General features: G+C 64.6%; 210 protein-coding genes and 2 pseudogenes (1 of these 212 cut by a window edge). 111 read left to right on the forward strand and 101 right to left on the reverse strand.

Annotated elements, in window-relative coordinates; translation table 11 throughout:
* Positions 1–339: 339 nt before the first annotated feature.
* The 4 genes from ACTJKX_RS19740 to ACTJKX_RS19755 form a co-directional block, all read right to left on the reverse strand.
* A complete protein-coding gene (locus ACTJKX_RS19740) occupies positions 340–2,409 on the reverse strand; it encodes an oxidoreductase (protein ID WP_440726231.1) in 2,070 nt (689 codons plus the stop codon).
* A 266-nt stretch (positions 2,410–2,675) separates the two neighbouring features.
* Positions 2,676–3,014 carry an HdeA/HdeB family chaperone gene (locus tag ACTJKX_RS19745; protein WP_068294318.1) on the reverse strand — a complete coding sequence of 113 codons (339 nt, stop codon included), beginning with the start codon at positions 3,012–3,014 and terminating at the stop codon, positions 2,676–2,678.
* 860 nt (positions 3,015–3,874) lie between these two features.
* Entirely contained in the window at positions 3,875–4,207 is a 333-nt protein-coding gene (locus ACTJKX_RS19750; RefSeq protein ID WP_068294316.1) for a YMGG-like glycine zipper-containing protein, read from the reverse strand.
* A 210-nt stretch (positions 4,208–4,417) separates the two neighbouring features.
* Entirely contained in the window at positions 4,418–5,338 is a 921-nt protein-coding gene (locus ACTJKX_RS19755) for a LysR family transcriptional regulator (protein WP_440726232.1), read from the reverse strand.
* Between the two features lie 212 nt (positions 5,339–5,550).
* On the opposite strand from ACTJKX_RS19755, the gene ACTJKX_RS19760 reads away from it, so the two are divergent.
* Together ACTJKX_RS19760 and speB are read left to right on the forward strand one after the other, a co-directional pair.
* Positions 5,551–6,909 carry an MFS transporter gene (locus ACTJKX_RS19760; protein WP_311940611.1) on the forward strand — a complete coding sequence of 453 codons (1,359 nt, stop codon included), beginning with the start codon at positions 5,551–5,553 and terminating at the stop codon, positions 6,907–6,909.
* 51 nt (positions 6,910–6,960) lie between these two features.
* Positions 6,961–7,929, forward strand: a complete 969-nt coding sequence (speB, locus tag ACTJKX_RS19765) for an agmatinase (protein WP_440726233.1) — start codon at positions 6,961–6,963, stop codon at positions 7,927–7,929.
* Between the two features lie 39 nt (positions 7,930–7,968).
* On the opposite strand, the gene ACTJKX_RS19770 is transcribed toward speB, so the two are convergent.
* The 5 genes from ACTJKX_RS19770 to ACTJKX_RS19790 are packed head-to-tail and all read right to left on the reverse strand — an operon-like array spanning position 7,969 to position 13,258.
* Complete coding sequence (locus tag ACTJKX_RS19770; protein WP_311940649.1) at positions 7,969–8,793, reverse strand: ATP-binding cassette domain-containing protein; 825 nt, start codon at positions 8,791–8,793, stop codon at positions 7,969–7,971.
* A 14-nt stretch (positions 8,794–8,807) separates the two neighbouring features.
* Positions 8,808–9,704: a TonB family protein gene (locus ACTJKX_RS19775; protein ID WP_440726234.1), complete on the reverse strand. Its 897-nt coding sequence runs from the start codon at positions 9,702–9,704 to the stop codon at positions 8,808–8,810.
* An 8-nt stretch (positions 9,705–9,712) separates the two neighbouring features.
* Positions 9,713–10,168 (reverse strand): TonB system transport protein ExbD, encoded by a 456-nt coding sequence (exbD, locus tag ACTJKX_RS19780; RefSeq protein WP_311940604.1) that lies wholly within the window; start codon positions 10,166–10,168, stop codon positions 9,713–9,715.
* Positions 10,169–10,172: 4 nt separating this feature from the next.
* Complete coding sequence (gene exbB, locus ACTJKX_RS19785) at positions 10,173–11,057, reverse strand: tonB-system energizer ExbB (protein WP_440726235.1); 885 nt, start codon at positions 11,055–11,057, stop codon at positions 10,173–10,175.
* Positions 11,051–13,258 carry a TonB-dependent siderophore receptor gene (locus ACTJKX_RS19790; RefSeq protein WP_440726362.1) on the reverse strand — a complete coding sequence of 736 codons (2,208 nt, stop codon included), beginning with the start codon at positions 13,256–13,258 and terminating at the stop codon, positions 11,051–11,053. The genes exbB and ACTJKX_RS19790 overlap by 7 nt, the downstream gene beginning before the upstream one ends.
* Positions 13,259–13,686: 428 nt before the next feature.
* On the opposite strand from ACTJKX_RS19790, the gene ACTJKX_RS19795 reads away from it, so the two are divergent.
* The 9 genes from ACTJKX_RS19795 (at position 13,687) to fhuF (ending at position 26,474) form a co-directional block, all read left to right on the forward strand.
* Positions 13,687–14,613 (forward strand): ABC transporter substrate-binding protein, encoded by a 927-nt coding sequence (locus ACTJKX_RS19795; protein ID WP_440726236.1) that lies wholly within the window; start codon positions 13,687–13,689, stop codon positions 14,611–14,613.
* Positions 14,600–16,582, forward strand: a complete 1,983-nt coding sequence (fhuB, locus tag ACTJKX_RS19800) for a Fe(3+)-hydroxamate ABC transporter permease FhuB (protein WP_440726237.1) — start codon at positions 14,600–14,602, stop codon at positions 16,580–16,582. Before ACTJKX_RS19795 ends, fhuB (ACTJKX_RS19800) begins: the two co-directional genes overlap by 14 nt.
* 141 nt (positions 16,583–16,723) lie before the next feature.
* On the forward strand, positions 16,724–18,442 hold the full coding sequence (locus ACTJKX_RS19805; protein WP_440726238.1) for an ABC transporter ATP-binding protein: 1,719 nt from the start codon (positions 16,724–16,726) through the stop codon (positions 18,440–18,442).
* Positions 18,443–18,681: 239 nt separating this feature from the next.
* A complete protein-coding gene (locus ACTJKX_RS19810; protein ID WP_440726239.1) occupies positions 18,682–19,194 on the forward strand; it encodes an RNA polymerase sigma factor in 513 nt (170 codons plus the stop codon).
* 122 nt (positions 19,195–19,316) lie between these two features.
* Positions 19,317–20,303, forward strand: a complete 987-nt coding sequence (locus tag ACTJKX_RS19815) for a FecR family protein (RefSeq protein ID WP_440726240.1) — start codon at positions 19,317–19,319, stop codon at positions 20,301–20,303.
* A gap of 148 nt (positions 20,304–20,451) precedes the next feature.
* The gene (locus ACTJKX_RS19820; protein ID WP_440726241.1) at positions 20,452–22,884 is read left to right on the forward strand and encodes a TonB-dependent siderophore receptor; all 2,433 of its coding nucleotides are present in this window, start codon (positions 20,452–20,454) and stop codon (positions 22,882–22,884) included.
* Positions 22,878–23,786 (forward strand): ABC transporter substrate-binding protein, encoded by a 909-nt coding sequence (locus ACTJKX_RS19825; RefSeq protein WP_440726242.1) that lies wholly within the window; start codon positions 22,878–22,880, stop codon positions 23,784–23,786. Before ACTJKX_RS19820 ends, ACTJKX_RS19825 begins: the two co-directional genes overlap by 7 nt.
* Positions 23,779–25,776, forward strand: a complete 1,998-nt coding sequence (fhuB, locus tag ACTJKX_RS19830) for a Fe(3+)-hydroxamate ABC transporter permease FhuB (protein WP_440726243.1) — start codon at positions 23,779–23,781, stop codon at positions 25,774–25,776. Before ACTJKX_RS19825 ends, fhuB (ACTJKX_RS19830) begins: the two co-directional genes overlap by 8 nt.
* A gap of 8 nt (positions 25,777–25,784) precedes the next feature.
* A complete protein-coding gene (gene fhuF, locus ACTJKX_RS19835; RefSeq protein ID WP_394313185.1) occupies positions 25,785–26,474 on the forward strand; it encodes a siderophore-iron reductase FhuF in 690 nt (229 codons plus the stop codon).
* Between the two features lie 18 nt (positions 26,475–26,492).
* On the opposite strand, the gene ACTJKX_RS19840 is transcribed toward fhuF, so the two are convergent.
* Both ACTJKX_RS19840 and ACTJKX_RS19845 read right to left on the reverse strand, forming a co-directional pair.
* The gene (locus ACTJKX_RS19840; protein WP_440726244.1) at positions 26,493–27,176 is read right to left on the reverse strand and encodes a phosphoribosylanthranilate isomerase; all 684 of its coding nucleotides are present in this window, start codon (positions 27,174–27,176) and stop codon (positions 26,493–26,495) included.
* A 13-nt stretch (positions 27,177–27,189) separates the two neighbouring features.
* The gene (locus ACTJKX_RS19845; protein WP_440726245.1) at positions 27,190–28,056 is read right to left on the reverse strand and encodes a MurR/RpiR family transcriptional regulator; all 867 of its coding nucleotides are present in this window, start codon (positions 28,054–28,056) and stop codon (positions 27,190–27,192) included.
* Between the two features lie 142 nt (positions 28,057–28,198).
* Here ACTJKX_RS19845 and ACTJKX_RS19850 point away from each other — a divergent pair, with 142 nt between their 5' ends.
* Genes ACTJKX_RS19850 through ACTJKX_RS19870 form a run of 5 tightly spaced genes read left to right on the forward strand, consistent with a single transcriptional unit; the run spans position 28,199 to position 33,505 of the window.
* Positions 28,199–29,461, forward strand: a complete 1,263-nt coding sequence (locus tag ACTJKX_RS19850; protein ID WP_394313188.1) for an ABC transporter substrate-binding protein — start codon at positions 28,199–28,201, stop codon at positions 29,459–29,461.
* 29 nt (positions 29,462–29,490) lie between these two features.
* The gene (locus tag ACTJKX_RS19855; protein WP_440726246.1) at positions 29,491–30,405 is read left to right on the forward strand and encodes a carbohydrate ABC transporter permease; all 915 of its coding nucleotides are present in this window, start codon (positions 29,491–29,493) and stop codon (positions 30,403–30,405) included.
* A 2-nt stretch (positions 30,406–30,407) separates the two neighbouring features.
* Complete coding sequence (locus ACTJKX_RS19860) at positions 30,408–31,244, forward strand: carbohydrate ABC transporter permease (protein WP_440726247.1); 837 nt, start codon at positions 30,408–30,410, stop codon at positions 31,242–31,244.
* Positions 31,245–31,263: 19 nt separating this feature from the next.
* Complete coding sequence (locus tag ACTJKX_RS19865; RefSeq protein WP_440726248.1) at positions 31,264–32,466, forward strand: trans-sulfuration enzyme family protein; 1,203 nt, start codon at positions 31,264–31,266, stop codon at positions 32,464–32,466.
* A gap of 40 nt (positions 32,467–32,506) precedes the next feature.
* Positions 32,507–33,505: a carbohydrate kinase family protein gene (locus tag ACTJKX_RS19870; protein ID WP_440726249.1), complete on the forward strand. Its 999-nt coding sequence runs from the start codon at positions 32,507–32,509 to the stop codon at positions 33,503–33,505.
* 5 nt (positions 33,506–33,510) lie between these two features.
* Here ACTJKX_RS19870 and ACTJKX_RS19875 read toward each other — a convergent pair whose 3' ends face one another.
* On the reverse strand, positions 33,511–34,272 hold the full coding sequence (locus ACTJKX_RS19875) for a potassium channel family protein (RefSeq protein WP_440726250.1): 762 nt from the start codon (positions 34,270–34,272) through the stop codon (positions 33,511–33,513).
* A gap of 153 nt (positions 34,273–34,425) precedes the next feature.
* Here ACTJKX_RS19875 and ACTJKX_RS19880 point away from each other — a divergent pair, with 153 nt between their 5' ends.
* The 12 genes from ACTJKX_RS19880 to ACTJKX_RS19935 all read left to right on the forward strand — a co-directional run bounded on the left by ACTJKX_RS19880 (position 34,426) and on the right by ACTJKX_RS19935 (position 50,802).
* Positions 34,426–35,964: an ABC transporter substrate-binding protein gene (locus ACTJKX_RS19880; protein ID WP_440726251.1), complete on the forward strand. Its 1,539-nt coding sequence runs from the start codon at positions 34,426–34,428 to the stop codon at positions 35,962–35,964.
* Positions 35,965–36,177: 213 nt separating this feature from the next.
* Positions 36,178–37,788 (forward strand): serine hydrolase domain-containing protein, encoded by a 1,611-nt coding sequence (locus ACTJKX_RS19885; protein ID WP_440726252.1) that lies wholly within the window; start codon positions 36,178–36,180, stop codon positions 37,786–37,788.
* A gap of 221 nt (positions 37,789–38,009) precedes the next feature.
* Positions 38,010–39,551 (forward strand): ABC transporter substrate-binding protein, encoded by a 1,542-nt coding sequence (locus ACTJKX_RS19890; protein WP_440726253.1) that lies wholly within the window; start codon positions 38,010–38,012, stop codon positions 39,549–39,551.
* Positions 39,552–39,717: 166 nt separating this feature from the next.
* Complete coding sequence (locus tag ACTJKX_RS19895) at positions 39,718–40,659, forward strand: ABC transporter permease (protein WP_149250634.1); 942 nt, start codon at positions 39,718–39,720, stop codon at positions 40,657–40,659.
* Complete coding sequence (locus tag ACTJKX_RS19900) at positions 40,659–41,522, forward strand: ABC transporter permease (RefSeq protein ID WP_149250633.1); 864 nt, start codon at positions 40,659–40,661, stop codon at positions 41,520–41,522. Before ACTJKX_RS19895 ends, ACTJKX_RS19900 begins: the two co-directional genes overlap by 1 nt.
* Positions 41,523–41,525: 3 nt before the next feature.
* Positions 41,526–42,752: an amidohydrolase/deacetylase family metallohydrolase gene (locus tag ACTJKX_RS19905; RefSeq protein ID WP_440726254.1), complete on the forward strand. Its 1,227-nt coding sequence runs from the start codon at positions 41,526–41,528 to the stop codon at positions 42,750–42,752.
* Positions 42,753–42,760: 8 nt separating this feature from the next.
* Entirely contained in the window at positions 42,761–43,768 is a 1,008-nt protein-coding gene (locus tag ACTJKX_RS19910; RefSeq protein ID WP_440726363.1) for an ABC transporter ATP-binding protein, read from the forward strand.
* Positions 43,765–44,757 carry an ABC transporter ATP-binding protein gene (locus tag ACTJKX_RS19915; RefSeq protein WP_440726255.1) on the forward strand — a complete coding sequence of 331 codons (993 nt, stop codon included), beginning with the start codon at positions 43,765–43,767 and terminating at the stop codon, positions 44,755–44,757. The genes ACTJKX_RS19910 and ACTJKX_RS19915 overlap by 4 nt, the downstream gene beginning before the upstream one ends.
* A gap of 35 nt (positions 44,758–44,792) precedes the next feature.
* Complete coding sequence (locus tag ACTJKX_RS19920) at positions 44,793–45,284, forward strand: RidA family protein (RefSeq protein ID WP_440726256.1); 492 nt, start codon at positions 44,793–44,795, stop codon at positions 45,282–45,284.
* Between the two features lie 162 nt (positions 45,285–45,446).
* A complete protein-coding gene (locus tag ACTJKX_RS19925; protein ID WP_440726257.1) occupies positions 45,447–46,646 on the forward strand; it encodes an aminotransferase class V-fold PLP-dependent enzyme in 1,200 nt (399 codons plus the stop codon).
* A gap of 64 nt (positions 46,647–46,710) precedes the next feature.
* A complete protein-coding gene (locus tag ACTJKX_RS19930; RefSeq protein ID WP_149250627.1) occupies positions 46,711–47,526 on the forward strand; it encodes an IclR family transcriptional regulator in 816 nt (271 codons plus the stop codon).
* Between the two features lie 300 nt (positions 47,527–47,826).
* Complete coding sequence (locus ACTJKX_RS19935) at positions 47,827–50,802, forward strand: type III effector HrpK domain-containing protein (RefSeq protein ID WP_440726258.1); 2,976 nt, start codon at positions 47,827–47,829, stop codon at positions 50,800–50,802.
* Positions 50,803–50,866: 64 nt separating this feature from the next.
* On the opposite strand, the gene ACTJKX_RS19940 is transcribed toward ACTJKX_RS19935, so the two are convergent.
* The 9 genes from ACTJKX_RS19940 to ACTJKX_RS19980 all read right to left on the reverse strand — a co-directional run bounded on the left by ACTJKX_RS19940 (position 50,867) and on the right by ACTJKX_RS19980 (position 58,401).
* Positions 50,867–51,172 carry a hypothetical protein gene (locus tag ACTJKX_RS19940; RefSeq protein WP_440726259.1) on the reverse strand — a complete coding sequence of 102 codons (306 nt, stop codon included), beginning with the start codon at positions 51,170–51,172 and terminating at the stop codon, positions 50,867–50,869.
* 330 nt (positions 51,173–51,502) lie between these two features.
* On the reverse strand, positions 51,503–52,390 hold the full coding sequence (gene yghX, locus ACTJKX_RS19945) for a YghX family hydrolase (protein ID WP_149250625.1): 888 nt from the start codon (positions 52,388–52,390) through the stop codon (positions 51,503–51,505).
* Positions 52,391–52,669: 279 nt separating this feature from the next.
* Positions 52,670–52,939 (reverse strand): hypothetical protein, encoded by a 270-nt coding sequence (locus tag ACTJKX_RS19950; RefSeq protein ID WP_149250624.1) that lies wholly within the window; start codon positions 52,937–52,939, stop codon positions 52,670–52,672.
* A 152-nt stretch (positions 52,940–53,091) separates the two neighbouring features.
* Positions 53,092–53,754 carry a hypothetical protein gene (locus tag ACTJKX_RS19955; protein WP_246683518.1) on the reverse strand — a complete coding sequence of 221 codons (663 nt, stop codon included), beginning with the start codon at positions 53,752–53,754 and terminating at the stop codon, positions 53,092–53,094.
* A complete protein-coding gene (locus ACTJKX_RS19960; protein ID WP_440726260.1) occupies positions 53,751–54,596 on the reverse strand; it encodes an ABC transporter permease in 846 nt (281 codons plus the stop codon). The genes ACTJKX_RS19955 and ACTJKX_RS19960 overlap by 4 nt, the downstream gene beginning before the upstream one ends.
* Entirely contained in the window at positions 54,596–55,342 is a 747-nt protein-coding gene (locus ACTJKX_RS19965; RefSeq protein ID WP_394313210.1) for an ABC transporter ATP-binding protein, read from the reverse strand. The genes ACTJKX_RS19960 and ACTJKX_RS19965 overlap by 1 nt, the downstream gene beginning before the upstream one ends.
* A gap of 302 nt (positions 55,343–55,644) precedes the next feature.
* Entirely contained in the window at positions 55,645–56,133 is a 489-nt protein-coding gene (locus ACTJKX_RS19970; RefSeq protein ID WP_440726261.1) for an SRPBCC family protein, read from the reverse strand.
* 43 nt (positions 56,134–56,176) lie between these two features.
* The gene (locus ACTJKX_RS19975; RefSeq protein ID WP_440726262.1) at positions 56,177–57,151 is read right to left on the reverse strand and encodes a YVTN family beta-propeller repeat protein; all 975 of its coding nucleotides are present in this window, start codon (positions 57,149–57,151) and stop codon (positions 56,177–56,179) included.
* Between the two features lie 38 nt (positions 57,152–57,189).
* A complete protein-coding gene (locus tag ACTJKX_RS19980; RefSeq protein ID WP_440726263.1) occupies positions 57,190–58,401 on the reverse strand; it encodes an ABC transporter substrate-binding protein in 1,212 nt (403 codons plus the stop codon).
* A 301-nt stretch (positions 58,402–58,702) separates the two neighbouring features.
* Here ACTJKX_RS19980 and ACTJKX_RS19985 point away from each other — a divergent pair, with 301 nt between their 5' ends.
* From ACTJKX_RS19985 to ACTJKX_RS20010, 6 genes are all read left to right on the forward strand, one after another.
* Positions 58,703–59,185, forward strand: coding sequence for a DUF2380 domain-containing protein (locus ACTJKX_RS19985; protein ID WP_440726364.1), 483 nt, complete (start codon positions 58,703–58,705; stop codon positions 59,183–59,185).
* Positions 59,186–59,251: 66 nt separating this feature from the next.
* The gene (locus ACTJKX_RS19990; protein WP_440726264.1) at positions 59,252–59,950 is read left to right on the forward strand and encodes a (5-formylfuran-3-yl)methyl phosphate synthase; all 699 of its coding nucleotides are present in this window, start codon (positions 59,252–59,254) and stop codon (positions 59,948–59,950) included.
* A complete protein-coding gene (locus ACTJKX_RS19995; RefSeq protein WP_440726265.1) occupies positions 59,947–60,546 on the forward strand; it encodes an amino acid kinase family protein in 600 nt (199 codons plus the stop codon). The genes ACTJKX_RS19990 and ACTJKX_RS19995 overlap by 4 nt, the downstream gene beginning before the upstream one ends.
* A complete protein-coding gene (locus ACTJKX_RS20000) occupies positions 60,543–61,100 on the forward strand; it encodes a flavoprotein (RefSeq protein ID WP_367624930.1) in 558 nt (185 codons plus the stop codon). The genes ACTJKX_RS19995 and ACTJKX_RS20000 overlap by 4 nt, the downstream gene beginning before the upstream one ends.
* On the forward strand, positions 61,079–62,479 hold the full coding sequence (locus tag ACTJKX_RS20005; protein WP_394313215.1) for a DUF6513 domain-containing protein: 1,401 nt from the start codon (positions 61,079–61,081) through the stop codon (positions 62,477–62,479). Before ACTJKX_RS20000 ends, ACTJKX_RS20005 begins: the two co-directional genes overlap by 22 nt.
* Positions 62,480–62,713: 234 nt before the next feature.
* Entirely contained in the window at positions 62,714–63,289 is a 576-nt protein-coding gene (locus ACTJKX_RS20010; RefSeq protein ID WP_394313365.1) for a DUF447 domain-containing protein, read from the forward strand.
* A 147-nt stretch (positions 63,290–63,436) separates the two neighbouring features.
* On the opposite strand, the gene ACTJKX_RS20015 is transcribed toward ACTJKX_RS20010, so the two are convergent.
* Positions 63,437–64,525, reverse strand: a complete 1,089-nt coding sequence (locus tag ACTJKX_RS20015; protein WP_440726266.1) for a hydantoinase/oxoprolinase family protein — start codon at positions 64,523–64,525, stop codon at positions 63,437–63,439.
* A gap of 82 nt (positions 64,526–64,607) precedes the next feature.
* On the opposite strand from ACTJKX_RS20015, the gene ACTJKX_RS20020 reads away from it, so the two are divergent.
* Positions 64,608–65,330, forward strand: a complete 723-nt coding sequence (locus ACTJKX_RS20020) for a HisA/HisF-related TIM barrel protein (protein ID WP_311940536.1) — start codon at positions 64,608–64,610, stop codon at positions 65,328–65,330.
* Positions 65,331–65,754: 424 nt separating this feature from the next.
* Here ACTJKX_RS20020 and fae read toward each other — a convergent pair whose 3' ends face one another.
* From fae to ACTJKX_RS20055, 7 genes are all read right to left on the reverse strand, one after another.
* Positions 65,755–66,261 carry a formaldehyde-activating enzyme gene (gene fae, locus ACTJKX_RS20025; RefSeq protein WP_311940534.1) on the reverse strand — a complete coding sequence of 169 codons (507 nt, stop codon included), beginning with the start codon at positions 66,259–66,261 and terminating at the stop codon, positions 65,755–65,757.
* A gap of 156 nt (positions 66,262–66,417) precedes the next feature.
* Positions 66,418–67,266: a triphosphoribosyl-dephospho-CoA synthase gene (locus ACTJKX_RS20030; RefSeq protein ID WP_440726267.1), complete on the reverse strand. Its 849-nt coding sequence runs from the start codon at positions 67,264–67,266 to the stop codon at positions 66,418–66,420.
* Complete coding sequence (locus ACTJKX_RS20035) at positions 67,263–68,174, reverse strand: ATP-grasp domain-containing protein (protein ID WP_440726268.1); 912 nt, start codon at positions 68,172–68,174, stop codon at positions 67,263–67,265. The genes ACTJKX_RS20030 and ACTJKX_RS20035 overlap by 4 nt, the downstream gene beginning before the upstream one ends.
* Before the next feature lie 94 nt (positions 68,175–68,268).
* Complete coding sequence (gene mch / locus ACTJKX_RS20040; protein WP_311940530.1) at positions 68,269–69,243, reverse strand: methenyltetrahydromethanopterin cyclohydrolase; 975 nt, start codon at positions 69,241–69,243, stop codon at positions 68,269–68,271.
* Positions 69,240–70,394, reverse strand: coding sequence for an ATP-grasp domain-containing protein (locus tag ACTJKX_RS20045; protein WP_440726269.1), 1,155 nt, complete (start codon positions 70,392–70,394; stop codon positions 69,240–69,242). Before ACTJKX_RS20045 ends, mch begins: the two co-directional genes overlap by 4 nt.
* Positions 70,360–71,253, reverse strand: a complete 894-nt coding sequence (locus ACTJKX_RS20050) for an NAD(P)-dependent methylenetetrahydromethanopterin dehydrogenase (protein ID WP_394313220.1) — start codon at positions 71,251–71,253, stop codon at positions 70,360–70,362. The genes ACTJKX_RS20045 and ACTJKX_RS20050 overlap by 35 nt, the downstream gene beginning before the upstream one ends.
* A complete protein-coding gene (locus ACTJKX_RS20055; RefSeq protein WP_440726270.1) occupies positions 71,253–72,290 on the reverse strand; it encodes a beta-ribofuranosylaminobenzene 5'-phosphate synthase family protein in 1,038 nt (345 codons plus the stop codon). The genes ACTJKX_RS20050 and ACTJKX_RS20055 overlap by 1 nt, the downstream gene beginning before the upstream one ends.
* A gap of 180 nt (positions 72,291–72,470) precedes the next feature.
* Between ACTJKX_RS20055 and ACTJKX_RS20060 the strand changes: the two genes are divergently transcribed.
* From ACTJKX_RS20060 to ACTJKX_RS20090, 7 genes are all read left to right on the forward strand, one after another.
* Positions 72,471–73,499: a formyltransferase gene (locus ACTJKX_RS20060; protein ID WP_440726271.1), complete on the forward strand. Its 1,029-nt coding sequence runs from the start codon at positions 72,471–72,473 to the stop codon at positions 73,497–73,499.
* Positions 73,493–75,127, forward strand: a complete 1,635-nt coding sequence (locus ACTJKX_RS20065; protein WP_440726272.1) for a formylmethanofuran dehydrogenase subunit A — start codon at positions 73,493–73,495, stop codon at positions 75,125–75,127. Before ACTJKX_RS20060 ends, ACTJKX_RS20065 begins: the two co-directional genes overlap by 7 nt.
* Positions 75,115–76,059, forward strand: coding sequence for a formylmethanofuran--tetrahydromethanopterin N-formyltransferase (gene fhcD, locus ACTJKX_RS20070; RefSeq protein ID WP_311940520.1), 945 nt, complete (start codon positions 75,115–75,117; stop codon positions 76,057–76,059). The genes ACTJKX_RS20065 and fhcD overlap by 13 nt, the downstream gene beginning before the upstream one ends.
* Entirely contained in the window at positions 76,056–76,862 is an 807-nt protein-coding gene (locus ACTJKX_RS20075; RefSeq protein ID WP_440726273.1) for a formylmethanofuran dehydrogenase subunit C, read from the forward strand. Before fhcD ends, ACTJKX_RS20075 begins: the two co-directional genes overlap by 4 nt.
* Before the next feature lie 145 nt (positions 76,863–77,007).
* Positions 77,008–77,214 carry a hypothetical protein gene (locus ACTJKX_RS20080; RefSeq protein WP_440726274.1) on the forward strand — a complete coding sequence of 69 codons (207 nt, stop codon included), beginning with the start codon at positions 77,008–77,010 and terminating at the stop codon, positions 77,212–77,214.
* A gap of 205 nt (positions 77,215–77,419) precedes the next feature.
* On the forward strand, positions 77,420–79,000 hold the full coding sequence (locus tag ACTJKX_RS20085) for an ATP-binding protein (protein ID WP_440726275.1): 1,581 nt from the start codon (positions 77,420–77,422) through the stop codon (positions 78,998–79,000).
* Positions 78,997–79,698 (forward strand): response regulator transcription factor, encoded by a 702-nt coding sequence (locus ACTJKX_RS20090; protein WP_367624942.1) that lies wholly within the window; start codon positions 78,997–78,999, stop codon positions 79,696–79,698. Before ACTJKX_RS20085 ends, ACTJKX_RS20090 begins: the two co-directional genes overlap by 4 nt.
* 91 nt (positions 79,699–79,789) lie before the next feature.
* On the opposite strand, the gene ACTJKX_RS20095 is transcribed toward ACTJKX_RS20090, so the two are convergent.
* Positions 79,790–80,671, reverse strand: coding sequence for an alpha/beta fold hydrolase (locus ACTJKX_RS20095; RefSeq protein ID WP_440726276.1), 882 nt, complete (start codon positions 80,669–80,671; stop codon positions 79,790–79,792).
* A 251-nt stretch (positions 80,672–80,922) separates the two neighbouring features.
* Here ACTJKX_RS20095 and pqqA point away from each other — a divergent pair, with 251 nt between their 5' ends.
* From pqqA to ACTJKX_RS20125, 6 genes and pseudogenes are all read left to right on the forward strand, one after another.
* Positions 80,923–81,015 (forward strand): pyrroloquinoline quinone precursor peptide PqqA, encoded by a 93-nt coding sequence (pqqA, locus tag ACTJKX_RS20100; protein ID WP_068288997.1) that lies wholly within the window; start codon positions 80,923–80,925, stop codon positions 81,013–81,015.
* 44 nt (positions 81,016–81,059) lie between these two features.
* Positions 81,060–81,977, forward strand: a complete 918-nt coding sequence (pqqB, locus tag ACTJKX_RS20105; protein ID WP_311940509.1) for a pyrroloquinoline quinone biosynthesis protein PqqB — start codon at positions 81,060–81,062, stop codon at positions 81,975–81,977.
* Positions 81,974–82,992 (forward strand): annotated as a pseudogene (pqqC, locus tag ACTJKX_RS20110) (pyrroloquinoline-quinone synthase PqqC). The gene pqqB and the pseudogene pqqC overlap by 4 nt, the downstream one beginning before the upstream one ends.
* Complete coding sequence (gene pqqE / locus ACTJKX_RS20115; protein WP_440726277.1) at positions 82,989–84,119, forward strand: pyrroloquinoline quinone biosynthesis protein PqqE; 1,131 nt, start codon at positions 82,989–82,991, stop codon at positions 84,117–84,119. Before pqqC ends, pqqE begins: the two are co-directional and overlap by 4 nt.
* Entirely contained in the window at positions 84,116–84,805 is a 690-nt protein-coding gene (locus ACTJKX_RS20120) for a hypothetical protein (RefSeq protein ID WP_440726278.1), read from the forward strand. Before pqqE ends, ACTJKX_RS20120 begins: the two co-directional genes overlap by 4 nt.
* Positions 84,786–85,145 carry a hypothetical protein gene (locus tag ACTJKX_RS20125; RefSeq protein WP_394313236.1) on the forward strand — a complete coding sequence of 120 codons (360 nt, stop codon included), beginning with the start codon at positions 84,786–84,788 and terminating at the stop codon, positions 85,143–85,145. The genes ACTJKX_RS20120 and ACTJKX_RS20125 overlap by 20 nt, the downstream gene beginning before the upstream one ends.
* A 13-nt stretch (positions 85,146–85,158) precedes the next feature.
* On the opposite strand, the gene ACTJKX_RS20130 is transcribed toward ACTJKX_RS20125, so the two are convergent.
* From ACTJKX_RS20130 to ACTJKX_RS20180, 11 genes are all read right to left on the reverse strand, one after another.
* Positions 85,159–85,443, reverse strand: coding sequence for a hypothetical protein (locus ACTJKX_RS20130; protein ID WP_440726279.1), 285 nt, complete (start codon positions 85,441–85,443; stop codon positions 85,159–85,161).
* An 86-nt stretch (positions 85,444–85,529) separates the two neighbouring features.
* Complete coding sequence (locus ACTJKX_RS20135; RefSeq protein ID WP_440726280.1) at positions 85,530–86,366, reverse strand: quinoprotein dehydrogenase-associated SoxYZ-like carrier; 837 nt, start codon at positions 86,364–86,366, stop codon at positions 85,530–85,532.
* A gap of 43 nt (positions 86,367–86,409) precedes the next feature.
* On the reverse strand, positions 86,410–86,958 hold the full coding sequence (locus ACTJKX_RS20140) for a PQQ-dependent catabolism-associated CXXCW motif protein (RefSeq protein ID WP_440726281.1): 549 nt from the start codon (positions 86,956–86,958) through the stop codon (positions 86,410–86,412).
* Positions 86,959–86,962: 4 nt separating this feature from the next.
* Positions 86,963–87,778 (reverse strand): substrate-binding domain-containing protein, encoded by an 816-nt coding sequence (locus ACTJKX_RS20145; RefSeq protein ID WP_440726365.1) that lies wholly within the window; start codon positions 87,776–87,778, stop codon positions 86,963–86,965.
* Between the two features lie 43 nt (positions 87,779–87,821).
* Positions 87,822–88,301 (reverse strand): c-type cytochrome, methanol metabolism-related, encoded by a 480-nt coding sequence (locus ACTJKX_RS20150; protein ID WP_376717733.1) that lies wholly within the window; start codon positions 88,299–88,301, stop codon positions 87,822–87,824.
* Between the two features lie 339 nt (positions 88,302–88,640).
* Entirely contained in the window at positions 88,641–90,443 is a 1,803-nt protein-coding gene (xoxF5, locus tag ACTJKX_RS20155) for a lanthanide-dependent methanol dehydrogenase XoxF5 (RefSeq protein ID WP_311940499.1), read from the reverse strand.
* 352 nt (positions 90,444–90,795) lie between these two features.
* The gene (locus tag ACTJKX_RS20160; protein ID WP_440726282.1) at positions 90,796–91,740 is read right to left on the reverse strand and encodes a quinoprotein relay system zinc metallohydrolase 2; all 945 of its coding nucleotides are present in this window, start codon (positions 91,738–91,740) and stop codon (positions 90,796–90,798) included.
* 29 nt (positions 91,741–91,769) lie between these two features.
* Positions 91,770–92,501, reverse strand: a complete 732-nt coding sequence (locus ACTJKX_RS20165; protein ID WP_311940496.1) for an ABC transporter ATP-binding protein — start codon at positions 92,499–92,501, stop codon at positions 91,770–91,772.
* On the reverse strand, positions 92,470–93,255 hold the full coding sequence (locus ACTJKX_RS20170; RefSeq protein WP_394313245.1) for an ABC transporter permease: 786 nt from the start codon (positions 93,253–93,255) through the stop codon (positions 92,470–92,472). Before ACTJKX_RS20170 ends, ACTJKX_RS20165 begins: the two co-directional genes overlap by 32 nt.
* Positions 93,240–94,226 carry an ABC transporter substrate-binding protein gene (locus ACTJKX_RS20175; RefSeq protein WP_440726283.1) on the reverse strand — a complete coding sequence of 329 codons (987 nt, stop codon included), beginning with the start codon at positions 94,224–94,226 and terminating at the stop codon, positions 93,240–93,242. The genes ACTJKX_RS20170 and ACTJKX_RS20175 overlap by 16 nt, the downstream gene beginning before the upstream one ends.
* A complete protein-coding gene (locus ACTJKX_RS20180; protein ID WP_440726284.1) occupies positions 94,223–94,393 on the reverse strand; it encodes a hypothetical protein in 171 nt (56 codons plus the stop codon). The genes ACTJKX_RS20175 and ACTJKX_RS20180 overlap by 4 nt, the downstream gene beginning before the upstream one ends.
* A gap of 134 nt (positions 94,394–94,527) precedes the next feature.
* Here ACTJKX_RS20180 and ACTJKX_RS20185 point away from each other — a divergent pair, with 134 nt between their 5' ends.
* Positions 94,528–94,914 (forward strand): c-type cytochrome, encoded by a 387-nt coding sequence (locus ACTJKX_RS20185; protein WP_394313249.1) that lies wholly within the window; start codon positions 94,528–94,530, stop codon positions 94,912–94,914.
* Between the two features lie 83 nt (positions 94,915–94,997).
* Here ACTJKX_RS20185 and ACTJKX_RS20190 read toward each other — a convergent pair whose 3' ends face one another.
* Both ACTJKX_RS20190 and ACTJKX_RS20195 read right to left on the reverse strand, forming a co-directional pair.
* Positions 94,998–96,308 carry an MFS transporter gene (locus ACTJKX_RS20190; RefSeq protein WP_440726285.1) on the reverse strand — a complete coding sequence of 437 codons (1,311 nt, stop codon included), beginning with the start codon at positions 96,306–96,308 and terminating at the stop codon, positions 94,998–95,000.
* Positions 96,309–96,497: 189 nt separating this feature from the next.
* On the reverse strand, positions 96,498–97,163 hold the full coding sequence (locus ACTJKX_RS20195; protein WP_440726286.1) for a helix-turn-helix transcriptional regulator: 666 nt from the start codon (positions 97,161–97,163) through the stop codon (positions 96,498–96,500).
* A 126-nt stretch (positions 97,164–97,289) separates the two neighbouring features.
* On the opposite strand from ACTJKX_RS20195, the gene ACTJKX_RS20200 reads away from it, so the two are divergent.
* Positions 97,290–98,468: an NAD(P)-binding domain-containing protein gene (locus tag ACTJKX_RS20200; RefSeq protein WP_440726287.1), complete on the forward strand. Its 1,179-nt coding sequence runs from the start codon at positions 97,290–97,292 to the stop codon at positions 98,466–98,468.
* Between the two features lie 77 nt (positions 98,469–98,545).
* On the opposite strand, the gene ACTJKX_RS20205 is transcribed toward ACTJKX_RS20200, so the two are convergent.
* From ACTJKX_RS20205 to ACTJKX_RS20215, 3 genes are all read right to left on the reverse strand, one after another.
* Positions 98,546–100,723: a molybdopterin cofactor-binding domain-containing protein gene (locus tag ACTJKX_RS20205; RefSeq protein ID WP_440726288.1), complete on the reverse strand. Its 2,178-nt coding sequence runs from the start codon at positions 100,721–100,723 to the stop codon at positions 98,546–98,548.
* A gap of 14 nt (positions 100,724–100,737) precedes the next feature.
* On the reverse strand, positions 100,738–101,190 hold the full coding sequence (locus ACTJKX_RS20210) for a (2Fe-2S)-binding protein (protein WP_394313256.1): 453 nt from the start codon (positions 101,188–101,190) through the stop codon (positions 100,738–100,740).
* 315 nt (positions 101,191–101,505) lie between these two features.
* Positions 101,506–101,964 (reverse strand): Lrp/AsnC family transcriptional regulator, encoded by a 459-nt coding sequence (locus ACTJKX_RS20215; protein WP_311940477.1) that lies wholly within the window; start codon positions 101,962–101,964, stop codon positions 101,506–101,508.
* A 122-nt stretch (positions 101,965–102,086) separates the two neighbouring features.
* Here ACTJKX_RS20215 and ACTJKX_RS20220 point away from each other — a divergent pair, with 122 nt between their 5' ends.
* Both ACTJKX_RS20220 and ctlX read left to right on the forward strand, forming a co-directional pair.
* The gene (locus ACTJKX_RS20220) at positions 102,087–103,136 is read left to right on the forward strand and encodes an ornithine cyclodeaminase (protein WP_440726289.1); all 1,050 of its coding nucleotides are present in this window, start codon (positions 102,087–102,089) and stop codon (positions 103,134–103,136) included.
* A 179-nt stretch (positions 103,137–103,315) separates the two neighbouring features.
* Positions 103,316–104,248, forward strand: a complete 933-nt coding sequence (ctlX, locus tag ACTJKX_RS20225) for a citrulline utilization hydrolase CtlX (RefSeq protein ID WP_440726290.1) — start codon at positions 103,316–103,318, stop codon at positions 104,246–104,248.
* A gap of 82 nt (positions 104,249–104,330) precedes the next feature.
* Here the strand turns inward: ctlX and ACTJKX_RS20230 are convergent, their stop codons facing one another.
* Positions 104,331–104,783 (reverse strand): hypothetical protein, encoded by a 453-nt coding sequence (locus ACTJKX_RS20230; protein ID WP_440726291.1) that lies wholly within the window; start codon positions 104,781–104,783, stop codon positions 104,331–104,333.
* A 134-nt stretch (positions 104,784–104,917) separates the two neighbouring features.
* Between ACTJKX_RS20230 and ACTJKX_RS20235 the strand changes: the two genes are divergently transcribed.
* Positions 104,918–105,145: a hypothetical protein gene (locus ACTJKX_RS20235; protein WP_440726292.1), complete on the forward strand. Its 228-nt coding sequence runs from the start codon at positions 104,918–104,920 to the stop codon at positions 105,143–105,145.
* A gap of 117 nt (positions 105,146–105,262) precedes the next feature.
* Here ACTJKX_RS20235 and ACTJKX_RS20240 read toward each other — a convergent pair whose 3' ends face one another.
* From ACTJKX_RS20240 to ACTJKX_RS20250, 3 genes and pseudogenes are all read right to left on the reverse strand, one after another.
* Entirely contained in the window at positions 105,263–106,117 is an 855-nt protein-coding gene (locus ACTJKX_RS20240; protein ID WP_440726293.1) for a hypothetical protein, read from the reverse strand.
* A gap of 70 nt (positions 106,118–106,187) precedes the next feature.
* Positions 106,188–106,484: pseudogene (locus ACTJKX_RS20245) on the reverse strand (IS3 family transposase); the annotation flags it as partial.
* A gap of 104 nt (positions 106,485–106,588) precedes the next feature.
* Positions 106,589–107,521, reverse strand: a complete 933-nt coding sequence (locus tag ACTJKX_RS20250) for a DMT family transporter (protein WP_440726366.1) — start codon at positions 107,519–107,521, stop codon at positions 106,589–106,591.
* A 340-nt stretch (positions 107,522–107,861) separates the two neighbouring features.
* Between ACTJKX_RS20250 and ACTJKX_RS20255 the strand changes: the two genes are divergently transcribed.
* Entirely contained in the window at positions 107,862–108,764 is a 903-nt protein-coding gene (locus ACTJKX_RS20255; RefSeq protein ID WP_440726294.1) for an alpha/beta hydrolase, read from the forward strand.
* A gap of 41 nt (positions 108,765–108,805) precedes the next feature.
* Here the strand turns inward: ACTJKX_RS20255 and ACTJKX_RS20260 are convergent, their stop codons facing one another.
* The 6 genes from ACTJKX_RS20260 to ACTJKX_RS20285 form a co-directional block, all read right to left on the reverse strand.
* A complete protein-coding gene (locus tag ACTJKX_RS20260) occupies positions 108,806–109,765 on the reverse strand; it encodes an arginase family protein (protein WP_440726295.1) in 960 nt (319 codons plus the stop codon).
* A 254-nt stretch (positions 109,766–110,019) separates the two neighbouring features.
* Entirely contained in the window at positions 110,020–110,712 is a 693-nt protein-coding gene (locus tag ACTJKX_RS20265) for an ABC transporter permease (RefSeq protein ID WP_149250574.1), read from the reverse strand.
* Positions 110,709–111,398, reverse strand: coding sequence for an ABC transporter permease (locus ACTJKX_RS20270; RefSeq protein ID WP_311940458.1), 690 nt, complete (start codon positions 111,396–111,398; stop codon positions 110,709–110,711). Before ACTJKX_RS20270 ends, ACTJKX_RS20265 begins: the two co-directional genes overlap by 4 nt.
* 6 nt (positions 111,399–111,404) lie before the next feature.
* The gene (locus ACTJKX_RS20275) at positions 111,405–112,184 is read right to left on the reverse strand and encodes a transporter substrate-binding domain-containing protein (protein ID WP_440726296.1); all 780 of its coding nucleotides are present in this window, start codon (positions 112,182–112,184) and stop codon (positions 111,405–111,407) included.
* 71 nt (positions 112,185–112,255) lie between these two features.
* Positions 112,256–113,026 (reverse strand): ABC transporter ATP-binding protein, encoded by a 771-nt coding sequence (locus tag ACTJKX_RS20280; protein WP_311940454.1) that lies wholly within the window; start codon positions 113,024–113,026, stop codon positions 112,256–112,258.
* Positions 113,027–113,273: 247 nt separating this feature from the next.
* Entirely contained in the window at positions 113,274–114,185 is a 912-nt protein-coding gene (locus ACTJKX_RS20285) for a LysR substrate-binding domain-containing protein (protein ID WP_440726297.1), read from the reverse strand.
* A 96-nt stretch (positions 114,186–114,281) separates the two neighbouring features.
* Between ACTJKX_RS20285 and ACTJKX_RS20290 the strand changes: the two genes are divergently transcribed.
* Both ACTJKX_RS20290 and ACTJKX_RS20295 read left to right on the forward strand, forming a co-directional pair.
* Positions 114,282–114,695, forward strand: coding sequence for an NUDIX hydrolase (locus ACTJKX_RS20290; protein ID WP_440726298.1), 414 nt, complete (start codon positions 114,282–114,284; stop codon positions 114,693–114,695).
* Between the two features lie 304 nt (positions 114,696–114,999).
* Entirely contained in the window at positions 115,000–115,212 is a 213-nt protein-coding gene (locus ACTJKX_RS20295; RefSeq protein WP_394313275.1) for a hypothetical protein, read from the forward strand.
* Between the two features lie 43 nt (positions 115,213–115,255).
* On the opposite strand, the gene ACTJKX_RS20300 is transcribed toward ACTJKX_RS20295, so the two are convergent.
* The 5 genes from ACTJKX_RS20300 to ACTJKX_RS20320 all read right to left on the reverse strand — a co-directional run bounded on the left by ACTJKX_RS20300 (position 115,256) and on the right by ACTJKX_RS20320 (position 120,701).
* Positions 115,256–116,236 carry an ABC transporter permease gene (locus ACTJKX_RS20300; protein ID WP_440726299.1) on the reverse strand — a complete coding sequence of 327 codons (981 nt, stop codon included), beginning with the start codon at positions 116,234–116,236 and terminating at the stop codon, positions 115,256–115,258.
* Positions 116,233–117,291, reverse strand: a complete 1,059-nt coding sequence (locus ACTJKX_RS20305; protein ID WP_440726300.1) for an ABC transporter permease — start codon at positions 117,289–117,291, stop codon at positions 116,233–116,235. Before ACTJKX_RS20305 ends, ACTJKX_RS20300 begins: the two co-directional genes overlap by 4 nt.
* Positions 117,281–118,810, reverse strand: a complete 1,530-nt coding sequence (locus ACTJKX_RS20310) for a sugar ABC transporter ATP-binding protein (protein ID WP_440726301.1) — start codon at positions 118,808–118,810, stop codon at positions 117,281–117,283. The genes ACTJKX_RS20305 and ACTJKX_RS20310 overlap by 11 nt, the downstream gene beginning before the upstream one ends.
* A 191-nt stretch (positions 118,811–119,001) precedes the next feature.
* Positions 119,002–120,018 carry a sugar ABC transporter substrate-binding protein gene (locus ACTJKX_RS20315; protein ID WP_440726302.1) on the reverse strand — a complete coding sequence of 339 codons (1,017 nt, stop codon included), beginning with the start codon at positions 120,016–120,018 and terminating at the stop codon, positions 119,002–119,004.
* 170 nt (positions 120,019–120,188) lie between these two features.
* Entirely contained in the window at positions 120,189–120,701 is a 513-nt protein-coding gene (locus tag ACTJKX_RS20320; protein WP_440726303.1) for an OsmC family protein, read from the reverse strand.
* Between the two features lie 365 nt (positions 120,702–121,066).
* On the opposite strand from ACTJKX_RS20320, the gene ACTJKX_RS20325 reads away from it, so the two are divergent.
* The 9 genes from ACTJKX_RS20325 to ACTJKX_RS20365 all read left to right on the forward strand — a co-directional run bounded on the left by ACTJKX_RS20325 (position 121,067) and on the right by ACTJKX_RS20365 (position 131,011).
* Positions 121,067–121,834, forward strand: coding sequence for an SDR family NAD(P)-dependent oxidoreductase (locus ACTJKX_RS20325; protein WP_440726304.1), 768 nt, complete (start codon positions 121,067–121,069; stop codon positions 121,832–121,834).
* Positions 121,835–122,214: 380 nt separating this feature from the next.
* Positions 122,215–123,354 (forward strand): ABC transporter ATP-binding protein, encoded by a 1,140-nt coding sequence (locus ACTJKX_RS20330; protein ID WP_440726305.1) that lies wholly within the window; start codon positions 122,215–122,217, stop codon positions 123,352–123,354.
* Between the two features lie 55 nt (positions 123,355–123,409).
* On the forward strand, positions 123,410–124,516 hold the full coding sequence (locus tag ACTJKX_RS20335) for an ABC transporter substrate-binding protein (protein ID WP_394313289.1): 1,107 nt from the start codon (positions 123,410–123,412) through the stop codon (positions 124,514–124,516).
* Between the two features lie 207 nt (positions 124,517–124,723).
* Complete coding sequence (locus ACTJKX_RS20340) at positions 124,724–125,668, forward strand: ABC transporter permease (protein ID WP_440726306.1); 945 nt, start codon at positions 124,724–124,726, stop codon at positions 125,666–125,668.
* Positions 125,665–126,465, forward strand: a complete 801-nt coding sequence (locus ACTJKX_RS20345) for an ABC transporter permease (RefSeq protein ID WP_440726307.1) — start codon at positions 125,665–125,667, stop codon at positions 126,463–126,465. The genes ACTJKX_RS20340 and ACTJKX_RS20345 overlap by 4 nt, the downstream gene beginning before the upstream one ends.
* A gap of 40 nt (positions 126,466–126,505) precedes the next feature.
* A complete protein-coding gene (hisD, locus tag ACTJKX_RS20350) occupies positions 126,506–127,837 on the forward strand; it encodes a histidinol dehydrogenase (RefSeq protein ID WP_440726308.1) in 1,332 nt (443 codons plus the stop codon).
* A gap of 3 nt (positions 127,838–127,840) precedes the next feature.
* Complete coding sequence (locus tag ACTJKX_RS20355) at positions 127,841–128,884, forward strand: zinc-dependent alcohol dehydrogenase (protein ID WP_440726309.1); 1,044 nt, start codon at positions 127,841–127,843, stop codon at positions 128,882–128,884.
* A gap of 59 nt (positions 128,885–128,943) precedes the next feature.
* Positions 128,944–129,675 (forward strand): histidine utilization repressor, encoded by a 732-nt coding sequence (gene hutC, locus ACTJKX_RS20360; protein WP_068289110.1) that lies wholly within the window; start codon positions 128,944–128,946, stop codon positions 129,673–129,675.
* 181 nt (positions 129,676–129,856) lie between these two features.
* Positions 129,857–131,011, forward strand: a complete 1,155-nt coding sequence (locus ACTJKX_RS20365) for an alpha-hydroxy acid oxidase (protein WP_440726310.1) — start codon at positions 129,857–129,859, stop codon at positions 131,009–131,011.
* Between the two features lie 92 nt (positions 131,012–131,103).
* Here ACTJKX_RS20365 and ACTJKX_RS20370 read toward each other — a convergent pair whose 3' ends face one another.
* Positions 131,104–132,441 (reverse strand): hemolysin family protein, encoded by a 1,338-nt coding sequence (locus tag ACTJKX_RS20370; RefSeq protein WP_440726367.1) that lies wholly within the window; start codon positions 132,439–132,441, stop codon positions 131,104–131,106.
* A 459-nt stretch (positions 132,442–132,900) separates the two neighbouring features.
* Between ACTJKX_RS20370 and ACTJKX_RS20375 the strand changes: the two genes are divergently transcribed.
* From ACTJKX_RS20375 to ACTJKX_RS20390, 4 genes are all read left to right on the forward strand, one after another.
* The gene (locus ACTJKX_RS20375) at positions 132,901–134,220 is read left to right on the forward strand and encodes an ABC transporter substrate-binding protein (RefSeq protein WP_068289116.1); all 1,320 of its coding nucleotides are present in this window, start codon (positions 132,901–132,903) and stop codon (positions 134,218–134,220) included.
* Between the two features lie 495 nt (positions 134,221–134,715).
* A complete protein-coding gene (locus ACTJKX_RS20380; RefSeq protein WP_311942086.1) occupies positions 134,716–135,606 on the forward strand; it encodes a carbohydrate ABC transporter permease in 891 nt (296 codons plus the stop codon).
* Positions 135,607–135,609: 3 nt separating this feature from the next.
* The gene (locus ACTJKX_RS20385) at positions 135,610–136,431 is read left to right on the forward strand and encodes a carbohydrate ABC transporter permease (RefSeq protein WP_440726311.1); all 822 of its coding nucleotides are present in this window, start codon (positions 135,610–135,612) and stop codon (positions 136,429–136,431) included.
* Between the two features lie 34 nt (positions 136,432–136,465).
* On the forward strand, positions 136,466–137,239 hold the full coding sequence (locus ACTJKX_RS20390) for an SDR family NAD(P)-dependent oxidoreductase (RefSeq protein WP_394313301.1): 774 nt from the start codon (positions 136,466–136,468) through the stop codon (positions 137,237–137,239).
* Positions 137,240–137,326: 87 nt separating this feature from the next.
* On the opposite strand, the gene ACTJKX_RS20395 is transcribed toward ACTJKX_RS20390, so the two are convergent.
* Together ACTJKX_RS20395 and ACTJKX_RS20400 are read right to left on the reverse strand one after the other, a co-directional pair.
* Positions 137,327–138,013, reverse strand: coding sequence for an RES family NAD+ phosphorylase (locus ACTJKX_RS20395; RefSeq protein WP_394313302.1), 687 nt, complete (start codon positions 138,011–138,013; stop codon positions 137,327–137,329).
* Positions 138,006–138,692, reverse strand: coding sequence for a hypothetical protein (locus ACTJKX_RS20400; RefSeq protein ID WP_311942074.1), 687 nt, complete (start codon positions 138,690–138,692; stop codon positions 138,006–138,008). The genes ACTJKX_RS20395 and ACTJKX_RS20400 overlap by 8 nt, the downstream gene beginning before the upstream one ends.
* Positions 138,693–138,906: 214 nt before the next feature.
* On the opposite strand from ACTJKX_RS20400, the gene ACTJKX_RS20405 reads away from it, so the two are divergent.
* Complete coding sequence (locus ACTJKX_RS20405; RefSeq protein WP_440726312.1) at positions 138,907–139,719, forward strand: hypothetical protein; 813 nt, start codon at positions 138,907–138,909, stop codon at positions 139,717–139,719.
* A gap of 46 nt (positions 139,720–139,765) precedes the next feature.
* The gene (locus ACTJKX_RS20410; RefSeq protein ID WP_440726313.1) at positions 139,766–140,371 is read left to right on the forward strand and encodes a HutD/Ves family protein; all 606 of its coding nucleotides are present in this window, start codon (positions 139,766–139,768) and stop codon (positions 140,369–140,371) included.
* Positions 140,372–140,424: 53 nt separating this feature from the next.
* Here ACTJKX_RS20410 and ACTJKX_RS20415 read toward each other — a convergent pair whose 3' ends face one another.
* Positions 140,425–141,327, reverse strand: coding sequence for a LysR substrate-binding domain-containing protein (locus ACTJKX_RS20415; RefSeq protein ID WP_367624983.1), 903 nt, complete (start codon positions 141,325–141,327; stop codon positions 140,425–140,427).
* 275 nt (positions 141,328–141,602) lie between these two features.
* Here ACTJKX_RS20415 and ACTJKX_RS20420 point away from each other — a divergent pair, with 275 nt between their 5' ends.
* Genes ACTJKX_RS20420 through ACTJKX_RS20450 form a run of 7 tightly spaced genes read left to right on the forward strand, consistent with a single transcriptional unit; the run spans position 141,603 to position 149,669 of the window.
* Complete coding sequence (locus tag ACTJKX_RS20420; protein WP_440726314.1) at positions 141,603–143,126, forward strand: leucyl aminopeptidase; 1,524 nt, start codon at positions 141,603–141,605, stop codon at positions 143,124–143,126.
* Positions 143,116–144,021 carry a proline iminopeptidase-family hydrolase gene (locus ACTJKX_RS20425; protein ID WP_440726315.1) on the forward strand — a complete coding sequence of 302 codons (906 nt, stop codon included), beginning with the start codon at positions 143,116–143,118 and terminating at the stop codon, positions 144,019–144,021. The genes ACTJKX_RS20420 and ACTJKX_RS20425 overlap by 11 nt, the downstream gene beginning before the upstream one ends.
* 24 nt (positions 144,022–144,045) lie before the next feature.
* Positions 144,046–145,707, forward strand: a complete 1,662-nt coding sequence (locus ACTJKX_RS20430; protein WP_440726316.1) for an ABC transporter substrate-binding protein — start codon at positions 144,046–144,048, stop codon at positions 145,705–145,707.
* 20 nt (positions 145,708–145,727) lie between these two features.
* The gene (locus ACTJKX_RS20435; RefSeq protein ID WP_440726317.1) at positions 145,728–146,744 is read left to right on the forward strand and encodes an ABC transporter permease; all 1,017 of its coding nucleotides are present in this window, start codon (positions 145,728–145,730) and stop codon (positions 146,742–146,744) included.
* Positions 146,744–147,715, forward strand: a complete 972-nt coding sequence (locus ACTJKX_RS20440; RefSeq protein WP_440726318.1) for an ABC transporter permease — start codon at positions 146,744–146,746, stop codon at positions 147,713–147,715. Before ACTJKX_RS20435 ends, ACTJKX_RS20440 begins: the two co-directional genes overlap by 1 nt.
* Complete coding sequence (locus ACTJKX_RS20445; RefSeq protein ID WP_440726319.1) at positions 147,712–148,671, forward strand: ABC transporter ATP-binding protein; 960 nt, start codon at positions 147,712–147,714, stop codon at positions 148,669–148,671. Before ACTJKX_RS20440 ends, ACTJKX_RS20445 begins: the two co-directional genes overlap by 4 nt.
* Before the next feature lie 8 nt (positions 148,672–148,679).
* On the forward strand, positions 148,680–149,669 hold the full coding sequence (locus ACTJKX_RS20450) for an ABC transporter ATP-binding protein (protein ID WP_440726320.1): 990 nt from the start codon (positions 148,680–148,682) through the stop codon (positions 149,667–149,669).
* 17 nt (positions 149,670–149,686) lie between these two features.
* On the opposite strand, the gene ACTJKX_RS20455 is transcribed toward ACTJKX_RS20450, so the two are convergent.
* Entirely contained in the window at positions 149,687–150,568 is an 882-nt protein-coding gene (locus ACTJKX_RS20455) for a LysR family transcriptional regulator (RefSeq protein WP_440726321.1), read from the reverse strand.
* A gap of 115 nt (positions 150,569–150,683) precedes the next feature.
* Here ACTJKX_RS20455 and ACTJKX_RS20460 point away from each other — a divergent pair, with 115 nt between their 5' ends.
* Complete coding sequence (locus ACTJKX_RS20460; RefSeq protein ID WP_440726322.1) at positions 150,684–151,664, forward strand: quinone oxidoreductase family protein; 981 nt, start codon at positions 150,684–150,686, stop codon at positions 151,662–151,664.
* 180 nt (positions 151,665–151,844) lie between these two features.
* On the opposite strand, the gene ACTJKX_RS20465 is transcribed toward ACTJKX_RS20460, so the two are convergent.
* The 5 genes from ACTJKX_RS20465 to ACTJKX_RS20485 all read right to left on the reverse strand — a co-directional run bounded on the left by ACTJKX_RS20465 (position 151,845) and on the right by ACTJKX_RS20485 (position 156,753).
* Positions 151,845–153,005, reverse strand: a complete 1,161-nt coding sequence (locus ACTJKX_RS20465; RefSeq protein ID WP_440726323.1) for a LysR substrate-binding domain-containing protein — start codon at positions 153,003–153,005, stop codon at positions 151,845–151,847.
* 148 nt (positions 153,006–153,153) lie between these two features.
* Positions 153,154–153,852, reverse strand: a complete 699-nt coding sequence (locus ACTJKX_RS20470) for an ABC transporter ATP-binding protein (protein ID WP_440726324.1) — start codon at positions 153,850–153,852, stop codon at positions 153,154–153,156.
* Positions 153,845–154,633: an ABC transporter ATP-binding protein gene (locus ACTJKX_RS20475; protein ID WP_440726325.1), complete on the reverse strand. Its 789-nt coding sequence runs from the start codon at positions 154,631–154,633 to the stop codon at positions 153,845–153,847. The genes ACTJKX_RS20470 and ACTJKX_RS20475 overlap by 8 nt, the downstream gene beginning before the upstream one ends.
* An 11-nt stretch (positions 154,634–154,644) precedes the next feature.
* On the reverse strand, positions 154,645–155,832 hold the full coding sequence (locus ACTJKX_RS20480; protein WP_440726326.1) for a branched-chain amino acid ABC transporter permease: 1,188 nt from the start codon (positions 155,830–155,832) through the stop codon (positions 154,645–154,647).
* Positions 155,833–155,835: 3 nt separating this feature from the next.
* A complete protein-coding gene (locus ACTJKX_RS20485) occupies positions 155,836–156,753 on the reverse strand; it encodes a branched-chain amino acid ABC transporter permease (protein WP_440726327.1) in 918 nt (305 codons plus the stop codon).
* A gap of 253 nt (positions 156,754–157,006) precedes the next feature.
* Between ACTJKX_RS20485 and ACTJKX_RS20490 the strand changes: the two genes are divergently transcribed.
* From ACTJKX_RS20490 to ACTJKX_RS20525, 8 genes are all read left to right on the forward strand, one after another.
* Positions 157,007–158,140, forward strand: a complete 1,134-nt coding sequence (locus ACTJKX_RS20490; protein WP_367624997.1) for a branched-chain amino acid ABC transporter substrate-binding protein — start codon at positions 157,007–157,009, stop codon at positions 158,138–158,140.
* 330 nt (positions 158,141–158,470) lie between these two features.
* Positions 158,471–159,925 (forward strand): 4-hydroxyphenylacetate 3-hydroxylase family protein, encoded by a 1,455-nt coding sequence (locus ACTJKX_RS20495; RefSeq protein WP_440726328.1) that lies wholly within the window; start codon positions 158,471–158,473, stop codon positions 159,923–159,925.
* 370 nt (positions 159,926–160,295) lie between these two features.
* Entirely contained in the window at positions 160,296–160,715 is a 420-nt protein-coding gene (locus ACTJKX_RS20500; RefSeq protein ID WP_210249950.1) for a RidA family protein, read from the forward strand.
* Between the two features lie 11 nt (positions 160,716–160,726).
* Positions 160,727–161,404 (forward strand): DUF1028 domain-containing protein, encoded by a 678-nt coding sequence (locus ACTJKX_RS20505; protein WP_394313335.1) that lies wholly within the window; start codon positions 160,727–160,729, stop codon positions 161,402–161,404.
* A gap of 60 nt (positions 161,405–161,464) precedes the next feature.
* The gene (gene argE / locus ACTJKX_RS20510; protein ID WP_394313336.1) at positions 161,465–162,634 is read left to right on the forward strand and encodes an acetylornithine deacetylase; all 1,170 of its coding nucleotides are present in this window, start codon (positions 161,465–161,467) and stop codon (positions 162,632–162,634) included.
* Between the two features lie 135 nt (positions 162,635–162,769).
* Positions 162,770–163,729 (forward strand): LysR family transcriptional regulator, encoded by a 960-nt coding sequence (locus tag ACTJKX_RS20515; protein WP_311944851.1) that lies wholly within the window; start codon positions 162,770–162,772, stop codon positions 163,727–163,729.
* 80 nt (positions 163,730–163,809) lie between these two features.
* Complete coding sequence (locus ACTJKX_RS20520; RefSeq protein WP_394313338.1) at positions 163,810–164,535, forward strand: glutathione S-transferase family protein; 726 nt, start codon at positions 163,810–163,812, stop codon at positions 164,533–164,535.
* Complete coding sequence (locus tag ACTJKX_RS20525; RefSeq protein WP_394313340.1) at positions 164,528–164,965, forward strand: acyl-CoA thioesterase; 438 nt, start codon at positions 164,528–164,530, stop codon at positions 164,963–164,965. The genes ACTJKX_RS20520 and ACTJKX_RS20525 overlap by 8 nt, the downstream gene beginning before the upstream one ends.
* A gap of 130 nt (positions 164,966–165,095) precedes the next feature.
* Here the strand turns inward: ACTJKX_RS20525 and ACTJKX_RS20530 are convergent, their stop codons facing one another.
* From ACTJKX_RS20530 to ACTJKX_RS20550, 5 genes are all read right to left on the reverse strand, one after another.
* Positions 165,096–166,205 carry an RHE_PE00001 family protein gene (locus ACTJKX_RS20530; protein WP_394313342.1) on the reverse strand — a complete coding sequence of 370 codons (1,110 nt, stop codon included), beginning with the start codon at positions 166,203–166,205 and terminating at the stop codon, positions 165,096–165,098.
* Positions 166,206–166,558: 353 nt separating this feature from the next.
* The gene (gene repC, locus ACTJKX_RS20535) at positions 166,559–167,785 is read right to left on the reverse strand and encodes a plasmid replication protein RepC (RefSeq protein ID WP_440726329.1); all 1,227 of its coding nucleotides are present in this window, start codon (positions 167,783–167,785) and stop codon (positions 166,559–166,561) included.
* 154 nt (positions 167,786–167,939) lie between these two features.
* Positions 167,940–168,878, reverse strand: coding sequence for a plasmid partitioning protein RepB (gene repB, locus ACTJKX_RS20540; RefSeq protein WP_440726330.1), 939 nt, complete (start codon positions 168,876–168,878; stop codon positions 167,940–167,942).
* A 133-nt stretch (positions 168,879–169,011) separates the two neighbouring features.
* Positions 169,012–170,223 carry a plasmid partitioning protein RepA gene (repA, locus tag ACTJKX_RS20545; RefSeq protein ID WP_311944844.1) on the reverse strand — a complete coding sequence of 404 codons (1,212 nt, stop codon included), beginning with the start codon at positions 170,221–170,223 and terminating at the stop codon, positions 169,012–169,014.
* A 980-nt stretch (positions 170,224–171,203) separates the two neighbouring features.
* Positions 171,204–172,013: an alpha/beta fold hydrolase gene (locus tag ACTJKX_RS20550; RefSeq protein WP_440726331.1), complete on the reverse strand. Its 810-nt coding sequence runs from the start codon at positions 172,011–172,013 to the stop codon at positions 171,204–171,206.
* Between the two features lie 82 nt (positions 172,014–172,095).
* Between ACTJKX_RS20550 and ACTJKX_RS20555 the strand changes: the two genes are divergently transcribed.
* A complete protein-coding gene (locus tag ACTJKX_RS20555; RefSeq protein ID WP_440726332.1) occupies positions 172,096–172,719 on the forward strand; it encodes a CGNR zinc finger domain-containing protein in 624 nt (207 codons plus the stop codon).
* A gap of 174 nt (positions 172,720–172,893) precedes the next feature.
* On the opposite strand, the gene ACTJKX_RS20560 is transcribed toward ACTJKX_RS20555, so the two are convergent.
* The 3 genes from ACTJKX_RS20560 to ACTJKX_RS20570 all read right to left on the reverse strand — a co-directional run bounded on the left by ACTJKX_RS20560 (position 172,894) and on the right by ACTJKX_RS20570 (position 176,305).
* The gene (locus ACTJKX_RS20560; RefSeq protein ID WP_311944840.1) at positions 172,894–174,252 is read right to left on the reverse strand and encodes a porin; all 1,359 of its coding nucleotides are present in this window, start codon (positions 174,250–174,252) and stop codon (positions 172,894–172,896) included.
* A 617-nt stretch (positions 174,253–174,869) separates the two neighbouring features.
* Entirely contained in the window at positions 174,870–175,133 is a 264-nt protein-coding gene (locus ACTJKX_RS20565) for a hypothetical protein (protein WP_311944838.1), read from the reverse strand.
* Between the two features lie 113 nt (positions 175,134–175,246).
* The gene (locus tag ACTJKX_RS20570; protein ID WP_440726333.1) at positions 175,247–176,305 is read right to left on the reverse strand and encodes a response regulator transcription factor; all 1,059 of its coding nucleotides are present in this window, start codon (positions 176,303–176,305) and stop codon (positions 175,247–175,249) included.
* Positions 176,306–176,547: 242 nt separating this feature from the next.
* On the opposite strand from ACTJKX_RS20570, the gene ACTJKX_RS20575 reads away from it, so the two are divergent.
* From ACTJKX_RS20575 to ACTJKX_RS20600, 6 genes are all read left to right on the forward strand, one after another.
* Positions 176,548–177,300 carry a DUF899 family protein gene (locus tag ACTJKX_RS20575; RefSeq protein WP_440726334.1) on the forward strand — a complete coding sequence of 251 codons (753 nt, stop codon included), beginning with the start codon at positions 176,548–176,550 and terminating at the stop codon, positions 177,298–177,300.
* 226 nt (positions 177,301–177,526) lie between these two features.
* A complete protein-coding gene (locus ACTJKX_RS20580) occupies positions 177,527–178,717 on the forward strand; it encodes an aminotransferase class V-fold PLP-dependent enzyme (RefSeq protein WP_311944834.1) in 1,191 nt (396 codons plus the stop codon).
* A gap of 120 nt (positions 178,718–178,837) precedes the next feature.
* Positions 178,838–179,803, forward strand: coding sequence for an HpcH/HpaI aldolase/citrate lyase family protein (locus ACTJKX_RS20585; protein WP_068289226.1), 966 nt, complete (start codon positions 178,838–178,840; stop codon positions 179,801–179,803).
* Between the two features lie 12 nt (positions 179,804–179,815).
* Positions 179,816–181,000, forward strand: coding sequence for a malate--CoA ligase subunit beta (locus ACTJKX_RS20590; RefSeq protein ID WP_311944832.1), 1,185 nt, complete (start codon positions 179,816–179,818; stop codon positions 180,998–181,000).
* A gap of 12 nt (positions 181,001–181,012) precedes the next feature.
* The gene (gene sucD / locus ACTJKX_RS20595; RefSeq protein WP_311944831.1) at positions 181,013–181,909 is read left to right on the forward strand and encodes a succinate--CoA ligase subunit alpha; all 897 of its coding nucleotides are present in this window, start codon (positions 181,013–181,015) and stop codon (positions 181,907–181,909) included.
* 154 nt (positions 181,910–182,063) lie between these two features.
* Positions 182,064–183,032, forward strand: coding sequence for a 2-hydroxyacid dehydrogenase (locus ACTJKX_RS20600; protein WP_415083074.1), 969 nt, complete (start codon positions 182,064–182,066; stop codon positions 183,030–183,032).
* A 150-nt stretch (positions 183,033–183,182) separates the two neighbouring features.
* On the opposite strand, the gene wrbA is transcribed toward ACTJKX_RS20600, so the two are convergent.
* The 6 genes from wrbA to ACTJKX_RS20630 all read right to left on the reverse strand — a co-directional run bounded on the left by wrbA (position 183,183) and on the right by ACTJKX_RS20630 (position 188,509).
* Complete coding sequence (gene wrbA / locus ACTJKX_RS20605; protein ID WP_394313354.1) at positions 183,183–183,782, reverse strand: NAD(P)H:quinone oxidoreductase; 600 nt, start codon at positions 183,780–183,782, stop codon at positions 183,183–183,185.
* Positions 183,783–183,990: 208 nt separating this feature from the next.
* The gene (locus tag ACTJKX_RS20610; RefSeq protein WP_440726335.1) at positions 183,991–184,806 is read right to left on the reverse strand and encodes an arylamine N-acetyltransferase family protein; all 816 of its coding nucleotides are present in this window, start codon (positions 184,804–184,806) and stop codon (positions 183,991–183,993) included.
* 136 nt (positions 184,807–184,942) lie between these two features.
* Positions 184,943–185,458 carry a c-type cytochrome gene (locus ACTJKX_RS20615; protein WP_440726368.1) on the reverse strand — a complete coding sequence of 172 codons (516 nt, stop codon included), beginning with the start codon at positions 185,456–185,458 and terminating at the stop codon, positions 184,943–184,945.
* Between the two features lie 286 nt (positions 185,459–185,744).
* A complete protein-coding gene (locus tag ACTJKX_RS20620; RefSeq protein ID WP_440726336.1) occupies positions 185,745–187,064 on the reverse strand; it encodes a glycosyltransferase in 1,320 nt (439 codons plus the stop codon).
* A 47-nt stretch (positions 187,065–187,111) separates the two neighbouring features.
* Positions 187,112–187,699: a TetR/AcrR family transcriptional regulator gene (locus ACTJKX_RS20625; RefSeq protein WP_394315613.1), complete on the reverse strand. Its 588-nt coding sequence runs from the start codon at positions 187,697–187,699 to the stop codon at positions 187,112–187,114.
* Between the two features lie 180 nt (positions 187,700–187,879).
* Entirely contained in the window at positions 187,880–188,509 is a 630-nt protein-coding gene (locus ACTJKX_RS20630) for a TetR/AcrR family transcriptional regulator (RefSeq protein ID WP_440726337.1), read from the reverse strand.
* A 66-nt stretch (positions 188,510–188,575) separates the two neighbouring features.
* Between ACTJKX_RS20630 and ACTJKX_RS20635 the strand changes: the two genes are divergently transcribed.
* From ACTJKX_RS20635 to ACTJKX_RS20660, 6 genes are all read left to right on the forward strand, one after another.
* Positions 188,576–189,532 carry an NAD-dependent epimerase/dehydratase family protein gene (locus ACTJKX_RS20635; RefSeq protein WP_440726338.1) on the forward strand — a complete coding sequence of 319 codons (957 nt, stop codon included), beginning with the start codon at positions 188,576–188,578 and terminating at the stop codon, positions 189,530–189,532.
* Positions 189,533–190,029: 497 nt separating this feature from the next.
* Positions 190,030–190,905, forward strand: coding sequence for a glycosyl hydrolase family 17 protein (locus ACTJKX_RS20640; RefSeq protein WP_440726339.1), 876 nt, complete (start codon positions 190,030–190,032; stop codon positions 190,903–190,905).
* A gap of 591 nt (positions 190,906–191,496) precedes the next feature.
* Positions 191,497–191,790, forward strand: coding sequence for a hypothetical protein (locus tag ACTJKX_RS20645; RefSeq protein WP_440726340.1), 294 nt, complete (start codon positions 191,497–191,499; stop codon positions 191,788–191,790).
* Positions 191,791–191,792: 2 nt separating this feature from the next.
* Positions 191,793–192,485: a DUF899 domain-containing protein gene (locus ACTJKX_RS20650; RefSeq protein ID WP_440726341.1), complete on the forward strand. Its 693-nt coding sequence runs from the start codon at positions 191,793–191,795 to the stop codon at positions 192,483–192,485.
* A 469-nt stretch (positions 192,486–192,954) separates the two neighbouring features.
* On the forward strand, positions 192,955–193,599 hold the full coding sequence (locus tag ACTJKX_RS20655) for a response regulator transcription factor (RefSeq protein WP_311944880.1): 645 nt from the start codon (positions 192,955–192,957) through the stop codon (positions 193,597–193,599).
* A gap of 109 nt (positions 193,600–193,708) precedes the next feature.
* The gene (locus ACTJKX_RS20660) at positions 193,709–193,843 is read left to right on the forward strand and encodes a hypothetical protein (RefSeq protein ID WP_311944816.1); all 135 of its coding nucleotides are present in this window, start codon (positions 193,709–193,711) and stop codon (positions 193,841–193,843) included.
* Between the two features lie 269 nt (positions 193,844–194,112).
* On the opposite strand, the gene ACTJKX_RS20665 is transcribed toward ACTJKX_RS20660, so the two are convergent.
* Entirely contained in the window at positions 194,113–195,516 is a 1,404-nt protein-coding gene (locus ACTJKX_RS20665; protein ID WP_440726342.1) for an amidase family protein, read from the reverse strand.
* Between the two features lie 187 nt (positions 195,517–195,703).
* On the opposite strand from ACTJKX_RS20665, the gene ACTJKX_RS20670 reads away from it, so the two are divergent.
* A complete protein-coding gene (locus tag ACTJKX_RS20670) occupies positions 195,704–196,267 on the forward strand; it encodes a chorismate mutase (RefSeq protein WP_440726343.1) in 564 nt (187 codons plus the stop codon).
* A 101-nt stretch (positions 196,268–196,368) separates the two neighbouring features.
* On the opposite strand, the gene ACTJKX_RS20675 is transcribed toward ACTJKX_RS20670, so the two are convergent.
* Together ACTJKX_RS20675 and ACTJKX_RS20680 are read right to left on the reverse strand one after the other, a co-directional pair.
* Complete coding sequence (locus ACTJKX_RS20675; RefSeq protein WP_394314673.1) at positions 196,369–196,782, reverse strand: hypothetical protein; 414 nt, start codon at positions 196,780–196,782, stop codon at positions 196,369–196,371.
* A gap of 21 nt (positions 196,783–196,803) precedes the next feature.
* A complete protein-coding gene (locus tag ACTJKX_RS20680) occupies positions 196,804–197,997 on the reverse strand; it encodes an FAD-dependent oxidoreductase (protein WP_440726344.1) in 1,194 nt (397 codons plus the stop codon).
* Between the two features lie 195 nt (positions 197,998–198,192).
* On the opposite strand from ACTJKX_RS20680, the gene ACTJKX_RS20685 reads away from it, so the two are divergent.
* Complete coding sequence (locus ACTJKX_RS20685) at positions 198,193–199,020, forward strand: AraC family transcriptional regulator (protein ID WP_440726345.1); 828 nt, start codon at positions 198,193–198,195, stop codon at positions 199,018–199,020.
* Between the two features lie 174 nt (positions 199,021–199,194).
* Here the strand turns inward: ACTJKX_RS20685 and ACTJKX_RS20690 are convergent, their stop codons facing one another.
* From ACTJKX_RS20690 to ACTJKX_RS20710, 5 genes are all read right to left on the reverse strand, one after another.
* On the reverse strand, positions 199,195–199,404 hold the full coding sequence (locus ACTJKX_RS20690) for a hypothetical protein (RefSeq protein WP_394314676.1): 210 nt from the start codon (positions 199,402–199,404) through the stop codon (positions 199,195–199,197).
* A gap of 102 nt (positions 199,405–199,506) precedes the next feature.
* Positions 199,507–200,472, reverse strand: a complete 966-nt coding sequence (locus ACTJKX_RS20695) for a hypothetical protein (protein ID WP_440726346.1) — start codon at positions 200,470–200,472, stop codon at positions 199,507–199,509.
* 746 nt (positions 200,473–201,218) lie between these two features.
* A complete protein-coding gene (locus ACTJKX_RS20700; protein WP_440726347.1) occupies positions 201,219–202,067 on the reverse strand; it encodes a GNAT family N-acetyltransferase in 849 nt (282 codons plus the stop codon).
* Positions 202,068–202,486: 419 nt separating this feature from the next.
* Positions 202,487–205,678, reverse strand: coding sequence for an efflux RND transporter permease subunit (locus ACTJKX_RS20705; protein ID WP_394314679.1), 3,192 nt, complete (start codon positions 205,676–205,678; stop codon positions 202,487–202,489).
* A 1-nt stretch (position 205,679) separates the two neighbouring features.
* Positions 205,680–206,840 (reverse strand): efflux RND transporter periplasmic adaptor subunit, encoded by a 1,161-nt coding sequence (locus tag ACTJKX_RS20710; RefSeq protein ID WP_440726348.1) that lies wholly within the window; start codon positions 206,838–206,840, stop codon positions 205,680–205,682.
* 415 nt (positions 206,841–207,255) lie between these two features.
* Between ACTJKX_RS20710 and ACTJKX_RS20715 the strand changes: the two genes are divergently transcribed.
* Positions 207,256–208,041 carry an SDR family NAD(P)-dependent oxidoreductase gene (locus tag ACTJKX_RS20715; RefSeq protein ID WP_311944800.1) on the forward strand — a complete coding sequence of 262 codons (786 nt, stop codon included), beginning with the start codon at positions 207,256–207,258 and terminating at the stop codon, positions 208,039–208,041.
* Positions 208,042–208,122: 81 nt separating this feature from the next.
* Here ACTJKX_RS20715 and ACTJKX_RS20720 read toward each other — a convergent pair whose 3' ends face one another.
* Positions 208,123–209,202, reverse strand: a complete 1,080-nt coding sequence (locus ACTJKX_RS20720) for an alpha/beta hydrolase-fold protein (RefSeq protein ID WP_311944799.1) — start codon at positions 209,200–209,202, stop codon at positions 208,123–208,125.
* 413 nt (positions 209,203–209,615) lie between these two features.
* Here ACTJKX_RS20720 and opgC point away from each other — a divergent pair, with 413 nt between their 5' ends.
* A complete protein-coding gene (gene opgC, locus ACTJKX_RS20725; protein ID WP_394314681.1) occupies positions 209,616–211,112 on the forward strand; it encodes an OpgC domain-containing protein in 1,497 nt (498 codons plus the stop codon).
* Between the two features lie 13 nt (positions 211,113–211,125).
* Here the strand turns inward: opgC and ACTJKX_RS20730 are convergent, their stop codons facing one another.
* Positions 211,126–211,527 carry a DoxX family protein gene (locus ACTJKX_RS20730; protein ID WP_394314682.1) on the reverse strand — a complete coding sequence of 134 codons (402 nt, stop codon included), beginning with the start codon at positions 211,525–211,527 and terminating at the stop codon, positions 211,126–211,128.
* 178 nt (positions 211,528–211,705) lie between these two features.
* Here ACTJKX_RS20730 and ACTJKX_RS20735 point away from each other — a divergent pair, with 178 nt between their 5' ends.
* Positions 211,706–212,149 carry an RES family NAD+ phosphorylase gene (locus ACTJKX_RS20735; RefSeq protein WP_394314683.1) on the forward strand — a complete coding sequence of 148 codons (444 nt, stop codon included), beginning with the start codon at positions 211,706–211,708 and terminating at the stop codon, positions 212,147–212,149.
* A 134-nt stretch (positions 212,150–212,283) separates the two neighbouring features.
* Positions 212,284–213,432, forward strand: coding sequence for an alpha-hydroxy acid oxidase (locus ACTJKX_RS20740; protein WP_440726349.1), 1,149 nt, complete (start codon positions 212,284–212,286; stop codon positions 213,430–213,432).
* Positions 213,433–213,485: 53 nt separating this feature from the next.
* Here the strand turns inward: ACTJKX_RS20740 and ACTJKX_RS20745 are convergent, their stop codons facing one another.
* Both ACTJKX_RS20745 and ACTJKX_RS20750 read right to left on the reverse strand, forming a co-directional pair.
* The gene (locus ACTJKX_RS20745) at positions 213,486–215,618 is read right to left on the reverse strand and encodes a glycoside hydrolase family 3 N-terminal domain-containing protein (RefSeq protein WP_394314685.1); all 2,133 of its coding nucleotides are present in this window, start codon (positions 215,616–215,618) and stop codon (positions 213,486–213,488) included.
* The gene (locus ACTJKX_RS20750) at positions 215,615–215,896 is read right to left on the reverse strand and encodes a hypothetical protein (RefSeq protein ID WP_394314686.1); all 282 of its coding nucleotides are present in this window, start codon (positions 215,894–215,896) and stop codon (positions 215,615–215,617) included. The genes ACTJKX_RS20745 and ACTJKX_RS20750 overlap by 4 nt, the downstream gene beginning before the upstream one ends.
* On the opposite strand from ACTJKX_RS20750, the gene ACTJKX_RS20755 reads away from it, so the two are divergent.
* The 3 genes from ACTJKX_RS20755 (at position 215,883) to ACTJKX_RS20765 (ending at position 219,666) form a co-directional block, all read left to right on the forward strand.
* On the forward strand, positions 215,883–217,211 hold the full coding sequence (locus tag ACTJKX_RS20755; protein ID WP_440726350.1) for a glycoside hydrolase family 15 protein: 1,329 nt from the start codon (positions 215,883–215,885) through the stop codon (positions 217,209–217,211). The genes ACTJKX_RS20750 and ACTJKX_RS20755 overlap by 14 nt on opposite strands.
* A 137-nt stretch (positions 217,212–217,348) precedes the next feature.
* The gene (aguA, locus tag ACTJKX_RS20760) at positions 217,349–218,455 is read left to right on the forward strand and encodes an agmatine deiminase (protein ID WP_440726351.1); all 1,107 of its coding nucleotides are present in this window, start codon (positions 217,349–217,351) and stop codon (positions 218,453–218,455) included.
* A gap of 107 nt (positions 218,456–218,562) precedes the next feature.
* A complete protein-coding gene (locus tag ACTJKX_RS20765) occupies positions 218,563–219,666 on the forward strand; it encodes a polyamine ABC transporter substrate-binding protein (RefSeq protein WP_440726352.1) in 1,104 nt (367 codons plus the stop codon).
* 204 nt (positions 219,667–219,870) lie between these two features.
* Here ACTJKX_RS20765 and ACTJKX_RS20770 read toward each other — a convergent pair whose 3' ends face one another.
* From ACTJKX_RS20770 to ACTJKX_RS20785, 4 genes are all read right to left on the reverse strand, one after another.
* A complete protein-coding gene (locus ACTJKX_RS20770; protein WP_440726353.1) occupies positions 219,871–220,623 on the reverse strand; it encodes a response regulator transcription factor in 753 nt (250 codons plus the stop codon).
* A gap of 113 nt (positions 220,624–220,736) precedes the next feature.
* The gene (locus ACTJKX_RS20775) at positions 220,737–222,311 is read right to left on the reverse strand and encodes a DHA2 family efflux MFS transporter permease subunit (RefSeq protein WP_311944782.1); all 1,575 of its coding nucleotides are present in this window, start codon (positions 222,309–222,311) and stop codon (positions 220,737–220,739) included.
* A gap of 96 nt (positions 222,312–222,407) precedes the next feature.
* Positions 222,408–223,592, reverse strand: a complete 1,185-nt coding sequence (locus tag ACTJKX_RS20780; protein ID WP_394314692.1) for an HlyD family secretion protein — start codon at positions 223,590–223,592, stop codon at positions 222,408–222,410.
* On the reverse strand, positions 223,585–224,049 hold the full coding sequence (locus ACTJKX_RS20785; RefSeq protein ID WP_394314693.1) for a MarR family winged helix-turn-helix transcriptional regulator: 465 nt from the start codon (positions 224,047–224,049) through the stop codon (positions 223,585–223,587). Before ACTJKX_RS20785 ends, ACTJKX_RS20780 begins: the two co-directional genes overlap by 8 nt.
* Before the next feature lie 101 nt (positions 224,050–224,150).
* On the opposite strand from ACTJKX_RS20785, the gene ACTJKX_RS20790 reads away from it, so the two are divergent.
* Positions 224,151–224,513, forward strand: coding sequence for a hypothetical protein (locus ACTJKX_RS20790; RefSeq protein WP_440726354.1), 363 nt, complete (start codon positions 224,151–224,153; stop codon positions 224,511–224,513).
* A gap of 301 nt (positions 224,514–224,814) precedes the next feature.
* Positions 224,815–225,220: the 5' portion of a caspase family protein gene (locus tag ACTJKX_RS20795; protein ID WP_440726355.1), read on the forward strand. 2,447 nt of this gene lie beyond the right edge of the window; only the first 406 of its 2,853 coding nucleotides appear in the window; its start codon is at positions 224,815–224,817; the stop codon falls past the right edge of the window.

The following is a 225,220-nucleotide window of genomic DNA, read 5'->3' on the forward strand; positions in this document are numbered from 1 at the left end:
TGTCTCTTCTCGATGCCAATCTCTCAATCAGCATCCGCAAGGACATCGTCGCCTACGCTTCTCTTTCTTCCGATGCAATTGTCAAATAGCCAGGGAAACTCAAAGTCTCCCAACCTTCAGCGAACACCCCGCTACACCCGCCTTTCGGCCGGTTAAGCCAGAGCTCCTTGTCCGTGAAGCGACACGTCAGCGCCGCCGCTCAATCCGCGGCAACGCCGTCCGTCGATGGCCGCTGTATAGAGGCACCAAACCGCAGGTGTCAACACAGAAAACATCACTTTTTTGCAGAACCGTCATGCAAGCTTTGCACCCCCGTGAAGCTTGACTCGAATCGTGTTTCTAAGCTCGCGCGAGCGCGGTTATTTCGCGCCTGAACGGCAACGCATCGCCGATGTCGGGCTCGTCCAGTTCACGGGCATAGCGGTGCCCCGCATAGGTCGCCCAGGCAATCGGCCCCGGCGCCTCGGCATCGCCGATCACCTTGATGGAGCGGATGCCGCTGCCAGCCCATTCGTCCTGCCGCGCTTTGAGGCGCTGCCATAGCTCGTCCTGCTGCCGGCGCGCGGTGACCAGCACGACCCCCTCGGCCTCCAGCCTTGCCTCGGCCCCGGTATAGCTGCAGGCCGTGACCACACTGCCGGCATCGATGCGCGCCACCGTCCGGTTGAGCACGATCCCGACCCCGAGCTCGACGAGCCTGCGGTGGATGGCGCCCTGCTCCAACGTGTTGCGCGTCCAGTCGGAGACATAGGCGGAAGGGGTCACCAGCGTTACGCTCGCGCCCTGCCGCGCAAGGAGTTCGGCAAGCACGCCGCCCATGTAGTAGTGATCGTCGTCGAACAGCACGATCCGGCCAAGCGGCAGTCGCCCCTCCATCAGGTCATCGGGCGTGAAGACCGGCATGGCCGGATCGATCAGCATCGGCACGACATGGGCACGCGCCACGCCGTCCCGGCGCCATGTCGAACCGGTGGCGAGTGCGACATGCTCGAAGCCGAAACCGAGAATGTCGTCGGCCGACAGGCGGCTGTCGAAATAGATCTCGACATTCGGCATCTGGCTGAGCTGGTACTGGCGATAGTCGCGCACGCGGCCCCAGGCCGACAGGCCCGGCAATCTGCATTCGCGCGCCACCCGGCCGCCAAGCTCGGTGCCGGCCTCGGCGAGAATCACCTTGTAGCCGCGCATCCCCAAGGCGCGCGCCGCTTCGAGCCCCGCCGGCCCCGCACCGACGATCAGCACGCTTTCGCCGGCACCCTTGGCCTGCATGCGCTCAGGATGCCAGCCCTTGCGCCATTCCTCCATGAAGGTGGGGTTCTGGGTACAGCGCGAGATCGACATCGTCATGTCGCCGGTGATGCAGATATTGCAGCCGATGCATTCGCGGATGTCCTCGATCCGGCCCTCCTCCACCTTCCTGGGCAGGAAGGGATCGGCAATGGAGGGACGGGCGCAGCCGATGAAATCGAGCGTGCCGGAGCGGATCATCCGGGCCATCACGTCCGGTGAGGTGAAGCGGCCGACACCGACGACAGGCTTGGAGGTCAGTTTCTTGATGCCCGCAACCAGGCTTTCCTGCGCCGCCTCCTCCTTGAAGCGCGAGGGACCGGAACAATCCTCCCAGGCGCCATGGGCAAGGTCCCACAGGTCGGGCAGGTCGGCATGCATCTCGATCATGTCGCGAACCTCGGCATTGCCGAAGCCGAGCTCACCGATGATCTCGTCGAGGGAGATGCGCAGCGTCAGCCCGCATGTGTCGCCAATGGCATCGCGCCCCTCCTCGATCAGCTCGCGCATCAGGCGGGTACGATTTTCCAAGGAGCCGCCATATTCGTCGGTGCGCTGATTGGTGGCGGTAGACAGGAAATGCTGGATGATGCCGAAGCCATGCGCGCCATAGAGGCAGACGAGATCGAAGCCCGCCTGCTTGGCGCGCCTGAAGGCATTGCGGTGCCAGCGCCTGAGATCGCGGATGTCCTGCCGGTCCATGGCCCGGGCCTGCACCGGATCGTTGGTGAAGGTGCGAATCGGCAGGGCCGAGGGCCCGCGCGGGACTTCCTTGGTATAGAGATTGGGGCCGTTGATGCCGGAATAGGCGAGCTGGATGCCGGCGAGGGCGCCATGCTGGTGCATGGCATCGGCCATCCTGGCCAAGGCGGGAATATCGGCGTCGTCCCACAGGCGCAATTCGATGAAGGGGGTGATTTCCGAGGTGTGATGCATCTCGGTCTGCTCGGTGAAGACGACGCCCCAGCCTCCCTCCGACTTGATCCGCCGCATTTCGGCGGCAGCGGACGGATCGCGATAGCCGCCGCCATTGCAATGGGGCACCTGGTAGAACCGGTTCTTGGCCGTCACCGGGCCGATCTTCATCGGTTCGAACAGAATATCGTAGCGTGGATCGCGCATGGAACTCCCCGGGTTCGACGATCGCACCGCCGGGCAGATGCGAGGCGTCCCGATGCCTCCCAAAGCGCAGCGTGATCTGAACGAATTGCTTCAAATCACGATGACGCATCGAACCAGAGCGTTAGAGCAGGCAGCCGCTCGATCGTGAACGCGCTTGCCCTGGAGCATCACCACCAATTTCGGGGAGCCCACTGCGACGGCAAATTAGAGTTTTCCGAAGCAATGGATCAGCTGGGCTGAAGCAGGCGCGCTGCCTCGCTTGCACATCACCGCGCACGCTGCTGAAGCGCCTGGCGCAGCATCACCGCCGCGGCTCCGAGCGTCTCGACAGGATGGGCCTTGCAGTATTCGCTGATCCAGCGGCGAATCGAGGTGCCATCCTCGTCGATCAGCCAATCCTCCGCCCGCTCGGCAAGGTTTGCCCCGCTAAGGAAGCCGGCAACCCAGGCTGCATAGGCCGTACCCTGGGTCGAATTGGCGCTTGCCGTCCACCTGTCACAGGTCACGTCCATATAGCCGACGGCCGAGCGCCTTACTTCCTGAGCCAGCGCCGCGCCGGAATGGACCATGGCAGACAGGACGATCGCTCCGATGACACCCCGCATGCCGTCAGCCCGGTCGATTCGTGTTGGCGGACATGGTGCAATCCTTTTCCAGCCGGGCCTGGAGCAAGGCGGTCAAATGCTGGTGCCCGTCCGCCTGAGTTGCCACCGCGAACCGAGACTTTCGCAAAACGGCAAGTTTCATTCGCAGTTGTCGGCGAACAGCCCTCAGACTGTCAACCATCCCGAACGAACTGCCCCGTTCTTGATCCCGACGCAGCGCAAAGAAAATCTCTTGCCTGCGCACCCAATTGAATGTCTGCCCGCCAAACCAAGATCGCGCCTTGACGGAAAGGCTTCCCCTCTCTGCGGGGCTGCCATTCCCTTGCTCACCTTGTGCACCAGGCACCCATCCATCCTTCATCCACCACCATACCCGCTTCAATTCCCGAAGCGGCCCTGTTCCTTCTGCAACTGATGCGGCGGCCCCTCGATCATGATCGGACCAACGCTTATCGACGATCGCATCTATGCGCTAAAGGGCCTTTTCGGCTTTCCGATGACCAAGCAAGTCTTGGCCCTGTCAAGTCTTGGCCCTGTACTGATCGGTCCCGATGATCATCGGGAAATGCTCCGCAGGTTCCCGCCATTCTGCTGCCAATGATGTGAAGCCGGATTTAGGCGAAAACATGGGTCCGGCTGGCAGGAAAGCCGGCCGAGGCCGCATTTGGCGACCTGTCCGGGCGGGCCGACGGGCCGAAATCAAACAGGCAGGACGTCATTTGCCGTGCGGGAGTGCCCGGCCTCTGGGGTGATTTCATCGCAAGAAACCAGACCCCGGGAGCGGACCGGACGGCGAGCCGGCCAAAAAGGCCGGTCACCGTCTCGCGGATGGAAACGGCCCATCCCGTTCGCAGGCTTTCTCAGTAATAGGCCGTGCAAACCCGGTTGCCATAGGAATCATAGCCCACCTGGGCGCATTGGCGCGGGCCGCCGCCATAGCCATCGTAACCCGGCTCGGGTTCGCGGCTCGGGGTGGTGGCCGCACCCACGGCGGCCCCGCCGGCCGCACCGATGGCACCGCCGATGAGGGCACCGCGCCCCTTGTTCTTCGAGACACCGGCGCCAATGGCGGCACCGGCCACGCCGCCAAGCACGCCGCCACCGACCGCCCGGTCCCCGGGATTGTCCGACGCACACCCCGCTACCGACATAGCGACGGCGCCCGCCAAAACCGTGATCAGAATTTTTTTCATAGATCGGTCTCCGTTTGCCAGATTACCGCTAAGTAATGATTCGGTCGCAATCGTGGCGAGCGTATTTCATCGGTTTATTTTAACCATGCCTGGCGATTGCCAGACCCTCCTTTCAATTTGAATTGAGGTAATTCGATCGATGCAAAATGGTTCAACTTTCCAAGAGGGCTGATCGACTGCTAAGGTCGCCATCTATTTGATAGAAAGACATTATCCAAGCCGCTCTCCCAACCCAGGGAGTGCCAAAGTCGCCGCGAGATCGCGCGTGAACTGGCGGGCCACTTCTGTCGGTTCGGGCTGAACCCGCAAGGCGATATAAAATTGCGACCGCCACACCAGGCCGGGTCCGTCGAGTCTTCGCATCTCACCGCGTTCGACCCATTTGCTTGCGAAATGAACGGGCAGGAAACCGAGGAAACAGCCGCTGCGGATCAGCACGGCCTGCGCTTCCATATTCGAGACCGAGGCCGTGATCAGGGGATCCTGTAGTGCGGCGAGTTCGGCGCGATGCAGATAGGGGCGGACCGTCATGGGATGGCGGGCAATCACCGCCGGCGTGATCTGCGCCGTAGCGCCGGCAAAGAGCGGATGGGCCTGCCCGCAATAGAGGGCATGCTCCTCCACATAGACAGGCGCATAGTCGATATTGGCCTGGCGGTTCGGGAACGGGCCGATGGCGACATGGATGTCTCCGGTCTGCAGCCCCTTGCCCAGCGCTTCGGGCGTGCCGACCTCCAGGCTGAGGCGGACCTGCTGCTCGCGTTCGAAAAAGCGTTGCACCGCCCGATGCACGGGCAAATCGGGGTTGTCCGCCTCGCTGTCGACGATGCCCACCCGCAAATGACCGGTGAGAATCCTGCGCAGGACGCCGAGATTGGCCTCGCAGGTCTCGAGCGAGCCCAGCATGCGCTTGGCTTCATGATAGACCGCCTCACCCTTCGGGGTCAGTGAGAATCCCCCACGTCCGCGCTCGCAAAGCGTGAAACCCAAGGCAAGCTCGAGATCCTTGAGATGGGTCGAGATCACGGACTGGCCCGCGCCCAGAACGGCCTGTGCCCCGCCAAAGCCGCCATGCTCCACCACCGCGCAGAAGGTGCGCAGGTTCCGCACCATGTAGTCGCTGATCCGCATGACGGTCCCCGGGACAGACAGGTTTCGACAGTTTCCCGTTACATCAAAATTCCCGATGTAAGAATTAAAAAGTTCCGAATTATGAATGCATTCATTTGCGGCATCGTCCCCAACCAATCGCCCGGCTGCCCCATGCCCATAGAAGGCACCTCCACCATCCCGGCCGGACGACGCCTTGATGATCGAGCTTCATCCAAGAGGGGACGTTTTCCATGAGCCACCCACACGCCGCGACCACGCCATCCCGGCTCCGAGCCGGTGGCGATGCCGCCACGAGCCCCGTCCTGCGCCGGGCTGCCTTTGCCAGCTTCATCGGCACCTTCGTCGAATGGTTCGACTATGCCGTCTATGGCTTTCTGGCGACGGTGATCGCCGTGGTGTTCTTCCCGGCCACCGACACGCGCAGCGCCCTGATGGCCACCTATGGCGTCTTCGCCCTGTCCTTCATCGTCCGTCCGATCGGCGGGGTGATCTGGGGCCATTTCGGTGACAGGTTCGGCCGCAAATCGACCCTGACGCTGTCGATCTTCATCATGTCGTCAGCCACCTTCGTCATCGCCTTCCTGCCATCCTACCAGACGGCCGGGCTGGCCGCGCCGGTGCTCCTCCTGCTGACCCGCCTCGTGCAGGGCTTTGCTGCCTCGGGCGAATATGCCGGCGCCGCCTCCTTCCTCGCTGAGCACGCGCCCGACCGCAGGCGCGGCATCTATACCTGCCTGGTGCCGGCCGGCGAGGCCGCGGGCCTGCTCGCCGCCTCCCTCTTCGTCGCTCTGCTGCATGCGCTGCTGACCACCGATCAGCTGCAGGCATGGGGCTGGCGCCTGCCCTTCCTGTTCGCGCTACCCTTCGGCTATGTCGGCGTCTTCATCCGCCGCCGGCTCGAGGAGACGCGCCACTTCAAGTCCCTGGAGGCCGCCCATCACGTGCCGCCGGCGCCGGTGCTCGAACTTCTCGGCAAGCACCGCCGCCAGGTGCTGATCGCCTTCGGCGGCACGCTGCTCAACGCCGTCGGCTTCTATCTCGTGCTCAGCTACATGCCGACCTATCTGGCCACTGAGCTCGGCATCAGCGAAACCGCCGCCTTCCTCGGCTCGACCATCACCCTCACGGTCTATCTCGCTTCGATCTTCGTGATGGGCATGCTGTCGGACCGCCTCGGCCGCAAGGCCGTGCTGATCGCCTGCTCGCTGCTTTTCTCCGTCCTCACCGTGCCGCTGTTCGTCGTACTCTCGTCCGTCAGCTTCACCGGCCTCGGTTCCGGCGGCTTCCTGGCGATCCTGGGGATCTGGGCGCTGTTCGGCGCCCTCCTCGCCATGAATGGCGGCACGCTGCCGACCCTGCTGTGCGAATTGTTCCCCACGCGGGTGCGCTATTCGGGTTTTGCCCTCAGCTTCAACGCGGCGAACGCCCTGTTCGGCGGCACCGCCCCCTTGATCGCCACCTGGCTGATCGGGGCGAGCGGCAGCAAGCTCGCGCCGGCCTGGTTCCTGGTGGCCGCCGCGCTGGTGACCCTCCTCGCCATCGCCATGACGACGGCCGGCCGCGCCGGCTCCACTCTCGACGACGACTAGAAGCGGCGCGGCACAGCTCGCCCCGTCGCCTGAAAACTGCAAGGACCCGCAATGAGCGAACATTCCTACGAAGCCGGACGGCTGAACCTGCCTTTCGTCGGCATCTCTACCTTCGCAAAGCGCCCCTATGTCGCCGATTGGCGCCGCATCGACGCCGACGTCGCCATTCTCGGCGCCCCCTTCGACTTCGGCACCCAGTTCCGCGCCGGTGCTCGCTTCGGTCCCCGAGCGGTGCGCGAGGCCTCCACGCTGTTCAGCTTCGGCCATGCCGGCGCCTATGACCATGAGGACGATCGCACCTATCTGCCTGCCTCGGTGCGGATGGTCGACATCGGTGATGCCGACATCGTGCACACCGACACCCAGAAGAGCCATGCCAACATCGAGGCCGGAGTCGCCGCCATCCTCGATGCCGGGGCGATGCCGGTGGTGATCGGCGGCGACCATTCCGTCAACATTCCCTGCATCGACGCCTTTGCGGGGCGCGGCGATATCCATATCCTCCAGATCGACGCCCATCTCGACTTCGTCGAGGAGCGCCACGGCGTGCGCTACGGCCACGGCAATCCGATGCGCCGCGCCGCCGAGAAATCCTATGTCAGCGGCCTCACCCAGGTCGGCATCCGCAATGTCTCCTCCACCGCCAAGGAGGGTTATGACGATGCCCGCCGCATGGGCTCGGACATCCTGTCGGTGCGCCAGATGCGCGCGCTCGGGGCCAAGGGCGTGATCGATCGGATCCCGGCCGGAGCGCGGGTCTACGTCACCCTCGACATCGACGGCTTCTGCCCCTCCATCGCCCCGGGCACCGGCACGCCCTCGCATGGCGGCTTTCTCTATTACGAGGTGCTGGAAATGCTGCAGGCGCTGGCGCGCCGCAACGAGGTGGTTGGCATAGACCTGGTCGAGGTGGCGCCCGACTACGACCACACCGGGGGCACCGCGATCCTGGCGGCGCAGATCCTGCTGAATTTCCTCGGCTTCGTGTTCGACGCCCGCTCGGCAAGGGCTGCCGCCTGACCGGAAACGATAGTCGCAGTCGGTTCCGACGCAGGGCGGCTATAGCACGAAGCTGACCGGTCCCCCGCTTTCGGGATGGGGGATCACACCCATCTCGATGCCATAGATGGCCTTGAGGCAGGCGGGCGTCATGATCTCGGCGGGGGTGCCGCGGGCGATCAGGCGGCCGCCATGCAGGGCGACCAGTTCGTCGCAATAGCGCGCGGCCATGTTGACGTCGTGCAGCACCACGACGACGCCGATGCCGCGTTCACGCGACAGGCGCTGGACCAAGGCCAGCACATCGACCTGATGGGCGATGTCGAGCGCCGAAATCGGCTCGTCGAGGAGGAGGCAGCGCGTGTCCTGCGCCATCAGCATGGAGAGCCAGACACGCTGACGCTCGCCCCCCGACAGCGTATCGACCAGCCGGTCGGCGAAGGGGCCGACATCGGCCAGCGCCATCGCCTCGGCAACCTTTTCGGCATCGGTCTTGCCGAAGCGCCCGAACGGGCCATGCCAGGGATAGCGCCCAAGTGCGACGAGTTCCTTGGACAGCAGGCTGGTGGCCGGCGGGATGTGCTGGGGCAGGTAGGCGACCTGGCGGGCAAAGGCCCGTTCGCCCCAGTCCCCAAGCAGGGTGCCGCCGAATCGCACCGAACCGGAGCTCGGCGCCTGCTGGCGCGCCAGGATCTTGACCAAAGTCGACTTGCCCGAGCCATTATGGCCGACCAACCCGATTACCCGGCCTGGTGCCAGGGACAGCGTCAGGGGCTGCAGCAGCACGCGCCCGGGAATGGCGAAGCTGACGTCTTCGAGCGCGAAGAGATCCGTATCGGCAAGAGCCGGTATCGGAACTGATGCACTCTCTTGCGAAGCGGTCATAGGCATCGGCGTTATCACTTGAAGATGATGGGTATGGTCACGGTTGCGGCACGGCCGCCGGGTGGGGGTGGGACCGAGCCAAGCCGGCGGATGGTATTGACGCCGCTGGTATCCAGGCTTGGATTGCCACTCGAACCGGCGAGGCGAGGAGATGAAACTTGCCCGCTTGCGCTGATCGAAAAGGTTACACGGACCGTGCCCCTTCCGCTTGCCGATATTGAGTTGGCTGCCCGATTTACTCGGGCGTATACGGCGCGCTTCCAGGCGGCGAGTTCGTCACCCGTTGCCGAGCCCGACTGGCGCGGCGCCGCCGGCTGGACCGCCTGCTGGCGAGGGGCGACGACGGTGGGCTTGGGCTGCACCACGGGACGCTGCCGCTCCGGCTCCTTGCGGGGCGCGGGCTTCTTCTTCGGCTTGGGCTGTGGCTTGGGCGCCGCGGGCAGGATCACCTCCGCCTTGTCCTTTGATGGCAGGTCGGGCACCACCTCCGGGGGAGGCTCCGGCGGCGTTTCGGGCTCTACCGTTTCCGGCTGCACCGGTTCAGGCTCCGGTGGCGTCTGCTCCGGCACTTGCTGAGGCTCCACCGGCGTTGGCTCGACCTCCTGAGTCTGCGGTTGCACAGGCTCGGGCTCGACCGGCTGGACCGTCTCGGTCGGCGTCTCCTGTGTCTGCTCAGGCTGAGTCTCGGCCAAGGCTTCCTGGGGCGGCGCTTCAGGCAGAGTGGTCGGAGGGGCCAGATCAAACTCAATAGCCGGCAAGAGATCTCCGGCGGGAGGCGGTCCGACCGGATGCCAATCGCGGGCAACCCAGATACCGGCACCATGCACGAACAACATCACGACCGCTGCCGCCGTCCACAAGGCAACGTTGGGCAGGCTTGCAGCCTTGCCGGCCAGCCTGGACAAAGGCACCTGCTCACTCATTGTTGCGGCGCGGCGCCTGTGCTGACGGCTTGTCCGGTATCCTCGAGACCGACCAGGGCGATCTTGAGATAGCCGGCGTTACGCAGGAGATTCATCACAGCCATGATGTCGCGATAGGCGACGCCGCCATCGGCGCGCAGGAAGACACGCTGCTCGCGGTCCGCCCCCGTGAGCTGGTCGATGGCGGGCTGGAGCTGCTCACGCGGCACGGTGTTTTCGCCGAGCGCCAGGGTCAGATCCTTCTTCACGGTCAGGAAGACCGGCTTGTCCGGGCGCGGCTGCACCTTGGCGTTGGAGACGGGCAGGTCGACGGCGACATCGACGGTGGAGAGGGGCGCCGCCACCATGAAGATGATCAGCAGCACCAGGATGACGTCGATGAACGGCGTGACGTTGATGTCGGAGACTTCCGACAGGTCGCCGTCCTGCGGATCCTTGAGGGAGACGCCCATACCGTCAGCCTACCGTCTGCGTGCGCGCGGATGCCAATGTGCGGACCGGAGCGGCGTTGCCATCCCGCTCCACGCCGCGGTCCTGGCGCTCGAGATCGCGCGAGACATGCTGCAGCACCTCACCGGAAGCGTCCGACAGGAGAGCCCGGTAGCCGGCAATGGCGCGGGCGAAGACATTGTAGATGATCACGGCCGGAATGGCGGCGACGAGGCCGATCGCGGTGGCGAGCAGGGCCTCGGCGATGCCGGGTGCCACCACTGCCAGGTTGGTGGTGTGCGACTGCGAAATACCGATGAAGGAGTTCATGATGCCCCACACCGTGCCGAACAGGCCAACGAAGGGGGCGGTGGCACCGATGGTTGCGAGCAGGCCGGTGCCGCGCGTCATGGAGCGACCAGCACGCGCCTCGATGCGGGCCAGCGCGATCGCCAGACGCTCCTTGATGCCATCGGCCGGTAAATCGTCCGAACGCAGCAATTCGCGGTTGGCCGCCGTCACGAGATCGGCGACGGCTCCCTTCCCCGACTGGCGCGACCGGATGGTCTGGGAGGCGGCTTCCAGGCTTTCGGCGGTTTCGAGCAGGCGTGCCGCCGTCTGCGCCCGGCGCTTGGCGAGCAGCAGCTCGACACCCTTGGCCAGCCAGATCGTCCAGGTCACCAGCGAGGCGAAGGCAAGACCGACCATCACGCCCTTCACCACCACGTCGGCCTGCATGAACATGCCCCAGGGGGACAGGTCATGCGGCAGGATACTGGCCGCGGCGGCTGGATCGCCGGCCGGCGGGGGCGCCGGTGTCGGCTGTGCATCCTGGGCGAAGGCCCGAACCGGTACCATCGAGGCAAGCGAAATCAGGACCATGAGGGGCCCGTTGCGGCGAAAATCTACCATGTGTAGCTGGCCTTCAGGGTTGCGACGCGGCCCGCGCCGTAGTTGCAGCCATAGATACCGGAACAGCCCGCAACGTAGCGCTTGTTGAAGACATTGTTCACGTTCAAGGCGAAGTCCCACGCCTTGTATTTGTAATGCATGCCGAGATCGACGAGGGTGGCGGCCGGCACCTTGTAGACGTTCTGGTTGTCGGCATAGGACGAGCCGATATAGCGAATGCCCCCCTGCAGGCCGAGATTCTGCAGCACCCCATCCTGGAAGGTATAGTCGGCCCAGAGTGAGGCAGTGGTTTCCGGTACCACGTTCGGCCGCTTTCCGACCACGGTGGGATCGGTGTCCTTCTTGATGCGGATCTGCGAGGCGGTGAAGGCCGCCGTCATCTTGAGGGCATCGGTGACGTTGGCCTGTACTTCGACTTCGAGGCCGCGTGAGCGCACCTCGCCGAGCTGGTTGCTGAAGCCGAGATGTTCGGTGTCCGGCGTCACCACATTCTGCTTGGTGAGGTCGTAATAGGCCGCCGTGATCAGGCCATCGAAGAAGGTCGGGCGATACTTCACGCCGGCCTCATACTGAACGCCGGTCTCCGACTTGAAAGGCTGGCCGGCAAAATTCGATCCGATCACCGGGTTGAAGCCGCGGGAAACCGAAACATAGGGCGTGATGCCGTTGGCGAAGGCGTAGGAGAGGCCGGCGCGGCCGCTGAAGGCACCCTCGACCCCGTTGAAATTGGCATTCCCGACCGAGGCGGTGCTGTCCGTCCAGACCCGGTCATAGCGCCCGTTCAGGGTCAGCAGCCAATTGTCGGCGAAGCTGATCTGGTCCTGCAGATAGGCGCCGAGCTGGTGCATGGTATATTTCTGGCGCAGATAGGGCGTTACCACCCCGCCCTGCGGCGTGCCATAGACCGGATCGGTGGCGCTCAGGGGGGTGGTCGTGAAAGTCCCCTGCATCTGGTTGATGGCATAGTATTTGTAGTCGAGGCCGAACAGCAGGTCATGCGCCAGCGGCCCGGTGTCGAACCGCCCTTCGAGCTGGTTGTCGGCCGAGAAGGTGTTGACCGTGGTGTGGTGCGCAAAACCGAGGCGATGAAGCTGGTTGTCGTCGGACACCGGCACGGGAGAGGGCACCCACGGCGTCGAGGAACCGGGAACCTCATAGCCATAAGGGTAGGCATAGCGCTCGCGCGTATCGAGATAGGCGTAGCGCACGTTCTGGCGGAAGGTCCAGGCATCGTTGAAATCGTGCTTGAACTGATAGCCGATCATCGCCTGCGAGCGACGATACAGGTCGTCCGAGGGTTCGGAGGAATAGAAATCGCGGGAAATGCGCCCGAAGCGGGTCGCCTTCACCGTACCGTAATAGGGCAGGAAGCCGCCGGTATGGTCGAGATCCATATTGGTGTAGTTGGCCAGCAGCGTCAGGCTGGTCGCATCGTTGGGCGTGTAGGTCAGGGCCGGGGCGATGAAGCCCTGGAGGCCCCTGGCCTTGTCGGTTTCGTAACCGCCGCCCGCAATTCGGCCCGTCAGGCGATAGGTCCACACACCGGCTTCATCGAGCTTGCCGCCGAAGTCGAAGCCCGTGGTGGCCTGGCCCCAGCTGTTGATGCCCGCCTCGATCCGGCGCAGCGGCTCATCGCTCGGCCGCTTGGAGACGAGATTGAGGATGCCGCCGAGATTGCCGCCGCCATAGAGCACCGAGGAGGGGCCGCGCAGCACCTCCACGCGCTCGAGAGCGTAGGGATCGACATAAAAGCTGCCAAAGGCATATTGGTAAAGCGGCAGGCCATCGAGGAAGATACCGGTCTGGCTGGCGTCGAAGCCGCGGATGAATACCCAGTTGGTGCGGGGGTCATAGCCATAGGGCGCACCGGTTACGCCGGCCGTGTAGTAGAAGACTTCATCGAGCTTCTGGGGCTGCCGAGCCTCCAGCTGGTCACGGCCGATCACGGTCACCGATTGCGGAACCTTCTCGATCGGCGTGTCGGTCTTGGAGCCTGCCGTGGTTTTCTTGGCGACATAGCCCGTCACAGGGCTCGTGCCCGTCCCACCACTGACGACGACCGGATCGAGCGCAATCGTTCCGCCATTGCTCCCCTGTTGTGCGGACGCGGCTGTTGCCGCGGCCAGCATCAAAAGGCCCGATGCCGTCCCCATGGACAGCTTGACGCAAACTCCAACCCGCCGGTCCATCACCTCTACCATCCCAGTGAGAGAAACAATATCGCGCGGCACAAAGAGCCTGCAGCGTCATTTGGCAGACGTTTAGACCAACAAGCTTTACCATGTAAACAAACTTATAATAGAATTACTCATACAAGTGAGTAATTATACTTGTTTCGATTTGTGCAATTTATAAAGATTCAAAACTGCGCAGGAGCACGAATATTCTCTGTTGCATGCCGTATATTTCAGGTGCCATAAGCCGGCCCTGTCAGTAAACGAGGTCTTTTCGAGGGATGGCCGCCTTCGCCTGGTCAAGGCTGGCGCATGCTTCGCTTCCTCTACGCAGCGTTTGCGAACTCGCTTTTTCCGGGGTGCGGTTCGCAAACACTGCAGATGTCTGAAATCCTGCAGGTCTCTTGATCGGCTCATGGCTCGATCCCGGAGATTCTGCCTGGCGCGGAGACGCCGTGAAACTGCTTGCCACCTTGCTTCCGACAGCCTTGCGCCATGCCGCCATCGCTCTGGCGTGCCTGGCGCTCGTCCCGAGCGTCGCGCACGCCCAAGCTGCGGCCGCGCCCGAGCGCCTCGTCGTGCTGGACTGGACGGCAACCGCCATGGTGAGGTCGCTCGGTATCGATCCCGTCGGCGTGGGCGACGCCGATCTCTACCGCATCTGGGTGGGCCAACCGCCCCTGTCGCAGAGCACGTGGGATGTCGGCCTTCGCGACACGCCCAGCCTGGAAGCCGTTGCCTCCCTCAAGCCGGAGCTCATCATCGTCAGCCCTCTCGGTGCCGCCGCGCGTTCCGCGCTGCAGCGCATTGCACCCACCCGGGAGGTGGCGGTCTATTCCGGAACGGGCGATCCCCTTCGCCACGCCGAAACCGAGCTCCAGGCGCTGGCCAAGGTCGTGGGGCGCGAGGCCCAGGCGCAGGCCGTCGTGGCACGGGCCGATACCGAGTTTGCGAGCTTGCGCCAGCGCCTCGCAGGTGCGGCCATGCCTCGCCTGCTCGTCATCCAGTTTCTCGACAAGCGCTTCGTGCGTGTCTACGGCCCCTCCAGCCTGTTCGGCGGAGTGTTGCAACGGCTTGGCCTCGGCAATGCCTGGCATGCGCCGACCAATGGCTGGGGCTTCGCCCTGGTAGGCGTGGAAAGGCTTGCCGCCTTTACCGATGCCGAAATCGTGGTGGTCGACCCCTTACCCTCCGAGGTGACGCTCGCACCTGATACGGACAGCCTGTGGGGCAACCTGCCTGCAGTGAAACAGGGCCGCGTGAAGCGGCTTGCCGCGACCTGGCCCTTCGGCGACCTGACGGCGGCGCAGCGCTTCGCCAGTCTCCTGGTCGATGCCATCAGTGGGAACCGCGCAGCGGACGATAGCAATGCCCGGTTCTGACGCACGCAGCCCCCTGCTTGCCTACACCGTCCTGGGCTCGCTGGCTCTCGTGCTGACCGCCTGGTGCTGGACCACGCAATTGCCGGCCGCGCAATGGTGGGGCGCGGTACTCCATCCCCGGCTCGACGACCCGCAGCAGCTCGTCTTTCATTTCTCCGCCCTGCCTCGCGCGCTCACTGCAATCCTGGCCGGCGCAGGGCTCGGTCTGGCCGGTCTCCTCTTGCAACAGACGCTGCGCAATCCCCTGGCCTCCCCTACCACGCTCGGCCTGGAAGCGGGCTCCCAGCTTGCCTTGACCATCGTCCTCGTCGCCGCTCCCGGGCTGCTCGTGCTCGGACGCCCCGTGATCGCACTGGCCGGCACGCTGCTGGCCCTGGGGTTCGTGATGGCGTGCGCGGCGCGCAATCGCTTCTCCTCCGTCGCCCTGGTGCTGGCCGGCTTGGTGGCAGGGCTGTTCTGCGGCGCACTCACTATCGCGCTGCGCCTTCTCAACCAGGAATATGTCGCCACCCTCTTCCTGTGGGGTGGCGGCTCGCTGGCGCAGCAGGACTGGTCGGCGCCAGTGGCACTCGCGCCGTCCATCGCCGCGCTCTACCTCCTCGCTGCACTCTTGGCCCGCCCCTTCGAACTGCTCGCCCTGGACGAGGAAAATGCACGCGCCCTGGGGGTGCCGCTCGGTGTGGTGCGTTGCGCCGGCCTCTTCCTCGCCGCCTTGCTGACGGCGGTGGTCACCGCCCATGTCGGGGTGATCGGTTTCGTTGGGCTGGCGGCACCGCAGATCGCACGCCTGTCGGGAGCCCGCCGCTTCGCGGCCCGGCTGGTATTGGCCCCCTTGACCGGCGCCCTGCTGGTGCTGGCGGTCGACGCCATCGTCGGACTGCTGGAAGCGGCCGGCATCATCGACCTGCCCACGGGCGCAGCCACGGCCTTGCTGGGCGCCCCGCTTCTGCTCTGGCTTCTGCCGCGCTTGCGCCGCAGCGAGCCCCCCTCCACGCAGCGCTCCCTGGCCACCAGCGCGCGCGACCGGACCCGGCTCCTGCCTTTGCTCGCCACGCTGCTCGTCCTCGTTATGGCTAGCGCCTTGCTGATCGGCCATGGCAGTGCCGGCTGGTGGCTGACCCCGCCGGCAGACTTAGCCCTGGTCGAGCCCTGGCGGGCTCCACGCGCCTCGATTGCCGCCCTGGCCGGTGCCATGCTCGCCACTTCGGGCTTGCTGCTGCAGCGGATATCGGGAAATCCGCTGGCCGCACCCGAGGTGCTCGGCATCGGCACCGGTGTTGCCTTCGGCATGGCCCTGGCGATGATCCTGGGCCAGACGGCTGGCCTGGCTGCTCACACGGCGGCCGGCGCGGCCGGGGGTTTTCTTGCGCTTTTCCTGGTGCTGATGGTGGGCCGGCGCAGCGGCTTTGCCCCCGACCAGGTCCTGCTCACCGGCCTTGCCCTCTCGGCCCTGCTCGACGTCGTCATCGTCGCCTTCCTCGCGCTGGGCGATCCGCGCGCGCCGCAGGTGCTCGCCTGGATGGCCGGATCGACCTATTATGCCGACTGGCCCAAAGTCCTGACGACGGCGACCTTTGCGGCTCTGCTGCTGCCATCCGCCCTGGCACTGACGCGCTGGCTCGACATCGTGCCGATGGGGCCCGTCACGGCCAGGGCCCTCGGCTTGCCGGTCGAGACCAGCCGGCTGGCGATCCTCGCCATGGCCTCGCTGCTGACGTCCGTCGCGGTCATGGCCACCGGCCCGCTCACCTTCGTCGGCCTTGCCGGGCCCCATATGGCGCGCCTCATCGGCTTGCGCCGCGCCTGGTCGCAGATCCTCGGCTCGGTCCTCATCGGCGCCCTGGTCATGGTCGTCGCCGATGCCCTGGCGCGTACGCTGATCGCCCCCCGTGAACTGCCGACCGGCATCGTGGCCGCTCTGATCGGACTGCCCTACCTGATCTGGCAGCTCGGGCGCCGAACTCGTTGAGGGGTCGAAGACGATGAAGGCCCGAATGGAGGCAATGGCCGCGTCCCGGCGCGACGTGTATAGATCTCCGATCCGTTTTCGTTGCGAGGAAGGCCCTGGCGGCTACCTCCGCATTCCTGCATCCCTGATTGCTCGATAGCCATGGCCTTACTGAAACGCTTTGCCGCCTATTATCTGCCCTATCGCGGCCTGTTCCTGCTGGATTTTTCCTGCGCGATCGCCTCCGGCCTGCTCGAGCTCGGCTTTCCCGTCGCGATCAAGATCTTCATCGATACGCTACTGCCGTCAGGCCAGTGGCATCTGGTCACCCTCGCCTGTGTCGGCCTTCTGGCCGTCTACATCGTCAATACCGGCCTGATGGCGATCGTGACCTATTGGGGCCACATGCTCGGCATCAACATCGAGACCGAGCTGCGGCGCAAGGCGTTCGACCATCTCCAGAAGCTGTCCTTCGGCTTCTTCGACAACAACAAGACCGGCCATCTCGTCGCCCGGCTCACCAAGGATTTGGAGGAGATCGGCGAGATCGCCCATCACGGTCCCGAAGACCTGTTCATCGCGGTGATGACGCTGGCCGGCGCCTTCCTGCTGATGTTCTCGCTGCATGTCGAGCTCACCCTCATCACCGCTCTCGTCGTGCCCGTAACGGCCTGGGTGACGCTGCGCTATGGCGGCCGCATGACCAAGAACTGGGGGGCGCTCTATGACAGCGTGGGCAGCTTCAACACCCGCATCGAGGAAAATGTCGGCGGCATCCGCGTGGTGCAGGCTTTCGCCAATGAGGACCATGAGCGGGCGCTGTTCTCGCGCGACAATCACGATTATCGCCGCACCAAGCTCCAGGCTTATTGGCTGATGGCCGCCTCCAATTCGCTGAGCTATCTGAGCATGCGGCTCACCCAGCTCGCCGTGATGATCGCCGGCAGCTATTTCGTGCTGACCGGCCAGCTCAGCCATGGCGGCTTCGTCGGCTTCCTCCTGATGATCGGTGTGTTCTTCCGTCCTATCGAGAAGATCAATGCCGTGATCGAGACCTATCCCAAGGGCATCGCCGGCTTCCGCCGCTATCTCGACTTCCTCGACACCCGGCCCGACATCACCGACCGCCCCGATGCCCGGCCGGCACCGCTGCTCACCGGCGCCATCCGGTACCAGAAGGTCGGTTTCGGCTATACGCCCGACCGACAGATCCTGGCCGATCTCGATCTGTCGATCGCCGCCGGCGAGACGGTGGCTTTCGTCGGGCCGTCGGGCGCCGGCAAGACCACGATCTGCTCGCTCCTGCCCCGCTTCTATGACGTCACACAGGGTGCCATCACCATCGACGGCATCGACATCAGGGATCTCACCCTGCGTTCGCTGCGCAGCCAGATCGGCATCGTGCAGCAGGACGTCTTCCTGTTCGGCGGCACCATCCGCGAGAACATTGCCTATGGCCGCCTCGAAGCGAGCGAAGACGAAATCCTCGAGGCAGCCCGCCGCGCCCGTCTCGACGGCGTGATCGCCTCGCTGCCCAATGGCCTGGACACCCTGATCGGCGAACGCGGCGTCAAGCTGTCGGGCGGCCAGAAGCAGCGCCTGGCCATTGCCCGCATGTTCCTGAAGAACCCGCCGATCCTGATCCTCGACGAGGCAACCTCGGCGCTCGACACCGAGACCGAGCTCGCCATCCAGCACGCCCTCGCCGAGCTTTCCAAGGGGCGCACCACCCTGGTGATCGCCCACCGCCTGGCGACGATCAAGAATGCCGACCGCATCCTCGTCGTCGACCGCGGCGGCATCGTCGAACAGGGACGCCATAGCGACCTCCTCGACAAATCCGGTATCTATGGACGGCTGCACCGGGCGCAATTTGCCTGACGCCTTGGGAAGACAGGCACCGCAGCAAATCGGGTCTGTCTTTCCAACGACATCGACTGGGAACGACCTCATATTACTTTTAGAACGCTCGCATTCTATTCTTATTTATATTTCACATAGAGACAGATAATCTGTACAATTTAGAATTAGTATAAATCATTTCGGTTGAGAGGCACTGCTTTTCTGGATAATGCTTGCGTAATTGCCCGGCATCGCCGCCCGCTCACAGATTTCGCTCCATGAACAGCCGCAGTCACGACATCGAAACTCTCTACGCCGCGGAGCGGCCTCGCCTGGAGCGGACGCTGCGGCGCAAAGTCAGGAGCCGGGATGCGGCGCTCGATCTCATCCAGGACATGTTCCTGCGGATCTGGGAGCGCACCAGCGACACCACCGGCAACGCATCGGCATTCCTGACCCGTTGCGCCCGCAATGCAGCGATCGATCATCTGAGGTCGGAGTCGAGGCGCGAGCGCCTGCAGGAGGGCACGCTCCCGAGCCAATATGCGGCCTCTCCCGCAACGCCGTTCGAAATCCTCTCGGCCCGCCAGAACCTGCAATCCCTTCAGGACAGAATCGCGGCACTGCCCCGGCAGACGCGCCACATCTTCCTGCTCAACCGTATTCACGGGCATAGTTTCGTCGAGATCGCGGCAACCCTGGGCATATCAGAGCGCGCGGTGGCAAAGCACATGGCGCGGGCGCTCGCCGCCTGCACGGCAAGCGATGGCGCATACCCGGACAGGGCCTGAGGCCACCGGCTCTAGCACTTTGGTTCGACGCGTCTTTGCGATTCGAGATGATTCCGTCTAATCGCAAGACGCTCTATCGCACGGTGCCATAGACGAAAAAGCGGTTTTCGAGGCCACAGATCATGGCGCCCCCCCAATCCTCACCAGCGGATGTCGAACAGCAGGCCAGGGATTGGTTCGTTCGCCGCCTCGGCGGATTGTCGCGGGCCGAGCAGGCGGCGTTCGAGCATTGGCTCCATTCGGACCCCGCTCATGCCGATGCCCTTCGCAAGACGGAGCAGGCCTGGGCGGCAGCCGAGCAACCCGCCCGCCAGCTCGCCTCCCGGGAAAACGAGGCGCTCGCGCCCTATCTGCACGCCGTCGACAGGAGGCGGCGCCAGCATCGCAGCTTCCGCCGGCTGTCGGCCGCCACTTTGGTGCTGGCCATGGGCCTGAGCGGTGTGCTCTGGCTGCAGAACCCTCATTTGCTGCAGAAGCTGATGGCCGATCACAGCAGCGGCCGCGGCGAACGGCGTGCCATCACGCTATCCGATGGTTCGAAAGTGCTTCTCGACGCCGACAGCGCGCTCGACGAGGCCTTCGACCAGAAGGAAAGGCAGGTGAGGCTGCTGCGCGGCACCGCCTCTTTCGACGTCGCCCTCGGCAAGGCTCCTTTCGTCGTGCGCGTGCCGGACGGCCACATCAGGGATATCGGCACCCAGTTCGACGTCAGTCTCGGCGAAGACGGCACAATCGTTACGCTCGAGAGCGGCAAGGTCGCCATCAAGGCCGAGCATATCGGCGAAGCCCTGCTGGACGAACCGGGCCAGCGCCTTCGTTTCGACAGGCAAGGCCTAGGCGAGATCGAACAGGTCGATCTCAAGGATGCGCTGGCCTGGCGCAAGGGGCGCTATGTCTTCTACCGGGCCAGGCTCTCCGACGTCATCGAGGAGATCGCGCGTTATCGCCAGGGCAGGATCGTTGTCACCGACGCGGGCCTGGGCGACCAGCTCGTCACCGGCAGCTTCGGCCTGGCCGATACGGATGCGGCATTGCAGTCCCTGCAGGCCAGCGTCGGCTTCCGCATGACCGCCCTGCCCGGTGGACTCGTCGTGTTCATCCGGCCATAAGGTGTTCGATTCCCCTATACAAAGAAAAATCTTCGCCAAGGGGTTCAGTGAAACCCGTCCTCGAACGTGAAGACCATGGAGGCTGGTAATCCGCAGGTGCCAAGACCGCGGGTTTGCCGGTGATCGATGATCGAGGGGACAGGTTGCGATGAGTAGGCATGGCGTGAGGCTCGTGGCCGGCAGGATGGCGGCCGCCATGCTGATGGCTGCGACGACGGCAAGCGTGGGCGTGTCGGTGGCCCGGGCAGAGCAGCCCGCCGGACAGCGTTTCACCTTCAATATTCCGGCAGGGCCGATTCCCCAGGCGCTGAACGAGATCGGGCGCGTCGCCGGTCTTTCCGTGGTCTTCCGCGAGAACAGCCCTATCAAGACGCTCGGCCGCCCGGTTCGCGGGTCCCTGACCGTGCAGCAGGCGCTTGCCAGGCTGCTGGCGGGCTCCAGCTTGAACTATCGCTTCAGCAATGCCTCCACAGTAACCGTCCTTTCCGCCGACGTCACCGCGAGCATCGGCGGAACCGAGAACTCAGGCGCGATCGAACTCGATCCGGTCATCGTCCAGGCGCAATCGGCCTGGGCCCCGGTACAGGGCTATGTCGCCCGCCAGAGTGCCTCGGGGACCAAGACCGACACGCCGATCATCGAGACACCACAGTCCGTCACCGTCGTAACCAAGGACCAGATGGTGGACCAGAAGGTCGCCTCCCTGGCCGACGTCCTGACCTATACACCGGGGGTCGGCATGCAGTCGCAGGGCTTCAGCCGCATGACGGATGACGTCATGCTGCGCGGCTTCGACGTCGCCACCGGCAATGGCGGCATGCTGCGCGACGGCATGAAACTGCAGTCCAATGTCTATGACAGCGCCCAGGAGCCCTACGGCCTGGAGCGCGTCGAGGTCTTGCGCGGGGCCTCCTCGGTCCTCTACGGCCAGTTGGCGCCAGGCGGCGTGATCAACGCCATCTCCAAGCGCCCGACGCCAACACCCCTGCACGAAATCAATCTCGAATATGGCAGCTATGACCGCAAGCAGGCCTCCTTCGACCTCTCCGATGCCCTGACGGCCGATGGCACCCTGCGCTATCGCCTGACCGGCCTGGTGCGGGACGCCGACAGCTGGGTCAGGCACGTACCCGACGACAAGGTCTATATCGCGCCCGCCATCACCTGGCAGCCGAACGAGGCCACGTCCTTGACGCTCCTGGCGAGTTATCAGCATGTGAATACCCGCTTCATCACGCCGCTCTACTGGAACGACGTCGCGACCGGGCGCATTCCGCGCAAGCTGTTCCTGGGCGAGGAATCCTTCGATCGCTTCGTGGGCGATGCCTATACGATCGGCTATGCCTTCGAGCACCGTTTCGACGAGACGCTGAAGCTGCGCCAGAACGCCCGCTACTACTATTCCGACGTGCGCTGGGATTATATGCAGGCTGGCCTCCTGCCCGTCACCAACGGCCAGCTCGCACGGCGGGCCAGCGCCCGCACCGAGCGCTCCTACGGCATCACGGCCGACACCTCGATCGAGAAGAGCTTCGAGACCGGCCCGCTCAGCCACACCCTCCTGGTCGGCTTCGACTATTACCGTCGCAGCTACGACTCGCACCGCTATCGTGGCTCGATCGTCCCGCTCGACATCGACAACCCGGTCTATTCCGGCTACCCGGTCATCAACTATGGCGTCGATCGCGGCAGCGACAATCTCAGCGACCAGTTCGGCATCTATCTGCAGGACCAGATTCGCCTCGGCAACCTGACCGTGCTGCTCGGCGGGCGCCATGACTGGAACCGCGCCACGGTTCTGAACTACCTGACGGGCGCCAAGTCGCGCCAAGACGACAGCGCCTTCACCGGCCGCGCCGGGCTGGTCTACCGCTTCGACAACGGCATCGCCCCCTATGTCAGCGTCAGCCAGTCCTTCGCGCCGCAGCTCGGCCTGGACGCAATCTCCGGTACGGCACTCAAGCCCAACAAGGGCCTGCAATACGAGGCGGGCCTGCGCTACCAGCCCGAAGATACCAACCTGCTGCTCAGCGCCGCCGTCTACGAACTCACCCAGCAGAATGTCAGCAGCTTCGACGCCCTCGGCGACGTCTATCAGATCGGCAAGGTCCGCTCGCGCGGCGTCGAGCTGGAGGCCCATTCCTCCTTCGGCAATCTCGACCTCGTCGCCAGCTACGCCTTTACCGACAGCAAGACCCTGCAGAGCGCGGTGGCTTCCACGATCGGCCGGCCGGTGGACCTGGTGCCCCGGCACTCCGCCGCGCTATGGGCGAGCTACAAGCTCGACGATCTCGGCGTGCGGGGGCTGAAGATCGGCGGCGGGCTGCGCTATGTCGGGGAAACCTACATCGCCGACAGCATCGACGTGCTGGGCAAGCCGACCCACGTGCCGGACTATCTGCTGGTGGATGCCATGGCGAGCTACGACCTCGGCGTGATCGACAAGAGACTCGACGGTGCCAGCCTGACCGTGAATGCGCGCAATCTGTTCAACAAGAAGTTCTACACCTGCGCCGGCTCGACGGGATGCCGCTATGGCGAGCCGCTGACGGCAACCGCGACGCTGTCCTATAAATGGTAACTCTCTCGCCAGGGCGGGCGGCCGTGCGGCGCGACATGCTACGCGCCGCTCTGGCTCTCCCTTTCATGGCCGTGATGGGAATTCCGGCACGTGCAGCGAGCCCGCCTCGCCTGGTCGCGCTGGATCTGCTGGCGACCGAGCTTCTTGTCTCGCTCGGCGTCAATCCCGTGGCCGTGGCCAATGTCGCGCTCTATCGCAGGCTCGTCGCCAAGCCAGCGCTTGCCGATGAGGTCATGGACCTCGGGCCCCTGCTCGAGCCCAATGCCGAGCTGCTGCAGGCTATCCGACCCGATGCCATCGTCATGGCGGCCTGGCAGGCCGGGCCTCTGCGCCGCTTGCGCGAAATCGCGCCGCTGGTTCCCCTCGATGCGGCCTCGGCCGGCAAATCCGGCGTCGCCCAGGCGATCGGGCTGCTCGTCCAACTCGCGGAGCTGATCGGCAGGAAGGAGGCGGCGCAGGCCCTCGCTTCGCAGCTGGAGGCGACGTTTGCCGAGGCACGCACCGCCCTCGCCGGGCGAACCCGCCGATCCCTTTATGTCGGCCGCTTTGCCCAGGACGGCCGCACGGTTGCCCTGTTCGGCGGCACGGGATTGATCGGCGACAGCCTGTTCCGGCTCGGCCTCGTCAATGCCTGGGGCGGGCGCGTGAACGGGTCGGGCGTGATCTCGGTGGGCATCGACCAGCTGGCGGGTGATCCCGAGGCCAGGATCGTGCATTTCGACCGCGGCGAGGAAACCAGCAACGCCCTGGCCCGGCTTGCCGACAATCCGCTCTGGCGCGGTCTTCCCGCCGTCAAGGCTGACAGGCTGACGATGATGCCGGTGATCTACCCCAATGGCGGCGTCGCCTCGGCGATGCGCTTTGCTCGCCAGCTCGCTGAAAGTCTGCCGCACGATGCCTGAAGCCCGACTTGCAGCCAGCGGCCGTGACAGCGTCATCGGCGGGATCTCCGGCTGGATCATGGTCGGTGCCATCCTCCTCGGCCTCGCCGCGGCCCTGTTCCTGCTCAACCTTTCCCGCCTGGTCCCGCCTGCGGCCTGGCCGGCCCTGCTGGCCGGTGCCGACGACCTTCGCGCAATCATGGCGCGGGACGGGCTGGCACCCCGCTTCTGCGCCGGCCTCCTCGGCGGCAGCGCTCTCGGCCTGGCCAGCGTGGTTCTCCAGCAGGTGCTGCGCAACCCGCTCGCCGAACCGGGAACGCTAGGGATCTTCGCGGGGGCCAAATGCGCCATCGCCGCCTCGATCGTCTGGGCACCCGGACTGTTGTCGCTGGGCTGGGACCTGCCGGCGCTGGCCGGAGGCCTGGGCGTCGCCGTCTGCGTCCTCCTGTTTTCGGCGCGGTCCGGCTTCGCGCCGGCGACGGTCACCCTGGTAGGGCTGATTGCCTCGCTCGTCTTCGGCGCTTTCGGCACCATGCTGGTGCTTACCCATTTCGACACCCTCGGCGATCTCTACATCTGGGAGGCTGGTTCGCTCATCCAAAACGGATGGGGAAGCGTGCTGGCCCTGGGGCCGAAACTCGGCCTGGTGTCGCTGGCGATCGTCCTTCTGATGCGCCCGCTCTCGGCCATGCAGATCGAGGGCGCGGAGCGGCTGGGCGTACGGACGTCGCTGGTCAGGGGCGCGACCATGCTCGCCGCCGTCGGGCTGAGCGCGTTGGTCGCGAGCACGGTCGGCCTGATCAGCTTCCTCGGCCTTGCCGGCGCAGCCATCGCGCGGGGCGCCGGCGCGAGGCGGCTGTCGACCCGCCTGATCGCAGCCCCGCTGATTGCCGCGGGCCTGCTGGTGCTGACCGACCAGGCCCTGCTGGCGCTGGCCGGCGGCATCGAGATTCCCGCCGGCATCACCGTCATGCTTGTCAGCGTTCCCCTGCTGCTCTGGATGCTGCAACGCACGCCCGTCGCCAGCAGTGCTCCCGCAGCGATGAGCGCACCGATGCGGCTGCAGGTCGGCACCGCGCCGGCCTTCATCGGCCTTGGCTCGGCCCTGATTGCGAGTTTCGCCCTCGCCGCCACGCTCGGCCCCGGCCCCGATGGCTGGCAACTCGCCCATGGCAGGCTGCTCGCCGAGCTGTCGATCTGGCGTCTGCCGCGCATCACGGCCGCCTGCTGCGCCGGCGCCATGCTTGCGATGGCGGGCTCGCTGCTCCAGCGCCTGACCCGCAACGCGATGGCCAGCCCCGAGCTCCTCGGCATCTCCTCGGGAACCGCCCTGATGCTGCTGGTGGCGACCCTGTTCCTGCCGGGCCTCGACCGCTCTGGCACGGCGGCGCTGTCCTGCCTGGCCTGTCTCGCCATACTGGGCTGCGTGCTCCGGCTCGGCCGACGCTCGGCCTTTGCTCCCGACCATCTTCTGCTGATCGGGGCCGGCCTCGGCGCGTTGCTGGCTTCATTGCTGTCGATCCTGCTCGTCATCGGCGATCCCCGGATTCTGCGGGTGATCGGCTGGCTGTCGGGCTCGACCTATTCGGTCGATGCCGCCGAGGCACGTACCATCGTCCTGGCAACGGCCCCTGTTCTGTTGCTGCCCTTGCCGTTGATGCGCTGGATCGGCCTGATGCCGCTGGGCGAGCCGGTCGGCCGCTCGCTCGGCGTGCCGATCGCCGGTGCGCGCCTTGCCATCGTGCTGGTCGTCGCGGTGCTGACCGGCATCGCCACTCTGTTCGTGGGGCCGTTGAGTTTCATTGGCCTGATAGCGCCCCATCTGGCACGACGCCTCGGCACGCGGACGGCACTGGCCGAAATCTACGGTTCGGCCCTCGTCGGCGCCGTGCTGATGGTCCTGGCCGACTGGGCAGGCCGCACCATCGCCTTTCCCTGGCAGATCCCGGCCGGGCTGATCGCGACGGCCCTTGGCGGCGCCTATTTCGTCATGACGGCCTGGAAGCGGTGACAGCCACCATGCTCGCCACTCTCTTCCAGGGCCCGCTGGCCTTCCTCGCCGACAATCTGGTGCTGGGGAAGGACGCCCACTCCTTCATTCCCGCGACCGCCCTGGTCGAGGGCGAGGATCTCACACTTCTCCTGACCCGCTTCGCCGGGAACTACCAGGAGCCGGAGCCGGTCGCGGTGGCGACGCTCTGGTCGAAATGGCATTTTTCGATCCTGATACCGCCCGTCCTGGCCGCCAATATCATCGCCGGCTGGAATTTGCCGATCACAATCGGCGAGCTTGGCGTGATCCTCTCCGAAGACGGCCGCACCGCTGCCCTGAGCCTGCCGCATGCAGGCAGCCCTCTTGTGCCAGGCACAGTACGCGAGCGCTTCGAAAGCCTGGTCGATGGCCATCTCGCCCCGATGATCGCGGCGATCTCGCGCGCCAGCGCCCTGCCCCGCAAAGTGCTGTGGAGCAATGCCGGAACCATCGTCGAGCACAGCCTGGGCGAGTTGGAGGCCTTCCTGGGAACCGGCCACCCAGGCCTCGACCAGGCCCGCGCCTTGCTGGCGACCCGGCGCTGGAGCGACGGCACGAGCAACCCCCTGTTCGAGCCCATCCGCTACAGCGCCGAAAAAGGGCGAAGGCGCCGGATCTGCTGCCTGCGCTATCGTATGGACGGCCTGAAACTGTGCAAGACCTGCCCCCTCGACTGAGGGCAGGCCATGGTCTGCTCAGGCAGCGGCCGCCCGCGCCGCCGCAACGAAGGCCGCGACCTTGGCAGGGTCCTTGCGAAAGCCACCCGAGGCCAGCGGGCTGTTGGTATGGGTGAGCGAATCGACCGCCCAGGGGCGCACGGCGCGAATCGCCTCCCCGACATTGTCCGGCCCGAGGCCTCCGGCCAGGATGACGGGCAACTTGCTGCGCGCCACGATCTCACGGCTGAGCGACCAATCATGGGTCACGCCGGCTGCGCCGATGCCACCGATATGGGCTGCGACCGAATCGAGGATGAAGATGTCGGACACCGGCTCGAAAGCCGCGGCATGGTCGAGCGCCTCGGGGCCGGTCATCGGGATCGCCTGCAGGATCTTCAAGTCGGGATGACGCGCGAGAAGCGCGCTCCTCAACGCCTTCACCACCGCGGGCGTGACCTTGGCAATATCGCCACACAGATGCAGCACGTCCGGCCGGACGGCATCGACCATGGCGGCGATCGCCTGCGGATCGGCCTCGACCGACAGAGCGACGCGCGTCGCCTTGCCCGCGAGGGCGTCGACGATCTCGCGCGCCATCTCATTGCTGATCTCGCCGGGAAGGCCGCGGTCGGAGGGCGTCACGCCCAGGCAATCGACGCCGAGCGCCGCCAGTTCGAGCGCCTCGGCGGCGGTCTGCATCGTATAGATCTGTACTTTCATGGATGGGCCTTGTTCAGATGGATTTGGGGAGGATGGCATTGACCATGCGCTCCTCGTTGAGCTGGGCCGTGTCGGGCGAACGCGCGACCAGGGCGGCATAGAGGGCATCGACCAGCGTCAGCTGCGCGATCTGGGCCGCCATCGGCTCGCTGCGCAGTTCATGGGAGACGCTGACCAGCACGACATCGGCAAGGCGTGCCAAAGGCGAGCGCCGGTTGCCGGTGATGCACAGGGTCGAGGCGCCCTGCGCCCTGGCTTCCTGCAGAAGCAGCACCGGATCGTTGGTGATGCCGGAATAGGAAATGGCCACGGCGAGATCTCCCGGCCCGAGCAGGGAGGCGTGCATGAGCTGGAGCTGCGAATCGACCGGCGCGTCGCAGCGCAGGCCCAGGCGAAAGCAGCGCTGATAGAGGGCCTGGGCCACGATGCCCGACCCGCCGATGCCGCCGATCAGGATGTGGCGGGCGCCGGCGACGAGATCGAGGGCGCGGGCGAAGTCGCCCTGGTCGAGCATCGACAAGGTGTCGCTGATGGCCTGGATATTCGCATTGAATACCCGTTTGGCCCAGCCGAGATCGCCATCGACGCCGGCCGCGCTTTCGTCCGGTCGGGCGGCCGAACGTTCGCCGGTATCGCGGACAAGGGCGAGCTTGAGATCGGTGAAGCCGGCAAAGCCCGCGGTGCGACACATGCGCAGGACCGTGGTGTCGCTGACCTCGACGGTCTGGGCGATGGCCGACATGGATTGGCGGATCGCCAGATCGACATGGTCGAGGATCCACAGCGCCACGCGCCGTTCCGATTCGGAAAGAGCGGGCAACGCGCTGCGCAGCCGGCTCGCCGCCTGCACCCCAGCCGCATTCTTGGCCTGATCGATCATGCCTGCCTCGAATCTTGCACTTGCCGTCCAGCTTCTAGCACGACCTTGTTTGTGGTGCCACTGTAGACATGTCTTTCCCAATGTGGCACCACTGCATTCAATCAAACCGAGCATATGAAACCGGTGGGGAAGGATTGAAGACATGCGTTTGCGCGCACTTGCACTCGGCGTTGTGGCGTCCCTGGCCGCGTCCTTGGCAATGAACCTGTCGGCACTCGCCGGTGAGCTGACCTTCTGGCACGCCTATTCGGGTCAGAAGGACAAGGTCGATTTCATCACCTACGCCCTGGACGAGTTCGCCAAGGCCCATCCCGACATCAAGCTCGACGTGGTGGCGGCCGAGCAATCGGCCTACAAGACCAAGCTCAACACCGCCATGGCCTCCGGCAACCCGCCGGACGTGTTCTATACCCTGCCGGGTGGCTTCCTCGGCGCCTTCGTGGCCGGCCACCAGATGTATGCCCTCGACGCCGACCTCGCCAAGGATGGCTGGGGCGAGAGCTTCCTGCCCACGGCCCTGGCGCAGACCAGCATCGGCGGCCATGCCTATGCCGTACCGATCGACATCGACGCCGCCGTGTTCTGGTACAACAAGGCCCTGTTCGCCGAAAAAGGCTGGACGGTCCCCGCCAGCTATGACGAATTCCTGGCCCTGTGCGAGAAGATCAAGGCCGATGGCCTGGTACCGATGGCGCTGGGCAACAAGGATTCCTGGCCGGCCACCTTCTGGTTCCAATATCTCGAAATGCGCCTGAAGGGTTCGGGCCTGGTCTCCGACATCGTGGCGGGCAAGGCGGACACGTCGCTCGCCCCGGAGGCCACCGAGGCCTTCACCCGCATCGCCAGCCTGTCCTCCAAGGGCTATTTCCCCGTCGGCTTCAACGGCATGAGCGACCAGGAAGCCAACATGCTCTTCCTCAACGGCCAGGCTGCGATGATGCTCAACGGCACCTGGCAGATCGGCGCCTCCGCCGACGCGCCCGAGGGCTTCGAGCTCGGCTTCTTCCCCTTCCCCGCCGTGGCCGGTGGCAAGGGCAACCCCGGCGACGTGCTGGGCGGCGTCGCGGCCGCCTTCGGCATCGCCGAAAAGACCGCCAACAAGAAGGACGCGGTCACGCTGCTGCGCTTCCTCACCTCGCCGGCGGTGATGACCAAATATGTCGAGCTGCGCAAGACCATGGTCACCGTCAAGGGCGCCACCACTGAGGCCGCCGCGGGGCCGGTGCTCTATGCCATCAGCAACGATTTGATGAGCAAGGCCGGCAAGCTCGATCCCTTCTACGACACGGCCATGCCGCCCAAGGGCACCGATGCCTATTACACTTCGCTCCAGGGCGTGCTCGACGGCTCGGTCGCACCGGCCGACGCCGCCAAGCGCGTGGAAGACGCCCTGAAGGCGAAATAGGCGCCTTCAGGCCAGGAGAGACGCATCCCATGGCAATGCAGGAAGCAGGAAAGGACCCGTCGGCCGGCCGTGATGCGCGCTATGCGTTCGCCTTCCTGGTGCCGACGCTGAGCCTGGTCGGCCTCTTCGTCGCCTATCCCGTGCTGCATTCGGGCGTGCTGTCCTTCTACCAATGGAACGGCTCGGCCACCCCCGTCTTCGTCGGCCTCGGCAATTTCGTCCGCCTGGCCGGCGACGGCTTCTTCTGGGCGGCCCTGGCCAGAAACCTCGCCGTCGCCGTCTCGGCCATCGTGCTGCAGGTGCTGCTCGCCCTTGTCATCGCCTATTGCCTGGTTCGCGTCGTCGGCGCGGTCGGACGCTTCTTCCTGTTTCTCTATCTCGTCCCGGTGATCGTCAGCGAAGTGTGCATCGGCCTGCTCTGGCGCTTCATCTACAATCCCTATTTCGGGCTGCTCAATGCCGGGCTGAAGGCGGTCGGCCTCGGCAGCCTCGCCTCGGGCTGGCTCGGTCAGTCTTCCACCGCCTTCGCCGCCGTGGTGGCGGTGATGAGCTTCACCTATCTCGGCCTCTACGTGCTGCTGTTCGTCGCCGCCATCCGCAACGTGCCCGAAAGCGTGTTCGAGGCGGCCGAACTCGACGGGGCCGGCCATTGGCGCTCCTTCGTCTCGGTCACCGTACCCATGGTGTGGGACACGGTGCGCGCCAATGTGCTGCTCTGCGTCATCGGCTCGCTGAAGACCTTCTCCCTGGTCTTCGTGCTGACCAATGGCGGCCCCAACCATGCCAGCGAGGTCGTCTCCACCTATCTCTACAAGGTCGGCTTCAACGCCTTCGAGATGGGCTATGCCGCCACCATCGGCTTTGCCCAGATGCTGCTCACCGCCATCGGCGCCTTCATCGTCTTCCGCGCGCTGCGCGGTCGCGCCGCCGGCAGGGAGGCGTGAGCATGCCGGCCCTCTCCGGCTGGAGCCCGGCGCGGCTCGGCGTCCTCGCCTTCCTGTCGCTGCATGTGGCGATCGTGGTGTCGCCCTTTGCCTGGATGGCCTACAGCACGCTCAAGACCAACAAGGAGTTCATGCGCTCGGTGTGGTCGCTGCCGGCAGCCCCGAGCCTGGACGCCTTCGTCCAGGCCTGGAGCAACGGCGCGCTCGGCACCTATTCCCTGAACTCGCTGATCGTGATGGCCGGCTCGACCCTCCTGGCCGTCGCCGCTGCCACGGCCGGCGGCTACGGGCTCGCCATCTACCGCCCGCGCTGGCTGGCCGGCGTCGAGGCCGGGCTGATGGTCGCCATGGCGATCCCCGCCTATGTCGCGCTGGTGCCGCTGGTAGTGGTGCTGCGCACGATGGGCCTGCTCGACACCCATCTCGGCGTGATCCTGCCGACGGCGGCCTTCAACGTGCCGGTGACGCTATTCATCATGCGCGCCTTCTTCGTCACCCTGCCGCGCGAACTGATGGATGCGGCGCGCATCGACGGCTGCAGCGAATTCGGCATCTTCTGGCGCATTGCCGTGCCCCTCGCCCGGCCGGCCATGTTCACGGCCGCCATCGTCAACATGATCTGGGTGTGGAACGACTTCCTATTTCCGCTCGTCTTCATCAACACGCCGGCGAAGAAGACGCTGCCGGTCGGTCTTGCTGATTTCGTCGGCGAGCACATCACCAACTATCCGGTGATGCTGGCCGCCATCTTCATCGCCGCCCTCGCCCCGCTCATCCTCTTCGTCCTGTTCGAACGCCAGATCACCGCCGCCCTGACCGGCGGCGCCGTCAAGGAATGACTATTCAAGGAGTGCCCGCATGTCGTCCAAAGAGCTCGATTTCGCCAGCCGCGCTGTGTTCTACGCGCCCGAGCCGGAATCGCAATCGATCAGCTATCCCATCTACATGTCGGCCAACTTCCAATATGCCGGCGACATCTACGACCAGATCGTGGCCGGCGCGCGCAAGGAGGTGAACATCTACAGCCGCTGCGGCAATCCCACCGAGTACAAGCTCGAGGAACACATGGCGCAGTTGACCGGCGCGGATGCCTGCCTCGCCACTGCCTCGGGCATGGCCGCGATCTCGCATGCGCTGTTCGGTATCCTCAAGGCCGGCGACCACATCGTCACCGACCTCACCACCTATTCCAGCACCCACGAATTCTTCGACCATCGCATCGGCGATTTCGGCATCACCGTCAGCTTCGTCGACACCACCGATCCCGTCCAGGTCGAGCGTGCCTTCACCGACAAGACCAAGGTGCTCTATTTCGAGGCGCTCGCGAACCCGACCATGAAGGTGCCGCCGATGCGCAAGCTGGTGAAGCTCGCCCACAGCCGCGGCATCGTGGTGATCTGCGACAACACCTTCGCCAGCCCCGCCGTGTGCCAGCCGCATGCCTTCGGCGTCGACGTGGTGGTGGAGAGCGCCACCAAATTCATCGGTGGTCACAACGACGCGGTCGGCGGCATCATCACGCTGAAATCGGAGATCCTGCCCAAGGACTGGCTGGAGGACGTGCGCTGGAACACGCTCAACAAGCTCGGCGCGCCGCTCTCGCCCTTCAACGCCTGGCTGCTGCTGCGCGGGGCCCAGACCCTGGCGCTTCGGCTCGAAAAGCAGTGCGCCAATGCGGCCGCCCTCGCCCGCTTCCTGGAAGGGCACGACAAGGTCAAGCGCGTGTTCTATCCGGGCCTGCCCTCGCACCCCAACCACGCCTCGGCCAAGGAGCAGTTGCGCAATTTCGGGGCGATGCTGTCCTTCCAGGTGGAAAGCGAGGAGCACGGGGTGCGCCTGCTCAAGCGGCTGAAGCTGTGCTCCTTCGCCGCCAGCCTCGGCGGCCTGCGCACCACCACGCAGATGCCCGGCACCATGGCGTTCCTCGACATCCCCTCCCAGGAACGCCAGGCCATGGGCATCGTCGACGGCCTGGTGCGCTTCTCGGTCGGCATCGAGCATGCCGACGACATCATCGCCGACGTCGCCCAGGCGATCGATCAGATGCATGTCGAGGTCTAGAATAGAGCCGCATCCGTCGTTCAGCGCCAAAGCGAAGATCATGCCGGCAGTGGCAATCCTCGGCGACATCAATGTCGACCTTACCCTCCAGATCGCGGCCTATCCGCCGGAGGGCGGGGAAGGCATCGCCGAGCGCCAGAGCCATGGCCTGGGCGGTTCCGGCGCCAACACGGCCCGGATCCTGGCGGGCCTCGGCCTGCCGGTGCACTTCATCGGCAAGACCGGCAGGGACAATTGGGGAGACTGGTGCCTGGCCGCGATGCAGCGCGAAGGCGTCGAGACGCGCTGGGTCCGGCGTGACGAGGCCGAGCCAACCCAGCTCAATGTCGTGGTGGTCAGCGCGAGCGGCGAGCGCACCATGTTCGCCTATCGCGGCGCCAATGCCCGCCTGGCCGCGGAGGAAGTCGATCCGGCTGCCTTGGCCGGTACGGCTCTGCTGCATCTATCGGGCTATGCCCTGCTGCAGACGCCGCAGCGCGAGGCCGCGCTCCGCTCGGTCGACTATGCCGAAACGGCCGGAATCCCCATCAGCCTGGACATTCCCGCCGGCATCACGGGCACCATCAAAGCCGCGGTTCTCGCCCTTTTGCCGACGATCGATATCCTCTTCCTGGGCGAAGCCGATGCGCGTCTCCTCGCCGGCACCGGCGCCGACGCGGTTCTCGATCTGGCAGCCGAACGCCTTGTCGAGGCCGGCGCGAGACAGATCGTCGTCAAGCGCGGGGCCAGCGGATCGCTCGTCCACCGCCGGCGGCTTCAGTTCGTCTCGCCGGCCGCCAGGATCGAAGCCGTCGACACGACCGGCGCAGGCGATGCCTTCGCCGCCGGCTATATTTTCGGCATCGTCAACGGCCTGTCGCCGGCCGGCGCCAGCATCCTCGCCAACGCCGCGGGCGCCGTTGCGGCCACGGTGATCGGTTCGGGTGCGGAGGCCATCGGACGTCAAAAGCTGGTGGCGGCGATCGCAGGCATGGATATCGAGCCCGCGCTGGCCGGCAGGGTCACCGCCCTGCTGGAGGCCGCCGCCGGGCCGGCCTGAGAGCCTCATTCCCCGTCGTCGGGGATGTTCAGGACATGGCCGCAGGCCTTGCAGTGCACGGCATCCGTTTCATGCCGGGAGAGCCCGCATTGCGGGCAGGCGAAATTCACCTTGCGCGGGCGCACGATCGCCTGGGCGAGGCGCACGAACAGCGACACGCCGATGATCATGGTGACGATGGAGGTGAGCTTGCCCAGATTGCCCGGCAGGGTGACATCGCCAAAGCCGGTGGTGGTGACGGTGGCGACGGTGAAATACAGGGCCTGGATATAGTCGTCGAAGCCATGCCCGTAGAACATCGTGTAGACGAAGCTGGAGATCAGGAACAGGAACACCACCAGGTTGATCCCGGCGCGCAGCGTGTCCTCCATGTGGCGGTAGCCAGCCTTGCGCAACGCCAGCGTGAACAGATTGCTCTTGCTCAGCGACCAGATGCGCAGCGCCCGCAGGAACAGGTTGGAGAAGAAGGCCGGCACCACGAAGGTGGCGAGGATGGCCAGGTCGATCCAGGTCATCGGCCGCAGCAGCCAGGTTTTCAGGCTGTAGGCCATGATGGCGCTGGCCGCGAGTTCGAGCACGATGACCCCGGCGACGACGGCGTTGATAGCGCCGTAGAGCGCCGCGCTCTTCAGGTTAGGCCCGGCGATGAAGAAGACGAGAATGCCGAGATCGACGACGAAACGGGCAATCTGGAAACCGACCGCCGTGGGGCTCGAACCGTAATAGAGCCCCCTCAGAGTCCGGCGGATATCCCCCTGCACGATCATGCGCTTTCCTCTCAGCCCCGCAGCTGCCACCTCTGCCCGACACCGCGCTGGCGCGCGAAGCAGCGGGTGCATCTTGACGTGCTCCGGAGAGGATGCAACCATAGTCCCTAAATAAGTTATATATTCTATAATTATGTATAAACGGGAGGATCCATGAAGCGTGCCCTCAGTCTGGCCGCAGCCTTTGCTGCGCTCTTGTTGCCGGCATCATCCGGGCCGGCGGCGGCCGAGCCGGCCAGGGGCGGCGTCATCGACGTCGCCACCATCGGCGAACCGCCGACGCTCGACCCGATGGCGAGCGCCACCGACATCGTCGGCATGGTGGGCCAGCACATCTTCGAGACTCTGTTCACCTTCGACCGCAAGTGGAATGTCGCGCCCCTGCTCGCGGCGGCGCTGCCGACCGTGAGTGCGGATGGCAAGGTCTATGAGATCAAATTGCGCGAGGGCATCACTTTCCACGACGGCAGCACCATGGATTCGGCTGATGTCGTCGCCTCGCTCAAGCGCTGGCTGACCGTCGCTTCCCGTGGCCAGCAGGTCGCGCCCAATGTCGCCGAGATCGCCGCCGTCGATCCGTCGACGCTGCGCATCAGGCTCAAGCAGCCCTATTCCCCGCTTCCCGCCTTGCTCGCCTTCAACAATTCGGCTGCGGTGATCCTGCCCTCCGAGCATCAGGAGGCCCCGCTTAAGGAGGTGGTCGGCACCGGTCCCTACAAGCTCAAGGAGCGCAAGCCCGACCAATATATCCAGCTGGTCCGTTTCGAGGGTTATCGTTCGCGTGACGGCGAACCGGATGGCTATGGCGGCGCGCGCAAGCAATATCTCGACGAGATCCGCTTCGTGCCGGTACCCGATCCCAACACCCGCATCGAGGGCGCGGTCTCCGGCCAGTTCGGCTATGCCGATTCGCTGCCCGTCGAGCAATTCGACAAGATCAAGGCCGGCAAGTCCGAGCCTGTGCTGCTCGAGCATTTCGGCTGGCCGATGATCCGCATGAACGCCAAGCAGGGCGTGCTGGCCGACATGCATGCGCGCAAGGCGGTGCAGCTCGCGCTCAGCGAGAGCGACATGCTGGCGGCGGCCTTCGGCGACACCAAATTCTATGCCGTCGACGGCGCTATGTATCCGGAAGGCTATCCCTGGCGCACCGCCGCGGGGGTCGACGGCAATTACGACGTTGCCGATGCCGAAAAGGCCAAGGCCGAGCTGAAGAAGGCGGGCCTGGGCGAGGAGGTGCCGCTGCGCATCCTCACCAGCCGCCAATACGAGTTCCACTACAAGATGGCGCAGGTCGCCGCCGAATATCTCAAGCTTGCCGGCTTCAAGGTGAAGATGGAGGTGGTCGACTGGGCGAGCCTGGTGCAGCAGATCCAGAACCCGGCCTCCTGGGACATCTTCATCACCCACAGCCCCTTCCTGCCTGAACCCGCTTTGATCAACATCCTGGCGCCGGCCTCGGTCGGCTGGTGGGACACGCCCGACAGCCGGGCAGCGGTCGAAGCCCTCACCGCCACCGCCGATCCCGCCGAACGGATCAAGCGCTGGCAGCGCGTGCAGGAGTTGATCATGGCCGAAGCCCCGATCGTCAAGATCGGCGATTTCAGCGCCCTCTCTGCCAAGTCGCCCAAGCTCAAGGGGTTCGAGCCCTCGCCCTGGCCGGCCTTCTGGAACGTCTATCTGGAGAAATGATCACACTCCGCCAAGCTTGCCTGGCGCATGTCATTCCCGGCCGAGCCTCACAAGCTTGCTTGTGAGTGCGAGGGGAAGGGAATCCAGGGCCAGTACGCTCATTGAGCCCCTGGATTCCCTTCCCGCCGCCTTCGGCGGCGCCGGGAATGACAGTGTTCTTCACGCTATGCGCGCTGAATGATCGAACACCATCCTGCTTGAAAGTCGCATGCCATGACCACCCTCGCACCCGCCGCCATCGCCGAGATCGATGCTCTTTTCGCCCCCTTCGCCAACCAAGCCTCGCCCGGTTTCATGGTTGCGGTGACGCTCGGCGACGAGGTCGTCTACCAGCGCTGTGCCGGCATGGCCGACCTCGCGCATGGCATCGCGCTGACGCCGAATTCGGTGGTGCGCATCGCTTCCCAGAGCAAGCAGTTCACCGTGCTGCTCACCCTGATGATGGAAGCCGAGGGCAAGCTCTCGCTTACCGACGATGTGCGCGAGCACTGTCCCTGGCTACCGGCCTATGACCAGCCGATCACGCTCAGGCATCTGGCCGCCAACACCAGCGGCCTGCGCGACATTCTCGACACCATGATCCTGGCCGGCATTCCGATCCTGGCCCCGTCCTCGCGCGCCACCGCACGCGCCATCGTCGCCCGCCAGAAGGGCCTCAACTTCCCGCCCGATACGGACCTCCTCTACTCCAACTCCAATTTCCTGCTGCTGTCGGAAATCCTCGAACAGGTCTCGGGCCTCTCCTTCGACGATCTCCTGCGCGAGCGCATCACCGGCCCCCTCGGCATGCACGACACCAGGCTGATGGCCCGCGACGACGAGATCTATCCGCGCCTCGCCACCCATCACCGCCGCGGCCCCGGCGGATGCTGGCTCAAGGCGGCCTGGGGCATCGCCATCGGCGGCGAGGGCGGGCTGGTCTCGACGCTTCAGGACATGCTGGCCTGGCAGGCCAATCTACGCCGACCCAAGGTCGGCGACGCCACGATGATCGCCCGCATGGAGGCTCCCGGCGCACTGATCAACGGCATCGCCTCCCCCTATGGCCTCGGCCTCGTCACCAGCCGGCACCGCGGCCTGCGGAGCGTCGGCCATAGCGGCTGGATCGCCGGCTCGCGCTCGGAAGCGATCCGCATTCCCGAACGAGATCTCGGCATCGTCCTCCTCGCCAATCACGATGATTTCTCGCCCTATGAGCTGACCCGGCGCATCGCCGATATCGTCCTCGGCCTCGAAAGCCGGCCGGCCCTGTCGCCTTCGGCGGTCTCGGCGCTGGCCGAGCGGGCCGGAACCTACCGCCAGGAGGGCGGTGGCGCCCTGATCCGCATCGCCAGCGAGGGCGGCAGCCCCACTTTGGTCTCCAGCATGGGCGCGATGGCCATCGAGGAAGTATCGCCGGGCCGGTTCAGGCCGCGGGCCGGGCTGGCGCCCTACGACCTCCTAATCCAGCCGGATGGCGGCATCGAGACCGAGAAATTCGGCCGCCGCCGCCGGTTCAGGCCCGTCCCTGCGGTTTCGCCGGCCCGCGCGGACCTGCCGGCGGGGCGCTATCGCGACGAGACCAGCGGGCTGCAGGCTAGCTTCCATGGCAGTATCGACGGCCCGCGCCTGCGCCTCTCCTCGTCCTTCGGAGCCCAGGACCTGCGCCTGGAGCCCTGCGACCACGACCTCTTCCTGGCCCACCCGACCAGCCGGGAAACACATGACGCCTGGCGGGCGGCGCCGTGGGAACTGCCCTGGCTGTTCAGCGTGCGCTGCGTGGCGGACGCGGTCATCCTCAATTCCGACCGCAGCGCCGACATCGTGCTCAAGCGTTGCCGGTAAGCTTGAGCGGCTTGAAAAACAAACGCTTGTCATTCCCGGCCGGGTTTCTCGCGAGCCAAGCGAGAGAGGGCGAGGGGAAGGGGATGACGGCCCGGCGGCCGTATCGATGTTTGGACACCGCTCGGAACGCCGCCAACCTTCTTGACCCGGAGCGTGGTTGCAGGCATAGTGATACATAAATAAGTTATAGATTACATAATAATGTAGCAAGGGAACGCAAAATGGGACGCTTGGCGAAACTGACTGCCCTGCTTGCACTGACACTGCTCCCGGCTGCCGGACCGGCCTGGGCCGAGCCCGCGAAGGGCGGCGTCATCGACGTTGCTACCGTCGGTGAGCCCCCCACGCTCGACCCGATGGCTTCGACCGCCGACCTCGTCGGCATCGTTTCCCAGCACATTTTCGAAACGCTCTTTACCTTCGACAAGGATTGGGGCGTCACCCCGCTGCTCGCTGCGGAAATGCCGAAGATCTCGGCCGACGGGCTGACCTACACCATCCCCCTGCGCACCGGCATCAAGTTCCATGACGGCTCGGTGATGACCGCCGCCGATGTCGTCGCCTCGTTGCAGCGGTGGACGAAGATCGCCACGCGCGGCAAGCAGACGGCCGAGATGATCGCCGCCATCGACGCGACCGACGATCATACCGTCAAGATCACGCTCAAGAAGCCCTACGCTCCACTGCTCGCTTTGCTTGCCTTCAACAATGCCGCCGCGATCATCATTCCGGCCAAGAATGCCGGGCAGGATCCCCTGACCAGCTTCATCGGCACCGGGCCCTACAAGCTCAAGGAGCGCAAGCCCGATCAGTTCATCCAGCTCGCGCGCTTCGACGAGTATGCGTCCCGCCCGGGCGAGCCCAACGGCTATGGCGGCGCGCGCAAGCAATATCTCGACGAGATCCGCTTCGTGCCGGTGCCCGATCCCAATACCCGCGTCGAGGGTGCCGCATCAGGCCAGTTCGCCTATGTCGACTCCCTGCCTGTCGAGGCTTTTGACAAGATCTCCAAGGGCAAGACTGCCCCGGTCCTGCTGAAGCCCTTCGGCTGGCCTGTCCTCTTCATGAACAACAAGGAGGGCCTCGCCTCCGACATCCGCATCCGCAAGGCAATCCAGGCGGCGCTCTCCCCGCAGGACATGATGCTGGCCGCCTTCGGCTCGGAGGAATTCTTCTCGGTCGACGGCGCCCTCTATCCCAAGGACTATCAGTGGCACACCGAAGAGGGAACGCAGCCCTACAAGCCGGAGGGTGACGTCGAAGCCGCCACCGCCTTGCTGAAGGAGGCGGGCTATGACGGCTCCAAGCCTCTGCGCATCCTGACCAGCCGCCAATATGAGTTCCACTACAAGCTGGCGCAGGTCGCCGCCGAATATCTCAAGGCGGCCGGCTTCAAGGTCGAACTCGACGTGGTCGAGTGGGCGACGCTGACCAAGAACCGCACCGACCCGAAACTGTGGGACATCTACATCACCCACAGCCCCTTCCTGCCCGAGCCGTCGCTCACCGGCTTCATGTCGGATACCTCACCCGGCTGGTGGGTCTCGGACAAGAAGCACGAGGCACTGGGCGCCTTCAACGCCGAGTCCGATCCCGCCAAGCGGCTGGCCCTGTGGCCGGCCGTCCAGAAAGCCTTCTACGACGAGGCTCCGGCCTACAAGGTCGGCAATTTCAATGCCCTCGCCGCCCAGGCCCCCAACCTGAAGGGCGTCACGCCGGCCCCCTGGCCCTATTTCTGGAACGCCTATCTGGAAGGCAAGTAAGGCCCCCTGCGGCCCCAAGAACGACCAGTGCCTCTGGGCTGACATAGCCTCCTTTTCTCTCCCGGGGAGGCTTGAGAGCGGGCACCAGCCGACACCGGCGGTGCCCGCGATCCCGCTCAGATCGCCTCGTCACGCTCTCCGGCCTCGAACAACGCCAGGATCCCAGATGCTGCGCACGATTCTCCACCGCCTTCTCGGCATGATCATCGTGATGGCCCTCGTCGTGACGATCGTGTTCATCATCGTCCGGGTCACGCCGGGCGATCCGGCCGCCATGATGCTCGGGCCCGACGCGTCCGAGGCCGACATCGCTGCCTTGCGCACCAAGCTCGGCCTGGACGGCCCGATCATCACCCAGTTCGCCTATTACGTCCTCGGTCTCGTCCAGGGTGATTTCGGCCAGTCGATCTTCCTCAACCAGCCGGTGACACAGGCTCTCGCCGCCCGCGCCGAGCCGACCTTCTTCCTCACGTTGTTCTCGCTGCTGATCGCCAGCGCCATCGCCCTGCCGGTCGGTATTCTCTCGGCCTATTGGCGTGGCTCGCTGTTCGATCAGGCGGCGACCACGCTCGCCATGTTCGCCGCCAGCGTGCCGAGCTTCTGGCTCGGCCTCGTCCTCATGCAGATCTTCGCGGTGAAGCTCGGTTGGTTCGACACCTCCGGCTATGGCGGGCCGGGTGCGTCCTTCGGCGAACGCCTCAATCATCTGGTGCTGCCGGCGGTGGCGCTGGGCGTGGTCTCATCGGCCCTGATCACCCGTTTCACCCGCGCCTCGATGCTCGACGTGCTCTCGGACGACTATGTCCGCACCGCCCGCTCCAAGGGCATGAGCGAATGGCGCGTGGTGATCAGGCATGCCTTCAAGAACGCGCTGATCCCGATCCTCACCGTCATCGGCCTGACTGCGGCCCTGCTGATCTCCGGCGCCGTGGTGACCGAAACCGTGTTCGGCGTGCCGGGCATCGGCAATCTCGTGGTCTCGGCCGTGCTCCGGCGCGACTACCCGGTGATCCAGGGGGCGCTGCTGGTGATCGCCGGGCTCTACGTCCTCGTCAATTTCTGCATCGACATGCTCTATCTGCTCATCGATCCGAGGGTGCGCTACTAATGGCTGCCATCTCCCCCTCCTACCAGGCGGCGCCCGGCCTGCTGTCCCGCCTGATCAGGCGGCCGACCTCGTTCATCGGTCTTGCCGTTCTCGCCATCATCGCCCTGGCCGCGATCCTGGCGCCGCTGATCGCCCCCTATTCGCCGACCAAACTCTCGGTCGCCAATCGCCTGAAGGGGCCGAGCCTCGTCCATCTGTTCGGCACCGACGATCTCGGTCGCGACATCTTCACCCGCATGCTCTATGCGGCCCAGACCTCCCTGTCCGTCGGCCTTGCCGTGGTGGTGCTGGCCTCGCTGATCGGCATCGCGCTCGGCCTCACCGCGGGCTTCTTTCGCGAGGCCGATACCCCGCTCTCGCGCGTGATCGACGCGATGATGGCCTTCCCCGACATCCTGCTGGCGATCGCGCTGGTCGCCGCCCTCGGTGCCTCCGCCATCAACGTCATCATCGCGCTCGGCATCGTCTATGCCCCGCGCCTCGCCCGCGTGGTGCGCGCCTCCACTTTGGTGATCCGGGAACTGCCCTATGTCGAGGCGGCCCGCGCGCTGGGCGTACCGACCTGGAAGATCCTGCTGCGCCATGTCCTGCGCAACGTCACCTCGCCTCTGCTGGTGCAGGGCACCTTCATCTTCGCCAATGCCATCCTCGCCGAAGCCGGCCTGTCCTTCCTCGGCGTCGGCATTTCGCCCGACACGCCGACCTGGGGCACCATGATCAGCGTCGGGCGTCAATTCATGGACAAGGCGGGCTGGCTGATGTGGTTCCCCGGAGCCGCCATCGTCGTCACCGTGCTGTCGCTGCAACTGGTCGGCGACGGCCTGCGCGATCTCCTCGATCCGCGCCTGGCAAAGGATATCTGAGCCATGATCGGCAACCGTTTCCCTCAGGCCGACCGGCCGCTGCTCATCAAGGGTGCCAGGACCATCGGCTTCACCTCCGCCCCGTCCGGCACGCCCCTCGACATCCTGGTCGACCATGAGGGCCGCATCGCCGACGTCGCGACCTCGATCACGGCCGGCGACGATATCAGTATCCTCGATGCCGGCGGGCGCTTCCTGTCGCCGGGCTGGGCCGACCTTCACGTTCATGTCTGGTATGGCGGCACCGACATCTCGCTCCGGCCCGAGCAATGCGGCGCCGCGCGCGGCGTCACCACCATGGTCGATGCCGGCTCGGCCGGAGAGGCCAATTTCCATGGCCTGCGCGAATTCATCATCGAGCCGGCACGGGAGAATGTCTACGCCTTCCTCAATCTCGGCTCGATCGGCCTGGTCGCCTGCAACCGTGTCAGCGAACTCATGGACATCCGCTCCATCGATTTCGAGCGGATCATCGCCACGGTCGAGAAGAACCGCGACGTCATCGTCGGCCTGAAGGTGCGCGCCAGCCATGTCATCACCGGCGGCTGGGACCTCACCCCGGTCAAGCTCGCCAAGAAACTCGGCCGCATCCTCAAGCTGCCGCTGATGGTGCATGTCGGCGAGCCGCCGCCCCTCTATGACGACGTCCTCGGCCTGCTGACCGAAGGCGACATCGTCACCCATTGCTTCAACGGCAAGGCCGGCAGCTCGATCCTGGAGGACGAGGACCTCTATCGCCTCGCCGAGGAGGCGGCAGCGCGCGGCATCGTGCTCGATGTCGGCCATGGTGGCGCTTCCTTCTCCTTCGACGTCGCCAAGGCGGCCCTGGCGCGTGGCCTGCCGCCCCGGACCATCTCCACCGACCTGCACAATCGCTCGCTCGACGGGGCGGTGTGGGACATGGCCACCACCATGTCGAAGCTCCTCTCGCTCGGCATGAAGCTGGAGGAGGTGGTCGCCGCCGTAACCACCGCGCCGCGCCGAGCCATCGGCCTCAAGGCGGACGGGTTGCTGGACAAGGGCCGGCCGGCCGAATTCACGCTGTTCGACGTCGTCGACGCCGACATCACCGTCAAGGACTCGCAGGGCGCGCTCAGCCGGCTCACCCGGGTGTTCGAGCCGCGCCAGGTCGTGCTGGGCGCCGAGGTGATTGCCGCGGAGCGCTATGTCCCGGCCCAGACGCCGACGACCGGCAAGCATGCCTGCCCCCATTGCGGGTGGCAGTCATGACAGGTTCGATCGCCCCCGACACCATCCTCTCCGTCCAGGACCTGCGCACCTGGTTCGTCAACAAGCGCTTTACCGCCAAGGCGGTTGATGGCGTGACCTTCGACCTCAAGCGCGGCGAGACGCTCGCAGTGGTGGGCGAATCCGGTTCCGGCAAATCCGTCACCAGCCTGTCGATCATGGGCCTGCTCTCCAGGCCCGGCATCATCGCCGGCGGCAAGATCCTGTTCCGCAACCGTGCCGGCAGCGTGCACGACCTTGCCGCCTTCACGCCCCGCCAGTTCCGCCGCATGCGCGGCCGGGAGATCGCCATGATCTTCCAGGAGCCGATGACCAGCCTAAACCCTCTCTACACGGTGGGCGACCAGATCGGCGAGATGATCGCTTTGCACGAGCCGGTCAACCGCCAGGAGGCCCGCCGCCGGGCGCTCGCCATGCTCAAGCATGTCGAGATCCCCGATGCCGCCTCGCGCCTCGACGACTACCCCCACCAGATGTCCGGCGGCATGCGCCAGCGCGTGATGATCGCCATGGCGCTCTCCTGCAATCCGTCCTTGCTGATCGCGGACGAGCCGACCACCGCCCTCGACGTGACAATCCAGGCGCAGATCCTCGATCTGCTGCGCCGGCTCCAGGCCGAATTCGGCATGTCCATCCTGTTCATCACCCATAATCTCGGCGTGGTCGCCGAGATCGCCCATAATGTGGTGGTGATGTATGGCGGCCGGGTGGTCGAGCAGGCGCCCGTCATCGACCTCTTCGCCCATCAGCGCCACCCCTATACCAAGGGCCTGCTCGCCTGCACCCCGGACGCGGCACGCGACATCGATGCCAGCGGCGAGCGCCAGGCGCTGCATTCCATTCCCGGCAATGTGCCGCCAATCACGGCCTTACCCCCCGGCTGCGCCTTCGGGCCGCGCTGTTCCCTGGCGCTCGAGGCCTGCAGCGCCGCCGTCCCTGAACTGGTCGCGACGGGAGCGGCCAGCTTCTCGCGTTGCATCCGGAGCGCCGAGCTATGACGACAGCCCCCTCCCCCCAGGCCGCGGCCGGCACGCCGCTGCTCAGCGTGCAGAACCTCACCAAGCATTTCCCGGCCCGCAACGGGCGCATCGTGCATGCCGTCGAGGATGTCAGCTTCGATGTCCGTCGCGGCGCCACAGTGGGCCTGGTCGGCGAATCCGGTTCGGGCAAGACCACCGCCGGGCGCTCCGTGCTGCGCCTGGTCGAGCCGACCTCCGGCAAGGCGATCTTCGACGGCGTCGACCTGTTCGGCCTCAGCACCAGGGAAATGCTGGCCTATCGACGCCGGCTGCAGATCGTCTTCCAGGACCCCTTCTCCAGCCTCAATCCGCGCATGCGCATCTCGGCCATCATCGGCGAGGCGCTCGACACCTGCGGCTACCCGCGCGGCAAGGCGCGCGCCGAACGCGTCGCCGAACTGCTCAGCCTGGTCGGCCTGTCGCCCGACTATGCCACGCGCTTTCCGCATGAATTCTCCGGAGGCCAGCGCCAGCGCATCGGCATCGCCAGGGCCATCGCGGTCGAACCCGAATTCATCGTCGCCGATGAGCCCGTCTCGGCCCTCGACGTCTCCGTGCAGGCCCAGGTCCTCAATCTGCTCGGCGATCTCAAGAAGAAGCTGAGCCTGACCATGCTGTTCATCGCCCACGACCTCTCCGTCGTCGAATATCTGTGCGACGAGGTGGTGGTGATGTATCTCGGCCGCGTCATGGAGCGGGGCCCGAGCCGGCAGGTCTATGCCGCCCCGCGCCACCCCTATACCAAGGCGCTGCTGGCGACCGCGCCGGTGCCCGATCCCACCCGCCGGCGCACGCGCGTGCCGCTGCAGGGCGACATTCCCAGCCCCATCGCGCCGCCCTCCGGCTGCGTGTTCCGGACCCGTTGCCCCTCCGCCGCGCCGGCCTGCTCGACCATCATCCCGCCGGTCGAGCCTATCGGCGGCGGCCACTATGTCGCCTGCATCCGTCAAGCCGAGCTCTTCGCATGAAGACCGGGCTATTTGCATAATTGGAGTGTTTTTCAATGACCATTTCCGGGACGGTTCCACGCCCGCACACCTCGCCCTATGAGCGGCTGGCAGCCCTCGGAATCAAGCTTCCCGTTGCGCCCGCGCCCATCGCCAATTTCGTCACCCATGTGCAGGAGGGCAAATTGCTGTTCCTGTCCGGCCAGGGTCCGAACCATGCCGACGGCCGCTCGCACACCGGCAAGGTTGGTGCCGGAGTCTCGGTCGAGGAAGCCTATCAGCACGCCCGCCTGACCGGCATCAACCTGATCGCCGTCATGCAGGACGCGCTCGGCGACCTCACCCGCGTGCGGCGGGTGGTCAAGCTCTTCGGCATGGTCAATGCGGCGCCCGATTTCGCCCAGCATCCGGCCGTGATCAATGGCTGTTCGGACCTGTTCATCGAAGTCTTCGGCGACGGCGGCATCCATGCCCGTTCGGCGGTCGGCCAGGGCTCGCTGCCCGGCCAGATCACCGTCGAGATCGAAGCCATCGTGGCCATCGACTGACGGCAGCCTATCGTTTTCCTGGGACCGTTGGCTTCCAGCCGGCTCTTCTTTTCCATCCGGCGGGGCGTGTCCAAGAGCCGGCTGGAAGCCAGCGGTCCCAGAAAGAATCGATGCCAATACGCATTGGCGTCAATCCTTCATCGCCCTTCGGAGCACCCTCCCATGTCCACCAACGATATCCGCAGCCGCCTCGGCCTCAGGCCCGTCATCAACGTATCCGGGACCATGACCTCGCTCGGTGCCTCCATCGTGGTGCCGCCTGCCGTGGAAGCGGTCTCGGCGATCCTCAGCGAATTCGTCGAACTCGGCGACCTGCATCGCAAGGCGAGCGCGGTGATCGCCAACCTGACCGGCGCGGAGGCGGGCTTCGTCACCGCCTCCTGCTCGGCCGCGATCAGCCTCGCCGTCGCCGCCGCCATGACCGGCAGCGATCTTGCCGCCATCGAACGCCTGCCCGATGCGACGGGCCTGAAGAACGAGGTGATCATCCAGTCCGGCCACATGGTCAGCTACGGCGCCCCTGTCGAGCAGGCGATCCGCCTCACCGGCGCGAAGGTCGTGCCGATCGGCCAGGCCACCAGCGCCTCGGCCTACCATCTGGCCGGCGCCATCACCGATCGCACCGCCGCCGCCGTCTATGTGGTCTCCCACCACGTCGTCGACTATGCGCAGATCCCGCTCAGGGTCTTCGCCAAGATCGCCCATGAGCACGGCATTCCCGTCATCGTCGATGCCGCCTCCGAATATGACCTCCAAGGCTTCCTCGCCGATGGCGCCGACCTCGTCCTCTATTCCGGCCACAAATTTCTCGGCGGCCCGACCTCCGGCATCGTGGCCGGCCCCAAGGAACTGGTGCGCAACGTCTATCTGCAGAACCGCGGCATCGGTCGCGGCATGAAGGTGGGCAAGGAAGGCATCGTCGGCACGCTGGCCGCCCTGCAAGCCTGGAAGACGCGCGATCACGACGGCATCCGCGCTCGCGAGCGCAAGGCCCTCGATTGCTGGCTGGCGGCTCTCGACGGCAAGCAGGGCGTGAAGGCGGTGGTCGTCCCCGATCCGACCAACAATCCGCTCGATCGGCTCCAGGTCTTCATCGACCCGCAGGAGGCCCGCATCACCGCCTGGGACCTGGCCGACCGTCTGGCCGCTGGGGATCGCCCGGTGATCGTGCGCGATCACGAGGTCGAGCACGGCTACTTCTTCCTCGATCCCTGCAACCTGCACCCGGACGAGGAAGACATCGTGGCGGCCCGCCTCGCTGAGGAACTCGAACAGGCCCGCAAGTCCAACCTGCCGATCGCCACCCCCTTCGAGGACCGCCTGCTGGCCAAAGAGGCCGCCATTCTGCAATGGCCGGACTGAGCCCTGCTTGTTCATTGCCGCGACCGCGGCATAGAATGATGCATGATGGAAAGCTCCGAATCCCATGTCCACGACAGCCCTCGAACGTGATGATGCCAATGAGGGCGGTGCCACCCGGCGCCGCTCGCGTACCAGCGGCATCGACCGTGCCCTGCAGATTCTCGACTATCTGCAGAAGGTCGAGCGTCCCGCCACCGCCTATGAGATCGCGCGCGACATCGGCGCCCCCCTGTCGACGATCTATGTCATCGTCGACGACCTGGTGGAGAAGGAGATGCTCGACCGCCAGGATGGCGGCCTGCTCTGGCTCGGGCCCCGCCTCTATCACTATGGCCTGACCTATGCGCGCACCCTCGACCTCCTCAACGTGGCGGAGCAGGAGATGCATGAACTCGCCCAGAGTTCGGGCGAGACCATCCAGATCTGCGGGCGGGACGGCGACCACATGGTCGTGCTGGCCATGGAAGAGGGCAAGGACCATTTCCAGGTCACCTCGCGCGTCGGCACGCGCAGCCCGCTGAACTGGACGGCATCCGGCCGCATATTGGTCGGCCATCTGCCGGAAGCGGAGCGGCGCGAAATCTTCGCGCGCTCGGCGGTCGCCTCGCCGACCGGCCGGGCCGAGACGGACAACAATGTGCTGGCCAGGATAGCGGCCGAAGCCCTGGAACAGGGCCTTTCCATCCAGGCCGGCGATTCCGACTTCGCGGTTGCCTGCATCGCCGCCCCGATCCGCGACAGCCAGGGCGCCTGCCGCGCCACGATCTCGATCGTGGTGCCGGACAGGAAGCTCGAGCAGAAGGACCCTGATCTGATCGCCCTGGTCAAGGCCAGTGCCCGGCGCATCGAGAGCCGGCTGGGGTGGCAGGCCCGGCGCTGAGGGAGATCGACACGGCGTTTGTGGCCTCACCGACGGCTGACGCATCACAAGCGATGATGCGCGCTCGCAATCACGCGGCATATCCCCGGACAACCCCTGAAATCAAAAAATCGGCCATGACCCGCGGATGCTGCCAGCGGTCGCCCGATGCCGCATGCAGTCGCGATATTGTCCGACCTGTCACATGCAGTTCATGAAGGACCGCTTAGATCCGACAACCTTAACCGTATCGGACTGTAATGTCCCTGAGACAGGAAAGGTTTGTTCGTCGTGATGAAAATCAATTCATTTAATAATAGTTTGCCTGTCGTTAAAATAAACTCCGCCTCGATCGACCCATCGGCTATCAAGGCATGGGATCAGGCCCAGAAAGCTGCCAAGGACGCGGGTATACTTTGGAAGCGGCCGGAGAACGATCACCGCTCGGCTCAGGATATCATCAAGGACACCCCGCTGCTGCGCGATCTGGGCAATCAAAGCGGCGTCAAGGACATGCTGGAAGACAGGGTCGGCGGCGATATCGAAACGGATGCCGACGCCGCGTTCAGAGCCGCCCAGGTGCTCGACCATGTCGAGAAATTCGATGAGAACGGCAACCGGATCGCCGGCAGCAATATGGGCAATGGCCGTGTCGACGGCTTCACCAAGGACGGCGACGCCCGGCACGGCACGGAGGCCGGCCGGCTGCAGGACTTCGGCAAATATGGCTTCTCCAATTTGAAAGGCGAACTCCAGCACGTCGCTTCCGCCAATGACGACAAGGCAGCCCGCGAACAGGCCGAGAAAATCGGCATCCAATGGGAACTGCCGGCCGACGACAAGCGCTCGGCGCAGGAGATCATCGACGATTCCCCCTTGCTCAAAAATCTGGGCAACCAGAGCGGCGTCAAGGACATGCTGAAGGAACGGGTCGGCGATTTCGAGCATGACGCCAACGCCGCCTACCGGGCCAGCCAGGTTCTCGATCGCGTCACGATGTATGACGAGAATGGCAAGCCGCTGTCGGGAAGCGACGTGTCCAACACCAGCATCGACGGCTTCACCAAGAGCGGGGAAGCCAGGCATGGCACGGAGGCCGGCCGGCTCCAGGATTTCGGCAAATATGGCTTCTCCGCTCTCCAGGCAGTGGAAAAACCCGAAGACATCGCCAGCTACAAGGACTTCCTGGAAAAGAATCCCGGCGCCGACGAAGCCTCCAAGACGATTGCCAAATATACCGCCATCCTCGCCGAGAATTACGATGCGATCAAAGGCAAGACCGGCTCGGGCGAGACTTTGACGGCCGACGCGCTGAAGGACTACATGCGCAAGAACCCGCAGATCAGCGGGGACTTCAAGGAGGCGCTCAATTTCTGGTCGCAGCCGGGCGCCTTCGACCGGCTGGAGACAGCGAAGGACCCGACACGGCTCAAGGCCGACGGCAAGCTGAGCAAGGACGACGTAACCAGCTGGCTGGAAAAGCAGGCGCCCAAGGATGCCGGTTCGGCCATCGCTCTCATGTCCACGATCGCCGATGGCAATGTCGTCGCCGGCATCGACACCAAGACGCTGAACCAGGACCTGTTCGAGCACCCCGAAAAATACGGCACGCCCGAAAAGGCGGCCGCCCTCCAGGAATTGCTGAAGGCGCAGAAGCTGATCACCGACGGCGCCAAGGCCGGCATGTGGAAGGACGACTATTCCATCGTCAGCATCGCCAACCGCGTGCGCAGTCATCCCGATCCGCAGAAGCTGCTCCAGGACGTCAACGACCACATCAAGACGCTCGAAAACGATCCGGACGTCGTCAAATATCTGGACGAGAACAGCGCCAAGCAGATGACCGAGCTGCTGGACGAAAACAAGGGTCTCAAGGACGCCCTGCAAAAGACCTATGGCGAGGAGATCAAGTCCGGTAAGGCGCTCGACAGCCTGTGGGACACGAAGACGAAGGACGGCAAGGCCGACCAGCAGGCGGTTCTTGCCGAGTTCTTTGAAACCGCACGGCTGTTCCAGGGCACCCTCGGGCTCAAGAACGCCGCCGAAATCCAGGACGCCGTCAAGAGTTCCAAGCATAATGGCGAGCTACAGGATTTCTATGAGAAGTCGCTGGCATCGGGCGATCGCCTGAAAGACCTCATCAGGGACAATTCGTTCGAGAAGGCAGCCAGCGCCTTCAGCATGGAAGTTGCGCTCTACAACGCAGCCCTCGATCCCGACTTCACCGGCAGGTTCGACGCCAAGCTGAACGAGAACTTCACCAAGATCGCGCAGGACAAGGCCTTCGACGGGGCATCCTTCGACGATCTGAAGAAGGCGTTCGGCGTCGATGGCGGCGACCGGCTCGATGAGGCCAAGGTCAAGAGCCTCATCGAGCAGATCGGCAAGGACAATCCCGAATTCCTGATCAACAAGGACGGGACGGTCGCAAGGCCAGACCAGATCCTGGCTTCCTTCAGGGGAGACTGGGATCTGTTGCGACAGGGCGCGAAATCGATCAACGAGCTCAAGCTCTTCAGCCCGGATTCGTCGATCAAGGCGGCTTCCGACAGAGGCGTGCTGCATGGCGTCAGCGGCCTCTTCTTGGCCGGCGTCACCATCGCCAAGGGGGCCAGCGGATCCGGCCAGCTCAGCAGCCACCAGATCGCCGACATCACCACCGGTTCGATCCAGACCGCGACGATCCTCACGGAAGGCGGCTCCAAGGCCTATCTGAATTATCTGAAGGACGTGAAGAGCAAGCTCAGCGGCGACCTTCTCGACCATGTCGGCTCGCTTCTCGAAGACGTTTCTCCGGAAAGCCAGGCCCTGCAGGACAAGTCCAAATTCTACAAGGAGCTGGAGTCCAACCTGAAGAAACTCGAAAACGCCGCGAAGGGAGCCGGCGGCATCGCCGGCATGGCCGCCGGCGCCTATGCGATTTTCGACGGCGTCCAATCGATCCGCAAGGGCGATACGGTCAGCGGCGGCATCAGCATCGCCTCCGGCTCGCTGGGCGCCATGGCCGGCCTGGCTTCCACCGTCGAGGGGGGCCTTGCCCTGTTTGCGCCCAATGTGGCGCGCTTGATCCCAGCCCTGGCCGCGGGTGGCCTTGGCTTAGCCGCGGCCGGCGTCGGCGCGCTGGCCCTGCTACTTCCGGGCCTGATCGAGGAAGGCAAGCAGCAAAAGCGCGCCGACGATTTCGGGGACCTGCTCAGCAGCTACCTGACGAAATACGGGATCGACGGCGTGGAGAATGGCGATATCTGGGATGTTCCGGAAGAGGACTGGCCGCAGACCGGCAGCGGCACATCCTGACGCGCCCAGTGCGGCGGACCTGATCGACGAAGCCGGCCCGTCGATCCTCCTCGATGGCGCCTGGCTATGCCGCCCGGTTTCTCGACGCGATCAGCAGCTCCGCCTCGAGCAAAGCGAACTCGACCATGAGATCGGTAACCGAGAGTTCCGGGTGCTTGTCCATGAATTGCCGGGCCCGCAACTGCATGGCCTCCCTGCCGAGGATCATTGCGGCTTCCAGGGACGAAATCGAGGCACTGTCGTCCGCGGCGCCGGCAAGCTCCTCGACATCGCCATTGGCGACATGCTCCTGCCATTGAGCCTCGGTCATCTGCCCGGAAAGATAGCAGGTCCGCAGCAATTCGGGGTCCGGCTTCGGCGGATTCCGCATCGTAAAACGCCCAATATCCTACACTATCCTGGTGCCTGCCTCTTGGGCAGGACGGCGGCCAAAATATCGATGCCGGACCCAGCATCCAACATATTCCGTCGTATATAGGTCGTGCCTGTTCAAATAGTAAGACAACCACCCTTCTATGGAATTTTCATTCCGTAGCAAAAAAATCGTGAAATGTCAGATTAACTTGCCGGCCGCCACACGGCAGCCGTCAGCGCCCGGATGAGGCCGTCCCACCATCATAGGCAGTCGGCGCATCCTGCACTTTGGCAGGAGCGGCAGGTCGCACAGCGACACGTTGAAAACCGGATCGGGCTGACCGCCTCAGGCCAGATAGCGCCGGAACCAGGCGATCGTGCGATCCCAGGCCAGCTTGGCGGCCGCCTCGTCGTAGCGCGGGGTGGAATCGTTGTGAAAACCGTGATTCACACCCGGATAGATATGGGCCTCATAGGTCTTGCCGCCGGCCTTGAGCGCGGCCTCATAAGCCGGCCAGCCTTCGTTGATACGGGTATCCAGTTCCGCATAATGGATCAGCAGCGGCGCCTTGATGCGTGCCACGTCCTCGGCCTTGGGCTGGCGCCCATAGAAGGGCACCGCGGCCGCGAGCTCGGGATAGGCCACGGCCGTGGCATTGGCGACGCCGCCGCCATAGCAAAAGCCGGTCATGCCGACCTTGCCGGTCCCCGACTTGTGCTTCATCAGGAACTCGGTCGCCGCGAAGAAATCGTTCATCAGCTTTTCGGGATCGACCTTGGCCTGCAGGTCTCGCCCCTTGTCGTCATTGCCCGGATAGCCACCGACCGAGCTCAAGCCATCGGGTGCCAGGGCGACGAACCCGGCCTTGGCGACGCGCCGTGCCACGTCCTCGATATAGGGGTTGAGACCCCTGTTCTCATGGACGACGACTACGCCGGGGACAGGACCGGTCGCCTTGGCCGGCCGCACGAAATAGCCACGGACCTCGCCATTCCCCTTGGGCGAGGAAAAAGTGATGTACTCGGCCACGATGTCTGGATCGGTGAACTGCACCTGCTGCGCATAGGCGTAATTGGGGCTGAGAGAGGCAAGAATGGCCGCTGCCGTCAGGCCACCCACGGCAAACTTGCCGGCCCGATCGAGGAACTCGCGTTTGGAGATCTTGCCATGCGCATAGAAGTCGTAGAGTTCGAGGAGTTCCTGCGGAAAATCCTTGGCCGTCATGCGGGTCATCGCCCGTCCCTCCCCTGTCAACCCGGCAGTAGCCTATAGGATCTTCGGGCGAGCGGTCTTCACAATGGCGAGATGGGTGGAGAGTGCAGGCACCGGCCTCCGAGGGCATGGACATCATCCAAAGCGCGTCGCACCCTTCCTGGATCAAGCTGAAATCAATATCCTTGCCGCCAGTAGGAGCGAAGGAGTCGCCGATCGAGGCCTCACTCCGGCCGAGGGATGAGGTGCAGAACTTTGCCTCGTTGAAAGGAAACGGGCGCCGCGATAGCGCCCGCCACTTCATGGCGTAACATATTCGGCGGCATTGCTGAGATGCATCATGCATCCATCAGGATCATTGTCCTGCAGCAATGCCACGGCCATGTCCAATTCCTCCAGGGCCGCTTCCTGTCGCAGCGGATCCCGAATCGAATCCACGCTGTTCTTCATCTGTTTGAGCTGTGATTCATTGCACTGGCTGGCGCGTGTCCACACGGCGTTGGGCGCTGCCATCGCACTTGTTGCCAGACCCAATGTGAGAGCCGCCGCGACACAGACTGACTTGATCACTGGCCTTCTCCTTTGAAGTGGGTGAAGTGCCCCAAACCCCTGGGTACTCTTCCAAACCTCCTTCAAAAGGCTCTGTTCCAGTTATCCGGGCCTGCGCTGCCATCTCATATCGCGCTGCGCGCTTCTTTCGAACGGCCTGCGGGTCATCTTTCTCACAGTCGCTGCTGGATGCGCCGGGCGATGTCGAACAGGCGGCGCTCCAGCAGGACGGGCGTCTCGCAGACATAGGTCAGCGAACGGCCCCGCTCCTCGAAGATGCGCTTGTCCCATTTGAGCTGGGTCTCGAGATCATCGGTTTCCTTGCTGCCCACCGCGCTGGGGGAATCCTTGGCGGCACCGATCTTGTCGCTCTCGTCGCGGATGCGATCGGCGAGCTTGTTCTGGCCGCGCGCATAGCGGCCGATGCCGCCCAGGATCTTGTCGCGCTCCTCGTTGACCAGTTCGAGCACACCGGCGAACAGGCGCGTCAGGCGGGCGTCCTTCTCCGCCCCGGCCTGCTGCACGAAGCCGTCGATGAGGCCGTCGACCTCCTCGATCGGCGTCCGGCGCGAGGCGAGCTTCTGGGCCATCGCCGCCGTGTCGAAATCCTTGGTCCAGTCGCCGGCCGTCGCGATATCCGGCCCGCTCCAGACCACGCCGGCGCTCAGCGTGCCGACCTTGCGCTGGATGCAGGGCCAGTCCGGATCGGGCTGGGGCTGCTGGGCCTGCACGGTGTGAGCCCAATCCACGCCACCCGCCAGCATCACCACCAGGATGGCCGGCCGAAGGGTCCGCACCACGGACCTGCCAGATTTCGGGGGCCTGCCAGATCTCATGATGCTTCTCCTTTGGGGCCGCCGCGGCGCACCATCAGGCCGCGGGACGGGTCATAGGCGATGAGCGCGGCGGCGAAGAACAGCACCGTGGTGCCCACCACCACCGCAAGCGCGACCGGCTCGAGCCGGCCATAAAGGGCAAAGCGCACCAGCTCGACCCCATGGGTGAACGGATTGGCGAGGCAGGTCAGATAAAGACCCTCGCTCGCCTCCCGGATGCGCCAGAGCGGGTAGAGCGCCGAGGAGGCGAAGAACATCGGGAAGATCACGAAGTTCATCACGCTGGCGAAATTCTCGAGCTGGCGGATCAGCGAGGACAGGAAGAGGCCGATCGAACCGAGCATCAGGCCGGTCAGCACCAGCGCCGGCAGGGCCAGGACATAGCCCTGCACCGGCGCGTCGACGTCCCACCAGGCCGCGATCGCCAGGAAGACATAGACCTGCAGCACCGACACCAGCACGCTGGCCATGAGCTTGGCGGCCAGCAAAGACCAGCGCGGGAAGGGGCTGGTGAGCAGCACCCGCATCGAGCCGACCTCGCGGTCATAGACCATGGAAAGCGAGGACTGCATGCCGTAGAAGAGCTGGATCATCACCGCCAGACCCGGCACGACATAGGTCTCGTAGAGCACATAGGTCTCGTAGGGCGGCTGGATCGAGACCCCCAGCACATTGCGAAAGCCGGCAGCGAAGATGAAGAGCCAGATCAGCGGGCGCACCAGCGCCGACAGGAAACGTTCCTTCTGGTTGACGAAACGCAGCATCTCCCGATGCGCGATGCCGCCCAGGCAGACCAGATAACCCGAAAAGCTCAGCCGCGAGGTGAGTGCCGTATCCGACATCAGGCGGCCTCCCTGTCAGTCAGGCGGCGGAAGGTCTCGGCCAGGCTGGCGCCGCTGCGGGCAGCGAGCATGGCCGCCTTGCCCTCGGCGACGATGCGGCCCTGGTGCAGGACATAGACGTCGTCGTTGTCGGCGATTTCCTCGAAGATATGGGTGGCCCACAGCACTGCGATGCCCTCCTCATCGACCAGGCGCCGCACCGTGGCGACGATGTCGGCCCGGGCTGCAAGGTCGAGGCCGACGGTCGGCTCGTCCAGGAGCAGGAGGCGGGGCCTGTGCACCAGCGCGCGTGCGATCTCCACGCGCCGGGCCTGGCCACCGGACAGCGTGCGAACCTTCTCGTCGGCCCGCTCGGCAAGGCCCACGCGTCGCAGAAGCGTAAGAATATTCTCGCGGACCGCCTTCCCGCCGAGGCCGTGCAAGGCCGCGTGATAGGCAAGGTTCTGGCGTACCGTCAGGTCGGCATCGAGCGTGCGGGCCTGGAAGACGACGCCGAGCTCGGCAAGCGCCCGCGACGGCGTGAGATTGAGATCATGCCCATAGACCTCGACGCGGCCGGAACGGTTCTGATAGAGCCGCGTCACGATCGAGAACAGGGTCGTCTTGCCCGCGCCGTTCGGCCCCAGCAGGGCGACGAAGCGCCCGGCCTGCACCTCGAGCGAAACGTCGGCCAGCGCTTCGCGTTTGCCGAAACGATGACCTACGGCCGAGACCGAGAGCGCCGGCTTGTCCGAACGAACCGTCATGGTCGATCCCTGTCACGCCGAGGATGCGGCAGGATACACCAGGCCCGGCGGACGGCAGAACGAAGAGTTGCTGGCAGGGGTTTGCGCTGCCTCTTACCCTCTGCCCGCAAGAGCGGGGCGAGGGAGCGCCAAGCGCCGCGCATCAACGTGAGACGTTGAGCTTGCGGGACAAAACGCGACGCCGAGGTCCCCTCGCCCCGCTTGCGGGGAGAGGGTAAGGGTGAGGGGCAGCACCATCCTGTAACCATTTCACCGCACCTGATCGGCTCGCCAGGCCCAAAATGAACGGTATTTCACAACCATCACTTGCCCTTGAGCTTGGCCTTGAGCTGGAGCAGGCCGGCCAGATAGATATCTGCCACAGCCTTGCGCGCAGCATCTCCCGAGACGCCCTTGGGGTCGAAGGTGGACGACCAGGTGATGGCGATCTTGCCCGGCTCGTCGTCCTCTTCCACCTTCAGGGTGGAGACGTAATTCTCGATCGGCAGGGGGCTCTCGAGAATCGCATAGGTGTAGGACGTGTCCTTGTCGTCCCATTTGACCAGCTTTTCGACGAATTTGGCGCCGTCCTTGGTGGTGAGGGTGCGGATCTTGGCGCCGTCCTTTTCCGAAAGCTCGCAGGAAGCGATGGCCGGATGCCAAGTCTTGATACCGCAGAAATCGCCAATCAGGGCCCAGGCTTGGGCCGGCGTGCCCTTGCCCTCGACGCGATTGGAGTTTTTTTCCGCGAGGGCCGGGCTGCAAGCAAGGCCCAATGCCGCCACGGCGCCGACAAGAGTCGCGATACGCATGTTCTTCCTCCCCAGATCTTGCTGATTGAATCGTCGTGTCGCGTCAGTTCGGCGAAACCACTACGCCCCAGGGCGCCTCGCCGACCGGAATGGTCTTGATCACCTTCTGGCTTGCGACGTCGATCACCGACACGTCGTTGGAATTGCCGTTGGTGGCGTAGAGATATTTTTCGTCCGGCGTGAAGGCGAGCTGCCAGACGCGCTGGCCCACCAGCAGATATTTCTCGACCTCCAAGGTCTCGCCATTGATCACCGCGACGCGGTTGGCCGGCCCGAGCGCCACGAAGGCCGTCTTGCCATCCTTGGTGACGCGCACGCCGACGGGCTGGATCGTCTCGGCGGTGACGCCCGGGATCTGGAACTCGATCTTCTTGAGGATCTTGCGGGTGGCCGGCTCGATCACGCTGACGGTGCCGCCAACCTCGGAGCTCACCCAGACCTTGGAATTGTCCTTGTTGAATTCGGCAAAACGCGGGCGTGAATCCACCAGCACGCTATCGATCACCTGGAAGCTGGTGGTGTCGATGAAATGGGCCATGTTGGTGGTCTCGGAGGTGTTCACCAGCATCTTGCCGTCAGGACTGATGCCCATGCCCTCCGGCTCGACGCCGACGGGCACGGTGGCCAGCACCTTGTTTTGCTGCACGTCGACCACCGTCACCTGGGCATCGTCCTCATTGGCGATGTAGAGGGGGTTGCCGGAAGGGTGCAGGATGAAGAGTTCGGGATCGGGACCCGACTGCAGGGTGCGCGCCACCTTCATCGTCGCCGTGTCGATCACCTCGACGCCGTCGTCGTCGCTGGCACACAGATAGAGGAACTTGCCGTCATTGGATATGGTGATGCCGCGCGGGCGACGGCCGGTCGGCACGGTCTGCTTGACGGTCTGGGTCTCGGAATCGATCACGCTGATCGAATTGCCCTTCTCATTGGAGATATAGACCGTATAGGCCTGCGCCGTTCCCGCCAGAAAGGTCGCCGTAAGCCCCAGCAAAACAGCCTTGACGAAATACGGCATGGTCCGGCTCCTCCCAAACGGGCTTTCCCGCGAAGCGTTTACGGCAAATGACATTGGCTTTCCGGCTGATCGGCACCGAGCGTATCGAGCACGCTGCGCTGGTGCAGATATCCCTGCTGCGGCGACACCGAGACGATCGCCATCGGCTGGGCGATCAGTACCGGCTGGCGCAGTTGGTGATCCCAGCCCCGGAAGTTCACCGGTACGCCCTTGAAGGCAGCCAGCTGGAATTTCGGATCGACGAGGAAGGTCGAGATCGCCGCCGGATCTGCCGACTTGGTCCGCGTCACGGCTTCCCCCACCGCACGTACCGCGACCCAGGCCTGATAGTCGATCGGCCGCATGGTCCGCTTGGCCCGCTTGAAGAAGCGGCTCTGCAGTTGCGCCGACCCCCAGGCATCCTGGGCGCGGTGCCAGGAGGTCGCGATCAGGCCCTGCGTGCCGGCGATGACCTTGGGGTCCCAGGTGCGATAGCTGAGATAGTCGCCGAAATCGGCCTCCTCATCGGCCACCAGCATGATGTCGTAGTCGACGCCGCGGCTGAACACCAAGGCATCCGACTGGGTGATGCTGTCGCTGCGGGCACGGGCAAGCGGACCGAATTCCCAGGCCTTCTCGGCGACGAGGGTAAGCCCGAACTTCTTGGCCGACTGCTTGAGCGCGTCGGCATAGAGCTTGTCCGCCGCGGTAGGCCCGTAGGTGAGGAAGAGCTTCATCCAACGCTTGGTCGACAGATATTGCACCAGCGCATCCGTCAGCATGGCCCGGCTCGGCGGAACGTGGAACACATTGGCGCGGCAATCGGCGCCGCGCAGCCGGTCGTCCTGCGCGGCAGCGTTGAACACCACCACCGGCCGTCCCTTGAGGGCATCGGCGACGGCGAGGAGTTCGTCCGCCGTCAGCGCGACGACCAGGAACTTCGCCCCGGCATCGGCCAATTTGACAGCCGATTCCACCGGCGACTGGTCCTTGTCCAGCACGACCTGATCCAGCACATAGCGCTGGCCGGAAAAGCGGCCTGTGGTGTTGTTGTCGTCGATGGCAAGCCCCGCACCGGCCGCGGCCTCGTCTTCCGGCGTGGGATCGAGTTCGTAGAGCGCGGGCGGCGGTGCCTTGTGGGTAATGACCCCGATGCGGACCTCAAGCGGTTCGGCCGCCCTTGCCGTGCCGCAGGACAGCATGGCCACAAAGGCGCACAGCAAGGCTGCCATCAGGCTGGACAGGCTTTTTGAACTCGCAGCCGGTAACACATTTCGCTCCCGAACGCGCAGGCCTCTGCGTGCCTGAACATCAGCAAGCTTACGCATTGCAATTGAAGAACGTCAACTTAATATACCTAAGGAATTTATAAGCCGAATACAGTCTGTACTGGCCTTCATGTTCATGGCAATTTTTACTAGAACGTGAACTGATAGGCTTTCATAGAATATTCTTAGTTGCGAAGGGACCACTGTGCTTGAATGGATGTCCCTGATTGCAGGAACGCACCGGCGCAGCCTGAAGTATTGGATCGGAAGACATCGCGGCCAGCTGCGGCAGACGGGCGTGGCAATGCTTGTCCTGCTGGCAGCGGTCCTTGTGCACCCCGTGCCGGCCCGCGCCAGCGAGGCCGGTAAGGCCCTGCTCGCCCTGCCCTTCGGCTATCTCGACACGTCCGGCGAGGCATCCGACCAGAAGGAAGCCCATGCCGACCGGCTGAAGGCGATGTCGACCCGCCTGACCGACCGGCTGCAGGCAGGCGGCTTCTACCGAATCGTTCCGGCCACGCCGGGAATCATCGCCTGTGCCGGCAACGACCAGGACTGCCTGCTGGGAGAAGCACGCAAGGCCGGTGCGGATTTCATCCTGACCGGAGCCGTGCACAAGACCAGCACCCTGATCTCGGCGATCTGGGTTGGCGTTTTCGACGCCAAGGACGGCAAGCGCATCTTCTTCCGGCAGATCAGCTTCCGCGGCGACACGAATGAGGCCTGGCAGCACGCCACGGACTTCGTTCTGGGCCAGTTGCAGGAAGAGGCGCGGCAGGCGCGGTGAAGAATCGCATGGTTGCCGCCGAACGCCCGTGAGGGCATTGTGGGACATAAAGAGGAAGAGCGCATCGTGACCCGTTTGCTTGTCAGTGTCGTCGACAGCGCCGAAGCTGGGCTAGCCCTTGCGCAGGGGGCCGATCTCATCGATGCCAAGGATCCGGAGGCCGGCGCCCTGGGCGCCCTGCCGCTTGACGCTATCCGCAGCATTCAGGCCAGCCTGCCCGAGGACACCATCACCAGTGCCGTTGCCGGCGACGACGACGATGTCGAACGCCTTGCCGACAGTGCCCTGGCGATCGCCACCACCGGCGTCACCTTCGTCAAGCTCGGCCTCGGCCGGACGATGGCCCAGCCTGCCAGTGTCGCCGCACTCGGCCAGCGGCTTGCCGGGCATGGCCGCTTCATCGCGGTCCTGTTCGCCGACGAGAACCCGCCGCTGTCCCTCACAGCTGCGCTGCATGAAGCCGGTTTTGTCGGTGCCATGCTGGATACGAGCCAAAAAAGGGGAATCTGCCTGCCCGACCTGCTGACGATGGACCAGCTCGGCTCCTTTGTGGCGGGCTGTCGCCAGCTCGGCCTGATGTCAGGGCTTGCCGGCTCCCTGCGCATCGAGGACATCGACCCGCTCGCCGCCCTCGGCCCCGACTATCTCGGTTTCCGCGGCGGGCTCTGCCTGGCCGGCGATCGCCGCGGCCAGCTCGACCCGCAGGCCATCGGCCGCGCGGCTCGCCGCCTTCAGGCAGTCCGGCACGGCGAGCAGGCTGCATGAGCCTGACCGTGGTCAAGATCGGCGGCAGCCTGTGCGGCTCGGCCCGCCTCGAGCGGCTGCTCGGACAGCTCGCCAGCGAAATCGAGACACCGCTGGTACTGGTCGCCGGCGGTGGCCCCTTTGCCGATGCGGTGCGCCAGGTCCAGGCGGCCATGCCCTTCGACGACATCCTCGCCCATCGCCTCGCCCTCGATGCCATGACGCACCTGGCCGAAGTGCTGGCCACCCGCCATCCGCGCCTGACAGCGGTGGGAAGCAGGGCTGACGTTACGACAGCTCTGGGGGAGGGCAGGCTCCCGATCTGGCATCCCGCCGAACTGCGTGCGGGACATCCCGATATCGCCGAGAGCTGGGCGGTGACGTCGGACAGCCTGGCGGCCTGGCTGGCGGCCGAACTGAGGGCCGACAGGCTCATTCTGGTCAAGTCTGTCGACGTCCCCGCCGAATCGACCCCCGCCGCCTTGGCGGCGGCCAATATCGTCGACGCCCATTTTCCCCGCTACGCGGCCCGGTTCACCGGTTCCATCGTGGTAGCGGGTCCTTCCAGCGACGACAGGCTTGCCGCGCTGTTTCCCGTTCCCTGCGAGGCCTCATGAGCCGGCGTCCTGCACAACCACGCCTGGCCTGGGCCCTCACCGGCTCCGGGCATTACTTCACCGAATGCCTGGAGCTGATTCGTGAAGTGGGGGATTGCGACCTCTTCGTCACCCGCGCCGCAGCCGAGGTGATCCGCATGTATCGCAAGCAGTTCGAGGCGTTGCCCAAGGGCACGCGGCTGATCAAGGACACCACGGCCAGCGCCGCCCCGGTCGGTGCCTTCTATCACGGCGACTACCATACGCTGGTGGTGGCGCCGGCGACCTCGAACACCGTGGCCAAATGCGTGTTCGGCATCTCCGACACGCTCGCCACCAATGTCTATGCGCAGGCCGGCAAATGCCGCATCCCCTCGATCGTGTTTGCCTGCGACACGGCACCGGAGATGGAGACGCAGGCCCCCTCCGGCATGGTCAAGGTCTATCCAAGGCGGATCGACCTCGACAATGTCGAAAAGCTCAAGGAATTCGAGGCGACGACGGTGGTCGAGACCTATGAGAGCCTGCGCCAGGCGGTGCTGGAAAGGCTGAAATGCGTGACCATCTCGCCCTGATCACCGGCCATCTCAGCCGCGTGAGGCTCGAACGCACGATGACGGCTCTGGGCCCGGTTTCCTTCGACTGGCTGATCCTGGATGCCGGCGTCAAGGTCGCCGCTTTGATGACGGAAGAGATCATCCGCCGGCGTGTCACCCTGCCCGAGGGCATCACGCGCGTCTTGTTGCCCGGCCGTTGCCGGGCCGACCTCGAAGCCCTTTCCGGCCATTTCGGCATTCCCGTGCAGCGCGGCCCCGACGAGATCGCAGACCTGCCGGCCTTTCTCGGCCGGGGCGGCCATCCGCCCGATCTCTCGCGCCACGACGTCACCATCTTTTCCGAGATCGTCGACGCCTCCCAGCTTTCGCCCGAGCAAGTGCTGGAACGCGCCCGCGCCATGGCTGCCAAGGGCGCCGATGTCATCGACCTCGGCGCACTGCCCGACACGCCCTTCCCGCATCTCGAAGACAGCATCAGGCTGCTCAAGCATCACGGCTTCAAGGTCAGCGTCGACAGCGCCGCGCCCGCCGAACTCAGGCGAGGCGCAGAGGCCGGCGCCGATTTCCTGCTGAGCCTCAACGAATACACGCTCGATCTCGCCCTGGGGACGCAGGCGGTCCCGGTGCTGGTGCCGGTCGAGCCCAGCGATCTCGCCTCGCTGCTACGGGCGGTCGAGCGCATGGAGCAGGAGGGCCGACCCTATATCGCCGATCCCGTGCTCGATCCCATCCATTTCGGCTTTGCCGCCTCGCTCGCACGCTATGTCGAGTTCCGGCGCCTGAAACCGCAGGCCGAAATATTGATGGGAACCGGCAATCTTACGGAGCTGACCGAAGCCGACAGCCTGGGCCTCACCACCCTCTTGATGGGGATCTGTTCGGAACTCGCCATCCGCCAGGTGCTGGTGGTGCAGGTCAGCGCCCACACCCGCCGCACGCTGCAGGAGCACGACGCCGCGCGCCGGCTGATGTTCGCAGCCAAGGCCGATGGCTCCCTGCCCAAAGGCTATGGCTCGGCCCTGCTCGCTCTCCATGACAAGCGGCCGGTGGTGAGTTCGCCGGAACAGGTGGAGCAGAATGCGCAGGCAGTGCGCGATGCCAATTTCCGCATCGAGGTCAGCGATGACGGCATCCACGCCTATAATCGCGCCATCCATGCCCGCGGCACGGATGCCCTGGCCTTCTATCCCGAGCTCGATGTCGCCGGCGATGCCGCCCATGCCTTCTATCTCGGCACGGAACTGGCCAAGGCGGAGACCGCCTGGCGACTCGGCAAGCGCTATGCCCAGGATGAGCCGCTCGATTTCGGCTGCGCCGCGGACAGGCCAAGCGAAGACGCCACCGGCTTCAAGGCGCCCGGCCATACGCTGGCCGGCCGCAAGGAAACAAAAAAATGAGGAGAGCCGATTCTCTACCCTCCCCTGGAGGGGGAGGGTCGGCCTGACAAGGCCGGGGTGGGGTGACTTTCTCGTAGGAATATGCGGTTTTCTTCGGCAAGCGCTGCGTTTCTCACCCCACCCCGACACTTCGTGTCGACCCCAGACCATTCCGAGAGGAATGGTCGACCCCTCCAGGGGAGGGTAAAGAATTGGCGCGCCACGAAGGTGGGTTGTCGCGTAGAGGAACGAATGATGCCGCGCATTCTCGAAACCATCGTCACCACGCTCAATGCCGACGGCAGCGCCCATCTGGTGCCCTTCGGCCTGATCGAGGAAGGCGAGCACTATGTGGTCGCACCCTTCCGCCCCTCGCCGACCATCGCCAATCTGGAACGCCATCCCTTCCTTGCCGCCGCGGCCCCGGTCGACGTCAGGGTGATCGCCGGCTGTGTCACCGGGCGGCGCGGCTGGGCGACCCTCCCGTGCGAGCGGATCGAGGGCGTCAGGCTGGCCGAGGCCTTCGCCCATATGGAGCTTGCGGTCGAAGCCGTGGTTCCCGACGAGGCCAGGCCCCGTTTTCGCTGCCGCGTCGTATATCGGGGCCTGCATCAGCCCTTCCTCGGCTATAATCGCGCCCAGGCGGCCGTGCTGGAAGCGGCCATCCTGTCGACGAGGCTGCACATGCTCAGTTCCGACAAGATCCGCACCGAGATGGATTACCTCGGCATCGCCATCGGCAAGACGGCCGGCGAGGCGGAGCTGGAAGCCTGGCGGTGGATCGAGGAAAAGATCCTGGCCGGGCCGACACCGGCTGTCTCATCCGGCTGAGACGCGTCCTCCGGACCCAAAACAGTTCTGTCATTCCCGGCCGAGCATAGCGAGGGGAAGAGAATCCAGGGGCTGAAAAACTCCAATTATGGCCCCTGGATCTCCTTCCCTCGCCACGATGTGGCTCGCCGGGGATGACAACGTGCTTCAGCCCCGAGCTGCATCCGAAACCCGATCGGCCGCGAGCAGTGCGAGCGACACTGCCGGCGCGCAGGAGGAGGCCCAGTAGCTCTCCGCCCCCTCGGCGCTCGGCACCAGATCGGCAAGATCGTGATAGGTGAGGCCTATGCGGGCCGCCAACGCCTGCACCACGAAGCGGCCGACGCCGCAGCCCACCACCGGCGGGCGCGCCGTGCCTTTGCGGCGCGACAGGATGCGTGCGGCGGCATCGTGCAGGCGGCGCAGTTGCAGTTCGGCGAAATGAGTCGCCAGCTCGTTCCAGACATGATCGGGCGCGTCGCCCGCGTCCTGGCCGACGACGCGTGCGAGCCTTGTCCGCGTGGAGGCAAGGCTCTTGTCGCGGCCATCGGCCGTGTCGTGCTGGTCGGCCTCCTCGGGCAAGGTGCCGAGCAGGCGATGGACATCGGCAATGGTGGCGAAATGCTCGGCGACCAGCGTGACGTCCTGCCCCTGGAAGGGCAGTCTTTCGGCGAGCGACATCAAAGGCGTGCGCACGACGCCGGCATAGACGAGTTCGCCCGATGCCAGTCTTTCAGCATCCGTGTAGCCGACGCCCGTGATCCTGCCTTCCTCGATCGGGATGAGATCGGAGGTGGTGGAGCCGATGTCGACCAGCAGGGCATTCGGCAGGCGGGATGCGACGAAAGCCGCGGTCGCATGCCAGTTGGCCGAGGCGACATCCACTGCATGGGCAGCCGCGCGATGGGGGGGCAGGAAACCCGCCCGTCCGCCATAGATGGCGATCTCGCCCTGGCAATGCCGGGTGGCCCAGTCGGTCAGCGCCGCGACGCCGGCGGCGCGATCGTCGAACAGAGCGCTGAGCTCACCGGTCATGGTCACCGCATGGTGGCGCGCCTCGCGCGCCCAGGCCGGCAGGGCGGCGAAGGCTCCGTCGAGCACTGCAAGCCCCTGCCTGATCTGGTAGGGTTCCTGCCTCACCGCCTTGAGCCGGCCCTGTGCCACGGCGGCAACCTTGACATGCACGCCCCCGAGATCCCAGCCCAGCACCAGGTCGTTCGTGGCGAGCCCCGGATCATCATACGCAGTCGAATCCATACCGATCACTTTCACGGCCTGTTGCTTCCACCATTCAAGGCGCCGTGCCACAAAGGGGCAACGCCGCTTTCGAGTCGTCATCATGCCCGCACCGGATCGACAGGACAAAGCCCATGCCGCTCCGGGCGCAAGCCGCGGCGTCGAGATCGTGCCGGTCATCGATCTCCGCCACGGATCGGTGGTGCGGGCCAAGGCCGGAGACCGGGCTCATTACCAGCCGATCGTCACGCCGCTCAGCCCCACGGCTGATCCGGTCGACGTCGCCACCGGCCTGCTCAAGGTCGCCCCGTCCCCCCAACTCTACGTCGCCGATCTCGATGGTATCGAGGGACGCGGGCGCGATACCACAAGTCTCCGGCGTCTCGCCGCCGCCTTTCCGGCGGTACGCCTGTGGGTCGATGCCGGCATTGCCACCCGCTCGCAAGCGGAAGCCTTCCTGGAGGAAGGGCTCGGCCTACCGGTGCTCGGCTCGGAGAGCCAGAGCGACGACAGGCTCGTGCGGGACCTTGCCGGTCAAGCCGTACTGTCGCTGGATTTTCGCGGCGACGACTATGTCGGCCCGGACGCGATCCTCGCCACGCCCTCGATCTGGCCGGAACGGGTGATCGTCATGACGCTGGGGCGCGTGGGCATGGGCAGCGGCCCTGATCTCGAAAGGCTGTCCACGCTTCGTCGGCAGGCTCCGGCCCGTTGCAGGCTCTATGCCGCCGGTGGCCTGCGGGACAAGGGCGATCTTGCCGCCCTCGCCGAAATCGGCGTCTCCGGCATTCTCGTCGCTTCTGCCCTGCATGACGGGCGCCTGTAAAAAACCAACCGGCATCATAGGTGACCCGTCATTGCGAGCACAGCGATATCGCTCACCGTGGTGCGGCCCCTCACCGTACCTCTCCCCGTAAGAACGGGGCGAGGAGACTTCGACCGAGCACTTTTGACTGAAAGCGCCTCATCTCGCGCAACCCGTTGGGCGAGATGAGAGGTTTTGGGACAAATCGCAACACTTGTGCCCCCTCGCCCCGTTCTTACGGGGAGGGGTACGGTGAGGGGCGGCTGGACCTCGCCGACAGAGGTGAGCGGTTACGCGCAGCGAAACAACGACGATCTAGGTTTCGCCGGAGAAACTGGGTTCCTCCGGCGAAGTTTCAGCGTCCGAGAAAGATGGCGGCCAGCCGCTGAAGCAGGCCTGCAGGCATGGGTGCAGCAGGCGGCTCCTGCCCAGGGCTGTCCCCGATCTATGCGGCGAAGGGGTGCTTGACCTGCTCGCGCTTGCTGGTGGCCTCGGCCGCGCTCGGCCAGCCATTGACAGCGCGTTCGATCGCCTGCTTGGTCGCTTCGTAGTTGTATTTCTGGATCTTGGCGTCGTCGTCCGCCAGCCAGTGGATGAAGACGCCCACGCTGATGAAGATGTCGTCGGCCTCGTCGGCGGGAATGGTACCGTCGGCGACGCTGTCCTGCACCGCCCGCGCCACGGCGTGCTGGGCCGGACCGAACATCTGCACCGCTTGCTTGGCGCCCTTGATCGTCACCTTGTTGAACAGCAAGGTGTTGGGCTTGCATTGCAGGTTTGGGGCGATCACCGCCAGAAGCGAGGTGAAGCCGTCCTTGTTGTTGGTGAGGGCGTTGCAGAACGCCGTCTCCGCGGCCGAGCCGCGAGGACCCATGATCAGGTCGATATGAGCGACTTCATTGCCGTCGCCGACAAGGGATTCGCCGATCAAAACCTTGTTGATCTTTGCCATATTCGATAGTCCTCCCTGCGAGAACAAAGGCCCCGATCCCTTGGAGCGGCGGCCGAGCCATCTATCCTTGTTTGCAGCGTTCGACACGGCGCCGAACCGGTTGGCCAGATAGCTTTATGAGCGTAATCGCGCATTCCGTCACCAGCAAGCATCCGTTCAGGTGCCCGCGGCCGGAAGGCGCATGATCGCGGCGGCAAACAATGTCGCCACGGTGAAGTCGGCGGAAGTACCGGGGTTGAGATCTCCTTTCTTCAGTTCGGCATCGAATGCCAGCAAGGTTGCGAGCGAGGCGGGACCTGGTGGACCCGCCTCGATGATTTCGGCAGCGCGCTCCCGCACGGCTTCGGCCTGCTCGCGGCCGCGGCGGCGCTCGATATGCGTATCGGCAAAACGCGACAGGAACGCCATGTGCACCGACGTGGTACACCAAGGCTCGTCGAGGCCCGCCGCTTGTGCCTGCCGGAGCGCCGGCAGGCCCGTCTCGAAGACATCCTCGAAATCGGTGAGATAGGCCCGGGCAATGCGGTCGCGCCCGGCGGCTTCACCCATCGCTTCGCGCAAGGTCACGGTCGGCGCTTCGTGGACGTCGTGGCGATCGGCGCTTCCCAGCCCGCCGGGCGAAGCCAGGCGGATCGCATCGAAAGCATCGCGCGCATCGATCCTGTCGAGTCCCGACAAGATCGAGGCAAGCGCCGCACGCAAGTCTCCCCCCGCCTCGGCGGCCGCAGCAAGCGGCGCACAAAGCAGCACGATACCCAGATTGGTGTTCCAGCCTATGGCCTCGCGCGTCGCCCGGATGGCAGCGAGGATACGAGCCCCGACACTGGCGCCCGGTTGACCGATCCAGGGTGCGGAGGCCACCGCGCTCGCCTCGAAATCGGCGACCTTGGTCTCGCCGATATCGGCGAAGACATGCACATTGCCGGGCTTCAGGGCCTGGAGTTCGGCGAGGCAGGCGTCCCGATAGGCACCGGCAAGATCGAGGCTGGGGCGGTGATAGTTCATGACACGGCCACCATTGCCGGACGGTGGGCGGCGTAGACGGCCTTCAGGAAGGCACGGACGACGGCCTCGCTGATATCGACGTCGACGATGCTCTGCAGGCCGGACCAGGACGGCATGCTGTTGACCTCGAGGAGCAGGAAGCGGCCGCGATCATCCTCGATGAGGTCGACCCCGCAATAGGATACGTCGACTGCCTGCGCCGCCCTCAAGGCAAGGTCCGCAGCCTCCTCCGGCATCCGCCAGGGCGATGGGCGCCCTCCCTGGTGGACATTGGTGATCCAGCCATCGCCCTCTCGCGCCATGGCTGCCACCACGCGGCCGTCGCAGACGAAGACGCGATAGTCCCGCCAGCCCTCGACGTTCCGGCGCACGAAACGCTGCAGGTAATAGACCCGCGCCACCTCCTCGAGTTGGGGAAGATCGTCCGGTATGCCGATCAGGCGCAGGCCCTCGCCCTGGGAGCCGAACAGGGGCTTGAGAACCAACGGCACGCCCGGCTTGGCCTCGCGCCGCACGATGTCCACCGCCGCCTCCCGGCTCGACACCACGAAGGTATCCGGCGTCGGCAGGCCGGCCCTGGCGATCAGCAGGCTGGTCATCGATTTGTCGACGCAGCGCTCGATGGCGCGGGGGTCGTTCCACACCACCACGCCCGTGGCGACCAGGGCATGCAGCACGCCGAGCCGCAGGGTGGTCGCCTCGAAGGTGCCCCCCGATATGGTGCGCAGCAGCACCCCATCCGGCAATTCTCCCTCGAAGCCGGGAATGCGCAGCGGCTCGCCCCCGCCGGTGACCATGGCCACATCAGCCAGGGAAAACAGCACCGGCTCGATGCCGCAGGCGCGCAGGGCGCCAAGCAGGCGCCTGCGATGCCATTCGCCATTGTCGGCTGCGAGACCGATGCGCAATCCGCGTCCCACAGGGTGTTCGACCGGGTTCAATTCGAGATGTCCTACCAAGGGTTCCTGCGAGGTTGGGGTCCTGTGAGCTAGGCGTTCGATGCTACGAGAAGGAGGCATCCACCAGGTCCGGCATCAGATGGCCGCCGCGGAAGGTCTCGCCGTTCTCGAGTGCGGTGACGATGACCTCCGCCGGGCTGAACAGATGCGGATCGATGGCATAGAAGTCTCCCTTGAAACGGCTGAAAATCTCGGCGAAGGGCTTGCCGTGGTCGCGGGAGGTGGGACTCGGCAGGGCTTCAGCCAGCGATTTGGCGGCCTGGGCGGTGCCGGCCACGAACAGGTGGACACGCCCGCCATAGATGATCGCATCGTTGGTGCGGCCCATGGCGCGTACGAAATCCGGCGTCGGCGGCGCCAAAGGCGCCGTGCCCAAGCCATCGACGATGTCGGCAAGCGGAAAACCGAGGCTGTGCGCCTTGTGCAACGCGACCTCGAGCACGCGGCTGACGACCTGGGTCGCCCCGGCCAGGCTCTGGGTCGGCGCATAGATGAAGGTGAGGGCTTCGGGCGCCAACCGCGTCGCTTCCGCGACGTTGCGCACCACGGTCTCCGGTGGCGGCGAGGCGGTTTCCAGGATCAGGACGGCACTGTCGGCCTCGTCGCTGTAGCCCAGTTCCACGAAGAGAGGCTCCACCCGCGCGGCAGCGCGTCCCGGCCCCGAGCCAAGCGCGAAATAGGCCTCCTTGCCGCTCCCGGCGCGCAGGCTCCAGCCGGCATATTGGCAACCGAGACACGCCAGGACGGGATTGGTCGTCTGCACATTGACGGAGAAGGGCCAGCGCTCCACCGGCCCCGTGGGCGCGATCGATACACGGCCGAGCCCCGCCAGGCAGATCTCAGCAACCCGGCGGCCCGCTTCGATGGAGCCGGGAACGCCGGCACCGGCATCGATGAAGCGACATCCGCCCGGGCCCGCGCTGACGGTCAGCCGCAGGCCCGCCGCATCGGCGACGAGGCTGTCGACCAACGGTCTGGCCAGGGCATTGACGCTTGGGGGCTGCAGAAAAATCGTCACGCGGGAATTCTCTCCTCTTGAACGAGACGGATGATGTCCGCACCACGCTGGTCGAGCAGACGTCGAACCTCAACAGCTTCCCTGCCTGTGGCGGCGACGGTGCAGATCGGCGCCCCGGCCTTGATCGCGCTGGCGCGCTCCGGCCGGTCCGCCACGAAAGCCGGCCATGCGATGTCGGGCACCCTGGCGACAGGCCTGTCGGCATAGACGATCATGGTGCCGGCGGCCGCCTCCGGGGGGGCCTCGAACGCGCCCAATTCGCCTCGGCTTGCACGGCAATGGCGCTCGAACAGCGGCGTCTTCCGCCGGTCGAGGCAATCGAGCGTTGCGCCCAGCCGCGGATTGATCTCCAGCAGCCACCAGCGATCCGGCGTCACCATCAGGTCGGCGCTGGCGAGGCCTCGCAACCGGGTGGCCGCCACGATCCGGCCGATCGCCATCTCAATCTCAGGATCGATCGCAAGCGGCCCGCCCGGCTCGATGGCGCCGCCATAGCGCCATGCCGCCCCCCGGCCGGGCGAAACCCATTGACGCGTGCGGGCGATCATCTGAGCCCGGTGGCCATCGGCGAGGAAGGCGACGGAAACCGGCTCCCCCTCGACCGCCCGCTGCAGATAGCTCCCGCGCACCACCCTGTTGGGGCGGGCCTTGCGGATATGACTTCCGCCCGAACCGCCGCGACGCTTGGACAGCCAGCCCGAGGACGAGGCGACCGGCTCCAGCCGGACCTGTGGGTGGCCGATGCCGAGTTCCGCCAGCAGGCGCGCAAAGCCTATCGGATTCTTCAGGCTGGCCACCGTGTCGGCACTGGCACCGATCAGGCCGAAGCGCTCATCGATGGCCTGGATCAAGGCGGGGCTGGCTTCAAAGCCGCTGCCGAGAACGACGCCGAGAGGCGGCCCGGCACTGGCAAGCGCCAATTGGTCCAACGCGTCGAGGACGGCAAGGCCGGCGACACCCACGCCGAACCGACCCTTGACCTGGCGATAGCCCGCGGCCAGGGCTCTGGTATCGCTGTCACCGAAGAGGTCGACGACCAGCGGCCTGTACCCCGCGCGCCTGGCTGCAGCGGCAAGGCCGCGGCCCGACTGGGCGGCGATCAGGACGCTGGCGCCCTCACCCTGCGATCTCGAGGGCAAGCTTGTACGCATCGCGAAAATCCAGGCTGATCGGCTTCTCGGTTGCCAGAAGGCGACGGAACAGGCCGAGTTCGGTCTTGTATTTGACGTTTCCGATCGCAAGCGCACCGACCGCCAGCGCCTTGCCATGTCCAAAAGGCTCGCCATTGGCCATCACGCCGACGCCCTCCACCCCTGCCGGCGGGACGGCGTTGACATCGGCGGCGACCAGCAGGCCCGGCACGGACTCGAGATCGGCCGCGGAAAGGATGTTCACACCGGCGGGCCCGCTGGACAGGACGATTTCGGCACCGGCGACCGCCGCCCGGCGTGCCTCGGGCGTGCTGCCATCGGCATACCCGATATCGACGCCGAAGCGCTGCTTGATGCCGGCGGCAATGTCGCTCACTCGCTTGGTGCCGTCATGGCCCGCCAGCACGGCGTGGCTGCCCTCGAGCGCAACCAGTACGCCGGCGCAATAGGCGACGACACCGGTGCCGCCGAAGATCACGACCTTGCGGCCGGCCAGTTCGCCGCCATGCTTGTCCCTCAGCACGGCTCTGACCTTGGCGACCATGGCCGCGCCCGTGGTGAAGGAGCCGGCCGGATCGGTGAACAGATTGAGGGCGAAAGGCGGCACGAAGGCCTTCTGTGCGGCATCGAGCATGTCGAGCGCAAGGCCGCCGTTCTTGCCTCCGATGAAGATCGAGGTGCGGCTGCCATCGCCCGGCGCCCGCGAGAAGATGGCGTCCTGCACCAGCGGCCGGATTTCCTCCAACGTCACACCCGTATAGGGAATGACGACATCGAAACCGGCATCGACCGCCATGTTGACGTCGAAGGGACTCATATGCTTGAGCGGCGAGAGCATATGCAGGATCGATCGGGCCATCAGAACGCGAGCCTCCTCTTGAGCGCATGGTCACGGTTGATCCGCACCTGAGCACCCTGGTTGCGTCCGCGGACGACCTCCAGGCGAATGCCTGGCGGCAACCCGTCGGCCTTCAGTTCGGCGACCAGCCGGCGTGCCTCGCTGTCAGAACCGACAATCACGAAACCGGTGGGGCCCCAGGAACTTTGCCCGATGCCGCCAAAACCCCGCTGCTCGCAGGCGGCCAGCACCTTGGTGACGATCGGACTGGTGAAGCGACCGCCCTGCGCCGACGCAAAGTGATCACCCACCACGCGCTGCAGCTCGGCCACGCCGGCACCGAAAGCCTCGACATCCCTGCCGGCCGCGGCCGGCAGGATGCGCATCAGGGCAAGACGGCACAGATGTGCTGCGGCCGCCTCGGGAAAGGGCTGCAACTGCCGGAAGGCGCTGACCTCGGCCTCGCCATGCAGGCCGTGGGATGAGGTGTCGAAGACCAGCAGCACCCGCCAATCCTCGGGAAAGGGCAGGCGAGCCAGAATCGGAGGGGCGCGATCATCCTCGCCGCGTCCGCCATCGAGAACCAGGCCGCCTTTTTCGAACGCGGCCAGGCCGGCGGAAGAACGATTGCCCCTGTCGAGCGCCTCTGCGGCGTCGCGCGCCTGAAAGGGCCGCCCCCGCAGTCTGGCAAGGCCCGCCGCGACCGCCAGGGCGATCTGCGTCCCAGAGCCAAGGCCGGCATGGGGCATGATGCTGCGCCGCAGCCGAAAATGGCCGCGGGGCTCGACCTGGAGATGGTGTGCCGCCGCTTCCGCATAGCGCAGCACGCGTTCGGCTTCCTCCCCCTCGGCGATCAGGCGTTCCGCATCCGATACGACGAGATCCACGGCAGGGCTGCTCACGGCCAGCCCCAGGCTGCCGAAACGGCGACCGAGACCGCCATGGAGATCGAGAAAACCGAGATGCAGGCGCGCACTCGCCCTCACCCGGATCGAAGCGGGACTTGCCAGGGAGGCGGACTCGAATCCGGGTAAGGTCGTTCCCTTCTGCTGGTACATCGGCGCGGCCTCCCCAATAGGAAAATATCATAACAAATAAACATCGTTGGCAACGCAGCGATTTCTTAGAAATAATCCATATTATTCTTATAAATTTGCCAGAGAGCATCGAGGTACTTGGCCGAACGCTGAGGTGGTTGTTAGCTATAGCGAAAATGAAAGGCAGGAGACGGCACACGGATGCGCGCCTGGATCGAAGGCCAACCGGTTGATCAGCACGAGGCCATCGCCGCTGCGGCGCGCATGCTGGGCGGGGCGCGCCTGCCCATCGTCGGCGGGCTGTCCGGCGATGTGGCGGCGGTGCGCGCAGCCTACCGGCTTGCCTTCCATATCGGCGCTGCGATCGACTGCGAGGGCTCGGATGCGCTCTATGCCGATCTCGGCGCCCTTGCCGCCCGTGGCGCGATGACCACCACCTGGGCCGAGGCGCGTGCCCGCGCCGACCGGCTGCTGGTGGTCGGGCGCCGGGTCGCCACCAACCCCTTGCTTGCCGAGCTCGTGGCGGCCCCCGCTCCCCTGGCCGGCGTAGCCGAACGCGACGTCCTCCGACTGGAAGCGGCCCCTGACGCCCTCGCCGGGCAGCTTGCGCTGCTGCGCGCCCTCGCGGCCGGCCGACTGGCGCCAAGCCCGGAAACGGCAGAACTCAACGGCCTTGCCGGCAAGATCAAGGCCGCCCGTTTCGGGGGCGCGGTCTACGATCCCCAGGAATTGGGCGAACCGGCCGTCGGCATGCTGCAGGGTCTGGTCAAGGACCTTAATGACGAGACCCGCTTCTCCAGCCTGCCGCTCGGCGTGCCGGCCGCGGCGCGGTTGGCCCTGGCGGTCGGCAGCTGGACGACCGGCGATGCGCCGCGTGTCGGGCTGGGACGCGGCTATCCCGAGCACGATCCCTGGCGCTTCGACGCTCGCCGCCTGGTGGCGAGCGGGGAAGCCGATGCGGCGCTGTGGCTCTGTGCCCAGGCCCATGGCGAGACGCCGCCGGCCGGCATTCCCGCCATCGTGCTCGCCGGGCGCCCCGACGAGGCGCAGGCCAGCATCGTGATCGAGGTCGCCGTTCCGGGCGAGTCCGGTACGGCCGTCTGCTTCGACGAACGTCGCGGCACGCTCACAACCATCGGGAGCGGCCCTTCTCCTCGAAACACCGATGCCGCCGAGATCCTCGACGCCATTCACACCGCAATCGGCGAGAAGGGACCGGGATCATGCTGACGCGCATCGCGGGCGGCCGCATCATCGATCCCGTCTCCGGTCGGGACGGCAAGGCGGATCTGTGGATCCAGGACGAGCGCATCGTCGAAAAGCCGGTGCAGGCCGTCGCAGACACGGTGATCGACGCGCGCGGCTGCGTGGTGATGGCCGGCGGTATCGACGTCCATTCCCATATCGCCGGCGGCAACGTGACCCTGGCGCGCCTGCTGCTGCCCGAACTCCATGTCAGCGAAACCGCCGGCGACCCGGCCCTGCCCTTCTCGACCGCGCGCTGGTCGGGTTTCGAGACCGGTCGCCTCTACACCCGCATGGGCTATACCACGGTGATCGAGCCGGCGCTGGCGCCCAGTGCCGCCCTGGCGACGCATCTCGAACTCGACGACATTCCCCTGATCGACCGCGGCGCGCTCAGCGTGCTCGGCAATGACGACCAATTGCTCTCCCTGCTCCGGCGCAAGGAAGGCGCCCAGGCGGTGCGCGACCTCACGGCCTTGACGCTGGCGACATCGCGCGGGCTCGGGGTGAAGGTCATCAATGCCGGCGGGGCAGCGGCGTTCAAGCAGAATGTCCGCACCTTCGGGCTCGACGACGAGGTGCCGAGCTATGGCCTGACCTCGCGCCAGATCCTCACGGCCCTGCTCGATGCGACCACGGCCATCGGCGTGCCGCATCCCCTCCATGTCCATTGCAACAATCTCGGCCTGCCCGGTGCCGTCGATACGCTGATCGCGACCATCAAGGCAGCGGAGGGACGCCCCGTCCATTTCGCCCATGCCCAGTTCTACAGCTATGGCCGGCACGAGAGCGGCGGGATCGTCTCGGCCGCCGCCGAGGTCTGCGCAGCCCTGGCGGCGAACCCCAACGCAACCATCGATGTCGGCCAGGTGGTGTTCGGCCAGACCTGCACGATCTCCCTCGACATTCTCCGGCAATTCTCCAGCCGCAAGGCCGGCCGGCCACGCAAGTGGATCCTGGTGGACGGCGATGCCGAGGGTGGCGGCATCGTGCCCTATCGCTACAGACGCAACTCCGGCATCAACGCGCTGCAATTTGCCATCGGCCTCGAACTCTTCCTGCTCTCGCCGGACCCCTGGCGGGTGCTGCTGACGACCGACCATCCCAATGGCGGTCCGTTCACCGCCTATCCCCGCCTGATCCATCTGCTCATGGACAAGGTGGAACGGGATCGCACTTTGGCGAGCCTGCCGGACATCGTGCGCGAGCGCAGCGGTCTTGCCGCGATCGAGCGTGAATATACCCTGGCAGAAATCGCGATCATGACCCGCGCCGCGCCGGCACGCCTGCTGGGACTGGCCGATCGCGGCCATCTCAAGCCGGGTGCCCGCGCAGACGTGGCCATCTACCGCGAGGATGCCGACCGCACCGCCATGTTCGCCTCGGCCGAGTTGGTCCTGAAGGACGGAGCGGTCGTGCTGCGCCAGGGCGAGCCGCTGGGATGGCGAGCCGGCCGCACCCTGACCCTGGCGCCTGGCTTCGATCCGGCCATGACGCGCCATGCCGACCGCTATCTCGAGGACCGCTTCGGTGCCGGCCTGGAGAGCTTTGCCGTGCCCCAGGAGGCCTTTGGCGAAAGAGATGTTTTCGAGGTCGAGCCATGTCTGATCTGACGCCCAACTCTGATCTGACGCCCAGCTCCGACCTGATGCTCAACGGCATCGCCATCGACGATACTTTCGCCGAGGCCTTCGGCATGGCCGCGACCGCGATCGTGCTGACGGCCGATACCCCGCACTGGGCAGAGATCGCGGCCGCGAGTCTGACGGGCTTTGCCACGTCGGTGATCGGCTGCGGCGTCGAGGCCGGCATCGACCGCAGCCTCTCGCCTGAGGAGACGCCGGACGGCAGGCCGGGCCTGCGCGTCCTCCTATTCGGCTTCGATGCCGACGGACTCGGCAAGCAGCTGGCGCGTCGTGTCGGCCAGTGTGTGCTGACCAGCCCCGGCTCGGCCTGCTATGCCGGTTCCGACGGCAAGCGGCGCCTCAAGCTAGGCGCCAATATCCGCTATTTCGGCGACGGCTATGAAACGGCCAAGCGAATCGGAGGCCATCGCTATTGGCGCGTGCCGGTGATGGATGGCGAGTTCGTCTGCGAGCACGATACCGGCCTGGTCGAGGGTGCCGTCGGTGGCGGCAATCTCCTGTTTCTAGGCCGCGACCAGGCCGGCACCCTGGCGGTGGCCGAAGCCGCGGCCCGCGCCGCAGCAGCCGTGCCCGATGCGATCCTGCCTTTTCCGGGCGGTATCGTGCGCTCCGGTTCCAAGGTCGGCGGGCGCACCAAGGGCATGATCGCCTCGACCAACGATTCCTACTGCCCGACATTGAAGGGCCGTGCCCGGTCGGCCCTGGCGCCCGAGGTCGGAGCGGTGCTCGAGATCGTCATCGACGGATTTTCGGCCGAGGCCGTGCGCGCCTCGATGAGACAGGGTCTCCACGCGGCCGTCGAAGCGGGACCGCGGCACGGTCTCCTGCGTGTCACCGCCGGCAATTACGGCGGCAAGCTCGGCAAATATCACTTTCATCTGCGCGAGTTGCTGGCATGAGAGCCCTCACTTTTCGCCTGCGCGAAGCCCCGCCCGAACGCCTCGACCTTTCGGGCCTGATACCGCATCGCATCGGTGCTTTGTCGCTTTCGGACATCGAGAGACTCCCGATCGGCACTTCGCGCTTCGGTGTCGTCGTGGCCGATATCTTCACGGTCGAGGACGGCAAACGCGAGGAGATCCGCTTCGAGGGCGGCTCGCCTCGGTTCGACCTCGCGGGCGCTGGGCTGGAATCCGGCCGCCTCGTGGTGGACGGCGATGTCGGCCAGCGGCTGGGCCAGGCGATGCGCGGCGGCACGATCGAGGTCACCGGGAATGCCGGTCCGTTTGCGGCCAGTGCGGCAAGGGGTGGGCTCGTCCGTATCGCCGGCCACGCGGACGAACGGGCGGGCGGCGCCATCCACGGCGCAATGCATGGCCTCGACGGCGCGACCCTCGTCATCGAGGGCGATGCGGGCGACAGGTTGGGCGAACGCATGCGGCGAGGGCTGATCCTCGTCGGCGGGCGAGCGGGCGACTATGCGGGCTCGGGCCTGATAGCCGGCACCATCATAGCCCCGGAAGTCGGCGACAATCCCGGCTATGGCATGCGGCGCGGCACCATCATCGCTGCATCGCATGGCGCCCTGCTGCCGAGCTTCGTCGCAACCGGCCAGCATCGCCTCGTGGTTGCCGAATTGCTTCGCCGCACCGTCGAACGGATCCGGCCCCAATCGGCCGAACTCATCCCCCAGCAGGCCGAGCGCCTTGCCGGCGACCTTGCCACGCTCGGCAAGGGCGAGATCCTGATGCCCGCGGCATGAGCGGGCCGGGCGTACTCCAAGAGCATCCGGCTACCGCCTGGGAGGTAGACCACAAGTGGAACTTGATCGGAGCTGCAAACGGGAACAGGCTGGCATTGCCCATCCATGCAAAGGATATCCCAAAAGACACCGCGAGAGGCACCCCATGTGGATTCTCCTGACCGTCTGCCTGATGAGCGCGCCCGACTCCTGCCGCGAGGAGCGCCTCAGCTGGTCCATGGATACGCGGGACAGCATGGCCTGCCTGCTGCATGCGCAGGAAACGATCGCCCAGTGGCAGTCCATGCACCGGCAATGGCAGATACGCAACTGGCGCTGCGTCACCACGCGGAACCTCTCCACCGACATCTGAAAACAGGCTCTGCCGGGGGCGTTTTGCGATTTACGGCATCCGGCAAGGAGCGCAAGAACGCGCCAGCGGGAAGCCGGAGCAAACAAGCGTTGCCATCCAAACGCGCTTGGCTCGGAGAGCCGAAGCCTTGCGTCAGCGCCTCAGCTGGGCAAGTGTGCGTCGGCAACCGACTCTAATGGTCGGAACAATTCTGGTTCGTCGCGGTATGGGATCGATTCGAGGCTCTCTCTCCTTTCTGATCGCCGGCGCCGCCATGCTGACCCTGCTGGCGGCGGCCGGCCTGCTGTTCGCGGTGCGGACTTCCGATTTCGCGGTCGAGCGCCTCACCGTGTCGCAGCGCCGGCTCGACCTGCTGGCCGAAGCCTCCGGACGTCTGACCGACTACGCCTTTGCCGCCATCGACAGCGCCCAGACCGCAGCCTCCAGCCGCCTGCGCCTGACTGCCCTGAAGAACCAGATCGACACCGTGCTGACGGCGGCCGGCGCCGACCCCTGGCAGGGCGAAACCATCCCCGGCCGCGTCGAGACGCCGGAGCGCATGCTGGCACTGCTGCGCGCGGATATCGCCGGCCTGGACGCGTCCATCACCGCCGGGCTCGAGCAATCGGATAGCGCGGCCCGCGGCGATACCATCCGCGGTGCCCTCAACGGCTTCGGCCTCAGCGCTGGTCCGCGCTTGTCCGCCTTGGTCGAGGCCGAGCGACAGGCCGTCAAGCTGGCACGTGAGGACATCGCCCGCACTTCCCGGCGCCTGACCATCGCGGCCATCGCCGCGGCGATCCTGGCCATTCTGATCGCGATCCTGCTGCACCAGCGCATCATCCGGCCGCTGCTGCGCCGGATCAGCGCCATCGACGACGCCGCCATCGCCATCGGCCGCGGCAAGCTCGATACCAGGCTCGCCGTCGGGGCACGCGACGAACTCGGCCTGCTGGTGGCGCGCTTCAACCGCATGGCGGCCTCGCTGGCCAGACGCGAACATAAATTGTCGCTGGACAGGGCGGCACTCGAACGCATCGTGGCCGAGCGCACGGCCGATCTCACCACCGCCAATGAGAGGCTGGCCGGCATCGACCGTTCGCGCCGGCGCTTCTTTGCCGATGTCAGCCATGAGCTACGCACCCCGCTCACAGTCGTGCTGGGCGAATGCGACATCGCCCTGCGAGCGCCCTCGATCAGCCCCGAGGAAACCCGCACGACTTTCACCACCATCCGTCAGCGCGCCTTCCGCCTGCATCGGCGCGTCGAGGACATGCTGCGCGTCGCGCGCTCGGAAAGCGGCGAGATCACCCTCGATTTCCGCCGCATCGACCTGGCGCGCCTGCTGGCGGACACCGTGGAGAGCTACGCGCCTGTGGCCAGGCGCCACCAGCTCGAAATTGCGCTCGTCCTGCCCGAATCGCCCGGCGACATCGTCGCCGACGGCGATTGGATCCGCCAGGTGATCGAGGGGCTGATCGACAATACCATCCGCCATGCCAAGGGCGCCACACGCATCGAGGTGCGCCTGGAAGATAGCCCTGACGCCGCCGGCATCTTCGTCAGCGACAATGGCTGCGGCATTCCAGCCGAGGCACGGGAGCAGGTGTTCGAGCGTTTCGTCAGCCGCAACGGCGCTGCCTCTTCAGGCTTCGGCATCGGCCTGGCCTTGGCCCAGTGGGTTATCGCGCGACATCACGGCAGCATCGTTATAGCATCGGATCCAAACACCGAGCGCGGTACGCGGGTGGCGATCACGCTGCCTCGAGCCGCCGAAGGGAATACGCACACAGGATTTGCATCATGAATGTATTGCTCGTCGAAGATGATGCCGACATTGGCTCGATGCTCAGCAGGGGCCTGAAGGTCGAGGGATTCGACGTCACCACGGTGGAACGGGCGGACCAGGCCCTCGACACTGCCCGGGACATCAACCCCTGCGCGGTGGTGCTGGACATGATCCTGCCCGACGGTTCGGGGCTCGATGTCTGCCGGGCCTTGCGCGAGACCGGCTATACGGGACCGATCCTGTTCGTCAGCGCCAAGGACGAAGTGCAGGATCGGGTCGACGGCCTCACCGCCGGCGCGGACGACTACATCGTCAAGCCTTTTCAGTTCGATGAATTGGTGGCGCGGCTTCGCACCCACCTCCTGCATCGGTCCGGCACCTCGGATGAACATGAGCGCCTGATCGTCGGGCGCCTCGTGCTCGATCACGAGACGCGCCAGGCCCATTACGGCACCGTGCATGTGCGCCTGACGCAGCGGGAGGCTGAATTGCTCGCCCTGCTGATGCAGAGCGCCAACCATCCCGTCTCGCGCGGCGAGATCTTCGACCGCCTCTGGGCCACGCAGGGGGGCGTCTCGCTCAATGTCGTCGATGTCTATGTCGGCTATCTCAGAACCAAATTCGCCGACATCACCCGCGTCGGTGGCCCGCTGATCGGCACGGTTCGCGGCCGCGGCTTCATGCTCGACATGGCGGGCAACCGCTCGGGACGGTGAGAAAAGCGGCGGATAGCATTAGAGGCTAACCAGAGCGCCTCGCCGCTGGCAGCACGCTCTTGGAATCGACGGCCCGACTGGCGGTCCGTCATCAGGCGAGCGAGAGCAGCGCCTCGGCGAAGGCGGCGGGCGCCTCCTGCGGGAAGTTGTGGCCGATGCCCGGCAGGATGGCGCGCCGATAGGCACCCCTAAAATGCGGAGCGTCGTGATCGTCCGGCTTGGGCGGGTCGACGCCATCGGCACCGCCCTGCATCACGATTGTCGGCACGCTGATACGGGGCTGGCCGGCCAGCCTCGCCTCGATTGCCCCGAGCGCGGAATCGCCGGGCACCACGCCATAGCGATGGCGATAGGAGTGGATGACGATGTCGACGAAATCCGGATTGTCGAAGGCGGCGGCGCTCTGCTCGAAGGTCTCGTCGTCGAAGTCCCAAAGCGGCGACCATGTCTTCCAGATGAAGCGGCACAGCGCCCGTCGGTTCGTTTCCAGTCCGGCCCTGCCACGCTCGGTGTTGAAATAATATTGATACCAAAAGCGCGCCTCATCCTCCGGCGCAGCAGGCAGACCCGAGCGGGCAATGTCCTGGATGTTATAGCCGGTTCCACAGCTCACCAGCCCGCGTACCCGTTCCGGCCAGAGGGCCGCGACGATGCAGGCCGCTCGCCCGCCCCAGTCATATCCGCCCAGCAGAGCCTTCGGGATCGACAGGGCGTCCATGAGTGCCAGAAGATCGGCACCAAGTGCCGCCTGCTCGCCCGAACGCGGCGTCTGTGGCGAACGGAACCGCGTCGGCCCGTAGCCGCGCAGATATGGCACGATGCAGCGCAGGCCTGCCGCGGCCAGCCGCTCGGCAACCTCGCCATAGGCATGAACATCATAGGGAAAGCCATGCAGCAGGATGGCGGCCATGCCGTCGGCCGGACCGATTTCGAGATAGGCGATGTCGAGGTCGCCGGCCTGGGTGAGCTTCACGCACCGCTCCCAGTGACAAGGACGAGCAAAAAAGCGAGTCTGCGGGGTTGGCCAGACCGTACCAAATCGCCTCGCGACGGCAATAGCCCAAAGCCTGAAAAATCCAACCGCTCCTTTCCAGCGGTTTTTCACTTGCGGTATTGATGGAAGACGTGGATAGTGTTGTTGGTAATGATCTTGGTATCATCCAAGATTAATACTTATAAATTCCTTATGAAAAAGCTCACAAACCAAGCAACGGAGGAATTGAAATGCGCTGGACCAAACCTGAAATCATCGAGTTCTGCGTTGGAATGGAAGTGACGGGCTATATGTCCGATGAGGACCTGCCGCCGGAATTCTAAGTTGAACCGGCGACAGCAACGGAATCGGGGTCGTGCAGGCAAGCTTGCATACCATCGTTCTCGGGGCGGCGGCCGGGGGTGGGGTTCCGCAATGGAACTGTGCTTGCCCGGTCTGCCGTCTTGCGTGGGCCGGGGATCCTAGGGTCCGGCCGCGCACCCAGTCGAGTATCGCGGTTTCGGTAAATGGGGAGGATTGGCTCTTGCTCAATGCCTCGCCTGACATCCGCCAGCAACTCCAGGCTGTGCCTGCGCTCCAGCCCGGGGATCCATCGCATCACAAGGGATCCGCGCGCCACTCGCCGATTGCTGCGGTGCTTTTGACCAACGGTGATGTCGACCATGTTGCCGGCCTGCTGGGCCTGCGCGAGCGCCAGGCTTTCACGCTCTATGGCACGGCCGAGACGCTGGATAGCCTCGCCGGCAACCGGATCTTCGACGTGCTGGCGCGCGACCTCGTCGACCGAAAGGCGGTAAGGCCGGGCCAGAGCTTTGAGGCCCTGCCGGGCCTGACCGTGACCCTGGTACCGGTTCCGGGAAAACTGCCGCTCTGGCGCGAGAACGAACCGATGCGTCTGGGCGAGGAGAGCGAGGCGACGGTGGGCGTGATCCTGGCCGGCGGCGGCAGGCGGATCGCCTATATTCCGGGCTGCGCCGACGTGCCGCCCTGGCTGCGCGAAACCATTGCCGGTGCCGATCTGTTGTTGTTCGACGGTACGCTGTGGGAGGACGACGAGATGATCCGGCACGGCTTGGGCACCAAGACGGGGCGGCGCATGGGTCATATGCCGATTGCCGGCCCTGACGGATCGATGGCCGCCCTCGCCGGCCTGCCCGTGGAACAGCGGGTCTTCATCCATCTCAACAATACCAATCCGGTCCTGGTGGAGGATTCGCCTCAAAGGCAGGCGGTCGAGACGGCGGGTTGGCAGGTCGCCCATGACGGCATGGTATTTTCGCTATGACAACGCTCCTTTCCCCCGCCGCGCTGGAAGCTGCCTTGCGCGATATCGGCCATCAGCGCTACCACAATCTCCATCCCTTCCATGCTGCCTTGCATGGCGGCCGGCTGAGCCGCGACCAGGTCAGGGCCTGGGCCCTCAACCGTTATTTCTACCAGGCCATGATCCCGGTGAAGGACGCCACTATCCTCGCCCGCATGCAGGACCCGGGGCTGCGGCGGATCTGGCGCCAGCGCATCGTCGATCATGACGGCACCGGTGATGGCGATGGCGGGCTGGAGCGTTGGCTCAAGCTGACCGACAGCCTGGATTTCCCGCGCGATTACGTCGTCTCCACCCGCGGCCTGCTGCCGGTGACCCGCTATGCCGTGCAAGCCTATGTCGATTTCGTGCGCGACCGCTCGCTCCTGGAGGCGATCGCCTCCTCCCTCACCGAGCTGTTCGCGCCCACCATCATTTCCGAACGCCTTGCCGGCATGCTGGCGAGCTATGATTTCATCTCCCCTCAGGCCCTCGCCTATTTCGACAAGCGCCTGTCGCAGGCCCCCCGCGATGCCGATTTCGCGCTCGATTATGTCAAGCGCCACGCCACCAGCATCGCCCTGCAGCAATCCGTCCTCGCCGCCCTCGCCTTCAAATGTGACGTGCTGTGGGCGCAGCTCGACGGCCTGCATCACGCCTATGTGACACCCGGCCTGCCGCCGCCCGGCGCCTGGCTTCCAGGCATGGAGCTGGCATCATGAGCACGCTCTCCGCCGAGGACGTCCCCAGCCTGCCGCGCGGGGTCAGGCTCCGCTTCGACAGCGTCCGCAACAAGCACATGCTGCTGGCGCCAGAGCGTGCCTTCGGCCTCGATGCGGTCGCCGCCAGCGTGGTGGAACTGGTCGACGGCCAACGCAGCGTCGGCGCGATCTGCGATCTGCTCGCCGAACGCTATGGCGAAAAGCGCGAGGTGATCGAGGGCGATGTCATCGCCATGCTCGACGATCTCCTCACCAAGCGGGTGATCGAGCGATGACGAACCACGCCCGCATCCCCAATCCGATCGGCCTGCTGGCCGAGCTCACCCATCGCTGCCCGTTGCGCTGCCCCTATTGCTCCAACCCGCTCGAACTCGACCACCGCGCGCAGGAAATGGACACGGCGACCTGGAAGCGTGTGTTCTCGGAGGCCGCCTCCCTCGGCGTCCTGCATGTGCATCTGTCCGGCGGCGAGCCGACGGCCCGGCCCGACATCGTCGAGCTGACGGCCCATTGTGCCGAACTCGGCCTCTACACCAATTTGATCACGGCCGGTGTCGGCGCGGCCGATGCCCGGCTCGAGGCCCTCGCCGAGGCCGGTCTCGACCATGTGCAGCTGTCGATCCAGGCTGCGACGGCGCAAACGGCGGAACATATCGGCGGCCTGGCCGGAGCCCATGCCAGGAAGCGCGACTTCGCCCGGCATGTGGTGGCGCTCGGCCTGCCGCTGACGGTGAATGCCGTGATCCACCGCGCCAATATCGGCGAGGTCGGCGACATCATCGATCTTGCCGTCGAGATGCAGGCCAAGCGCGTCGAAATCGCCCACACCCAGTATTACGGCTGGGCGCAGCGCAACCGCGCCGCCTTGATGCCGACGCGCGCCGAGGCCGATGCCTCGATCGCTTTGGTGGAGGAGGCACGCGAAAGGCTGAAAGGCCGCATCGTCATCGACCTCGTCGTGCCCGACTATTATTCGGCCTATCCCAAGCCCTGCAACGGCGGCTGGGCGCGGCGGACCTTCAACGTCACGCCATCGGGCAAGATCCTGCCCTGCCATGCTGCCGAAACCATCCCCCACCTCGAATTCTGGTCGGTGCGTGAGCATACGCTGGCAGAGGCGTGGCTGAACTCGCCGGCCTTCAATGCCTATCGTGGCACCGACTGGATGCCGGATCCCTGCCGCAGTTGCGAGCGCCGGGAACGCGACTGGGGCGGCTGCCGCTGCCAGGCCCTGGCCCTGACCGGCGATGCCGGTGTGACCGATCCAGCCTGCCACAAATCGCCCTGGCACGACCGCATGCAGGCCCTGGCCGCCAGCGAATCGGCCGTTTCCTCACCGCCGGCCTATGACTACCGCGTCATGACAGCCGCCCCCCGACCGATGGAAGGACAGCCGGCATGAACGATCGTGCACGTCGCAAGCCGGGAAGAGCATGGCTGTCCGCCCCGGCCCTCCTGGTCCTCGCCGGTGCTGCCCATGCGGCCGCGGCGACGCCGGACGCCGCCACCCTGCTGTTCGAAGAACCCCAGCTCGACAAGACCGCCGTCAACCAGGTGCTCACCTACGCCTACCACCGCAAGAGCGCCGACGACAAACTCTACGGTGCCTCCTTCGACGACACCATCCGCCTCACTCTCGACAAGGGCGAGACGGAGCAGACCCGCACGGTGCAGGTCCAGCTCTTCAGCGGTGCGCACCGGCGCGCCGCCGGGCCGTTCGAGAACATGAGCGGCAATCCGGTGCTGAGCCTCTTCCTCGAGCATCATATCGGCGTGCTCGCCGAGGCCTACCAGGCCAATCCGCGCTATTTCAAAACGGCCATCCGTACGGCCCTGCGCGACAAGGCCGAGGTGAAGCCGGCGGAAATCCCCTTCGAGGGCCGCACGCTTCCCGGCTGGCGCGTCTCGATCCAGCCCTTCAGCGACGACCCGAACAAGGCCCGGCTCAACGGGTTGGACACGCTGCGCTACGAATTCCTGGTGGCCAGGGACCTGCCCGGCGAGATCGCTCGCATCGAAGTCTCGGCGCCAGGAAAGAACAGCCCGCTGCTCGACGAAGGAATATCCTATGAGGCCAAGCCTGACTGACACGCTTCTGGCATTGCTGATGCTGGCAGCCACGGCCGCTCCCGCGTTCGCCGCTGAGGTCGAGAACGACTATCCGACCAAGGCGCGAGTCGACTATGTGATCGGTTGCATGGCCGCCAATGGCGAGACGCGGGAAGCCATGGAACGGTGCGCCTGCTCGATCGACGTGATTGCCTCCATCCTGCCCTATGACGGCTATGAGAGGGCCGAAACCATCCTGTCCATGCGCCAGGGTGTCGGCCAGCAGTCCGCCATCTTCCGCAGCACCAAGCAGTTCGACGACGTCGTCGCCAATCTCCGGCGCACCCAGGCCGAAGCCGAGATCCGCTGCTTCAAATAGGATTTCCAGGCACTCAGCCGTTCAGGGTCGCGCCATCCCACAGCGGTTCCAGACGCTGCCGGGCCCGCGCGACGATCTCCCTGTAATCGGGCTTGAAGGGCGCAGCCAATTGCTTTTCGAGATGGCCGAGAAGCCCGAGAAGGGCGGCACATTCGGCTGTACTCCGGAAACAGGTGCCTGCCGGCGTGGCATCTGTTTTTGGATCGCACCAGCGCGACAGCAGTTCGAACAGGACGACGGCCTCGTTGGCATCGAGACGGATTTCGACGGTATCCTGCGTTTCCGGGCTTTCGGTCATGGCCTGATCACATCGCGGTGTTTCAGCGGCAATGTTGCGCACGACACGTTATGTCCTCGATCCGAGGAGGCACGTCAAAGAGTTCCTCAACTGCCTCCATCCGCGGGAAAGGCGCGCTTGAACTCGTTCCCTTCCGTGTCCCTAGCATCGACGGAGATCGGCTGGCCGTCCTTGTCATAGCTGAAGCGGAAGGTCGGATCCTCGCTGAGCGAGATGCCGCCCTCCATGGAGAAGATCGGTCTCTGCCCCTGGGTGACCGCCAGGGTCTGCACGAACCAGGCCGGCGTGTAGAGCCGCGTCACCTGATCCATCTGCATGCCGGAATAATTGGGGTGGCGGATCTGAATCTGGGCTTCCTTGCTGCCCGTCCCGGAGAAGTCGCGAAAGCGCATCTTGCCCAGATTGGCCTTCGCCTCCACAGGATCTTTGCCGGCCGGAGCCGAGCAGCCGCCGGCCGCTTTCACGAAAGCCTTGGTCATGTGCAGCCTGCCGTCGCTGGTCTCACCGACCGCCCGGACATAGGAATAGGAGTTGACGCGGATGCGCGTCGACAGGCTGAACTGCCTGCGCCCCTCGCCGAGCTTGAAGGCAGCGACCAGCGGCGAGGGATTCTCGTCCACCACCAGGGTGATCGCCCTGATCGTGCGGCTGTCATCCGCCGGCAGGTCGACATGCACTTCGATCGGCACCAGCGCCGCATCCTCTGCCCTGACCGGCGCACTCAATCGCAAGACCGGCTCGGCATCGATGGTCTTTTCGCCGAAGAGATCCGGGCGGATCGACTCCCAGCTCGCCTCGCTCGGTGTGTCACCGGCCTCGGCCCAGCCCGGGATGGCGAGGAGCATGAGCGCGACCAGCCCCGTCCCACCCAGGAAGCGGCGGCGCGAAGGGCACGATCCTGCCCGTTTTTCAAGAAAGGTCATCGTCCATCTCCCTTTCTGATGCCGGCAGCACAAAGACAGCCGTTCACGGCCGCGGCTTGACCGTCTCCAGGGCCAAGCCTACGCCCTTCCAGCCATCGACGCCGTCGGCATACCAATAGACCCGGCCATAGCCATAGCCGAGCGCCCGCTTGGCGGCGTTCCACGACATCCAGCAGTCCTTCTTGCAGAAGAACACCAGCGCCTCCTCACGGCGGCCATGGGTCAACTCGGCCAGGCTACGCTTGAAATAATCCTCCGTCGCCGCCGCCAGCGCACCGCGCCCGACTTCCGGCAGCCATACCGCGCCGACAATGGTTTCATGCGGCGGATCGCGCCATAGCGTACCGGCGGGAAGCTCGGCAGGCTTCGGGGGATGCGGCAGGACATCGACGAAGATGGCCCCTCGCTGCTTCCAGAGTGCCTCGGCCCGCGCCGTATCCAGGACCGTGGCTCCGGCGAGCGTCGCCGGTGTCGGTGCCCTGTAGTCGTTGAGACGATAGCCGCTCGGCTCGGGCGGGGAACCAGCATGGGCGGGCAGTGTCGCAAGGGCCAGGACCAGAAGGACAGCACTGCGCGCGATCGGCCTGATCATCGCCTTATTCCTGCACCTGGCCCGCGGCGAGATTGGGCCGCTCGGCCGGCAGACTGTCGACGGAAACCTGCGGCACCCCATAGTCGGACAGCGCCTGCGCGATCTCCTTGCTATGCTTGCGGATGGCAGCGTTGAGCGTGTGCTTCCATTGCGTCTCGTTGGCCCGGATGCCGAAGGTGATGCGATAGGCCAGGAGCGGGCGCTCGCTTTCCTGTACGAGCGGAATGACCTTGAGCGGCTTGGCCGCCTTGCTGGCGTAATAGCCGGCGATCGGCCCCCACAGCAGCGCACCGTCGGTGTTTCCGGCGACGAGATCGTCGATGGCTTCCTTGCCCGCCGCATTGTCCTGCTGATCCAGCGTCAGCCCATAGCTCCTGGCGTTGGCGATCAAGCCAAGACGCTGCAGGTGGTCGCCCGGCGGGGTCCCGGCGATGATGCCGAATCGACGGCCCTTGAGGGCGGGATCCTCCAGCTTGGTGACGCCGGCCAGCGGCCCGTCCGCCTTGACCACGAGGACATAGGTCGACGCATAGTAGGGATTGGTGTGCTGGGTGAGATCGGAGCCCGAGGCGGCCCCGATGATCACGTCGCACAGGCCGGTGCCCAGCGTGTTGCGCACGAAGCCCATGCCTTGCTGCAGCCAGTAATAGCGCACCGGCCGCTGCAACTCCTTGGCAACGATCTCGGCGATGCGGTTCTCGAACCCTTCCTGGCGGCGGTTCGAGAACGGCATGTTGGCAGGGTCCGAGCAGACGCGCAGATTGGCCTTGTCGACGAGTTCCGGCACCTGCTGGGCATTGGCGGAATTCAAACCGAGCACCATCCCGGCTAGGACAAGGCCGGGAACAAGAAGCAGGCTGGACTCAGTTTGCCATGCAGGCCGTTTCGGCATCCTTGGCACTCTGCGGCTTGGGGTCGTGTTTTTCGGGACGGACACGTGCGAGGGCACCATCGCTGCGCGCCCGCAGATAAACATAGATGTCATCAAGATAGCACATCACGTTTCGGTTCGTGCCAAAAGTCGGCATCACCTTCTGGCTCGACGTGCTCACATCCTTGCGACCCTGGACCACGACAGTGGTGAACTGCTCATAATTCATCTTCTTCAGGGAATCGGTGAGCGCCGGCGCATAGGTCGAGCCTGCCCCGTCGGGGCCGTGGCAGACCGTGCATTCGGAATGGTAGCGCCGATAGCCGGAGAAGGTATACCAATCCACATTGCCATCTGCAGTGATGTTATAGGTCGGTGCACCCTCGGCATCGCTATACTTGCCGTCTTCACTGCTGGCCGGCTTGGCCGGGTCGGCGAAGGCCGAGGTCGCTGCGAAGAGGCCCAGCGCCAACGCCGTCAGGCCGAAGAGCGCGTTGCGATACAGGGGGGCGGGGCGGTTCCCGGCTCGTGATTTCGTTGGATTGGCTTGAACAAGCAATCGTTTGTCTCCCACTCAGGGCACAGACCACCATTTCGCGGGCCGAAGGGCACCGAAAGCCGGAAGTCTTCGTTTTTGTCTGGCGAGGGGGCTGGGAAAGACGACGTCTCCCCAGCCCCGACGGGATGATCGGCCAAAGTGTTTGCAATTTGCCGATATCGACAAGGGGCGCAAAGACACCTGAGACAGCAAGCCAGGGCAAACGCGCATTCACGGCGGAACGCGCCTTGCCCTGGCTGCTGCATCACGTGCTCATGGCAGCGCGAACACCGTCAGCTGTCCGCCGAGCGCCGTGTAGTTGTTGAGGGCTGCATAGCCGCCAACGGCACCCAGACCCGCATTCGGATCGGTCAGGCCTGCCGCCAGGCCGATGCCGGCCCAGCCACCGACACCCGAGAGCACGGCGATATATTGCTTGCCCTTGTGGGTGTAGGTCATCACGTTGCCGATGATGCCGGAGGGGGTCTTGAACTTGTAGAGTTCCTTACCCGTCTTGGCGTCGATCGCCTTGAGATAGCCTTCCAGCGTGCCGTAGAACACGACGCCACCGGCGGTCGCGAGCGGTCCGGACCACACCGAGAACTGCTCGGGCAGCGACCATACGATCTTGCCCTTGGCAGCATCCCAGGCAATGAAGTTGCCCATGCCGCCATGGCTGTTGGGGGCCGGATACATCGACAAGGTAGCGCCGACATAGGGCTGGCCCGGGGTGTAGCTCACCTTGAACGGCTCGTAGTCCATGCAGACATGGTTGGTCGGCACGTAGAACAGGCCGGTCTTGGGCGAATAGGCCATCGGCTGCTGGTCCTTGGAGCCGAGAGCCGCGGGGCATACGCCCTTGGTGTTGACGTCTTCGCCATTCTGCTCGGTCGAATATTTGGCCACGACCAGCGGACGACCATAGGTCTTGCTGTTCTTGTCCATGTCGACCTTGGTGGCCCAGTTCACGACCGGGTCATACTTCTCGGCAACCAGGAGCTCGCCCGTCTCGCGGTCGAGGGTGTAGCCGAAGCCGTTGCGGTCCAGATGGACCAGGGCCTTGTGCTCCTTGCCGTCGATCTTGAGATCGACCAGCGGGACTTCGTTGACGCCGTCATAGTCCCATTCGTCATGGGGGGTCATCTGATAGACCCACTTGGCCATACCGGTGTCGGCATCGCGGGCGAAGATGGTCATCGACCACTTGTTGTCGCCCGGGCGCTGCTTGGGGTTCCAGGTAGAGGGGTTGCCGGAACCGTAATAGACCAGGTTCAGCTTGGGATCATAGGAATACCAGCCCCAGGTGCAGCCACCGCCGGTCTTCCATTGGTCGCCTTGCCAGGTCTTGATGCTGGAATCCTTGCCGATCGGCTTGCCGAGTTCGGTGGTCTTTTCCGGATCGACCAGCATTTCCTCGTCCGGGCCCATGGAATAGGCGCGCCAGGCTTGCTTGCCGGTCTTCAGGTCATAGGCGGTGACATGGCAGCGCACGCCGAATTCACCACCGGAAATGCCGACAAGGACCTTGTCCTTGACGGGCATGACGGTCGCGGTGTTGGTCTCGCCCTTTTTCGGGTCGCCGTTGACGACGGACCAGACCACCTTGCCGGTCTTGGCGTCGAGCGCCACGACGGTGGTGTCGGCCTGGTGCAGGAACACCTTGCCGTCTGCATAGGCCAGGCCGCGATTGACCGTGTCGCAGCACATCACGGGAATGACGTTCGGATCTTGCTTGGGATCGTAACGCCAGATGATCTTGCCTTCATTGTTGAGATCGAGGGCATAGACCGTGTTGGGAAACGGCGTATGGACATACATGATGTCGCCGACGACCAGCGGGGAGCCTTCATGGCCGCGCAGGACGCCCGTCGAGAATGTCCAGGAAACCTGGAGCTTCTTGACGTTTTCCGCAGTAATCTGGTCAAGTTTCGAATATCGAGTATTCGCATAATCGCCGGTCTGCAGCACCCACTGATTGGGGTCCTGCGTCAGCTTTTGAACTTCGTCATTGGCGTAGGCCTGCGCGCCGAATAACAGCGAGCAGACCACGCCCAGCCACGCTATCAATATTTTCATTGGGCTTCCTCCGAGTGGCCACACGCATGCCGTCCCGCCGGACCACATGCCGAACTTGATGTCGTTCTTCTAGCCTTGGGGATACCTCGTCTCTTCGACAGCGTGTCACAGCCGGCGGATCCGCCTCGTAGCCATAGGCATAAGCCGCTGGCTTTCGAATCGACACTGCGATCCCCATCACGGTGCCGTTGGAAGTCGAAGATGCGTTACCTTATGCAACGTGTTCAGTTCATGCAAGATTTGACTGACATGACACTAGATTTATTTTTACCTTATTATGGTGCGTCGCATCATTTATTGAGTGCACCGCAAAATCACGGCGGTACTATACGGTTCTTCGGCTGGGTACTGGCTATTCCCATTCGAGTTCGTGAAAGGCACTTGTGGCATTGCGTGGATTGAACTCGTCAAACAGCTGCCAGTTGTCGCGCTCGGATTGCCCGGCCCGTTCCGCCGCCTCACGCAATGTCCGTCCTTCGGCGATCATCGCGCGCACGTCGTCGCGCAGGCGCGTGAGATAGCGCCGCATCGGATCGGCCGCCGCCGGCCAGGGCATCGCGGCCGGACCATGGCCCGGCACGACGCGGGCGGCCGGACGCGAGCGCAGGGTGTCGATCACGGCAATCCAGCCCATGAGGCTGCCGTCAAGCGCCGGGACGTGGCCGGCAAAGAGCAGGTCTCCCAGGAACCAGGTGTTCGTCTTCTCGTCCAGCACGGTGAGATCGGTGTTGGTATGGGCCGTCGGCCAGGCCTCCAGCAGGAGGCGGCGGCCGCCGAGATCGAGATCGAGCCGGTCCTTGACGAGCAAGGTGGGAGCGACCGCCTCGGTGCCGGCGAAGGCAGCCTCCCCGATCAGCCGGCGCGTCGCCGACAGATAGGTCCCGGCACGCGCGGACAGGGCCTCGGGCAGGTTGGCATGGCCGACGATCGTCACGCCCGGCAGGCGGAAGGCGGTATTGCCGAGCAGATGGTCGGGATGGACATGGGTGTCGATGACATAGCGAATCGGCTTGTCGGTACGGGCGCGGATGGCCGCCAACAGGGCAAGACCGGCCTGCCGCGAACCACCCGTATCGATGACCGCGACCGCCTCATTGCCAACGACGAAGCCGGCATTGCCGATAGCATCGGCATTGCCCGGCGCGGCCAGTTCATGCGGGGCGGCAAAAACGAAGACGCCCTCGGCTATTTCCGTCATCGGCAAGGGCGTCGGTAGCGTCTCAGCCGAAACGAAGCCGGGAAGCAGGACAAGGCAGGCCGTCATCCAAAGCCGGGCCAGCATCACGAGCCGTTGCATCCTGCAAGCTCCTTCCTCGGCCACCGGCCTTACAAGCCGAAGCGCTCGGCAAATTCCCGGTGCCGCGTTTCGATCCAGGTCGAATGCCGGTCCTGGCGCGCTTCCACGATCGCGACCTCATGGAGGATGCGGGTGGGACGGGGGCTCAGAAACAGCAGCCGATCGGCCAGGCCGATCGCCTCGCGTACATTGTGGGTCACCATCAGAACCGTGATGCGATGGTCGGCGACTTCTGCCAGCAGGCAGGCGCGCAGTTCCAGCGCGGCCTTGTCGTCGAGCGATACGAAGGGCTCGTCCAGCACCAGCAATTGCGGCTCCAGGGCCAGGGCCCGAGCCAGCGCGACGCGCCGCTGCAGGCCAAGCGACAGCGCATGCGGATAATGCGCGCGCCACTCGGAGAGGCCGAGCCGCCCGAACAGAGCGTCGAGGTCACGCCGACGCTGCGACGGCGGCAAGGCGATGCGGACATTCTGTTCCACCGTCCGCCAAGGCAGCAAGCGCGGCTCCTGGAAGGTCACCCCGACCGTCAGCGCCGTGATGTCGGGCTCCACCCTGCCCTCAAAATCACGATCGAGCCCGAGCAGGATCTTCAGGGCCGTGGTCTTGCCGCAGCCTGAAGGCCCGATCAGGCAGGTGAATTCACCCACGGCCAGCGAAAGGTCGAGCCCCCTGACGGCTTCCACTGCCCTGCCGCGATCATCGCGATAGATCTTGCTGGCGATGCTGAGGTCAAGCAAGAGCGGGGCGCCAGCGTCGGGCATGCTTCTCAAGGGGCTGCAGCAGGAGGAATTCGATAGCGAGCATGACGCAGGTGAAAGCGAGAGCATAACCCAGCACCGCCGTGACATCCGAAAGCTGGAAATAAAGTGAAATCGCGTAGCCGACCCCCGACGAGCGGCCGAGCAATTCGACCACCAGCACGATCTTCCAGACCAGGGCCAGGCCCGAACGCGCGGCCGCAGCGATGTAGGGCGCCAGCTGCGGCATCAGGACATGGCGCAGCCAGGTTCCGGCCGGAAAGCGATAGACATGGGCCATCTCCTCCAGGTCGCGATCGAGGGCCCGCGTGCCCTCACGCAGCACCACGATGACATTGGGGATCTTGTTGAGGGCGACCGCCGTCACTGCCGCAGCTTCCGTCAGGCCGAGCCAGATGTAGCACAGCACGGCGATCACCAGGGCCGGCATGTTGAGCAGCACCAGGAGCCAGACATCGAAGGCTGCGTTGGCCCGGTGCCAGCGGCCAAGGGCGATGCCGATGACGCTGCCGATCAGCATCGCCACGCCGAAGGCGCCGGCAACCCGCCACAGCGTGATGCCGATATTGGCGACCAGGTCGCCGCGCCGGGTCTCCGCGACGATGAAGGCGAGCACCGCCGCGGGCGAGGGCAGCAGCGGGCCATTGGCCAGCCTGGCCGCGACCTCCCAGATCGCCAGCAGGGCAAGCAGCGAGACCAACCGGGCCGTGAGGCCGGCCAGGCGTCCACTGCTCCAATCTGTCAGTGTCCGGCCCAATAGAGCCCCTCCGGAAGGGTGGCGGTCTTGCCGACAAGCTTCTCGCCGCCGAGTTCGGCCAGCTTGGCGTAGAGCTTGGCGGCATCGGCCCGTTCATCGGCGATCGCCCGGTTGGGAATGCCGGCAAGGAAGGTACGCCTGAGCACGTTATAGGTCGCCTCGTCATCGGCCTGCATCAGGGGGCGGAGCTGCGCCCAGATCGCCTCCTGGCTCGCCAGGGCCTGCTTGGCCTGCCTGGAGGCGGCGGCAAAGGCGGCGATGCGCTTGTCATGTTGCTCATCGCCCCGCTTGAAGACATAGCCGACGAAGGAGATCGACCCCTCGACGCCGAAGGAGCGCGCGACCTCGTCGGCGCCGATCAGGCGCTTGAAGCCCTTGGCTTCGAGACGCGCGCAGAAATTCCAATAAAGCAGTGCCGCATCGAGTTCGCCCTGTTCCAGCTTCATGCTCAGCAAGGGAGGCGCCCCGAACACCGGCTCGGCCACCTTGGCCAGGTCGATGCCGGCCTGGTGCCGGGCATAGGCCTGCAGCAGGATCCAGCTCTTGTCGAGCGCCCCGCCGGCCACGCCGATGCGCTTGCCGGCAAGGTCGGCGACCGTGGCGATCGTCGATCCCGGCGCCCGCATCACCGCCCCCTCCGAGGCCGAGAAAGGCAGGAACACGATGTCACGTCCCTCGCCGCGCATGCGCGCCGCCCAGAGCAGATCCGAGACGATGCTGTCGACGGCATCCCCGAGAAAGGCGATGCGCGCCGCATCGTTGGAGGCGAGCTTCAAGGGATCGATCCTCAAGCCCGCCGCCTCGTCCAGGCCGAGTGCCCGGATGGCAGCGAGCTCCCACTCGACCGTACCGAAGGATAGAACACCCACGCGCAACGGCGGCAGTTGCGCCCAGGCCGTTCCGGCAGAGCCAAGAAGTCCTCCCCCCAGACCGGCGCCCGCAAGCGCGAGAAATTGTCGCCGTTTCATCATTGCGGCAAACCGCCGTCGAAACGCGCCATGGCACGCCCAACCCCATCAAATTGTTTCTGAAAAGGCCGCCGCTGCCGAACCGGGAGCGAGCCGAAATCGCCGGACATCAAGCACGCATCCTCCTTGTGCAGATAATATCTATTCTTGACAAGGAGTGTGATCATCATTCTTCATGCTGTCCAGTCACTTTACGTTGCGCCTAGACTGATTCACAACACAACACGACATGTGAAGAACAAAATAAGCAGAAATTAAGCTTAATCTTCGATGACTTCGGATGAATGGCCGAAAGGGAGAGAAAATGCGACAGGTCGCCGTCGGAATTCTTGCCTCTATCCTGATATCGAGCGCTGCACTCGCACAAGATGCAGCGCTCGGCGAAAAAGTATTCATCAAGTGTAAAGTTTGCCACCAGGTTGGAGAGACAGCCAAGAATGCCGTAGGCCCTGAGTTGAATGGAATAATCGGCCGTAAATCCGGATCGGTAGAAACTTATACCTATTCACCAGCAATGAAGAGTGCCGGCCTGACCTGGGCAGAGGACACTCTCTCAGAATATCTTAAGAACCCAAAACAGAAGGTGCCCGGCAACAAGATGGCCTTTGTCGGCCTGTCGAAGCCCGACGACATCGCCAATGTCATCGCCTATCTCAAGCAGTTCGACGCCAGCGGCAAGAAGGCACCTTGAGGGGAGCGGCAACCACTGCACACCTACACTGAAAACGCGACAGGCGGATGGGGGCCAGCCCCCGCCCGCCGGTCGCGCAGCCGTCATTCGGCAGCAGCGAATTCCGTCTTGGAATCATGCCTCAGGCCCAGGACCAGCAGGGCCGAGACCAGCGGCAGCAGCGACAGGGCCAGAAGCCCCATGGCGGTGCCTCCCGTCTGGTCCTTGAACCAGCCGATCAGATAGGGTCCGCCGAAGCCGGCGAGATTGCCGATCGAATTGATCAGGGCGATGCCGCCCGCCGCCGATGCGCCGCTCAGGAAGGCGGTCGGCAGGGTCCAGAACAGCGAGAAGGTGCAGAACACGCCGATGGCCGCCACCGTCAGGGCGATCATCGTCAGCACGGGATCGCTCAACGCGCTGGCCGTGGCCAGGGATAGCGCGATCAGGAACAACGGCAGCGCGACATGCCAGACCCTTTCGCGGGTGCGGTCCGAATGCTGCGCCCACAGCACCATGGCGACCGAGCCGAACACATAGGGTATCGCGGTGACGAAGCCGGTCTGGATGTTGCTGAGGCCGAAGGCCTTCACGATCTGCGGCAGCCAGAACTGCATGCCATAGAGCGCCCCGACGAAGCCGAAATAGACCAGACTCAGCACCAGGACCCTGGGCGAGGCCAGCGCCTGACGCAGGCTCATATGGTGTGCGGCCTTCCTCGCGCCCTCCTCGCGCGCCAGGCGATCGGAAAGCCAGCGCTTCTGCTCGGAGCTGAGCCAGGCCGCCGACGCAGGACGGTCGGTGAGATAGAACCAGGTCACGATGCCGAGCAGGGCTGCCGGCAGGCCCTCCAGAATGAAGAGCCATTGCCAGCCCTTGAGACCGCCGACGCCGTCCAGACCCAGCAGATAGCCTGAAATCGGGGCACCGATCACGGTCGATACCGGCACCGCCACGGCAAAAGCGGCGAGGATGCGAGCACGGTATTTGGCCGGATACCAGTAGGTCAGATAGAGGATGATGCCGGGAAAGAAGCCGGCCTCGGCCACGCCGAGCAGGAAGCGCAGCACATAGAAGCTGACCGGACCGGCGACCAGCGCCATCAGCGCCGAGACGATGCCCCAGGTCACCATGATGCGGGCGATCCAGCGGCTGGCGCCGACCTTGTGCAGGATGACGTTGCTGGGCACCTCGAAGAGGAAATAGCCGATGAAGAAGATGCCGGCGCCCCAGCTGAACACCAGGGGCGAAAACTTCAGCTCGTCATTCATGGTCAGGGCGGCAAAACCGAGATTGACGCGGTCGAGATAGGCCAGGAGATAGGCCAGCATCAGGAACGGCAGCAGGCGCCAGGATACGGCACGCACCGTCGATGCCTCGATCGCCTGCCCGTCCCGCTCCGCCATGGCGCTCATCGGGCAATCCTCCCCTTTGCTGGCGGATGCTTGCGACCGGCCTCGTTCGCCGAGCCGGCACACCGCCTTTCCGACGCCGGCGGCAAGTGCGCTCACGACGGAACGCTCTCACCCCAACGCCTTGTTCTGACGCGACCTTGCGGTTCCCGCTGATTCCGTCAAATCACAAAATGCGCCGGCGCCCGCCCGCTACGGCGCTTCTTCCCGGATGCGGTAGGCGCAACGCCGGGCGCCGTGGACAATATGCTCGGTTCGCTCAACGGAGCAGCGTGGCCCGAGCATTTCGCGGAAAATCGCCAGTTCCGAACGGCAGAAACCCTGGCAGGCCGTGGCCGCCGCACAGATCGGGCAGTGGTTCTCGATGAGGAGCCAGCCCCCGTCCTCCATGGGCCGCTGCTGCGCCATGTAGCCCTCGCGCGTGCGAATCCCGGCAAGCGCGGCGACGCGGGCCTCGGTTCCCTCCACCCGGCCAAGCTCGGCGCGGTAGGCCGCGCGCATCTCCTCCTCGCGCGCCGCGATCAGGCGCTCGAGCGCTTCGGGCCCGAGCAGGTCACGGATGTTGCGCAGCAGGCCGACGGTCAGCTCGGCATGGGCGTCGGGAAAGCGGCTATGCCCCTGAGCCGTCAGCCGCCAGAACTGGGAGGGCCGGCCGACGCCCCGAGCCACCGATTCGGTCTCGACCAAGCCTTCGGCGGCGAGCTTCATCAATTGCTGCCGGGCGTTCTCGCCGGTCGTGCCGATCGCCTTGCCGAGCTCGGCCGCCGTCTGCTGCCCCTTCGTCTTCAGGAGGAACAGCAGGCGATCGGGCCCGGACCGTCCCTGCAGGCTCGAATTTTCCAGCTCCGGCGTCGACATGACCCTCTGCAGTCTATATTCAAAGCATCTACTTGCTTTATACGGTTACGAACAGCGGGATGCAATCGCGCGATGGCCCCGTCGTCGCCTCTTGAATTCCAGCAACCCGGCCGCCACTCTCGCAGCATGGCTGAGCATGATGAAGAGGGAGCGAAGACCGCTCCGCCGCCCGCCGATCCGGCAACCGCGCGGGACGTTCACCTCGCCTACAAGGTGGACATCGTCGTGATCGGCGCCGGCCAGGCCGGGCTTTCGAGCGCCTATCATTTGCACGAGCTCGGCCTGCCGGCGGGGCGCGGTTTCCTGGTGCTCGACAAGGCGCCCGCGCCCGGCGGGGCTTGGCAATATCGCTGGCCGTCCTTGACGCTGAGCACCGTCAACCGCGTGCACGATTTGCCCGGCATGGCCTTTGCCGATGTCATCGATCCCGGCCTCACCGAGGTGCCGGCGGCGGAGGCGGTGCCGCGCTATTACCAGGCCTATGAGCGCAAATTCGAGTTGCCGATCTATCGGCCGGTGACGGTCAAGGTGGTGTGCGAGCGCGGTGGGCGCTTCTGGGTCGAGACGGATAGGGAGACCTTTTCGGCGCGCGGCCTGATCAACGCGACCGGCACCTGGGAGACGCCCTATGTTCCCGACTATCCCGGCCGTGAGAGTTTCGGGGGGCGCCAGCTCCACACCCGCGACTACCAGACCGCCGAGGCGTTCGCCGGCCAGCGCGTCCTCGTGGTCGGCGGCGGCATCTCGGCGGTGCAGATCCTCGACGAAATCTCGCGCGTGACGCAGACGATCTGGGTGACCCGCCGCGAGCCTGAGTTCCGCGACAGGCAGTTCACGCCCGAGGACGGGCGGGCCGCCGTCGCCCTGGTCGAGGATCGGGTGCGGCGCGGCCTCGTGCCCGGCTCGATCGTCTCGGTCACCGGCCTGCCCCTCACCCCGGCCCTGCGGGCGGCGCGCGAGCGGGGCGTGCTGGCGCGCCGGCCGATGTTCAGCACGATCACGCCCGAGGGCGTGCGCTGGGCCGACGGCAGCGAGGAAAAGGTCGACGTCATCCTGTGGTGCACCGGCTTTCGCTCCTCGCTCGACCACCTGGCGCCGCTGCAGATCCGCGAGGACGATGGCGGCATCGTGATGGCGGGCCGGCTGGCGACCGAGGTCGCCCGCGATCCGCGCATCCATCTCGTCGGCTACGGCCCCTCGGCCTCGACCATCGGCGCCAACCGCGCCGGCGCCGCGGCCGCCCGGGAGCTGACGGCGACGCTGGGGATCGGCGGTGAGCCGATGAGCCCGGCTCCTGCGGAGTAAGGCTCAATTAGCCTTCCCCACTTCGTGGAGAAGGCTGGTCGCGTTCCTCTTTTCAAGGCATCCGGATGAGTGAGAGCTCACCCGGTCTTCAGCGCATCCGTGTCGATCGGCAAGGTGCGCACGCGCTTGCCGGTGGCGGCGAAGACGGCGTTGGCGACGGCCGGGCCGACGGCGACCGTCGCCGTCTCCCCGATGCCGCCGGGGGCCTCGGCGCTCTTGACCAGATGGGTTTCCACCACCGGTACTTCGTCGATGCGCATGGGCAGATAGGTGTCGAAATTGCCCTGCTCGACTCGGCCGTCCTTCAGGGTGATGGCGCCGTGCAGCGCCGCCGTAAGCCCGAAGATCGCCCCGCCCTCGACCTGCGCGGCGATGGTGTCGGGATTGACCTGCAGGCCGCAATCGACGGCGCAGGTGAGGCGATGCACCTTGAGCGTGCCGTCGGCCGCCGTCTCCACCTCGGCCACCATCGACATGAAGCTGCCGAAGGCGAACTGCACCGAGACACCGCGCCCGCGCCCCTTGGGCAAAGGCTTGCCCCAGCCCGCCTTCTCGGCCGCCAGCGTGAGCACGCCGAGCGCCCGCGGATTATGGGCGAGCAGTTCCTTGCGATAGGCGACCGGGTCCGCCTTGGCCGCGGCAGCCAGCTCGTCCATGAAGCTCTCGACCACGAAGACGTTGTGCGTCGGCCCGACGCCGCGCCACCAGGAGGTCGGGATGCCCGGCGGCTCGACCCGGACATAGTCGACATGGATGTTGGGCAGGGCATAGGGCGGCTCGGCGGCCGCTTCCACCGCATCGGAATCGATGCCGTCCTTGAAGGCCGGCGGGAAATAGCGGGCCAGGATGGAGGAGCCGGAAATCCGATGCGTCCAGGCCACCGGCTTGCCCGAAGCGTCGAGCCCGGCCGACATCCGGTCGAAATAATAGGGCCGGTACATGTCGTGCTGGATGTCCTCCTCGCGGCTCCAGATCACCTTCACCGGCCCGTCCACCTGCTGGGCCACCTTGACGGCGCGCGCGACGCCGTCCGCCTCCAGCCGGCGCCCGAAGCCGCCGCCGATCAGGTGGTTGTAGACCTTGACCTTGTCCTTGGGCAGGCCGGTGATCTCGGCAGCGATCGCCTGGGCCATGGTGGGCACCTGCGTGCCGACCCAGACCTCGCAGCCATCCTTGCGCACATGCACGGTGCAGTTCATCGGCTCCATGGCGGCATGGGCGAGGAAGGGCACCTGGTAGATGGCTTCGAGCTTCGTGGCCGCGCCGGCGAGCGCCTTGGCGGTGTCGCCCTCGTTGCGGGCGACCGCCCCCGGCTGCTTGGAGGCCTCGGTGAGCTGGCTGATGATCTGGGCGCTGTCGACCTTGGCGTTCGGCCCGTCGTCCCAGGTGATGTTGGCGGCGGCGAGACCCTTCTTGGCCGCGCCCATATGGTCGGCGACCACGGCGACGGCGTCGTCGGTCTTGACCACCTGCCTGACGCCCTTGACGGCGAGCACCGCCTTGTCGTCCACGGATTTGGGCTTGCCGCCGAACACCGGCGAAATGGCGATGGCGGCGACCTTCATGCCCGGCAGCTTGACGTCGATGCCGAACTCGGCCTTGCCGACCACCTTGTCCGGCGTATCCAGCCGTTTGGCCGGCGTGCCCAGGAGCTTGAAGTCCTTGGGGTCCTTGAGCTTGAGGCTCTCGGGGGCGGGCACCGGCATGGTGGCGGCCTCGTCGGCGAGCTCACCATAGCCAAGCGTGGCATTGCTGGCCGGATTGAGCACGGAACCGTCGCGGGTCGTCAGCTTGGCGGCATCGACGTTCCAGCGCTTGGCGGCGGCGGCGACCAGCATGGTGCGGGCGGCCGCGCCGGCCTGCCGCAGGGGCTGCCAGAAGGCGCGTATGGTGGTGGAGCCGCCGGTGGCCTGGCTGCCGAGCAGGGCGTTGCCATAGAGCTTGTCGTCGGGCGGGGCATGTTCGAGCTTGACCTGGTGGAGGCCGACCTCCAGCTCCTCGGCCAGCAGCATGGCCTGGGCGGTGTAGACGCCCTGGCCCATCTCGACCATCGGCATCACCAGCGTCACCAGGCCCTGCCTGTCGATGCGGATGAAGGCGTTGGGCGCGAAATCCTTGGCCTCGGCCGCGGCGACCGGCGATCCGGCCAGCGGCGGCAGAGCGAGCGTGAGAACGAAGCCGCCGCCGATGGCGGCTCCCGCCTTCAGGAAGGCGCGGCGATCGAGGTGTGAACGTGTATCGGTACCGTCGGGCATGATCCCTTCCTCCCTCAAGCAGCGGCGTGATGGATGGCGGCGCGGATACGCTGATAGGTGCCGCAGCGGCAGACATTGCCGGACATGGCAGCATCGATGTCCTCGTCGCTCGGCTTGGGCGTGGCGGCGAGCAGGGCCGCGGCCGACATCAGCTGGCCGGACTGGCAATAGCCGCACTGCACCACTTCGAGATCGAGCCAGGCCTTCTGCAGGGCCTTGCCCTGCGGGGTCTGCCCGATCGCCTCGATGGTGGTGACGGCGCTCTCGCCGACGCTTTCCAGCGGCGTGATGCAGGAGCGCGTCGCCGTGCCGTCGACATGCACGGTGCAGGCGCCGCACAAGGCGGCACCGCAGCCGAACTTGGTGCCCGTCATGCCCAGAATGTCACGCAGCACCCATAAAAGCGGCGTGTCGCCATCGGCATCGATGGTGTGGGCGGTTCCGTTGATCTTGATGGTATAGGCCATGGCAGTCTCCCGCGAGTCGGAGGAGCATATCCCCTCCTTGGAGTGGTTCCAGACAATCAGCCTAGGACGGCGGGAGCAAGAGCTCAATCGATCACAAGCCGGTGTGGGCTTTGCGGCGCGCGCATGGCGGGTAAGTCGGCGTGTCATCCCGCGCGCGGTGCGGCATGCAATGCTGCATCGCAGTCAGACCAAACCGGAGGCTTGGTCCGGGGACCGCTACGATGTCGCCCATACTCCTCTTGCGGTCCCGGATCTGCGCAGCGGCACTTCGCGCCGCAGCGCGTCCGGGATGACGAGCGGGAGAGCGCCCTCGCCTCACACACTGCTCAGCAGCAGGCTCGTCTCGCTGTTCGAGACCCCGTCGATCAGCCGGACCTCGCGCAGCACGCGGTCGAATTCGGCCAGACTCGCGGCGCGGATATTGGCGACCAGGTCCCAATTGCCGTTGGTGGTGTGCAGCGTGTGCACCTCCGGCAGGCCGCGCAGCTTGCGGATGACCTGCGTGGTCGACTTGCCGACCACCTCGATCATCATCACCGCATGCACGGCGTTCATGTCGTAATCCTCGCGGACGCGGGCGGTGAAGCCGAGCAGCGTGCCGGTTTCGATCAGGCGGTCGAGCCGGTTCTGCACCGTGCCGCGCGCCACGCCCAGCGCATCGGCGAGCTTGGAGAGCGAGGCCCGGCCATCGCTGCGCAGATGCGCGATGATGCCGCGATCCAGCGCATCGGGAATATATTTGACCGTTTCGGCATCCCGCCCCGTCACTGACATTTTTTACAATCCGACCTGACAATCTGTTCAATGAACTGACAATTCTAGCACAGGATTGCGATTTCGGTGAACATCCGGACGGCCTAGGCTAGGGCCAACAGTGACCGTTCAGGGATTTTTCGATGACCGCTCCCCTGCCCTCGCAGAAGGCGATGGTGCCTTTCGTCAGCGTCGAGAACATGATGCGCCTCGTCCACCATCTCGGCATCGAGCGGGTGCTGGCCGAACTCACCGACCTGATCGAGGAAGATTTCGCCCGCTGGGAGAGCTTCGACAAGACCCCGCGCGTCGCCAGCCATTCGCGCGACGGCGTGATCGAGCTGATGCCGACCTCTGATGGCACCATCTACGGCTTCAAATATGTCAACGGCCACCCGAAAAACACCGCCGAGGGCCTGCAGACCGTCACCGCCTTCGGCCTGCTCGCCGATGTCGCCACCGGCTATCCCGTGCTCCTGACCGAGATGACGCTGCTGACGGCGCTGCGCACCGCCGCGACCTCGGCCATGGCCGCCCGCCACCTCGCGCCCAAGGGTGGGAAGGTGATGGCGATGATCGGCAATGGCGCCCAGGCCGAGTTCCAGGCCCTGGCCATGAAGGCGGTGTGCGGCATCGACACCGTGCGCCTCTACGACATCGATCCCCGGGCCACCGAGAAGACCGCCCGCAACCTTCAGGGCAGCGGCCTCACCGTCATCCCCTGCACCTCCTCGCAGCAGGCGATCGAGGGCGCCGCCATCGTCACCACCTGCACCGCCGACAAGCAGTTCGCCACCATCCTCACCGACAACATGGTCGGCCCCGGCATCCACATCAACGCCATCGGCGGCGACTGCCCCGGCAAGACCGAGCTGCACAAGGACATCCTCGCCCGCGCCGACTGCTTCGTGGAATATCCGCCGCAGACCTGGATCGAGGGCGAGATCCAGCAGATGGACCGCTCCTATCCGATCACCGAGCTCTGGCAGGTCGTCACCGGCCAGGTGCCGGGCCGGCGCGACGAGCGCCAGATCACCCTGTTCGACAGCGTGGGCTTCGCCATCGAGGACTTCTCGGCCCTGCGCTATCTGCGCGCCCAGATCGTCGGCACCGATTTCTACCAGGAACTCGACATGATCGCCGACCCCGACGATCCGCGCGACCTCTTCGGCATGCTGCAGCGCGCCCGCTGAGGCGGGGCATTCAAATACGTCATCCCGGACGCGCTGCGGCATGAAATGCTGCAGCGTAGATCCGGGACCGCCAGCGGAATGTGGATCGCCAACGATGCGATCCCGGATCTGCGCCGCACCACTGCGTGCTGCGGCCCGTCCGGGATGACCAGATTGCTTCCTTCTCCCCCGGAGCCCCCATGTCCAAGCGCCCCACCTTCTCCGTCCAGGCCCCCTCCGCCGTGGTAATGGTTCGCCCGCACCACTTCACCGTCAACACCGAGACGGCCGCCGACAATCATTTCCAGGTCGCCGGCACAGGCGGCGAAGATCTCGCCCCGCTGGCTCATGCCGAGATCACCAGGGCGGCCGAGACCCTGGCGGCCCACGGCGTCACCGTGCACCTCTTCGAGGACGAAAGCCGGACAACCCCGGATTCGGTGTTTCCCAACAACTGGTTCTCCACCCATGCCGGCGGCCATGTCGCCCTCTATCCGATGAAGGCGCCGAGCCGGCGGCGCGAGCGCCGGGCCGACGTCATCGAGATGCTGAAGACCGATTACCGCGTGCAGGAGGTCATCGACTATTCCGGCCTGGAGCCCGACGGCCTGTTCCTGGAAGGCACCGGCGCCATGGTGCTCGACCATATCGACCGCGTCGCCTATGCCGTGCGCTCCGACCGCACCGACCCGATCGCCCTCGAGCGCTTCTGCACCCATTTCAACTTCGAGCCGATGGCCTTCGACGCCCGCGACGACAAGGGCGCCGCCATCTACCACACCAATGTCCTGATGTGCATCGCCACCGATTTCGTGCTGATCGGCCTCGACATGATCGTCGACCGCGCCCGCAAGGCCGAGATCGTCGCCCGCCTCGAACGCTCCGGCCGCGACGTGCTGGCGCTGAGCAACCGCCAGATCGAGAACTTTGCCGGCAACGCCATCGAGCTGCAGGGCAAGGACGGCCGCCTCCTCGCCCTCTCGACCACGGCGTTGGCCGCCCTGACGCCCGAGCAGCGCGAGATCATCGAGCAGAGCGCCATTTGCGTCGCGCTTGATATTCCGACCATCGAACGTGCGGGGGGATCGGTGCGGTGTACGCTGGCGGGTGTGCATCTCACGCCGCGGGGGTGAGGCACGCCCGACTTGAAGTGCACAGTGTCGCTCTGAAAGTCATCGAGATCGATATCCAAAATTCGAAGTGTAGCGGGTGCACTCACAATTGTTTCTTCTCCCCGCAAAAGAGCTTCGTTAGCCAATAAAAGCGCGCGGGAGGCTCCCTAAAGCCGCTAAGCCAGCCGGCATAAGAATCATTCGATGGGATCAGATCATCGGCCAACGCCCTCGTCCAATCTGCTGCCGGCAACGGATCTGCCGACGCAAGAAACCTGAAGCGCTTGCGTCGGTGCTTGCGCCCATATTTCGCCAGGTCGTCATAGAGCTGTTGCGTATAAAATATGCAATCATCGTTATATGAATAGACGGCGCCTATAATGTCTTTGTAGCGTGCGTCGATCTGGCCGAGGGGATTTGGAAGTGCAAAGTAGGCGACGTTGAAATTTTCCTGATCCTTTCCCTGGTTCGTTCTCATCTCCTCAAGGAGCTTATTTCTCTGATCAATCGTTGAATTCAAAATATTGGATGTTTTAGCTAGGTCGAGAGCGGCCATCACGGCCCGGGTCGGGGCCGAAATTTTGTCTAAGACGAGAGCGCGCAGGACGTCATAGGGCAAATCGATCGTGGGATCGACCGCAGGTCTGCCTTAAACTGAAATCGAGATTCAGCGGGAATTTGCCCAGCTGCGTGCTCCTGCAAAAACCGTTCAACCGATTGAACTTGCTGCACGTATCCCTCGTGAAGCGGGCGGATGAGCTGTTTCTTCGCGACGCAATGGCTGCTGCAGATCGATACGGTGAGCGTAAGGGCTGTCTTCAGACTGTTGAGCTCGGCTATAAAAGCCTGACGTTTCTGACCGAAGAGACTAATGAAAAACCCGCCCATGGCCCCGAAAAAGCCACCGGAAATCGCTGAAATGAAGGGCAGGCTGTTGGCGTCGCTAACACTTTTCCATATCGATTGAACATCCATTTTGTCGTACCCGCCGTTCCGGACTCGAAGATTTTGAGACTACAAATTGAAGCGCGGATGTTAGAGGAGCGTTGAGGAAACTGCTAGTGCGTCGAGTTCTTTAACTGACGGGACCCGTCCTAGTTCAACGCAGCGCACAAGCAAAAGTATAAGGATGCGACTAGCTTGCCTATACCCTTCTTCTAGCATGCTTGATTTTGTAACGCCGCCGTGAACAGCTTTTGAACGAATACCGTAGGCTTTCTTGACATCCTCAAAAAACGTAATTTTCTCATCGACACTGCCATCCAACATCAAGGCAGCATATAGAGCAATACGTCGATTTAGTTCCGCATCGACAGATAACAGCCCTTCAATCCCAGACCAGAGCAGCATAATACGCATGTCGCTATCAAATAGATAGTGAGCGTTACCATAACAACGCATGGCAGCATTGAAAGCCGGAATCTTAATTAAACGATCGAATGTATCATGATTTGTCTTAGCCCATTGCAAATGACTGGATGTTACTTTTTCGATCGATGTTAACGGACGCATCATAAAGTTGCGATTGGCAGCGCTGTAGATTGGCGCGGCTTCACCCGTAACTGAATATAGTGAGCAGCACGGTACTTTGCACGCAAGGCTGAGAAGATGGAATAGCCACAACGCATTCCAACTCTTGACAGCAAGAAGCTCTGGGCTTCGTTCGTCTGTAATTTGGATTGCGAAACTCGCAATGGGATGGCCAGTGACGACCATCGCATAATCGAAAAAACGCTTACTGCCATCGGCAACGTTGTTCATGTCCAGGGCCGGAATTGTCGATGTAATTGTAATGCCGGGCATAAGCTCAAAATCATTAGTGAGGCTGATACCGTGCCCAACTATGCAAACTTGTTGTGAAGATCTGTCGGTACGTATGCTGACCATCATATTTCCGCAACGATAAAATTTCTATCTTAGCTTAAGCTGAATAGTCTCGAGTTTCGTAGACGCCGTTGGGCTACATATTGTACTGTCGTTCGAACTTGACGGGTAACAGTACCCCTTTCCTAACGTGCTTGCGCTTGGGGTTGTAGAACATCTCGATGTAGTCGAACACGTCCTGCCTTGCCTCCTCGCGCGCTCGGTAAGTTTTGCGGCGAATTCGCTCGCACTTGAGCAGTCTGAAGAAGCTCCCTACCACGGCGTTGTCGTGACAGTTCCCGCGCCGGCTCATCGAATGCTCCAGATTGTAGTGCCGCAGGAAGGCTGCCCAATCCATGTTGGTGAACCGAGAGCCTTGATCCGAGTGAATCAGGGATTACGGTCACAGTGGGGGACTACGGTGACAGCGCATTTAATTGAAGACGGAAGATCGCGAGCGGTCTGATGCCGTCGACTCCAGCGTCCATCCTATCCTTCTCAAACAACGTCGGGCCGTTGCTTGATCAACGCAGGCAACACCAGCCCCGCAATGATGAAGGCCGCGCCCCAGATGTCATAGCCATGCAGGCTTTCCCCGAGCAGGAGATAGGCGAGCAGGGCCACGAAGACGGTCTGCAGATAAAGCAGCATGCTGGCGCGGCCGGCGCCGAGCGCCTCGACGCTGCGATTGTAGAGATAATACATCAGCGCGCCGCCCGGCCCGGCCAGATAGGCGAGCGCCAGCAGGCCGTTCGCGTTCAGGGCCGAGCCGCCGCCGGTCAGCTCCCACAGATAGAACGGCAAAGCGGCAAGGGCGCCGGCGCCGAGCAGGACCACCACCGTGGGCAGCAGGGGGATGCCGAATCTGGCACGGCGCAGCAGCACGGTGTAGAGGCCCCAGCAGAAGGCGCTGCCGACGATCCACAATTCACCGGCGCTGAACTGCAGCCCCAGTAGCGCGCCGAGATCGCCATGGGCCACGATGACCAGCATGCCGGCCAGAGCGAGCAGCGCGCCGATAGCCTTCCACAGGCCGAGCGGCTCGCCCAGCACGATGCGGGCAATCACCATGGTCATCACCGGTGACAGCGCCATGATGATGCCGGCGGTGGTCGCGTTGGTGAAATGGAGTCCGGTATAGATCATGCCCTGGCACAGCGTCAGGCCGATCGCACCGACGAGCAGGACCTCCAGCGGCCGCGAGCGGATCAAGGCGATGATCGCGCCGTAATGGCGATGCACGATCGGCAGCAGGATGGCGCAGGCCAGCAGCAGCCGCCAGAAGCAGAGCGCCCAGGGCCCCATTTCCGGCGCCGCCCATTTGGCCGCGATGTAGACGCCGGCCGAAAGAAGCCAGCCCAGGATCGCGGTCGCGTAGGCGATCGGAAGGGATTCGCCGGGGGCGGCCTTCGCATCGTCGGGATGTGCCATCGGCAGCATGTGGATCCCAGCCTCCTCCCTCGCCGACGGACCGGGCGCGATTGCAGCCCCGCCTCGCCGGGCGCTACGCTCCGGCCTGGCCTGGAGCCCCATCGGCGCTCTTCGATCTGCCGGCCTAGCGACCAACCGCCCCTTTATTCGGATGGGGACCGTTTCTTGCAAGATAACGAGGCTTTCGCCTTACCCGTTTCAGAAGATCGGCGTGTACGCTGCGAACAACAACCTCGCCTTTACCCCGATTTTGCTTCCGTAACGGAAATTACGACTGATTGCGAACGCCGATTGCCAAGCATAGTGTCACGATGCGCCAGTCTTTATCAAGGAGCATGCCGTGACCGAGCAAGAGCGCAGCCTGGAGGAAATCGCCGCCATCCGCGACCTGCTGGCCGCCAAGCCCCGGCCGGTCGGATGGGGCGAGCGGCGCGCACGGCTCGACGAGGTCGGGACGCACTGGCCTGTTGCCGACGATGTCGTCTGCACGGAAGTCGCGTGCGACGGCGTCCCCGGCGAATGGTCGATGGCGCCGGGCAGCGACGCCGGGAAGGTGCTGCTCTACTTCCACGGCGGCGGCTACTGCTCGGGCTCCATCGAGAGCCATCGCCGGCTGGTGACGGAGGCCGGCCGCGCGGCAAGCATGCGGACCCTGGCGATCGACTATCGCCGCGCGCCCGAGCAGCCTTTTCCGGCCCAGCACGAGGACGCCCTCGCGGCATGGCACTTCCTGCGGCGGCAGGGCATCGCCGCCGAAGACATCGCGGTCGGCGGGGACAGTGCGGGCGGCAATCTCACTCTGGCCCTGATCGGCCGCCTGCGCGCCGCCGGCGAGCCCCTGCCCCGCTGCGCCTGGCTGATTTCGCCCTGGACGGATCTCACAATGTCGGGCGCGACGCTCGCCGGCAAGGAGCCGATCGATCCGATCATCCACAGGGCCTATCTGGAGGAGCTTGCCGCCGCCTATGTCCCGGCGGGGATAGACCGTGGCGACCCGCTGATCTCGCCTCTGTTCGCCGACCTGCGCCGCTTCCCGCCGCTGCTGATCCAGGTCGGTTCGGCCGAGACGTTGCTGTCGGACGCCACGCGGCTGGCCGAAGCCGCCGGGAGCGCGGATGTGCCGGTGCGGCTCGAGATCTGGCCGCATATGATCCACGCCTGGCCGCTCTGGAATGCGGGCCTGGAAGACGGCCGGCGTGCGCTTGTCGCCGCGGGTGCGTTCATGCGCAACGCCGGGGGCTAGACGGTTGCCGCCGACTCCCCGCCGGCGGCCGCCTTCTTCCCTTACGCTCTCTGCCGTGCAATCACGCCCAGCGCCGTGGTGATCGCCCGGGCGAAGGTCAGCGCGCCGATCCCGTCCACGTCGCGCTCCGGCATGAATTCCACGAAGTCCATCGCCTCGATGCGGCCGCGGCGGGCGGCGCCCTTGATGAGGTCGACGAGCTGGTAGTAGGTGAGGCCCCCCGGGGCGCGGCCGATGACGCCGGGCACCAAAGCCGGGTCGAGGGCGTCGGCATCGATGCAGATGACGATGCGGCTGCCTTCGGGGATGAGGGCGAGAGCGGCCTCGACGCCCTGGCGGTGCAGGTCATGGGCCGGCACGAATTTGACGCCCCAGGCCAGCGCATCCTCATAGTCGCTGGTCGCGGCCGAGCCGATGCCGCGGGCGCCGACCTGGATGATGCGCTCGATATGGGGCATTTCCGACGCCCGGCGCATGGTGGAGGAGAGGCCGAGGCGCTCGTCCATATGCACCTCGCGCCAGTCGATATGGGCATCGATCTGCAGGATGGTGTAGCGAGCGCCCGCCTCCGCCCCCAGGGCTTCGAGCATGGGGATGGGGATGGAATCATCGCCCCCCAGCACGATCGGCACCGCGCCGCGGGCGCGGATCGTCTTGACGGCGGCGGCGATGGCGGCGCGGTTGGCGGCGCCGTCGCTCTCGTCATAGGGCAGGTTGCCGCAATCGACGGCGCGCAGGCGCGGCTCCGGGAAGACCTTGCCGCCATTGTCGAAATCATGACGGTCGACATTGGCGGTGAAGGCGGCGGTGGCGCGGCGCAGGGCATCCGGCGCGTTGCGGCAATAGGCGCCGACTGAGCGGTAGGGCGTGGCGCAAGGCGCGCCGATCAGGGCGATCGGGGCGGCGAGCGTGGCAAGGTCGCGGCATTCCTCCAGGCCGAGGAAGGTGAGCGTATCGGCCGCCGCGCCGAACAGCGCGCCGAGATCGGCTTTCTGGTTCATGATGGAAATCCTCTATGCGGGCCGCCCGCGGGCGGCATCGGGTTGGAAAATGGAATGGCGAGCAACTGCTCACCTCCTGTCATTCCGGGCGCGGTGCAGCATGAAATGATGCGCCGCAGACCCGGAACCGCGTCGGAATAAAACGCCTTGCTCCTCCCGCGATCCCCGGACCAAACCTTTGGTTTGGTCTGACTGCACCGCATCACTGCGTGCTGCGATGCGTCCGGGACGACAACTCAAACAACTGCGGCGCCTCAGGACGGGCGGACGTCGAGATAGCCGGCCCAGCGGCGCTCGACGAGGCGGAAAGCGCCGACCAGGACGAAGGTCAGGACGAGGTAGACGATCGCGGCCGCGACATAGGGCTCGAACTGGATGTAGTAGTTCAGCGTGATCATGCGGGCGACGCCGGTGGTCTCCAGCAAGGTGACGGTGCTGGCGAGCGAGGTGGCGTGCAGCATCATGATGGTCTCGTTGCCGTAGAGCGGCAGCGCCCTGGTCAGCATCGCCGGCACCAGGATGCGCCGCGCCCGCGTCCAGCCGGACATGCCATAGGCGGTGGCGGCCTCCACCTCGCCGGGCGGGATGTGGCGGAGCGCCCCGGCGAAGATCTCGGTGGTGTAGGCGGTGGTGTTGAGCACGAAGGCGATCAGCACGCAGACGAGCGGGCTGGAGAGCCAGGGCCAGAGCAGGCTGGCGCGCACCAGCTCGAACTGGGCGAGGCCGAAATAGATCAGGAAGAGCTGCACCAGCAGCGGTGTGCCGCGGAACACCAGCGTATAGGCGAAGACCAGGCTGCGGATCAGCCGGTTGGCGCTGTTGCGCGCGAAGGAGAGCGGGATGGCAAGGCAGAAGGAGATCGCCAGGGACGCGACGGTGAGGACCAGCGTCAGCTGCGCCCCTTCGGCATAGAGGCCGAGATTCTCGGCAATGACGTCCCAGTTCATGGCGCCAGCTTCCTTGTGCCGAGCTCGTAGCGTCGCGCCAGCCAGGCCAGCACCAGCATGGAGAGGATGGTGATGGCGAGATAGAAGCCGCCGGCGACCAGGTAGAAGGTGAAGGGCTTGCCGGTGGCCTCGGCCGCCCCCTTGGCGCGGAACATCACGTCCTGCAGGCCGATGAGGGAGACCAAAGCCGTCGCCTTGACCAGCACCAGCCAGTTGTTGGTGAAGCCGGGCAGCGCCAGGCGGATCATCTGCGGCAGCACGATGCGGGTGAAGATGCGGGTGCGCCCGAGCCCATAGGCCTCCGCCGCCTCGATCTGGCCGCGGGGGATGTTGAGAAGCGCGCTCTTGAAGGTCTCGGTCATGTAGGCGCCGAAGATCAGGCCGAGCGTGGCGATGCCGGCCCCGAGCGGGGAGAATTCGACCTGGATGTCGAAGCCGAGCCATTCGCCGACCTGGCCGATGAAGGAGGGCAGGCTGTAGAAGACCAGCAGCATCATGACGAGATCGGGGATGCCGCGCACCACGAAGGTGTAGATCCCCGCGAGCGCCGCCAGCGTCCTATGGCGCGAGACCTTGCACAGGGCCGCGCCGAGGCCGAGCAGGACGGCCACCACCAGCGAGGCGAAGGCCAGCAGCAGGGTGATCGCCCCTGCCGCCAGGATCGTGCGGACGAAATCGAGGATCATCTCCGGTCATTCGCCGAAATATTTGGCGTCCAGCGCCTTGAGCTTGCCGTTGTCCCTGAGGATGGCGAGGCCCTTGTTGATCTCGGCCACCAGAGCGGTGTTCTTCTTGCCGATGGCGATGGCGACGCCCTCGCCGAACTCCTTGGCATCCTTGCCGGTGAGCTGCGGGCCGACCAGCTCGTAATCCTTGCCGGCATCCGACTTCAGGAAGCTGGCGGCGATCTGGGCCTGGTAGCTGATGTGCAGCTCGGCGCGGCCGGCGGTCAGCTCCAGATAGGGGGCGCTGCCGGTGTCGTAGCGCTTGATGGTCGCCTTGGGGAAATGGCTGGTGACATAGGCGTCCATCGGCGTGCCCGTCTGCACCGCGATGGTCTTGCCCGCCATGCCCTCGGGCGTGAACTCGAAAGTCGAGCCCTTCTTGGCCACGAAGCGGAAGATCGGGTGGTTGTAGATGTCGGAGAAGGCGATCACCTTGCGGCGCTTCTCGGTGACGGTGAGCTGGGAGATCAGCGCATCATATTTGCCGTCGATCAGGCCGGGGATCATGCCGTCCCAGGCGGCGTTGAAGATGTCGCAGTCGAGCTTGGCGGCCTCGCAGATCGCCTGCATCAGCTCGACGTCGTAGCCGACCAGCTTGCCGTTGGCATCGATCGATTCGAAGGGCGGGAAGGTGGCGTCGGTGGCGATCTTGATCTTGTCGGCGGCCTGGGCCGTGAGGGCCTGCGCGCCGGCGGCGGCAAGGCCGAGCAGGAGGGCGGCGACGGCGTTTCTGAAGCGAATGCTCATGATGGGTCTCTCGGGATGGGATCTGTCGTTGCGGGAGCCGGTTTCCACCGGCCTTGGCCAGGCCGCTGCGGCTAATGCTGCAAACGCCCGGCAAGGAATTGCCGCAGCCTGTCGCTGCGGGCGTCGGTGAAAACGGCCTCGGGCGGGCCCTCTTCCTCGATGGCGCCGTTGTGCAGGAAGACGACGCGGCTGGAGGCATGGCGGGCAAAGCCCATCTCATGCGTCACCACGATCATGGTGCGGCCCTCCTCGGCGAGGGCCTGCATGACCTTGAGCACCTCGCTCACCAGTTCCGGATCGAGCGCCGAGGTCGGCTCGTCGAACAGCATCACGTCGGGGTTCATGCTGAGCGCCCGGGCGATCGCCACGCGCTGCTGCTGGCCGCCGGAGAGATGGGCCGGATAGCGCTGCAACACCTCCTGGCCGAGGCCGACCTTAGCGAGATTGGCCCTGGCCCGCTCGGTCGCCTCCGCCCTGGAGACGCCCAGCACGCTGATCGGCGCCTCGATGACGTTGTCGATCACGCTCATATGCGACCACAGGCAGAAATTCTGGAACACCATGGCGAGGCGGCTGCGCATGCGCTGGAGCTGCCTCTTGTCGGTGGCCCGGAGGAAGCCGTCGCCGTCCCTGACCGTCTTCAGCGCCTCGCCGTCGATGACGACGCTGCCGGCGGTGGGGCGCTCGAGGAAATTGATGCAGCGCAGGAAGGTGCTCTTGCCCGAGCCGCTGGCCCCGATGATGCTGATGACATCACCGGCCGCGGCCTGGAGGGAGACGCCCTTGAGGACCTCGACCTTGCCATAGGATTTGCGGATACCGTCCACGGCCAGCTTGTGCATGCTTCTTCCCAATCCGGCCGCGTTCGTCCGCCACCAAGACCCCTCTCCAGCGCCAGACTTGTCCATCCAATCGCGACGGTGCTCATAAAATCAGAAGGCCGGCCTGGGGCAATTGATATTTGATCATCAAATAGATGACGTCATTTCATCTATTGTGCATTCTCAGGGCAGATTGCCTGCGAAGGAGGCACGGACCAGTGGCGTATCCGCTCCATTCCTGAAGGGATCTCAACTGTACACCATTCAGTCAACCGATCTGCCAGGCGGCGGCATCCTTGCCGAAGCGCGCGAGGAGCCAGCGCAGGAAGAGCCGCACGCCCGAGCGCTGCAGGCCGGCATGGGTGGAGACGACATACCAGCCGCCGAAGGCGTCGATGGCGGTGGAGAAGGGCCGCAGCAGCGTGCCGCTCCTGACATCCGCCCCCGAGAGCGTGTCGCTGGCCAGGGCGACGCCGGTGCCGTTGATGGCGAGGTCGATCGCCATGCCGAGATCGCTGCAATAGAGATGGCTGCTATAGGGGCCGAAATCGCGCTCGCCGGCCTCGGAGAGCCAGCGCCGCCATTCGGCGCCGTCGTCCCAGTGCAGCAGGATGGCGCTGCGCAGTTCCAGCGGGCTGGTGATGCGCCGGCCGATGCGCTGGAACAAGGTCGGGCTGCAGACCGGCATGATGCTGACATGGGCGAGCTGCGCCGACCATTTGTCGTCCCAGCCGCCGGCGCCGAAGACGATGCCGATATCGGCATCCACCAGCTCATGGATACGGTGGTTCTCGGTGAGCTTGATATGGCATTCGACGGCCAGGTGGTCCTGGCAGAAATCGGCGAGGTTCTTGGCGAGCCAGCCGCTGGCGAACATCGGCGGGCAGGCAATGCCGATGCGCCCGCCGTCCTGGTCCGCCTCCGACAGGCGCAACGCGGTGTTGGTGATGTCCTGCAGCGCGGCCGAGACCGTCTTGGCGAAGACCCGGCCGGCATCGGTGAGCACCACGCCGCGCCCGGCCTTGTGGAAGAGCGGATAGCCCAGCACTTCCTCCAGTCGGCGCAGCTGGTGGCTGACGGCGCTGTCGGTCAAGGCGAGCTCGCCGGCGGCCCGGGTCAGGCTTTCATGCCGCGCCGCTGCCTCGAAGGTGCGCAGCACGCCGAGTGGCAGGTTACGCATCGCCGCGCCCCGTCATGACACCGGCCTGGCCTTCATCCTTCACCTCGGATCTCCCCAACCATGGCTGGCTGCCGGGATATCATCTAGGATGGCGCCATGCCCTCCTCAGATGCGATTCGTATTGCAGCCGCCGTCATCGTCCGTGCCGACGGTATGACACTCCTGGTCAGAAAACGAGGGACAACGGCCTTCATGCAGCCAGGCGGCAAGATCGAGCCCGACGAGCAGCCCCGCCAGGCCCTGTGCCGCGAGCTCGCCGAGGAGATCGGCCTCGCGGTCGATCCGGGCAAGCCCGTCTATCTCGGCCGGTTCGAGGCCCCGGCGGCGCATGAGGACAACAGGATGGTCGAGGCCGAGATCTTCCGCCTCGACATCGCCGAGCCCGTCGCCGCCACGGCCGAGATCGAGGAGATCGCCTGGGTCGATCCCAAGGCACCCGGCCCGCTGCCCCTCGCCGCCCTGACACGCGACCATGTGCTGGCCCTCGCGACGGCGCTTGGCGGGGACTGACGCGGTTTGCCATTTGACGGACTATGATTGCTTGCGGAGTGCCGCCCCTTGCCCTTGCAAAGCAAGGGCTGGCCTCTCCCCGTAAGAACGGGGCGAGGAGGCGTAAGCGCCGCGACTGATCCTCGGGCCTTTCGTCTCGCCCAACGGTTGTGCGAGATGTTAGATTCTCAGAACCAAGCGTTCCGTCGAAGTCTCCTCGCCCCCGTTCTTACGGGGAGAGATACGGTGAGGGGCTGTGCGACTTGGAAGGTCGAGGTAAACAACTACACCCATTATGAGGTGCTTCCATGACTCCGCTTTCCCCATGACCGACCTCGTGCCGAGTGAAGAAAAACGCCAGGCATTCTACGACGACGTTCGCAAGGCATGGGACGAGTACCAGGCAACCGGCTTGCACGTAACCGGCGAAGAGGTCGCGGCTTGGCTGGAAACATGGGGCACGGACGACAACAAGGCCTCGCCTGTATGCCACAGACAGTATTCTCGCCATCCGGTACGGCCGGGAAGCCGGTTATGATTGATGATCCGAGCAGGAAAATGATTCGGCTCGATCAAGGCCCTCAATTCTCGCGCCGGCCGGCGAAGGCCAGCAGCAAAGCGAGGAAGATCAGGACGCCGGCGCCGACCTGCTGCCAGTAGAAGTTCCAGCCGATCAAGAGCAGGCCGTTGGAGACGAAGCCGAACAGGAGCACGCCGAGGATGGTGCCGGCAATGCTGGCGCGCCGGTTGCGGCTGAGCGAGGTGCCGATGAAGGCCGCGCCGATGGCGTTGAGCAGATAGGCGTTGCCCGAATAGGGCACATAGGCATTGACGTTGGAGGAGAGCAGGATGCCCGTCACGGCGGCGATGGCACCGGAGAGGATGTAGACGATCGCCAGGATCCGCCGCACCGGCAGGCCCGAATAGCGGGCGACCTCCTCCTGGGTGCCGACCGCCAGGACGGTGCGGCCGAAGCTCGATTTCTCCAGGAGGAGCCAGGCGCCGAGCGCCAGCACCGCGACGAGAAGCAGCGAGACCGGCACGCCGAGGATCGTGCCATGGCCGATGAAGGCGAGCGCAGGCGGTATGCTGCCGGCCGGCACATAGACGGGATTGCCGCCATCGGTGGTGAGCTGCTGCAGGCTGTGCCCGATGAAGAGCGTGCCGAGGGTCGCCAGGAACGGCGTGATCGACAGCCGCGCGATCAGGACGGCGTTGAAGAGCCCGGTGCCGATGCCCGCGCCGACGCCATAGAGGCAGGCGAGCGCCACCGGCTGGCCCGAGGACACCGCCGAGACGAAGGCGAGGCTGCCGAGATCCACCGCCGTGCCCACCGACAGATCCGTGCCGCCCGAGGCCACCGTCAGGGTCATGGCGATGGCGACGATGGCCGTCAGGGCGACATTGTTGACCAGCACGCCGGTGATGTTGCCGAGCGTCAGGAAGCCCGGCGCCAGCACGGAGAAGACGGCCACCACCAGCACGAGCGCCAGCGGAATGCCGAAGCGCAGTAGGTCGGATGCCGGCCGGATGCGCGGCCCTTCGGCCCCAACGGCGCTCATGTCGCCCTCCTGCGTGCGAGATTGGCGGTGGCGGCGACGACGGCCAGGATCAGCACGCCCTCGATGCCGTTGACCCAGTAGGTCGAGACATGGAGGAGCTGGAACCCGTTGGTGAGCGCGCCCAGGAAAACGGCGGCGAGCAGCGTGCCCGCCACAGTCGGCAGCAACCGGCGCGAAAACATGAAGCCGAGAAAGGCGGTTGCCACCACCGGCAGCAGCATGTCGCCCGAACCGCCGGTCGCCCCGTTGAGGAAGGCTGCAGACACGACGCCGGCGAGGCCGCCCAGCAGCCCGCTGGCCAGATAGGACAGTGCGACATAGCTGTTGACGGCGATGCCGGCGGCCTTGGCCGCCTCGCGATGTCCGCCCACCGCATAGGCACGCAGGCCGAGAGGCGTGAGATGCAGCAGCACGGCCAGGACCGCGCACAGGGCAAGGAGCAGCCAGCCGAGCACGGGAATGTCGAGCGGTCCGGGCAGGCCGAGCCAGTCGATCAGCGGTGACGCCGCGGGAATGGTGGTGTTCTCGGTCACCACCAGTTCGAGCCCGGCGCAGACATTCATGGCGGCCAGCGTCGCCAGCAGAGGCAGGATCCTGAGCCAGACCACGGCAAGCGCATTGACCAGGCCGACGAGGAGGCCGACGCCGAGCGAGGCCGCCACGCAGGCGAGGTCCGAGTAGCCGGCCTGGTTGAGCACGGCGAAAATCGCGGCCGAAAGCCCGAGCGTGCCGGCCAGGGAAAGATCGATGCCGCCGGCGATCACATCCGAACCACCGGTGATCAACACCAGCGTCAGGCCGAACCCCAAGATGCCCAGCACCGCCGATTGCGACAGGATGAGGCCGATATTGGCGGGCGAGAGGAAGGAAGGCGCGTTGACAGCAAAGAAGGCCATCACGGCCAGGAAGAACAGCAGACCGCCGGCCCGGACCAGGCGCGTCCCGGCGCCGTCCACGAGATCGCGCCAACCCGCGCGGGCCCTGGCTTCATGGGGCTCGGGGTGGATCGAGGCCGATGTCGCCGCGGCGATCGCCTCCAGGGTCTCATGCGGCATGGCTGGCTCCTTCCCCTGGGCCGACGCCCGTCAGGGCCGCGGCCAGCAGCTGGTCGGACGATGTTGCCGAGGTCTCATAGATGCCGACCACGGCGCCGCGGTGCATCACCAGGACCCGGTCGCACACGCCCAGGAGCTCGTCGAGATCGGCCGAAAGCAGCAGGATGCCCGCGCCCTTCTCCGCAAGCTCGGCGATGAGGCGATAGATCTCGGCCTTGGCCGCGACGTCGACCCCGACCGTCGGCTCGTCGAGAACATAGACGTCGGAGCGGCGGGCCAGCCATTTGGCGATCACCACCTTCTGCTGGTTGCCGCCGCTGAGGGTGCGCACGGCTGCATCCTGGCTGCTGGCCTTGATCTTGAGCGCATCGATCAGCCTGGACACCGTCGAACGTTCGCCGGCGCGGTCGAGCCAGCCCAGACGCGTGATCTGGCCGAGGCTCGCGAGGGTAGTGTTCTCGCGGATGGAGAGGCCGAGCGCCACGCCCTGGGCGCGACGATCCTCCGGCACCAGAGCGAGACCCGCCTGCGCCGCCGCCACCGGGCTGGAGAGCCGCTGCACGCGACCGTCGACCTCGATCGTGCCTGCCCGCGTGGGCCGCAGCCCGAACAGGGCCTGGACGAGCTCCTTGGCTCCGGAACCGAGCAGCCCGGTCAACCCGACCACTTCGCCGCGATGCACGGTGAGGGACACATCGGCAAAGGCCGGCGGCGCACCGAGGCCGGCAAGAGACAGCACGGGCCTGCCGCGCTCGGCGCGATGCTTGGGGAAGAGGTCCTTCACGTCGCGATCGACCATCAGGCGGGTGATCTCGCCGATGGTCGTGCGCGCGGGCTCGAGATGGGCGACGTCCCGGCCATTGCGCATGATGGTCACGACATCGCAGATGCGCTCGATCTCGGCGAGATAATGCGAGATGTAGATGCTGGTGAGGCCGCGCGCCTTCAATTGCGCGATGGCGGCGAACAGGCTCTCGACCTCGCGCTTGGCGAGCGCCGCCGTCGGCTCGTCGAAGATGATGAGGCGAGGCTTGGCCAGCAGCGCCCGGGTGATCTGGACGATCTGCTGCTGCGCCGTCGACAGGTCGCGGATGAGCGCGCCCCGCGGCAGGGTGATACCGAAGAAGTGCTTGAGGGCCTCGTCGGCCCGGCGCTGCAAGCTCGCCTGCCAGACGCCGAGGCGCGATGCCATGGCTTCGCGCCCCAAGAACAACGCTTCGCCGACGGTTGCGGTCGGCACCAGCAGCCGGTCCTGGTGAATGAAGGCGATGCCGAGCTGCTCGGCCTTCTGGGGCGAGAGATGATCGAGCGGCCGGCCCTCGAATTCGATGCTGCCGGCTTCCGGGCTGACGAGACCGGCCAAGGCCTTGATCAGGGTCGACTTGCCGGCGCCGTTCTGCCCGACCAGGCCGTGGACGGTGCCGGGCGCGACCACGAGCGAGGCGTCGTCGAGGGCCCGGGTCGGCCCGAAGGTCTTGACGAGGCCGCGCATGGCCAGAACGGGAGGCGGTGAGGTCATGGCGTCGATCACTGGTCAGCCTCGCCGGCACACCGGCCGGCTCAGCCCTTGCTCAAGGAAATGCGGCACGGCACGGGCCACGAGGAAGAGCCACCCCATCCGTCATGCGGATGGGGTGGCTGGGCAGGATGGTGTCAACGAGGGCACCCTGCGGGGTCGGTCAGATACGGGGCGACCGGCATACTCGTCGATCAGGCCTGGCCGAGCTGCTTCTGCACCTCGGCGGCGTTCTTCTTGTTGGCGATCACGGCCGGCAGGAAGGTCTGCGAGGGCAGCGTGGTGTCGCCGTTGAGATAGCGGGCGAGGTTCAGGACCGCCTGGCGGCCGATGACCGAGGGCTGCTGGGCCGCCACCGCGCCGGCCGGCGCCTTGGGATCCTTGACCAGCGCCAGCACCTCGGGCGTGCCGTCGACGCCATAGGTGAGGATCTCGCTGCGCCCCGCGGCGATCAGGGCCTGGGTGGCGCCAAGCTGGGGAATGTCCCAGGCCGACCAGATGGCCGAGATCGATCCCTTGTCCGGATATTTGCTCAGCAAAGCGGTGATCTGGGCATAGGCGTCCTGCACCGTGTTGGGGATGACGTCCCTCAGTTCGGGCTGGATGATCTTCACCTCGGGATAATATTTCAGCACGTTGCGCAGCTGGGTGTAGCGGATCTCGCAGACCGGAACGCCCGAAAAGCCGTTGAAGACGACGACATTGCCCTTGCCGCCGATATCGGAGACCAGCTGCAGCGCGAGCTGGGCACCCAGGGAGAAATTGTCCGAGGTCGCGGTGTTGATGACGTTGGTCGAGGGCAGGTCGACGGAGAAGACCGGGATGCCGGCCTGGCGCAATTTCTTCAGCCAGGGATCGACCACCGAGAGGGTGCCGAGCGTCTGGATCACCGCATCGGGCTTTTGCGTCACCAGGGTCTGCAGCTGGCTGACCAGCGTCTTGTCGTTACGTCCGGCATCGAGCCCGATCGGCGTGCCGCCGAGTTCCTTCACGGTCTCGACCTGGGCCTGGTAGGCCTTCAGGTCGAAGAAATGGTCGGTACCCGCGACGCTGATCGCAATGGTCTTGCCCTTGAGGGAGGGCAATCCCGCTTCAGGCTTGGCAGCATCATCGGCCCGGGCAGCGCTGCCGAAGGCTGCGGCGGCAGCCAGGGCCGAGCCCATCTTGAGAAGCGAGCGGCGCCCGAGCGGGGTGGAGGAAATCGTCGTCATCGTGTCGGTCCAGCTTTGATTTGGCCCGTCTGTCGAGGCCTGACCGAAGCACACATGTTCGCCGACATAATGTCAACTAAATTTATAGACTTAATATAATTAATTGCCTGCCAATCTCCGCAGCCCTCGTCACGACTGCAGGATGCTGTCCTCGAGCAACCAGGGGCGGATCAGGCGACGCGGTGCAGCGATGCGGTCGTCTTCGGGCCGTTCTTGATGGTTTGATAAACCACGCAATAGCGTTCGGTCAGCTTCAGCAACTGGTCAAGCCGCTCCTGCGGTGCCTCGCTGTCGACATCGAAGCGAAGCCGGATCTCGGCAAAGCCGACCGGCGCCTCCCTGTCGACCCCGAGCGTGCCGCGAAAATCGAGGTCCCCCTCGGCGCTGACCTGGCCGGCCTTCAGGGGCAGGTCGATCGCCGTCGCCACCGATTTCAGCGTCACGCCTGCACAGGCCACCAGGGCCTCCAGCAGCATGTCGCCGGAGCACAGTTCCAGCCCGGATCCGCCGGTTGCCGGATGCAGGCCGGCGGTCGCCAGAGCCCGGCCGGTTTCGACCTTGCAGGCAATGCCCTCGCCATCGATCGAGCCCTTGGCTTTCAGGGTGATCAAGGCCGTTTTCGGGTCGGCGCGATAGCGCTCCTTGATCGGCGCCTGCATGGCGCGCAGTTCCATCGAATCCATCCGTTCCTCCCGGACCATAGCGATATCATTGGCCCGAACTATAGGCCGCCGGCAGAACCTGGCAAACGCTTCCCTAACAACAGCGAATCGGCTCAACGTTTGTCATTGCCGGGCTTGACCCGGCAATCCAACCTCCCCTCCATGCGTCGAAATCGCGAGCTTCTGGATGCCTGGGTCAAGCCCGGGCATGACAAAGATGGCGTATCGGTTACTTTCAACAATGCTCAAGCTGAACGATTGCCCCAGGCCCGCAGCCTCTGCACCTTGCGATCTGCGCGATTCTGTCTGATCAAATTAAGGCAGCCTTCACCGCCCCGATTGCAGAGCAGCCGGCATTGGCATTTCCCGATGGCGAGAGGAGCAACATGTCGCGCCCGATCTTCGACCTCACCGGCCGCCGCGCCGTCGTCACCGGCGCCAGCCGCGGCATCGGTCAGACCATCGCCTTGGCCCTGGCCGAAGCGGGCGCCGATGTCGCCGTGACGGCGCGGGCGCTCGGCAATCTCGACGAGACCCGCAGCCTCGTCGAAGCGTCCGGACAGCGCTGCATCGCCCTCGCGCAGGACGTCGCCGACGTCGAGAACTGCAGGGCCGTGATCGGCCAAGCCGCCGAAGCCCTCGGCGGCCTCGACATCCTGGTCAACAATGCCGGCGTCGAGAATGTCCGCCCCTCCCTTGAGGTGGACGAGGCCCTGTGGGACGGCATCGTCTCCACCAATCTCAAGGGCGCCTTCTTCTGCGCGCAGGCCGCCGGCCGGATCATGGCCGGGGCGCAAGGGGGCGCTATCGTCAATCTGTGCTCCCTCACCTCCTTCGTCGGCATTCCCACCGCGGTTCCCTATGGCGCTTCCAAATCCGGCCTGCTCGGCGTCACCCGTGCCCTCGCCGCCGAATGGGCCGGTCATGGCATCCGGGTGAACGCCATCGCGCCCGGCTATTTCCGCACGGCCATGACCGAGGTGTTCTACCAGGACGAAGCCTGGCAGGGGCAGATGCTGGCGAAGATCCCGCAGCGCCGTTTCGGCGAGCAGGCTGATGTCGCAGGCGTCGCGGTGTTCCTGTGCTCGGACGCCTCGGCCTATATCACCGGCCATTGCATCCCGGTCGACGGCGGCTATCTCGCCTCGATCTAGGGAAGCTCGGGAGAATAAGTAAGTTGCTCTGAAGCTGTCATCCCCGGCCGAACCGCTCGCGAGCGCAGCGAGAGAGGGTGAGGGGAAGGGGATCCAGGAGCCATAAAGCCACATCCATCAGCCCCTGGATCCCCTTTCCGGGGTTTTCGCCCCCGCCGGGGATGACGGGCGCACTTGTTGCCTGACTTCTGCTTGGCGCAATCGCCATCTCAACCCCGACCTTCGTGCGCTGCACAATAATTAGCCAGAATGTCAAGCCGGGCAAGAATTGCGCATGTTGCGTTGACCGTATTTGTATGTAGCTGTATAGACAGGTTCATACTGCCGTGAGATCGACCTGCGGGACTGGGCGCGGCGGCTTGGGAAGACAGGGGAACGAAATGGAATCTGCGCCCCTCGGCATCAGCCCCTCCGGCGGAACGAGCCCCTTTGCCGTGTCCGTCAAGGATGTCGCCATGATCTTCGGCGACGTCCATGCGGTCAAAAGCGCCTCCTTCGACCTGCCCAAGGGCAAGTTCCTCACCATTCTCGGCCCCTCCGGCTCGGGCAAGACCACGCTGCTGCGCATGGTGGCCGGCTTCGATGCGCCGAGCAGGGGCGAGATCTTCATCAACGGCCAGCCCGTCAGCGCCGTGCCGGCGCATAAGCGGGCCATCGGCATGGTGTTCCAGAAACTGGCCCTCTTCCCCCACATGACGGCCGCCGAGAACGTCGCCTTCCCCCTCAAGATGCGCCGCCATGACGCCCGCGGCATCGCCGCCAAGGTGGAGCGTTACCTCGAACTGGTGCGCCTGGGCGGCTATGGCGGGCGCCGCATCAACGAATTGTCGGGCGGCCAGCAACAGCGTGTGGCGATCGCCCGCGCCTTGGTGTTCGAGCCCGACCTCCTGCTGCTCGATGAGCCCCTGGCGGCGCTCGACCGCAAGCTGCGTGAGGAGATGCAGCTCGAATTCCGCCGCATCCAGAAGGAGCTCGGGGTCACCACCATCAACGTCACCCACGACCAGCGCGAGGCCCTCGTGGTCTCCGACGAGATCATCGTGATGGATGGCGGCCAGATCCAGCAGAAGGCCCGCCCGCTCGACGCCTACCGGACGCCGGCCAATCCCTTCGTCGCCAATTTCATCGGCGTCACCAATTTCATCGAAGGCGTGGCCGGTGCCGCAAACGGCTACACCCTGACCTTCACCAGCGCGGGACGCAGCCTGGTCGGCATATCAGCCAATCCCGCAGTCCCGCCGGTACCCGGCGAGGCCTGCCAGGGTGCCGTCAGAGCCGAGCAGATCCGGATCGCTTCGAGCGCGGAGAGGCTCCAGGGCCTCGAAACCATCGTGGACGGCGTGGTCGAGGATTCCATCTTCGAGGGCGAGCGCATCGTCTACGAAATACGGGTTTCGCCCCTCGGCGACGCGCTGCTGCGGGTCTTCGATCACGATCCCGTCGCCCACCAGCAATTCGCCCCGGGCGAGACCGTCAGCCTGGGATGGAATGCCAAGGATATGCAAATCTTCAAGAAGTGAATCTTCAAAAAGTGAAAAAGTGACCCGAGAAGGTCCATCCAGAGGAGAACCAGTGATGTCACACGATCAGTTCCTGTCAGCGCAAATCCGCCGGCGTACCCTGCTCGCTTCGATGCTGGCAGCCGGCGCCTCGGCCACTTTTGGCATGGGCCGGGCCATGGCCGACGAGCCCGAAAAGCCCTCCGAACTCATCGTGCGCGCCTGGGGCGGCAGCTGGGTCGACGCCCTGAAGGCGGGTGTCTCGGACAGCTTCACCAAGAAGACCGGCATCGCCGTGCGCCACGATCTGACCGAGGACAACGAGATCCAGCCCAAGCTCTGGGCGGCCGTGGCGCAGAAGCGCACCCCGCCGATCCATGTGAACTGGGACACCACCACCAACGCCACCAAATCGGCGCTGCGCGGCGTGACGGAGGATCTTTCCGACCTGCCGAACCTCAAGAACACCACCGAGCTTGCCAAGCCCGTCGGCCTCGACGGCTATCCGATCGTCAACACCTATGGCTATGTCTATGTGCTGGCCTACAGGCCGTCGGCTTTCCCGAACGGGGCGCCCAAATCCTGGAAGGACCTGCTCGATCCCAAGCTCAAGCGCCGCATCGCGCTCTACAATGACGGCATCGGCTTCCATTTCCCCGCCCAAGTCGCCGGCGGCGGCAAGCTGGAGGACATTCCGGCCAACATGCAGGCCGCCTGGGACTTCATCGCCAAGGTAAAGGAGCAGCAGCCTTTGCTGGGCGAGGATCCCGATTTCACCACCTGGTTCCAGAAGGGCGAGATCGACGCGGCCTGCACCATTTCCACCAATGCACGCGAGGCCAAGAAGAACGGCATCGACCTCGCCTGGGTGGTGCCGGAGGAAGGCGCCAAGTTCGACACGGACGGGCTGTGGATTCCCAAGGGCCTGCCGGAGAACGAGCTCTACTGGGCCAAGCAGTACATCGACCATGCCCTGACCAAGGAAGCCCAGCAGGTCTGGCTCGACGGCCTCGGCCTGCCGGGCGTGGTGCCCGGCCTCACGCCGCCGGCCGATCTCGTCGACAACCCCGCTTATCCGACCAAGGAAGAGGATTTCAAGCACCTCATCCGCATCTCGTCGCGGACGCAGGTGGAGAACGAGAGCAAGTGGTTCGCCAAGTTCAAGGAAATCATGCAGGGCTGAGGCCAAGGCAGCCTTCTCCCCTTGCGGGAGAAGGTCCCGGCAGGGGGATGAGGGGTGTTGGCAGATACCTGCAAGGTTGCGTATCTCCCCTCATCCGTCCCTTCGGGACACCTTCTCCCGCAAGGGGAGAAGGTAGATCCCGCACTACTCGGCTCAGTCGAGAGGCCTGAGTTCGGAACCCGGCCATACCATCAAGGACCCGACAGGATGCGCTCTTCGCGTGCCGCCTATCCCCTGACCTGGCGCATCATGGATGCGCTCGAGCGCCTGGCCGCCCTTGTCTGGCCTTCGAGCTTCCGGGCGGGCCTGCCCTATCTGATGCTGCTGCCCGCGCTCGTGCTGGTTGGCCTGCTCGTGCTCGGCCTCATTCAGATGGGCGATGCCAGCCTGCGCGTCCTCGACACCAGCACCTTCCTGATGTCGGAGACCTATACCCTCGCCAATTACCAGCGCGTGGTGAGCGAAAGCTTCTTCACCACCGTGGCCGGCCGCAGCCTGATGGGCGCCGTCATCGTGACGCTGGCGACCCTGATCCTGGCCTTCCCCTATGCCTATCTGATGGTGCGCACGCCGTCCTCGGGCCTGCGCAAATTCCTGCTGGTCGCGCTGTTCCTGCCCTTCTTCATCGGCCAGGTGGTGCGCGCCTATGGCTGGCTGATCATCCTGGGCAATCAGGGCATGGTCAACGAGGCGCTCGGCCTGGTCGGCGTGGCGCCCATGCGCCTGCTCTACAACTATCCGGCGGTGCTCTTCGGCCTCGTCCAGTACATGCTGCCCTTCGCCGTGCTGATGCTGGCGCCGGCCCTGACGGCGATACCGGCGGAACTGGAAGCCGCCGCCGCCTCGCTCGGTGCGGGCTGGGTGCGGACCTTCCGCCATATCGTCCTGCCCCTCGCCCGTCCGGGCCTCGTGGGCGCCGGCCTCGTCGTCGTCACCCTCTCACTCACCGATTTCGCGGTGCCCGCCATCCTGGGCGGCGGCACGCAGGACTTCATCGCCAACGCCATCTACGACCAGTTCTTCCGCACCTCCGACCAGGGCCTGGGCGCCACGCTCTGCCTGATGCTGGTGGCGGTCGGCTCCCTTCTCGTCGGCGTGGTGTTCATGCTGTTCGGGGCCGGCACGCTCGCCATGAGTGGAGAGCGCAAATGACCGGCAGCACCAGCAAGTCCATCGTGATCTGGGGCTTCGTGATCGCGGCCCTGGTGATGCTGTCGGCGCCGACCATCGTGGTGCTCGGCGCCTCCTTCACCGCGGGCAACATCATCACCTTCCCGCCCGAAGGCCTTTCCCTGCGCTGGTACGGCGCCATCGCCCAGGCGAGCGACCTGCGCCAGGCCTTCCTGCGCTCGTTGATCGTGGCGACGATCTGCACCCTCATCGCCGTGCCGGTCGGCACCCTGGCCGGCATCGCGCTCGCCAAATACAAGGTCCGCTTCGAACGCTCGATCCAGGTCTACCTGCTGCTGCCCTTCACCATCCCGCTGATCGGCTCGGGCATCGGCATGATGCTGGTCTTCGGCAATCTCGGCGTGCTCGGCCGGCTCTGGCCGGTGGGCATCGCCTGCTGCGTGATCAACCTGCCCTTCATGATCTGGGCCGTCACGGCGAGCGCCAGCAATCTCAGCCCGGACCTGGAACTCGCCGCGGCCAATTGCGGCGCGCCGCCCCTGCAGCGCTTCCTCTACATCACCCTGCCCGCGGTGCTGCCGGGGGTGATCACCGGCTCGCTCCTGATGTTCATCCTCGCCCTCAACGAGTTCCTGGTCAGCCTGCTGCTGGTGGATGCCCGCTCCGTCACGCTGCCGGTGCAGATCTACAATTCCATCCGCTCCATCATCACGCCGGACCTCGCTGCCATTTCCGTGGTCTTCATCGCCTGCGCCGGCCTCGCCATCGCCCTGCTCGACCGGCTCGTCGGCCTCGACATTTTCCTCAAATCCAAATGACTTTCCCGGCCCTGCGAGGCCGCGCATCCAGGACAGAACCATGACCTCAGCCCGCTTCTACGACTATGCCAGCCTCAGCGCGGAGGAGAAGGCCGCCCTGCTGCGCCGTTCGGAAACGGACATTTCCAAATTCATCGAGAAGGTCGCGCCGATCCTGGAGGCGGTCAGGACCGAGGGCGACGCCGCGCTGGCCCGCTTCGGCCGGGAGCTGGACAGAGCCAATGTAAGCGAAGCGAACCTCAAGGTCACGCCGGCCGAGTTCGACGCCGCCTTCAAGCAGGTCGATGGCGACGTCATCGAGGCGATCACCTTCGGCATCGACAATATCCGCCGCTTCCATGAGGAGCAGAAGCCCGAGGCGATGTGGCTGAAGGAAATCCGGCCGGGCGCCTATGCCGGCGATCGCTTCACCCCGATCCAGTCGGTCGCCCTCTATGTGCCGCGCGGCAAGGGCTCCTTCCCGTCCGTGACCATGATGACCTCGGTTCCGGCCGTGGTCGCCGGCGTGCCCGACCTCGCCATCGTCACGCCCCCGGCGCCCGACGGCGGAGTCGATGCGGCCACGCTGGTCGCCGCCAGGCTCGCGGGCGTGGAGACCGTCTACAAGGTCGGCGGCGCGCAGGCCGTCGCGGCCGTCACCTATGGCACCGAAACCGTCAAGCCGGCCCTGAAGATCGTCGGCCCCGGCAGTCCCTGGGTGGTCGCCGCCAAGCGCCTCCTCTCCGGCGTCATCGATACCGGCCTGCCGGCAGGCCCCTCCGAGGTGATGATCCTGGCCGACGACAGCGTGCATGGCGGCCTCGCCGCGCTCGACCTGCTGATCGAGGCCGAGCACGGGCCGGATTCCTCGGCCTATCTGGTCACCCATAGCCGCCGGGTCGCCGAAGAGGCGCTCGCCGCTTTGCCCGAGCATTGGGCCCGCATGACCGAGCAGCGCGTCGCCTTCTCCAAGGCCGTGCTGACGGGCAGCACCGGCGGCGTGGTGCTGACCTCCTCCATCGAGGAGAGCTACGCGTTCGTCAACGCCTATGCGCCCGAGCATCTGGAGATCCTGTCCGAGGAACCTTTCATCCATCTCGGCCACATCACCGAGGCTTCCGAAATCCTGATGGGGACCCATACGCCCGTCAGCATCGCCAATTTCTCGCTCGGCCCGAACGCCGTGCTGCCGACCAGCCGCTGGGCCCGGACCTACGGTCCGCTTTCGGTCACCGATTTCGTCAAGCGTTCCTCGATCGGCTATGTCACCGCCCCGGCCTACGCCGAATTTGCCCGCCATTCCCACAAGCTGGCGCTCTATGAGGGCTTTTCCTCCCATGCCAATGCCGTCTCGCCGGTCCGCGAGGCCTATCTGAAGAAGAAGGGTGGCTGAGCAATGAAGGCTGTCCGGCTGCATGATGTCGGGGACTTGCGCGTGGAGGAGGTTGATGCCCCATCTTCCCCATCGCCCGGCCATGTCAATCTCGCGGTCAGGGCCGCCGGCATCTGCGGCTCGGACCTGCACAATTACCGGACCGGCCAGTGGATCACGCGCCGTCCCTCGGTGGCGGGCCACGAGTTCTGCGGCCGCGTGACGGCGATCGGCGAGGGAGTGAGCGGGTTTGCGGTCGGTGATGTCGTCGTCGCCGATTCCAGATTCTGGTGCGGCAATTGCCCCGCCTGTGCCGGAGGACGGCACAATGTCTGCGAGAATCTCGGCTTTGTCGGCGAGGCTTGCGACGGCGGTTTCGCCGATGCCGTGCAATTGCCGGCCCGGCTGCTGGTGCCGCATGCGCCTTCGCTGCCGCCGCGGATCGCCGCCATGGCCGAGCCGCTGGCGGTGGCGCTGCACGCGGTACGACGTCTCGCTGCGCCGCGCGGAGAGCCGGTGCTTGTGGTCGGCTGCGGCACGATCGGAGGCCTATGCGCCCTGCTGCTCGCCCATCTTCATGACGGCCCCATCCTGCTCAGCGATCCCAATAGCGCGCGCGCCGACCTGGTGTCGGTGTTGAGTGGCGGTAGGCGTGTCGGCCTCGTCGCCGAGGACATCGCCGCAGCGCTTGGAGGGCGGCGCCTGCGCCATGCCGTCGATGCGACGGGCCATGTCGGAGCCATCGCCGCGACGCTCGGCCTCCTCGCCGGGGCGGGTGCGCTCTGCCTGGTCGGCATCGGTCATGGCAAGTTCGACCTCGACCCCACCGAGCTGGTCGAACGCGAGATCGCCTTGATCGGCTGCCATGCTTTCGCCGACGACGACCTCGTGCAGGCCGCTTCTCTGCTGGTGGAGCTGCAAGGTGCCCTCGGACAGCTCTGCGAGGTCCTGCCCGGCCTGGACGAGGTGCCGGCCGCCTATGAGCGCCTGCTGGCCGGCCAGAGCAAGAAGCTGAAAACCATTGTCCAGCTCACCGATGAGCCGGCCGCCCTCTTCCCGATTGCATGATTGAACCGGACTTTCCCGATATCAGGCCTTCTCGACAACGCCCCGCAGGAGACAGGACCATGGACGTTCTTTCCGACGCCGCCTCTCCCCTCTACGAGAAGGTCAAGGACTTCGTGCTCGGCAACATCGCCAGCGGTAAATGGGGACGCCAAGGGCGCCTGCCTTCCGAGCACGATCTCGTCGCCGCGCTCGGCGTCTCGCGCATGACCGTGCACCGGGCCTTGCGCGAACTGACGGCACAGGGGCATCTGCGCCGCATTCCGGGCGTCGGCACCTTCGTCGCTCCGCCCAAGCCGCAATCGACGCTCATCGAGATCAGCAACATCGCCACCGAGATCAAGGCCCGCGGCAGCCGGCACCGGGCCGAGGTGGTCCTGCTCGAACGCGTGCATCATCCCACGCCGGAATTGATGATCGCCTTCGAATTCGAGGCGATCAAGCCAGTCGACCATTCCATCGTCATCCATTTCGAAAACGACGTGCCGGTGCAGCTCGAGGAGCGCTACGTCAACATCGACCTGGTCAGTGGCTATCTCGACCAGGACTATACCAATGCGGCGACCTATGACTATCTGCAGCAATCCACGCCCCTGACCGAGGTCGAACAGCTGATCAGCGCCTTGCCGGCGGGAGAGGAAACCGCGCGCCTGCTCCACATCCGCCCCGGCGACAGCTGCCTCGTCCTGCATCGCAAGACCTTCACCGGACCGGTTGTCGCGACGGTGAACACCTTCACCTATGTCGGCAGCCGCTATTCACTGGGCAGCCGCTATCTTCATACGGCGCGTTGATGACCGAACGCCCGCTTGCTCCGCTACCCACGACATTGACCTGTTATTCCCGGCGCCGCCGAAGGCGGCGGGAAGGGAATCCAGGGGCAACGAGATCCACTTCTGGCCCCTGGATTCCCTTCCCCTCGCTTCGCTCGGCCGGGAATGACAGGCTAAATTCTTCGAAAGTCGACGTAATTCCATGCAATTGGTGAACATTCACGACTATCGCGAGGCGGCACGCCGTCGCCTGCCCAAGATCTTCTTCGACTATATCGACGGCGGCTCCTTCGAGGAGGAAACCCTTCGCGCCAACCGCACGGACTTTGCCCGCTGGAGCCTGCGCCAGAACGTGCTGGTGGAGCCGCGCGTACAGGACCTTGGCACGCACTATCTCGGCACGCGCCATCCCCTGCCCTTCATGCTCGGTCCAGTCGGCTTTCTCGGGCTCTATGCCGGCAAAGGCGAGCAAAAGGCCGCCAGGGCCGCGCATGAGGCGGGGATCGCGCTCTGCCTTTCCAACTTCTCCATCGCCTCATTGGCGGATGTGCGGCAGGCGACCAAGGGGCCGCTGCATTTCCAGCTCTATGTGCTCGACGATCGCTCGCTTTGCGACGAGTTCCTGGAAGGCGCCCGGCTGGCTGGCGCGGATACGCTGTTCGTGACCGTCGACACTGCGATCACCGGTATCCGCGAGCGGGACGTCCGCAATGGCTTCCGCTCGCTGACGCGGGTGACGCCGGGTCTGTTCCTCGGCCTCGCCCGTAAGCCGGGCTGGCTCCTCGACGTGGCGGCGCGCGGCATGCCCAGCGTGCGAGCGATCGAGCACCGGCGCGATTTCGGGCGCGGCGCGCTCGAACAGGCCGCCAATCTGTCGCGCCATATCGACAAGACCGTGTCGTGGAAGGACATGGCCTGGCTGCGTGAACGCTGGCAGGGCCGGCTGGTGGTCAAGGGCGTCCTCGCCCCCGAGGATGCGCTGAAGGCCAAGTCGATCGGCATGGACGGCGTGGTGATCTCAAACCATGGCGGGCGGCAGCTCGACGGGGCCTCGAGCACCATCGCGGCCCTACCCGCCATCCGTCAGGCAGTCGGGCCCGACTTCTGCCTGATGCTCGACGGCGGCATTCGCCGCGGAGCCGATATCGTCAAGGCGATCGGACTCGGCGCCGACGGCGTCATGCTCGGCCGTGCCTATACCTATGGCCTGGCCGCCGCCGGCGAGGCCGGGGTCGCCGGCGTGATCGACATCCTCACCCGGGAGGTCTCGATCACCCTGGCGCTGATGGGCGTGGCTTCGATCGACGAGCTGAAATCGCTCGGCACCAAGGCCGTCATCGCGGCCGGCGGATCATAGCCTGCCACCTCACTAAGAAAGGGCGCATCTCGGATCTTGCCGAGAATGACGCGGCTTGACCGGCGCGATCTGAGTTGTGTGAAGTCCGCCCCTCACGTCTCGGCCCCTTCCGCCCGGCGCGCCAGCAGCTTGTCGATGCGGCGGTCGTCCATGTCGACGATCTCGAACACCCAGCCGCCATAGTCGAACTGCTCGCCGACCTCGGGCAGGTGGCCGAGCTGCGAGAGCGCGAAGCCGGCGATGGTGTGGAAATCCCGATCCTGCGGCCTTGTCTGCAGCTGGAGCCGGTCGAAGGCGGCATAGGCCGGCATCATGCCGTCAATCAGTAGCGAACCGTCCTGACGCTCGACGATATCGGGCTCCTCGCCCTCGACCTCGGGGAGGTCGCCGGCCATGGCTTCGAGCAGGTCCGTCTGGGTGACGATGCCTTCGAGGCCGCCATATTCGTCGATGATGAGGGCCAACCGGATCGGGGTCCGCTTGAACTGGTCGAGCACCCGGAAGATCGGCATCGCCTCGTGCACGATCAGCGGCTGGCGCATGACGGCGAGCGGATCGAGCCTCTCCCCGTCCAGTACCCGGTCGAGCAGATCCTGCTTGACGATCATGCCGAGCGGCTCGTCGATATTGCCGCGCCCAACCAGGATGTGGTCGTGCCGGCATTCGCGGATGATGCGCAGCGTCTCCTTCGGATCGTCATCGATATCGACCCAGTCGATCTCGCGTCGCGGCGTCATGATATCGCTGATGCGGCGCCCGCCGATGCTGAGCACGCGCACCATCACCTCTTCCTGCGCATCCTGCAGGATGCCGGCATCCTGGCTGGCCCGGACCAGCAATTTGAGCTCCTCGGGCGAATGCAGCGATTCCTCCCCGGAGCCGGGCCGCAGGCCGAATGCCCGCAGCACCAGATTGCCGAGACCGTTCAGCATCAGGATGGCCGGCCGCAGCAGGAACAGGAACAGGCCCAGCGGCCGGACGATCCATAGCGCCGTGCCCTCGCTGCGCTGCAGGGCCAGGCTCTTGGGCGCGAGCTCGCCGAGGACGATGTGAAGGGCCGTGATGATCACGAAGGCAAGGGCGACGGCAATGGCATGCGAGCCGATGGTAGCGATCCCCGCCGGCAGCCAGCCGAGCAGCGGTTCGATGAGATGGGCGAGCGCCGGCTCGCCGATCCAGCCCAGCGCCAGGGACGAGATGGTGATGCCGAGCTGGGTCGCCGCCAAATTGGCGTCGAGATTGTCGATGGCGCGCAAGAGCGGGCGGGCATTCATCCGCCCCGCCGCGGCAAGCTCGGCCACCCTGCTGCGGCGGACGGCAACGAGCGAGAACTCGGCGGCCACGAAAAAGCCGTTGGCGGCCACGAGAGCAAAGACGGCTAGTACCCTCAACAAGTCCATGACGAGAGCACCGTCGTCGGAACCGGACATCATCTCCCCTTCCGCGCCGGGCGCGGTCCTTTCACAAAACGATCGCTTCTAGCATCGCCGCTCTGAAGCCGGGAGGCAAACCGCTCTTCGTCAAGGCTGTGCGAAACCTCCCGAAAGGGGAAGGCCGCTGGGGTCATGCCCCCGGAAACCCGACTTCAGGCGTGATCCGACAGATCGCGCCTGCTCGGGCAGCTTCGTTGTTGACTTAAACAATCTCCATGATAGCTTTTGGAATGTTATGAAAACATATGAAAGAAAAATACCAACGGCCGGAGGAAACAGCCTGATCCGCTAGCAATCGCTGCCAAAGCCCACTCGCCTTGCCTGAATTTGGATGAAGCTTGCGCATTTCACCAATGCTGCGGCGCGGGGTGTGCTTGTCCTCGCGACAGCCGGGCCAGGCCATCGATTTGCAGCCCATCGAGATGTCGAACACGACACCACAAGGAGGAGGAAACCATGCGAGCTCTCAAAACACTGTGTCTCGGCGCAGCGGCGGCGTTCATCGCCGGCCTGCCCGCACAGGCCGAAACCAAGCTCACCATCGCCACCGTCAACAACAACGACATGGTGGTGATGCAGAAGCTGTCGAAGGATTTCGAGGCCAAGAACCCCGACATCAAGCTGAACTGGGTGGTGCTGGAGGAAAATACGCTGCGCCAGCGCCTGACCACCGATATCGCCACCAAGGGCGGCCAATACGACATCATGACCATCGGCCTGTTCGAGGCGCCGATGTGGGGCGAGCGCAACTGGCTGACGGCGTTCGACAACGTACCGGCCGACTACAAGCTCGATGACGTGCTCAAATCGGTACGGGACGGACTTTCCTATAATGGCAAGCTCTATGCCCTGCCCTTCTATGCCGAAAGCCAGATGACCTTCTATCGCAAGGATCTGTTCGACAAGGCCGGCCTGACCATGCCCGAACAGCCGACCTGGAAGGACATCGACGGCTTCGCTGCTAAGATCCACGATCCCGACCATGGGGTCTACGGCATCTGCCTGCGCGGCAAGCCCGGCTGGGGCGAGAATATCGGCCAGATCACCCCGGTCGCCAATTCCTATGGCGCGCGCTGGTTCGACATGGAATGGAAGCCGCAATTCGATACGCCGGCCTGGAAGGAAGGCCTGACCGTCTATGTCGACCTCCTGAAGAAATACGGTCCGCCCGGCGCCGCTTCCAACGGCTACAACGAGAATCTCGCCCTGTTCGCCAGCGGCAAATGCGGCATGTGGGTGGATGCCACCGTCTCGGCCGGCTTCCTCAACGATCCCAAGCAGAGCAGCGTCGTCGGCAAGCTCGGCTACGCCCATCCGCCCTATGGCAAGTTCAACAAGGGCAACCACTATCTGTGGTCCTGGGCCCTGGCGGTGCCGGCTTCCTCCAAGGCGCCGGACGCAGCCAAGAAGTTCATCTACTGGGCGACTTCGCCCGACTACATCAAGCTGGTCGCCGACTATTCCGGCATCGTCACCGTGCCGCCGGGCACCCGCCAGTCGACCTATGACAATGCCGACTACATCAAGGCCGCGCCTTTCGCCAAGCTGACGCTGGATACGATCCAGACCGCCAACATGACGGACGCCACCCAGGAGAAGGTGCCCTATCGCGGCATCTCCTTCGTCGGCATTCCCGAGTTCCAGAGCATCGGCACTGCCGTCGGCCAGGAATTCGCCGCCGTCATCGCCGGCAAGAAGACGGTCGACCAGGGCCTTGCAGCCGCCCAGTCGCTGACCCAGCGCGCCATGCGCCAGGCCGGCTACCCCAAGAAATAGGGCAACAGCAAGACGCTGATGCGGTTCACTTAAGTATCTTCAAGGTTGCACGATGCTTGTCATCCCCGGCGCCGCCGCAGGCGGCGGGAAGGGGATCCAGGGGCCGTAAATACGATCTTCGGCCCTTGGATTCCACTCACAAGCAAAGCTTGTGAGGATACCTCGCCCTCTCTCGCTTCGCTCGCGAGAAGCTCGGCCAGGAATGACGGTGCGCTTATTCTTGAACGGTCCCCAAGTGAACCGCATTGGCGCAACACACAGGCTTGCCGGGGCGATCCCGCCCCGCTCCGTGCCAAGATGCGTTTTCTCTCCCGGAACGCATCTTCGGCGGCGCGATCCCGGTCCTGCCTGATCGAGATCGCGCCGCCTACTCCCGGAAAGCGACTTGTTCGAGCCGAAACGCTTGCCCGCTCTCCCCTGTTTCGACGCGTCCTTGCGCTGCCGCCGATGCCGGCAGATCGCAGAACGCCCTGGGATCGATCCGAAAGGAGCTCCATGGCCGTCGCCTTGTTCGCCCGCCATCGCGGCGTCGGAGTTGACACGCGTCCCCTGCTGGCGCCGTCCGTTCTGTTGCTGTTCGTCTGGATGATCGTGCCACTGGCCCTCACGATCTACCTGTCGTTCCAGCGCTACAATCTGAACTATCTCGACCAGACCGGTTTCGCCGGCTTCGACAATTACCGCTATCTCATCGAGGATCCCGGGCTGACCAACGCCATCCTCAACACGGTCATCCTGGTGGTGAGCGTGCTGGCAATCACGGTCGTGGTCGGCATCATCGGTGCCATCCTGCTCGACCAGCCGGTATTCGGACGCGGGCTCGCCCGGCTCTTGTGCATTGCGCCCTTCTTCATCATGCCCACGGTCAGCGCCCTGGTGTGGAAGAACCTCCTGATGCATCCGGTGAACGGGCTGTTCGCCTGGATCTCGCGCTCCCTCGGGCTGCCCGTCATCGACTGGTTCTCGGACTACCCGCTCGCATCGGTGATCATCATCGTGGCCTGGCAATGGATCCCCTTCGCGCTCCTGATCCTGCTGACCTCGCTGCAATCGCTCGACCGCGAGCAGATCGAGGCGGCCCGCATGGACGGCGCCAACGGCCTGCGGCTTTTCGCGCATATCATGTTGCCGCATCTCTACAGGGCCATCACCATCGTGGTGATGATCGAGACGATCTTCCTGCTCTCGATCTTCGCCGAGATCCTGGTCACCACCGCTGGCGGCCCGGGCGATGCTTCCACCACCCTGCCCTATCTCATCTACAAGACCGCCCTGCTCGATTCCGACATCGGGGGTGCCTCGGCCGGCGGCATGCTCGCCGTGGTTCTCGCCAATCTCGTCGCCGTCTTCCTCATGCGCACGATTTCCCACACGCTGGAGGACTGACCGATGGCCGTCTCGCTCACCCGCCGCATCGTCGTCAGCCTGCTATGCTGGCTCATGACGCTGGTGCTGTTCTTCCCCATCCTGTGGATGATGATCACGGCCTTCAAGACCGAGCAGCAAGCGATCGCCACGCCCCCGATCCTGTTCTTCCAGCCCAGCCTGCACAATTTCGAGGAGATCCTGGAGAGCGCCGACTACCTCCACTTCTTCGCCAACAGCGTGATCGTCTCGGTCGGCTCGACGGTGCTCGGCATCGTCGTCGGCCTGCCGGCGGCCTATGCGCTCGCCTTCTTCCCCGGGCGGCGCGCCAAGGACCTGATGATGTGGATGCTCTCCACCAAGATGATGCCGGCCGTGGGCGTGCTCGTGCCGATCTATCTGCTGTTCCAATGGGCCGGGCTCCTGGATTCGCTGCTTGGGCTGACCGGCCTCTACATGCTGATCAACCTGCCGATCATCGTGTGGATGCTCTTCACCTTCTTCCGCGACGTGCCCAAGGAGATCCTGGAGGCCGCACGCATGGACGGCGCCGGTCCCCTCAAGCAGTTCGTGTGGATGCTCTTGCCGATGACCATGCCCGGCATCGCCTCCACCGCCCTGCTCGCCATCATCCTGTCCTGGAACGAGGCGTTCTGGAGCATCAACCTCACGGTGACGCAGGCGACACCCCTCACCGCCTTCATCGCCCGCTTCTCCAGCCCCGAGGGCCTGTTCTGGGCCAAGCTTTCCGCCGCCTCGCTGATGGCAATCGGCCCCATCCTGATCTTCGGCTGGCTGACGCAGCGCCAGCTCGTCCGAGGTCTCACCTTCGGCGCCGTCAAGTGACGGCGCGACAATCCACCTGGAGGATATTGCAGCGATGTATTTGAAGAAATTCGACCTGTCAGGCCAGACGGCCTTCATCACCGGCGGCGGCCGCGGCATCGGACTCGCCAGCGCCGAGGCGCTGCTGGAGGCCGGCGCCAAGGTGGTGATCTCCGATCTCGACCCGACCGTGCTCGCCAGCGGCCGGGAGGCCCTCGCCGCCAAGGGCTGGACCGTCGATGCCGTCGCGCTCGACGTCACCGATGCCGATGCCGTCGGCCGAGCCGCGCGCGAGGCCAATGAACGCCATGGCGGCATCGACATCCTGATCGCCAATGCCGGCATCGCCTGGCCCGACACCGGCGGCGAGGACATGACCGACGAGGTCTGGCGCAAGGTGATCGATGTCGACCTCAATGGCTGCTACTGGAGCTGCCGCGAATTCGGCCGGGCCATGCTGCAGCGTGGCAAGGGCTCGATCGTCACGCTGGGCTCGATGTCCGGCCTCATCTCCAACAAGCCCCAGCGCCAGGTCCACTACAACGCCGCCAAGGCCGGCGTGCACCACATGACCAAGTCGCTGGCCGGCGAATGGGCGCCCCACGGCGTGCGCGTCAATGCCGTGGCGCCGACCTATGTCGACACGCCGATGTCGCGCGGCGGCTTCGACAAGCCGGAGCTGTTCCCGGTGTGGATGGAGATGACGCCGATGAAGCGCGTTGCCCGCGCCGACGAGATCGCCTCGGCCATCCTGTTCCTGGCCAGCGATGCCGCAAGCGCCATGACGGGCGCGGTCGTCGTCGTCGACTGCGGCTACACCATCTGGTAGCCCGATCTCGCCTCCATCGGGAGTGCTGTTCCCCCGCTCCCGGTGGACGCGATGCCCCCTGTTTTCGGAAGACCCTCGTCTCCGCCGTCAAGCCTTGCCCGCAACCAGCTTCACGCCGATGCGATCAGCCAGCGCGGTCAACTCGGTGAGAGCATCGCCTGAGCCGAGAAGGACACGCTGCCCGCCTACCGGGACCAGGACGTCGCCGGGCAAACGATCGCCGAACAGGACGAGGGCGAGGGCCCGGTCGTCCTGCCGGGAAACCCAGCACAGGCCCTGCACATCGGGCAGCGCCGCATGGAAGGCTGCGGCCCAGGCGCGTGTGCCGGGATAGCGGTCCTTCTCCGTATCGATGAGTTGGGTCCGGCGCAGGCCGAGGCGGCGCAGGGCCGTGGCGCTGAGATCGACGAGCAGGAGATCCTGCCGGGGCTCGAGCCGGGAATGCACCTGGCCGGCCAGCCTGGCCTTGTCGAGCGTCTTCAGGCGCACGGTGAAGGGCACGTCGTGAAAGACGGTTTCCATGGCGGCGCATTCGAAGGAGGTACCGCCATAGAGGGTGGGGATCGGCCCGCCCTCCCTGTCCTTGATCGGGCTGAAGCGGGCATTGCCGACAAGGCCCGGATTGAACTGGGCGGCCCCATATCTGTCGAGATGGATACGGTGGATGACCTGGCCCTTTGGCCAGGTCATCATAGCCGTCTTGGCGGCGAGCTGGGATGGTGGCGCGGGTGTCGCAGGGCGTGCCTTGGCAAGCCTCAGCGCGCCCCTAACCATGCAGCACGCCCTCCATTTCGTCGCGGGCCGCGGCGATGACCCGATCGGGTTCGCGCAGCAGCAGGTCCAGGGGACGCTCCCCGCCCAGATAGCTGTTGTCGGAGGCGAACCAATAGGCCGCGCCCCAGCCATCCTTGGCCTGGCCGAAGATCTTCAGAACCTCGCCCAGCGGCTTGGCCGGACGATATCCGGTCGAAGGATCCAGGCCGTAGCCGGGGAAATAGTCGACACCCTGGTGGCGGATGGCGAAGATCTGCCCGTCCTTCTTCCACTTGTTGGGCTGGGCGCTGGGATTGGTCGCGCTGAACCCAGCCACCTCGGCGACCTGGGCGGCGGTGAGCCACTCGCCCTCTTCCAGCACGGCCTTGCGGGCCTCGGCCGTCATCCGGGCTTCGGCGAGCATATGCTGGGGCAAGGGCACCTGGGGCACCAGGGCCTCGATGATCGACTGCAGCGCAGCCTTCTCGCGCCGGGCCACGATCGCCCCGACCAGGGGAGCAATCGCCTCGAACGTGTGGGCGAGCACCTTCGCCGCCGGAGAGCTGACCTGGTCCAGGGTCACGGCGATGACCTGCGTGCCCTTGGCACCGAGATGGCCGAGGCCATCGCGTACCTCTTCCGGGGTCCCGGTGATGGTGGTGACCCCCGACAATGTCTTGAGCGCCTGGGACGCCGTCATGTCACGCCCTCCAAAATTTGAAATGATCATGGTTATCTATATAGCATGATAACCCATATCATCAAGAAGGCCGGGCCAGAACGGCGGATCATGCCGGGCTGCCGGCACGCCACGGTTTTCCCAAAGCAGCGTTTCGGAAAATGCGAATTCCCGTCCATGCGGCGTGTCGCTAGGCTTCGAACATCGCAGCAGAGCCGCTTCCGGGATTTGCCCAATGGCATGGACACAGCCTATCCAGCATGAGCAATGGCAGCCTGCCGGCCAAGGCGGCCTGCGCCATGTCGCCGAGGGCCTGCCGGCCGGCGACCCCGATCGCGGCGCGGTCCTGCTGCTGGGCAATTTCGACGGCTTCCATCGCGGCCACCAGGCCCTGCTCGATGCTGCCGGGATCATTGCCGGCGAGGACCTGCCCTTGGCCGTGATGTCCTGCGAGCCTCACCCGCGCAGCTTCTTCTGCGTGGCGGATTCGCCTTTCCGCCTGACCACGCCTACCACCAAGGCTCATCGCTTCGGCGTGCTGGGGCTCGATTATGTCTTCTCACCGACCTTCGACGCCGCCTTCGCCTCGCTGACACCGGCCGAATTTGCCCATGACATCCTCAAGCGGGGCCTCGGCGTCAGCCACGTCGTCACCGGCGACGATTTCCGCTTCGGCCGTTCGCGGGCGGGGGACGTCCGCCTGCTGGTGCATCTCGGCCGCTCCCTCGGCTTCGGCGTGACCCGAGTCCCCGAAGTCAGTGCCGACGCCCGGCGCTGCTCCTCCAGCCAGGTCCGCGCTTTTCTGCGCGCCGGCGACATCCAGGCCGCCAACGCCATGCTCGGTTCTGCCTGGACGGCGGAAACCGTCGCTTCCGGTGGCCAACTCGCCCTTGCGCCGATGCTCTGCCGCCCGCCCGCCGGTCTCTATCTGTGCTGGACCGACAGCGGCGCCCGGCAGCTCCATCTGAGCGCCGACGGCATGATCACGGCGGATCGAGGAGCAGTACCGGCACCGGGCCTCCTTCGCTTTCTCGACCGGCTGGCCTGATCGGCCCCGCCGCCGAGACCCACGCAGCACCGAAAACCGGACCATCATGGCCATCGAACATCTTGCCCGCACCGCCTACGCGACATTGCCCTGGAAGAACGGGCGCGGGGAAACCGACGAGATCTATCTTTCGCCGCAAGGCGGCTCTCGCGATGATTTCGAGGTACGGATCAGCAGCGCGCCGATCCTCGAGGACGGCGCCTTCTCCAGCTTTCCCGGCGCCGAGCGGGTGATCACCCTGATCGAGGGCGAGGAGCTGGAGCTCGATTTCGGGCAATCCAAGCACCGCCTTCTGCCCTTCGCGCCGTTCCGCTTCGATACCGGCCTCTTCCCCGTTGGCCGGCCGGTCAAGGGACCGGTGCGGGTCTTCAACGTGATGGCAAGCCGCCAGCACTGGCACCATGTCGGGCAGCAGGTGCTGGCCGGCTCCGACAGCCATGCGGTCCCGCCCGGCGATCTCGTCGTCATCTTCGCCATCAGCGACAGTTGGAACCTCGACACCACCACCCGGGGTGCCCTTCGCCTGGCGGAGCGCGACACGGTGGTACTGAGGCGAGAGGCGGCAGCGCTCCTCGCATCGGATGGCGACAGAAAGGCACGCGCCCTCGTCCTGCGCCTGCGCTCGGCCATAGCCTTTGAGGAAGGCCTGTAATACCGACGCCATCGATGTTTGATCGGTCGAGCATCAAACCCGTTGGTATGATCTCAGCCGATCGCCATCGCCCGCTTGTGCTCGGCGACCTCGGCCAGCAGCCAATCCTGGAACAGGCTGGCGCCCTGCTTGTTGCCGATGCTGCGGCGCTGATAGAGATAGATGCCGGCGGGATAGGTATGGCGGGCACCGAAAGGGGCGACCAAGCGCCCCTGCTCGAGCAGGTCCTGCGCCATCATCGTATCGGCCAGCGCGATGCCGACGCCATTGATGGTCTCCCGCATGATCGCCGTGCAATCATCCATGATCGTGCCCGACTTCGACGGGCTGTCCACAATACCTTCCTGCTCGAGCCAGCGCTTCCATCGCGTGGTTTCGCATTCATGGATCAGGTGATGATGAATGAGATCCGCCGGCGAACGCAACGGCAAGGGGCCTTCCAGCAGCGAAGGGGCGCAGACCGGTGTCAGCACCAGCGGGATCAGCAGCGTCAGGGCCGGGCCGGCCTTGTAGTCGAACTCGTCGACGATGGCCAAATCGAAATTGGCGCGTTTGCCCGAGGTCATCACCTCCAGGTCGACGGAGGGATGCTGGCGGCGAAAGCCCGGCAGCCGGTCGGCCAGCCATAGATTCAGCACGGGGGGCACGCACAGCACCCGGACACGGTGCGCCTTGGCCTGCCGTGGGCCGTCGTGAAAGCTGACATCGTCCGTCGCACGCCAGATCGCCTCGAAGGCCTCCGAAAGGCTACGCGCATAATAGGAGCCCCGCGTCGTCAGTGTGACCTGGCGAAAGCCGCGCTCGAACAGATCCTGGCCCAGCGTCGTCTCGAGCGTGCGGATATGGCGGCTGACGGCGGAGGCCGTCAGATGCAGCTCTTCCGCCGCTTCCTTGATGCTGCCCAGGCGCGCGGCGGCCTCGAAAGCGCGCATGCCATTGAGTGAGGGGAGTGCCATGCGCCGATGATGAATTGTCGGATGAGTTTTTGTCAATCGACGTGGACGAAATTGGCGTTTGATCGCCTGCCGGCTTCGGGGATACCGAAGAAGGACCAAGTCGTCACGACAAAGCGACCACAGGGGACATCGGCACCGCACCGCTGCCAGAAGCGGTCGCGGCTCTGCGCATGCGCGGGAACTTCGGATCGAACGGCAAAGCCGGGCGCTGGAGCGAGCCTATGCGCCGGCTGGCTACCCGCGCGTCGCGCTGCAATGAAGGAGCCCGCCGTCCGATGCCGCAATCTCCAGTACCCGTGTTCGAGCCGGCAGACGACGTCTCCCCCACAGCCGCCACCATCGTGGTCCTGAAGCCGGCCGGGCCGGCACTCGGCCCCCGGGCGGCCGTCCTGGACGCCGAAATGGGGGGCCTTCTGTCCCGGGTCTGCGCCGACCCTGTCACCCTTGCAGCCTCCGGCACCTGCACCGACATCTTCGCACCGCCGGCGGCATCGGTCCGGCGGGTGATCGTACTGGCCCTGGGCGCGCCCGAGACGCTCGATGCCTTGTCGCTGGCACGTGCCGGCGGCGCGCTCGCCGCGCATCTGGAAAGCAAGGGCATAGGCGAGGCGACGCTCGTCCTTGATCCCATTGCCGGCGCCAGCCTGTCCGGGGCGGAAATCCTGGCACGCGTCGCGCTCGGCATCCGCTTGCGCCGCTACCGCTTCGACCTGCGCAACAAGCGTCCGGTGGCTGAGGCGGATCAAGCCTGGCGGCTGGCGCTGGTCGGTGCCGGCAAGGCCGAGCTCGCCGCGGCGCTGGCACGCACCAATGCCATCGCCGACGGCGTCGACTATGCCCGCACCCTGGTCAATCTGCCGCCGAACCATCTTCATCCCGACAGTTTCCCAGATCACCTCGACGCCCTGCGCGAAGCCGGCATCGAGGTCGAGATCCTCGATGCGGCGCGCCTGAAAGAGCTCGGCATGAATGCGCTGCTCGCCGTCGGTTCCGGCTCGGCCCGCGCCCCGAGGGTGGCCGTGCTGCGCTATCGCGGCGAGGGCTCGGGCGAGCAGCCGCTCGCCTTCGTCGGCAAGGGCGTCTGCTTCGATTCAGGCGGCCTGTGCATCAAGGGTGGCGCCCAAATGTTCGACATGAAGGCCGACATGGGCGGTGCGGCCGCTGTGGTCGGCCTCCTGCTGGCCCTGGCCCGGCAGGGCAGCCGCGTCCACGCGGTGGGCGTGCTCGGCATCGCCGAGAACCTGCCTTCGGGCACCGCGCTTAAGCCGCGCGAGATCATCACGACGGCTTCGGGCCAGACCGTGGAGATCTTCGACACCGATGCCGAGGGACGCCTGCTCCTGGCCGACTGCCTCTACTACGCCGCCTCGCGCTTCGAGCCCTCGGCGATCGTCGATCTGGCTACCCTGACCTATTCGGTGATGCGGGGCCTCGGATCGGTCTTCGCCGGCCTGTTCAGCACCGACAATGCCGTCGCCGCACAGATGATCGCGGCCGGCGAAACAGTCGGCGAGCGCTTCTGGCAATTGCCGCTCGACCGCGCCTATGACGAGGGCCTCTATTCACCCCTCGCCGATCTCAGGCACCACGCCAAGGACATGGAAGACGGCGACGCGCCCTATGCCGCCGCCTTCCTGCGCCATTTCACGCAAGGTCGCCCCTGGGTCCATCTCGACATCGCCGGCAAGGAACTGGCCGACAGCGACCGGCCCCTGGGCCGGCAGGGCGCTACGGCCTTCGGTGTGCAGATGCTGGAAGAATGGGTCCATAACCTCAATGGGAAGCACAATGTCGCTTGAGATCATCAGCCGGGAAGGCCGCGCTGCCTTCCGGAACTACGAGACCTGGTATCGCATCAGCGGCGAACTCGGTGGCGACAAGGCGCCGGTGGTGATCCTGCATGGCGGCCCCGGCGTCGCCCATAATTATGTCGATGCCTACAAGCTGCTCGCCCATGACGGGCGGGCCGTCATCCACTACGACCAGCTCGGCTGCGGCAACTCCACCTTGCTGCCCGAGAAGGGTGCCGATTTCTGGACGCCGCAACTCTTCATCGAAGAGCTCGAGAACCTCGTCGACCATCTCGGCATCCGCGCCGGCTTCCATGTGCTCGGCCAGAGCTGGGGCGGCATGCTGGGCGCCGAATATGCCGTGACCCGGCCTGATGGCCTGAGATCGCTGACCATCGCCAACTCCCCGGCCTCGATGAAGCTGTGGGTGGAGGAAGCCAATCGCCTGCGCGCCGACCTGCCCCGCGAGGTCCAGGACACGCTGACCCGTCACGAACAGGCCGGCACCACAGATGATGCCGAGTATCAGGAGGCGACCATGGTGTTCTATGAGCGCCATGTCTGCCGCGTCGTGCCCTTCCCGCCGGAAGTGGCGGCGAGCTTTGCCCAGGTCGCGCGCAATCCCACCGTCTACAATGTGATGAACGGCCCCAACGAGTTCCACGTCATCGGCACGCTGAGGAGCTGGAGCATCATCGACCGCCTGGCGGCCGTCGAGGTGCCCACGCTGATCCTGTCGGGACGCCATGACGAAGCCACCCCTGCGACCGTGCAGCCCTACAAGGACGGCATCGAGGGATCGCGCTGGGAGATCTTCGAGCATTCCAGCCACATGCCGCATGTGGAAGAACAGGAAAAATGCATGCGGGTGGCCGGCGACTTCCTGGATCAGCACGACCGGTAAACAAATCAGAAGAGGGGATCGACGATGAAGAAACTGCTTTTGGCTGCTGCAGCCACGGCCCTGCTGGCCGGCACCGGCCTGGCACCCGCCCAGGCCGAATACCTCAAGGAGCATCGCGGCGGCACCATACGCCTGCTGGCCCGCTCGGCGGCCGGAACACTCGATCCCCACATCAACTACACCGACCAGGGCTGGCAGATGTACCAGCCGGTCTATGACGGGCTGGTCATCTTCCGCAAGGCGGAAGGCAAGGACGGCTTTTCCGTGGTGCCCGACCTCGCCGAGGCGCTGCCCACCGTCAGCAATGACGGCAAGACCTTCACCTTCAAGCTGCGCAAGGGCATCAAGTTCTCGAACGGACAGGATCTCGGCGTGAAGGACGTCGTCGCCTCCTTCCAGCGCATCTTCAAGATTTCCGGCCCGACCTCCGGCACCTTCTATGCCGGCCTCGTCGGCGCCGACAAATGCCTGGCCGACACCAAGAGCTGTACGCTGGAAGGCGGCGTCGTCGCCGACGAGGCGGCCGGCACCATCACCCTCAACCTGACCAAGCCGGATGCCGAACTGCTCTACAAGCTGGCTCTGCCGCATGCGGTGATCCTGCCCGCCGACACGCCGGCCGAGGATATGGGCTCGCGCCCCATTCCCAGCACCGGCCCCTACATGATCTCGGCCTTCGATCCCAACAAGGGCATGACGCTCTCGCGCAATCCCAACTTCAAGCAGTGGAGCGAAGAGGCCCAGCCCGAGGGCTATCCCGACGTGGTCCAGTATGATTTCGGCCTGTCCGAGGAAGCCGCCGTCACCGCGATCCAGAACGGCGAGGCCGACTGGATGTTCGACCCGCTGCCGAGCGACCGCCTCGCCGAACTCGGCACCAAGTTCAAGGACCAGCTCCACATCTCGCCGCTGTCGGCGTGGTGGTATGCCCCGCTGAACACGCGCCTCGCCCCCTTCGACAACGAGAAGGCCCGCCAGGCCGTGGCCTTCGCCATCGATCGCAACACGCTGGTCAAGCTGTTCGGCGGCAAGGTGCTGGCCTCCCCGGTCTGCCAGGTGCTGCCGCCCGATTTCCCCGGCCATGAGGATTATTGCCCCTTCACCAAGAATCCGGGCGCCAAATGGTCGGCCCCCGATCTCGACAAGGCCAAGCAGCTCGTCGAGGAATCCGGCACCAAGGGCCAGAAGGTCACCATCATCGTCGAGGATACCGCGGTCTCGCGCTCCATCGGCGTCTATCTGCAGAGCGTCTTGACCAGCATCGGCTATGTCGCCGACGTCAAGCCGATCTCGACCAACATCCAGTTCACCTACATCCAGAACACCAACAACAAGGTGCAGATGTCGGTGAGCCAGTGGTACAAGGACTATCCTGCGGCTTCGGACTTCCTGAACATCCTGTTCGGCTGCGCCTCCTTCCGTGAGGGCTCGGACGCCTCGATCAACATCTCCGGCTTCTGCGACAAGGACATCGACGCCAAGATGCAGAAGGCTCTGGACCTCGGCGTCACCGACCAGAAGGCCGCCGACAAGATGTGGGCCGAGATCGACAAGCAGATCACCGACAAGGCGCCGGCCGTCGGCCTGTTCACGCCCAAGCGCCTCGATTTCGTCAGCAAGCGCGTCGGCAACTTCAAGTTCAACCCGCAGTTCAACTGGATGGTCACCCAGGCCTGGGTCCAGTGACGCACTGCGAGGGCACGTCCATGGCGAACCAAGCCATTGCCATACCGTACAAGACGCGAGGGCCCTGGGCCCTCGCTTTCGTGAAGCTCAGGCGCAACCGGGCGGCGATGGCCTCCCTCGCGCTCTTCCTCCTGATCGTGATCGCCTGCCTCAGCGCACCGCTCTATGCGCGCTGGGCGGGGGTGGATCCCTTCGCCTCGACGCTCGACGCCGTCATCCAGATCGACGGCGCCGAAGTCCCGGTGATGGAGCAGTCGACGGAGGGGCTCGGGCTCGGCTACACGCCGATCGGCCCGACCTGGCGGCTCGGCACTTATTTCCTCGGCGCCGACGGCCAGGGCCGCGACGTCATGGCACGGCTTCTCTATGGCGGCCTCAACTCGCTGATGATCGCGGGGGCCGCCACCATCTTCACGCTGATCTTCGGCACGGCGGCGGGCCTGAGCGCTGGCTATTTCGGCGGCATCGTCGACACCGTGCTGTCGCGCTTCCTCGACGTGTTGTGGGCCTTCCCCATCTATCTGCTGGCGATATCGCTTTCCATCGTCACCATCGCACAGGGCATTTCCATCGGGCCGATCGTGATCGAATCCGGCAGCCTGTGGCTGCCGATCATTATCATCGGCATCGTCTACGTGCCTTATGTGGCGCGGCCCATCCGTGGGCAGGTGCTGTCGCTGCGCAGATCCGAATTCGTGCTCGCCGCCATCAATCTGGGCGTACCGAGACCGCGCATCCTCTGGCGCGACATCCTGCCCAACATCACCACGACCCTGATCGTCTTCGTACCGCTGATGATGGCGCTGAACATGCTGACGGAATCGGCGCTCTCCTTCCTGTCGATCGGCGTGCAGCCGCCGGCGGCGAGCTGGGGCACCATCATCCAGGACGGGCAGGCGCTGCTCTATACCCGGCCCGCGGTCGCCCTGGCGCCAGGCATCATCATTGCCCTGTCGGTGATGGCGCTCAACGTCTTCGGTGACGGCCTGCGCGATGCGCTCGATCCGCGCTCCAAAGTGCAACTGGGGCGCGACTGATGATCTACGCCATCCTGCGCCGCTTCGGCCAGATGCTGTTCGTGATGTTCGGCATCTCGGTCATCGTCTTCCTGATCTTCTTCGCCACGCCGGGCGCCGATCCGGCGGCACGCATCGCCGGTCGCAACGCCTCGCCCGAGGTGCTGGCGGCGGTACGTCACAATTTCGGTTTCGACCAGCCGCTCTACGTCCAGTACGGCCTGATGATGAAGAAGATCTTCATCACCGGTGACCTCACCTCCTTCGTCAATCGCGGCTGGAAGGTGGTGCCGGCGGTGCTCGACGCCATCCCGGTCACGCTCTCGCTGGTGTTCGGGGCGGCGGTGCTGTGGGTGGTGGTCTCCGTGATCATCGGCATGGTCGCCGCCGCCACGCGCAACAGCTGGATCGACCGGCTCCTGATGGCGGCCGGGCTGATCGGCATTTCCATGCCGGTCTACTGGCTGGGCGAGGTGATGAATCTCATCACCCAGAGCCGCTATCACGACACCTGGCTGTTCGGCTGGGTACCGCCGCTCGGCTACAAGAACCTCCTCGACGATCCCAAGGGCTGGTTCCTCACCCTGGTCATCCCCTGGGTCACGCTCGCCGTGCTCTATATCGGCATCTACGGGCGCGTGCTGCGGGCGGCGATCATCGAATCCCTGCAGGAGGACTACATCCGCACGGCGCGAGCCAAGGGCCTGTCGGAGACGCGCATCCTGCTGCGCCATGCGCTCAGGACCTCGCTGATCGCCTTCGTCACCTTGTTCGGCCTCGATTTCGGGGCGCTGGTCGGCGGGTCCGCCTTGCTGACCGAAGTGGTGTTCGGCCTGCACGGCATCGGCAAGCTCACTTATGACGCCCTGCAGAACCTCGATCTGCCGATGATCATGGCAACCGTGATGTATGCCTCCATGTTCGTGGTCCTCGCCAATGCGGTGGTCGATTTCGTCTATATTCTCCTCGACCCGCGCGTGAGGACGTTATGATGCTGTCCGTACGCGACCTGCGGGTCTCTTTCCGCACCGATGACGGCCTGGTGCGCGCCATCGACGGCGTTTCCTTCGACCTCGCCGAGGGCGAGATCCTCGGCGTCGTCGGCGAATCCGGCTCCGGCAAGACCGTGTCGCTCCTGGCCGTGATGGGCCTGATCACCGATCCCAATGCCAGGATCGAGGGTTCGATCCGCTACAAGGGCCGCGAACTGGTGGGCCTGCCCGCCCGGGAGCTCCGGCGCCTGCGCGGCAACGAGATCGCCATGATCTTCCAGGATCCGATGACGGCGCTGACGCCGGTCTACACCATCGGCTGGCAGATCGCCGAGCAGATCCAGGCCCATCGCAAGGTCAGCAAGGCCAAGGCGCTGGAACGGGTGGAGGAACTGCTGGCGGAGGTGAACTTCCCCAATCCGCGCGAGGCGATGTCGCGTTATCCCCACCAGCTTTCCGGCGGCATGCGCCAGCGGGCGGTGATCGCCATGGCGCTGTCCTGCGACCCGGCTTTGCTGGTGGCCGATGAACCCACCACGGCGCTCGACGTCACCGTGCAGGCCGGCATCCTCGACCTCGTGCGCAAGCTGCGCGCGACCCACAATTCGGCCGTGGTCTTCATCACCCACGACATGGGCGTAGTCTCCGAGCTCGCCGACCGGGTCATGGTCATGTATGCGGGCCGTGTGGTGGAGCGCGGCAGCCGGGCGGAATTGTTCTCCGACCCCAGGCACCCTTATACGCAGGCGCTCCTGGGTTCGATCCCTCCTCTGACCGGCGAGAAACCGCGTCGCCTGCCGGCTATTCCCGGCTCGCCGCCCTCGCTGCTGCGATTGCCGCAGGGCTGCGCCTTCGGCCCGCGCTGTCCGGTACGCTACGAGCCCTGCCAGGCCGACAAGCCGGGCCTCGGCAGCGGCACGCATGCCGCCGCCTGCTTCCGGGTGGCGCAAGCATGAGCGGTGAAATGACAGACAGCAACCAGCCGATCCTCGAAACACGCGCGCTCGGCAAGCGCTTCTCGATCGGCAGCCGCTTTTCTTCGGAAGGCAAGCGCACCGTTCACGCGGTCGACAACGTCTCCCTCACGGTGCGACGCGGCGAGACCGTCGGTCTCGTCGGGGAATCGGGCTGCGGCAAGTCCACTTTGGCCCGTTGCCTGGTCCGGCTCTACGACATCTCCGAAGGCCAGCTCATCTTCGAAGGCGACGACATCACCGGCAGGTCGCTGGCCGAACTCAGGCCGCTGAGGCGCCGGCTGCAGATGGTGTTCCAGGATCCATCGGCTTCGCTCAACCCGCGACGGCGCGTCGGCGACCTGGTGGCAGAGCCGTTGCGTATCCACACCAGACTGTCATCGGCAGAGATCGCCAAGCGCGTGGCTGAGCTGTTCGATCTCGTCGGGCTGCTGCCGGATCACGTCATGCGCTATCCGCACGAGTTCTCCGGCGGCCAGCGCCAGCGCGTCGGCATCGCCCGCGCCATCGCGCTCAATCCGGACCTGGTCGTGCTGGACGAACCGGTCTCGGCGCTCGACGTCTCCGTGCAAGCCCAGATCGTCAACCTCCTGGCCGATCTCCAGGAGAAGCTGAACCTTACCTATGTCTTCATCGCCCACGATCTTTCGGTCGTGCGCCAGGTCTCGACCCGGATCGCGGTGATGTATCTCGGCTCGATCGTCGAGGAAGGCCCGGCCGAGGAGGTGTTCGCCACGCCGGCTCATCCCTACAGCCAGGCCCTGATCTCGGCGGTTCCCATCGTGGAGACCACGCCGAGCGGCACGCGCAAGCGCATCATCCTCACCGGCGACGTGCCCAGCCCGCTCAAGCCGCCGGCGGGCTGCCGCTTCCACCCGCGCTGTCCGGCCGCCCAGGATCGCTGCCGGACGGAGCGCCCGCAGATGCGGGACCATGGCCCCGGCCGCAAGGTGGCCTGCCACTTCCCGGTTGCTTCATAGGGATCGGTGGCGGGCCCTCACCCGAAACGGGCGACGGCAAAGTCGACGAAGGAGCGCAGCTTCGGCGTGATCCGGCGATCCGGCGCATAGAGGATGTGCATGACCCGTGGCGGGACTTCATAGCCCGGCAGCAGCCGGACCAGCTGTCCGGCCTCGATCTCGCTTTGCACCAGCGAACTCGGCTGGAGCATGATGCCGAGGCCGGCCAGGGCCGCCGTAAGCAGGGCCTGGCCATTATTGGCCAGGAAGCGATAGGAGAGCTCGACGGTCTCCAGGCCATCAGGACCGGCAAAGCGCCATTGGTCGCGCGTATTGCCGTGCATGAAGCCGAGGCTTTCATGGTTCTTGAGGTCGGCCGGCTTTTCAGGATGGCCATGCGCCGCAAGATAGACCGGCGACGCGCAAACGGTGAAGGTCATCGGCCGCAACGGCCGGGCGATCAGGCTGGAATCGGCCAAGGGGCCGACGCGGAAGACGGCGTCATAGCCCTCGTCGACGAGGTCGACGACGCGATCGGACAAAGTGAGCTCGACATCGACCTGGCGATGCGCAGCCAGATAGTCCGGCAGGATTGGGGCCAGTTCATGCGCGCCGAAGGTCACCGGCGCATTGACCCGGATCTGGCCGCGCGGGATCGCCCGTGTCTCGGCGGCCAGCACTTCGGCCGCCTCGACCTCGGCCAGGATGGTGCGAACCCGTTCGTAATAGCTGCGCCCGATCTCTGTGACGCTCTGGCGCCGCGTGGTGCGGTTGATCAGCTTGACGCCGAGGTGATCCTCCAGCAGGCGCACATGCTTGCCCACCATCTGGGAGGACATCGAGAGCGCATTGCCGGCGGCCGAGAAGGACCCCGCCTCCACGGCCTTGACGAACACGCCCATGCTGGTGAAACGGTCCATCAATTTGAAACCATATGTTTCAGGTTTAGCGATCAGCTCCCCATTTATCACAAAATGAGAGGAGATCATAACGAATGGCGACACCGCAATGCGGTCCACCCAGGAGATACGCTCCATGCTCGTCCAACGCAGAGTCGTCGTCAGCGAATACGGCGCCCCCACCGTGATGGCACTCGAGACTCGGGACCTGCCCGCGCCTGGCGCCGGCGAGGTTCAGGTCAGGCACACGGCAATCGGCTTCAATTTCATCGACATCTACCAGCGCAAGGGCATCTATCCGCTGCAATTGCCGAGCGGGCTCGGCTTCGAAGCCGCCGGCGTGGTCGAAGCGGTCGGCCCCGGCGTCACCGACATCAAGCCCGGCGACAGGGTTGCCACCATTAATGCGGGCCTCGGCGCCTATGCTGACAGGCGCAATGTCCCGGCCGACAAGCTCGCCGTCCTCCCCGCCTCCGTCAGCGACGAGGCGGCGGCGACCCTGTTCTTCAAGGGCATGACGGCGCAATATCTGCTGCGCAAGACCCATGCGGTCCAGCCGGGTGATCTCCTGCTGGTCCATTCCGCCGCCGGGGGCGTCGGCCAGATCCTCAGCCGCTGGGCCACCGCACTTGGGGCGACCGTAATCGGCACCACCGGCTCGCCGCAGAAGCGCGATGCCGCACTCGCCGCCGGATGCAAGGCCGTGATCGATCTCAACGATCCAGCCTGGCCCGAAGCCTTCCTCGTGGCGACCGGCGGCCGCAAGGCCCGCGTGGTCTACGATGCTGTCGGCAAGGATACGCTGATCAAGTCGCTCGACTGCGCCGCGCCCTTCGGGCTGGTCGTGTCCTATGGTGCGGCATCCGGCCCGGCGCCGGCTATCGACCTCGACCTTCTCAACAAGAAGGGCGGCCTGTTCATCACCCGCCCATCGATCTTCGCCCACAATGCCGATAGCGTCAGCTTCCGCGCCAACGCCGCCGATTTCTTCGACGCGGTCGCCAAGGGGCATGTGAGCGTGGACATCGGGCAGCGCTTCTCGCTCGACGAGATCGCCAAGGCGCATGAGGCGGCCGAGGCTCGCCAGACCGTCGGCGCCATCCTGATCACGCCCTAGGAGGGTGGTGCTTGGGTGCTTCGGTTTGTAAGGACGAGGATATAGCTATCTCAGACAGCGCCGAATGAAACGCGACTTGCCTTCTCCACGAAGTGGGGAAGGCAAGTCGCGTTTCATTCGGCAGGAGAGAAGGCTCCCTTGTACCATCGAGAAAATACTTCCCCGTACTTCCAGCCCGCCTCACCGCTTCGCAAAACGCCTGGCGCATAGATCGGCGAAATGCCGGGCCGCGGGCGAGAGTTCGCGCTCGGCGCGATGGGCGAGCACGATGCGGTTCTCGCGATGCTTGCCGGTCAGGGGGCGGGTCACTAGGTTGAGCCCGTCATAGCTCATGTCCGAGGCCGGTTTGGTCGCCAGGATCGAATAGCCCAGGCCATGGGCCACCATGCCGCGCACCATCTCGAAGGAGATCGAGCGATAGGCGATCAAGGGCTTGATGCCGGCGTCTTCGAGAATGCCGGTGAAATAGTCGCGGCTGGGCGGGGCATCGAGCAGGATCATCGGCTCGGCGGCGAGGTCCTCGGGCGCCACCTCGCTCTGGTGGCAGAGCGGATGGTCGGCGGCGAGCAGCACATAGGGCGTCAACTCGCCCAGGGACACTTTCTCGAATTCCTCGCCGAGGTCGAAATCATAGAGCAGCGCCAGTTCGCTCTCGCCCGCCAGCAGGCTCTCGCGCAGGCGGCGATGATCGCCCTCGATCAGCTTGACGCCGATGCCACCCATCTCGCGGATGAGAGAAGGCATGAGATAGGGCCCGAAGGTGTGGAAGCAGCCGATCACCAGCCTGGCGGTCTCGCCCGCCAGCGCCGCGCGCAGCGAACTCGCCCCCTCGATCCGGTTCGACGAGCCATACGACCGATTGGCATAGATCAGCGGCGAACCGTGGCGGGAGAGATGGATGTCGCGCACCTCGCACAGGAAGATGTGATGCGTCCCGACCTTCTCGCTCGATAGCAGCTTGCAGTCGAACGCCACCAGAGGATCGGCGATGCGCGGTGCGCCGGTCGAGGCCGTCACCCATTCGGTGCATTCGAACTTGTCACCGATCTCGTCGCGGAAACGCCCGGCGAAGACATCGGAAATATAGGACTGGTCGTCCCGCAGAACGTTGACGCACAAGACACCGTTCTCGACGATCTTGGCCGCCGCCGGGCTGAGATGATGGACGCAGACCAGCATGGTCGGCAGCTCCGTATCCGCCGAGACCGAAGCCATGGCCGAGACGGTCACCCCTGCCCGGCCGGCCGGGCCGTCGGTGGAGACCACGTTCACGGTGCAGGCAGCCTGGCTCATGCCGCCGAGAAATTTCTCCCGCACCTTCGGATCGATCCCCACGCCCATCCGCTTTCTCCCATTGGTCTTGAAGCCGGTGTCACCCCGGCCGTTCAGGCCGACGATCCTTCCGGAATTCGTCGGCGCTGGAAAATATGGATTTCCGCTGCACGGGTTCGGAAAAGCCGCAGCACGCCCGAGACTGGCAAGTGCCCGCTTAGAGATAAAGGTGATGCACCGTGTCGTTGGCGAGCAGGTCCTTGCTGGTGCCGCTCGCCGCGATCTGGCCGCGTACCAGGAGATAGCCGCGATCGGCGATCGACAGCGCCGTCTCGGCATTCTGCTCGATCAGCAGCACGGTCTTGCCCTCGTCGCGGATGCGCCCGACGATGTCGAAATATTCGTCGATCAACTTGGGGGAGAGGCCGAGCGAAGGTTCGTCCATCACCACCAGCTCCGGGTTGCCGATCAGGGCGCGGGCCAGCGCCACCATGGCCTGCTCGCCGCCCGACATCGTCCCCGCCCCCTGCGTCAGCCTCTCGCGAATGCGCGGAAACAGGCCAGCCATCGCCTCCAGCCGGTCCTCGAACGGCACCCGGCATCTGGAGGCATCGAAGGCAAGCTTGAGATTCTCGCGCACGTTCAGGGTCGGAAAGAGCCGGCGCCCTTCGGGGACGAAGCCGACGCCGAGTGCCGACAGGCGTTCGGTTCCCACCGCCGCCACCTCCTTGCCGACAATGCCGATCGAACCGGCATCGAGCCTGATCAGGCCGCAAATGGCATTGAAGGTCGTGCTCTTGCCGGCTCCGTTCGGCCCGAGCAGGCAGACGAGCTCACCCTTGTTCACGGCAAGCGAGACGTTGCGCAGCATGGGCACCGGCCCATAGCTGGTCGAGACGGATTTGAGTTCAAGCATGGCCGGCCTTGTGTCCGAGATAAGCCTGCTGGACGCGCGACAACTGCCGCACCTCCTGGAAATCGCCGTCGGCGATCTTCCGGCCGTAATCGATGACGGCGACCCGGTCAGGTAGGGCCCTGACCAGGCGCATGTCGTGCTCGATGATCAGGAAGGACAGGCCGGCGCGCCGGGCCATGACGGAGCGGATGCTGGCCATCAGGGCATCGGTGTCGCGGTCGTCCATGCCGGAGGACGGTTCGTCGAGCAGGATCACCTTCGGGTCGGAGGCGAGCGCCCGCGCAATCTCCAGCCGACGCCGGTCGGCCTGCGGCAACGTACCAGCCAGCGTATGGCGCCGCTCGTAGAGGTCGGGCGAGATGGAGCGGATCAGTTCACCCGCGCGCTCCGCTGCCTCGTCGAGCTCGGCCCGCGCCTTGCCCGGGCGCAGCAAAGCCGTGAGCACGCCGGTGCGGGTCCGGCAATGCATGCCGATCACCACATTGTCGACCAAGGTAAGGTCGTTGAACAGCCGGCTCGACTGGAAGGTACGGGTGATGCCGGCAGCCGCGATGCGGTGGGCGGGATTGCCGGTGATGTCCCGTCCCTCCAGCGCCACCGTGCCCTTGGAGGGCCGGTAGATGCCGGTGATGACATTGAACAGCGTGGACTTGCCCGCCCCGTTCGGCCCGATGATGCACAGGATCTCGGAGCGCCCGAGGCTGAGGTCCACACCATCGACCGCCGTCAGCCCGCCGAAGCGGATGGTCAGGTCGCGGGTCTCCAGAAGCGCCTGGCTCATGACCGGTTCCCTCATGGCTGGCCCCCATAATTGCGCGCGCGCTGCGGGAAGAGCCCCTGGGGCCGCAGGATCAGGAAGGCGATCACGATGACGCTGACGAAGAGCAGGCGGTAGTCGGAGAACACTCGGAGCTTTTCCGGCAGCAGTGTCAGCAGGAAGGCACCGATGATCACGCCGAGCGTGTTGTCCATGCCGCCCACGATCACCATGGTCATGATGGTGACCGACACCACGAAGGTGAAATTGTCCGGCGAGATGTAGCTGACATAGAAGGCGTAGATGGTGCCGGCGAAGGCGGCGAGGAAGGCATCGACGCCGAAGGCCAGTATCTTGTACCAGACCACGTTGATGCCCTGGCAGCGCGCTGCGAGCGGATCGGCCCTCAAGGCATTCCAGGCCAGGCCCACCCGGCTGTGATGCAGGCGCCCAGCCGAGAGGATGGCAAGCCCCACCAGCGCCGCCGAGAGATAATAGAAATTGGCCTGGCTCGGCAGCTTGTAGCCGAAGACGTAGAGCGGCTTGATGAAGGAATGCCCGAAGAAGGTCGGCGCGGGAATGCCGACCAGGCCGTTGGGTCCGCCCGTCCAGGACAGGTTGTTGAGCAATTGCTGGACGACGATGCCGAAGGCGATGGTCACTAGGGCCAGATAGCTCTCCTTGGTGCGCATGGAGGGAAAGCCGAGCGCAAAGCCGAACAGGGTCGCCACCACCGCCGAGATCGGCAGGGTCAGCCAGAAGGAAATGCCGAAATTGATCGCCAGCAGCGCCGAGGTGTAGGCGCCGATGCCATAGGAGGCGCCCGTCGCGAAATTCGGAATATTGGCGCTGCCGAGCTGGAAGTTGAGGGCGAGCGCTAGGACTGAATAGAGCTGGGCTACGATGAGCAGATGCAGCGCATAGCTACTGCCCTGCATGAAGAAGGGAAACGCCAGGACGATGGCGATGCCGAGGAGGGTGGCGACGCCCCGATACTGCCGGAAGGCTGCAATGATATGCTCCTCGATCTGCGGCCTGAGCTGCAGGGCAGCGAAACCGGCCCCGAGCAGGGCCAGCAAAGCGACGATGATCCAGGTCTGTTCGGCCAGGAGCAGGGCTCCGAGCAGGACGGCTCCGACGAGCTCGACGCCGAGGGCGATGGCCAGGGCGCCGAGGGAGGCACCGGCACGCGCCTGGGACAGATTATGCGTGGTGGCGGCCATGGCTCACACCTTCTCGAAGACAGGCTTGCCGAGCAGGCCCGAGGGTTTGAAGACCAGCACGCAGATCACCAGGACGAAGATGCACACCAGGCGATAGGAGGCTCCATCCGCCAGCAGCGCCTGGGCCAGCATCTCGATGCCGGCGATCAGCAGGCTGCCGAGGATGGCGCCCTGCATCGAGCCGAGGCCCCCGATCACTGCGGCCGAAAAGCCGATCAGGCCGAGCTGGATGCCGAAATCGAAGCGCACCACGCCGGCATGGCTGGCATAGAAAAGGCCGCCGATGGCGCCGACCGCCGAGGCGAGCAGGAAGGTGGCGGCGAACATCCGGCTGGGATTGATCGCCATCAGCCGCGCCGTGTTGCGGTCTTCGGCGACGGCCCGGATCCGCATGCCGAGCGGCGTGTGCTGCATCAGGGCAAACAGGGCCGCCACCATGGCGATGCAGAGCACGATCACCGTGAGGCTGAAGGCCGGGATGGTCAGGCCGAACAGAGAGACCTCGCCCGTCACCAGGGCCGGGAAGGGCTTGGGATTGCTGCCCTGCGGATAGAAGCTGCGGATCAGTTCGCGCACCACGGTGCCGAGCGCCACGGTGGCGACCAGGGCCATCATGGCCGGGGCATTGCGGAAGCGGCGGATCACTAGCCAATCGAGCAGCACGCCGAGCAGGCCGACAAAAGCGATCGCGATCAGGCAGGCGATCAGGGCGGCCGGCACGGTATCGAAGCCGAGCATGCCGCCGGTCAGGATCTGGATCATCGCCAGGGCGACGAAGGGCGCCGTGATCGAGACGTCGCCATGCGAGAAATGGATGACATTGAGCACGCCGAACAGCAGGCTGAACCCCAAGGCCACCAAGGCATAGATGCTGGCCAGCACCAGCCAATTGAGCAGATATTGCGCGAGCAGCGCATCCATAGAATTCCCCTCCCGCCTCGTTTGCCGAGTGTCCGGTCTTCTTTTCTAGGCATAGGCGGGGCAGTGATGAAAGCCGGCGCTGCTTAGGCATTTCTGAGGCAGTGCTTCAAAAATTGCGACTTCTCGCTTTCGCAAAAACTTCGCACCCTTGCTCTCGTCTTCGGACAAGCCGACCGGCCACGGGCTCCCAAACAAGAAGACAAGTCCAGCCATCCTGCCGTGGTCCGGCGCACCATCGAGCAAGGGAATAGACATGACCATCTTCAACGCACGCCGGCGCCGCCTCCTCGGCAGTGTGCTGCTGGCGACCGCCATGGCCTCGCTGCCGACTCTGGCCTTGGCCAAGGACACCATCAAGATCGGCTTCCTCGGCCCCCTCAGCGGCGGCAACGCGCCCCAGGGCCTGGGCGCCCGCAACGGCTTCCTGCTCGCGATCAAGCAGGCCAATGAGGGCAATTATCCCTATACGATCGAAGGCGTGGCGCTTGATGACGCGTCCGACCCGCAGACCGGCGTCTCGGCGGCCATGAAGCTGGCCAATGATTCAGCCGTGGTGGCGGCGACCGGCCATTGGAACAGCCCGGTGGCGCTCGCCACCATTCCCGTCTTCCATCGCTTCGAGATGCCGATGATCGTCTGGGGCGCCATCGGCCCGAAGATCACCGAGCAGAACCTGCCCGAGATCACCCGCGTTACCCCGACCCTGGTGGCCGAGAACCAGCCTCTGGCCGGCTGGGCCTTCAAGACGCTGGGTGCCAAGAAGGTCGCCATCGTCGCCGACACCTCCGACTATGGCGTCTCCAACGCCGACTTCTTCAAGAAGTTCTTCGGCGAGGCCGGCGGGCAGACCTCCTCCACCGACCTGCTCCCGGTCGGCACCACCGATTTTCGCACCATCCTGACCCGCATCAAGGGCGAGGCCCCCGACGCGATCTATTTCGGCGGCGTCATCACCGAGGCCGGCATCCTGCGCAAGCAGATGGCCGAGCTCGGCCTGACCATGCCGATGATCGGCATTTCCGGTTTCTACGATCCGGAATTCATCTCGGTGGCGGGCAAGGCCGCCGAAGGCACCATGGTGAGCTATCCGGCCTCCCAGTCCAACCCCGCCCTGACCAAGATGGAGGCCGACTATAAGGCCCAGAACTATGCCGAGGCGCCCAGCCCCTACACCAAATATGCCTATGAGGCGACGCAGATCCTCCTGAAGGTGATCGCCGACAACGGCATCGAGGACAAGGCCAAGCTCGCCCAGGCCATCCGCTCGATCAAGCATGACGGCGTGCTCGGCACCACCTCGTTCGACGATCACGGCCAGACCCAGATCCCGGTCGAGATCGAGATCAAGGTCGTCAAGGACGGCGCCTGGACCACCAAGACGAACTGAAGGTTCCACAACCTTTGTTTGATGGGTGCGCTGCCCCTCACCCTTACCCTCTCCCCGTAAACGGGGCGAGGGGACATCGGCGTAGTGCTCGAACCCGAAATCGGACCGTCTCGCCCAACCGGTTGAGCGAGACACCGGACTACAGGACATGGCGCGACGATTGCGCCCCCTCGCCCCGTTTACGGGGAGAGGATGGAGGTGAGGGGCTACGCGCTCCTGACATCATCAAACGCTTGGCGCCTTCAACCGGGCACACAAGCAAAGCGGGCCTCACCCGCCGCACACCTGGCGACATGCCTTCATGCCGCTGAAAACTTCGAAGGAAAGACGATGCTCAGAACGGGGCAGCAATACAGGGATTCGATCCGGGACGGCCGGCGCATCTGGATCAATGGCGAGCGCGTCAAGGACGTCACCGTCCACCCCCAATTCAAGCCGCTGGTCGACATCCGCGCCCGCATCTACGACCTCGCGCATGAGGACGCCACCCGCGACATCCTCAGCTATGAGGAAAATGGCGAGCGCTACTCCGTCGGCCTCAAGCTGCCCCACAGCCAGAACGACTGGCACGCCAAGCGCCTGGCCACCGATACCATCCTGGAGGATGTCGGCGGCGTCGTCACCCGCGTCGGCGACGAGACGGCCGGCGAGATGTGGTCGCTCTATGACGGCCAGGATATCCTGAACGAGGTCGACCCGCGCTTCTCCGTCAACATCCGCAACCACATCCAGCGCGTCGTCGACCGGGACCCCTTCCACGTCTCGGCCAATACCGATCCCAAGGGCGACCGTTCCAAGCGGCCGCAGGACCAGGATCCGGATATGCTCCTGCATGTGGTCAAGGAGACCGATGCCGGCATCGTGGTGCGCGGGGCCAAATACGAGACCGCCGCGGCCTATGCCAACCAGGCCTTCACCAAGCCGACCATCGCCAATTGGGGCAATTCGGAGCTGTCCGACTATGCCGTCGGCTTCGTGTGCGACTTCTCCTCGCCGAACCTGCGCTTCATCGCCCGCACCGGCTTTGCCGGCCGCGCCCCAGCCGAGGACTATCCGCTCGCCAACCGCTTCGACGAGGTCGACTGCCTGGTCATCTACGACGATGTGCTGATCCCCTGGGAGAACGTGCTGTTCTACCAGCACACCAAGGCGGCTGCCTTCATCCGCGCCACGCTGCATCGCTATTCGGCCTTCGCCTTCGTGCAGCGCAACCTCAAGCTCGCCGACATGCTGATCGGCGCGGCCCTGTGGAACGTGCGCCAGACGGGCCTGGAAAACCAGCAGGCGGTCCAGGAAAAGCTGGCGACGCTCGCCTGCTACCGCGAGGGCATCAATGCGCATCTGACCGCCGCGATCACCAATGCCGAGAAGAGCCCGGGCGGCCTGATGATGCCGAACCAGTCCCTCCTGATGACGGGGCGCGTGCATGCCTGCTCGCAGCTTCATCACATGATGCATATCGCCCGCGAGCTCTGCGGCGGCCAGATCTGCGTGACGCCCGACGCCGCCAGCTTCGCGGACGAGGAAGCCGGAGTCTGGCTGAAGAAATACTACACGCTCAACGAGAACTGGGACAGCAACGACCGGCGCAAGCTGCTCGCCTTCGCCCGCGACCTGCTCAACTCCGACTATGCCGGCCACCGGCTCACCTTCCAGCTCTTCGCCCAGTCACCACCCTTCGCCCATCTCGGTGCCGTCTACCGCAATTTCGACTGGAACGACGCCCTGCGCTTCACCAAGAAATCCGCCGGCCTGTCGGACCGCATCCTCACCGCCCAACGCTAGGCGAAGGCAATCTTTCTAGCTCTTTGTCCTAACGCGATTTCTCAGTCGGAAAGTCGACGGCTCGATCTGCTCCGGGGGGCGCTGCCCCTCACCCCCCCCCACTTGCAAAGCAAGTGCGGACCTCTCCCCGTAAGAACGGGGCGAGGGGACCACGACCGCAGCGTTTCAGGCCGAAAACGCTTCGTCTCGCCCAACCGTCGGGCGAGGCGACAGGTCCGAGGATCATTCGCGACGCCGGCGCCCCCTCGCCCCGTTCTTACGGGGAGAGGGTAAGGGTGAGGGGCAGCGTGACCTCGGCGGTGGAGGGCTGAGCAACGACCGACCAACCTTTCCTGGAAACGCTTCAAGCAACCACCCGGAGTACCCAATCATGATCCACAAGCGTCTTCGTCCCTTCAACACCAAGGACACCTATCCCGAGCAGAAGCTCAACACCGATCTCAGCCAGGGCGTGGTCGCCCGCGGCACCATGGTGTTCCTTCGCGGCCAGGTCTCCCAGGACCTCGATACCCGCGAGAGCCTGCATGTCGGCGATCCCCGGGCCCAGGCCCGCAAATCCATGGAAAACATCAAGATGCTGCTGGAGGAAGCCGGCAGTGAGATGGCCCATATCTGCCGCATTGTGGTCTATCTGACCGATATCCGCTATCGCGAGGCGGTCTATCTGGAGATGGGCGAGTGGTTCAAGGGCGTCCATCCCTGCTCCACCGGCCTGGTGGTGCCTGCCTTGGCGCGGCCCGAATGGGTGGTCGAGATCGAGGTGACAGCCGTCATCCCCGACGCGGCCTGAGGGAGAGCCCGATGACCTTCTCGATCTCGGGGCGCTGCGCCCGGACCGGCATGTTCGGCATCGCCGTGTCCTCTTCCTCGCCCTGCGTCGCTGCCCGCTGCGCCCATGCGCGCGCCGGTGTCGGCGTCGTCGCCACGCAGAACATCACCGATCCCCGGCTCGGGCCGAAGGGGCTCGACCTGATGGCCGGGGGGCTGTCGGCATCGGAAGCCCTTGCGCGGCTGAAGGCCGAGGCGCCGCATCTCGATTTCCGTCAGCTCGCTCTGGTCGACAGCGAGGGCCGCACCGCCAGCTTCTCGGGCAGCCGGACGCTCGGCACCCATCGGGTGGTCGAGGGCGCCGGCGTGGTCGCAGCCGGCAACCTCCTGTCGTCGCCGGAGGTGCCGGTCGCCATGGTCGCGGCCTTCGAGGCCGCGTCCGAGCAGTCGCTCGGCGACCGCCTGATCGGCGCGATGCGCGCCGCTGTGAAGGCGGGGGGCGAGGAAGGCCCCGTCCATTCCATCGGCATGCTGCTGGTGCGGGATGTCGCCTGGCCCGTCGCCGATCTCAGGGTCGACTGGAGCGAGGGCGATCCGATCGAGGACCTCGACCAGCTCTGGCGGCGCTGGCAGGGCGAGATGGAAGCCTATGTCCAACGGGCCCTCGACCCGAGCCAGGCGCCGAGCTATGGCGTACCGGGCGATCTTTGAGCGGCTATACAATCGGGGCTCGGTCCGCGGGACCGGGGCCCTTCATGTGGCGATGACAGCATGGCAACCGAATCGACGACCCTGGACATTCTCGAGCGCCTGATCGGTTTTGCGACCATCAGCCGGCAATCGAACCGCGAGCTGATCGGCTATGTCACCAGCCTGCTCGATGGCGCCGGCATTGGCTGGGATCTCGTCGAGAGCCCGGACGGCACCAGGGCCAATCTGTTCGCGACCATCGGCCCCGCCGCGAATGGGGGGATCGTCCTCTCCGGCCATACCGATGTCGTTCCGGTCGAGGGCCAGGCCTGGAGCCGGGATCCGTTCGCCCTTTGCGAACGGGACGGCCGTTATTATGGCCGCGGCACCACTGACATGAAGGGTTTCGTGGCATCGGCCCTTGCCACGGCTTTGCGGGCAGCCAGGTGCGAACTGAAGACGCCTCTTCATCTTGCCTTTTCCTATGACGAGGAAATCGGCTGCGTCGGCGTGCGCAGTCTGATCGATCGGCTGTCGAGCCATCCGATCCGCCCGGCTCTGTGCATCGTCGGCGAGCCGACAGGCATGCGCATTGCCACCGGGCACAAGGGCAAGGTGGCCTTGCGGGCCTGCTGCACCGGCCGCGCGGGCCATTCGGCCCTGGCGCCAACCGCCCTCAACGCCCTGCATCTGGGCGCGGATTTCCTCGGCAGGCTGCGCGAGCGCCAGCGTCTCCTCGCCGAGACCGGCAGGCGCGACGAGCAGTACGAGATCCCCTACACCACTCTCCATGCCGGGCGCATGAGCGGAGGCCAGGCCCTCAACATCGTGCCGGAATGCTGCGAGATCGAATTCGAGATCCGCAACGTCGTCGGCGATGATCCCCAGGCCATCATCGCCGGTCTGAAGGAGGACGCCGAAACGATCATTGCCCCTCTGCGTCCGGCCTTTCCGGAAGCGGCCATCGCCATCGACGAGGTCAATGCCTATCCGGGGTTGGAGACGCCGCTCGATTCCCCGGTGGTGACGTTGCTGCGCCTGATCAATGAAAGCCGGGAGCCGACCTTCAAGGTCGCCTTCGGTACGGAGGGAGGCTTGTTCCAGGACAGGCTCGGCCTGGCGACGGCGGTCTGCGGCCCCGGTTTCATGGCGCAGGGCCACAAGCCCGACGAATATGTCGGCGCTGACCAGCTCGGCCGTTGCGATGCCATGCTCGCCGCACTGGTCGATCGCCTTGCCGTCGGCCTGTGATCGCGTGCCCGAGCGGCCAGTTGCCGCTTTGACGGACCGTGCCGAAGCGAGGATTTTGTCTGGCAGTTGATCGAATGATTCAGGGCCTGCAACGCGAGGCGCCGATGCCGCCGCAGGCCGCGTGAGGAGCAACCCATGCGTTTTACCTTGCGACAATTGAGCTATTTCGTCGCCGCCGGCGAGACCGGCAGCGTCACCCGGGCGGCCGAGCTGGTCAACATCTCCCAGCCCTCGGTCTCGGCGGCGATCTCGCATCTGGAGACCGAGCTTGGCGTGCAGATCTTCGTGCGCCAGCACGCCCAGGGCCTGTCCTTGACCACACCGGGCAAGCGCCTGCTCAGGGCCGCCAAGGAATCGCTGCGCGCCGCCTATGAACTCTACGACGTCGCCAATGCCGCCGGCTCCATCGTGTCGGGCCCGATCAATGTCGGCTCCTTCCGCACTTTCTCCTCCCTGATCATGCCGGAGCTCTGGCGCGGTTTCATCGCCAAATATCCCGATGCCCAGATGGTGGTGACCGAGGGCAGCGAGGCCGAGTTGCTGGAAGGCCTGCGCTCTGCCCGGATCGACATCGCCCTCACCTACCAGCTCAACCTGACGCCGGACATGAGCTTCCAGCCCCTGGTGGAAATGCCCTCCTATGTACTGCTGGCGGCCGACCACCGTTTCGCCACCAGATCAAGTGTGCGCCTGGAGGAATTGGCCGACGAGCCCTTCATCCTGCTCGACCTGCCGCTCAGCCGCCAATATTTCCTCTCCATGTTCGAGCAGCGCAGCATCACCCCGAGGATCGTCGCCGAAACGGCCAGCCCCTCGACCCTGCGGTCCTATGTCGGTGCGGGCCTCGGCTTTTCCATGCTGACGGTGAGGCCGGTGAACATGATGGCGGAAAACGGCCGCCCTCTCGCCTATGTCGAGCTCGAGGGCAATACCGCCCCGATGGTGATGGGGCTGGCCTGCCTGAAGGACATGCGGCGCCCGCGCATCGTCGACGCCTTCGAGGCTCATTGCCGGGAGGTCATCTCGGCCGATCATATTCCAGGCATGCGCGGAACCGAGTCAGGTCCCTCTCGTGTTATAGCCGATGAGGTGTAATCGATCCTGATTCTCGCACCCGGATGCCTGTCCGACCCGGCACCATGCGGCCGGACGCCATCTTGTGCATGGGAGGCGGCATGAACGAGCCAAGACTCATCCTCTACGAACTCGCCGGGTCCGACCCGCAGCTTCGCTTCAGCCCGCATTGCTGGAAGATCCGGATGGCCCTTGCCCATAAGGGGCTTCAGGCCGATCGCAGGCCGTGGCGTTTCACCGACAAGGAAGCCATCGCCTTCTCGGGCCAGGGGCTGGTGCCGGTTCTCATCGATGGCGCCAATGTCGTCTCCGATTCCTGGCGCATCGCGCTTCACCTCGACGAGCGCTTTGCCGACCGCCCTCCCCTCTTCGGCGCGCCGCAAGCGGCAGCCGTGACGCGTTTCATCAACAGCTGGGCCGATACGGCCCTGCTGCCGGCCATCGCCCGCCTGATCCTGCTGGATATCTACACTATCCTCGACGAGAAGGACCGGGACTATTTTCGCGCGAGCCGCGAACAGCGCTACGGCAAGACATTGGAACAGGTCGTCGAGGACCAGCAGCTCCATCTCGACAGGCTGCGCCACACGCTCACACCCCTGCGCCACTTGCTTGGTGGACAGGCCTTCCTCGGAGGCTTGCAGCCCAGTTATGCCGATTACTGCGTCTTCGGCATGTTCATGTGGGCCCGCTGCACCAGTGATGTCACCCTCCTGGCGGCTGACGACACCATCCATGCCTGGCGCGAGCGCCTGCTCGATCTCTTCGATGGTCTTGCGCGTCAGGCTCCCCACCACAAGGCCGTTTCGGAGTTGCCCGATGCCTGAGTTGCCCGTGCCGGCAGACTACGAGTTCCTGACCACCGACAAGCTGCGCTATGGCGATACGGACCGGCAGGGCCATGTGAACAATGCGGTCTTTGCAACCTTCCTGGAGACGGGCCGGGTCGAACTCCTCCATGATCTCGCCGCCCCCATCGCGGATGCCGGCAGCTCTTTCGTGCTTGCACGCGTGGTCATCGATTTTCGTGCCGAGGTGCTTTGGCCCGGGACGGTGGAGATCGGCACGAGGGTCAGCGCCTTCGGCCGCAGTTCGATTACGCTCGATCAGGCCGTATTCCAGAACGGGGCGTGTGTCGCGCAGGGACAGAGTGTCGTGGTACTCGTCGACAACAGCACGCGCCGCTCTCGTGCCCTTTCCGAAGGAGCTGCCAAGCGTCTGCGCGAACTGGGCGCTCACCAGCCTCAGCCGGCCTAGAGCAAAACGCGTTCAAGTGTGAACGCTTATTTACTCTAGCTCTTTGTTTGGACGCGTCTTTGCGATTCCAGGTGACTCCGTCAAATCGCAAAACGCTATAGGGAACCGCAGACAGCCTTGCCATGTCCGCTTATATGATCGCCCAGGCCCGATAGCGGCCTCGCCCGGTGATCTCCCTCACGCCCAGTTCCGCAACGAGGTCCTGCGCCGCCCGCGGCGTGATATCGAGCCGCTTGGCGATGAGCTGTGCCGAGGCGAGAGGCGTCGTCAGCAGCAGCTCGATCAAGGCCGGTAGTTTCGAGGTGGAGCGACGGCCGGCGAGGTGTCGTTCGAGCTGATGTCGAGCCAACATCCAGCGGTCGTGATCCTTCAATCCCTGTTCTGCCGCCACCGCGATGGCCTGGATGAAGGCCAGGAGCCGCGGCCCGGGACCATGGGCAAATCGCGTTTCACGAGGCAAGGCACGCAAGCCCACGCACAGGCAAGGCAGATGAAAGCGCGCCTTGTCGCGGGCCCGCAGGACAGCGGCTCCCAACGCGCGCCCGAGCCAGGCGGCATATTGCAGGGGCTCGATGGTTTCCCAAGCGAGGACCGCTGCCGCTGCGGCCAGCACCGGTGGCAGACCGTCCAGGTGCCTGATGTCTTCGCGCCATTCCTCAAGGCGCGCCTCTTCGTCCCAGCCGGCATCATAGATGTCCGGTTTGCGATTGGGCGCCGAGGCGGTTTCGCCGGCGAGCACGGCTGATGAGCGCGAGACTATGGCATCGATGGCTGCGAGCTCGGCGGCCCAGGCCTGGTCCTCCTCCGTTTCACCGGGTTGGGCGATCGCCCTGTCCTTTCCTTGGCGTTCGAGATCATCTGCTTCCCGGGACGTGGGAGGTGATCCACCTTGCGGGGGGGCTTCCTTGCCGAGCAGGCTCGCCAGTCCTTCCTGCGAGAGAGCCCAGTCGGCTGGAGCAGACGCAATGCGTCGCCGGGCCCGCAGGACGGTATGGGCCCGGGTAAGCTCATGGGTTGGTGTGCGTGCGTCCATGGCTGCGTCGTGCAGCACAAGGTCTTCGAGATGCACCAATTCGCCGTCGAGCCACAAGCTGCCGGCGGCATCGTAGAAGTGGGTGCGCGCGATCCAGCCCTGCCGGATCGGGCTGGTGCGTAGCCTCTCGTCGAGCCGCGCAAGTCCATCCTCCGCGATGGCAAGAGGGACCGCAATTTCGCCCCAGGGTAGCTTTCCAAGCTCCAAACCAGCTATTTTCAAAGGCCTGATAACCCTAATGAAAAATCAAATAACGGAACCTAACACATATTTAGCTTCCGCCACATCGAGAAGGTCTTCTTTTGACCTTCGTCGTCGGCAGATGGGCTTCCAATTCCGATCTTGCCGATATTTAACGCTGTCCGACCTTGAAGCGGAGCCTGCCTCTCTCCATATCCCCGTTGTCGGGAGCACGTCCCCATTCTTCCCCGGTGGGTTGATGGGTTCCCGGGGTTTCCTCCCAAGAGAAACTTCTTGGATGCCTATCCAAGCAGCGGCCGGTTTTCCGGCCGTTTTTTTTGCAAAGGTCATCATTCGTTTCATCCTGGCCATGATGATCGTCAGGTTCGTGAGGGCTGTGGTTCGCGGGCATGGATTTGTGCCATCAGAATGGGGCCAAGCGACAATTGCCCTGCCTCGGCCTTGCGGGTGAGGCTGCGCAGGTAACCACCAGCCGAATTGATATTGGCAGCTCTCTGCACGATGCAGGCGATGACGACGGCGGCCTGTGTTTCGCCCATCACGGTTTGCGCCTCCTCCCAGGCGCTTGGGCTGATCCGCAGGATGGAGCGGGCCAGGCTGGTGGCTCCGAGGAAATCACGCCAATTGCCGATGCCGTTGCGGGTGTAATCGACAATGTCGGGGCAGGCGCGCAAGACCATGCCGAGCGTGTAGCTGCCGTCGAGCGTGGCGGCATGGCTTGCCGGTGCTGGTTTCGTTGTCTGAGCGGCGGATGTCGCTGGTTCAGAATCAATAAGGGATTCTGGATCTGATTTCTGTATGTGGCGCTCATTGCTGGACTCAATGGTGCTCACTTTTGCAGTTTTGATCTGTAGTTCTAAGCGGTTGAGAATGTCGTCGGCCAGTGCTGAAAGCTGGTCCGCCAAGGTCTCGAGCTGTTCGAGGGTGGCGCGTCGTGGCAGGCTTTCGACAAGGTCGCGATAGAGGGTGTGCAGGTCGAGCCAGATTTGGCCCTCTGCTTTCTCAGGGGTCTCGTGCATCAGTTCCTGTTGTGCGGCGGCGATCATTTTGGAGATGTCGCGCCGGCAGATGGTGATGCGCTCGCGGGCGAGCTTGAGCGATCGGGCGGCGTCCTCGACCTCGGTGGCGAGCTGCATGAACTCGTCGGCACGGGCAAGCAGGGGGGCGAGGTCGAAGCCATAGGCGAACTCGATGCTGCCGCCGCGATTGCGACGGGCATAGCGCTTGCCATTGGGGCTGTCGCGCCGGATGATCAGGCCGGTTTCGACGAGGACGGCAAGATGGCGTCGCAGTGTGGAGGCGGGCATGCCGTGAGCGCGGCGGCTGAGCTGCTCGTTGGATGGAAACACGATGATGGCTTCACCCGAAAGAATGGTCTCGGGGTGGAAAGTCAGCAGGGCATTGAGGACGGCAAGAGAGCGCTCGGAAATGTCGAGACGAGCTCGTGCCGTGCATAGGGCCTGGTAGATCTCCCACTTTGGTCGTGCGCGCGTGGTTGGACGCGTCTTGGCGATCGCTTGACTTGCAATTTGGGCAAGTGTCAGCGTTCGCCGCCCAAAGGGCGACGTTGCATGATGAATCTGCACTCTCTTTCACCTTATCCAGGCAAAAGAAATCCGCTCGTCGAAGTACGACGCCTGAAACGCTTGACAGTGATTCGCGGAAATGAGATTCTCTGTTTGCTTACGACAGAAAAGGCTTCCGCGCGGCGACGCTCGGGGGCTTTTTTCTTTTGCGGGGTTAATCTCCTGTTTGGTTGCGTTGTTTTGCCTCCCTGAAGGCCTCGTAAAGTGCCTCCAGGTTGGACGAGAGGTAATTGCCGAACTCGCCCGCATCCTTCGATTTGAGCGAGAGGCTGAAGGACTTGCCGGTGTTTCGGTAACTGGCTGCCACGCGCTTGTCCTGCGCGGCCCAGTTACCGGCCGATTGCGGTGCCGATGCTGTTCGGACCGGCTTGCGGGCGCGCTGGAGATGCGTCAGCAGCTGGTTGAAACGGGCAGGCGTGTCGAGATGACGAAAGTCTTCCGTGGCGAGAAGCTCTTCCGCCTGGCTGACTGCGCCGGGTCGCAGAAGGAGCCTTTTGAGTTCCTCCCAGCGGTCGCGGCCGATCGTCTTGGCGGCGCCAATCGCCCCGATGACCGAGGCAGGTACGATCTCGACCACCGACAGCATGCGAGACAGCAGCGTATCATCGACCGTAAGGGCCGATTTGATCGTATCCTTGCTCTGCCCCATCGCGAGGAGCTTGGCGGCGAACAGCGATTTCTCGATGAAGGACAGGTCGGCCCTGCGGGTGTTTTCCTGGCCCTGCGCGATGATATGGGCGATTTCCTCGACATTCTTGACCACGGCACGCACCCGTATGCCAAGTTCCCGTGCTGCGCGCGCCCGTCGATGGCCAAAGACAATCATATAGCGCCCGTCACTGTCCGGATGAGGGCGAACAAGAATGGGCTGAAGCTGGCCATCCTTCTCGATCCCCTGGCGGAACAGGGCAAATTCCTCCTCGTCGTCCTCGATACGATCGGAGACGAAGGAAGCGTCGAGAAGGTCCGGATCAAGCGCGACAATGGTTTCGCCATCGGTAAGACGTTTGGCACTCTCGGCCAGTTCTTCGATCGACAGCATCATGGAGCGCGATGCCCCGCGCGAAGCATAGTCGGAGCGCGTTTCATGCATCGTCCGATCCGCAGCCGGGCCGGTGATGCTCGCTAGAAGATTCTTGCGTGCCAAAGCGCCCTCCCCTGCTCTCGTCCAACATATTGAAAGAATGTATTTTTTTGCCGGTCTGCACGGCTGTCAAAAAACGCTCTCATCGCCGCCCCCATGCCTTGTGGACCAGAGCGGTGATCTCCTCATTCACGGCATTGAGAGCCTCGATCGCGCGGTCATAGGTCGATCGGATGAATTGGGAGCGGTCGACTTCGTAGAGGGTCTGGTTGGTGATGCCGGCATCCGAAATCGCGGTGGATTTCAGCATCGGGCTTTTCAGCATCTGATGGGGGAACAACGCCTGCATGAAGCCGACCATCTGGGTCTGAGGACCGTCTATGGGTTCGAAACGGGTGACCAGATATCGGAACCACTGCAGGCGCACTTCCGCTCCCGCCTTGCTGATCGAGCGCAGGACGCCGCCCAGCATCAGCAGGAACTGGCTCATCGACATGACGTCGAGCATCTGAGGGTGGATCGTGATCAGCACCGAGGTCGATGCCGTCAGCGCCGTCAGGGTGAGATAGCCGAGCTGGGGCGGACAATCGATCACCACGACGTCATAACGATCCTCGACTTCCTTCAACGCGTTGGTGATGCGCGTGAAGAACAGCCGTCCATCCGGCGAGGCGCGGTTGGAGGCGGCGAGCGGCGTGTCGTACTCGTATTCCTGCAGCTCCAGATTGGCCGGCACGATGTCGAGGCCCGGGAAATTGGTCGGCCGGATCACCTGGGTGATCGGCTTCCTCTGGTCGTCGTAGCGCAGGGCCTCATAGAGCGAGAGATTCTTGTCGAGTTCGGGCTGGATGCCGTGCAATGCCGAAAGCGAGGCCTGCGGGTCGAGATCGATGGCCAGTACCCGGTGCCCGGTGAGGGCAAGGTGCTGGGCGAGATGGGCGGCTGTGGTGGTCTTGCCGCTGCCGCCCTTGAAGTTCACCACGGAAAGGATCTGTAGCTTTTCGCCGGCGCGGCGATGCGGGACATATTTCTTGAAGTCCGCCCGGCCATGCCGGTCGAGATATTGCCGCAGCTCCAGCATCTGCTCAGCCGTGTAGCTACGTCGCCCCGAGCTGGAAGTGGTCGGAATCGGACCCTTGCCTTCCAGATGCAGTTTCTTGACGTTGGATTGGGTGACGCCAAGGAAATAGGCAACCTCCGCCAGCGAGAAGGAGCGCAGGCTCTTCATCGCATTCGGCGGATAGTGCTCCACCCGGAGCATATTTAGCTTGTCCGAGATCAACTCCCCCTGCTGGAGGATGGTCTCGTGAAAGCTGAATGCCTCCAGATCCTGGTTTGAGATCGACATGTTCATCGACTACGATTCTCGGAATAACGCTTTTTCGCATGAAACAACATTTCAAGCGGGAATTATGCCCGATTCTCGCGAAGCGGCAATGAATTTTAGGTTAATGAAAGGTTAACGCCGAAATAGTGTCTCGAATCACTTCCGGCACAGCCTGTTTCGATTCTATCTTTTTGTATTATCGCTGGTTTTTTGCGGTTTGCACGGCTGTCAAAACGCCACCTGAGGCCGGCAAGAAAAATAAAAGATTTGCAGCGCTGCCTATTGACGGGAATCGAAGTCTGATTCCCGGAGATTCTATCCTCTCCGAAGCAAATATCTCAAGACGAGGGCAGCGCGCTGTGCTTGTGACCGCGAAGGGCTGCCGATTTCAGGAGTGGCGATTTGCCATTCGCGCAAATGCCGATCGATTGCGGGCGATCAAGCGCGCTCGGAATCCTTCCTGGAAAGGGGAGGACATGGGGGTCCTGTGCGGAATGCCGGGAAAGGTCCACCTTGGGGTAGACTTCTGACTGCGATACCAATCTCGGACCGCAGGATGGCATGGGAGTGCCCGAGGCCTCGCCTGGAACGCAGGTCAGCCTCCCTGAGAATTCGCTGACCGATCGATCGCCAGGGGGCTCAGGATGTCGCCGAGCCTGACAGCGCCGCCGGGCCGTCGCTGAGATCCACTACCGCCGTTGTGCTTGCATGAAGATGCGCTCGATATATGGAGAGTCAGCTTCTCAGCTTCGTCAGGTAGCGGGGCGAGGCTGACATCCTGTTGTCCGGTATTTCGTTTCCAAGGTGTCAGCCGGAAGCTGACACTCCCAAGCCCGCTCAAACGAAAATCGCAACTGCAGTGCTGGGCCTGCGTTTCGGAAAAGTGCCGAAGGGGAGGGAACGACGTCGGGTGTTCCGTAAGGGGCCTGCCGTCAGGCGCTCCGCGGCTGAGCGACAGACTCCGCTCTTGTCGAGTCTCTGCGCGACGAGGGGAGTACCAACTTTCCTCAGGCGGGATCGTCGAGGATGGCAGCGACGATGGCCTCCGGTGCGTCCTCCTGAACGAGATGGCCGGCGCGAGGCACGGAGATGAGGGCACCATCAGTGAGGCGGTCGGCGAGCTTGCGTCCCTGGGCGACGGGAATCCAGGCGTCGTCCGCTCCCCAGACGATGCGGGTCGGAAAGTCGGGACGTCGATAGCGAGCCTCGACCTCCTCGATATAGCGTTGGTTCATCTGCGCGATCTGGCGATAGAAGGCGCGCTGGCCGATGTCGCCTAGCCAAGGACCTCGATAGATCGACAGCGCCTCTTCGCTCAGAGGCTGCGCGACGGCATTGCCGATATAGGCCGAGACGAGGGCATGGTGGGCATAGGCCGGCAGTCCAGCAAAGGCGGCTTCATGGTGACCGACATGCCGGACGAAGGCAGACCCCTGCGGTGCGATCGCGACGGGATCGATCAACGTCAGGCCGGAAAAGGCGACATCGTCGAGGAAATGCGTACGCAGAGCGGTGGCGCCGCCGAAATCATGGGCAAGTACCTGCGGCCGCTCGAGGCCCCATTCGCGCAGCATGGCACCGAGAAGCCGGTTCTGCATGCCGAGCGAGACATCCCTGTCCGGCATGTCGGATTGGCCGTAGCCGAGCAGGTCGTAGAAGAAGACCCGCCTCCTGCGGGCGAGCCAGGGAGCGATGCGGCGCCACACCTGCGACGAGAAGGGGGTGCCATGCACCAGCACCATGGGGGGACCATCGCCCAGCATACCCCAGGCGATCTGGCTGCCTTCGAAGGTGAAACGGTTGGTGAGTTCCAGCATGGCGGCTCCTCCGGAATAACCTCTTTATTTGAATTATAGGTTAGACTGGATTTTCCAGCGCGCAACCGCTAAATTCAAAATAATGGTTATTTCCGAGTCTCAGAGCCGATTTGCCCAAGGGTGGAGCGAAGCCGATTATGTCGGCGGCCATCCCGCGCTTGATTTCATCAACACCGTTGCCGACACCGGCAAGACCCGCCTGGGCGACAAGATCGGCAGCTGGGAGGCGCTGCGTGATTGGGTTGGCGGGGCAGGGCTGCTCTCGAAGCAAGAACTCGCGGCGTTCCTGCAAGACCCCGAGCTCGACGATGATGGCGCGTTGGCCACGCTGCATGACCTGCGGGAGCAGGCCTATGAGGGGATGCTCGGCCTTGCTGGCCTTGCGGATACGGCTCGCCAAAGCATGGCGTATCAGGGCATGGAGCATGTGGAAGAGGCGATCCGCGAGGCCTTGGGACGAGGCGCTTTCCGGGAGGAGGGGGGGCGGTTCCGCTGGCGGCCGGACGCCGGCGGTTCCGAGCGCTGGCTGGACGCCGTCGCCTTGGGCCTCGAGGATTTCCTGCGCAGCGAGGACGTCGCGCGCCTGCGGCAATGCGCACGCTGCACCTGGCTCTTCGTCGATCGCGGGCGGGGAGCAGGTCGACGCTGGTGCGACATGCGCACCTGTGGCAATCGCGCCAAGGCTGAGGCTTTTCGCTGCCGGTGAGCACTATTGGTAGCCGGCTATCTGCATCGATTTCATAGGCTAAGGAGAACGCAGCTCAGTGCTCGCTGACCGGATTTAGTGGCGTTGTAATCCGGTGATCATTGCAGCGGATGATCCAATGAAAAGGGCTCGGCGCAAGCCGAGCCCTCATGGTTTGTCGCTGAAGACAGAGACTTAGAACACGCGCCGTATGCGGATGCCGGCCTGCCAGATATTGGGCGTGGCCTTGGTATTGGTGACCGTGGTGGTGGTTTCGCCGTCGGTCGTGGTGGTGCTGCTCGAACCCAGGTTGAAGTCGGCCCGGGTGTAGGCGACTTCGGCGCCGATGGTAAGGCCCTTGACGATCGTGTAGGTGAGGTTGGCGGCGACCGTGAATTCCTTGTCGAAGGACTTCTTGCCGGCGAAGCCGAGCAGGTCGTCGTAGCGAACGTCGATATAGCTCGCCACGAGGTTGGCGTTCAGGACGGGCGTGATATTGCCGCCCAGTTCGCCGACGACCGACCAGCCCTTGCCGGCGCGGAAGGTGCTGTTCGAGCCGAAATAATAGTCGCTGTAGTTGTTGAAGATGCTGTTGCCGGCGCCGAGATAGTCGAGGGCGCCATCGGCATACTGGCCTTCAACGATGAAGTGCCCGCCGTCGATGAAGGGCAGTTTCAACAGGCCCGTGCCGCCCACGGCCCAGCCATATTTCTGCTTGTGGGGGATATAGTCGGGGTCGGTGGCCAGAAGCGGAACGCCATTGGCATCGACGGCCTCGGCCGAACGGAACTGGTGGCCTGCAGCCTGGATGGCGACCGAGCCCCAGCTTTGATCCCAGCGCAACTGGCCGACCACGTCCGGAACCTGCTGGCCGCCCTGTTTCACCGCGACGTTGGAGCGGTGATCGCGGCCGTCTTCGACCGACAGCGTGGCACTGAAGCCACCGCCGAACTGGGCGGTGTAGGCCAGCAGGTTGACGGTGTTGCTCTCGGCATAATAGGGCGCCCAGATCGTATCGCCATATTCATTGTCGTAGAAGCCGAAGAACGAATGGGCGTAGCCAGCGGTCAGGCCGCCGAACTGGATGAAGGCCTTGTCGATGGTGAAGGTGTTGCCGTTATAGACGCCGCCGCGGCCCTGGTGGCTGATCGGATGCGAGTCGGCATTGATCTGGAAATAGGAGCGCAGCAGGCCCCAGTCGGTCTGGGTGCGGGCATCGAACCAGATGCGGGCCTGGGTGTTGAACGCCGTGCGATCGTTGTTGCGGCTCCACTTGAAGTTCGAGCGCGTGACCGTCGGTGTTCCGCCGTTGACGGTCGTCTCGACGCGGCCGCTGCCGCTGCCGCCGAAGCCGCGGTAATCGGCACGGATTTCGCCGCCAATCTTCAGGCAGGTGTCGGTGCCGGGAATATAGAAGAAGCCCGGGCCGAACGCCGTGCAGACCTTCACATATTCAACGGCTTCGCCCTTGGTCATGGGCAGATCGGCGGCCTGGGCGATACCGACGACGGCGATGCCGGCTATGGTTCCTAGAAGCAGAGATTTGGTCGCCATGCGACTCCCCCTTTGAGGTTGTTACCGGGGGTGAGATTGCGACACTTCCTGAGTCATCGCAAAAAGAATCCGATCAATGTGTCAGTTGGTGTGGCCGTTTTAGGCGTCTGTGTAACAAAAAGGCCACAATATAATCAGTGTTCATGGGCGAGTATGAAGATATTTCTTTAAAAATACAACCGATTATTCGAATTTACATTACTAAAATCGCCCCTTGGTTGTATCGTAATCTGGAATAATTACACGCAATAACTATCTGATTGAGGCACAATGCAACCTCGCGCTTGTGGTGCAAAGGCAGGCGATTCCCTATCTTCTTCTTGGGTTCGCGAGACCCTGAGCTATTGGAGCCCGGCCAGGAATTGACCTCCCTGGTCGGGTTTCGCTTTGGGTGGAGAGCCGCGGGGAATCGTACGGAAGGCGGCGCGGCTGGAGGCCTGCGCACCGGGACTTCGGGGACCGCTTGAAACGGGCGATGCTCTGCGCGGGGCTTGGCAGATACGAGGCAGGTCTCACTGCCCCCATGGGGGAGTAATGGGAACGGAAGCTGCCAGCCGGACCTTCGGCATGTCATCCGCCAATATGTCTTGGGAGGAGGAGCTGTCCTCTCCCTCGCGCTACCGTGGCATGGGTGGCCATTGCCGCCCGATGGCGGCCAGTCCCGAGATCAGGGCGTCCAGGTTCTTGCCCCCGGCGGCGATTTTCTGATTGGACTTGTAGCAGGTATATTCGACCCGCTCGTCCTCGAAGACGTCGATCTCGAGCCGGTTTTCCTCGACCGTGATCGTCAGGGTGACGGAGTCGGAACCCAAACGATCCATCATGAACCAGAGGCGATGCCGTTCCAGTGTTCGCAGCAATGCATAGAGCTTGTGAGGCATGGGCGCTTCCGGTCCGCGCGGCAGGCGGCTGATCGTGAGGGCTCGCTGCGTCCGGCGATCCATTCGAGGCGAGGACGAATGGATGGCGTCGGCGAAGGAGGCAAATAAACGGGCTAGCGAGCTTGATGGACGCCGATGGGGGCTTCCTGCATCCCGCGGGACCGGGCGGGCGGGAGCTGCAGGGCATTCGTTCTCGCCACGACTTCGGTGCGGCTGCGAGCCTTCAGCCTGCGCAGGATGTTGCGGACATGCACTCTCACGGTGAACTCGCTCATCCCGAGTTCGCGGGCAATGTCCTTGTTGGCCGAACCTTTGCGCAATTCGAGGACGATTTCCAGCTGCCTGGGTGTCAGCAGCGCCTGCAGGGGCTGCTCCTGTTCCTTCGGATCGGGCGTAACGGCTTTCCTTCGGTCCGCTTCCAGGAGCGGCGTGAACAATCCGCCCCGACGCACGAGGCGGGCGGCAAAGATGACATTGTCGATCGTCGATTCCGAGGGGACGACACCCTTTGCGCCCTGCTTGAGAAGAGCGATCAGCATGGCTTGGGTGGTAACGTCGGCGAGCACGAGAATGCGGGCTGCAGGCGCGGTCTCGAGGATCGCCCCAATGTCCCTGCCGATCGCCGCGATGCTGGGAGAATGCTCCGAAGCGATGAGAAGAACGTCGCTGGCACGAAGGGGAGCGCTGGCCCAGGCATCGACATCCTTGAAGCCCTCCACCGCAAGAGCGGTCTCCGACGCCATGAGGCAGCGCATCAAGGCCGTGCGGTGGAGGCCGCAGCCGCCGATCAGATCGATGGATATCGGAGGTATGTTGGTGCGCGTTCCGGCGCTCCTGCATTGGGTGAGACCATAGGTGTGGAAGGTTCGTTCGGCCTGCAGGGCATGCAAGCAACGTCCTTCGTCCACGCGAACCCCGATTAGAATCTCTGTCGGCGATAAGGTCATGCGGGCTTTGAAACCATCCTGGCGTTTCCTCCGGCAGATCAGTCCGAAAGTGCGGCTCGCCCCCAAGCCACTTACCTCAATCGAGGATTGCACTCCCTCCACCGTGCCATCACATTTATACCTGCTTTTTTTACTGAATGTTTCTACCAGTACTATACGTTGGTATGATGGTGGGCGGTGAAACCCGTTCTCACCGGTATTTGCAGCCGCCGATTCCGCCTTCATCGTGCCGATCTTCAGACGGCCCCAAATCCGGGCTGGGCAGAGCCTGGCTTACGCCGGAGCCCCTCCTTCTGTAAGACATGGCGTAGGTAATATAATACAGAAGTGAACAAGGGTGAAAAGTTGGCGGCGCTTGGATCGCGGACGAGCCCGCGTCGGAATCCCGACACACTTGTCACTCGCAGCGTCCGGACATCCCGCGCTAGCCTGGTCGCCATCGATACAGGCCGGGGAAGGCGAGAACGATGATCGACGACAACACCGCAGATCGACTTGGAACTCCCGAAATAGTCGATCGGGATAGTTTCCAGGCGAAGATGGAGGCGTTGCGGGCCCGGGAAAAGGTTCACACCCGGGAGGGCGATGCCATCGCTGCAGCCCGCCGGCGGCTGCCCATGGTCAAGGTGGATGGGGCAATCCCGCTTATCGGTACCCAGGGGGCAGTGACCTTGCTGGATGCCTTCGAAGGGCGTCGCATGCTCATCGCCTATTACTTCATGTGGCATGCCGGCCATCCTGCGCCGGAACAATGCGAAGGCTGTACCTGGGTCACTTCGCAGGTCCGCGAACCATCCTATGTGCATTCGCGCGATGTCACCTACGCCACCTTCTGCCAGGGGCCCTACCCGGAAAGTGCCCGCTATCGGGATTTCATGGGCTGGCAGATGCCCTGGTATTGCGCGCCTCGTGCCTCGCTCGATGCGCTCCTGGTCGGGCGCCGGGTAGGCCTGATGTATATCGTCTGCTATCTGCGGCTGGGGGCGGACGTCTTCGAGACCTATTGGACGACGTGGCGTGGCGTCGAGGCGATGGACAACAACTACCGGCTGCTCGATTTGACCGTTTATGGACGGCAGGAGGCGTGGGAGGACTCGCCCGCCGGATGGCCGCGACGGCTCGAAGGGGTCGACAGGATGCGTGTCGATGGGCGCCCCACCGCCCAGTGGTCCCGCCTCAAGGCCGGCTACTCCGACGATCTCGGTCCTTCCGGGCATTGAGGCCGCTTGTTGCTGGGCGCGGTTTGATCCTCTCGGGGCAGTCCGGGTAGGGTCTCACCCATCCGATGGGGTGCGGCAGGCTCTGAAAGTGTAGGGGGCGTCCAACGCCCTCAGGCTCGTGAATCTATCCCGACAGGTGTTGTGGGCAGGAGGCCCCCCGACCGATCATCACCCTCGAAAGCAACCGGCAGGCTCAGGACCCGCCGCACATTTCGGGAGGATTTAGATGGCCGGCTTCACCCAGCTTTTCGTTCCAGGACCGACCAATGTTCCGGAAGTCGTTCGCCAGGCGATGAACATGCCGATGGAGGACATGCGCGCGCCTGACTATCCAGACTTCACCCGCGGTCTGTTCACCGACCTGATGAAGGTGTTCCGCAACGAGACCGGTCGCGTCTTCATTTTCCCCTCCTCGGGCACGGGCGCCTGGGAATCGGCAATCACCAATACGCTCAGCCCGGGTGACCGCGTGCTGATGTCGCGCTTCGGCCAGTTCTCGCATCTATGGGTCGACATGTGCGAACGCTTCGGCCTCGACGTCGATGTGGTCGATGTCGAATGGGGCACCGGCTGCCCTGTCGAGATCTATGCCGAGCGGCTTCTCCAGGACAAGGAGCACCGCATCAAGGCTGTCTTCGTCACGCATAATGAAACGGCGACCGGCGTGACCAGCGATGTCGCCGGCGTGCGGGCCGCGCTCAACGCGGCCAAACATCCGGCCCTGCTCTTCGCCGACGGTGTTTCCTCGATCGGCTCGATCGATTTCCGCCAGGAGGATTGGGGCGTCGACTGCGCCGTCTCCGGTTCGCAGAAGGGCTTCATGCTGCCGCCTGGCCTGGGCTTCCTGTCGGTCAGCCAGAAAGCTCTCGCAGCCGCCAAGACCGCCGGGCACAAGCGCTGCTACTTCTCCTTCGAGGATCAGATTCGCGCCAACGACACCGGCTATTTCCCCTATACGCCGGCCGTTCAGCTCCTGCGTGGGCTTCGCGTGGCGCTTGATCTCCTCCACGAGGAGGGCCTCGAGGCTGTCTTCGAGCGTCACAACCGTCTGGCTACCGGCGTGCGCAAGGCGGTGGAGGCCTGGGGGCTGAAGCTCTGCGCCAAGGAAGCCAAGTGGAATTCCGACACGGTCAGCGCGGTGCTGGTGCCCGAAGGCATCGACAGTGCCGAGATCGTGCGGCGGGCCCATTACGGCTACCAGACCTCCCTCGGCGTCGGGCTCAACAAGGTTGCCGGCAAAGTGTTCCGCATCGGTCATCTCGGCTGGGTCAACGACGTGATGATGTGCGGTGCGATCTCGGCGGCTGAAATGGCGCTGCGTGATTGCGGCGTGAAAGTCCAGCCCGGCTCCGGCGTGGGCGCTGCCCTCGAACATTATCGCCTGTCGGCCCAGCCGAGCCTGGCCAAGGCTGCCTAAGACGCAACTCTGCCCTCCCCATCCGGGGGAGGGCGAAGACATGCTCCATAAAGACTTGAAGCCAGTGCCAATGGGTCGCGCCCACGCTCGAAGCTGCGGCAACCCGGAGGGAGGAACATCATGAGCCACACCATCCATCACCTGCGAAAACTGCGGCTGCAGCGTAGCGAACTCGCGGTACCGGGCTCCAATCCGGACATGATCCGCAAGGCCGCCGACGGCGAGGCCGACTATATCTTCCTCGACATCGAGGATGCGGTCGCCCCGCCGGACAAGGAGCGGGCCCGCAAGAACATCATCGAGGCCCTCAACGAGATCGACTGGCGCGCCCGCGGCAAGACCATCTCGGTACGTATCAACGGCCTTGACACGCATTACATGTATCGCGACGTCGTCGACGTGATGGAGCAGGCGGGTGACCGGCTCGACACCATCCTGGTGCCCAAGGTCGGCGTGCCGGCCGATCTCTACATGGTCGAGGCCATGGTCAACCAGATCGAGACCGCCAAGGGTTTCAAGACCCGTGTCGGCCTGGAGGGTCTGATCGAGACGGCGCTCGGCATGGCCAATGTCGAGGCGATCGCCGCCTATGGCGGTCGGCTCGAGGCTCTGCATTTCGGCGTTGCCGACTATGCGGCGAGCTGCAAGGCGCGCACGGTCTCGATCGGCGGCCTCAATCCCGATTATCCCGGCGACCAGTGGCATGCGGCGCTGTCGCGCATGACGGTGGCCTGCCGGGCCTATGGCCTGCGCGCCATCGATGGTCCGTTCGGCGACTTCTCCGATCCCGAAGCCTATATCGCGGCGGCGAGGCGTGCCGCCGCGCTCGGCATCGAAGGCAAATGGGCGATCCATCCCACCCAGATCGCGCTTGCCAATGAGGTGTTCTCGCCGCCCGAGAAGGAAGTGAACCGTGCCCGCCGCATCATCGAGATGCTCCGGGAGGCCGAGGAGCAGGGCAAGGGTGCTGCCGCCCTCGACGGCAAGATGATCGATGCCGCATCCGAACGCATGGCCCGCAACGTCCTGGTCATGCACGAGGCCATCCAACAGTCGACCCAGCCGCGCGCTGGCCTGCCCAACTGACGAGGTACCCTTATGGACATCCATGAATACCAGGCCAAGGAACTGCTCTCGCGCTATTCGGTGCAGATCCCGCGCGGCGGGCTTGCCTACAGCCCCGAGCAGGCGACCTATCGTGCCAGCGAGATCGGCGGCGACAAATGGGTGGTCAAGGCCCAGATCCATTCCGGCGCCCGCGGCAAGGCCGGCGGCATCCGCATCTGCAAGTCGGACAGCGAAGTGTCGGATGCGGCGGAGGCCATGCTCGGCCGCAAGCTGGTCACCCACCAGACCGGGCCTAAGGGCAAGCTCGTCTCGCGCCTCTATGTCGAGGAAACCGTCGATATCCGCCAGGAGCTTTATCTCGGCATCGTGCTCGACCGCAAATCCGAGCGCGTGATGATCGTGGCATCGGCCTCCGGCGGCATGGAGATCGAGGAAATCGCCGAAAAGCAACCTGACTCCATCATCCGCGCCATCGTCGATCCTGGTGCGGGCATGCAGCAGTTCCAGGCCCGCGAGATCGCCTTCGGCCTGGGGCTGGAGAACAACCTGATCGGCAAGGCCGTCGACACGCTGCTCGGCTGCTATCGCGTCTTCCGCGACTACGACGCCTCGATGCTGGAGATCAACCCGCTGGTCGTCACCCGCGACGGGAACCTGATCGCCCTCGATGCCAAGATGTCCTTCGACGAGAATGCGCTGTTCCGCCGTGCCGAGATTTCGGAATTGCGCGACAAGTCGCAGGAAGACCCGCGCGAGACCTTCGCCTCCGATCGTGGCCTGTCCTATGTCGGGCTCGATGGCAATATCGGCTGCATCATCAACGGTGCGGGCCTGGCCATGGCGACGATGGACATGATCAAGATCGCGGGCGGTGAGCCGGCGAACTTCCTCGACATCGGTGGCGGTGCCTCGCCCGAGCGCGTCGCCAAGGCGTTCCGGGCGGTGCTGGCCGACAAGAATGTCGAGACCATCCTGGTCAACATCTTCGCCGGCATCAATCGCTGCGACTGGGTGGCCGAGGGCGTGGTGAAAGCAATGCGCGAGGTCGGCGTGAACGTGCCCCTGGTGGTGCGCCTAGCCGGCACCAATGTCGAAGAGGGACGGCGTATCCTTGCCGAGTCCGGCGAGAAGGTGATCGTGGCCGAAACCCTGGCCGAAGCGGCCGAAAAATCGGTCGAGGCGATGCAGGCCTTTGCCAAAACCAAGAAGCATTGAGGGGGAAGCGAAATGGCAGTTCTGTTGAACCGCAAGACGCGCGTCATCGTCCAGGGCCTGACCGGCAAGATCGGTTCCTTCCACGCCCAGGACATGAAGCGTTACGGCACCAATGTCGTCGGCGGCGTTACCCCCGGCAAGGGTGGCCAGGAGCATCACGGCATTCCGGTCTTCAACACGGTCAAGGGCGCGGTGCGGGAGACGGGAGCCGAGGCCTCGATCGTGTTCGTGCCGCCGCCTTTCGCGGCTGATTCCATCATGGAAGCTGCCGATGCCGGCCTGAAGTTCTGCGTCTGCATTACCGACGGCATCCCCTCTCAGGACATGATGCGCGTGAAGCGTTATATGCGCCGCTTCCGCTACGAGGACCGCATGCGCCTGATCGGCCCCAACTGCGCCGGTGTCATCACGCCCGGCCAGGCGCTGATGGGCATCATGCCTGGCAATATCTATCTGCCGGGCCGGGTCGGCATCGTCGGTCGCTCGGGCACGCTCGGCTATGAGGCGGCCTCGCAGATGAAGGCGCTGGGCATTGGTGTTTCTACCAGCGTCGGCATCGGCGGTGACCCGATCAACGGCTCGTCCTTCAAGGACATCCTGAAGCTCTTCGAGGAAGATCCGGATACCGACGCCGTGGTGATGATCGGCGAGATCGGCGGCCCCCAGGAAGCGGAAGCCGCCGAATGGGCCAAGCATCACATGCGCAAGCCGCTGATCGCCTATATCGCCGGCCTGTCCGCACCCAAGGGCAAGCGCATGGGCCATGCCGGCGCCATCATCTCCGCCTTCGGCGAGTCGGCACAGGAAAAGGTCGAGATCCTGCGTGACGCTGGTGTCGCGATCGTACCGACGCCGGCCGAATTCGGGCCGACCGTGGCAAGCGTGCTCGAAAGCAGGAAGGCGGCCTGACCGGCAAGGTCACGCCGCCCCTCGCCCACGCACCTGCAGGCAAGTGCGGACCTCTCCCCGTTAGAATGGGGAGAGGCAAGGCAAAGCAAAAGGGGCCGCGCGGCCCTATGGGTCGAAGCGCGCCCTGCTATCCCGCCGATCGCAAGGAGTGACCATGAAACCTCGGATTCTCGTGACGCGGCGCTGGCCTGAAGCGGTCGAACGCATCCTTGCCGACAGGTTCGACACGACATTCAACCAGAACGACACGCCGCTGACCGCATCGCAGCTGAGCGACGCGTTCAGACAGTTCGATGCTGTCCTGCCCACGGTCAGCGACAAGCTGCCGGCCTCGGTCTTTCCCGAGGCGGATGTGCGGACCAAGCTCCTGGCCAATTTTGGCGTCGGCTTCAGCCATATCGACATTGACGCGGCGCGCGCCCGCGGCATGACGGTGACCAATACGCCGGGCGTCCTCACCGACTGTACCGCCGACATCGCCCTCAGCCTGCTCCTTGCCGTGGCGCGCCGGGCAGGGGAGGGGGAGCGTCAATTGCGGGCCGGAGAGTGGGCGGGCTGGTGCCCCACCCACATGATCGGTGCCAAGGTGAGCGGCAAGACCATCGGCATCATCGGCATGGGGCGGATCGGCAAGGCAACGGCCAGGCGGGCCCATTTCGGCTTCGACATGAAGGTCGTGTTCTACAACCGCTCGAAAGTCGACGACGAGGCTGTCAGCGCCATGGGCGCGCGGCAGCTGGCAAGCGTGGAGGATGTGCTGGCCGAGGCGGACTTCGTCTCCCTGCATTGCCCGGGCGGCGCGGAGAACCGGCATCTCATCAATGCCGCGAGATTGCGGGCGATGAAGCCGAGCGCCTTCCTGATCAATACTGCGCGGGGCGACGTTGTCGACCAGCAGGCCCTGGTCGATGCGCTCGAAAGCGGGACGATCGCCGGAGCGGGGCTCGACGTCTATGACGGCGAACCGGCGGTGCCCGCCGCGCTCCTGCGCCTGGAGAATGTGGTCCTGTTGCCGCATCTCGGCAGTGCTACGGAAGAAACCCGCGTGGCGATGGGCATGAGGGCGGTCGACAATCTCACCGCCTTCTTCGAGGGACGGTCCGTGCCCGACAGGGTTGCGTAGCGTATCAGGCGACCTGTCGGAAGCGGCAGGAACGATGCAGCGATAGCGGCTTGAGACAATGCCATTCCCGGTCCGTAGGGACCGGGAAATTTTGGGGCTACTGCTGTTGGATCTGGGAGGCTGATCTTGCCGTCAGAGAGCCTCAGATCGTCAGCCATGCAGCTTGATTGCGGTTTCGGCGATCGCACGGCCCTGATAGCCTGCGCCCGCCAGTTCGTTCTCGCTCGGCTGGCGGCTGCCGTCGCCACCGGTGATGGTGGTGGCGCCATAGGGAGCGCCGCCGGTGACCTCGTCGAGCCGCATCTGCCCGGCAAAGCCATAGTTGAGACCGACGATCGTCATGCCGAAATGCAGGAGATTGGTGATGATCGAGAACAGGGTGGTCTCCTGGCCCCCATGCTGGGTCGCGCTCGAGGTGAAGGCGCCGCCGACCTTGCCGTTCAGCGCGCCCTTGGCCCAGAGGCCGCCGGCCTGGTCGAGGAAGTTCGCCATTTGCGAGGACATCCGGCCGAAGCGGGTGCCGGTGCCGACGATGATGGCATCATAATCGGCGAGCTCCTCGATCCTGGCGATCGGCGCGGCCTGATCAAGCTTGTAGTGCGATGCCTTGGCGACCGCCTCCGGCACCAGTTCGGGCACGCGCTTGACGTCGACGATGGCTCCGGCCTCGCGAGCGCCCGCCGCGACTGCGTTGGCCATCGCCTCGATGTGACCATAGGCGGAGTAATAGAGTACGAGAACCTTTGCCATCGACATCTCCTCTCGATCTAGCAGCCTGCCCGAAAGAATGCGTATCCATCCAGTTGAAACGAACGCCCCGGCCCATTGCCGCGCATGGCGAGCAATGCCCAATTCCGTTCCGACTATCCTATATCTCGGCCTGAACGGGAATCGATTTTGCACCAGCCGGATCGCCGAGCAGCCGACGGGCTCTGCTCCAAAGGCAAGGGATGCCTGTTCAGCTGGCCTGTTCGTGGCTGACTGCCTGGATTCTTTCCCAGACCTGTGCCGGCCTGGGAATGTCGAGGCCGAAAATTGTATCGAATATGTCCGCGAGATGGTCCGCGCTTGTGATGCGCCGCTCGCTGATGCTGCCTGCCGTCACGGTGCTCAGGCAGTCGTTCTTCAGGGCGACATAACCATTCTCGATATGCCGCAGGATCGCCAGGGCGTTTGTGAACGGCGAGCCGGCATCCTGCGTCAGCCAGCCGAGCGTGGCTTCTATGGCGGCCTCGTCGCTGTGATCGGGGCGGAAATCGAAGCTGTGGGCGAGGCCATTGGCATGGTTGTTGAATCGCAGCCAGCCGTCGGCCGTCGGGGCAATCGAAAAATCGAAGCCGCGCTGGCGGATCGGCCCGGCGGCAAGCGGTATGGGTTCGATGATGCCGTCCGCCAGGCCGACCTCGGCAAGGTATGGTCGGTCGAGATCGACGCGTAGCGTGAGATGGTTGCCGATGGCGACATCGCCCAATATGGCGCGATTGACGCCGCCGCACAGGCGGGTCACGCGGAAACCGAGCGCGGCGAGCGCCGCGCCGAACAGGCCGTTCATCTCGTAGCACCAGCCGCCGCGCTTGCCTTGCACCATCTTGGCGAAAGCCGCGGCCGGCGCGATCGAGGAGGGCCATCCCATGAAAGCATCCAGCGCCTCCCAGGTGAAGGCCATGAGATGGGCGCGGTGAAGCCTCGACAGGCCGTCGATATCAAGAGAAATCGACCGCGCCATTCCAATCCTGGCGAGATAGGCATCCAATTGGGCAGGCGTCAGGGCCATGCCATTTTCGTTTGCAGGGACGTGTTTCATCCTTCGGTTCCTTTCGATGGACCGATTTCGAGGTTTGCGAGATTGTGTTTCAGGGGCCCCGTAGTGAGATCGCCGCGTCGTCAGGCGTCATCAGGGCCAGCCTGCCTCATTGGGCTGGCGGCTTCGGCAATGAAGAATAGGTCTCCGCGGGCATGACGGCGAACACGAAGGTGCTGGGCTTCTCGGAAGGGCCAAAGGGGCCTGCGACCTTGTTGGAGACCGGCTTGATGCTCTTCAAATAGGCCGCAATGGCTTCGGCATCCGCGCTGCTAAGGTGCGAGAAGGCTTCAAAGGGCATGACCGGCGCAAGCCTGCGCCCGTCGGGACGTTTGCCGGTCGTGATCGCGGTCACGATCTGCCGTGTGCTCCAATTGCCGATACCGGTCTCCTTGTCGGGCGTCAGATTCGGGCCCGCGAAAACGCCGAGGCCCGGTATGGCAAAGCCGACATCCGAACCACCCAGATAGCGGCCCCTATCTGGATGGCCCAGGAAAGTTCCGGGCGTGTGGCAATCCGAGCAGCCTGCGACGGTCACCAGATATTTGCCCCGCTCGATGGATGACTGCGCTTGCGCCTCGATCGGGAATGCGCCGAGCGCGATGGCCAATGCGAGCAGGAACATAAGAACGGGTGAGACCCGGACGACCTTCCCGGGCAGGGAGGCGGCGGGAAGCTCCTCGGCACCGAGTGTGTTTCCGGTCGCGATGGAGAGGAGGACAGTAGAAAAGGCAGTCGGAAGGCGCTTCATTGGGGTGGCTCCGTTCGAAGGGGTGGGCCGGATAGCTGGCTATGGGCGAGTTGGCACAAGGCTCCGCCGTTCGCCGGTGCGGAGGGCAACGGCGTTCGGTAGTGCGGGAAGGAGCGACGGGGCGGTCGCCGGCGCTTCCGCCGCGCTCAGCGGCTGCCGATTAGGCGGCGGACAGAGTTCTTCGGGAAGGGCTCAGCGCGAAATCCTCGATCTCGGCGACGAGCCGCGCAGGCCCCGGGCCTTCCCGGGCGATGGCGCGCCCGAGTGCCGAAGCCCGCGCGGCGAAGCTCGGCTCGGCGAAGACACGGCGTACGGCCTCAGCGAGCCTTTGCGGGGAAATTGAAGGATCCAGGTGCAGGCCCGCGCCGTGATAGTCCACGCGCGCGGCGTTGTCGTTCTGGTCGCGCCCCATCGGGAGAACGACGAGGGGGACGCCGTGGTGCAGCGATCGCATGACCGTGCCGTGCCCGCCATGGGTGACGACGGCGCTGGCCTTGGTCAGAATGTCGTCATGCACGGCATTGGCAAGGATCGTGACATTCGCCGATGATTTCAGGCGAAGGTCTTCGAGTGCCTTGCCAAGGGTGACGACCACCTCGACCGGCTCGCCGGCCAAGCCGGATATCACCCGCTGGAGCACGTCGGCCTGCCCCTGATTGGTGGTGCTGAACGAGACGAGCACGAGGGGCCGCATCTTGCGCGCAGGTGGCCTCGTCCAGCGTTGGTGGGCCCAGCTCGGCAGCTCCAGAAGTGGCCCGACATAGCGCAGGTGGTCCGGCAGGCGCTCGGCGGGAAAATCGAAGCTGGCGCTGGTGGCAAGCAGATAGCGGCCGGCGCTCAGGGGCTGCTCGCGGACATGGGCCAGCGGCGCGGCACCGAAATGCGCGCGGGCGGCATTGAGGCAAGGCAGGAAGCCGTCCCAGGCTTGCTCGATCAGGGCCGAAACCTCGGCGTCGCGCGCCCGGTCCGCCGCCGAAAGGGCAGGCCGAAAGCCGGGACCGAAGGGCGGATGGCCAGGCAGGGGCCAGAGCGAGATATTGCTTGCGAGCAGGGCCGTCGGAACCTTGGCAACTTCGCCGGCGAGCATGCTGCCGAACAGCAGGTCCGAGCCGAGAAGCATATCGGCCGGCTCCCTCGCCAGGGTCTCGAGAATATCCTCGGCATAGGATCGTGTCGGTCCGACGAAGATCCGTTCGCACCCTCTTTGGAAGCCGGCCAGAGCGTCGGCGGTTTCCCAATCGCGTATGAAACAGCTTTCGAAGGAGCGATCTGGACGGTTCGGCGCACGCTGCCATGGCAGGAATCGAGCGCCTGCCTCGATCGCTTCCGCTCTCATCGTGTCATCGGCGATCAGGCGCACATCGTGGCCCCGGCTGGCGAGGGCACGTATGGCGGCGAGCGTCGGCGGCACGTTGCCGCCGCCCTCCCAGCTGGCGGCCAGGATGCGCAGATGCGGCCTCGCATCCGTCGTCTTTGTCATTGCCTGGCTCCTTTCCCGATGGAGACCGGATCAGTTCGTATTTTGCTTCAGTCCTCACGCAGCAGACGCTCGATCGCCTGCGTCATGAGCCGATGTGTATTCGCCGCCGAATGTCCCTGCGCGCGGCGCAGCAGATGCCAGATCCAGACATCGGTCTGGGCCAGCAACTGCGCGAGCCGATCCCCGCGAGCCTTGTCATCGAGCTTGTCGAGCCAGGCCTTGAACATGTCCCCGATCCACTCGCGATGACCTTTGCGTCCGCGATCGAGGACGGCGGCAAATTCGGGAATGCGGGCTTCCTGCCCGAGCGTCCGCACGAGGATGTCGCCGGTGCGTTCATAGTCGTCCATCAGGAGCGTGACGATGTCGGCCACGCTCTCTGCCGGCGCGCGCCAACGCTGGGCCCGGATCGAGACATCCATCTGGGCCGCCATGGCGCTGAGTACACCGGTCTTGCTGCCGAAGCGCCTTATCACGGTTTGGCGGGTGGTGCTGGCCGCGACGGCGATGTCGTCGAGAGTGATTTCGTCGAACCAGCGCTCTGCAAGGAGCGTGGTCAAGGCATCGACGATCTGCTGCTCGGTATCCTGAACCGCGTTGGCGCGCGCCGATTGACGATAGGCTCGCGGAGACATGGCGTCGTTTCCTAATTTTATGTTACAAAGTGTAACGCGAAATTGGAAGGGCGTCAACGCGGGTTGATAGTGCGAATGAATGCAACTTTTGATTGTGTCTATCGCAGTCGAGAGAGAGCAGGGCCTATCCCTGCGGGGAGAATGCCGGCTTCACACAATGCCGGAGGAACCCGTCTCCACCTATCCGTTTCGATCGATGGAACCCGGGCTTTTTACCGCGCCGTTGGCGTCCACCTGTGTTCGAAATCCCAGCCAGGCGACATTCAGCACGAGTTCGAGGATCTCCTCGCGCCTCGGTCCCGGATGATCGAGCCACCACACGGCAACCGCGTGGAGACCTTCCTTCAGAAACTCCGCCGTTCCATGTCGCTGCCATGACGGTTGATTTGGCGCGAAGTCGGCCAGGAGCGCTGCGATGCCGGCGGACGCGCCGGCCTGGACCTCGCACGAAACTTTCGCCGCGACCCGATCACCCGCCGGAACCGTCAGTAGCACCCGCGCGGCATCAGGCGACTGCTCGACGAATGTCAGGAAGGCGTCGATCGAGCGGCGGAACTTTTGTTCGAGGCTGGTGTCATCCTGCGCGATCACCTTGCCCTTGCCGATCAAGCTGTCGCGGATTGACTCGAGCACGGCCAGGAATAGCGCCTGTTTCGAAGGAAAATGATCGTAGAGAACCGGTTTGCTGATCTCCGCACGGGCCGCGATGTCGTCCATTTTCGTGCCGTCATATCCGTCGCGCGCAAATGCGCTCACAGCGGCCGCGATGATCCGGGCCCGCCGTTCTTCCGCGCTCAGACGTTTGCGCACCCTTGACTTCATCGAGATCGATACTAACCTACTTCAAAGTAGGTTAGCAAGCCGCGAGGTGAGACGATGCGCATTTTCGTTGCAGGTGCGACGGGCGCGGTCGGACGCCGCCTGGTTCCGCGTCTGATCGGCAACGGCCATAGCGTGGTCGGATTGACGCGAACTCCGGCGAAGGCCGGCTTCCTGCAGGAACTCGGCGCCGAGGCGGTTGTTGCCGACGCGCTCGATGAAACGGCCATTCGCGCATTGGTCGCTGCTGCGAACCCGGACGTGATCGTGCATCAGCTGACGGATTTGAAGGGGGCTTCGGACCTGCGCAAATTCGACCGCGTTTTCGCGAGCAGCAATCGGCTGCGCACCACCGGGACGGATCATCTTCTTGCAGCCGCGCGCGATTGCGGCGTGAAGCGGATCGTCGCGCAAAGCTTTTGCGGCTGGCCTTATGCGCGGGTTGGCGGTGATGTGAAAGTCGAGGACGATCCGCTCGACCAGGATCCGCCGCAAGAGCTCCGCGGTACGCTCGATGCGATCCGTTATCTCGAGCACGCCGTCACGACAGCGCCCGGCCTGGTTGGTGTCGCGCTTCGCTATGGCGGATTCTATGGCCCCGACACGGGCGTCTTCGATCCAGCCATGATCGAACGGATTCGCAGGCGTCGCATGCCGCTGATCGGTGGCGGTACCGCGTGGTGGTCATTCCTGCATATCGATGACGCGGCGGAGGCAACCGCGGCGGCGGTCGAGCGTGGCGAGGGCATCTACAACATTGTCGACGACGATCCGGCGCCGGTGTGCACCTGGCTCACCGAGATCGCTGCAATGCTGGGCGCAAAACGGCCATTCAGCGTGCCGGCATGGCTTGGCCGCCTTGCCGCCGGGCAGCATATCGTTGTCATGATGACGGAATCGCGTGCGGGATCGAACGCCAAGGCCAAGCGGGAACTCGACTGGTCGCCGCGCCATCCTTCATGGCGGCAGGGATTTGCCGAAATCATCCGGAATGAAGCGCCACTGGCTACCTAGCTCAGGACCCGCCTCGCCAGCATGCCAGGAGGCGTGAGCAACGGATTGGATCAGGCGGGCACTCCCGAAGGTTGATGGCCGGGACACAACCATGCTCCGAGCGCCGATCTTTGTGGCACTCCCGGAGGACGAGTTTCGATTTCGAGCGCAGTCGCTAGTGAGCTTCTTGCTGGTATGGACGCTGGGCCGAAGAGGGCTGGGCGCCGCCGCTTCCATGTGCCCCGATCCCGCTTGGGGCGGAGGTGCGCCGCGAGGAGACGCCGGGATCGCTGCCGATTCCAGACGTTCATTCCGACATATCCCAACCACGTGCTCTGGTTGACTCAGATATAGAACGCGTTGAAGTCATGCCTCGACTTCGATTGATATACTAAGGTTATCTCCCAGTATCTTCTTGATTTTCCGCGTAACTATACAGAATAATGATGAGCTGTATTGATTCAGCAAATGGATCCGCCGCCGCATGGCGGCATCGGGTGTTTACAAGGAGGCGCCAAGTGTTCGTTTGCTATTCTCCCTATCATCGAACCGACAGCGGCCCGCCCAGCGGCGTCACCGAAGCCGATGTCGAAGCCGACATGAAGATCGTTGCTGCGCACTTCACGCAGATTCGCACCTATGGCGTCGATGGCGGCAATCAGTGGAATGCCGACAAGGCCCTGAAGAATGGCATCCGCAAGATGTCGGTCGGGGTCTGGGTCACGCCCAACGATGCATCGGCGACGAACAAGCAGATTGACCTGGCGTTGAGCCAGCTCGACGCTGCCGCCAAGAAGTACGGCGGGTTCGAGCACTTGGACCTGGTCATCGGCAATGAGGTCGATCGCACGGACGTCGCCGTCTATGCGCCGGCCGACATCCACAACGGCATGGCTTATGCCAAGCAGGCAGTACAAAAGTATCCAACGCTGGATAGCGTCTATGTGACGACCTGCTTCAGCGGCACGGTCCTGGGACCCGGCCCTAACGCGGCCAAGTGGCAGCCGGTCGTCGATTTTTGCGACGAACGCACTTTGCTGACGGTCTATCCGTGGTACGGCGGCGCCGATCCGGGCAACATCGACAAGCAGATGCAGTGGTCGTGGGACAATGGCCTGAAGCAGGTGCAGGCGCGCAAGAAGCAGATCGTGATCGCAGAGATCGGCTGGCCGAGCGCCGGCGGCCGCGCGACATCGGTCGAAAACGAAAGGATCAACTTCGAGACGACGAAGAAGTGGGTGAACTACGGAAACCCGATGGGAATGCAGTTCGATACCTACTGGTTCGAGATGTTCGACGAGCGGTGGAAGACCAAGGAAGGCGCCCAGGGCCCGCACTGGGGCCTGTACACTGGCGGGCCAAATCCCCAGCCGAAGTTCGCCTTCGAGGGCTGAAACACGCCATGCCTGAAGCTCACAAGCAATGAACGCAAGGCCGTCCAGCCGGATCTGGTTGGGCGGCCTGCACCCGTGGTGATATGTCGGTTCGTCGCCTGCTCGGTGAGCGACAGCGCCTTGTTACTTGCCTTTTGCCAAATCCGTCATGCTGGCGGAAGTGTCGGCGGCCCTGAGACCGAGGGCCCCTTGGGCGACCGAGCCCATGGAGAAGCGGCGGTCACGCTCGCCCGTTCCACCGAACCCGGACAGTCGCCTGGGCCGCGTCGAGCGTTTGCAAGGACCGGCCAAGATCGCACGGGCAAGGACGATTTTGCCTCGGCGACGGCATAGCACGCATGAGCTCCCGTCTCTTTCGGTTTGCAGCTGCGCCAACGCGAGGCCACGCAACGCCAGTCCCGGAGGGTCATCGCGCAATGTGACCCTCTTCAGCGCAGCGAGGGGCGCAACCGAGAGAGCGCGTGCGGTGGCAGTGATAAGCAAGCCCATTGAAATCCCGTCACACTTGTAACTCTCGCTGGGCCTGCCGGCCGGGATAACGTCTTCGTACCGCACCCCTTGGAAACGGCAAATTCTGTCGGAGGATCGGAAATGACGATGTTTGCATCAGCAGGGAGGATCGGTTCGTTGCGAGAGCCTGCTACTGACATGGCCGGCTGGCTCGGGCTCGCCGCTGCCCCGACTTTCGCAGTGATGGCCGGGATTTCTGCCGCTGGCTCGCCGGCCATGATGGTGTGCTCCACCGTCCCGACCTTCATGCCGATCAACGACATGGCCCTGATGTACCTGCTGATGAGCTTTTTTCATGGTTCGGCGTGGCTGAAATTCCTTTCCGGCCGTTTGCAGCGCCGCAACGTCCCCACCACCCAAACCGAAGGAGACTGACAATGCAGAACGCTGTCGTTTCACACGGCGAATGGCTGACCGCCCGCCGGAATTTCCTGAAGGCGGAAAAGGAACTCACCCATCTTCGCGACAAGGTCGCCAGGGAGCGGCTCGCTCTCCCATGGGTGCGCATCGACAAGGAATACGTGTTCGACACGCCGGATGGCCCGCGCACGCTGGCCGATCTCTTCGACGGTCGATCGCAGCTTCTGGTGCAACATTTCATGTTCGCGCCGGGATGGAAGGAAGGCTGCCCGAGCTGTTCCTACATGGCCGATCACACCGACGGCATGAACAAGCATCTGGCGCATCACGACGTCACCATGATCGCCGTCTCGCGTGCGCCACTCGCCGAGATCGAGCGCTACCGCAGACGCATGGGCTGGCAGTTCAAATGGGTCTCGTCTTTCGGCAACGACTTCAACTATGACTTCCGCGTCAGCTTCACACCCGAGGAAGTCGCCAGCGGACATATCGACTACAATTTCGGGGAATGGCGGGAAACCGGCGGAGAATGGCCCGGCGTCAGCGCCTTCTACAAGGACGACGCGGGCGAGGTCTTCCGCACCTACTCCACCTATGGGCGCGGCGTCGAGGTGATGATGGGCACCTACGCCATGCTCGATCTCGCTCCCAAGGGCCGTAACGAGGCCGAGGGAATGGACTGGGTGCGCCGCCACGACCGCTACGAGTAACCGCCCCGGAGAGCAGCGACCGACCTGCCAACAGCGAGAAAATAAGGTGATTGCCGGGCTCCTTCGGGATGCCGGCAATTGCCTTTTTCGTTTCTGTAATCCGTGGCCGTAATTCACGCTCGCAGGCCTGCATCGAGTGCCCATCAGACGGGCTCGGAACGGATTTTTCCTGCCTAAGGACAAACTATGTTGTGATTTGCGGACAAAGATTGATTCACTGCGCACAACCCATGGGGGAATGAAGTCGCTCCAGCACCGTGAAATCAAACAACGCACTGGAATGAAAAAATGTTTCACGGTATGAATATGGACTGAGGCAGGTACCGGATCGTCGTCGTGGCTCGAAGCGCCCCGAAACAGAGAAGGCCCAAAACAGAAGACGTCGGATCAGAGGTGGCGCGCGCCGCAAATCGAGGGGCATATGAACGCCGAGGGGAAAAGCCAGCGTCAGGGCATCGAGGTCGATAGGATGCGGGGAGCTCCGGAAGGCCGGTTCAGGGTGCTGATCGCCGAGCGCAACCCCTTGGTTGTGGCCGCTCTCGGCGACATGATCAAGAATGATGCCCGTTTCGAACTGGTTGCCAGCGTGCAGTCCGGCGAGGCCTTTCTGGCGGCTGTGGCTGAGCCGAAATTCGATTTGGCCGTTCTCGGCTGGAAACTGTCCGACATGAACGGCGCCGAAGTCCTGGAGGAAATGCGCCAGCGCGGCCTGCATACACGCATCGTCATCTTCTCGAACGATCATGACATTGCCATTCTCAAGCAGTGCGTGCGCCTGGGCGTACAAGGCTATTGCTACCAGTTCGACGATCCCGCCATCCTGTTCGACACGCTGGTGGCTGTCGCCCATGGCCGGATCTGCATCCCTTACCTGGACGTGTCCAAAATCAACGATACCCCGCTTTCACGCCTGACGACCCGCGAGCGCGAACTGCTTGCCGTGCTCGCTGATGGCTGGACCAACCTGCAGATCGCCGCCCGCACTGGTATCTCGGAAAACACCGTCAAATATCATCTCAAGAATCTCTACGACAAGCTCGAGGTGCGCAATCGGGCCATGGCGGTCGCCCTCTATGCCACCGAGAAGAGCAGGGGCCCGCAGGCCAATTCCTGACGCAAGGCGGCCGCCGGATTCACACACTCGACTGGGATTACAGACTCGTACGTCATCCGCCTGTCATGACGGAAGGGCAGAAGGCCGCGCGTGTGAGGAGAGCGACGCGATGACCATCGAACTTTGGCCCTTTCTGGTTCTACCCCTTGCCGGGCTCGTGGCGGGGGCGGGCATCGTTCGCTTCGTCATCGGACCGGAATGGATGGAATGCCTGCGCCAGCGTCGCGAGTTTCAGCGCCGCTAGAGCAAAGTGCGTTCAAGTGTGAACGCTCGTTTGCTCCAGCTCTTTGTTTCGACGCGTCTTTGCGATTCGAGGTGATTCCGTCCCATCGCAAAACGCTTTGGGTTTCTTCTGGAAGAAGCTGCAAGGCGAGTGCTCGGCGACGGCCGGCATGGCCTGGTGACACCCTTACCCGAACGCCCGCATGTCGCGATCGGCTATCCGCGGGATCGCTGCCGATGAAACCAAGCAACACATTCCGACAAAGCCTCCGGGCCGAGCCAGCAAAGGTTTCAGCTGCCGGCGGGATCCACCACGCAGGGTGATCCGAATGCGGCTTCGATGACGGCGCCCGCCGCAAGGCACAGGTCCTCGCGAAAGCGCGGCGCCAGCACCTGAACCCCTGTCGGGGTCCGCCCGGTCATTCCGGTAAAGACCGAGAGCCCCGGCAGACCGAGGAAGGGCACGCCGATTTGCGGGATCTGGGCGCTCCAGACCCGCTCGAATGCGGCGTGGCCCTTGAGATCCAGATCATCCTCGAACGGCAGGTCGGCCGATACGGGCAGCAACACCACCGGAAAGGTCTCCATGAAGAGCTGCCACTGCCGGATCAAAGTGGCACGCCGGGTCAGTGCCTGCGAAAAAGAGGTGAGGGTCGTGGCATGACCGAGTGCCTGGTGACCCCGTAAAATGGCAAGCGCGCCTGGGTCGCCCTCTTTCTCGGCGGCGGCAAGCTTGGCCTCGTAGCCCTCGCCGATCCACAACCGGACCTGCAAATCGGCGGCTTCGCGCAGCGGTGGGAGATCCTCGACTTCGTCGACGATCCAGCCGGCAGCCTCCAGATGCAGGGCGGCCTCGCGCAGTTTGGCGCGAATGGCCTCACAGGTGCCGATCCGGCCCGGATCGAGGCAAAGGGCGACACGCCTTGCGACCTCAGGCCCCGTCAGCGGCGCGGGCGTCCACCACGGATCGCGTACGTCCCGACGCGACAGCGCCCTGAGCGCGAGCCCGATGTCGTCGATCGAGCGCGCCAGCGGCCCGGATACCGCTGTGATCTGGCCGACGATGTCGCGCTCGGGAGACGAGGCGTTATAGGCCGCCACCCGTCCGGGCGAGGGGCGCAGGCCATGAACGCCGCAGGCATAGGCGGGATAGCGGATCGAGCCTGCGATATCCGTGCCATGGGCAATGGCACCGATGCCGCTCGCGACCGCCGCGGCCGCGCCGCCGGACGATCCGCCGGGCGTCAGCGTGGGATCATGGGGATTCCGCGTATGGCCATGCAGGCGGTTGTTGGTGAACCAGCGATAGGAGAAGGCAGGGGTGTTGGTACGGCCCAGCAGGACCGCCCCGGCCTCGAGCAGGCTGTCGACGACGGGGCTGTTGTCCACGGCCAGCAGATCCTTCTGCAAGGTCACGCCGTTGGTGGTGGCATATCCCTTCTGGTCTACATTGACCTTGACTGTAATGGGGACCCCCGCCAGCGCGCCGGTTTCCTCGCCGCGGGCAATGGCGGCATCGATCCGGCCCGCCTGGGCCAGGACGTCGCCGGGCCGCATGTCGACCACGGCGTTGATCGACGGGTTGACGGCAGACAGCCGCTCGAGGGCCGCCGCCGCGACGTCGCGTGCAGAGACCTGCCTGGATTTGACGAGAGCGGCGATTCTCACCGCGTCCAAGCGCCAGAGTTCATTCATCGCGGTTTTCCGATTCCCTCGATCGTGGCATGAAGGCAGAAATAGTGTCGGCTCGTTGCTCATGGAGCAAGAAGGATCGCGGCATCTCGCGCCGGCGCAGGGCAAATTCGCTTCCGCGATCGTGGAATAAGGTGCAACACCATTTGCACGATCGGCTTCAATCACCAATGAGGATCTTGGATTGAACATGTCGCGTATTGGATTGAACCAGGCAGCGGTGTGGCTGTTGCCATTGCTGTTTGTGAGCCTGTTCTTGGCGGCTCAGACGAGTTCTTTTGCCGACGGGATCACGCCCTTGGCGGAAAAGGTCGGCCATCGCCTGTCCTATATGAAGGATGTCGCCGGATATAAGGCGCAAAATCACCTGCCCATAGAAGACCTGACCCAGGAAGCTAAGGTCCTGGCCAGTGCCAAGTCCGATGCGGAGAAACTGGGGCTGGATCCTGCCACGGTGGAGCCTTTCATCATCGCCCAGATCAATGCTGCCAAGGCCGTCGAGTATCGCTACCTGGCCGATTGGCTGGCGCAGCCTGAGACGGGGTGGCAACCGCGGCCGCTCGACAAGGTACGGCAGGACATCGCCCAGTTGAGCAAGGAGATTCTGCAGCAGGTGGCGCAGGACCTCAAAAGCGGACGGTTCACCTCGGACGAGCGCTCCAGCTTCTTCAAGGCAGTAGACGAGCCCAATCTGAGGGAATCGGACAAGCAGCAATTGTTCACTGCCTTGCTGGCGATAAGGCTTATGAAGTAGGGCTCAAGGGCTGCGCGCAGCGCGCCCTCAGATCATGGCAGCATGGGTTGCACCGGCCACGGGGAGGTGCAGCCACCTCTATCATAGCGCAGGCCGGCGGGTCATGCGGTTCCCCGTCCAGTCGCGATCTGCCGCGTGGCGAGGGCCGCGGCTTCCTCGGAAGAGGCGGCAATTTCCATGGCGATCCCGAAGGCCTTGGTGGCCATCGCCGTCTGGGCCCGGAGCGCGATGCGCTTCAGGCGATCAGGCTCGATGGCGATCAGGGACAGGCAGAGCCTGCCGAGGACCTGCTTGTTCGCCTTGAGCCAGATACCCCTGCGCTTGCGATCCTCATGGGTTTCTTCCGCCTGGCCGCCTGGAAAGATCACGACGAAGGGCTGGCCTTGCATAAGGAGTGCCTCCATCTCGCTCACCCAGCGCCCGGCATAGCCCGGAACGATTGCTTCGGGCCGGGACCGAATGATCGGAAAGTCGGAAACGTCGTGGACGATGAAGGCTTGATGGTCCAATGGCATGAGCGATCCTCGGTTTCGTGGTCAGATGGCGGTGTCTTCGCCGAAAAGGCGGTGCGCACCCTGCTGGGAGGCCGCGATCGCCGCATTGGCCCGCCGGCGCAGATCGTCTTCATAGGCGGCAATCGCTGCCGGAAGTGGGGACTTGCCGGCAGCCACCATGCCCAGCCAGGTGGCGAGATGGGCGGCATCGTCCAGCGCCGTGTTGGCACCGACGCCACCGGCCGGGCTCATCGCGTGGATCGCATCTCCCAGCATCGTCACGCGGCCTGGCGTCCATGCGGGCAGGGCGTCGGCACTGCGTATCGCAAGCGCAGCGATGGTAGACCTGTCAGCCTCGGCAAACAGGGCACGCAAGTCACCGGCCCAGGAACGGGCGAGGTAACGCACCCGAGCCGCCAGTGCCTCGCCATCCAGCTCGCCCAAGGTCGCCTCGTCCAGTCCCAGGCCCGTCCGCCGGCCAATGACGGCCCAATAGAGATAATCCGCTATCGGCGTGAGCCTCGCCGCAGCCAGCGGGAAGCGGAAGGTCATGGCATCGACGATCACCGCGAAGTCATCGGCGAAGATCACGGACGTACCGTCCAGGAGCGTGTCGGCAACCTGACCGTCGAAGGGGAGATGGGATTTGCCGTAGATGCAAACGGCACCGGTTTCCTTCGGTGCCAGCAGCGGCAAGGCCTGGCGACGAGTGGTGGAATTCACGCCGTCGGCGGCGACGAGGATATCGGCTTCGCACGCCGTGCCGTCTTCGAATCCTATTGTAATCGCGCCCTCCTTTCGCGCGTCGAAGCGGCGAAAGGCCTTGCCGAAGTGGACGCGGTCCTCGATGCCGCACAGGAGAATCTCCCGAAGGGTGAGACGGTTGGCGCTGAGATCGCCATCGCTTGATGGGTCTGCGTCCACCGCCGCGGGGCGCCAATTGCCGGAAGGCCGACCTTCGACCGGCCCGAGTCGGGTATCGAGAAAACGTCCATTCGAGCGAGAGACGGCACAGGTCTGGCGAAAAAGCCGGTTCAGTTCCGGCGTCAGGCAGGCCGCCAGCGCCTGTCGGCCCGTCTGGTCGATCCTGATCCTGTAGCCCTGCGTCCTGCTGTCCGCCGCCTCGTCTCTTTCATAGACGTCAAACGAGATGCCGTGCTGTCTCAGTCCCTGGGCCAGGCAGAGCCCGCCCAGCCCTGCACCGATGATAACGACATGAAGGGGGCGACGGGTCATGCAAAGCCTGTTCCGGAGCAGGGCGCCCGCGGCCGTGGCCACTTGCCTGCCCTCTTTCCTGTTTCGATGCGTCCTTGCGGTTCGTGGCGATGCCGCTCGGCCGGGAGACGCTCCTGCGTGAAGGAGACCAGGCTAGTGCAGAGCGGAAAATCCTGATAACGACATTTGGCCAAATAATAGTGAGAAGTGGCCAAGATGGTGCCTGATCTTCAGGGCATGGATTTCATCGAGCGGTCGGATGGGCCGCCGCTGGTTGCGATATGGGGCGGTGAGGAGCCGGAAAGCCGATATCGTCTGGGCACCCGTGAATATGATTGGCACTGCCACGTGCGCGGCCAGGTCTTTTGTGTCGAGAGCGGGCTTGTCCATGTGCGCACGTCGCACGGGTCATGGCTGCTGCCGCCTCACCGCGCCGGGTGGATACCGCCGGGGGAGCATCATTGGGCCAGTGTCAGCGGTGCCACCAGCGGTTGGAGCGTCGTCGTGGCGCCGGAGCAGGCCCGGCAATTGCCGGGCCTGCCCTGCGTCTTCGGCATCAGCGAGTTGATGCGGGCGCTGGTGCGGCGCGCTGTTTCCTGGACGATGCAGCCATCGCTGTTCCCGGAGCAGCAGCGTATCATGCAGGTTCTGCTCGATGAGATGGCACGCGCGCCGCACGAGCCGCTCCATCTGCCCATGCCATCCGACCCGCGGCTGGTGCGTATCGCGCGGGCTGTCCTAAGTGAGCCGGGCGACACCCGCACCTTGGAGCAATGGGCATCCTGGGGGGCGGTCTCTGGGCGGACGCTGCGCCGGCTGATGCAAGCCGAAACCGGTCTCAGTTTCGCGGCGTGGCGCCAGCAGGTCCGATTGACCCATGCCCTCGAAATGCTTGCCTGTGGGGAGCCGGTCGCCACCATTGCGGACGCCCTGAACTATGCCTCCCCCAGCAGTTTCATCGCGATATTCCGGCGTGCCTTCGGCGAATCGCCGGCGCGCTATTTCTCGGGACGCGGGCCGCGGGATTTCGAGGGGAGCCGCTAGGACATCTTCAGGAAAAGCGGATGGACTTTCGGATCGAGAAAAGATGTCGGTGCGGCCGGAGAACCAGCCACACCGAGTCCGATGCGGGATTTGGCCCGATGCCGGAGCGGGCGATCGTGGCTTCAGGGAGAGCGGAATCGATGGTTGCTGCTCTCCACGTGGAAGCTGCCAGGGTCAGGCCGGCTGGCGCCAATAGTGGTTCGACTGCCATCTTGGTTTGAAGTGCTGGCACCAATTGCCGGCACTCGGTGTCCAATGCTTTGGCAGGCGGCCGGCGCGGGCGCAATCAGTGGCGCTGTAGGGAATGCCGCGCTCCGTCGCGCAGGCACTCAGTCCGATTGCCAGGCTGGCGGCCATCGCGGCCAGAATCAGTTTCGTGCGCATGAACATTCCCTCACTTTCGCGACGTGGCGGTGAACCTGAACCGGACGCCAAGGGCCGTCAAGTCACTCCATGCCGGCAGCGTTGCCGCTGTTCGCGAAGAACCTATCCCGCATGGGATCGCGCCCGCATATCGAAGAAATAGTCGCCCGGAAACCTCTCTCGTATCGCCTGATAGAGCTTCAGGTCATGGCCCAGCCGGGGACCGAGGCGTTCGGCCACCTCGTTCCTGTCGAGCGCGGCCATCTCGTCCGACGCCGGCGTGACGTTGTCGACATGATGTGGCAGCTCCTTGCCGAGGTAGAAGCTGATCGCCTCCAGGCTCTGCTTGTAGTTCTCGACCGTGCCGATATAGGCAAAGTCGTTGTCGACATTTTTCAGCGCCGTCTCGAATTGTGCCGGCCCGACTTTCGGCTGGTCAGGATATCCAGCCAGATATCGCGTGCTGTAATTATCGAAGGTCACGTCATCGACATTGTCGAACGCATCGAAGATCGACGAGCGGATGACGATCCTTGGGTCCTTCATGACATATTTCATGTAGAGGTAACATGAGATGGCATGGTCGATCGGATCCCTCACGATCGAAACATACCGGTGGCGCCTGCCGGAATGCCTGTGAAGCCCGTACATGTAGTGGCCGAAGATGATGTCGACGTCATCGAGGGCGCTGTCGCTGAAGGTGGCGAACTGCTCTTCATGCAGGCAGGGATATTGATGATAGACTTGCAGCAAATGGATATCCGGGTCGCTTTGCAGGGCTCGCCGGGTGCTGGTTCCTGCCGTCTTGGGAATATGCATGAAATAGACGGCCGGCCGCGTCGAATGGGGACGCGGGTCATAACGGTGATAGCGGCGTTGAACCACGCTGCCATTGACTGCGACCTCGATCAGGATGGTGCCGAGCTCGCCGATCAGATGTTTGCGGGGTTCGAAATAGACGTGCCAGCCGAGCGCGTGCGGCCGGTTGGTCGCGATGGGAACGTCGGGGCGTTCGCAGGTCTCGACATAACCAAGCGGCTGCCGATTGACGAAAACCGAAAGTGAATCGATCGGGCTATGCGATGACACCCACCCTTCGATCTGGGTAATTCTATCACGCAGCGGATTTTTGTATTCCGTATCGATATAAGCAATCGCAGAATTATCCGTCATTGTTTCCATCTGGATCGTGTTTGGCCAACTCAATCTCGGAAAGCCCTATTTTGGACATATTCTCTACATGGTTGTCCAATTTGTGCAAAGGAGAAATGAAGAAACGCGCGTCCTTTCCCATGAAATCGGGATACTGTGCTTGTAATATCGTTTGTGTGTGCTGTTGCCGTTCAGATTCCGATGACCATTGGCGGGACGCGATTGCCTTGAGGGCTTATCTCATTGAACTTCAACAGGAATTTTGAAGCGCCAAATATCGGGGCGGATGTTCCCGGAAAGACCCCGGCATTTTTGACGGGTAGACTTGTGAGCTCTCTCCCGTAAGATCCTACCCAAGCTAGCAGGGGCGCCAAGGCTAGCGACTACGTTGCGGGGTTGTGGGTGTTCTTCTGCCAGGCGGTGCTTCACGTAGCATCCAAGTGTAGATCTCACCTGTGAGAACTCGACGTTGGTGAATTCAGGACCGGAGGAATTGAGTTGCAGGCTCATTCCTCCGTTTTCTGTTGTGGGTCCCGTTCCGCGCAAATCCGCCAGGTCGCTCGATGCACGGGCCTGTTTTCGGGCCTTTTATCGCCCGCTGCGATCGCTTTTTTATCCGAACAGTACGCGGCTGCTCACGCCGGCAATGCGAGCCCGCCCCTCGGCGTTGTGGCACGCAGATATCAGCAAAACGCGTTGTAGACTTCCGGGTTGAAGCGGCGGATCTCCCGTAGGGTGCGATAGAGCGGCGTCGACTTGGAGACGATGTAGCGCGGACTCACGGTGCCCCCGAAGCCGGAGAACAGCAGCATCGAGCCTGAATTGACCACCCCGTCGAAGTCGAAGGTCAGGCCACGGGCAACCGCCTCTCGGATACCGTGCCAGAGCAGCAAGGGGATGACGCCATTCGCGCTGTCGGCCGACCGGGTCGACAGCAGGTAGTAATAGGCCTTGCTGTCCCAGGCGCAGAAGACGGCCGCCTTGGCCACGCCGCCATCGCGGGCTACCAGGAAGTGGCCGCGTCTGCGTTCCAGACTGGCCGCCGTGACCGCTTGGCAGGCCGCAAAATCGACATTGGCGCTTTCGTTGCGCGCTTCCAGATTGGCGCTCGCGAAGCGGAAGAATTCCTCCGGATCCATGTCCTGCGAGACGAGATGATGCTCCTCGGCTCGGCGGATCACGTTGCGCGTCTTGTCACGCATGCCGCGCCAGAGCTGTTGTTGTTCTGCCGGCTGGATCTCGAAGGTGAATTGCACCGAGACCTCGTAATTCTCGGCCTGGAAAGCGAGAGCATCCGAAATGCCCGCATGCATTTTCTGGCGGAAGGAGGCGATTGCCGGGAGCTTGCGCAGCAGTTCGCGGATGATCCCTTGCGTCTTCAGGAAGCGGTTCGGCTTCGATCCCTGGGGTTCGACAACGCCGGGGCCGAGGAAATGCGTCATCGGCGGCATGTTGGCGCTCTGCAAGCCAAGACGCGATTCCAGGACATAGGGCAGGCGTCCGACGGTGCGCCCTCCTTCCTCATGTTCCACGAATTCGACTTTCCCCAGCGTAGCCGCGTTCAGCCACCAGTCTTCATGGAAGACGGTCGGGACCAAGGGGTCGACAAGGATGCCTGACGTCGCTTTTCCAACACGCTGCTGGTGGCCCAGTATGATTGAAATAATTATCGAATAATCGCGCTTCCTTGGTCGTTTACAGAATGATTCAGGCGGCGGTCAAGATTGGAGCTTCGAGTTTATGCTTCAATTTCAATAATAATTCCGAGGATACTATCCTTTTTCGTACATTAAAAATATTTAATTAAACCAAAAGTATTAGATAGGACCTGCGATGGGGTAGTGCGTCCGCCAAATTACCATCTTAGTTCTTTCCATTGCCGGCCTGCGCATGAAAAACCCCGCTACGTTGCCGTAGCGGGGTGATTTGTGCGTTACGGAAGGAGCCCGATCTAATGGGCGGGGTTATCTCCCGCGTGGGGCTTGCCCCCGAAACGCTGCTTCACCCATTCGCGCAAGCCCTGGAAGAAGACATAGAGCATCGGGATCAGGAAGATGCCGAGAACGGAGGCGCCCACCATGCCGGCGAACACAGCCGTACCGACGGCGCGGCGGCTGACCATGGCGGCACCGGTGGCGATCACCAGCGGCACCAGGCCGAGGATGAAGGCGATCGACGTCATCATCACCGCGCGGAACCGCATCTTGGCACCGAGAATGGCGGCATCCCGGATCGGCAGGCCGGCCTCGCGCTGTTCCTTGGCGAACTCGACGATCAGAATGCCGTTCTTGGCGGCGAGTGCGATCAGCACCACCAGACCGATCTGGGCGTAGACGTCGAGAGAAAGCGTGGCGACCGGCATCCCGGTTATCGAGCCGACCCAGGCCAGGAATTGCGGGACGAACAGGATGCCGAGGAAGGAGGTGAACACCGCCACCACCACGGACAGCAACACGGGGATCGGAATCACCCAGCTCTCATACAGGGCCACCAGGAAGAGGAAGGCAAACAGCACGGCAAGGCCAAGGATGATGCCCGTCTGGCCGGAGGCCTGGCTCTCCTGATAGGAGGTGCCCGTCCACTCGAAGCCATAGCCGGGCGGCAGGGTCTTGGCCGAGACCTCGGCCATCGCCGACATGGCATCGCCCGAGGAGATGCCCGCCCCGGGCGAGCCGTTGACGCTCACGGCGCGATAATTGTTATAGCGCGCGATCGTCTGAGGCCCGAGCTGGGTCGAGATCGAGGTGATGGAGCGTAGCGGCACCATCTCGTTCTTGTTGTTGCGGATATAGATCTTCCACAACGCCTCGGTATCGTTGCGATCGCCGATCTCGCCCTGGATGTTGACCTGCCAAGTACGGCCATACAGGTTGAAGTCGTTGATATAGGCCGAGCCCAGCGTCGCCTGCAGGGCGGCGAACACATCCGACATCTGCAGCCCCAGGGCCTGGGCCTTGTCACGATCGATGTCGAGGAAGATCGACGGGTTGTTCGCGCTGAAAGTGGTGAACACGCGCGACAATTTCGGATCCTGGTTCGCAGCCGCGATCAGGCCCTGCGCCACGCCTGCCATGGTTGCCGGCTCGGCGCCCTCGAGGTTTTCCAGCATGTACTGGAAACCGCCCGTGGTGGACAGGCCGATGATCGGCGGCACGTTGAGCGCCAGCACCTGAGCGGTGTTGATCGACTGCGTAGCGCCAAAAACCTGCCTGATGAGCGTCTGGGCGGAATCGGCCGCCTTCTTGCGATCCTCGAACGGCTTCAGGCGCGCCACCATGAAGGCGCTGTTCGACTGGGCGCCGCCATCGAGGAACGAGAAGCCGACGATCGCCAGATTGTCCTGGATCTGCGGCATTTTCTTGAGGATGCCTTCGACCTGTTCGACCACGGCTGTGGTGCGATTGACCGAGGCGCCGTCCGGCAATTGCAGGACGATGAAGAAGGCACCCTGGTCCTCCTCAGGCACGAAGCCGGTGGGGGTCTTCTGCTGAAGGAAATAGGTACCCGCCGCGAAGGCGGCGACGGCAACCACGCTCAGCACGGAGACGCGCACCAGCCTCGTCACCACGGCGGCGTAGCCGTCGCGGACATTGTCGATCCGCCGCATCACCCAGGCCATGATGCCGCGCTTCTTGCTGTGGCGCAGGAAGACGGCGCACAAAGCGGGCGACAGCGTCAGGGCGTTGAGGGCCGAGATCAGCATGGCGGCCGAGATGGTCACGGCGAACTGGCGGAACAGCTCGCCCGTCAGGCCCGGGATGAAGGCGATCGGCACGAACACCGACAGCAGCACCAGGGTGATCGCGATGATCGGCGCGGTGATCTGGCTCATCGCCTTCTTGGTGGCGGCGACCGGCGACAGCTCCGGCTCCTCCTCCATCACGCGTTCGACGTTCTCGACCACGACGATGGCGTCGTCGACGACGATACCGATGGCAAGCACCAGGGCCAGCAGCGACACCGTATTGGCCGAATAGCCGAGCGCCAGCATGATGGCGAAGGTGCCGACGAGGCTGACGGGCACGGCGATGGCCGGAATGATGGTGGCGCGCAGGCTGCCCAGGAAGAGGAAGACAACGACCACCACCAGGATGAAGGCTTCGATCAGCGTCCGGATCACCTCGCCGATGGTATCGGAGACGAAGGTCGAGGTGTCGTAGACGACGGTGGAGGACAGCCCCTTGGGGAAGTTCTTCTGCGCAGCGGCGAGGGTCTTCTGCACTTCCTTCGAAGTTGCCACGGCATTGGCGCCGGGCGACAGATAGATGGCGACCGCGACGGCCGGCTTGCCGTTGAGGCGCGAGGTGGTGTCGAGGTTCTGGGCACCCATTTCGACGCGGGCGACGTCACGCACGCGCAGCACCGAGCCATCAGGATTGGCGCGCACCACGATATTGCCGAACTGCTCCGGCGTGGTCAGGCGCCCCTGGGTCTGCAGGTTGAGCTGCAATTGCTGGTCCGCGGCGGCCGGCTGTGCGCCGATGCGCCCGACCGGCGCCTGCACGTTCTGCGACTGGATCGCGCTGGCGATATCGGAGGGCTGCAGGCCCAGATTGGTCATGCGCTGGGTATCGAACCAGATCCGCATGGAATAGTTTTGCTTGCTGAACAGGCTGGCCTGGCCGACACCGGGTGTGCGGGACAGCCGGTCGAGCACGTTGATCGCCAGATAATTGGTGATGAACAGCGGATCGAGCTTGGGATCGTCCGACGAGAACAGCACGAATTGCAGGATCGAGGACGAGCGCTTCTGCACCGTCACGCCCTGGGTTCGCACCGTGTCCGGCAGCTTGGCGAGCGCGGCCTGCACGCGGTTGTTGACGTTCACCGTGTCGATGTCGGGATCGGAGCCGAGCGCAAAGGAGACGGTGAGGCCGTAGCTGCCGTCATTGCCGCTGTTCGACTGCATGTACAGCATCTTGTCGACGCCGATGATCTGGGCTTCCAGCGGCTGTGCCACGGAAGATTCGACCACGGAAGCCGAGGCGCCCGGATAGGTGGCGCTGACCTGGACCTGCGGCGGTACCAGGTCGGGATATTGGGCGACGGGCAGGAAGCCCATCGCCAGCGCGCCCGCCAGGGTTATGACGATGGCGATGACGACGGCGAGGCGCGGCCGGTCGATGAAGACGGATGAAAACATCTTACTTTGCCGCCCCATTGTTGGAGGCGGGGGCCGGCGAGGGGGCGACCTTGATGCCGGGACGGACCTTCTGGATGCCGTCCACGATCACCTTCTCGCCTTCGTTGAGACCGGCCGAGACCATGGCGGTGGCGGGCGTCGTCTGGCCAAGCTGGACGCGGCGTTGCTCGACGGCATTGTCCGGGCCGACCACATAGACATAGCTGCCCTGCTGGTCGGTCAGCACGGCGCCGCGCGGGATGCCAAGCACCTGGATCGGCTCCACGCCCTCGAGCAGCACGGTGACGAACTCACCGTCGATCAGCGGCCGGCGGTTGATCTCGCCGGGCGTGGCGCCGGAGACGGTGGGGTTGGCGATCTCGCCGCGCAGGGTCACCGTGTCGGTGCCGTTGGCGATGGTCGGATCGACGTAATTGAGCTTGCCGTCCTGCTCATAGGTCGAGCCGTCGGGCAGCTTCAGCTTGATGCGCACGGCGGCAAAGCCGCCGCGGCTGCCGTAATATTTCGACATTTCCAGGAATTGCGGCGACGGCACCGGGAAGGTGACATACATCGGATCCTGGCTGACGATGGTGGCGAGCGTTCCCGAGGTCGGCCCGACGATGTTGCCGGTGGTGACGGCGTAGCGCCCGATCTTGCCGTCGATCGGCGAGGTGATGGTGGTGTAGTCGAGATTAATCTGCGAGGTGCGCAGCTGGGCGTTCGCTCCCAGGATCTGGGCTTCGAGAGCCTGCTGCGAGGCGATCGCCGTGTCGACCGTCGATTGCTGGCCGGCAGGCGTCTTGAGCAGGGCCTGCGCACGCTCGGTCGTCAGCTTCGCATTGCGAAGCTGCGCTTCATACTGGGCGATCAGGGCCTTGTTGACGTCGAGGGCGGCCTGGTAGGGCGGCTGCTCCAGCCGGAAGAGCACTTCGCCCTTCTTGACCTCGCGTCCTTCCGTGAACGGGGTTTCCTCGAGCTGGGCGGTTACGCGGGCTACGATGCTGACCCGATTGATCGCCTCGATGCGGCCGATGAATTGCTGGGTCTGGGTGATCGGCATCTTGGCGGCGACGATGAAGCCGACGGCCGGAGGACCGGCGTTGGGCATCTGGGCGGCGGCCGGCGAGACGAAAACCGGCACCATCGCGGTCGAGCCGAGCAATGCCGCGAGGGCGAGCATTGGTAGGGGGCGGGGCTGCGCGTAGGAATTGGAAGAAAGAAAACGCCGTAGAATTGCTGCTATCATCACGCGCCCTGTCGCAAGATGCCAGCCGCTGCGGCGCTTGGCATCCCCATCGCAGTGATGCGGCGCCACGAGACAAACTGGATCAAAATAAAAAACAAAAACAATTTAGTAGAATGAACTGCCTTTTTGGAAGCTCCATTGTGGCAGATCAATGGCCTCCGCGGCACAAACCGGCAAGCCAGCGTCGCTCCTGCCCTAAATGGGACATTTTTGCAACAGCGCCGATGCCGCCCGACTTGGACATGACTTTCAAAAGAGGGGACAGGGCGGCAGAATCTTTCTACAGAAACTCGGCAAGAAAAGATGAAGCGCCGGGTCCGGCAAGGGCCGCTGGCGCAAGGGGGAAGTCATGAGTGATTTTGCCGGCAAGTCCGTGATCGTGACCGGTGGCAGCCTTGGCATGGGGCTGGCCTGCGCCACACGCTTCGTGCAGGGCGGTGCGGATGTGCTGATCGTGGCGAACGACAAGGCGTCCATCGAGACCGCCCTTGCCAGCCTTGGCCCGCAGGTGCGTGGCCTGGTGGGCGATGTGCGCAAGGCGGCAGACATGCAGGCAGCCGCAGCTGAGGCGGCGAGCGCCTTTGGCGGCGTCGACATCCTGGTGTGCTGCGCCGGCATCCAGCGCTACGGCACGGTGGTCGAGACGCCGGAGGAGGTCTGGGACGACGTGCTCGACGTCAATCTCAAGGGCATCTATCTGGCGGCCAAATACGCCATTCCCGAGATGCGCAAGCGCGGCGGGGGCGCGATCGTGGCGATCTCGTCCGTGCAGGCCTTCGCGTCGCAGACCTCGGTTGCCGCCTATACCGCCAGCAAGGGCGGCATCAATGCGCTGGTGCGGGCGATGGCGCTCGACCATGCCGGCGAGAACATCACCGTCAACAGCGTCTGCCCGGCCTCGGTCGATACGCCGATGCTGCGCTGGGCCGCCGATCTCTACAAGGGCGATTCGACCGCGGAAGCCACCCTTGCCGCCTGGGGCAAGGGCCACCCGATCGGGCGCATCGGCCAGCCCTGGGAGATCGCCGAGGCCGTCGCGTTCCTGGCCGGCGACAAGGCGCGTTTCATCACCGGCAGCGATTTCAAGATCGATGGCGGCGTGATGGCCAAGCTCGGCATCGTGCTGCCGGAATGAGGTTTTCCGGGCGCACCGGATTCACCGTGGTCAGCTCGCCGGCCCCTTGAAGCATCGAAGCGGCGGAGAGCCCCGATCGGGTTATTTCACCACGGTCTCGCCGCCGGCCATCTTGGGTGCCGGTTCGCCGCTGGCGCTGCTCGGCATGGCAGGGCTCACCGCCACCAGGGGCGGGGCGGTCACCGGCGTGAATTTCGAATCCACGAATTCGAGGGCATCCTCGATGGTCTTGCGCCACAGCGACCAGGTGTGGTCGCCATCGGTGACGCGGAATTCGATGTTGATCCTGTCGGCCATCAGCGTCTCGTAGAGGGCCATGGAGCCGCGCCAGAAATTGAGGCCGTCATGGTCGCCAACGGTGAGATAGATCGCCGGCAGTTCGCTGCCGGCTTCGATCTGCCGGGCGAGCAGGGTGAACACATTGGCGTCATTGAAGCGCCGGGCGTCGAAGGGCGTACCGAAGGCACCGCCGAAATGGGCGCCCTCCGGTGGCAGATCGGGGCCTCCGACCACGGTGGCCTGGTCGATGCGCTTGAAATAGCTGCCGCTCGCGCCCGCCCATGCCGTCATGGTCTGGGAGGTCGGGATGTTCTGCCACAGTGCACCGGACAGGCTGGCGACCGCGACGAAGCGATCCGGCCGCTTGAAGGCAAAGCGCAGCGCCCCGAAGCCACCCATGGAAATGCCGGCGATGGCGCGGGATTTGCGGGTGCAATGGGGGGCGAAGCGCTTCTCGAAAGCGGTAGGCAGCTCGTTGAGGAGCGCGGTTTCGTAATTGCCCGGCCCCTTCACATCGGCGGAATCGACATACCAGCTGTTGCCGGCGGAGGGCATCACCACCAGCATCGGGTTGATGCGCCCGCTCTTGATCAGACGGTCGAGCGTCACCTTGATGGTGGCGAGCGACGACCAGTCGCGATTATTGGCGTCGCGGCCATGCAGGAGATAGAGCACCGGCCAGCCGGTTTCCGGCGCCGGCAGGTCCGGACGATAGACAGACACGGTCAAGGGCCGGCCCAAGGCCTTGCTGGGAAAGGACATTTCCTCGAGCGTGCTGGCCCTGGCCCCGGCGAGCATGGTCAATCCGGTAAGGAGGCCGAGACAAAGCGTCATGGCCCTGCGGGCAACAGCAAAAATTCCTGCGGGTTCGGTGCGGACCATGCGCATTTCAAGCTCGTATTGTGCCGTGCGACAAGCGAATTCGTCGAAAGCCGGCGATCGCTGCTCGCATCCATCGCATGGTTGCTGCGCTGAGGCCGTTTGACCAGCCGCTTATGACGGCAAGCTGTGTCACAAATTTGGAAAACAACGACAATTTCCGGCCTTGACGTTGCCGGAGCGTCATTTTGTCGAACAGCGTGGCGATGATGCAACAGGGCATGCAACTTTTTGGCCGCAACTTCGTTCATCCCCGGTACAGGATGAGGCCGCCACTATGTCGCCAGGCTCCAAGAATCGCTTCTGAACTTGGTTGAGCGAGGTGCTGAAGGAAGGATGCCGAAGTGCTGGCATCCCGTCGTGGCAATTCAAGCGCGCCGCGGCGACAGCAGTGATGGAAGTGGAAGGCGCGTATTATGAACAATCAATTCAGCTTTTTGCAGCTGGCACGGCCGATGCGCCCCTATCTGCTTACGGCGCTTTTGTTCGTGCCCTGCTATTTTCTGCAGGCCTATCTGGGCTGGCACAGCTATTCATACTTTGTCTTCTTGCCGGCGGTCGTGCTTGCGGAAGTTCTGTTCGGCTTCGGCATTGGCCTGTTTGCCATCCTGCTGACGGCCACCGTCGTCACGTTCCTGTTCATCCAGCCCTTCTATACGCTGTGGCTGGCGCCCGCCCAGCTTCCGGCGCTGGCCTTGTTCGCCCTTACGGCGATCCTGATCTTCGGCGCTTGCGAGGCGGTGCGCCTGTTGATCGACTATGTTGCCGATCGTCGGCAAAACCCTCCGAAGCCGGTTGCCGCCAGCCCGGCGGTGAAGCCCAATCAGCGCGCCATCTCCGTCGACATGTGGCGCGGCTTCGTGCTGTGCACGATCTTCATCAACCACATGCCCGGCAACCTCTTTGAGGTCATCACTTCGCGCAATTTCGGTCTGTCCGATTCGGCCGAAGCCTTCGTCTTCATGTCCGGTGTCGCCATGGCGCTTGCCTATGGCCGCAAGTTCAATGCCGGCAAGGAAGTCGATGTCTCCCTGGCGCTCGGCAAGCGCGCCCTGAAGCTCTATGGCGTGCATGTCCTGATGACGCTGGCCGGCATCGCCATCTTCGCGGCAGGTGCCCTGCATTGGCGGATGCCCGATCTCATGGCGATGCATGGACGTGATCTATACATCCAGGATGCCGGCACCTTCCTGCTCGGCACGCTCTCGCTTGGCCATCAGATCGGCTATTTCAACATCCTGCCGCTCTATATCGCCCTGATCGCCCTGGTGCCCGCTCTGTTCTATCTGGCGCGGCTGCATATCGGCGTGATGCTGACGGCCTCGGCGCTGCTCTATGGCCTGGCCCGTTATTACGGCTGGAACCTGCCGTCCTGGCCGATCGCCGGCGGCTGGTTCTTCAACCCCTTCACCTGGCAGTTCATGATGGCGATCGGTATCGCCGTCGGCCTGCTGCTGCAGCAGGGGCGGCTCGCCATCTCCAAGCCGCTGTTCGCCCTTGGCGGCCTGATCGTCTTCGCGGGTGCCTTCGTAGTCACCAACGGCTTCGGCCTGTCCTTCGGCGTGCGTGAGGCCGTCTATGGCTGGCTCGACCTCGACAAGACCAATCTCGGCCTTGGCCGCCTCGTGCACTTCCTGGGCATGGCCGCCTTCATCTATGGACTGGGCATCTCGCCCAAGCTGGCATCGCTGCGGGTGATGCAGCCGCTGATCATGCTCGGCCGCCATAGTCTGCTGGTGTTCTTCCTGCTCTCGCTGCTGGCCGGAGCCGGCCAGGTGGTGCTGATGACGGGCCATGATGCGCTGTGGATCCAGATCGCCCTCGTCTGCGGTGGCATCGCCTTCCTGTGCGCCGCCGCCAAGTTCAGCGAGGCCGAGAAGGCTGCCGGCGGCCCGGTGATGGTGAGGGGCTGAACCAGCCCCCACCTCAGCGCAGCAAGGGCAGGATGGCCCGAACCCTGACATCGCGCAGGTAGAGGCCACCCCACATCAGCACGCCGAGATAGACCCCGAACAGGAGGTGGCTGAAGACCGGCGTGCCCGCCCTGAGATTGGTGGCGATGGCGCCGCCCAGCAGGCCGGTGAGCAGCACCGCTCCCAGGATCGAGCTGCGCGGAATGGCGTAGAGCACCGTGGCGGCGAGGGTGATCACGCCAATGGTGCGGGCATGTTCGGGCGGATAGCCGAGGCCCTGCATGGTGTCGATCACCACCTGCAGGGGCACCAGCTTGATGGCACCGTCGAAGAGGAGGAAGACCACCACCAGGGTGCTGAGCACGATGCCCGTCCAATAGGCACCCCTGGAGATGGAGGCGGTTTCGTTCGGCATGGCTTCGTTCTCCATGTTGGCGGAGCGGGTTGTCCGCCTGTTGCCACAAGGACGTTCGTCTGCACGTGGGGCCGACAGGACCCGCGCAAGATCGTTCGCTTTTCCCGTTGTAAAAGGCTGCTGCCGGAGTATCTCTCGGCGCCGACCTGTTGCAGGCGATGAGGGAAGCGGGACGGACATGCGGTTATGGCGATTGGCGCGGCGCCCCTTCCTGGCTCTCGACGGCAGCGGCGCGGAGCGCCATGGCGCCCGCTGGACGTCGCCGGGCCGGCCGGTCGTCAATTTCGCCTCGGAAGCGGCCCTCTCCGTCCTTATCGTCCTGCGTTACTTGCCGCGGGATCTGGAGGGAATCGATCAGGACTATTTGCTGGGCTGGACCGAGACTGAGGAAGAACCGGAGGACATTCCCTTCACGCCGGATCCGGTCGAGAAGCGGGCGAGGGGGGATGCATGGCTGTCCTCGAACCGCTCCCTGCTCGCAGCCGTGCCCTCCGCCGTGCTGCCGGAAGCCAGGCTCATCCTGATGAATCCGAGACATCCCAACGCGGGCTCGATCGCACCCTTGACGGTGCGCCCGTTCAGTTTCGAGCAGTGCCTCAGCCTGCCTCCCATGCCGGGCTAGGATCGATGAACGTCCGTGGCTGGATGGCGCACCTGTCGTCCTCAGCCTCGTGCATCCGGTTGCGACGCGGCGCCTGGGCAATATTGCGAACCATGCCGTAGAGTACGCCCGGATCGAACCGGTAGAGCAACCAGATGCGCCTCGGGCAGTGCTACAATTTTCACGATTTCCGTCGCATGGCCAGGCAGCGACTGCCGGGGCCGATCTTCGACTATATCGACGGCGGTGCTGATGACGAGGTGACCTATCGGCGCAATACCGCTGCCTTCGAGGCCTGCGACCTGGTTCCGAACGTGCTTCGCGGAGTGGCGGAAGTCGACATGTCGGTCACGGTGATGGGCCAGAAGCTGGCCATGCCGGTCTATTGTTCGCCGACCGCGCTGCAGCGCCTCTTCCACCACCAGGGCGAGCGGGCCGTCGCGGCGGCGGCGGGAAAATACGGCACGATGTTCGGGGTGTCCTCGCTCGGCACCGTCAGCCTGGAGGAGGCGCGGCGGATCAGCGGCGGTCCGCAAGTCTACCAGTTCTATTTCCACAGGAATCGGGGCCTGAACCACGATATGATGGCGCGCGCCAAGAGCGCCGGCGTGCAGGCGATGATGCTGACCGTCGACAGTATCACCGGCGGCAATCGGGAGCGCGACAAGCGCACGGGATTTGCCATTCCCTTCAGGCTCACGCTCGCCGGCATGGCCCAGTTCGCGATCAAGCCGGCCTGGGCGATCAACTATCTCACCCATGAACGCTTCCAGCTGCCTCAGTTGCAGGAACACCTCAAGCTCGACGGCGGGGCACTGTCGATCAGCCGCTATTTCACCGAGATGCTCGACCCCTCCATGTCGTGGCACGAGGTGGCGGAGATGGTGCGGCTTTGGGACGGACCGTTCTGCCTGAAGGGGATCATGTCGGCCGAGGATGCACGGCGTGCGGCGGAAATCGGCTGCAGTGCGATCGTGCTTTCCAATCATGGCGGCCGCCAGCTCGACGGCTCGCGCAGCGCCTTCGACCAGCTGGCGGAGATCGTCGATGCGGTGGGAGACCGGATCGACGTCATGATGGATGGCGGTGTCCAGCGCGGGACGCATGTCCTCAAGGCGCTCTCTTTGGGGGCCAAGGCTGTCGGGTTGGGCCGGTATTACCTATTCCCGCTTGCCGCAGGCGGGCAGCCCGCCGTCGAGCGCGCCCTGGAGCTGATGCGGATCGAGATCGAGCGAGGCATGAAGCTGATGGGCTGCACGTCCGTCGCCCAACTCACGCGCCAGAACATTCGCCTGCGTTCCTGAAACGGTTCCCGGCCCGCGCCCGGTCCGGCAAGCGCGATCCGCGATGGGGCATCTCACAGCTTGAGCGTCACCCTGGTGTTGAGGAGCTGGCTGCGCCTGGCGCTCGAACCCAGCTTGATCTCGAAGTCGCCAGCTTCCAATACCGGCTGCAGGTCCCTGCCGGGGAAGGCGAGATCCCTCGCTGCCAGCGCGATGGTGACGGTGCCGCTCTGGCCGGGATCGAGGCTGATCCTGGCAAAGCCCCTCAGTTCCAGCAGGGGCCGGGACAGGCTCGCCACCAGATCATGGGTGAACAGGAACACGGTTTCCTGGGCCGCGCGCTTGCCGGTGTTGGTTACAGTGGTGCTGACCTCGATGGTGTCGTCGGGGCCGAACACGGCCTTGCTCACCTTCAGGCCCGACAGGCTGAAGGCGCCATAGGTGAGGCCATGGCCGAAAGGGAAGGCCGGCGCATTGGGGGCGTCGATATATTTGGAGGTGTAGTGGTCGTTCGGGTTGAAGGGGCGGCCCGTCGGATATTGCTCGTAGTAGAGGGGGGCCTGCCCGACTGCATCGGGCCAGCTCACCGGCAGGCGGCCGGAAGGCGATTCCTGCCCCATCAGGAGATCGCCGATGGCGGGGCCGGCCTGTTCGCCGGGCCACCAGGCCATCAGCACGGCCGATGCCTTGTGGAACAGCCAGGGCAAGGTGAGCGGCCGGCCGGCGAAGAGCACGACGACCACCTTCTTGCCGAGCGCCAGGATCGCCTCGGCGAGCTCGCGCTGCTTGCCCGGCAATTCCGGATGGGCGCGGCTCGCAGCTTCCCCGCTCATCGGTGCCGTCTCGCCCAGGCAGAGCACCACGGTGTCGGCAATGCGCGCCGCTTCCACCGCAGTGGCGATGCCGGAGGTGTCGTCCGAGTTGATCTTCACGCCCTCGGCCTGTGCCACGACGGTAGCGACCTTGCCGAGGCTGGTACGCAGCGTGACGCTGTCCTCGGCCACCGAGGCGCCGCCCCAGGGACCGCGCATGTCGGCCTGGGCGTCGGCGAGCGGACCGATCAGGGCGATTCGCTCGGTACGCGTGAGCGGCAGGGCCTCGTTGTAATTGGTGAGCAGGACGCAGGATTTGCGCGCCGCGTCGCGCGCGACCTCATGATGGTCGATGTTGCCGGCCATGGCGGCCAGGGGCGCCGTACCGCGCCGATAGGGCTGGTCGAACAGGCCGAGCCGTTCCTTGAGGGCGAGGACGCGCCTGACGCAGGCGTCGATCTCCGCCATGGTGACGAGGCCACGCGACAGGGCCTCCGGCAGATGTTTGCGATAGGCGTTGGACACCATGTCGATGTCGACGCCCGCCCGCAGGGAGAGGGCTGCCGCCTCGGCGAGGTCGCCCGCGACACCATGGTTCAGCAGCTCGGCCACCGCATTGTAGTCGCTGATGATGACGCCGTCGAAGCCGAGCTTGTCGCGCAGCCAGCCCTTGAGCAGCGGCTCATGCGCCGTCATCGGCATGCCGGCCAGGCTGTTGAAGGCGGGCATGATCGCGGCCACCCCGGCTTTGACGGCCGCCTCGAAGGGCGGCAGATAGATCTCGTGCAGAGCCCGATCCGAAATATCCACCGAGGCGTATTCACGCCCGGCGACCGGCGCGCCATAGGCACAGAAATGCTTGGCGGTGGCGGCGATCGAGCCAATGGCCGACAGATCCGAGCCCTGGAACCCCTTGACCTTGGCAATCGCCATTTCGGCGTTGAGCCAGGAATCCTCGCCCGCGCTTTCGACGATGCGGCCCCAGCGCAGGTCCCTGGAGACATCGATCATCGGCGCGAAGGTCAAGGCAAGGCCGTCGTTCCAGGCTTCCACGGCCGCGATGCGCGCCGTGCGCGCCCAGGCAGCCCGATCGAACATGGCGGCTTCCGCCAGCGGCACCGGGAAGGCCGTCTTGTGGCCGTGGATGACGTCGAAGCCGAGCAGCAGCGGAATGCCGAGGCGCGATTCCTCCACGGCGATGCGCTGGACCTCGTTGACGTGATCGACGCCGACCATGTTGAGCAGATTGCCGATATCGCCGGAGCGGATGGCGTCGGGCGAGTCCCCGCCGAGCAGGGGGCCGGTCACCGCATAGCCCGAGGCAACCATATTGAGCTGGCCGAGTTTTTCTCGCAGCGTCATCTTGGACAACAGGGTCTCGATGCGGCTCATCATAACTCCTCGTTCGGCAGGCTTTCGCCGATCGCCGGATCGGCGGGGCCGATGTGCAAATCAGCCTCTCTTCCTTGCTTAACGCCTCGCGGCTTCTGTTCAACCCCCGCCTTGGTTAGCATCGCCGGAACATCGTGCGGTTTGGCGGAATCGCCAGGAACCGCAAGGGCGCTGTGGCCAATCCGTTGAATTGGCCGGGAACAAAGAGTTAGAGCAAGAACGACGTTTCCCGCTAACGTGTTTTGCTCTGGGAATCGGAGAGAGCAGATGAGCGTGATCACGGATCTGGATCGCTGGATCGAACAGCAATATCCCATTGCCGTCAGGAACATGCAGCTTGCGATCTCCGCCACGGCCACGGTGAAGGAGCGGCCGGGTTTCGGCCAGACCATCACGCCGAAAAGAGGTTCGGTGGTGGCATCGCCCGTACCGGCCTCCTACGATCCGGACCCCGATTATTTCTTTCACTGGTACCGCGACTCGGCCGTGGTGATCGACGCCCTCCGGCAGATCGATCCCCGCTGGCTGGACGGCGATATGGCAGCGGCGCATTTCTGCGATTTCGTCGATTTCAGCCTGTCGCTCAACGCTCTCAGGGGCGCCGATCTGGTCGCGGAGCCGGGTTGGCGCGTCAAGGTCGCCGAGGACTATCGGCAATTCGTGCGCGAGGATGCGGATCTGGCCAGCGCGGTGGTGCGCGGTGAAACGCGGGTCAACCCGGATGGATCCCTCGACATCTCGCGCTGGAACCGACCGCAATATGACGGCATCGCGGCCCGTGTGCTGACCGTGCTGCGCTGGGCCTCCAGCCGATCCTTCGGTGTCAGGCACGACGATGCCGTCGCGACCCTGCTGGACCAGGACATCCGCTTCGTCCTCGCCCATTGGCGCGAGCCGAGCTACGACATCTGGGAGGAGGAAAAGGCGCATCACTACTATACGCTGCGCATCGAGGCGGCGGCGCTGGAGGAAGGGGCCTCCTGGCTGGCAGCGCAGGGCGATGCCGCGACCGCCCAGCGCGCCCGGGCGGATGCCGCGGAGATCCAGGGCCGCCTCCATCATTTCTGGCAGCCGGAGGAGGAGTTCTACCGCTCCCGCCTGACCGAGGACGGCAAGCCAACGCCGAAGGATCTCGACATCGCCGTCATCCTCGCCGCGATCCATGCCGCGGGCGCCCTGCCCACCCATTCGCCGCACGATATCAGGATGGAAGCGACGCTGGATCGCCTCGATGCGATCTTCGAAGAGGACTATGCGATCAACCGGGGCCGGCCCGAGGGACGCGGCATTGCGCTTGGTCGCTACCGGGGTGACGAATATTACTCCGGCGGGGCCTATTACTTCTCGACGCAGGCGGCGGCCGAATTCTGCTATCTGCGCGCGGCGGCCCTGCGTGCGGCGGACCCTGCCGCTGCCGATCGCCTCAAGGCGCGGGGCGACGCCTATCTCGATACCATCCGTGCCTTCACGCCCGATGACGGCGAAATGTCCGAGCAGTTCGACCAGGCGACCGGCGAACACACCTCGGCCAAGCATCTGGCCTGGAGCTATGCCGGTTTCATCACGGCGGTGGAGGCGCGGCGAAAGGCGGGGTAAGCCGCCCGGCATAAGCACGATTTCGGCGACTTCCCTGCGAAACGCTCTATCCCAAATGGGACATGGCGTCGGCGCCGACAAGGCTCCTACGATGGCCGGCAAGCCGCTGAGGCGGTACCGGATCAGAGGGGAAGGCCTTGTCGAAGACGCTCACCACCACGCCGCGGCAGGATGGTTTCCGCGCGCCCGGCGAGTTCGAGCCGAAAGCCGGTTGCTGGTTGATCTGGCCCGAACGGCCCGACACCTGGCGGCTGGGGGCCAAGCCCGCGCAGAAGCTGTTCGCCCGCGTCGCCACCGCGATCGCCGCCAGCGAGCCTGTCACCGTGATCGTCTCGGCGCGGCAGTGGCGCCACGCCCGCGCCTGCCTGCCCGATGCGGTGCGCCTCGTCGAAATGTCGAGCAATGATTCCTGGTTGCGCGACAGCGGCCCCAATTTCGTCGTCAACGACCACGGCGAGGTGCGCGGTGTCGACTGGACCTTCAACGCCTATGGCGGGCTGAATGGCGGGCTGTATTTTCCCTGGGACCTCGACGACCTGCTTGCCCACAAGATTCTCGAAATGGAGGGGATGCACCGCTATCGCTCCACCCTGATCGCCGAGGGTGGCGGCCTGCAATGCGACGGGCAGGGCACGCTGATCACCACCGCGCAATGCCTGCTCAATGCCAACCGCAATGGCCATCTCGGCCTTGCAGCGGTTGAGCAGCAACTCGCCGACTATCTCGGCATCGACACCATCGTCTGGTTGCCTCGGGGCTTCGCCTTCGACGAGACCGACGGCCATGTCGACGACATCTGCTGCTTCGTGCGCCCGGGCGAGGTGGTGTTGAGCTGGACCGACGAGAAGGACGATCCGCAATATGAGATCGTGCGCGAGGCCGAGGACGTGCTGCGCTCGGCGCGCGATGCCCAAGGCAGGGCGCTGAAGGTGCACAAGCTGCCCCATCCCCTGCCGATCGAGACCACGGCCGAGGAAAGCGAGGGGGTGGACCAGGTCGAATTGACCTGGGCGCGGCCGGTGGGCAACCGCATCGCGGCGAGCTACATCAACTACTATCCCGGCAACAGCGTGGTGGTGGTGCCCGAATTCGGCTGTGCCCTGGATCGTCCCGCCAAAGCCGTTCTGGCCGGGCTTTTCCCCGGCCATGCCATCGTCGGCATCGAGAATTCCCGCGAGATCCTGCTCGGCGGCGGCAATGTCGCCTGCATCACGCTGCCCGTTTATGCCGGCCGTCGCGGTTAGAGCGGGCTTCGGTCTGCTTGGATAATTCTCCTCATGATCTCAACGAGATGGGACCTTCCTGGTCTGAGCGGACCGGAAACGCTCCATCGGCTGCAAAGGAGGTTCGCATGCGCTCCCTGCTTCGTTCGGTCGTCCTTGTCATATGTCTCGCCCTTATCGGCCTGGCTCCAGTCCGGGCCGAGGACGAGAAGATCGTCAATGTCTATAATTGGACGGACTACATCGCGCCAGACACGGTGGAGAAATTCCAGAAGGAGACCGGAATCAAGGTCGTCTACGACAATTACGACGGCAACGAGATGCTGGAGACCAAGCTGCTGGCGGGCCGCTCCGGCTACGACGTGGTGTATCCTTCGGCCTTTCCCTTCCTCAGGAACCAGGTCAAGGCCGAGACCCTGCAGCCCTTGCGGCGCGATGCCATGCCCAATGCCGCCAAGGTCGACCCTCAGGTGCTGGCCCTGATTGCGCAGGCAGACCCCGGCAACCAGCACGCCATGCCTTACATGGGCGTGACCGATGGCATCGGTTACAATGTCGAGGCCATCAAGCGCCGCATGCCGGATGCGCCCGTCGATTCCTTCGCCATGATCTTCGATCCGGCGATCGTCCAGCGCTTCGCCGATTGCGGCGTTGCCGTCATTGATGCGCCGACCGAAGTGATCCCCATGGCGCTGGCCTATCTCAAGCTCGATCCGCATTCGACCGCCCCAGGCGATCTCGCCAAGGCCGAAGCCCTGCTGAAGAAGGTGCGGCCCTCCATTCGCTATTTCCATTCCTCGCGCTACATCAACGATCTGGCCAATGGCGACATCTGCTTGGCGCTGGGCTGGTCGGGCGACATCCTCCAGGCCAAGACGCGTGGAGCGGCGGCAGCCAAGCCGGTCGAGGTGGCCTACGCCATTCCGCGGGAGGGCACGCTGGTGAATTTCGACACCATGGCCGTGCCCAAGGACGCGCCGCATCCCGACAATGCCATGCGCTGGATCGACTTCAATCTGCGGCCGGACATCGCGGCGGCCAATTCCAATTTCATATCCTATGCCAATGCGGTGCCGGCGGCGCGGCCTTTGCTCACCGAGGCGATTGCCAAGGACCCCGGCATCTATCCGCCGGACGACGTGAAGGCACGGCTGTTCGTGGTGACCAATTCCGACGTGGCGGTCCTCCGCCGCCAGACCAGGGCCTGGACGCGGATCCTGACGGGGCAGTGAGCTCGCCGTGAGAAGCTCCCCTTTCAAGGTCTTTCGAATAAACCGAGAAATGGCTGGGATAGGGCATCGTGACCCCTCATCCGCCTGCCGCCACCTTCTCCCGCAAGGGGAGAAGGTGGCGCGAAGCGCCGGATGAGGGGTTGCACCACACTATCCGGATCTTACACCTCAACACCTTGAAAGGGCTGGTCGTGAGAAGGCACCTCAAGGCGAGCGCCCGTCGCCTCCGCCGGCGAGCAATTCGACCTGGGAGTGCACGCCCAGCTTGGCATAGATGCTCTTGATGTGGTTGCGCACGGTGCCGGGCGATATGGCGAGCCTGCGGGCGATGGATTTGGCGCAGCCACCCTCCAGCATGAGGTCCAGGATCTGCTGTTCCCGGGCGCTCAGCCCGGTCTTGCCGCCGATACGGCCAGCCCGGCGGCCCGTCTGCCACAGTCGCCACAGCCGTTCCAGCACCAGCCGGATGGCGTCGCCGGCCCCTTCTGCCAGGACGAGGTCGGCATGGATGAAGCCGGGGCTTCCCCGATGGCGGAAGAAGGTCACGTAGCCGGCGGTGCCGGGTGAAAGATTAAACACGCCGGTGATTTCGTCGATGGTCTGCGACGGCCGGTAGAAGTCCCGATAATAGGGCGTCTTCTCGAAATGGAAGGTGTCGAAGCTGGACAGGGGCAGCAGGAAATCCTGCCGGGTGGCGGCGAATTTCTGGAAGAAGGGATCCTGGCGAAAGAGGCCTCTGTCATATTGGCGGTTCCAGCGATCGGGCCGGCCGCCGTCGATGGTGACGCAGGCGCCTTCCCGCAGGTAGAGGCCGACATGGCAGCTGTCCGCTGCCAGGAGGTTGCGGGCGCTCGGTGCAAAGCGTTCCGCCAGTTGCGCCGGGGACGTTGCGGCGAACGCCTCGGCAAGGCCGCGATTCCACTGCGCAAAGCGGGACAAAGGGAGCCCTGGTTCCATGGGACGGCCATCGCATGTTGTTCGAGCGCGGCAGACACCGCTTTCGAACAACATGGCATAAAGTCCGGGAGGCTCAAATCGGTGCTTTCACCCTCAAACGAACCGCCAGACCCTCACTCCATCGCCATGCTGTGGTCCATTTCCGGGGGCTTGGCGGCCTTTCGCAGGAAGAAGACCAGCGGCATCGCAGCGAGTGTCAGCAGCATCATCAGCTTGAAATCATTGATATAGGCGATGATGGTCGCCTGCTGGCCGACCATGCCGTCGAGCATGGTCTGGCCCGCTGCGCTCAGCGGGTCGATGAGTTTGGCCCGGGTCATGTCCTGCAGGGCCTGGTTGTAGGGCGTGATGTGGGTGACGAGATCGGCGTGGTTGGCCTGGGTGCTCTCGATCAGCAGGGCCGAGGTCATGGAGATGCCGACGCTGGAGCCGATGTTGCGCGACAGGTTGTAGAGGCCGGTGCCGTCGCCGCGCAGGCTGGCATCGAGGGTCTGGAAGGTCACCGTGGTCAGCGGCACGAACAGGAAGCCGAGGCCTGCCCCCTGCACGAAGCCGGTGACGATGATCTGCCATTGCGAGATGTCGGGGGTCCAGCCGGTCATGTCGTAGAGCGACCAGGCCGTCAGGCCGAAGCCGATCAGCAGGAGCAGGCGGGTGTCGAGCTTTCCGACCATGCGGCCGACGATGAACATGCAGACCATGGTGCCAATGCCGCGAGGCCCCATCACCAGGCCGGCGGTCACCACCGGATAGCCCATCAGCGATTGCAGATAGGGCGTCATCAGCGCCATGGCGGCGTAGTAGGTCAGGCCAACTGCTGATATCAGCACCACGCCGACGGCGAAGTTGCGGTCCACGAACAGGCGCGGCTTCACGAAGGTATCCTTGCCCGTGAAGGTATGGACCAGGAAGATGTAGAAGGCTGCGGCGCAGATCAGGGCCTCGAGCTGGATCTCGCCGGAGGAGAACCAGTCGAGCTGCTCGCCCCGGTCGAGGAAGACCTGCAGCGCGCCGATGGCGATGGAGAGCATGCCGAAGCCGAGCCAGTCGAGCTTCACGGCCGTACTGCTGCGGGTCTCGGTGACGAAGGCCATCACGCCGAGCATGGCGACGAGGCCGATCGGCAGGTTAATGTAGAAGATCCAGCGCCAGGAAATGTGGTCGGTGAGCCAGCCGCCGATGACGGGACCGAGCACCGGCCCCACCATCACGGCGACCCCGAATACGGCCATCGCCCCGCCGCGTTCCTCGGGCGTGTAGATGTCGAGCATGATCGCCTGGGCGAGCGGCACCAAGGCGGCACCGAACACGCCCTGCATCAGGCGAAAGCCGACGATCTGCACCAGGGATTGCGCCATGCCGCACAGCATGGAGGCGACCACGAAGCCGATGATGGAGACCAGCAGCAAGCGCTTGCGGCCGAAACGCGCGGCCAGGAAGCCCGAAGGCGGGGTCATGATCGCCGCCGCCACGATATAGGAGGTCAGCACCCAGTTGATCTGGTCCTGGCTGGCGGCGACGCTGCCCTGGATATGGGGCAGCGCGATATTGGCGATGGTGGTGTCCAGCGCCTGCATGATCACCGCCAGGATGACGCAGGCGGTGATGGCGCCGCGGTTGGCGACCTTGGGGGCAGGCAGGGCGGGGCTGGAGATTTGGCCGGCGCTCGCGGTGGCGGATGCGCTCATGGCAGGCCTCGTTCGCAACGATCTGGGACTATAGGTGATGAAATAATCAGGTGCTCAAAAAGCGGGCCGGCGCACGGGAGCGCGACGGCGTCATCGTCAGCCGGCCTGGTGGTTGCCTTGGGACTTGTCTTGTCCGAACCAGCTCGTCACGAAGCTGGGCAGGCCGCGGGCATGGCCTGTATCGACACCGACCACCGCGCTCATGCCGACCCGCAGGTTCGGCTTGTCGGGCGCGGGATCGATGCTGATGCGCATGGGAATGCGCTGGACCACCTTCACCCAATTGCCCGAGCTGTTCTGCGCCGGGAGCAGGGAGAAGCTCGAGGCGGAGGCCGGGCTGATGGTCTCGACCTTACCGGTCCAGGTCACGCCCGGATAGGTGTCGACCGAAATCTCGACTGGCTGGCCGGGTTTGACATAGGTGAGCTCGGTTTCCTTCGGGGTCGCGTCCACCCAGATATTGGTGGTGGAGACCAGGTTGAAGGCACGCTGGGAGGCGTTGAGATAGGCACCGCGCTGCAGGGAATCGACATTGGTGACGATGCCATCGAAGGGCGCCCGTACCACGGTGTCGCCGAGGTCGCGCTTGGCATTGTCGACCGCCGATTGGGCCTGGAGGTAGAAGGGGTTCTTTTCCACCGGCAGGGAGGCGTCGCCGCCGAGCTGGGCCAGCATGGCCTGGGCGTTGGCCTGGGCCACGATGACCTTCTGGCGCGCCGCATCGAGATCATGCTTGGCCTGGTCGAAGCTCTGCTTGGAGGCGGCGCTGGAGGATTGCAGGTCCTGCTGGCGCTTGAACTGTGCCTCATAATAGGGAATGTCCGCCTTGGCCTGTTCGATCTGGGCCTCGGCCTGGGCGTAGCTCGCCTGCAGGGTCAGTACCTGGTTGCGCACGGTGCCGAGCTGTGCCTCCGCGCCTTCCAGGGCCGTGCGGTAGCTGTCGGGACGGATGCGATAGAGCACGTCTCCCTTCTTGACGGTCTGGTTCTCGACGACGTCGATTTCCACCACCGTACCTCCGACATCGGTGGATATGCCGACCATTGCCGCCTGCACATAGGCGTTGTCCGTCTCCATCACCTGCCCGCCGGTGACGTAGAAATAACCGCCGACCACGAGGGCGACGGGAAGGAGGGCAAAGAGCAGGGGGCGGGTCAGCGAGCGCTTGCGCATCTTGGCCGGCTGCGGCGTGACCGCATCCTGACCGGTCTTGTCGTTGGAAAGCCGGTCGATCTCGATAGGGCTTTCGAGTTTCTGGGCCTGGTTGCTGCCATCAGCCATGTTTTGCCTCCTTGTCGTCGACCGGCTGGCGGCAGGCTTCGAGAAGGTTTGCCTTCATCTGCGTCAGGGTGTCGAGTAGTTTCGCGCGATCTTCGTCCGGGATGGACGCCAGGGCTTCGGCCCGGGTCCGGTCGCCGAGAACGCGCATCTCGGCGAGAATGGGATGGGCGGCCGGAGTCAGGAAGAGCAGCCAGACCCGACGGTCGCTCGCATGCTGGCGCCGTTCGATCAGCCCGCGCGCTTCGAGCTTGTCGAGAATGCGCACCAGGGTGATCGGTTCGATTTCGAGCAGTTCGGCCAGTCCGCTCTGATGGATTCCTTCGCTGCGGGAGAGGAAGGCGAGCGCCTGCCATTGCGAACGCGTCAAGCCGATATCGCCAGCCCGCTGTTCGAAGCGCTTTCGCATCAGGCGGGCGACGTCATGCAGAATGAAGCCGAGGGTGGGTGGGTTGAGCATATCTAGAACATGCCGTTCTAATTATAAGCTTGCTTATCTTTGTGCATGATTATAACAAGGATGCCTCAAATGCAATTGCGCAGATGGGTGCGAACCGTAGAATGGCGGCTGATCACGCGAGATTTGTTCGGGGTTCGGCGCTGACGGGGACCGGCCTGCTGTGCGCGGCCTGGTTTGCCCTGATGCTTGGCACGCATCCGGCGGCCGCTGCGCCGCGCTTCGTCAGCTGCGGCGGCGCCGCCATGCTGGGGGCCGCGCTGCTCAATTGTTCCCACCTGGCACCGACCAAGCCGGCGCAGCTGTGCAATTTCAGCTGGAGCCTCCTGCAGGTCGGCAACGTCCCGCAGGTGGTGAGCGGTTCCTTCCTGCTGCCGCCGGGCGCCAACAATGCCCAGGTCTATCAGGGCGCCGGCTATGTCGCTGCCCTGGCGTCGCCGATTATCCTCTGCCAGGACCAGAATTAAAACCAAGTCCAGAAGACGCTGATGCACCCGGGGTTTCAGCAACCAACTATTTTCGAAACCAAATCAAGGGGTTGGCCGGCATCGTCGGATGGAACCGGGAGTCGCTTCGACAAATCTTGGGTGGACCGTCACCGTCCGCTTTCGGCGGCCAGCCTCGCTATTGCCGCTACAACGCCCCAAAACAGCCCCTTTTGGTTCACACGCCATACAAGTCGGCCAAGCTATCGCTTAGGTTGTACTCATAGGCCATGAGCCGTTCGAGCTCGGCCCACGCCGGGTGGAAACCAAGAGGGCCAGATCAATGTCCGCGACATTCCGCAGCGCTTTTGCGCTCCTGTTCATACTGCTCGCGGCAAGTTTGCCGCTGCAACCTGCCCGGGCACAGAGCCAGGGCGAAAAGCGCATTGCCCTCGTCATCGGCAATGCCGACTACAAGGCCGGGCCATTGGCAACCAGCGCCAATGATGCGGGCCTTATCGCCCAGACCCTGCAGGCCGCCGGTTTCGACGTTACCGGCGCCCGCGACCTGGATCAGGATTCGCTGCGCAAGGCGTTCCGTGAATTCCTCGACAAGGCCTCCGCATCGGGACCGGACACGGTGGCTTTCGTCTATCTGGCCGGTTATGGCCTGCAGTCGGAAGGGCAGAATTATTTCGTGCCCGTCGACGCCGCCATTCAGACGCCCGCTGCCGTGCCGGCAGAGGCGA

Origin of the sequence: Labrys sp. 22185 (assembly GCF_052045555.1) — a bacterium.
In the GTDB taxonomy this organism is placed as follows: Bacteria; Pseudomonadota; Alphaproteobacteria; order Rhizobiales; family Labraceae; genus Labrys; species Labrys neptuniae.

What these genes read in the sequence shown, in the direction of transcription:
- ACTJKX_RS19740 (WP_440726231.1), bottom strand. Translation starts at nt 2,409, where the DNA reads ATGCGCGATCCACGCTACGATATTCTGTTCGAACCGATGAAGATCGGC.
- ACTJKX_RS19745 (WP_068294318.1), bottom strand. Translation starts at nt 3,014, where the DNA reads ATGCGGGGTGTCATCGGAGCGATCGTCCTGTCTGCCATGGTCCATTCC.
- ACTJKX_RS19750 (WP_068294316.1), bottom strand. Translation starts at nt 4,207, where the DNA reads ATGAAAAAAATTCTGATCACGGTTTTGGCGGGCGCCGTCGCTATGTCG.
- ACTJKX_RS19755 (WP_440726232.1), bottom strand. Translation starts at nt 5,338, where the DNA reads ATGCGGATCAGCGACTACATGGTGCGGAACCTGCGCACCTTCTGCGCG.
- ACTJKX_RS19760 (WP_311940611.1), top strand. Translation starts at nt 5,551, where the DNA reads ATGAGCCACCCACACGCCGCGACCACGCCATCCCGGCTCCGAGCCGGT.
- speB (WP_440726233.1), top strand. Translation starts at nt 6,961, where the DNA reads ATGAGCGAACATTCCTACGAAGCCGGACGGCTGAACCTGCCTTTCGTC.
- ACTJKX_RS19770 (WP_311940649.1), bottom strand. Translation starts at nt 8,793, where the DNA reads ATGACCGCTTCGCAAGAGAGTGCATCAGTTCCGATACCGGCTCTTGCC.
- exbD (WP_311940604.1), bottom strand. Translation starts at nt 10,168, where the DNA reads ATGGGCGTCTCCCTCAAGGATCCGCAGGACGGCGACCTGTCGGAAGTC.
- exbB (WP_440726235.1), bottom strand. Translation starts at nt 11,057, where the DNA reads ATGGTAGATTTTCGCCGCAACGGGCCCCTCATGGTCCTGATTTCGCTT.
- ACTJKX_RS19790 (WP_440726362.1), bottom strand. Translation starts at nt 13,258, where the DNA reads ATGGTAGAGGTGATGGACCGGCGGGTTGGAGTTTGCGTCAAGCTGTCC.
- fhuB (WP_440726237.1), top strand. Translation starts at nt 14,600, where the DNA reads ATGCCCGGTTCTGACGCACGCAGCCCCCTGCTTGCCTACACCGTCCTG.
- ACTJKX_RS19805 (WP_440726238.1), top strand. Translation starts at nt 16,724, where the DNA reads ATGGCCTTACTGAAACGCTTTGCCGCCTATTATCTGCCCTATCGCGGC.
- ACTJKX_RS19810 (WP_440726239.1), top strand. Translation starts at nt 18,682, where the DNA reads ATGAACAGCCGCAGTCACGACATCGAAACTCTCTACGCCGCGGAGCGG.
- ACTJKX_RS19815 (WP_440726240.1), top strand. Translation starts at nt 19,317, where the DNA reads ATGGCGCCCCCCCAATCCTCACCAGCGGATGTCGAACAGCAGGCCAGG.
- ACTJKX_RS19820 (WP_440726241.1), top strand. Translation starts at nt 20,452, where the DNA reads ATGAGTAGGCATGGCGTGAGGCTCGTGGCCGGCAGGATGGCGGCCGCC.
- ACTJKX_RS19825 (WP_440726242.1), top strand. Translation starts at nt 22,878, where the DNA reads ATGGTAACTCTCTCGCCAGGGCGGGCGGCCGTGCGGCGCGACATGCTA.
- fhuB (WP_440726243.1), top strand. Translation starts at nt 23,779, where the DNA reads ATGCCTGAAGCCCGACTTGCAGCCAGCGGCCGTGACAGCGTCATCGGC.
- fhuF (WP_394313185.1), top strand. Translation starts at nt 25,785, where the DNA reads ATGCTCGCCACTCTCTTCCAGGGCCCGCTGGCCTTCCTCGCCGACAAT.
- ACTJKX_RS19840 (WP_440726244.1), bottom strand. Translation starts at nt 27,176, where the DNA reads ATGAAAGTACAGATCTATACGATGCAGACCGCCGCCGAGGCGCTCGAA.
- ACTJKX_RS19845 (WP_440726245.1), bottom strand. Translation starts at nt 28,056, where the DNA reads ATGATCGATCAGGCCAAGAATGCGGCTGGGGTGCAGGCGGCGAGCCGG.
- ACTJKX_RS19850 (WP_394313188.1), top strand. Translation starts at nt 28,199, where the DNA reads ATGCGTTTGCGCGCACTTGCACTCGGCGTTGTGGCGTCCCTGGCCGCG.
- ACTJKX_RS19855 (WP_440726246.1), top strand. Translation starts at nt 29,491, where the DNA reads ATGGCAATGCAGGAAGCAGGAAAGGACCCGTCGGCCGGCCGTGATGCG.
- ACTJKX_RS19860 (WP_440726247.1), top strand. Translation starts at nt 30,408, where the DNA reads ATGCCGGCCCTCTCCGGCTGGAGCCCGGCGCGGCTCGGCGTCCTCGCC.
- ACTJKX_RS19865 (WP_440726248.1), top strand. Translation starts at nt 31,264, where the DNA reads ATGTCGTCCAAAGAGCTCGATTTCGCCAGCCGCGCTGTGTTCTACGCG.
- ACTJKX_RS19870 (WP_440726249.1), top strand. Translation starts at nt 32,507, where the DNA reads ATGCCGGCAGTGGCAATCCTCGGCGACATCAATGTCGACCTTACCCTC.
- ACTJKX_RS19875 (WP_440726250.1), bottom strand. Translation starts at nt 34,272, where the DNA reads ATGATCGTGCAGGGGGATATCCGCCGGACTCTGAGGGGGCTCTATTAC.
- ACTJKX_RS19880 (WP_440726251.1), top strand. Translation starts at nt 34,426, where the DNA reads ATGAAGCGTGCCCTCAGTCTGGCCGCAGCCTTTGCTGCGCTCTTGTTG.
- ACTJKX_RS19885 (WP_440726252.1), top strand. Translation starts at nt 36,178, where the DNA reads ATGACCACCCTCGCACCCGCCGCCATCGCCGAGATCGATGCTCTTTTC.
- ACTJKX_RS19890 (WP_440726253.1), top strand. Translation starts at nt 38,010, where the DNA reads ATGGGACGCTTGGCGAAACTGACTGCCCTGCTTGCACTGACACTGCTC.
- ACTJKX_RS19895 (WP_149250634.1), top strand. Translation starts at nt 39,718, where the DNA reads ATGCTGCGCACGATTCTCCACCGCCTTCTCGGCATGATCATCGTGATG.
- ACTJKX_RS19900 (WP_149250633.1), top strand. Translation starts at nt 40,659, where the DNA reads ATGGCTGCCATCTCCCCCTCCTACCAGGCGGCGCCCGGCCTGCTGTCC.
- ACTJKX_RS19905 (WP_440726254.1), top strand. Translation starts at nt 41,526, where the DNA reads ATGATCGGCAACCGTTTCCCTCAGGCCGACCGGCCGCTGCTCATCAAG.
- ACTJKX_RS19915 (WP_440726255.1), top strand. Translation starts at nt 43,765, where the DNA reads ATGACGACAGCCCCCTCCCCCCAGGCCGCGGCCGGCACGCCGCTGCTC.
- ACTJKX_RS19920 (WP_440726256.1), top strand. Translation starts at nt 44,793, where the DNA reads ATGACCATTTCCGGGACGGTTCCACGCCCGCACACCTCGCCCTATGAG.
- ACTJKX_RS19925 (WP_440726257.1), top strand. Translation starts at nt 45,447, where the DNA reads ATGTCCACCAACGATATCCGCAGCCGCCTCGGCCTCAGGCCCGTCATC.
- ACTJKX_RS19930 (WP_149250627.1), top strand. Translation starts at nt 46,711, where the DNA reads ATGTCCACGACAGCCCTCGAACGTGATGATGCCAATGAGGGCGGTGCC.
- ACTJKX_RS19940 (WP_440726259.1), bottom strand. Translation starts at nt 51,172, where the DNA reads ATGCGGAATCCGCCGAAGCCGGACCCCGAATTGCTGCGGACCTGCTAT.
- yghX (WP_149250625.1), bottom strand. Translation starts at nt 52,390, where the DNA reads ATGACCCGCATGACGGCCAAGGATTTTCCGCAGGAACTCCTCGAACTC.
- ACTJKX_RS19955 (WP_246683518.1), bottom strand. Translation starts at nt 53,754, where the DNA reads ATGAGATCTGGCAGGCCCCCGAAATCTGGCAGGTCCGTGGTGCGGACC.
- ACTJKX_RS19960 (WP_440726260.1), bottom strand. Translation starts at nt 54,596, where the DNA reads ATGTCGGATACGGCACTCACCTCGCGGCTGAGCTTTTCGGGTTATCTG.
- ACTJKX_RS19965 (WP_394313210.1), bottom strand. Translation starts at nt 55,342, where the DNA reads ATGACGGTTCGTTCGGACAAGCCGGCGCTCTCGGTCTCGGCCGTAGGT.
- ACTJKX_RS19970 (WP_440726261.1), bottom strand. Translation starts at nt 56,133, where the DNA reads ATGCGTATCGCGACTCTTGTCGGCGCCGTGGCGGCATTGGGCCTTGCT.
- ACTJKX_RS19975 (WP_440726262.1), bottom strand. Translation starts at nt 57,151, where the DNA reads ATGCCGTATTTCGTCAAGGCTGTTTTGCTGGGGCTTACGGCGACCTTT.
- ACTJKX_RS19985 (WP_440726364.1), top strand. Translation starts at nt 58,703, where the DNA reads ATGCTTGTCCTGCTGGCAGCGGTCCTTGTGCACCCCGTGCCGGCCCGC.
- ACTJKX_RS19995 (WP_440726265.1), top strand. Translation starts at nt 59,947, where the DNA reads ATGAGCCTGACCGTGGTCAAGATCGGCGGCAGCCTGTGCGGCTCGGCC.
- ACTJKX_RS20000 (WP_367624930.1), top strand. Translation starts at nt 60,543, where the DNA reads ATGAGCCGGCGTCCTGCACAACCACGCCTGGCCTGGGCCCTCACCGGC.
- ACTJKX_RS20005 (WP_394313215.1), top strand. Translation starts at nt 61,079, where the DNA reads ATGCGTGACCATCTCGCCCTGATCACCGGCCATCTCAGCCGCGTGAGG.
- ACTJKX_RS20010 (WP_394313365.1), top strand. Translation starts at nt 62,714, where the DNA reads ATGCCGCGCATTCTCGAAACCATCGTCACCACGCTCAATGCCGACGGC.
- ACTJKX_RS20015 (WP_440726266.1), bottom strand. Translation starts at nt 64,525, where the DNA reads ATGGATTCGACTGCGTATGATGATCCGGGGCTCGCCACGAACGACCTG.
- ACTJKX_RS20020 (WP_311940536.1), top strand. Translation starts at nt 64,608, where the DNA reads ATGCCCGCACCGGATCGACAGGACAAAGCCCATGCCGCTCCGGGCGCA.
- fae (WP_311940534.1), bottom strand. Translation starts at nt 66,261, where the DNA reads ATGGCAAAGATCAACAAGGTTTTGATCGGCGAATCCCTTGTCGGCGAC.
- ACTJKX_RS20030 (WP_440726267.1), bottom strand. Translation starts at nt 67,266, where the DNA reads ATGAACTATCACCGCCCCAGCCTCGATCTTGCCGGTGCCTATCGGGAC.
- ACTJKX_RS20045 (WP_440726269.1), bottom strand. Translation starts at nt 70,394, where the DNA reads ATGCGTACAAGCTTGCCCTCGAGATCGCAGGGTGAGGGCGCCAGCGTC.
- ACTJKX_RS20050 (WP_394313220.1), bottom strand. Translation starts at nt 71,253, where the DNA reads ATGGCCCGATCGATCCTGCATATGCTCTCGCCGCTCAAGCATATGAGT.
- ACTJKX_RS20055 (WP_440726270.1), bottom strand. Translation starts at nt 72,290, where the DNA reads ATGTACCAGCAGAAGGGAACGACCTTACCCGGATTCGAGTCCGCCTCC.
- ACTJKX_RS20060 (WP_440726271.1), top strand. Translation starts at nt 72,471, where the DNA reads ATGCGCGCCTGGATCGAAGGCCAACCGGTTGATCAGCACGAGGCCATC.
- ACTJKX_RS20065 (WP_440726272.1), top strand. Translation starts at nt 73,493, where the DNA reads ATGCTGACGCGCATCGCGGGCGGCCGCATCATCGATCCCGTCTCCGGT.
- fhcD (WP_311940520.1), top strand. Translation starts at nt 75,115, where the DNA reads ATGTCTGATCTGACGCCCAACTCTGATCTGACGCCCAGCTCCGACCTG.
- ACTJKX_RS20075 (WP_440726273.1), top strand. Translation starts at nt 76,056, where the DNA reads ATGAGAGCCCTCACTTTTCGCCTGCGCGAAGCCCCGCCCGAACGCCTC.
- ACTJKX_RS20080 (WP_440726274.1), top strand. Translation starts at nt 77,008, where the DNA reads ATGTGGATTCTCCTGACCGTCTGCCTGATGAGCGCGCCCGACTCCTGC.
- ACTJKX_RS20085 (WP_440726275.1), top strand. Translation starts at nt 77,420, where the DNA reads ATGGGATCGATTCGAGGCTCTCTCTCCTTTCTGATCGCCGGCGCCGCC.
- ACTJKX_RS20090 (WP_367624942.1), top strand. Translation starts at nt 78,997, where the DNA reads ATGAATGTATTGCTCGTCGAAGATGATGCCGACATTGGCTCGATGCTC.
- pqqA (WP_068288997.1), top strand. Translation starts at nt 80,923, where the DNA reads ATGCGCTGGACCAAACCTGAAATCATCGAGTTCTGCGTTGGAATGGAA.
- pqqE (WP_440726277.1), top strand. Translation starts at nt 82,989, where the DNA reads ATGACGAACCACGCCCGCATCCCCAATCCGATCGGCCTGCTGGCCGAG.
- ACTJKX_RS20120 (WP_440726278.1), top strand. Translation starts at nt 84,116, where the DNA reads ATGAACGATCGTGCACGTCGCAAGCCGGGAAGAGCATGGCTGTCCGCC.
- ACTJKX_RS20125 (WP_394313236.1), top strand. Translation starts at nt 84,786, where the DNA reads ATGAGGCCAAGCCTGACTGACACGCTTCTGGCATTGCTGATGCTGGCA.
- ACTJKX_RS20130 (WP_440726279.1), bottom strand. Translation starts at nt 85,443, where the DNA reads ATGACCGAAAGCCCGGAAACGCAGGATACCGTCGAAATCCGTCTCGAT.
- ACTJKX_RS20135 (WP_440726280.1), bottom strand. Translation starts at nt 86,366, where the DNA reads ATGACCTTTCTTGAAAAACGGGCAGGATCGTGCCCTTCGCGCCGCCGC.
- ACTJKX_RS20140 (WP_440726281.1), bottom strand. Translation starts at nt 86,958, where the DNA reads ATGATCAGGCCGATCGCGCGCAGTGCTGTCCTTCTGGTCCTGGCCCTT.
- xoxF5 (WP_311940499.1), bottom strand. Translation starts at nt 90,443, where the DNA reads ATGAAAATATTGATAGCGTGGCTGGGCGTGGTCTGCTCGCTGTTATTC.
- ACTJKX_RS20160 (WP_440726282.1), bottom strand. Translation starts at nt 91,740, where the DNA reads ATGCAACGGCTCGTGATGCTGGCCCGGCTTTGGATGACGGCCTGCCTT.
- ACTJKX_RS20165 (WP_311940496.1), bottom strand. Translation starts at nt 92,501, where the DNA reads ATGCCCGACGCTGGCGCCCCGCTCTTGCTTGACCTCAGCATCGCCAGC.
- ACTJKX_RS20175 (WP_440726283.1), bottom strand. Translation starts at nt 94,226, where the DNA reads ATGATGAAACGGCGACAATTTCTCGCGCTTGCGGGCGCCGGTCTGGGG.
- ACTJKX_RS20180 (WP_440726284.1), bottom strand. Translation starts at nt 94,393, where the DNA reads ATGATGATCACACTCCTTGTCAAGAATAGATATTATCTGCACAAGGAG.
- ACTJKX_RS20185 (WP_394313249.1), top strand. Translation starts at nt 94,528, where the DNA reads ATGCGACAGGTCGCCGTCGGAATTCTTGCCTCTATCCTGATATCGAGC.
- ACTJKX_RS20190 (WP_440726285.1), bottom strand. Translation starts at nt 96,308, where the DNA reads ATGAGCGCCATGGCGGAGCGGGACGGGCAGGCGATCGAGGCATCGACG.
- ACTJKX_RS20195 (WP_440726286.1), bottom strand. Translation starts at nt 97,163, where the DNA reads ATGTCGACGCCGGAGCTGGAAAATTCGAGCCTGCAGGGACGGTCCGGG.
- ACTJKX_RS20200 (WP_440726287.1), top strand. Translation starts at nt 97,290, where the DNA reads ATGGCTGAGCATGATGAAGAGGGAGCGAAGACCGCTCCGCCGCCCGCC.
- ACTJKX_RS20205 (WP_440726288.1), bottom strand. Translation starts at nt 100,723, where the DNA reads ATGCCCGACGGTACCGATACACGTTCACACCTCGATCGCCGCGCCTTC.
- ACTJKX_RS20210 (WP_394313256.1), bottom strand. Translation starts at nt 101,190, where the DNA reads ATGGCCTATACCATCAAGATCAACGGAACCGCCCACACCATCGATGCC.
- ACTJKX_RS20215 (WP_311940477.1), bottom strand. Translation starts at nt 101,964, where the DNA reads ATGTCAGTGACGGGGCGGGATGCCGAAACGGTCAAATATATTCCCGAT.
- ACTJKX_RS20220 (WP_440726289.1), top strand. Translation starts at nt 102,087, where the DNA reads ATGACCGCTCCCCTGCCCTCGCAGAAGGCGATGGTGCCTTTCGTCAGC.
- ctlX (WP_440726290.1), top strand. Translation starts at nt 103,316, where the DNA reads ATGTCCAAGCGCCCCACCTTCTCCGTCCAGGCCCCCTCCGCCGTGGTA.
- ACTJKX_RS20230 (WP_440726291.1), bottom strand. Translation starts at nt 104,783, where the DNA reads ATGGCCGCTCTCGACCTAGCTAAAACATCCAATATTTTGAATTCAACG.
- ACTJKX_RS20240 (WP_440726293.1), bottom strand. Translation starts at nt 106,117, where the DNA reads ATGATGGTCAGCATACGTACCGACAGATCTTCACAACAAGTTTGCATA.
- ACTJKX_RS20250 (WP_440726366.1), bottom strand. Translation starts at nt 107,521, where the DNA reads ATGGCACATCCCGACGATGCGAAGGCCGCCCCCGGCGAATCCCTTCCG.
- ACTJKX_RS20260 (WP_440726295.1), bottom strand. Translation starts at nt 109,765, where the DNA reads ATGAACCAGAAAGCCGATCTCGGCGCGCTGTTCGGCGCGGCGGCCGAT.
- ACTJKX_RS20265 (WP_149250574.1), bottom strand. Translation starts at nt 110,712, where the DNA reads ATGAACTGGGACGTCATTGCCGAGAATCTCGGCCTCTATGCCGAAGGG.
- ACTJKX_RS20270 (WP_311940458.1), bottom strand. Translation starts at nt 111,398, where the DNA reads ATGATCCTCGATTTCGTCCGCACGATCCTGGCGGCAGGGGCGATCACC.
- ACTJKX_RS20275 (WP_440726296.1), bottom strand. Translation starts at nt 112,184, where the DNA reads ATGAGCATTCGCTTCAGAAACGCCGTCGCCGCCCTCCTGCTCGGCCTT.
- ACTJKX_RS20280 (WP_311940454.1), bottom strand. Translation starts at nt 113,026, where the DNA reads ATGCACAAGCTGGCCGTGGACGGTATCCGCAAATCCTATGGCAAGGTC.
- ACTJKX_RS20285 (WP_440726297.1), bottom strand. Translation starts at nt 114,185, where the DNA reads ATGCGTAACCTGCCACTCGGCGTGCTGCGCACCTTCGAGGCAGCGGCG.
- ACTJKX_RS20290 (WP_440726298.1), top strand. Translation starts at nt 114,282, where the DNA reads ATGCCCTCCTCAGATGCGATTCGTATTGCAGCCGCCGTCATCGTCCGT.
- ACTJKX_RS20295 (WP_394313275.1), top strand. Translation starts at nt 115,000, where the DNA reads ATGACCGACCTCGTGCCGAGTGAAGAAAAACGCCAGGCATTCTACGAC.
- ACTJKX_RS20300 (WP_440726299.1), bottom strand. Translation starts at nt 116,236, where the DNA reads ATGAGCGCCGTTGGGGCCGAAGGGCCGCGCATCCGGCCGGCATCCGAC.
- ACTJKX_RS20305 (WP_440726300.1), bottom strand. Translation starts at nt 117,291, where the DNA reads ATGCCGCATGAGACCCTGGAGGCGATCGCCGCGGCGACATCGGCCTCG.
- ACTJKX_RS20310 (WP_440726301.1), bottom strand. Translation starts at nt 118,810, where the DNA reads ATGACCTCACCGCCTCCCGTTCTGGCCATGCGCGGCCTCGTCAAGACC.
- ACTJKX_RS20315 (WP_440726302.1), bottom strand. Translation starts at nt 120,018, where the DNA reads ATGACGACGATTTCCTCCACCCCGCTCGGGCGCCGCTCGCTTCTCAAG.
- ACTJKX_RS20320 (WP_440726303.1), bottom strand. Translation starts at nt 120,701, where the DNA reads ATGGATTCGATGGAACTGCGCGCCATGCAGGCGCCGATCAAGGAGCGC.
- ACTJKX_RS20325 (WP_440726304.1), top strand. Translation starts at nt 121,067, where the DNA reads ATGTCGCGCCCGATCTTCGACCTCACCGGCCGCCGCGCCGTCGTCACC.
- ACTJKX_RS20330 (WP_440726305.1), top strand. Translation starts at nt 122,215, where the DNA reads ATGGAATCTGCGCCCCTCGGCATCAGCCCCTCCGGCGGAACGAGCCCC.
- ACTJKX_RS20335 (WP_394313289.1), top strand. Translation starts at nt 123,410, where the DNA reads ATGTCACACGATCAGTTCCTGTCAGCGCAAATCCGCCGGCGTACCCTG.
- ACTJKX_RS20340 (WP_440726306.1), top strand. Translation starts at nt 124,724, where the DNA reads ATGCGCTCTTCGCGTGCCGCCTATCCCCTGACCTGGCGCATCATGGAT.
- ACTJKX_RS20345 (WP_440726307.1), top strand. Translation starts at nt 125,665, where the DNA reads ATGACCGGCAGCACCAGCAAGTCCATCGTGATCTGGGGCTTCGTGATC.
- hisD (WP_440726308.1), top strand. Translation starts at nt 126,506, where the DNA reads ATGACCTCAGCCCGCTTCTACGACTATGCCAGCCTCAGCGCGGAGGAG.
- ACTJKX_RS20355 (WP_440726309.1), top strand. Translation starts at nt 127,841, where the DNA reads ATGAAGGCTGTCCGGCTGCATGATGTCGGGGACTTGCGCGTGGAGGAG.
- hutC (WP_068289110.1), top strand. Translation starts at nt 128,944, where the DNA reads ATGGACGTTCTTTCCGACGCCGCCTCTCCCCTCTACGAGAAGGTCAAG.
- ACTJKX_RS20365 (WP_440726310.1), top strand. Translation starts at nt 129,857, where the DNA reads ATGCAATTGGTGAACATTCACGACTATCGCGAGGCGGCACGCCGTCGC.
- ACTJKX_RS20370 (WP_440726367.1), bottom strand. Translation starts at nt 132,441, where the DNA reads ATGTCCGGTTCCGACGACGGTGCTCTCGTCATGGACTTGTTGAGGGTA.
- ACTJKX_RS20375 (WP_068289116.1), top strand. Translation starts at nt 132,901, where the DNA reads ATGCGAGCTCTCAAAACACTGTGTCTCGGCGCAGCGGCGGCGTTCATC.
- ACTJKX_RS20380 (WP_311942086.1), top strand. Translation starts at nt 134,716, where the DNA reads ATGGCCGTCGCCTTGTTCGCCCGCCATCGCGGCGTCGGAGTTGACACG.
- ACTJKX_RS20385 (WP_440726311.1), top strand. Translation starts at nt 135,610, where the DNA reads ATGGCCGTCTCGCTCACCCGCCGCATCGTCGTCAGCCTGCTATGCTGG.
- ACTJKX_RS20390 (WP_394313301.1), top strand. Translation starts at nt 136,466, where the DNA reads ATGTATTTGAAGAAATTCGACCTGTCAGGCCAGACGGCCTTCATCACC.
- ACTJKX_RS20395 (WP_394313302.1), bottom strand. Translation starts at nt 138,013, where the DNA reads ATGGTTAGGGGCGCGCTGAGGCTTGCCAAGGCACGCCCTGCGACACCC.
- ACTJKX_RS20400 (WP_311942074.1), bottom strand. Translation starts at nt 138,692, where the DNA reads ATGACGGCGTCCCAGGCGCTCAAGACATTGTCGGGGGTCACCACCATC.
- ACTJKX_RS20405 (WP_440726312.1), top strand. Translation starts at nt 138,907, where the DNA reads ATGGCATGGACACAGCCTATCCAGCATGAGCAATGGCAGCCTGCCGGC.
- ACTJKX_RS20410 (WP_440726313.1), top strand. Translation starts at nt 139,766, where the DNA reads ATGGCCATCGAACATCTTGCCCGCACCGCCTACGCGACATTGCCCTGG.
- ACTJKX_RS20415 (WP_367624983.1), bottom strand. Translation starts at nt 141,327, where the DNA reads ATGGCACTCCCCTCACTCAATGGCATGCGCGCTTTCGAGGCCGCCGCG.
- ACTJKX_RS20420 (WP_440726314.1), top strand. Translation starts at nt 141,603, where the DNA reads ATGCCGCAATCTCCAGTACCCGTGTTCGAGCCGGCAGACGACGTCTCC.
- ACTJKX_RS20425 (WP_440726315.1), top strand. Translation starts at nt 143,116, where the DNA reads ATGTCGCTTGAGATCATCAGCCGGGAAGGCCGCGCTGCCTTCCGGAAC.
- ACTJKX_RS20430 (WP_440726316.1), top strand. Translation starts at nt 144,046, where the DNA reads ATGAAGAAACTGCTTTTGGCTGCTGCAGCCACGGCCCTGCTGGCCGGC.
- ACTJKX_RS20435 (WP_440726317.1), top strand. Translation starts at nt 145,728, where the DNA reads ATGGCGAACCAAGCCATTGCCATACCGTACAAGACGCGAGGGCCCTGG.
- ACTJKX_RS20440 (WP_440726318.1), top strand. Translation starts at nt 146,744, where the DNA reads ATGATCTACGCCATCCTGCGCCGCTTCGGCCAGATGCTGTTCGTGATG.
- ACTJKX_RS20445 (WP_440726319.1), top strand. Translation starts at nt 147,712, where the DNA reads ATGATGCTGTCCGTACGCGACCTGCGGGTCTCTTTCCGCACCGATGAC.
- ACTJKX_RS20450 (WP_440726320.1), top strand. Translation starts at nt 148,680, where the DNA reads ATGACAGACAGCAACCAGCCGATCCTCGAAACACGCGCGCTCGGCAAG.
- ACTJKX_RS20455 (WP_440726321.1), bottom strand. Translation starts at nt 150,568, where the DNA reads ATGGACCGTTTCACCAGCATGGGCGTGTTCGTCAAGGCCGTGGAGGCG.
- ACTJKX_RS20460 (WP_440726322.1), top strand. Translation starts at nt 150,684, where the DNA reads ATGCTCGTCCAACGCAGAGTCGTCGTCAGCGAATACGGCGCCCCCACC.
- ACTJKX_RS20465 (WP_440726323.1), bottom strand. Translation starts at nt 153,005, where the DNA reads ATGGGCGTGGGGATCGATCCGAAGGTGCGGGAGAAATTTCTCGGCGGC.
- ACTJKX_RS20470 (WP_440726324.1), bottom strand. Translation starts at nt 153,852, where the DNA reads ATGCTTGAACTCAAATCCGTCTCGACCAGCTATGGGCCGGTGCCCATG.
- ACTJKX_RS20475 (WP_440726325.1), bottom strand. Translation starts at nt 154,633, where the DNA reads ATGAGCCAGGCGCTTCTGGAGACCCGCGACCTGACCATCCGCTTCGGC.
- ACTJKX_RS20480 (WP_440726326.1), bottom strand. Translation starts at nt 155,832, where the DNA reads ATGGCCGCCACCACGCATAATCTGTCCCAGGCGCGTGCCGGTGCCTCC.
- ACTJKX_RS20485 (WP_440726327.1), bottom strand. Translation starts at nt 156,753, where the DNA reads ATGGATGCGCTGCTCGCGCAATATCTGCTCAATTGGCTGGTGCTGGCC.
- ACTJKX_RS20490 (WP_367624997.1), top strand. Translation starts at nt 157,007, where the DNA reads ATGACCATCTTCAACGCACGCCGGCGCCGCCTCCTCGGCAGTGTGCTG.
- ACTJKX_RS20495 (WP_440726328.1), top strand. Translation starts at nt 158,471, where the DNA reads ATGCTCAGAACGGGGCAGCAATACAGGGATTCGATCCGGGACGGCCGG.
- ACTJKX_RS20500 (WP_210249950.1), top strand. Translation starts at nt 160,296, where the DNA reads ATGATCCACAAGCGTCTTCGTCCCTTCAACACCAAGGACACCTATCCC.
- ACTJKX_RS20505 (WP_394313335.1), top strand. Translation starts at nt 160,727, where the DNA reads ATGACCTTCTCGATCTCGGGGCGCTGCGCCCGGACCGGCATGTTCGGC.
- argE (WP_394313336.1), top strand. Translation starts at nt 161,465, where the DNA reads ATGGCAACCGAATCGACGACCCTGGACATTCTCGAGCGCCTGATCGGT.
- ACTJKX_RS20515 (WP_311944851.1), top strand. Translation starts at nt 162,770, where the DNA reads ATGCGTTTTACCTTGCGACAATTGAGCTATTTCGTCGCCGCCGGCGAG.
- ACTJKX_RS20520 (WP_394313338.1), top strand. Translation starts at nt 163,810, where the DNA reads ATGAACGAGCCAAGACTCATCCTCTACGAACTCGCCGGGTCCGACCCG.
- ACTJKX_RS20525 (WP_394313340.1), top strand. Translation starts at nt 164,528, where the DNA reads ATGCCTGAGTTGCCCGTGCCGGCAGACTACGAGTTCCTGACCACCGAC.
- repB (WP_440726330.1), bottom strand. Translation starts at nt 168,878, where the DNA reads ATGCATGAAACGCGCTCCGACTATGCTTCGCGCGGGGCATCGCGCTCC.
- repA (WP_311944844.1), bottom strand. Translation starts at nt 170,223, where the DNA reads ATGAACATGTCGATCTCAAACCAGGATCTGGAGGCATTCAGCTTTCAC.
- ACTJKX_RS20550 (WP_440726331.1), bottom strand. Translation starts at nt 172,013, where the DNA reads ATGCTGGAACTCACCAACCGTTTCACCTTCGAAGGCAGCCAGATCGCC.
- ACTJKX_RS20555 (WP_440726332.1), top strand. Translation starts at nt 172,096, where the DNA reads ATGGTTATTTCCGAGTCTCAGAGCCGATTTGCCCAAGGGTGGAGCGAA.
- ACTJKX_RS20560 (WP_311944840.1), bottom strand. Translation starts at nt 174,252, where the DNA reads ATGGCGACCAAATCTCTGCTTCTAGGAACCATAGCCGGCATCGCCGTC.
- ACTJKX_RS20565 (WP_311944838.1), bottom strand. Translation starts at nt 175,133, where the DNA reads ATGCCTCACAAGCTCTATGCATTGCTGCGAACACTGGAACGGCATCGC.
- ACTJKX_RS20570 (WP_440726333.1), bottom strand. Translation starts at nt 176,305, where the DNA reads ATGAAGGCGGAATCGGCGGCTGCAAATACCGGTGAGAACGGGTTTCAC.
- ACTJKX_RS20575 (WP_440726334.1), top strand. Translation starts at nt 176,548, where the DNA reads ATGATCGACGACAACACCGCAGATCGACTTGGAACTCCCGAAATAGTC.
- ACTJKX_RS20580 (WP_311944834.1), top strand. Translation starts at nt 177,527, where the DNA reads ATGGCCGGCTTCACCCAGCTTTTCGTTCCAGGACCGACCAATGTTCCG.
- ACTJKX_RS20585 (WP_068289226.1), top strand. Translation starts at nt 178,838, where the DNA reads ATGAGCCACACCATCCATCACCTGCGAAAACTGCGGCTGCAGCGTAGC.
- ACTJKX_RS20590 (WP_311944832.1), top strand. Translation starts at nt 179,816, where the DNA reads ATGGACATCCATGAATACCAGGCCAAGGAACTGCTCTCGCGCTATTCG.
- sucD (WP_311944831.1), top strand. Translation starts at nt 181,013, where the DNA reads ATGGCAGTTCTGTTGAACCGCAAGACGCGCGTCATCGTCCAGGGCCTG.
- ACTJKX_RS20600 (WP_415083074.1), top strand. Translation starts at nt 182,064, where the DNA reads ATGAAACCTCGGATTCTCGTGACGCGGCGCTGGCCTGAAGCGGTCGAA.
- wrbA (WP_394313354.1), bottom strand. Translation starts at nt 183,782, where the DNA reads ATGGCAAAGGTTCTCGTACTCTATTACTCCGCCTATGGTCACATCGAG.
- ACTJKX_RS20610 (WP_440726335.1), bottom strand. Translation starts at nt 184,806, where the DNA reads ATGGCCCTGACGCCTGCCCAATTGGATGCCTATCTCGCCAGGATTGGA.
- ACTJKX_RS20615 (WP_440726368.1), bottom strand. Translation starts at nt 185,458, where the DNA reads ATGTTCCTGCTCGCATTGGCCATCGCGCTCGGCGCATTCCCGATCGAG.
- ACTJKX_RS20620 (WP_440726336.1), bottom strand. Translation starts at nt 187,064, where the DNA reads ATGACAAAGACGACGGATGCGAGGCCGCATCTGCGCATCCTGGCCGCC.
- ACTJKX_RS20625 (WP_394315613.1), bottom strand. Translation starts at nt 187,699, where the DNA reads ATGTCTCCGCGAGCCTATCGTCAATCGGCGCGCGCCAACGCGGTTCAG.
- ACTJKX_RS20635 (WP_440726338.1), top strand. Translation starts at nt 188,576, where the DNA reads ATGCGCATTTTCGTTGCAGGTGCGACGGGCGCGGTCGGACGCCGCCTG.
- ACTJKX_RS20645 (WP_440726340.1), top strand. Translation starts at nt 191,497, where the DNA reads ATGACGATGTTTGCATCAGCAGGGAGGATCGGTTCGTTGCGAGAGCCT.
- ACTJKX_RS20650 (WP_440726341.1), top strand. Translation starts at nt 191,793, where the DNA reads ATGCAGAACGCTGTCGTTTCACACGGCGAATGGCTGACCGCCCGCCGG.
- ACTJKX_RS20655 (WP_311944880.1), top strand. Translation starts at nt 192,955, where the DNA reads ATGCGGGGAGCTCCGGAAGGCCGGTTCAGGGTGCTGATCGCCGAGCGC.
- ACTJKX_RS20660 (WP_311944816.1), top strand. Translation starts at nt 193,709, where the DNA reads ATGACCATCGAACTTTGGCCCTTTCTGGTTCTACCCCTTGCCGGGCTC.
- ACTJKX_RS20665 (WP_440726342.1), bottom strand. Translation starts at nt 195,516, where the DNA reads ATGAATGAACTCTGGCGCTTGGACGCGGTGAGAATCGCCGCTCTCGTC.
- ACTJKX_RS20670 (WP_440726343.1), top strand. Translation starts at nt 195,704, where the DNA reads ATGTCGCGTATTGGATTGAACCAGGCAGCGGTGTGGCTGTTGCCATTG.
- ACTJKX_RS20675 (WP_394314673.1), bottom strand. Translation starts at nt 196,782, where the DNA reads ATGCCATTGGACCATCAAGCCTTCATCGTCCACGACGTTTCCGACTTT.
- ACTJKX_RS20680 (WP_440726344.1), bottom strand. Translation starts at nt 197,997, where the DNA reads ATGACCCGTCGCCCCCTTCATGTCGTTATCATCGGTGCAGGGCTGGGC.
- ACTJKX_RS20685 (WP_440726345.1), top strand. Translation starts at nt 198,193, where the DNA reads ATGGTGCCTGATCTTCAGGGCATGGATTTCATCGAGCGGTCGGATGGG.
- ACTJKX_RS20690 (WP_394314676.1), bottom strand. Translation starts at nt 199,404, where the DNA reads ATGCGCACGAAACTGATTCTGGCCGCGATGGCCGCCAGCCTGGCAATC.
- ACTJKX_RS20705 (WP_394314679.1), bottom strand. Translation starts at nt 205,678, where the DNA reads ATGTTTTCATCCGTCTTCATCGACCGGCCGCGCCTCGCCGTCGTCATC.
- ACTJKX_RS20710 (WP_440726348.1), bottom strand. Translation starts at nt 206,840, where the DNA reads ATGCTCGCCCTCGCGGCATTGCTCGGCTCGACCGCGATGGTGCCGGTT.
- ACTJKX_RS20715 (WP_311944800.1), top strand. Translation starts at nt 207,256, where the DNA reads ATGAGTGATTTTGCCGGCAAGTCCGTGATCGTGACCGGTGGCAGCCTT.
- ACTJKX_RS20720 (WP_311944799.1), bottom strand. Translation starts at nt 209,202, where the DNA reads ATGGTCCGCACCGAACCCGCAGGAATTTTTGCTGTTGCCCGCAGGGCC.
- opgC (WP_394314681.1), top strand. Translation starts at nt 209,616, where the DNA reads ATGAACAATCAATTCAGCTTTTTGCAGCTGGCACGGCCGATGCGCCCC.
- ACTJKX_RS20730 (WP_394314682.1), bottom strand. Translation starts at nt 211,527, where the DNA reads ATGCCGAACGAAACCGCCTCCATCTCCAGGGGTGCCTATTGGACGGGC.
- ACTJKX_RS20735 (WP_394314683.1), top strand. Translation starts at nt 211,706, where the DNA reads ATGCGGTTATGGCGATTGGCGCGGCGCCCCTTCCTGGCTCTCGACGGC.
- ACTJKX_RS20740 (WP_440726349.1), top strand. Translation starts at nt 212,284, where the DNA reads ATGCGCCTCGGGCAGTGCTACAATTTTCACGATTTCCGTCGCATGGCC.
- ACTJKX_RS20745 (WP_394314685.1), bottom strand. Translation starts at nt 215,618, where the DNA reads ATGATGAGCCGCATCGAGACCCTGTTGTCCAAGATGACGCTGCGAGAA.
- ACTJKX_RS20755 (WP_440726350.1), top strand. Translation starts at nt 215,883, where the DNA reads ATGAGCGTGATCACGGATCTGGATCGCTGGATCGAACAGCAATATCCC.
- ACTJKX_RS20765 (WP_440726352.1), top strand. Translation starts at nt 218,563, where the DNA reads ATGCGCTCCCTGCTTCGTTCGGTCGTCCTTGTCATATGTCTCGCCCTT.
- ACTJKX_RS20770 (WP_440726353.1), bottom strand. Translation starts at nt 220,623, where the DNA reads ATGGAACCAGGGCTCCCTTTGTCCCGCTTTGCGCAGTGGAATCGCGGC.
- ACTJKX_RS20775 (WP_311944782.1), bottom strand. Translation starts at nt 222,311, where the DNA reads ATGAGCGCATCCGCCACCGCGAGCGCCGGCCAAATCTCCAGCCCCGCC.
- ACTJKX_RS20780 (WP_394314692.1), bottom strand. Translation starts at nt 223,592, where the DNA reads ATGGCTGATGGCAGCAACCAGGCCCAGAAACTCGAAAGCCCTATCGAG.
- ACTJKX_RS20785 (WP_394314693.1), bottom strand. Translation starts at nt 224,049, where the DNA reads ATGCTCAACCCACCCACCCTCGGCTTCATTCTGCATGACGTCGCCCGC.
- ACTJKX_RS20790 (WP_440726354.1), top strand. Translation starts at nt 224,151, where the DNA reads ATGGCGGCTGATCACGCGAGATTTGTTCGGGGTTCGGCGCTGACGGGG.